Here is a 162,735-nt window from a genome sequence, read left to right on the forward strand (position 1 = left end):
GTGCCGGCCTGTCACGCCGGAGGTCGCGGGTTCGAGCCCCGTCACTCGCGCCATTCCCTAGTAAAAGCCATGCAATTTCCGATGGTCAGTCATGCGGCTTCAGAGCGCTTCTGCGGATTTGTCGCGACATCGTTGCATCTGCTTGATAATGTCGCGCCGGTACCTTCGAATTGGCTTTCTTAAAAGTCTTGCGCCGTGGCTCTGGCTGCGCTAACCACGGCATGTTGCAACGCACGATCGCTTGCTGGGCATTTGCCCATTTGCGCCGCCCGGCGCTTTGGCAAGCAAGGAAGAACATGATGACTGAACTGCTCAGTTCCTATATTCCGATAGCGATTTTCATTGGTATTGCGTTGGTGATCGGTCTGGCTCTGCTGATCGCACCGTTCGCAGTCGCCTTCAAGGCGCCCGATTCGGAAAAGCTGTCGGCCTATGAGTGCGGCTTCAACGCATTCGACGACGCCCGCATGAAGTTCGACGTCCGCTACTATCTCGTGTCGATTCTCTTTATCATCTTCGATCTCGAGGTCGCATTCCTCTTTCCCTGGGCCGTATCCTTCGGCGATCTGGGTTGGTTCGGCTTCTGGTCCATGATGGTCTTCCTCGGCGTGCTGACCGTCGGATTTATCTATGAATGGAAGAAGGGAGCCCTGGAATGGGAGTAGCTCCGAACGCGACACTCGTTGCGCCGCAGCCGAAGGGGATTATTGATCCCGCGACCGGCAAGCCGATCGGCAGCAATGACAGCTTTTTCGGCGAGATCAACAACGAGCTCGCCGACAAGGGTTTCCTCGTCACCTCGACCGATGAGCTGATCAACTGGGCCCGTACCGGCTCGCTGATGTGGATGACCTTCGGTCTCGCCTGTTGTGCCGTCGAGATGATGCAGGTTTCGATGCCGCGCTACGACGTCGAGCGCTTCGGCTTTGCGCCGCGCGCCTCACCTCGCCAGTCCGATGTCATGATCGTCGCCGGTACATTGACCAACAAGATGGCGCCGGCGCTTCGCAAGGTCTATGACCAGATGCCCGAGCCGCGCTACGTCATATCGATGGGCTCCTGCGCCAATGGCGGCGGCTATTATCACTATTCCTATTCGGTAGTGCGCGGTTGCGACCGCATCGTTCCGATCGACATCTATGTACCCGGCTGTCCCCCCACGGCGGAGGCGCTGCTTTACGGCGTGCTTCTGCTGCAGAAGAAGATCCGGCGCACCGGCACGATCGAACGTTAAGGGCAGAGGACAAGAGATATGAGTGAAGCCCTGAACGAGCTGGCGTCCTACCTTGCGGAAACGCGTGCTGGTCTGATTGCCTCCTCGGAATTGAAGTTTGGCGAGCTCACGCTGACGACGTCAGGCGAGAATCTGATCGCTCTCTTGACATTTCTGCGTGACGATGCGCGGTGTGGTTTCGTCAATTTGACCGATATTTGCGGTGTCGACTGGCCGCAGCGCCCGGAGCGCTTCGATGTAGTCTATCATCTGCTGTCGCCGCGCCAGAACCTCCGTGTCCGCGTGAAGGTTGCAACGGGAGAAGATCAGCCCGTGCCGTCAGCCTGTGGGGTTTATCCCGGAGCGGACTGGTTCGAGCGTGAGACATGGGACATGTATGGCGTATTGTTTACCGGACACCCGGACTTGCGCCGCATACTGACCGACTACGGCTTCGAAGGCCATCCGCTCCGTAAGGACTTCCCGACCACCGGCTTCGTGGAAGTGCGCTACGACGATGCGGCAAAGCGTGTGGTTTACGAACCCGTCGAATTGAAGCAGGAATTCCGCAACTTCGATTTCATGTCGCCCTGGGAAGGCACGGAATACGTGCTGCCGGGCGATGAGAAGGCGAAGCGGTAGGATTTAGGCAGTAGGCAGTAGCCAATAGGAAGGAAGCAGGCAGACGACGATTAATTCCTATCAGGATCTGAAGGTGTGGCAGCGTGCCATGGATCTAGCGGTCTAATGTTATGGTTTGACCAAAGATTTTCCCAGAGAAGAAGTTTACGGGCTTGTTTCTCAGATACGACGTTCCGCCGGGTCGGTGGCGGCGAATATCGCGGAAGGTCACGGTCGAAATGTAACAGGCTCATATGTTCAGCATCTGAAGATCGCCCAGGGATCACTGAAGGAATTGGAAACGCATCTCATTCTTTCGGCACGAGTTGAAATCCTCTCCGCTTCCAAATTGGAAGTCGTGATGAAGCTGAGTGACGAAATTGGAAGAATGCTAAGGTCGCTGATCCGCAGTTTGCAGGATGAACGAGATGATCGAACTTTTTAAACTAGGCCCTACTGCCTATTGCCTATTGGCTAATTCCTCGGATCGCGGAGCGCGCCATGACAGAACATAACGTCCGCAACTTCAATCTCAATTTCGGCCCGCAACACCCGGCCGCGCATGGCGTTCTGCGTCTTGTGCTGGAGCTTGATGGTGAAATTGTGGAGCGCGTCGATCCGCATATCGGCCTCCTGCATCGCGGCACGGAAAAGCTGATCGAGACCAAGACCTATCTGCAGGCTGTTCCCTATTTCGACCGGCTCGACTATGTCGCGCCGATGAACCAGGAGCATGCCTATGCCCTGGCCGTTGAAAAGCTGCTCGGTCTCGAAATCCCGATTCGCGGTCAGCTCATCCGCGTGCTCTATTCGGAAATCGGCCGCATCCTGTCGCATCTCCTGAACGTCACAACGCAGGCGATGGACGTCGGTGCATTGACGCCGCCGCTCTGGGGCTTTGAGGAGCGCGAGAAGCTGATGGTGTTCTATGAACGCGCCTCCGGCTCGCGCATGCATGCGGCCTATTTCCGTCCCGGCGGCGTGCATCAGGATCTGCCGGAAAAGCTCGTTCAGGATATCGGCGACTGGTGCGATCCTTTCCTGAAGGCGCTCGATGACATTGACGATCTCCTGACCGGCAACCGTATCTTCAAGCAGCGAAACGTCGACATCGGCGTCGTCTCGCTGGAGGATGCCTGGGCTTGGGGCTTCTCCGGCGTGATGGTCCGCGGCTCGGGTGCCGCCTGGGACCTGCGTCGCGCTCAACCCTATGAATGCTATTCGGATCTCGAATTCGACATCCCGATTGGCAAGAACGGCGACTGCTACGACCGTTACCTGATCCGCATGATCGAAATGCAGCAGTCGGTCCGCATCATGAAGCAGTGCGTCAACCGCCTTCTGGGTGACGCCAAGACCGGGCCGGTCTCCTCTCTTGACGGCAAGGTCGTTCCGCCGAAGCGCGGCGAGATGAAGCGGTCGATGGAAGCGCTGATCCATCACTTCAAGCTCTACACCGAAGGCTATCACGTTCCGGCAGGCGAAGTTTATGCTGCCGTCGAGGCTCCGAAGGGTGAATTCGGTGTCTTTCTCGTCTCCGACGGTACCAACAGGCCCTACCGCTGCAAGATCAGGGCGCCCGGCTATGCCCATCTGCAGGCAATGGATTTCATGTGCCGCGGCCATCAATTGGCTGACGTGGCTGCTGTGCTCGGTTCACTCGACATCGTTTTCGGTGAGGTCGATCGCTGATGCAGGTCGCGCTGGTCGCCCTCGCTGCTCTCCTGGCTGCCACATCCGGAGCTTTTGCTCAGGAAGCGGGCAAAGGACTGCCGTTGTCCGGTAGTTTCTCCCAAGGGGGAGGGGCGAAGTCCGGCGCCAACGCTTCTGCGCCCGCAGCGGAGGCAAGCATGGCCGACCTCGTATCGAGGGGCTACGAAATCAAGACCGCTGTTCCCAATGGCGGCAAGTTCATTGTGTTTATGCAGAAAGACCAGTCGGCCTATGCCTGCGAATTTTCGTCGCTGACGAATACGCGGTGTGGCTCCATAAACTGAGATAAGGCGTGAAAGAATGTCCGTTCGTCGACTAGCCGAAGATCAATTCCAGCCTGGCGCTTTCGCCTTCAACGACGAAAATGCGATCTGGGCGGAAAAGACGATCAAGAAATATCCCGAGGGGCGCCAGCAATCCGCGGTCATTCCTTTGCTGATGCGCGCGCAGGAGCAGGATGGATGGGTCACGAAGGCCGCGATCGAAAAGGTCGCCGACATGCTCGACATGGCCTATATCCGGGTTCTCGAAGTCGCGACCTTCTACACGCAGTTCCAACTCCACCCCGTCGGCAGCCGCGCCCATGTCCAGGTGTGCGGGACGACACCCTGCATGCTGCGGGGCTCGGAAGGCCTGATGTCGGTCTGCAAGAGCAAGATTCATGCCCATCCTTTCGAGCGCAACGCCGAGGGCACGCTGTCCTGGGAAGAGGTCGAATGTCTTGGCGCCTGCGTCAATGCACCGATGGTCATGATCGGCAAGGATACCTATGAGGATCTCACGCCGGAACGTCTCGAGGCGATTATTGATGCGTTTGCCGCAGGCAAGGGGGCCAATATCGCGCCCGGTCCACAGATCGATCGCATCTATTCCGCTCCTGAAGGCGGCCCGACGACGCTGACCGCAGAGCAGCCGAAGAAGGCGAAGCCTGCAGCCAAGAAGGCCGAGGCCGATACGGCAACTGCTCCCGCGGAAGGGGCGCCGGTGCCGCCGTCGAATGCCGCAAGAGCAAAGACCGATGCTGAGGAAACCAATCCGGCGCTGAAGACCCCGGCAACGGAGCCGAAGGCTGCGGCGGAAAATGTGAAGGTCGCCGAAAAGCAGTCGGCTTCGGCGACGGCTGAGAGCAAGCCGGCCCTGGCATCCGATGCGAAGGTAACGGCTCCGGCTCTGCCAAAGCCGTCGCTCTCCGACAAGAATCGTCCTGCGGGTATCGAAAAGCCAGCAGCTCCCGATGACCTCAAGATGATTTCGGGTGTCGGCCCTAAGATAGAAGCGACGTTGAACGAACTCGGTATCTTCACGTTCGCACAGGTCGCTGGTTGGAAGAAAGCCGAGCGTGAATGGGTCGACGGCTATCTGAATTTCCGCGGACGCATCGAGCGTGACGACTGGGTCAAGCAGGCCAAGGCGCTCGCCAAGGGTGGCGAAGCGGAATATATCAAGGTCTTCGGCAAGAAGCCGCGGTAAGAGGTGAAGCATGTTACAGGATCAGGATCGCATCTTTACCAATATCTACGGCCTCAAGGACAAGTCCCTGAAGGGCGCGATGAGCCGTGGCCACTGGGACGGCACGAAGCAGATTCTTGAAAAGGGCCGCGACTGGATCATCAACGAGATGAAGCAATCCGGTTTGCGCGGCCGCGGTGGCGCAGGCTTCCCGACCGGCCTCAAATGGTCCTTCATGCCGAAGGAAAGCGATGGCCGACCGCACTACCTCGTCGTCAACGCCGACGAATCGGAGCCGGGCACCTGCAAGGACCGCGACATCATGCGTCACGATCCGCATACGCTGATCGAGGGATGCGTGATCGCAAGCTTTGCGATGGGCGCACATGCGGCCTACATCTATGTTCGTGGCGAATATATTCGCGAGCGTGAGGCCCTGCAGGCGGCAATCGACGAGTGCTACGATTACGGCCTGCTCGGCAAGAACAACAAGCTGGGCTGGGATATGGACATTTTCGTCCATCACGGCGCAGGCGCCTATATCTGCGGCGAGGAAACGGCTCTGTTGGAAAGCCTGGAAGGCAAGAAGGGCCAACCTCGCCTGAAGCCACCGTTCCCGGCCAATATGGGCCTTTACGGCTGCCCGACGACCGTCAACAACGTCGAGTCGATCGCGGTCGCTCCGACGATCCTGCGCCGCGGTGCTGCCTGGTTCTCTTCCTTCGGCCGCCCGAACAACGTCGGCACGAAGCTCTTCATGATCTCGGGTCACGTCAACCGTCCCTGCACGGTCGAGGAGACGATGGGCATCACCTTCCGCGAATTGGTGGATAAGCATGCCGGCGGCGTCCGCGGCGGCTGGGACAATCTGCTGGCCGTCATCCCGGGCGGAGCATCCTGCCCGGTCGTGCCCGCAAAGGACATCATCGACTGCCCGATGGATTTTGACGGTCTGCGCGAGGTGAAATCCTCCTTCGGCACCGCGGCTGCGATCGTGATGGACAAGTCGACGGACATCATCAAGGCGATCGCGCGCATTTCTGCCTTCTTCAAGCACGAGAGCTGCGGCCAGTGTACCCCATGTCGCGAAGGCACCGGCTGGATGTGGCGTGTCATGGAGCGCATGGCGAGGGGCAATGCCCAGAAGCGAGAGATCGACATGCTCTTCCAGGTGACGAAGCAGATCGAAGGTCATACGATCTGTGCGCTCGGCGATGCCGCCGCCTGGCCCGTTCAGGGTCTGATCCGGAATTTCCGCCCGGAAATTGAAGCACGTATTGACCAGTATACCGCCAACGCAATGGCCCATGGGGCTGTCCTGGAAGCTGCGGAGTAGGAACATGGCGACAAAGGCAGCAGATCGTGTACAGGAAGGAAGGATTGCCGACGCATCGGCCGATCTTGGCCGTCTTGCCGCGGATATGTTGCAGGCTGTGCCCGCCATGCCGCTTCATCCTCTGATGACGCATCCGGCCGCAGCTATCGCCGCTGCAACCGCGATCGGCCTGGGCCTCTCCTCGCAGATGGCTGGCGCCTTTCTGGGGGCCGTGCAGGGTGCAGTCGAGGCGGCGCAGAAGCTTGCGATCGCGTTGGAAAATCAGAACGCAAAGGCCGAAGCAGCCGTAATCTTGACTGAGGTGAATTCCAGGGATGTTGAGGCGAAGATGGAGAGGCTGAAGCCCGCTGTCTCGCAGAAGGTCAAGCCGGTACGCCGGACCGTATCGGCCAAGGCGAAGGCTGCCGAGATCTCCGTTCCTGCCTCGGCGGCGACCGCGCCCCGTGCCCGAAAGTCCGCCAAAGCGGATGATCTGAAGATGATTTCCGGCATCGGTCCGAAGCTGCAGCAGGTATTGAACGACAGGGGCATCCGCACCTTTCTCGATATCGCATCCTGGACGGACGCCGATGTTGCCCGGCTGGACGACGAGCTCGGGTTCAATGGTCGCATCTCACGGGATGACTGGATCGGACAGGCCAAGGCATTCGCGATAAAGGACAGGACAAAAAAATGAAGGCTCTTTCCGGCTGACCAGGATGCAGCCGGGGAGGGGATGCGACACGGTCGAGCAGCGGCGGGCGCCAACGATGCGATTGTGAGCAATGCCGGGATCCGGCGCGGCAGGAAATGCCGCTGTGGCGCGGGCGGTGTTGCGAGAATGAAATTGTTTGCTGCTACCTCAGGCGGCGGACGGTACATAGGATTGAGTGGACGATGGCAAAACTGAAGATTGACGGTAAAGAGATCGAAGTCCCGGATCACTACACGCTTATCCAGGCGTGTGAGGAAGCCGGTGCCGAAGTCCCGCGCTTTTGCTTCCATGAGCGTTTGTCGGTGGCCGGCAACTGCCGCATGTGCCTCGTTGAGGTGAAGGGTGGTCCACCGAAGCCGCAGGCTTCCTGCGCCATGGGTGTGCGCGATATCCGCGGTGGCCCGAATGGCGAACTGCCGGAAGTCTTTACCAACACGCCGATGGTCAAGAAGGCTCGCGAAGGGGTGATGGAGTTCCTGCTGATCAACCATCCGCTCGACTGCCCGATCTGCGATCAGGGCGGCGAATGCGACCTGCAGGACCAGGCCATGGCCTTCGGTATCGACACGTCTCGCTATCAGGAAGACAAACGCGCCGTCGAGGACAAATATATCGGTCCGCTCGTCAAGACCGTGATGAACCGCTGCATCCATTGCACGCGTTGCGTTCGCTTCACGACGGAAGTCGGTGGCATCTCCGAGCTCGGCCTGATCGGTCGCGGCGAGGATGCCGAGATCACCACCTATCTCGAGCAGGCGATGACCTCTGAGCTGCAGGGCAATGTCGTCGATCTCTGCCCGGTCGGCGCACTCACCTCGAAGCCCTTCGCCTTTACCGCCCGTCCGTGGGAACTGAACAAGACCGAGTCTATCGACGTAATGGACGCGCTCGGCTCCGCCATTCGCGTCGACACCCGGGGCCGCGAAGTCATGCGTATTCTGCCGCGCGTCAACGATGCGATCAACGAGGAATGGATTTCCGACAAGACCCGCTTCATCTGGGATGGTCTGAAGACCCAGCGCCTCGATCGTCCCTATGTCCGCCGTGACGGCCGTCTGCAGCCTGCAAGCTGGGCCGAGGCCTTCGGCGCGATCAAGGCGGCTGTTGCCGGGTCAACCGGTGACAAGATCGGCGCAATCGCAGGCGATCTCGCCTCCGTGGAAGAAATGTATGCTCTTTCCGAACTGGTGAAGTCACTGGGATCGACCAATCTCGACTGTCGCCAGGATGGGGCGGCACTTGATCCGTCACTGGGCCGTGCAAGCTACCTCTTCAATCCGGCCATCGCCGGCATCGAACAGGCCGACGCACTCCTGATCATTGGCGCCAACCCGCGCTTCGAGGCGGCCGTCTTGAATGCCCGTATCCGCAAGCGTTGGCGCCGGGGCAATTTCCCGATCGGTGTCATCGGCGAAGGCGGCGAACTGCGCTACGAATACAGCTATCTCGGCGCTGGTCCGGACACACTGCAGGATCTGGTCGACGGCGGCCATGCTTTTGCGGACGTTTTGAAGAAAGCCAAGAATCCTTTGATCATCATCGGCCAGGGCGCGCTTACCCGTGCCGATGGAGCTGGCGTACTGGCAAGCGCAGCAAAGCTGGCCGTCAGCGTCGGCGCAATCGTCGAGGACTGGAACGGCTTTGCTGTCCTTCATACCGCGGCGTCGCGCGTCGGCGGCCTCGATCTCGGCTTTGTCCCGGGTGCCAAGGGCGTCAACGCAGCGGAAATGCTGACGACGATGGACGTTTTGTTCCTGCTCGGCGCCGATGAGCTGGACTTCAGCCGCAAGGCGGCGAAATTCACGGTCTATATCGGTTCGCATGGTGATAATGGCGCGCACCATGCCGACGTTATCCTGCCGGCCGCCGCCTATACCGAAAAGTCGGGCACATGGGTCAATACCGAAGGTCGCGTCCAGATAGGCAACCGTGCCGGTTTTGCGCCGGGCGATGCCCGCGAGGACTGGGCGATCATTCGCGCTCTTTCGGACGTGCTTGGCAAGAAGCTTCCCTTTGATTCGCTGAGCGAATTGCGCGCCAAGCTCTATGCGGCGCATCCGCATTTCGCCGTGGTCGATGAAATCATGGAAAGCAACAGCGCTGAAATTGCCGCATTGGCGAAAAAAGCCGGCAAGATGAACAAATCCGGGTTTGCGTCGCCGGTCAAAGACTTCTATTTGACGAACCCGATAGCGCGTGCGTCGGCAGTCATGGCCGAGTGCTCCGCACTGGCCCGCAACAACTTCAAGGCTGCGGCAGAGTAAAGGCAGGGACCATGGATTCTTTCTTTTCGACCTATGTCTGGCCGGCGATCATCATGATCGGTCAGTCGCTTCTGCTTCTGGTCTGCCTGCTGATCTTCATCGCCTATATCCTTCTTGCGGACCGCAAGATCTGGGCTGCCGTGCAGCTTCGCCGCGGTCCGAACGTGGTCGGTCCTTTCGGCCTCTTTCAGTCCTTTGCGGATCTTCTGAAGTTCGTCTTCAAGGAGCCGATCATTCCGGCCGGCGCCAACAAGACGGTGTTCCTGCTTGCCCCGCTTGTCACCGTGCTTCTTGCGCTTGCGACCTGGGCCGTCGTACCGCTGGCCGACGGCTGGGTGATCGCCAACATCAATGTCGGCATCCTCTATATTTTCGCGATCTCATCGCTTGAAGTCTACGGCATCATCATGGGTGGCTGGGCATCGAACTCAAAGTATCCGTTCCTTGGAGCACTTCGGTCGGCTGCCCAGATGGTTTCCTACGAAGTTTCCATCGGCTTCGTGATCGTGACCGTGCTTCTTTGCGTCGGTTCCCTGAACCTGACCGATATCGTCAATGCGCAGCATAACGGCCTCGGCACCATGCTTGGCCTGCCTCCGTCCTTCCTCGACTGGCACTGGCTGGCGCTCTTCCCGATGTTCGTCGTGTTCTTCATTTCGGCGCTCGCAGAAACGAACCGTCCGCCCTTCGATCTTCCTGAAGCGGAATCGGAACTCGTCGCCGGCTTCATGGTCGAATATGGTTCCTCGCCGTACATGATGTTCATGCTCGGCGAATACGCGGCCGTCGTCCTCATGTGCTCGCTGACCACGATCCTGTTTTTGGGCGGCTGGCTGCCGCCGGTCGATATCTGGATCCTGAACTGGGTCCCGGGCATCATCTGGTTCATGCTGAAGGCATGCCTGGTGTTCTTCATGTTCGCCATGGTCAAAGCTTTCGTGCCGCGCTATCGCTACGACCAGCTCATGCGCCTCGGCTGGAAGGTCTTCCTTCCGCTGTCGCTCGCCATGGTCGTCATCGTTGCATTCGTGCTGAAACTGACGGGGGTATGATGATGCCGACCCTGGTTTCCAGCAGATTTGGAGGTTGAAGATGGCTGGTCTTTCCAACGCCGTCAGCTCGCTGTTCCTCAAGGAATTTGTCGGCGCGTTCTTCTTGTCGATGCGCTATTTCTTCAAGCAGAAGGCGACGATCAATTATCCCTTCGAAAAAGGGCCGGTCAGTCCGCGTTTCCGGGGCGAACATGCCCTTCGCCGCTATCCGAACGGTGAGGAGCGCTGCATTGCCTGCAAGCTTTGCGAGGCGATCTGTCCTGCACAGGCGATCACCATCGAAGCCGGTCCGCGGCGCAACGATGGCACACGCCGTACGGTGCGCTATGACATCGATATGGTAAAATGCATCTACTGCGGCTTCTGCCAGGAAGCTTGCCCGGTCGACGCCATCGTCGAGGGGCCGAATTTCGAATTTGCGACGGAAACGCGTGAAGAGCTCTACTTCGACAAGGCGCGTCTTCTGGAGAACGGCGACCGGTGGGAGCGTGAAATCGCTCGCAACATGGCGATGGATGCGCCGTATCGCTGATCTGATTGAAATGCCGTAGCAGAAGCGTTCGGCGCGTTGCTACGGTCAATATCCAACGGAGCTTTGTCAACGAAATCGGGCGAAGCTCCATCGGGCAGGGACACTCCCGGCTGCCCGGGGGAAGATGAAGAAGGCACCAACATGGGTCTGCAGGCTCTTTTTTTCTATCTCTTCGCCTTTGTCGCGGTGGCGTCGGCGTTCATGGTCATCTGGGCACGGAATCCGGTCCATTCGGTTCTGTTCCTGATCCTGACGTTCTTTAATGCTGCGGGCCTGTTCCTGCTGCTTGGCGCCGAGTTTCTCGCGATGATCCTGCTGGTCGTCTATGTCGGCGCTGTCGCAGTGCTCTTCCTCTTCGTGGTGATGATGCTCGATATCGACTTCACGGAGCTGCGCGCGGGCGTCCTCGAATATGCGCCGATCGGCGCCCTGATCGGTTTGATCCTTGCGGCCGAGCTCATCGTGGTTGTCGGCGGCAGCGTGATCTCGCCCGAGATCGCCAAGTCCGTCGCCATGCCGATTCCGGCACTGACGGAGCGGACGAACACTGCCGCACTCGGCGACGTCCTCTACACGAACTACGTCTACTTCTTCCAGATCGCCGGTTTGGTGCTGCTCGTCGCGATGATCGGCGCGATCGTGCTGACGCTGAGACACCGCACGCACATCAAACGGCAGAATATCCCACAACAGGTTGCCCGCACGCCCGCGACCGCCGTCGAGGTGGTCACAGTCAAGCCGGGACAAGGCATCTGAGACAGGCGCAAGGTCAAGGAACAGCAACATGGTCATCGGACTTTCCCACTACCTGACGGTCAGCGCCATTCTCTTCACGCTCGGCGTTTTCGGTATCTTCCTGAACCGCAAGAACGTCATCATCATCCTGATGTCGGTCGAGCTCATCCTTCTGGCGGTCAACATCAACATGGTCGCCTTCTCATCCTTCCTGAATGATATTGTCGGCCAGGTTTTTGCCCTCTTCATTCTCACGGTCGCCGCCGCTGAAGCGGCCATCGGTCTTGCAATTCTCGTTGTCTTCTACCGCAACCGCGGTTCGATCGCGGTTGAAGACGTCAATATGATGAAGGGCTGAGCAGCTCATGTTGATCTATAAGGCTATCGTCTTTCTTCCTCTGATCGGTGCGATCATCGCCGGTCTGTTCGGCCGCAGCATCGGCGCCAAGGCGTCTGAATATGTCACCTGCGGCCTAATGATCATTGCCGGCGTGCTCTCCTGGATCGTCTTCTTCAACGTCGCCATGGGGACCGAAAGTGAAGGACCGATCAAGGTCGAAGTTCTGCGCTGGATTCAGTCGGGTGGCATCGACGTCTCGTGGTCGCTGCGCATCGATACGCTGACCGCGGTCATGCTGATCGTCGTCAATACGGTCTCGACCTTGGTCCATATCTATTCAATCGGCTACATGCATCACGATCCGCATCGTCCGCGGTTCTTTGCCTATCTCTCGCTCTTCACCTTCGCGATGCTGATGCTGGTGACGGCGGACAACCTGGCTCAGATGTTCTTCGGTTGGGAAGGCGTCGGTCTTGCCTCCTACCTTCTGATCGGCTTCTGGTTCAAGAAACCGTCGGCGAATGCGGCGGCAATCAAGGCTTTCATCGTCAACCGTGTCGGCGACTTCGGTTTCATCCTTGGCATCTCAAGCCTCTTCGTCCTCTTCGGCGCGATCAATTTCGATACGATCTTCGCCAATGCCCAGAGCTTTGCTGCCCCTGAGGGCGGTCAGGCGGGCGAGGTCGTGCTCAATCTATTCGGCATGCAGCTCGACAAGGCGCATGCATTGACCGGCGCTTGCCTGCTGCTCTTCATGGGCGCGATGGGTAAGTCGGCGCAGTTCCTGCTGCACACTTGGCTGCCGGACGCCATGGAAGGTCCGACGCCGGTCTCCGCCCTGATCCATGCCGCGACCATGGTTACCGCGGGTGTCTTCCTCGTTGCGCGCATGTCGCCGCTCTTCGAGCTGGCACCGGATGCGCTGACCGTCGTGACCTTCATCGGTGCCGTCACCGCTTTCTTCGCGGCCACGGTGGGTCTCGTGCAGAACGATATCAAGCGCGTCATCGCCTATTCGACCTGCTCGCAGCTTGGCTATATGTTCGTCGCCCTTGGGGTAGGGGCCTATGGTGCCGCTATCTTCCACCTCTTCACCCACGCTTTCTTCAAGGCTTTGCTCTTCCTCGGGGCCGGCTCGGTGATCCACGCTGTGGATGGCGAGCAGGATATGCGCCACATGGGCGGCCTGCGTCCGCACATCCCGTGGACCTTCGGGATGATGGTCGTCGGTACGCTGGCGATTACCGGCGTCGGCATACCCTTCACGCCCTTTGGTTTCGCTGGCTTCTTCTCGAAGGATGTCATCATCGAGGCGACCTATGCGTCGCACTCGGCAATGGCCGGCTTCGCCTTTACGCTCCTGGTCGTTGCGGCTCTCTTCACCAGCTTCTATTCGTGGCGTTTGATCTTCATGACCTTCTACGGCGCGCCTCGTGCGTCGCATGAGGTCATGCATCATGTTCACGAATCGCCGAAGGTGATGCTGGTGCCGCTCGCCCTCCTGGCGCTGGGTGCCATCTTCGCCGGCTGGCTCTTCGAGGGCCGCTTCTACGGCGAGGAATATGCCGAGTTCTGGAAAGGCGCGCTCTTTACCGGCGCCGAGAACGAGCTGGTGGAAGAGTTCCATCACGTTCCGGCCTGGGTTGGACTGAGCCCCTTCATCGCCATGCTGCTTGGGTTCGTGATCGCCTGGTACATGTACATCAGGTCACCGTCGACGCCGCGCATCCTCGCGCAGCAGCATCGCGTGCTCTACCAGTTCCTGCTCAACAAGTGGTACTTCGACGAGCTCTACGATTTCCTCTTCGTCCGGACGGCCAAATCACTCGGCCGCTTCCTTTGGAAGAAGGGTGACATCGGCGTTATCGATGCCCTCGGTCCGAACGGTGTTGCCGCCCGTGTCGTCGACGTCACCAACCGCGTGGTCCGCCTGCAGACCGGCTACCTTTACCACTATGCGTTTGCGATGCTGCTCGGCATTGCCGCGCTCGTTACCTGGATGATGCTCGGGAGTTCCTTCTGATGACCGATTGGCCCATTCTTTCAACGGTCACCTTCCTGCCGCTCGTCGGCGTGGTGCTTCTGCTGCTGACAAACGGCGAGAGCGCAAACGGTCGCCGCAACGTCCTGAACATCTCGCTGCTGACGACGGTCTTCACCTTCGTCGTATCGCTCTTCATCTGGGTCGGCTTCGACAGCGCTAATCCGGGCTTCCAGATGATCGAGAAGCACGATTGGCTCGGTACCGGCATCGGCTATCACGTCGGCGTCGACGGCATCTCGTTCCTCTTCATCATTCTCACCACGTTCCTGATGCCCTTCTGTGTTCTCGCGAGCTGGCTGTCGGTGGAGAAGCGGCTCAAGGAATACATGATCGCCTTCCTGATCCTCGAGGTCATGATGGTCGGCGTCTTCGTGTCGCTCGATATCGTACTCTTCTACGTCTTCTTCGAGGCGGGCCTCATTCCGATGTTCCTCATCATCGGTGTCTGGGGTGGTAGGGATCGCGTCTACGCAAGCTATAAGTTCTTCCTCTACACGCTGCTCGGTTCGGTGCTGATGCTGCTCGCCATCATGGCGATGTACTGGCAGGCAGGCACGACCGACATTACCCAGCTTCTGGCCTATAAGTTCCCGCCGCAGCTCCAGATCTGGCTATGGCTGGCCTTCTTCGCCTCCTTTGCTGTGAAGATGCCGATGTGGCCGGTCCATACCTGGCTTCCGGATGCACACGTTCAGGCTCCGACCGCTGGCTCGGTCATCCTGGCAGGCGTGCTGTTGAAGCTCGGCGGGTATGGTCTTATCCGCTTCTCGCTGGCGATGTTCCCGAACGCGTCGGAATTCTTTGCGCCGCTGGTCTTCTCTCTGTCGGTGATTGCGATCATCTACACCTCGTTGGTTGCGATGATGCAGGACGACATCAAGAAGCTGATCGCCTATTCGTCGGTCGCGCATATGGGCTACGTGACGATGGGGATCTTCGCCGCCAACCAGCAAGGTGTGCAGGGAGCGATCTTCCAGATGCTCTCGCACGGTATCGTCTCCGGCGCGCTCTTCCTTTGCGTCGGCGTCGTCTATGACCGCACCCACACCCGCGAGATCACGGCCTATGGCGGCCTCGTCAACAATATGCCGAAATATGCCGTGGCGATGATGGTCTTCACCATGGCCAATGTCGGCCTTCCGGGCACCTCCGGCTTCATCGGCGAATTCCTGACCCTTATCGGCGTCTTCCGCGTCAATAGCTGGGTCGCGCTCTTTGCCGCGACGGGCGTGATCCTGTCGGCCGCCTATGCGCTCTGGCTCTATCGTCGCGTTATCTTCGGTGCGCTGGAAAAGGAAAAGCTCAAGGCGCTGCTTGATCTCTCGCCGCGCGAACAGCTGATCCTTTATCCGCTGATTGCGCTGACGATCCTCTTCGGCATCTATCCGGCGCCGATCTTCGACGCGACGGCCGCTTCGGTGGATCTGGTGGTCAATAATTACACGGCCGCCCTGCAGGCAGCGCATGATGTTGCGCTCTCGATGAAATGATGACAGGACCTTTTGGACATGACCGCTGAAACAATTCTCGCAAGCCTGCATCTTTCCGCGCCGGAACTGATCCTCGCGGTCGGAGCCCTTGTCCTGCTCATGATCGGCGTCTTCTCCGGCGAACGCACCGGCCCGACGGTGACCGGCCTTGCGATCGTCGTCCTGATCGCTGCCGGCCTGTGGCTGATCTTCGTGCCGGGCGAGGGGCTTGCCTATGGCGGTGCCTACCTGGCGGACGGTTTCTCCCGATTCATGAAGGTGGTGGCGCTGGTTGGCTCCATCGTCGCAATGATCATGACGATCGGTCGGGCCCGGGCGGATCAACTCGACCGTTTCGAGTTTCCCGTCCTGCTGGTTCTGGCGACCCTCGGCATCCTGCTGATGATCTCGGCAAACGATCTGATATCGCTCTACCTGTCGCTTGAGCTGCAATCGCTTGCGCTTTATGTCGTCGCTGCCATCAACCGTGACAGCGTGCGCTCGACGGAAGCCGGTTTGAAATATTTCGTCCTCGGTGCGCTTTCCTCCGGCATGCTGCTTTATGGAATGTCGCTCGTCTATGGATTCACCGGCCATACCGCCTTCCAGGCGATCGCCCAGGCGCTGTCCGTCGATGGCGTCCGTTCGCTCGGGGTGGTCTTTGGGCTCGTCTTCATCCTGGCCGGTATTGCATTCAAGATTTCCGCCGTTCCGTTTCACATGTGGACTCCGGACGTCTATGAAGGCGCGCCGACGCCGGTTACCGCATTCCTGGCTGCCGCACCCAAGGTCGCCGCCATGGCGATGCTGACCCGTATCGTGATCACAGCTTTCCAGCCGGTCCTCGCCGACTGGCAGCAGGTCATCACCTTCATCTCGATTGCCTCGATGGTTCTCGGCTCTTTTGCAGCGATCGGACAGCGCAACTTCAAGCGACTGATGGCCTATTCCTCCATCGGCCACATGGGCTATGCGCTCGTTGGCCTCGCCGCCGGCAACCAGACCGGCGTTACCGGTGTCATGCTTTACATGGTCATCTACATGGTCATGACGCTCGGCACCTTTGCGATCATCATGTCCATGCGCCGTAACGACGGGACCGTGGTGGAAGATGTCTATGACCTCGCCGGTCTTTCGACGACCAATCCCTTCATGGCGACCGTGCTGACGGCGCTGATGTTCTCGCTTGCTGGCATTCCGCCGCTTGCCGGCTTCTTCGCGAAGTATTTCGTGTTCGTCGCAGCGATCGAAGCAAAGCTCTATGCGCTGGCTATCATCGGTGTCCTCGCATCGGTCGTGGGCTGCTACTATTATCTGCGCGTCATCAAGCTTATGTGGTTCGATGAGGCCACTGGCGAATTCGGGCGGGTTTCCGGTGAACTGCGGCTGGTCTTCGGCCTTTCCGGTCTCTTCGTCGTTGCCTATGTGCTTATCGGCGGTCCGCTCGGTGGTGCGGCTGAACTCGCCGCAGCGACACTGTTTTGATGACGGTTGCGACGGGACGCGGGGCATCGCTCGGCAACTTCCGGCATGAGTCTCTTATCGAGACTGTCTCTACCAACAGCGAATGCCTGGCCCGTGCGCGGGCCGGGGATCCCGGCGGCCTCTGGATTACGGCCGGCAGACAGACCGGGGGCCGTGGCCGCAGGGGACGCCCCTGGGTTTCCGAGCCGGGAAATCTCTATTCCTCCCTTCTTTTGATCGATCCGGCTCCCGCCGAGCGTTTGGCCTCGCTGCCGCTTGCGGTTGCGGTTGCGGTTCATCGCGCTGTTCGTTCTGTCCTGCCTCCGGGCTCGGAGCCGGTCGAGGTCAAATGGCCCAACGACATCCTGATCGGCCGCAAGAAAACCTGCGGCATTCTTCTGGAAGGGGAGGCGCTGCCCGACGGTCGACAGGCGATCGTGATCGGCATCGGCATCAATGTCACGGTCATGCCGGAAAAACCGATCTATCCGGTCACCTGCCTCAGGGATCAGGGGAGCGCGGCATCGCCGGAGGAACTGTTCGCGCATCTTTTCGCCGCGATGGCGGATGTCCTGGATGCATGGGATCGCGGCAGGGGCATTCGTGAAATCACCGCGCGCTGGCGCGACGTCGCTTGCGGCATCGGCGAGAAGATTACGGTTAATTTGCCCGACCGATCCATTTCCGGGCTTTTTGTCGATATTGATGATAATGGTCTGTTGATGCTCGATACCGGTCAAGGCAGGATTATGCCGATTGCTGCGGGCGATGTTTTTTTGAAATAGTGGAAAATATAGACAAAATGGCGAAGCAAGAGGAACTGGTGTTTCTGCCGCTAGGCGGCGTTGGCGAGATCGGCATGAATCTCGCGCTCTACGGATACGGGACACCGGAGCATCGTCAGTGGATCATGGTCGACTGCGGTGTTACCTTTCCAGGCCCGGACCTGCCGGGTGTTGATCTTGTGCTGCCGGATATCCGCTTTCTTGCAAATGAGCGGAAGAATCTGAAGGCGATCTTCATCACCCATGCCCATGAGGATCATTACGGTGCGCTGAACGATCTCTGGCCGGGTCTGAATGTGCCGGTTTATGCCTCCCCCTTTACAGCAGGTCTGCTGGAGGCCAAGCGCGATTATGAAGGCATGACGGGCGAAATTCCGGTGACGCTCTTCAAGGCCGGTAATCGCGTCAACGCCGGGCCGTTCGCCGTCGAAGGCCTCGCTGTGAACCATTCGATTCCGGAGCCGATGTCGTTGATGATCCATACGCCGCTCGGCAATGTGATCCATACCGGCGACTGGAAGATTGATCACGAACCTTCGCTGGGGCCGTTGACGGACGAGAGCCGCTTTCGCCACTTCGGAGCGGACGGTGTTCTCGCCCTGATATGCGACTCGACCAATGCGATGCGCGATGGTGTTTCGCCCTCGGAAAAGGACGTCTCGGAAAGCCTGCAGAGGATCATAGAAAACGCGGAAGGCCGCGTGGCGATCACTACCTTCTCTTCGAATGTCGGACGCATACGCACCGTCGCCGAGGCAGCGGAAGCCGCTGGCCGTGAAGTGTTGTTGCTCGGCAGCTCTTTGAAGCGAGTTGTCGACGTGGCGCGCGATATCGGCATCATGGATGGCGTCAAGCCGTTTATCTCTGAAGATGAGTATGGCTATATCCCTCGCGACAAGATCGTCGTGATCCTCACCGGCAGCCAGGGCGAACCACGTGCGGCACTGGCCAAGCTTTCGCGTGACGAGATGCGCAACGTCGCCTTTTCCGCCGGCGATATCGTGGTCTTCTCGTCGCGACCCATCCCAGGCAATGAAAAGGCGATCCAGGATATCAAGAATGGCTTGATCGAGCAGGGCATCCACGTCATCACCGATGCCGAGGCGCTGGTCCATGTCTCCGGGCATCCCCGCCGCAATGAATTGCAGAAGATGTATGAATGGACTCGTCCGCAGATCGTCATACCTGTCCATGGCGAGGCAGCGCATCTGACTGCACACAAGGAACTGGCCGAGCAGTCGGGTATTGCGACCGTACCGCGCGTTCGCAACGGCGACGTGCTGCGGCTGGCGCCGGGACCGGTTGAAATCGTGGATGAGGCACCGCACGGGCGCATCTACAAGGACGGCTTGTTGATCGGCGATTTCGACGAGATGGGCATCGGCGAACGCAAGAAGCTTTCCTATGTCGGGCACGTCGCCGTCAATGTCCTGCTTGACAATCGTTATGACATCATCGGCGATCCTTCGGTTGTTCCAATCGGCCTGCCCATCTATGACGATGAAGGCGAAGACATGGAAGATACGCTCTTTGACGCCGTCGCCGGCGCGATCGAAAGCGTCCCGCGGGCCCGTCGCAAGGATCTCGACATGTTGCGTGAGGCTGTCAGGCGCGCCGTTCGTGCCGCCTCCAACCATGTCTGGGGTAAAAAGCCGGTTGTTACGGTGTTTATAACAAAAGTCTGACGACAGCGCCGCGTGTCCTTTCAGATGCATAAAGGTCGCTGTAGCGCTTTGAATCCTGCATGTTTTTATCTAAGTCGATCCCGACTTAAGGAAACATGCAGTAGTGACGGACTCGCGTTCGCCGGTGCCGCGATGATAAAAGCAGGGGAGGTTTTCATGATCGGACGCGTCAATCACGTGGCGATTGCGGTTCCCGATCTGGCGACTGCAACCGCTGCCTATCGCGACATGCTGGGGGCTGCCGTTTCCGAAGCTCAGGCCCTACCGGAACACGGTGTCACGGTCGTGTTCGTGGCGCTTCCCAATACGAAGATCGAATTGCTCGAGCCGCTTGGCGAATCCTCGCCCATTGCGACCTTCCTTGCCAAAAATCCCGATGGCGGCATGCACCATATCTGCTACGAGGTGGACGATATCATTGCGGCGCGCGACCGTCTGGTGACGAGCGGGGCGAGGGTGCTTGGCGGTGGCGAGCCGAAGATCGGTGCCCACGGAAAGCCTGTTCTTTTCCTTCATCCGAAGGATTTCGTCGGCACGCTGATAGAGCTGGAACAGGCGTAATCGGGGTCGGCTGCTGCGGCAGAGTGACACAAAGAAGGTCGTTCCACCGCGAAATCAATTCTCCACCTTTGAGTTGGCGTCTATTTGGCCGTATAAGCTGTACCACGGGTGTCATGAAGCGGCTTTTGCGTCGCTTTGGAGAAGCGAATGATCCAGCAGTTTCTGTCTGGCCTTGCGGTTTATTTCATTATCTGGTGGATCACGATCTTTGCGGTTCTGCCGATTGGACTTCGCACGCAGGCAGAAGACAATGACGTCGTGCTCGGTACTGTCGAAAGCGCGCCGAGCCGTTTTCGCGCTGGTCTGGTCTTCTCATTGACGACCGTGATATCGGGCGCAATTTACGGCGCTTGGTATATTTGCTCGACCTATCTCGAGCTCGGCTTTGACGCACTTCCCCAAATCGGCCCGGGTTTCTATTGATGCGACGTTTTCGCAGGCGAAGTGCCCTGGTCCATAGCAGCCTATTGATCGAAAGTTGATGAAAGGGCTATTGCTCAATATCTGAGCATATGCCACTTGCCACGAAATTGCCGTCGCTCTGTCATACGGCTGTCATGGCTATCGGGCAAAGAGCTTCCGTAACGGAAGGCGCCCTCACCTGACGAGAGCCGGCATTTCAACAGCCGCAGAATTTTGGGGAGTGCTTCAGGAAAAAACCAAAAAAAAACAAGGCTAAAAGCCTTGTTTAAGATATCGCGTGATCCTTAACCGTTGCCGGGGCTGCGAACGAGCGCGCCTAAGATCTGATCCTCCCAAGACTTGACCGCGAGAACGGCAAGAATTTAACCTTCTTGCCTCTTTTATGAGCTAAAGCTAGCTCAAAGAGTGGCCTTTGTCATCAGGTTTTTTTGCATTTTTGCTACACTCGGGTAAATTTTTTCTGTTGACAAGATTTTTTGGCAAGCCCTTATAAATGCGCAATTTTTTCGTCCTGGCTTGAGCTGGGTCTTTTGTTTGCTCCGCGAAATGGCAGCGCTTCGTTGATATGCCAATCCGGGTTTTCTTCCGGCGCTGAAGCGGCTATGAACCGTCAGCATCAATCTTTGCCTTCGATTCCGTTTGTGACGGAATCCCAACTTGGAATCCGCCAATGCGTCTGTCTCGTTATTTCATGCCTATCCTCAAGGAAAATCCCAAGGAGGCGGAGATCGTTTCGCACCGTCTGATGCTACGTGCCGGCATGATCCGACAGCAGTCGCAGGGCATCTATTCCTGGTTACCATTGGGCAAGCGTGTTCTGGACAAGGTCAACAACATCATCCGCGAGGAGCAGAACCGTTCTGGCGCCATCGAGCTTCTGATGCCGACGCTGCAGTCGGCCGAACTCTGGCAGGAAAGCGGTCGCTATGATGCCTATGGCAAGGAGATGCTGCGCATCAAGGATCGTCAGGACCGTCCGATGCTCTATGGCCCGACGAACGAGGAGATGGTGACGGACATTTTCCGGTCCTACATCAAGTCCTATAAGGATCTGCCGCTCAACCTCTATCACATCCAGCTGAAATTTCGCGACGAGATCCGCCCGCGCTTCGGCACGATGCGTTCGCGCGAATTCCTGATGAAGGATGCCTATTCCTTTGACCTCACACGCGAGGGGGCCGAGCATTCCTACAACAAGATGTTCACTGCCTATCTGCGCACGTTCACCCGACTTGGCCTGCGCGCCATTCCGATGCGGGCAGACACCGGCCCGATCGGCGGCAACCTCAGTCACGAATTCATCATTCTCGCCGACACGGGGGAATCCGAAGTCTTCTGCCACAAGGATTTCGTCAATTTCGACATTCCCGCGGCGGATACTGATTTCGATGATGTCGCCGGCTTGAAGGCGATCTTCGACAGATGGACCTCGCTTTATGCCGCGACCTCCGAAATGCATGACGAGGCTGCCTTCAATGCCATTCCCGAGAGCGATCGCCTTTCTGCGCGCGGTATCGAAGTGGGCCACATCTTCTATTTCGGCACCAAATATTCCGATCCCATGGGCGCGAGCGTCCAGGGACCGGACGGCAAGGAGCACGCCGTTCACATGGGTTCCTACGGTATCGGACCGACCCGCCTTGTTCCCGCCATCATCGAGGCTTCGCATGACGACAACGGAATCATCTGGCCGGCGTCCGTTGCGCCGTTCGATGGAGTGGTGATCAACATGAAGGCCGGCGACGAAGCCTGCGATGCAGCCTGCGAAACGCTCTATGCGTCGTTGACGAAGGCCGGCAGAGACATGCTCTACGACGACACCGACGATCGGGCGGGGACGAAATTCGCGACCGCCGATCTTATCGGTGTGCCGGTGCAGATCATCGTCGGTCCGCGTTCGGTCGCGAACGGCGAGGTCGAAGTCAAGGACCGCAAGACCGGCGCACGCGAAACGATGTCTGTCGAAGCGGCAATTAACAAGCTCTTGGGCTGAAATCATAACAGGAGGCGGCATGGCGAGTACGGCATTGGAGCAGCAGGAGACAAGGTCCGGCTCCTCCCCGGCTATTAGGCCGTTCTCTGCCTTTGAGCGCCTGGTAGCCTGGCGCTATCTGCGCGCCCGCCGCAAGGAAGCCTTTATTTCCGTTATCGCCGGATTTTCCTTTATCGGCATCATGCTCGGCGTTGCGACCCTCATCATCGTCATGGCGGTGATGAACGGCTTCCGCACCGAACTGATCACGCGCATCCTCGGTATCAACGGCCACATGATCGTCCAGCCGGTCGACGGCCCTTTCACCGATTATCCGGCTCTTACCGATAAGCTGGCAGCCGTCCCGGGGGTGACCCTCGCCTTGCCGCTGGTGGAAGGCCAGACGCTTGCTTCCGGCAAGGGCGGCGCTGGTACCGGTGCTCTGGTTCGCGGCATTCGTCCGGACGATCTCGCCAAGCTCAAAACGGTGTCGAGCAATATCAAGTCCGGTGATCTTGTGGGTTTTGCCGCCGGGCAGGGCGTACTGATCGGCTCGCGCATGGCCGACCAACTGGGCCTGGGAGTGGGCGATCAGATCACGCTGATTTCGCCGGAAGGCGACGTGACGCCCATGGGCATCAATCCGCGCGTCAAGTCTTATACCGTTTCCGGCATCTTCGAGATCGGCATGTCGGAATATGATGCGACGATCATCTATATGCCGCTCGAGGAAGCTCAGCTCTATTTCAACGCCGACGGTCTGGTGCAGTCTATCGAGCTCTTCGTCAGCAATCCGGACGATATCGACAATCTGCGAACCAAGGTCGAGGCCGCGGCCGGACGACAGATCTTTATCACCGACTGGCGGCAGCGCAATCAGACCTTCTTTTCCGCCCTGCAGGTCGAACGCAATGTCATGTTCATGATCCTGACGCTGATCGTGCTCGTGGCCGCGCTCAACATCATTTCCGGCCTTATCATGCTGGTGAAGGACAAGGGCAGCGATATCGCAATACTGCGCACCATGGGCGCAAGCTCCGGTTCGATCATGCGGATTTTCTTCATGACGGGTGCTGCGATCGGCATCGTCGGCACCCTGGCGGGCGTGATCCTAGGTGTCGTGGTCTGCATCAACATCGAATCGATCCGCGAATTCTTCTCCTGGATAACCGGAACCGTCCTCTTCGACCCCCAACTCTACTTCCTCAGCCAGTTGCCGGCCGAGATGAATATCGGCGAGACCCTCTCTGTCGTCATCATGGCCCTGACCCTGTCGTTCCTGGCGACGATCTTTCCGGCCTGGCGGGCCTCGCGTCTCGATCCGGTCCAGGCCCTGCGCTACGAATAAGGAATTGCAATTTCCATGAAAAGGAACGTCGTTCTTGAGCTCTCGGGCGTCGAGCGTCATTACGGGCAGGGGGAAACGCTCCTCTCCATCCTGAAGGGGGCGGATTTCTCGCTGCGCAGCGGCGAGATCGTGGCGCTCGTTGCCCCCTCCGGCACGGGCAAGTCGACGCTTTTGCATGTTGCCGGGTTGCTCGAACATCCCGATGGCGGCGAGGTCATCGTCAATGGCCATGCCTGCGGCGGCCTTTCGGATGAAAAGCGCACGGCCATTCGCCGCAACGAGATCGGCTTTGTCTATCAGTTTCACCATCTGTTGCCGGAGTTTTCCGCGCTCGAGAACATCATGATGCCGCAGCTCATCGCCGGCTTGTCATGGGGCGAGGCACGCGCTCGCGCCGGCCAGCTTCTCGACTATATGCGCATTGGTCACCGCGGCGACCATCGCCCGGCCGAACTCTCCGGCGGCGAGCAGCAGCGCGTCGCAATCGCCAGAGCCGTCGCCAATGCGCCAATGGTGCTGCTCGCCGACGAGCCGACCGGCAATCTCGATCCCGATACTGCCCATTATGTCTTCGATGCTCTCGAGGCTTTGGTCCGGCAATCGGGCCTCGCCGCACTGATCGCGACGCATAATCACGATCTGGCGCGGCGTATGGATCGACGCGTGACGATCAGCGACGGAAAGGTCGTAGAGGTCTGAGCCCTATTCTGCGGTCTTGAAGCCGCAGACGCCCTGGCCAATATCGTCGTTCCAGTCTTCGATCTTGACGGTCTTCACGTCGGCTTGCGACGTGCTGCCGTTTTTTGTCAGCCGGCCGGCGAGAAGGTTGTAGTCGCAGGACCCATTGCTGTTCTGATCGAGCGTGTCGTAGTAGCTGTAGCTGTAACCGGCCACGACGAAATGCCCATTGCGATAGGCCAATGTCAGCATCTGTTCCCATCGGTCACGTCCTACGCCGCTGTTTTCCGAATGGACCGCTATCGAACCATTCGCCAGTCCCTTGATCGAAGGATCCTGGCCGAACAGGCCGTCAAGGCTTGCATTGCCCCATACCTTCTTCGGCGCCTCCACGGTCAGCTTCAGAAGCGCATGGTCCTTGTCCCGCAAATAGATATAGACGCCGATATCCTCGCCATCCTCGGCGGGTGCGACCAGCAGAGCTAGATCCTGCTGCCCGTCCTTGTTCCAGTCGCCTGTCGCGCCATCGATGATGCGGTCTGCGGAAATCGGCTCGGCAACCGCCGCAACCGCGGAAAAAAGCAGGAAGAGGCCGGTCAAACCAAAGCGCATATTTTACTCCCGTTTCGATGGGGTTCCAGTCTGGGCACAAACCAATTCCTAAATCGTTAGCAGCTTTCCAAGCGGTGAGAAGGCGCTGGAGGCGCAGCGGGCAGGCGGAACCGGCATAAAAAGATTCCTGTTGACAATGGAACATAGATGGAACAAATTAGAAACATAACGAGTAAGGAGATGCCAAATGACTGATATTATTCGTGACATCGCAGCATTCGCCTCCATTGCCATGTTCGTCGCCAGTTTTTCGCTCATCATGATGGCGATGTAATTTCCTGTTCCGGCCTGTCATATTCCCTGCTTCGACTTCTGGACTCTGTCGCCCTCAATGCCGACAATGCACCGCTGATTCATTGAGAAGCGAGAAGGCGTGTCATGGCGGAACAGGCAGGTAGTAGCGTTGCGGATCGGATCGGCGAAACGCCGGAATTCGTCCATCTGCGCGTGCATTCCGCCTATTCGCTGCTTGAGGGAGCGTTGCCCCTCAAGAAGATCCTGGCGAAGGCGGCATCCGACAATCAGCCAGCGATCGCCATTACCGACACAAATAATCTCTTCGTTGCTCTGGAGTTTTCCCAGAAGGCGATGGATGAGGGCTTGCAGCCGATCATCGGCTGCCAGGTTGCGATCGATATGGAGGATGACCTCGACACCGAGAAGCGGGGAGGGCATCAGGCGTTTGCCAAGTTGCCGTCGATCGTGCTTCTCGCAGCGACCGAGCCGGGATATGAGAGGCTGGTCGATCTCGTCAGCCGCGCCTATCTCGGCGGCGAAGGCAACCAGGCGGTTCATATCCGCGCTTCGTGGCTGGATGACCTCGGAACAGATGGATTGATTGCGCTGACCGGTTCCCTGACGGGGCCGATCGATATGGCGTTAAGGGATGGGCACGGCGCCCAGGCCCAGGCCCGTCTTCTGAGGCTGAAGCAGCTTTTCGGCGACCGGCTTTATGTCGAGCTGCAGCGGCATGGCACCTATGACCGTCGTCATGAGCACCGGATGATCACGCTTGCCTATGAGCACGATCTGCCGCTGGTCGCCACGAACGAGGCCTTTTTCCCAACGCGTGACGATTACGACGCCCATGATGCGCTGATGGCCGTCGCCCACAATGCCATCGTTTCCGATGACAACCGTTTCCGCCTGACTCCGGACCATTATCTGCGGAGCAGGGCCGATATGGCCAAGCTCTTTGCCGATCTGCCGGAGGCGCTCGAGAGCACCGTGGAAATCGCAAGACGCTGCTCTTTCGTCCTGAAGACACGCAAGCCGATCCTGCCGCGTTTCACCGGTGCGACGGCGGACCCGGAAGAGGCCGAGCGTGCCGAGGCGGCGGAGTTGCGCCGCCAGGCGATCGAAGGCCTCGACAAGCGTCTTGCGACACTTGGCATGTCACCGGGTTATGAGGAAAAGGATTATCGCGAACGACTGGAATTCGAGCTGAGCGTCATCGAGCGCATGAAGTTTCCGGGTTACTTCCTGATCGTTTCGGATTTCATCAAATGGGCCAAGCAGCACGATATTCCTGTAGGGCCGGGCCGCGGTTCGGGCGCGGGCTCGCTCGTTGCCTATGCCTTGACCATCACCGACGTCGATCCGCTGCGCTTCTCCCTTCTCTTCGAGCGCTTCCTCAATCCGGAGCGCGTCTCGATGCCGGACTTCGATATCGACTTTTGCCAGGACCGGCGCGAAGAGGTGATCCGTTACGTCCAGGGCAAGTACGGCCGCGAGCAGGTGGCGCAGATCATTACCTTCGGTTCGCTGCAGGCTCGCGCGGCCTTGCGCGATGTCGGTCGCGTGCTGGAGATGCCCTATGGTCAGGTCGACAAGATCTGCAAGCTGGTCCCGAACAATCCTGCTAACCCGACGCCGCTTTCCAAGGCAATCGAGGAGGAGCCGCGCCTGCAGGAGGAGGCTGAAAAGGAGCCGGTCGTTGCGCGTCTGCTCGACATCGCCCAGAAGATCGAGGGTCTTTATCGCCACGCCTCGACCCATGCCGCTGGCATCGTGATTGGCGACAGACCGCTGTCGAAGCTGGTGCCGATGTACCGGGATCCACGCTCCGACATGCCGGTCACCCAGTTCAACATGAAATGGGTCGAGCAGGCCGGCCTGGTGAAGTTCGACTTCCTTGGTCTGAAGACGCTTACCGTGCTCAAGACGGCGGTCGATTTCGTCGCAAAGCGCGGGATCACGATCGATCTTGCCAGCATTCCGCTCGACGACAAGAAGACCTATGACATGCTCTCGCGCGGCGAGACCGTCGGCGTGTTCCAGGTTGAAAGCGCGGGCATGCGCAAGGCGCTGATCGGCATGCGACCCGACTGCATCGAGGATATCATTGCCCTGGTCGCACTCTACCGTCCGGGCCCGATGGAGAACATTCCGGTCTACAATGCCCGCAAGCATGGGGAAGAGGAAATTGATTCGATCCATCCGAAGATCGACTATCTGCTGAAGGAAACTCAGGGTGTCATCGTCTATCAGGAACAGGTGATGCAGATCGCCCAGGTGCTCTCCGGCTACTCGTTGGGTGAGGCCGACCTTCTGCGCCGCGCGATGGGCAAGAAGATCAAGGCGGAGATGGATCAGCAGCGCGAGCGGTTCGTCGACGGCGCCGTCAAGAACGGTGTGTCGAAGCCGCAGGCCGATGTCATCTTCGATCTGCTGGCGAAGTTCGCCAATTACGGATTCAACAAGTCGCATGCGGCGGCCTACGCCATCGTTTCCTACCAGACTGCCTACATGAAGGCGCATTACCCCGTGGAGTTCCTGGCCGCCTCAATGACGCTCGATATGTCGAACACCGAAAAGGTCAACGACTTCCGTCAGGATGCCAAGCGTCTCGGCATCGAGGTCATCGCTCCCTCCGTGCAGACATCTTTCCGCCATTTCGAGACGGGTGAGAACCGCATTTATTATGCGCTCGCCGCTCTCAAGGGCGTCGGCGAATCAGCCGTCGACCATATCGTCGAGGTTCGAGGGGATCGTCCTTTTGCAAGCATCGAAGATTTCTGTCTCCGGATCGATCCGAAGCAGATCAATCGCCGTGTACTCGAAAGCCTCATCTATGCCGGAGCGTTCGATTGCTTCGGTGTCGATCGCGCCCAGTTCGCCGCCGGTCTCGATCGCATAATGGGCTATGCCCAGCGCGCCCAGGAAAACCGGACAAGCGGCCAGTCCGACATGTTCGGCAGCGGCTCTTCCTCCGGCCCGGAACGGATTTCATTGCCGCCCTTCACCCCTTGGCTCGCATCGGAACGGCTGCTTCGGGAATTCCAGGTCCTCGGCTTCTATCTTACCGCCCATCCGCTCGATTCCTACAATGCCATCCTGCAGAAGATGCGGGTCCAGACATTTGCCGATTTCTCTGCAGCCGTAAAGCAGGGGGCGGCCAATGGCCGTCTGGCCGGCACGGTGATTTCAAAACAGGAGCGCAAGACGCGCACCGGCAACAAGATGGGCATCATCGTCTTCTCGGATTCATCGGGCCAATTCGAGGTCGTGCTCTTCTCGGAGATGCTCAACCAGTATCGCGATGTGCTGGAAGCGGGAAAATCCTTTGTCATCACAGCGCAGGCCGATGAGCGGCCCGAAGGTATCAGCCTCCGGCTCCAGACACTTCAGTCATTGGAGGAAAAATCGCTGCAAATGCAAAAGGCGCTGCGCGTCTATGTCCGCGATTCCGGACCGCTGAGAGCGGTTGCCGCTCATCTGAACGCCAAGGGGGATGGCCTCGTATCCTTTATCGTCATCAAGGAGGAAGGCAAGCGGGAAGTCGAGGTGGCCTTGCCGGAGAAATACCGTATCACTCCGGAAATCGCCGCCGCGCTGCGCTCTGCGCCGGGAGTCATCGACGTCGAATTGGTATAGGCCGGCAGCTCTGAGGAGGTGTCATCAGGTCCGAACCAGATCCGCGAGATAGGTGTTTTCAGCTCGCGAACGGGCAAAATCCTGCGGTTGAATGGTCGCGAAAAGCAGCCTTTCACCTTCGGCCGGCGCTTCCGCGAGGAGGGTGCCGTCAGGCGCGGCTATGCGAGATAACCCGGCATAGGCGAATGTGTCGTCGGCACCGCAATGATTGATATAGGCGACAAAAACCTGATTTTCGAAGGCGCGGACACGGATCATATGCTCGGCAATCATGCTGCCCGAGTGACCCCTTGGGAGGGCTGTGGGCACAACGATGAGATCGGCGCCGGCTTGTGCCAGTCGCCGTACGTTCTCGGGGAATTCCACGTCATAACAAATCAGCATTCCGAACTTGATGCCATTGACCGACATGAGCACTGACGAAGGGAGCTCTGGTTTAAACCAGGTCCGTTCATAATCGCCGTAGAGATAAGACTTGCGGTAAACAGCCTTCGCTGCCTTGCCATCGGTGAAAAGCGCGCTGTTGTAGATCGCGTCGGCAACCCGTTCGGCGAAGCCCGCAATAATGGCAATGCCGTTCTCACGGGCTATAGCGCCGAGCCTGTCAGGGATCTGGCCATTCGTTTCGCAAGCAAGATGACGAAAGGCTTCTCCCGCGCCATATCCGATAACTGCCAGTTCCGGCGCGACAAGCATGTCCGCACCGTTAGCGGCTGCTTTACGAGCCGCATCTTCAATGCGTGCGAGATTGGCTTCAGCATTGCCGCATACGGCTTGCATTTGCAGAGCGGCGAGTTTCATCGTCCCGGCTCCTATTTCTCGGTGGACGACATGGCGCCGAGCAATTTCGGCAGGTCGCCGAAGCGCGCGACGAGGCTGAACACCGTCGCTGCCACGACCACGAACAGGATGGTTACGGAGGCCATGGTCGGCGTGTAGCCATAGCGCAGCGCGTTGAAGATCTTGATCGGCAACGTCTCGAGTGTGAAGCCGACGGTCATGTAGGCGACGATATACTCGTTGAGCGACAGCACGAAAGCAAAGGCATAGCCGGAAACAAGGTAAGGCAGAATGAGCGGCATGACGACGGTGCGAAACACCGTGCTATCGTCGGCGCCCATGGTCGCGGCCGCCTCCACGAGCGCTCGATCAATCGCGGAAAACCCGAGCGAGATCGTCACAAGTGGCAGCGTCACGAAGAAGATCGCATGACTGATGACGGCGGTCCATGGCTGGCCGTAAGAACCGACGGTCGCCCAGAAGGTGAGCATCCCGAGCGCGGTGATGACCGGTGGAAGGGTAAAGGGCGCAATGCCGAGAAGCTGGAATATGTTCGCCCAGGGCGCAGTGCGGCGCCACAGGAACCAGGCAAGCGGCAGGGCGATCAGCACCGCAACGGCGGCGGAAAGAACGGCGAGGATTAGCGATGCGAAGAAGGCGCTCCGCCATTCCGGATTCAGGAAGATTTCACCGTACCAGCCAAGCGAGAAACCCTGCGGCGGGAAGGTCAGGCTTTGCTTCTCGTTGATCGAGACGCCGGCAACCACGATGATCGGCGCGGCAAGGAATAAGCCAATGAGAAAGAAGAAGAGACGATGCCAGAAGACGCTCATGCCGCCGCTCCCTTGCGTCCGATCAGGATCGTGAGGCCGACGAGAGCAAGCGTAACCAGCACGAGGAATACGGCCATGGCCGCTGCAAACGGCATGTTGGACTGGTAGATCGCCTGGTCCGTGATGAGAACCGACAGCGTCCAATGCTGCGGGCGGCCGAGAATTTGCGGCAGGAGGTAAGAGCCGAGTGCGAAGATGAAGACCATGATCAGCGTCGCGATGATCGTGTTACGCAGCGCCGGTACCACGACCGTGAAGAAGGACCTGACGGGCGAGGCACCGAGCGTGCGCGCCGCCTCGGTCAATGTCGGATCGAGGCGCACCAGGGCGGGGTAGAGCACGAGGATCGTATAGGGCAGTGCCTGATAAACCATGCCCGTCAACACGGCCGGGAAGCTCGGGGTCAGCGCCACGGCTTGCTTCATCACGCCGAGCATCACGAGCAGATTGGTAATGCCTGCCGTGCGCGAAAAGAGCGTTGACCAGGCGAAGCCTATGATCACCTCGGAAAGGGACAGGATGGAAAGCAGGGCGATCAGCCACAAGATCTGGGCTCTCCGGCCCATGCGGGTCAGCAGATAGGTAAACGGTATGCCGAGAACGATGCAGCAGACGGCAACCGAAACGGCAAGAAAGAGCGAGAAACCGAGCACCTTGCCGAAGAAGAGGCTGAAGAATCGTGCGTAGTTATCAAAAACGAAGGCAGGCGTGTAGAAGCCGCCCTGTTGTCGCTGAAAGAAACTGACCGCGATCATCGTCCCGAACGGAATGACGAAGAAGATTGTCAGCATCGCTGCCGGGAAAGCAAGTGGCCCGTAGTCCCCGAGCGTCTTAGGCGGTTCGCGTCTCATTGTTTCAGCACCACGCAGACGTCAGGCGAAAGCGTCACGCCGACGTCCTGACCAACATGGACGCTTGGCCGCTCGCGGGGAGTGGAGACGGCGATCACCTGTGTGCCGGAAATATCGACAAAAGTTTCGATCGTGCCGCCGAGGTCGCGAATGAAGGTGACCTTGCCGTTGATCGTCCCGGCTCCCGGCGCCGTCAGGTGCACGTCTTCCGGTCGTACGGAAAGCGTCGCCTTCGTCAGTCCGTCTGGAATGGTTACTCCCTGGACGGCGTGGCCGAGCACGATCGCGCGTCCGGCGCTGTCGGTCTCGACATTGAGGAGGTTGGTCGATCCGATGAAATCCGCAACGAAGCGGTCCGCCGGGCGCCTGTAGATTTCGACCGGGCTTGCCGCCTGGCGAATCTGACCGCCATTCATGACGACCACCGTATCGGCCATGGTCATGGCTTCTCGCTGATCATGTGTGACGACGATCGTGGTGATGCCGAGCTGCTGCTGCAGCTGGCGCAGCTCGACCTGCATCGCTTCGCGCAGTTTGGCGTCCAACGCCGAGAGCGGCTCGTCGAGCAGGAAAAGCTTTGGCGAGATGGCCAGTGCGCGCGCGATCGCAACGCGCTGGCGCTGGCCACCCGAAAGCTTGTTGACCGGACGGTCGACATAGCCGGCAAGGTGAATCATCGAGAGCAGCTCGTCTACCCGCTTTTTCTGCGCTTCCTTTGCCGCGCCGCGGATGCGCAGGGGGTAGGCTATGTTCTCGCCGACCGTCAGATGCGGAAAAAGCGCAAGCGACTGAAACACCATGCCGAAATCCCGCTTGTGCGTCGGAACGGGCGTAATATCGGTTCCGTCGATGAGGATCGCTCCGCTGGTCGGCATGTCCAGGCCGGCGATCATCCGCAGCAGCGTGGTTTTTCCGCAACCCGACGGGCCGAGCATGCAGACAAAGGTTCCGTGCGGCACGGCAAGCTGCACATGATCCACGGCCGTGAACGTGCCGAATTGTTTTGACACCCTGTTTAACGCCAAGCCAGACATTCAAATCTCTCCGGAAAAATAGGTCGCCGTCCAAGCCGGCGACCCGTCGATCGTCGGTTACCCGGCGATAAGTTCCGTCCACTTCTGGTTCAGCCAGTCGGACTTGGTCTGGTAAAGATCATAGCGCGGCGTGATCGGCTCGATATCCGAGGAAACGGCGGCGAATTCCTTCTCGTTGAGATCGAGCAGATCGCGTTTGACCGTAGGTGCAGTGCCGACCTTGCGTGACAAAGTTGCCTGGATCGCGGGTTGGCTCATATAGTCGATGAAGATATGGGCTTCTTCCGTCTTCTTCGATGCGCGCGACAGCGCCCAGCAGCCGGAGTCCTGAATACCCCCTTCCTTCGGGAAGGTCGAGCGAACGTGGAATCCGTCGGCGATGGCAAGTCCCGTGACGTCATGGTAATACTGCCCCATCGGGATTTCGCCGGACTTCAGCGCCTGTTCGAACTGAGCCTCATCGCGATACCAGAGCCGGACATTCGGCTTGACTTCTGCGAGCTTTTCAAAGGCCTTCAGAACGCCTTCCTCGGTGTCCAGCGCATTTGTACCTCCGAAGAAGGTCTTGGCCGTGACTTCCAGCAGGAAGGAATTGGAGACGAGCGCCAGCAGGCCGAGCTTATCGGCATTTGCCGGATCCCAAAACGCCGCCCATGACGTGGGCGCGTCTTTGTAGACATCGGTGTTGGTGACCAGCGTGATATACCATGCGACAGCGCCGATGCCCGCAACGCGGCCGTCCGGGTACTTGTTGATGAAGCGATCGATGAGGCCGGACGAATTTTTGATCTTCGCCATGTCGAGAGGCGCCCAGAGCTCGGTCGCCTGACCCTTGAGCATGGCAACCTGCGACATCATCGAGACGTCCGCCGGTGCCTGCCCGGCCTTGGCGGCCTGTTCGAGCTGTACGAGCCAGGCTTCGCCGGTCGGCTCGGCGACGGATTCAACCGCGATGCCGGTCGCCTTGGTAAAATCGGGGAAGATGTTCTTGTCGAAGCTGTCCTTGAAATAGCCGCCGTAGACGCCAACCTTCAGCGACTTGTCCTGCGCGCGCAGGACGGCGGGCATGGCCAGCAGCGAGGCGCCGGCCAGACCGGCGCCGATAAGGGCGCGCCGGCTCACGCTCGTGTTGAGAATGTTACTCATTTCTTCTCTCCTTTATTTGCCGGCTGGCGTTTTCACCATCCCGGCCAGTTCCCACATTGTTGTTACTATATTTCACGCCTTTGCCGCGATGGAAGGGCTGAAAACCATCAGGCTCAGAATCTCGAACAGCACCTGCGCACCTGCGTGCGCCGTATTCGTGGTGGCGTCATATTGTGGCGCCACTTCCACGACATCGCCGCCGACGAGATTGATGCCCTTGAGACCGCGGATCAGTTCCAGAACTTCGCGCGTTGTAAGGCCTCCCACTTCCGGCGTGCCCGTTCCCGGCGCGAAGCTCGGATCGAGACTGTCGATGTCGAAGGAAAGATAGGTCGGGCCGTTGCCGACAACAGCCTTGGCCTTCTCGATGACCGCTGCAATGCCCATGCCCGGAAGATCCTCCGCATGGATCACCGTCATGCCTGACTCATAGGAGAATTCCCAAAGATATTCGGCCGAGCCGCGGATGCCGATCTGGATCGTACGCGTGGGATCGAGCACTCCGTCGAGCACGGCGTTGCGGAACGGTCCGCCATGGTGGAACTTGGTCTGGTCGAATGCGCCGCCGGTGTCGCAATGCGCGTCGATATGGATCAGGCCGACCGGTTCCTTCCTGCCAACCGCTTTCAGGATCGGATGTGTGATGGAATGGTCGCCACCGACCGATAGGGGAACGACGCCGGCGTCGACGATTTGGCCGATCCGCCGCTCGATATCGTCATGGCTCATTTCCAGGCGGTAACGGCTTGCGAAGGGCACATCGCCTATGTCTGCCACCCGAAGATCGAAGACCGGCGCACAACCGAGCACATGATTGTAGGGACCGATCCGCTCGATGGCACGCAGCGCCCGCGGTCCGAAGCGCGAGCCCGGCCTGTTGGTGACCCCGAGATCCATCGGCACGCCGGTGATCGCAACCTGCAGATTACCGAAATCCGGATGATCGGCTTCGACCGGCATATAAGGAGCGCTCAGAAAAGTTGGTACACCGGCGTAGGGCGCAAGGCGCGTACCACTTTTGGAAAAGATCTTGTCGGCGACCTTGCGGAAGGCGGCATCGAAGAGCTCGCCGCCATGGCCCTCGCCATATTTTTCCCTCAACGCCTGCAGCTTGCGATCGTCGAATGCCATTCCCGCCTCCCTTTTGCACCGGCGGGCATGCGGAAAATCGCTCGCCTCGCCGCTTATAAGAATGTTGTTCCCCAGAGCGGCATGCCGAAAACTGTGCGCGTTTTTCGGACGACATTCCGCTCTGATTTTTTGATCTCTCGGGCCATTGCTCGTGTTTTTCCCATTATCGTTGCAAAGGCCGTAGAAAATCAATTGACATTGTTATAGCAATTGATGTGAGAAAAACTCACATGAAAATTCCTCTGGAAACTGGATGTCTGATCGTTTGCCACCTCTGAATCCCTTGCGTGCTTTCGAGGCGACAGCACGTCGCGGATCCGTTTCGGCAGCCGCACGCGAACTGAACGTCACGCACGGCGCGATCAGTCATCAGATCCGGGCACTGGAAGAGTCGCTGAATGCGACGCTCTTCGAGCGCGGCGGCAAGCGGCTGAAGCTCACTGCGCAAGGTGCGCTGCTCCTGCCTGTTGTCACTCGAGCCTTTGGCGAAATCGCTGCGACCACGGCGCTGATGAAACGACCGGCAACGAGCGGCGAACTGACCGTCACCTGCGTCCCGGCCTTGCTGTCCTTCTGGCTGATTCCGCGCCTCAATCGTTTCACCGAGCAGTACCCTGATGTGAAGCTGACGCTGATTGCGTCGAACGATCCCGGTCAGCTTCATTCCAGAGATGTCGACATCTGCATTCTCTATGGCGATGGCAATTGGTCCGACTTCTGGACCCGACTCTGGAGCCATCTGCGTCTATTTCCGATCGCGAGCCCGACGCTGGTCAACAGCCGGCCGTTACGATCCGTGCGCGATCTCGCTGACCACGTGCTTTTTCATGGGGACGACGGACGGGAGTGGAACACGTGGCTTGCCGCTGCGGATGCGATCGAGCTCGGTCGCGGTCAGCAGCATTTCATGAGCGATGCGCGGCTTTCGACCGAAGCCGCGCTGCACGGGCAGGGGATTGCGCTTGGCGATACGATCACTGCGGGGAACCTGATCGCCAAGGGGGAGCTCATCGTGCCCTTCGACCTCACCGTGCCTGCGAATGACGCCTTTTATGTCGCCTGCCGCCATGAGGTTCGGGCCGCCCCCATAGCCAAGGTCTTCATCGACTGGCTCTTCGCCTCGCTCGAGGCCGACAGTTTGCCCGAACCGCAGACCTCGGCCCGCACTTTGCTCAGGACGCGCCGTGCCGGTCAGGAAGGCTTTCAGCCTGTTTCGGCGCCCGGTCAACGACGTTCGGGGCTGGTGCAGAGACGCAAAACCCGGGCGTAAACTCGGACAGAACCATAGGAAACCCAATGCCCCGCTTCAATCCGCTCGTCGACAAACTGGTGCCGCCTCCGATTCCCTCCGTTTTCGCCTGGGCAAGGTCCTATGACGGACGGCACGGACCGTTGATCGATCTCTCCCAGGCCGTACCGGGCTATCCGGCCCATCCGGAAATGCTGACACTGCTCGGAGAATTCGCTGCTTCAGCCGCCTATACCGGCTACGGACCGATCGAGGGCGAAGCGGAGCTCCGGCAAGCCTATGCTGCCCACGTTTCCAAGGTCTATGGCGCCCCAGTCAGTCCTGCCGGCATCCATATCACCGCAGGCTGCAACCAGGCCTTCGTCTGCGCGGCCATGACGGTTGCAGGGCCGGGCGACGCAGTGTTGATGACCAATCCCTATTATTTCAATCAGGAGACGACGCTTGCCATGCTGGGGATCGGGAGCCGCTTTGCGGCCTGCGATCCGGCAGATGGCTTCCTGCCGGATCCAGCCGCGCTCGCCGCGGCAATCACGCCTGATGTGCGGGCATTAGCGATTGTGACGCCGAACAATCCGACCGGCGCCGTCTATCCCGCCGACCTGATCGAGAAGATTTTCGATCTCTGCAAGGCGCGCGGGATCTGGCTGATCCTTGACGAGACCTATCGTGACTTCTTGCCCGAAGGTGCCGGCCAGCCGCACGGGCTCTTTGCCAAGGAGGAATGGGAGGACACGCTGATCGGCCTCTACAGCTTCTCCAAATCCTTCTGCATCCCTGGCCATCGCCTCGGAGCGATCACGGCAGGGCCACAGGTCGTAAACCAAGTCGCCAAGGTCATGGATAACCTGCAGATCTGCGCGCCGCGCGCGCCTCAGGCGGCCGTGGCGAAAGCTCTTCCGCGCCTTGCGGCATGGCGGGAGGAAAACCGGCGGGAGATCGCTTTGCGGGCGGAAACCCTTCGCCTCACGATGGCACAGGTGACGAAATGGAAGCTCGGTGCGGTTGGCGCCTACTTCGCCTTCGTCCGCCATCCCTTCGATGGGCGTGATTCGACCGAAGTTGCCGAAATGCTCGCGCGCGACGCCGGCATTCTCTGCGTGCCGGGTTCCTATTTCGGGCAGGGTCAGGAAGCCTATCTCCGCTTTGCCTTTGCCAATGCGGATGCGCAAACTATTCGCATGCTCAGCGGTCGCCTCTCCCGACTTTGACGCGCAGAGCTCCGCGGGCTCGGCCGAATGGACGAGCTATCGAATGTTCATATCTAGTCGCGCGTGAGCGTGATGAAGTCTGTACCCTTGCCGGTTTCAGGTCCGAGCCCGGTGTCCGAGATCGTTAGCGAGGAGCCCGCCGACAGAAGATCGTCGATTCTGCGGCGCGTTTCTTCCGGCACGATGATCCGATCAAGTGCGCGCGCAGTCTCATCGTAGACGAAGGAGCTTTCCCGGCTGGCGATGCCTAGCCGCTTCATTGCGTCCTTCGATAGCCTGTTCGCGAGTGTGACGCTGTACCATTCTGCCTTGCCTGCGGCCCTGTCCATCGAATGGAGCGTCAGAAAATGTGTGCCGAGCGGCATTTGCGGGTCGGCAATGGTGACGGATGCCTCAAGCAGCGGCTTGAAATCCTGACGCACCATGATCACACCATTTGGCGGTTCGCCTTTGCCGGCGGCCGCGTAAACGGCACGCAGCAACGCCTGGCTAATCAATCCCTTATCGTTTTCGAAATCTAGCGGGTGCGATTGCTTGAAAGCGTTGATCGCCTCGACTGTGTCCGGCCCGAGAAGTCCGTCTTCGTCTCCAGCCGAAAATCCCAGTTGATTAAGCAGCCTTTGCAACTCAATCACTGTCTCGGGTAGCCCCCGGCGTGTGATCAGGATGCGGATGGGCGACTGGTCTTGAACGACGTTCGCGACCGCATCGGTGATCGTCTTGGTGTCGTTCATGGCCACCTGCACGGGCTTTTCCGCGGCATAGGGGATGCTGGGACGCAGGATCGCGTCCGAAAGCAGCGGCGGGGCTTCCGGCGCCTCGGGGTGAAAGAGATTGGTGTGATTGAAGGGCCTCGGAATGACCGGTTCGTTTCCGATAATGACATGCACGCCGCGTTCGGTCATCTCGTAGAGCATCTTTGCGAATGCCTTCGGCATCCGCACGCAGCCGTGGGAGGCAGGATAGCCTGGCACGAAACTCGACTCATGCAAGGCTATGCCCGACCAAGTGAGGCGCTGCATAAAGGGCATGGGCGAGTTCGAATAGATATTGGATTCGTGATAGCGCTCCTTCTCCAGGATGGAGAAGATGCCGCTTGGCGTATGGTGTCCATCCTTGCCGGTCGACACTTTCGAGGTCGCCACGACTGTACTTCCATCATAGACGACGAGTGATTGCCGATCCTTCGACACCACAATCTGAAGGGTACGGGCATCACCCGCGAGAACGGGATGCACTAAGGCTGTGGCCGACAGCAGACCGAGGCCGAAGAAGAAACGCGACAACATGATATCGGGCACCGAACGCAATACTGTGCTGATACCGTAACCGCGGAGGTTTAAGGAAGACTTGAAGCGCTGCCGCAACGTGCCCGAATGTTGTCCATATTATTATTTTATGTAATTCTGATATTGTATCTGCGCCGGGGCGTTTCGAGGGCGTTGCAAATGCATGTCGATGTCATTGACAGCTTTGGCGATCTGTCAAAGCTCAAGGAAGACTGGGATCACCTCTACCGGAGGGATCCTGACGCACATTACTTCCTCTCCTGGAACTGGATTGCCCGCTGGTTCGATCGTCCTATTCGCTGGTTCGTGCTGGCGGCAAAGGAAGATCCCGAGGACCAGTCCTACGTGGCCTTCTTCCCCATCCAGCTTCGCACACGATTTGTCCAGGGAGAGGGCTTTCTCAATTCCGTCGCTATGGGCGGCTCCTATTTCGCACCTTATACCGGCATCCTCTGCGATCCCGCCTATCAGGGACGCGTCATGCCGGCATTCGCCGCCTGCCTTCGCCGTTTTAACTGGGCGAACCTTCACCTCGATGACATCTACATTTCACCTGAAAGACTTGAGCTCTTCCTGAAGCAGTTTTCCTCTTCCGATTTCGTTCGGGAGAAGGTTGCCCGTCCCGTCCATATTAGTGGCAGCGGCGAAAACATCGACCACGATATCTATGTCTACGTGAAGCTTCCCGACGATTTCGAATCCTTTCTCGCCAACCAGGTCGGCTCGAAGACGCGGCACCACCTGAGGAAAGCCCTGCGTACGCTCGATGAACCCGACGGGCTCCGCGTCACGCACGCCACCGAGCAGACAATCGAGCGTGATCTGGAGGCATTCTATCGTCTGTGGGGGACCCAATGGATTCCCAATCAGGAAAAATATGGAAGATCGATCCTCGATAGTTGCCGCCACATGCTGCTGTCCTGTTTCCGGGATGGATCGCTCTTCGTTCCGGTGCTTTGGCACGGCGATATACCAGTCGGTATCCAGATCATATTCATGGATCGCCCGCGCGACAGGCTCATCTGCTTTCTTGGAGGCCGCGACCTGGGTTTCAAACGGCCGCAGCCCGGCCTGCTGCTGCATGCCTATATCATGCGCTGGGGCATCGAGAACGGCTACCGGATTTATGATCTTGGGACCGGCGATTTTTCCTACAAGTTCAGCTTCGGCTCTGACCATCATCGCGTCGAAAGGCTGCGCATCAGCACCCGGACGGGGCGCAATCTCGGCGAACGTCTCGATCCTCACACGATAGCCGATGTCTTCCACAACGCGGTTCGCTTCCGCGAGTCGGGCGATCTTGCGAGCGCCGAGATCGCCTGCCGACAGATACTGGCAGGCGAGCCGAAGCACGCCGGAGCGCAGTTTCTATTCCGGCAAATCAAGGCAGTGGAGGCCGCCGCCGTGTCCGGAAAGGACGAACTGGACCTGCTCGACACTGCCTTTACCCATCATCGCGCCGGCAGACTTGAGGAAGCGGAAAAGGATTATCGGTCGCTGCTTGCCGTTTCTCCAGTTCATTTCGAGGCGGCGCACCAGTTGGGGGTCGCCCTTCTGCAGCGTGGAGAGGTGAAGGCTGCCGAGGTTGAGCTTCGCCGTGCCCTGGAAATCAGACCCGACGCGGCCTCGGCGCATTGCAACTACGGCAACGCGATGGCGGCCATGAAGGAATTCGAGAAAGCAATTGCGAGCTTCGACCGGGCAATAGCCTTGGAGCCGAGACACGCCATCGCCTTCAACAATCGCGGCAATGTGCTGAGAGGCCTCGGCCGCTTGAGCGAAGCCCTTGCGAGCTATGAGCGGGCCTTGGCGCTGCAACCGAACTATGCGCAGGCCTCGAAAAATAGAGAGGCAGTGTTGAAAGCGATGGGAATGGATACTGCCATGCCCCTGGAGGCTTAAGCTCGGTTCCGATTTTCGGTCTGTAGGTTACTGGTCGCGCTTTCCGCTTCCGAATGTATATCCGGTCTCGACGGTGTTCTTGCCGAATTTGTCCCGAAGCTTGTCCATTGCAGCTTCGGCGGCGGCACGTCGCGTTGCACTCTCATCGATCAGGTCGGGCGGATCGGCGCGGGCCGCGTCGCAAAGATCGGTTACGCCGATGCCGATGAGGCGGAATTTCGTGCCATCGGTCTCCCTCTCCAGGAGATCCAGACCGGTGCGGAAGATACGATCGGCAAGCTGGGTCGGATCCTCCAGCCTGCGATTACGGGTGCGGCTCTTGAAATCCTTCGTCTTCAGCTTGAGCACCACTGTCTGGCCGGCGATGCCGTTCTTCTTCAGGCGCCACGAGACCTTCTCCGACAGATTGCGAAGGATCGGAACAAGCTCGTGATGCCAGGCGATATCCTCGAAGAATGTCGTTTCAGCCGACACGCTCTTGGCGGGATCATTCAAATGCACCTCGCGGTCGTCGATCCCGCGGGAGAGGCGATAGAGCCGCTGCCCTATGACGCCGTAGCGCCGCATGAGATCGCCTTCCTCCATCTCCTGCAGCTGTCCGATAGTGCGGATGCCATCACCTTCGAGGGCAGCCGCAAAGGCTTTTCCGACACCCCAGATGGTCGTCACCGGGCGGGGCGCGAGAAACGAGACGGCTTCCTGCCGGCCGACCACCGAAAAGCCTCTCGGCTTCTGCAGATCGGAAGCAACCTTGGCAAGAAACTTGCAATAGGAGAGGCCCACGGAAACGGTGATCCCGATTTCCTTTTCGACGCGGCGGGCGAACTTTGCCAATGTTCTGGCCGGCGGATCGTGATGCAGCCGTTCGGTGCCGCTGAGCTCCAGAAAAGCTTCGTCGATGGAGAGCGGTTGTACGAGCGGCGTCAAATCCTGCATCAGCGCACGGACCTCGCGGCCGACCCGCACATATTTTTCCATGTCAGGGCGGATCACGACCGCCTGCGGGCAGGCTTCCAGGGCCTTGAACATCGGCATCGCTGAACGGACGCCATGGATACGCGCGATATAGCAAGCGGTGGAAACGACGCCGCGCTTACCACCCCCGATGATGACCGGCTTGTCGACGAGCTCCGGATTGTCCCGCTTCTCGATGGCCGCGTAGAAGGCGTCGCAATCGATGTGCGCGAGGGTCAGCTTGTAGAGTTCTTTGTGATGGACGAGGCGGGGACTGCCGCAGGCGATGCAGCGGCGCGCTTGATCCTTCTGCCCGGCAAGGCAGTCGCGACAGAAGCCGGGTGTCTTGTCAGATGCAGACGTCATGATGAGAACAAAGGTTGAACGTCGCAAGATTACGCTCTAAGCTCGTGAGTCACAAGAGAACAGGGGAGGTTCGCTTTGGATATCGATCTGAGATTCGCGCCGGTCACTGCGGCGCTCTGGAACGATTTCGAGCGGCTTTTCGGCCCGCAAGGGGCTTTTTATCATTGCTGGTGCGTGGCTTTGCGCTTGCCGCACGCAGTGCGAACGAAAATGCAGCCGCAGGAGCGCAAGAACCATATGCAGGCCCGCATTGCCGCCGGGCCGCCGCCTGGCATTCTCGCCTATGCCGAAGATGAGCCGGTCGCCTGGGTGCAGGTCGGCCCGCGCCACGATGTCCCGCAATTCAATTCGCAGCGCACGGTCTCGCGGCCGTTGGACGAGGGGGACGCAGCGGATCCGTCTGTCTGGGCCGTGAGTTGTTTCTTTTTATTGCCGAAGCTGCGTGGCAGGGGGCTAAGCCATCGCCTGCTGGCGGGGGCGGTGGACCATGCCCGAAGGCAGGGGGCACGCTTTATCGATGCCTGTCCCATCGATCATGTGAAGCAATCGAAATCCGTCACGCTCTGTATCGGCTCGACCGCGATTTTCGATGCGGCGGGGTTCGAGATCGTTGCAAAGCGCAAGGACGGACGTCCGCTCATGCGGCTGGATTTGCACTCTTGAGGACCTGGCCGAAATGTGCGCGAAGCAGTTGCGCCGCCTCCGTCCAGCCTGCGGCCGCAACGATGTTTCCGGTCGGCGCCGGCGCGAACGGGCGGAAATCGACATTGGCCATCATGGTGATGAGCAGACATTCGGGTACATGCTCGCCGACGGACAGGAGATTGCGTTGGATGTCATCGAGGAAAGCGACGGGAAGGTCTCTTGCGCCATGCAGCTTGGCGACGGTCGGGCCTTTTTCCTCTTCGGTGGCGATCATCTGGAAGCTCAGGCCCAACTGGTCGAGCAACTTGCGGCGCACGCCATGATGGCGCGGCGGCATGGCAGTCAGAAAGACGATGTCGGCCTCGCGCGAAAGGTCGGAAAGCGTTTCAACGGCCATGTCAGCGGGCTTCTGCCACTGATCCTGGGTCGAAAAGAAGGCTTCCTGAAAGGCGGCAATGGCATCGGCATCGGCTTCGCTGTTGTCCAGCAGAGAAACAATGTTGCCATGCAGACGGAACGAACGCGGCAATAGATCGTAATTATGGGAGCGAAGGAAGGTTTGGAACGGCGAGAGAAATTCAAGGACGACTTCGTCGATGTCGCAGACGATCAGCGGACGATTGCCGAGGCGGACATGAGAAACGTCCGGCGCAACGAACATCGTCAGTACTCCCCGGAGGAAAGGCCGGGCGGAGAAAAATGCTGCCAGGCGGCCGCAACGGTTTCGGGAGCGATCCCGCTCGCTTGGCAGAAAGCCATCAGCGTCGGTTCGTGGTTCATCAGGAAATCGAGCACGCCGGAAAGGAAAGCCGGATCGTTGACAGCCTTGCGAACTTCGCCTGCATCCATGCCGCTGAGCGCAAGGAAGCGCGAGAGCATCTCGGGTTCGCCGGCAAGCCAGCTGAGTACCGCGATTGCGGTCTCCTGCGGATCGGCTGCGGGCGGTTTTCCGGTTTTGAAGTTGCTTTGCATTTCGCCGGGCAAGTTACCTTTTTTTCAACCAAATGCCGATAGCTTGAAGCTCTCGGATTCATGGAATCGGGCTCTCCGCGAATTTATATCTTCGACGAAGAGTTGCAAGGCCGGACGCAGGAACAGATTGCCATGCCCAAGCAGGTGATGATTGTAGAAGACAATGAGCTCAACATGAAGCTCTTCCGCGACCTGATCGAGGCATCCGGCTACAGCACGATTCAGACCCGCAACGGAATGGAAGCGCTCGATCTGGCGCGCAAGCATCGGCCCGATCTGATCCTCATGGATATCCAGCTTCCGGAAGTATCCGGCTTGGAAGTCACCAAATGGCTGAAGGAAGACAGCGATCTGCATGTCATTCCGGTCATCGCGGTGACGGCATTTGCCATGAAGGGCGACGAGGAGCGCATTCGCCAGGGCGGTTGCGAAGCCTATGTCTCGAAGCCGATTTCGGTTCCGAAATTCATCGAAACGATCAAGACCTATCTGGGCGACGCCTGATGTCGATGAGTGATAGGGCGGGGAAAAGCTTATGACCGCACGGATCCTGGTAGTGGATGACATTCCGGCGAACGTCAAAGTGCTGGAAGCACGGCTGCTTGCCGAGTATTTCGATGTGCTGACAGCCTCGGACGGGTTCGAGGCACTCGCCATATGCGACCGCCACCAGGTGGATCTCGTTCTGCTCGATATCATGATGCCGGGGATGGATGGTTTCGAGGTCTGCGAGCGATTGAAGGACAATCCGAAAACGTCCCACATTCCCGTTGTGATCGTGACCGCGCTTGACCAGCCGGCCGACCGCATCCGCGGTCTCAAGGCCGGTGCCGACGATTTTCTGACCAAGCCGGTCAATGACCTCCAGCTCGTGTCCCGCGTGAAGAGCCTCGTTCGGCTGAAGACGTTGAGCGACGAGCTGCGCATGCGCGCCGAAACAGCGCAGACGATGGGAATGGAGGATCTTCTGCGCGGCGAGGGGCGCATCGATGAGACCGGGCAGGTACTGCTCGTCGATGGTCGTGCCAATTCGCAGGAGCGTATTATCAAGGCGCTGAAGCCGATTGCCGATGTCTCTGCCATGTCCGATCCGCAGGCTGCGATTTTTGAGGCGGCCGAAAGTCCCTTCGAACTCGTCATCGTCAACTCCAACTTCGACAATTACGATCCACTGCGCCTCTGCTCACAACTCCGCTCGCTCGAGCGCACCCGATTCCTGCCGATTCTTCTCGTCGCGGATCAGGGAGCAGACGACATGGTCGTCCGTGCTCTCGAACTCGGTGTGAATGATTATATCGCGCGTCCGGTCGATCCGAACGAACTGGTCGCGCGCTGCCTGACACAAATGCGCCGCAAGCGCTACAACGACCGTCTGCGGGCAAGCGTGAAGCAGACGATCGAACTGGCGGTAACGGATGCACTGACGGGGCTGAATAATCGCCGTTATCTCGACAACCACCTTCGCGTACTTTTCAACCGCTCTGTGGCGCGCGGCCGAGCAATGTCGGTTCTGATCACCGATATCGACCGCTTCAAGCAGGTTAACGATACCTATGGTCACGATGCCGGTGATGAGGTTCTGAGGGAGTTTGCAAACAGGATCAGAGCCGCGGTTCGCGGCGCCGATCTTGCCTGCCGTTATGGCGGTGAGGAATTTGTCATCGTCATGCCGGATACATCAGCCGATGTGGCGGCTGCGGTAGCCGAGCGGTTGCGTGCATCCATCGAAGGCAGGCCATTCATCTTGCGCGGAGCCGATCTTTCGTTGAATGTGACAGCGTCTTTCGGTATTTCTTCACGCATCGCAGCCATTGAGACGCCGGAACTGCTCATGAAATACGCTGATCGTGCTCTCTACGAGGCGAAGAACTCGGGCCGTAACCGCGTGGTGGCCGCCGCTGCATGACCTTTCACAGCCGCCATTTTCAGTCTTCCACAGGATAGTCGATAACATTAAAATTTTTTAATGTTTTGAGCATCAGCGTCTTATATGCTCGCTTTGATTTCAATTTTTTGCGTAATTCTCATTAAGGCAAAATCTAAAGCTGCAAACCTTTATAGGAAGCATAATCATGAAGATGTTATGCCGGTATAAGCCATATCATAGTGGGCACGTCGAAATATTTTTTCTTTTCTTTTCTTTCTTTAAATAAGACATACGGAATTTTTATTTAATTTTAAGAGCGATACGAAGAATTGTCCTACTGAAGTCTATCTCCTTCCTGACGTCTGCTCCGTGTCGGCTATTGCTGTCGAAGTGATTTCAGCATATGCTGGTTGTGTCGAAGCGAGAAATTTAACCATAAAAGCAAGCTGAGATTTTTTGTCATTAAGAATTTGTTGATTTTCTTTCATTTTTGCGCAAATTAGCGCACATAAAGGACAACATCCCATAAAGGGATCGATCTACCCCATGATGCTCAGGTCCGCCGCATCTCCTGGGTCGTGGGGTCGGTCGGCTGGCAGGCAAACCAAAGCGGTTCCTCGTGCCGCGATTGCGTGCCGGCCGACCCCCGTAACGTAATGAACGCCGCCTTCTCCGGAAGTGCGGCGTTTTTCGTTCGTGGTGGAGAGGGGCGGCGGCCGTTGTTCGGCGATATCGAAAGACAATGAAAAAGCGCGCAACCTGCTGGCGCGCGCTCTAGAAAATGAACCAGATCAGGAAATTACTTGATCTTGGTTTCCTTGAACTCGACATGCTTTTTTGCAATCGGGTCGTACTTGGTCTTCGTCATCTTGTCCGTCATCGTACGGCTGTTCTTCGTCGTGACGTAGAAGAAACCGGTGTCGGCTGTCGACAGCAGCTTGATCTTGATTGTTGTAGCCTTGGCCATGGTCGTCCTGCCTTTGGAAAAATGAAGCCGTGGACGACCTGTACGAGCCCACGGCGAATTCTGCGCGAAACTACAAATCGCGCTCGAAAAGTCAAGTGCGATTTCGGCGGAAAAGCACCCTTCCCACCGAGAGGATTACATAAAGCCCAAAGAAACAGGCGATCGACCAGGCAAAACCGTTGTTGCCGGCGACATCGATGGCGGCGCCGATTGCCTGCGGTCCCGCAACGGTGCCGACGGCATAACAGAAGACGAAAGCAGCGTTGGCGGCCGCGAGGTCGGATCCCGTCAGGCGTGATCCGAGGTGGGCAAGGCCGACCGTGTAAAGGCCCGCGACACTCCCGCCCCAGAAGAGCAGGATCGCTCCCATCAGCAGCCAGTTGGTGACGAGATAGGGGAGCAGCAGCGACCCGAGGAGCCCCATGCATGCCATCGCCGTCAGCAGCGGTCTCTTGTCGGAAACCCGATCGGAGAGCATCCCGAGCGGGATCTGGAATATGACATTGCCGACGCCCATCATGGTGAGCAGAAGTGCCGCCTGTGATTCCGTGAAATGGGCACGAACGGCATAAATCGGGAAAAGTGCGAGACCGCCCGCCTCAACGGCGCCGAAGATGAAGACCGCCGCTGTCGCGGTCGGAACAAGGAAGACGTAGCGCATGAAATGCAGCTCCGGCTTCTCCTCGAGGACCGGGCTTTCATAGCGCGCGATGAAGATCGGGATGGCAGCCAACAGGATGGCGCCGGCACCGACAAGAAAGGGCAGGATGCCATCGCTGCCAAGCAACGAAAAGAGCAGCGGTCCGGCAGCAAAGCCGATCGACAGCACGGTCGCATAAATGCCGAGGACGAAGCCGCGCTTGGTGGGTGGCGAGGCGGCATTGATCCAGAATTCCGAGAGAATGAAGAGCGTTGTCGTCGCGCCGTGGAAGGCGAAACGCAACGGAAACCACATCCAGAAGTCCTCAGCATAATAAAAGCCGAGGGCGCTGATTGCCGAAATCAGCACCGCCCAGAGCATCGTCGGCGCCACGCCGTATTTATGGGCAAGTTTCGTGGTGATGGGCGCTGCGGCCATGGCTGCCAATCCGGCCATAGCCGTATTCAGACCAATCAGCGTTGAAGGGATGCCGCGCTTTTCCAGAATAATGCTGAGAAGGGGCAGGCCGAGGCCGATGGCGATGCCGACTGCGGAAATCGACGAGATGGCAGCAACGAGTGATGGCCAATGGATTTCCTCGACATCACCGGGCGTGCCGTTTCTCGGCTGATTCATGAATTCATCCTTAGAGAACATCGCGAGCGAATCGCCCGTTGCGCATGAGATAGAAAGGCACAGGCGTGCCAAATCCAAGTGACGGGTCGGCTTTCATCAGGCTCATGACATCTCCGAGAACGATCCGTGTTATGTCGGGCATGTTCAGGCAAGAAATGTCTCCGATGTCAAGCCATTGGAGATCTAGCAATTCCTCAGAATCGCGGACGAGCCCGGGATCGATGCCGGCCTCATCCGTGAAGGTGCAGAAGAAACGCGTGTCATAGCGGCGAACCTGGCCCGGTGGGGTAATGGCGCGAGCGACATAACGCAACCCGCCAAGATTGGCGACCAGACCTTGGGGACCTGCGGCCTCTTCCGTAACTTTGCCAAGAACGAGACCGGTTTCTTCTGCAAGCTCTCTGACAGCGGCAAGGGCCATCGCGCGCGCACCGCTGACGGTCAAGCCGGCACGGCTCGAAAGCAGCAGCTTTTCCGTTACTTGCGGCTGCAGGTCGATGGAATAGGGCAACGCGTGATCCCTCGGATCCCGCCGGCCACCCGGAAAGACATAGGTATCTGGAAAGAAGACGTGCCGGCTGCCGCGCCGCCCGAAAAGGATGCGGTGCCCTGCGTTCGATCGATCGATTAGAATGAGCGCGGCTGCATCGCGTGGTCTTCTGGAGGCCGCCGTCATCGGCCTTGGCGTCATATCCGGTCTGTTCAAACGGAACCGCTCTTCTGGTCGAAATCTTCCGGATTGTCGCTGTGGCCGCCGAAGCCATGCATCTTCAAGGCCCACTGCAGGCCGATCACGCCGCCCTTGATCGGCTGGATCGACAGAAGAGCCGTCATCACCGTGATCGGCACCCAGATGGCGAGACTGACCCAGACAGGCAATGGATAGGCCATGTCCGTGAGCATGTAGCCACCGACGACGACGTGGCCGAGCACCAGGATGACGAGATAGGGCGGCAGATCGTCGGCGCGCTGGTGAAACATCTCCGCGTTGCAGAACTGGCAGCGATCCACCGGCTTCAGAAAGCCACCGAAGAGCCGACCGATGCCGCAGACAGGACATTTGCAGAGCAGGCCGCGCATGATCGAGCGTCCGAGCGGACGTTCGCTCTCGTCCGACTGGCCGTATTGCACGACCTCATTGGGCTGGCTGTTCGTCATCATCGTCCTCCCTGCGGACCTTCGGAGTTCACCGACGTCCGCGCAGTGGTCTCGTGCCAGGCTTCTTGCGGGCCTGCACCCGATCGCGCCGACCCGCCTTGTGGAATGAGCGCACTGCTGTCGGCATATTGCGCCCGTCGCTCAGCATCTCGAAACGAAGCGCGCCGGCAAGTGGGATTGCTTCCGCAAGCCTGACCTTGACGGCATCGCCGAGCCGATAGCCCTGACCGGTTTTCTCCCCCGTCAAAGCCTGATGCGCCTCATCATAGATGAAGTAGTCGCTGCCGAGGGTGGATATAGGAATGAAACCGTCCGCGCCATAGTCCGGCAGCGTGACAAAAAGACCGGATTTCGTAACGCCCGAGACACGGGCGTCGAATTCCTCGCCGACACGGGTGCTGAGATGATGCGCAATCAGGCGGTCCACGGTTTCACGCTCGGCCGCCATGGCACGCCGTTCGAACGTGGAGATCTCGGCGGCGATATCGTCGAGCGCAGCTTCCTCGTCCGGGGTTATGCCGCCCTCACCAAGGCCAAGCGAGTCGACCAGCGCGCGATGCACGATGAGGTCGGCGTAGCGGCGGATCGGGGAGGTGAAATGCGCGTACTTCATCAGATTGAGGCCAAAATGCCCGATATTCTCGGGACTGTAGATTGCCTGGCTCTGCGAGCGCAGCACCATCTCGTTGACCATGGTCTGATGCGCGGTACCCTCCGCCTTTGCCAAAATGCCGTTAAAGCTGTTGGCGCGCAGGTTTCCGCCCTTAGCGAGCGAGATGCCGAGCGTTGCCAGGAATTCGCGCAAGACTTCCTGTTTGGCAAGCGTCGGGCCGTCATGGATGCGGTAGATCAGCGGCTGGCGTCTCTTCTCGAGCGTCTCTGCGGCGGCGACGTTGGCCTGGATCATCATCTCTTCGATGAGCCTGTGCGCATCGAGGCGCGGCGGCACGAACACCCGGTCCACGGTGCCGTCGGGTTTCAGCAGGATCTTGCGCTCCGGCATATCGAGCTCGAGCGGCTGGCGCCGATCTCGGCCGCGCTTTATCACGTCATAGGCATGCCAAAGCGGCTTCAGAATAGTTTCCAGCAGCGGTCCGGTCTTGTCGTCCGGCTTGCCGTCGATCGCCGCCTGTGCCTGCTGATAGGAGAGCTTGGCCGCACTTTTCATCATGATGCGGTGGAAGGCGTGGCCGATCTTGCGGCCCTCCTTCGAGAAGACCATGCGGACGGCGAGCGCCGGACGATCGACACCTTCCTTCAAGGAACAGAGATCGTTCGAGATGCGCTCCGGAAGCATCGGAACGACCCGGTCGGGGAAATAGACCGAATTGCCGCGCTTCAACGCCTCGCGATCGAGGGCCGAATTTGGTCGCACGTACCAGGACACGTCCGCGATCGCCACGTTGACGATAACGCCATCCGGATTCTCGGGCGAGGGGTCCGGTTCGGCAAAAACCGCGTCGTCATGATCCTTGGCGTCGGCCGGATCGATGGTGATGAGCGGCAGGTCGCGCCAATCATCGCGATGGGCCATCGTTGCCGGTTTGGCGGCCTCCGCCTCGGCAATGACCGCAGGGGGAAATATATAGGGAATGCCATGCGCATGGATCGCGATCATCGAGATCGCCTTCTCCGAGCTGACCGAACCCACGACGGAGAGTACCTTGGCGCGCGGCAGGCCGAAGCGGCCAAGCCGCGCCACTTCGACCTCAACGAGGTCGCCGTCCTTGGCATCGCCCTTGTAGTCCAGGTCGATCACCATCTCCTCACCGCGCCGGTCGATCGGCAGGAGCCGTCCGCCGCCGCCCGGGGCATCGCGGAAGACGCCGAGCATGGCACCGCGCCGCTTGTCGATCACCTTGATGATGCGCGCCGTATAGGCCGGACCACCGCGGTCGGTGGCGGGGAATATCTTGGCGAGGATCCGGTCGCCGAGGCCGGCGACCGGGGCTTTGCCTCGCCCATTGCGGCCGGCGGGAGATGATTGGCGGATCGCCACTGCGGGCGCGACACCGGCATCCTCCGGCCACTCCGCCGGTCGACCGATCAACTCCCCGTCCTTATCGCGGGTGGTGATGTCCAGGACGGTGACGGGGGGAAGGGCGCCCGGACGGATCAGGGACTTGCGGTTCTTCTGCAGCATCCCTTCCTCTTCGAGGTCACGCAGCAGATTCTTGAGTTCTACCCGTTGTTCGCCCTTGAGGCCGAAAGCCTTGGCGAGTTCCCTCTTGGAGGCCTTTTGCGGGTGATCGGCGATGAAGCGCAGGATGACTTCGCGCGGCGGCAGCATGCCGTGCACTATGTTTAATGGCTCGACGCCTGCCGGATCCTTGTGCGAGCGACCAACTTTGCCGGTGCGTGCGCCCGGAATTCTCGTTCTGTCGCGCGGCTCTCTTTTCACTCTGAACTCTTCTTCGATTTGGCGGGCGTCTTTGCCTTCGCCTTCGGCTTGGTCGCGGTCTTCGTCGGCTTGCTGTCGGCGGCGGCCGTCTTGGCTTTCGATCGTGCCGTCGTCTTGGTCCCGTCCGACTTGCTCCCTTTTGCCGCAATCAATGCCAGCGCTTCTTCGACTGTTATCGACTGCGGATCCTTGCCCTTGGGCAAGGTGGCGTTGACCTTGCCCCAGTTGACATAGGGGCCGTATTTGCCGTCGCGAACAGTGATGGCGCCACCGTCAGGATGGTCGCCTAACTCCTTGAGGGCCGCCGTTGTTCCGCGGCTGGCTCCTGGCGCCTTGTTCTGCTTCTCTGCCAGAACTGTCACGGCGCGGTTGAGACCGATGGTGAAGACGTCTTCAACGGTCTCGAGATTGGCGTAGGTGCCGTCGTGCAGCAGGAAGGGCCCATAGCGCCCGATGCCGGAGGAGATCATCTTGCCGGTCTCCGGATGCTTGCCGATATCGCGCGGCAACGAGATCAACGCCATTGCCTTTTCGTAATCGATTTCCTCCGGGCGCCAGCCCTTCGGCAGCGAAGCTCGCTTGGCATCCTTGCCGTCGCCGCGCTGGACATAGGGACCGAAGCGGCCGGAGCGCAGCGTCAGCTCCTCGCCGGTTACCGGATCGGTACCGAGGCCCTTCGGCTCGTTCAGCGCTGCGGCTTCCGCCTCAGCCCCGTTTTCGGACGAAAGCTGGCGAGTATAGTTGCATTCCGGATAGTTCGAGCAGCCGATGAACGCACCGTATTTGCCGAGCTTCAACGACAGATTGCCGGTACCGCACACTTGGCAGATGCGCGGATCGCTGCCGTCTTCGCGTTTCGGGAAGACAAGCGGCGCGAGTGCCTCGTTCAACGAGTCGAGCACGTTGGTGACGCGCAGTTCCTTCGTGTCTTCGATCTGCGCGAAAAAGTCCTTCCAGAATTCACGCAGCACCTGTTTCCAGTCGAGTTCGCCGGCGGAGATGCGGTCGAGCTTTTCCTCAAGGTCGGCCGTGAAGTCGTATTCGACATACTTCGTGAAGAAGCTTTCCAGGAAGGCTGTCACGAGCCGGCCTTTGGCCTGCGGTACCAGCTTGCGCTTGTCGATCGTCACGTAGTCGCGATCACGAAGCGTGGCGAGCGTCGCCGCATAGGTCGACGGCCGGCCGATGCCGAGCTCTTCCATCTTCTTGATCAGCGAGGCTTCCGAATAACGCGGCGGCGGCTCAGTGAAGTGCTGCGTCGCGTTGATCTTCTGCTTGGCGAGGTTTTCGCGCGCATTGATTTCCGGCAGGCGACCATCCTCATCACCGTCGTCGCTCTGCTCGCCGTCCTCCTTCTGATCCGTATAGGCGGCGATGAAACCGTCGAATCGGATCACTGAGCCAACGGCACGTAGTCCCGCCTTCTGGCCGGCATTGTCGGCAAGGATATCGACGGTTGTCCGCTCGATCTCGGCGGATGCCATCTGACTGGCGATGCCGCGTTTCCAGATAAGATCATAAAGCTTGATCTGGTCGGCATCGAGAAATTTGCGGATGCGGTCGGGAGAACGATAGAAATCCGTCGGGCGGATCGCCTCATGTGCCTCCTGAGCGTTCTTTGCCTTGGTCGAATAGAAGCGTGCTTTTTCCGGCATGTAGCGGTCACCGAACTGATCGACGATGGCGCGCCTTGCGGCATCGATCGCTTCCGGCGCCATCTGCACGCCATCGGTACGCATATAGGTAATGAGACCGACGGTTTCGCCGCCGATATCGACGCCTTCGTAAAGCTTCTGCGCGACCTGCATCGTACGCGACGCGGAGAAGCCGAGCTTGGAGGAAGCCGCCTGTTGCAGCGTCGATGTAGTGAAGGGAGGGGCCGGATTGCGCTTGACGGGCTTTGCTTCGACCGTATCGACGACATAGCTCGCGCCCTCGAGCAAAGCCTTCAGCTTGCCCGCTTCCTCGCCGTTTCCAATGGAACGCGGTTGCAGCCGCTTGCCGTTCGCCGCAACCAGACGCGCCTCGAATTCATCGCCGCGCGGGGTCTTCAGAATGGCCGAGAGATTCCAGTATTCTTCCGAGATGAAGCGTTCGATCTCCGACTCGCGGTCGCAGACCAGACGAAGGGCCACGGACTGCACACGGCCGGCCGAACGCGCGCCCGGCAGCTTGCGCCAGAGCACCGGAGAGAGATTGAAACCGACGAGGTAGTCCAGTGCGCGTCGGGCAAGATAGGCATCGACCAGCGCCGCGTCGATCTCGCGCGGCTCGGCCATCGCGTCCAGCACCGCCTTCTTGGTGATGGCGTTGAAGACGACGCGCTTCACAGGCTTGCCATTGATGACGCGCTTCTTGTTGAGAAGATCAAGCACATGCCAGGAGATCGCTTCGCCCTCACGATCCGGGTCGGTCGCAAGAATCAGGCCGTCGGAGGATTTCACCGCATCGGCAATGTCCTTCATCCGCTTCGAGGAGGCGCCGTCGACCTCCCAAAGCATCTCGAAATCCTTATCGGGCAGCACCGATCCGTCTTTGGCGGGCAGATCGCGCACATGACCGAAGGACGCAAGAACCTTATATCCGGGTCCCAGATACTTGTTGATCGTCTTGGCCTTGGCAGGCGATTCCACCACTACAACATTCATCATGATTCTCTGACTACGAGACTGAACGGCACGACTTGCTTGGGAAGACGGATCGCTTCCGGCCCTTCGACATGGATGGGGAAATCGCTCCGGTCAAGAGGTTTGCCACATTTTTGCGTGATGCACCGAAATGCAACTGTAGAGAGAGCGTGAAGATATCGCAATTTCTGGAAAGCGTAAGCCGTTCTGTTTTCGGGGTGTCCGTAAGCGGCGGGCATGAGCGTCCGGTTCTCAATCCGCCATCACAATCGAGATCAATCCGCCGGGGTGGCGGTGCAGCCGACCGGCGATATCCAGCTCCAGAAGAATGAGATAGACCGATGATGGCGACAGTCCGGTATGGCGGACGATGTCATCGATCTCGACGGGCGTAGGGCCCAGTGCATCGGTAATGAGAACCCGCTCGGATTCGTCCGGCGGCGCAAGTGACCTTCCATCATGACGATCGGGCTCCCCGGCGCCAAGTGTCGCAAACAGGTCGAGCTGCGAGAGCGGCGCCAGCGCCTCGATCACATCCTGGGGACTGGTTACGATCAAGGCGCCGTCCTTCAGCAGGGCATTCGTCCCTTGGCAGCGAGGATCAAGAGGCGAACCCGGGACCGCAAAGACCAGCCGGCCGAACTCGCCGGCAAGGCGCGCCGTGATCAGCGAACCGGATCGAAACGCCGCCTCCACGACGACGGTCGCAAGCGCGATGCCCGCGATCAGCCGGTTTCTCCTAGGAAAGTCGCGCGCCCGCGGTTCCCATCCGAAAGGCATTTCGCTGATGGCAAGCCCGTTACCGTTCCAGATTTCGTCGAGCAATGCCCGATTTTCCGGAGGATAGGGCTGATCGAGCCCGCCGGCCATCGCTGCAATCGTGCCGGTTTCGAGGCTTGCCCGATGCGCCGCCGTGTCGATGCCACGCGCCAGGCCCGAGGCCACCGCATACCCGGTTCTGCCGCAGTCGCGCGCGATCATCGCTGCGAATTTCGCACCGCTGATCGAGGCATTGCGGGAGCCAACGATCCCGACCGCGGGCCGGGTGGCGACCGCGAGATCGCCCTTGACGGTGATGAGAGGCGGCGCGCCCTCGACCTGCCTGAGCGCGGATGGATAATCGGGTTCGCCAATGCCGATGAAACGGGCACCAAATTTGCGAACGGCTTCCAATTCGCGAAGCGCTTCCGCCTCGCTTGCTATCCGAATCGCCCGCGTGGCGCCGCCGCGGGCGGACAGTTCCGGCAGCATGGCGAGCGCGGTTTCGGCGGATCCGAATTGGTGGATAAGATCGCGAAAGGTTACCGGACCGATATTGTCGGAGCGGATCAGGCGCAGCCAGGCAATTCTTTGCCTTTCCGTCAGCGCAACTCCCTCTGGCCTTGCGCTGCGTGCGTCCATTATCCCTTGGCTCCGATCTTGGTTTCCGTGCCGTTCATCAGACGGCCGATGTTGGCTTTGTGCTTCCACCAGGAGATCAGCGTCATGACCGCCATGACGGCGGCGATCTCCTCGGCACCCAATAGCCACAATGCAACCGGAATGACAAGAGTTGCAACCAGAGCGGAAAGCGAGGAGTAGCGGGTCGTAAATGCGATCGCCAGCCAGACGACGCCGAAGAGCACGACCATGATCGGCGCAAGACCGAGCAGGATGCCGATATAGGTCGCAACCCCCTTGCCGCCCTTGAAACCGATCCAGACCGGAAAGAGATGCCCCACGAAGGCGGCAAAACCCGCGAGGACGGCGGCCTCTTCGCCGAAGGCATGATTGACGATCAGAACTGCCGCCGTGCCCTTGAAGGCATCAAGGAGAAGCGTAGCCGCTGCCAGCTTTTTGTTGCCGGTGCGCAGCACATTGGTCGCGCCGATATTGCCGGAGCCGATCTTGCGGACATCACCGAGGCCAGCGGCGCGGGTCAGGAGCAGGCCGAAGGGAATGGAGCCGAGAAGATAGCCGATGGCGAGTGCCGCGAGCGCAATCGGCAGTGTGATCTGCCATGTCATGAAACCAGCCACGATATCGTCTCCCTCACGCTGTCAGAGCGAATGCACGCATTGTCCGGCGACATAGGTCGCAACGGCACGCCCGCTGAAGCGTGCGTCCTCGAAAGGCGTGTTCTTCGAGCGCGAAAGAAGCATGTCCTTCGTCACAAGCCAAGGCTCGTCGAGATCGATCAGGGCAATATCCGCCTTCGCACCTGGCTTGAGCGTGCCCGCCTCGATCCCGAAGATCTGCGCCGGCCGCGTCGACATGGCATCGACGAGGCGCATGAGGCTGACCTGACCGCTGTGATGCAGCCGCAACGCCGCCGCCAGCATGGTTTCTAGACCGACGGCGCCGTCCGCCGCTTCGCTGAATGGCAGACGCTTCGTATCGACGTCCTGCGGATCGTGCGACGAAACAATGATATCGATCGCGCCGCTTGCAAGCGCCTCCACCATGGCTGTGCGGTCGTCCTCCGAACGCAGCGGCGGGTAAAGCTTGAAGAAGGTACGGTATTCGCCGATATCGTTTTCGTTGAGCGCCAGATTATTGATTGAGATGCCGCAGGTGACATTCGCACCGCGGCTGCGGGCAAGTTCGATCGCCTCGACGGACTCGGGGACGGAAATCATCGCGGCGTGATATTTGCCACGGGTCAGTTGCGCAATCCTGAGATCGCGTTCGAGCGGGATCAGCTCCGCTTCCTTCGGGATGCCGGAAAGACCGAGCCAGCTTGCGAGCAGGCCTTCATGCATGACGCCATTGGCGCCAAGATATTTGTCGCGCGTCTCGCTGCAGATGATGGCGCCGAATTCGCGGGCATAGGTCATCACCCGGCGAAGCACCTGCGTGTCATGGACGCTGGAGCGGCCATCGGTAAAAGAGACGGCGCCGGCTTCCATGAGCAGGCCGATCTCAGTCATCTCCTCGCCGGCGAGCCCCTTGGTAATGGCCGCCGCCGGATAGACATTGACCACCGCGTGGTCCCGTGCCGTCTTCCTGACGAATTCGACGAGGGCGATGTCGTCGATCACCGGATCGGTGTCCGGCATCATGATGAAGGATGTCACTCCGCCGGCAGCCGCAGCGCGGCTCGCCGAAGCGATCGTCTCGCGATGCTCGGCGCCTGGCTCGCCGACATGCACGCGTGCATCGACGAGGCCGGGAATGGCGACGAGCCCCGTGCAATTACGGATTTCGGCACCCTGGGGGGCCCCTTGGTTCTGCGCCTCCTTGCCGGCGGCGGCGATAACGCCGTTCTCGACGACGACCGTTCCGATTTCGTCGAGATTGCGCGAAGGATCAACGATCCGGACATTTTGGAGGACGATCGACTTCTTCATGCACGCGGCCCCTGATTTTGCGAGACGAGCAGGGCTTCCATGACGGCCATGCGCACTGCAACACCCATTTCAACCTGTTCGGCGATCACGCTCTGCGGGCCGTCGGCAACTTCAGAGGAGATTTCGACGCCGCGGTTCATCGGGCCCGGATGCATCACCAGCGCATTCTCCTTCGCCGCCTTCAATGTCTCGGCGTCGAGCCCGTAGTAATGAAAGTACTCGCGCACCGAGGGCACGAAGGCGCCGGACATACGCTCGCGCTGCAGCCTGAGCATCATCACCACATCGGCGTCCTTCAGGCCGTCCTTCATCGAATGGAACACTTCGACGCCCATTTCGGCGATCCCTGTCGGCAGCAAGGTGGCTGGCGCCACTACGCGCACCCGTGCACCCATGGCGTTAAGCAGAAGGATGTTGGAGCGGGCAACGCGCGAATGAAGGACGTCGCCGCAGATCGCGACAATGATGCGCGAAAGCTTGCCCTTGGCGCGGCGGATCGTCAGTGCGTCCAGGAGGGCCTGCGTCGGGTGTTCATGCTGGCCGTCGCCGGCATTGATCACGGAGCAGGAAACCTTCTGGGCGAGGAGGGCGGCTGCTCCCGCGCTCGAATGCCGGATCACCAGCACGTCGGGGCGCATCGCGTTCAGCGTCATTGCCGTGTCGATCAGCGTCTCGCCCTTTTTTACCGACGAGTTGCCGACGGACATGTTCATCACGTCGGCGCCGAGCCGCTTGCCGGCAAGCTCGAAGGAGGATTGCGTCCGCGTGGAAGCCTCGAAGAAAAGATTGATCTGGGTTAGACCACGTAGGGTGGACGTCTTCTTTTCTCGTTGGCGGCTGATCTTGACCGCCTCGTCGGCCTTGTCGAGAAGATAGGTGATATCCTGTTCGGTAAGGCCCTTGATGCCGATGAGATGGCGGTGGGGGAAGAAGACCATGAACCTGCCCTCTGAATGTCGTCAGCGGGTCTATAAAGACTGGGGCTGTCCTCGGCAAGCGCGTGCTGCAGACAATGATGCAAGTCCGCATGCAATTTCGTACGAATCCCGCTAGAGCAGAGACGAGCGAAATCGTAACTTCCGGTTTCCTTTTGACAGCCTCTTCTCTAGAAGCAATTCATGACTCAATCGAACCGGACTGACGACAAATTCGCCGACCTGAACCAGCCGAGCCTCTGGTCCGGCATCAACGCCTATCGCACCGATCCCCTGATCGTTGATCTGACGTCCGGGCTGCCGCGCGCGACCCGTGAGGATCTCGAGCAGATGGGCCGTTATGTGACCTCGCACGAGGCGCAGGAACTCGCGCGCATGGCCAACCAGGGCACGCCGCAGCTCAGGACCCATGGACCGCGCGGCGAACGTCTCGACGTGGTCGAGTTTCATCCGGCCTGGCACGCCTTGATGCGCCGCTCCATGTCGGTCGGTCTGCATTCTTCAGTCTGGGATCCGCAGGCCGATGCCGAGGCCAAGGACAAGGCGCACAAGATCCGCGCCGCGCGTTTCTATCTGACCGCGCAGCTCGAATGCGGCCACCTCTGCCCCTTGACGATGACGAGTGCGTCCGTGGCGGCGCTTTCCGCCTCTCCGGCCGTGCAGAAGGATTGGGCGCCGAAGATCCTGTCGCGCAAATATGATTCGTCCAACAAGCCGGCCATGCAGAAGACTGCCGTCACTATCGGCATGGGCATGACGGAGAAGCAGGGCGGAACCGATGTTCGCGCCAACAAGACAAGCGCCGAAAGGGTCAGCGAAGGGATCTATAGGCTATCGGGACACAAATGGTTCATGTCGGCGCCGATGAGTGATGCTTTCGTCATGCTCGCGCAGACCAAGGAAGGCATGGGCTGCTTCCTGGTTCCCCGCCTGCTGGAGGATGGTTCGGCCAATGGCCTGCAGTTCCAGCGGCTGAAGGACAAGATCGGCAATCGCTCGAACGCCTCCTCGGAAGTGGAGTTCAGCGACACGTTCGGCTTCCTTCTCGGTGCTCCCGATGCTGGTATTCGAACCATTCTCGACATGGTGACGTTGACTCGGCTCGACTGCGCGCTTGCCTCTGCCGGCATCATGCGCGCTTCGCTTGCGGAAGCCGTGCACCATACGCGCGGCCGCAGCGTCTTTGGCAAGATGCTGGTCAACCAGCCGATCATGACCCGCGTGCTCGCCGACATGGCGCTGGACGTCGCGGCGGCAACGGCGCTGTCCTTCCGGCTGGCGGATGCCTTTGACAAGGCACGCGGTAGCGCCGAGGAAGCCTCTTTCGCCCGGGTCATGACGCCGGTCGCCAAGTACTGGTGCTGCAAGATCGCTCCGGCGCTGATCTATGAGGCGATGGAGTGCATCGGTGGCAGTGGCTACATCGAAGAGCGTCCTATCGCGCGCCATTACCGCGAAGCTCCTGTCAATGCCATCTGGGAAGGTTCCGGCAACGTCATGGCGCTCGATGTCCTGCGCGTCCTCAACCGGGGCAAGGACCTGTTCGAAACGGTCTTTACCGGTCTTGCGCGCGATCTCGGACCTGCCGGCAAGAAGACCATAGACGTTTTGCGCGCCGCCATGGCACTCTGCGAGCGTGACGAGGGTGCTGCCCGGCTTCTCGTCGAGCAGCTGGCGCTCGCAGCCGGTGCGGCCGAACTCTATCGGCTGGGGGCAGGGCGCATTGCCGACGCCTTTATCGAAACGAGGCTCGCCGGTGGCTGGCGTTCGACCTACGGCATGCTCGATTCCCGCTTCGACGCCAGCTACATCGTCGATCTGCTCTATCCGCCGGCGACTTGAAGCTGTTGTGTCGGGGCGCTCGGATCTTCGCTGGTATTCGCTTCTGGGGCGCCGCGACAAATGCAAATATCCACAAATGTTTGGAAGCAATGGCGCCTGGCGCCATTGTCGGGGTTGATGACCGCTGCTAATCGCCGGTTGGTGACAAGCTGGGGTCGACACAATGCCGAATGCAAGCGCGGTTCTCGAAAAGCCGATTGATCTCGGGACGAAACCCGAGAAGCGTATCCGGGACCGAGCCGCCACCGCGCGGGCCATCCTGGTGGCGGCCAAATCGCTTCTGGCGGAGGAAGGGTTTCAGAATTTCGGCATCAATGCCGTGGCTCGGCGCGCCGGTTGCGACAAGCAGTTGATCTACCGTTATTATGGGGGTCTTGACGGTCTGGTCGAAGCGATCGGCGCCGATCTTGGAAGCTGGGTCAAGGATCATATTCCCGAAGACAGCGGCGGCATGTTTCTCTTGACCTACGGCGATCTGATGGAACGGCTGATACTTCTGTTCCTCGAAGCCTTGCGTCACGATCCGCTCATGCGTCGTATCGTTGCATGGGAGGTTTCCGAAAGCACGGAGCAGGTGAGGCGGCTATCGGAGGCTCGCTCCAAGGCGCTTTCCGCATGGCTCGAACGCATGCGCGGCTCGCTAATGCCGCCCAAGGGCGTCGATACCGTCGCCGTCAACGCCGTCCTGTTCGGAGCCGTTCAGCACCTCGTTCTCTCTGCCGCGACCGGTGGTCAATGCGCGGGTCTCACGTTGAAGATGTCGAAGGATTGGGAGAAGGCGGCCGGTGCGATCAAGCGGCTCGTGCGCGGCGTTTACGGCTGAATTTCCTTCTACAGCGCCGTGCGTCTTTTCAGACGCACAAAGGTCGCTGTAGCACTTTGAACTGCTGCATGTTTTATCCTTAAATCGATCCCGATTTAAGGAAACATCCAGTGGGATGAGGAAGCGGGGAGGCCTTGTCCACAGCGGTCGAGTCTGCCGTTAACCTTAACAAATGGTTTACGTTGCGTGCCGCTGGTTAACCGGCCAGTGTGCCGGTGATACCAATTGTACTGATCGCACTATCATGGGAACCAAACTGGCAAAGGCGGCGTTTCTGATCTTCGCGATGATGTTTTTCGCAGTGCTGGCCCTGAATATCGCAGTGCCGGCGCTCGTCTTGAGTGTCATGGCGTTGCCGAACTGGTTGATTTTGTCCGGCAGCGGCGCAGTGCAAAAAAATTAAGGAAGAACCGCATGAAGTGGTTTCTGATTTTCTGGGCCGGCCCTGTCCTGTTTCTCGGCGGCTGGTATTGGCTTTCCTATTACGACATCAGTTTCGGTATCTTCATGTTTTCACGCCAGGTGCACGACCTTGTCTTCCAGGTCTATGGCCACGCGCTTGGCATTCCGCCCGAGTCGATTCCCCCGCTGGTGGCCCGCGCCATCGCGTTCGACAGCCTGATCGTTTTCGCCATCATCGGCTTGCGCAAACGCAAGGCGATTGCTGCATGGTGGAGAGGTCGTCAGTCGGCGGGCCTGGTGGCCGATCTTGCCAGCAAGGAGAGCCTGTCGAGCGCCCCCTGAAGGATGAAGCTTGCGGCGGCCGAATCGATACGCTCGGCCCGCTTGGCGCGCGAGACATCCATTTCCAGAAGCGCCCGTTCGGCAGCGACGGTGGATAAGCGCTCGTCCCAATAGATGAAGGGAAGGGTGGTCTTTTCGCCCATGTTGCGCACGAAGGCGCGTGTTGCTTGCACGCGAGGCCCCTCCGAGCCGTCCATGTTGATGGGGAGTCCGATGATGAAGGCCGCGATCTTTTCCTTTTCGGCGAAGGCGAGCAGCACCTCGGCGTCGATCGTGAATTTGACACGCTTTATGACCGGCCTTGGCGTGGCGAACCTGAGCCCGAGATCCGACATCGCTACACCGATAGTTTTGGTGCCGAGATCGAGGCCGGCGACGGGCTGTCCAGGCTGTAGCACGGTTGCAAGCTCTTCGATGGTAAGCGTCGTCATCGACATGTCATCCCGTCAAGAGAAATTGAAGCCCGCACAGCTTTTCTTTGTGCCGGTTTCGGATATGTCCTAGCGCATAACCCCGGAAAAATCGGAAGCGATTTTCGGAAGGACTAAGCGTGGACTCGAAAGTGCTGTTGCATCCCTCGGCCTTCATCGGGATGCGCGGCGCAGTAACACCGGATCTACGTTTCAAATCAAGTTCAAAGGAGCAGATTTATGAAGATCATCTGGCTTGGCCATGCCGCCTTCCGCATCGAGACGGCCAAGGCAAGAATCCTTATTGACCCGTTCTTTACCGGCAATTCCTCCTTTGCCGGCATCGATGCGAAGAACGTCACATCCGGTGTCACACATATCCTGCTGACCCATGGTCACACCGATCATGTCGGCGATACGGTCGCGATCGCCAAGGAAACGGGTGCGGTCGTTCTCGCCAATGCTGACCTCGCATCCTGGCTCGCCACCAAGGGCGTTTCCAAGCTCGAAATGGGCAATACCGGCGGTACCGTGGCCCTTGGCGGCTTCTCGGCGACTTTCACCAATGCACTTCACTCATCAGCGCAGATCACCGAGGATGGTGTCTCGCACTCACTGGGCAATCCGAACGGCCTCATGCTGCATTTCGACGACGAGCCGACGCTGTTCCATATGGGCGATACCGACATTTTCTCGGACATGGGCCTCATCAACGAGTTGCATCAGCCTGATATCGGCATCGTGCCGATCGGGGATCGCTTCACCATGGGAGGTGCGGTGGCAGCGCTCGCATGCCAGCGTTTCTTCAATTTCAAGACCGCCATGCCCTGCCACTACGGCACGTTCCCGATTATCGACCAGACTCCGGAAAAGTTCGTTTCCGGCATGGAGGGTTCGAAGACGGCGGTGAAGACGCCGAAGCCCGGCGAGAGCCTTTCGCTGTAACAATACCCCGTTGCACGCGGCGGACATGGCCTTTATAGCGGGTAGGAAAAATCCCATCCGGAGTTTGCCATGTCCGTCGATCTTGCCACCGTTAAGCGCGTCGCGCGCCTTGCCCGTATCGCCGTCACCGAAGACGAGGCTGAACGCATGATGGGTGAGCTGAACGGAATCCTCGGCTTCGTCGAGCAACTCTCCGAAGTGGATGTGTCCGGCGTCGAGCCCATGACGTCCGTCACGCCCATGGCGATGAAGAAGCGGACCGACGAGGTTGCCGATGGCGGCAAGGCATCCGACATCGTTTCGAATGCTCCCATCACCGACCAGAATTTCTTCCTCGTGCCCAAGGTCGTGGAATAGGCGCGCCGAGATCGCTTGCGCATTCCGACACCACACAGTCCTCTTCTTCGAGACGTGAAGCGAAACAATATGAGTGAACTTACAAGCCTGACCATTGCCGAAGCCCGCCAGAAGCTGCGCGCCAAGGAGATCACCGCGACTGAGCTGACCGAAGCCTATATCTCCGCGATCGAGGCGGCCAACGACCAGCTCAACGCCTACGTGAAGGTCACGCCGGAAAAGGCCCTGCAGATGGCGGAAGCCTCTGACGCCCGTATCGCCAGTGGCAAGGCCGGGGCACTCGAAGGCATTCCGCTCGGAATCAAGGACCTGTTTGCCACGGAAGGCATTCATACCCAGGCCTGCAGCCATATCCTCGATCGTTTCGAGCCGCATTACGAATCGACGGTCACGCAGAACCTCTGGGACGATGGCGCCGTCATGCTCGGCAAGCTCAACATGGACGAGTTTGCCATGGGGTCCTCCAACGAAACCTCCTACTATGGTCCGGTCATCAACCCCTGGCGCGCACGCGGTTCCAACCAGCAGCTCGTTCCGGGCGGTTCCTCGGGCGGTTCAGCCGCTGCGGTTGCGGCACATCTCTGCGCCGGCGCCACTGCAACGGATACCGGCGGCTCCATCCGCCAGCCGGCCGCCTTTACCGGTACTGTCGGCATCAAGCCGACCTACGGCCGCTGCTCGCGCTGGGGGACGGTCGCCTTCGCCTCCTCGCTTGACCAGGCCGGTCCGATCGCCCGTGATGTTCGCGACGCTGCGATCCTGCTGAAGTCAATGGCGAGCGTCGATGCCAAGGACACGACCTCCGTCGACATGCCGGTGCCGGACTATGAATCGGCACTCGGCAAGTCGCTGAAGGGCATGAAGATCGGCATTCCGAATGAATATCGCGTCGACGGCATGCCGGAAGAGATCGAAACGCTCTGGCAACAGGGCATCGCCTGGCTCAAGGATGCGGGCGCCGAGATCGTCAACATCTCGCTGCCGCACACGAAATATGCGCTGCCGGCCTATTATATTGTGGCGCCGGCCGAAGCCTCGTCGAACCTTGCCCGCTATGACGGCGTACGCTACGGCTTGCGTGTCGATGGCAGGGACATCGTCGAAATGTACGAAAAGACGCGCGCTGCGGGCTTCGGTCAGGAAGTCAAGCGCCGCATCATGATCGGCACCTATGTGCTGTCTGCCGGCTATTATGACGCCTATTACCTGCGCGCCCAGAAGGTCCGCACACTCATCAAGCGCGATTTCGAGCTTGCCTTCGATGCCGGTGTCGACACCATCCTGACGCCTGCAACCCCATCGTCTGCTTTCGGCGTCGCCGACGAGGATCTGGCTTCCGATCCGGTCAAGATGTACCTCAACGACATCTTCACGGTGACGGTCAATATGGCCGGCCTGCCGGGCATTGCCGTTCCCGCCGGTCTTGACCAGAAGGGCTTGCCGCTAGGCCTGCAGCTCATCGGCAGGGCTTTTGACGAGGAGACGCTCTTCAAGACCGCTCACATCATCGAGCAGGCAGCGGGCAGGTTCACACCTGCGAAGTGGTGGTAAGCGGTCCCATATTGCGCGACATGACCGTCGGCGACCATGAATCCGTCGCCTCGGTCGGTTTTGCCGCTTGGCGATCGAGCGGTACTTTGGATGCCAATTTCGCCAGCCCTGCGGTCATCGAAGCTGCCCGCAGGGAGTTCTCGATCTATCCTGCAAACGCGAAAGGCGAAGTCGTCGTTGCGGAAATTGACGATTGCGTCGTCGGCTGGATCGCGCGTGAGGACCATCCGGACCACATATCGGACCTCTGGGTCGACCCAGGGCACCAGGGCCGTGGAATCGGATCGATGCTGATCGAACACGTATGCGCCAGGATGGCATCTTCCGGGATCAAGGCTGCGAGGATTGACACCCACGCCAATAATTCCGGCGCGATCCGGCTATATGAGCGCTGCGGCTTTCAGATCGTCTGGCGGGGAGAGGACTACGACCAGGCGCTCGCCGTCATTCTTCAAAAGGTGCATCTGAAGAAAGTATTGCGCTGAAGTTCGGAGAGATTGCCCGACGATCTTAGTCCGGCGGCGCCACAAGAACATCCCAGGCGGCAACGGCGCCATCGACAGCCTGCTGGAGTTTTTCGAAGGAGGCCCCATCGCGGGCCTGGATGGAAAGCCCCTCGATCATTGTCGCATAGAAGATCGCCATGCGCCGGGCGTCTGCCTGTGCCGAAACATCACCCTCGGCGATGCCACGCGCAATCCGCGCACATAATTCGTCCTCGTTGTGCTCGCGGCTCTCCCGCAGCAGCGACCTGATTCCAGCATTTTCCGGGATCCCCAGAAGCGATGCCAGCACGATCATGCAGCCGCGCGGTTTGTCAGGTGCGGTATAGGACCTGATATAGGATAGCAGAGCCGCTGCGATCGCATCCTTTGCGCCGGGGGTTTCGCCCAGGACAGCCTGTACCGGAGTGTTCTCGGTCGTTCGATAAAGCGCTAACGTTTCCTTGAAGAGCTCTTCCTTGCTGGTAAAGGCGGCATAGAAGCTTGGCTTACTGATCGCCATGGTCTCGATCAGGTCCGAAATCGTCGTGCCTTCATAGCCGCGTTCCCAGAAGAGCATCATTGCTTGCCACAACGCTTCCGCTCGGTCGAATTCGCGGGGTCTGCCTCGTGCTGCCAATCCATCATCCTTTCTGTACCGCAAGGTATATAAAAGGCTTGACGCTCCGACACAAGGTCGTTACGAAATATGTACCGATGGGTATATTAATAGGTGATTCATGCAGGAATTGTTGGGGAAGGTGGCTCTTGTGACGGGCGGAAGCCGTGGCATAGGTGCGGCAATCGCAAAGGCGCTGTCGGACAAGGGCGCGGATGTCGCGATAACCTATGTAAATTCGAAGGAACGGGCCGCCGCCGTGACGGCAGCCGTTGAGGCATCGGGGCGAAGAGGATTGGCCATACAGGCCGATGCCGCGGATGTGGCGGCGGCGAGGGCGGCCGTCGATGAAACGGTCAGAGTCCTGGGGCGCCTCGATATCCTTGTGAATAATGCCGGCATATTTGCCGCTTCGCCGCCCGAGAGAGTCACGGTCGAGGAGATCGACACCATGCTGGCAATCCATGTGAAATCTGTATTTGTGGCCTCGCAGGCGGCATTGAATCACATGGGAGAAGGTGGGCGCATCATTTCGATCGGATCCTGCCTCGCGCATCATGTGCCAGGCCCGGGACTGACGCTCTACTCCATGACGAAGGCCGCTCTTGGTGGCTTTGCACGCGGGCTTGCCCGGGATGTTGGAAAGCGCGGGATCACGGTCAACAATATCGATCCGGGTCCGACGGACACCGATATGAATCCCGCCGACAGCGATCGCGCGGATGCTTCACGAAAGCTGATCGCGCTCGGTCATTACGGAAAGGCGGAAGATATCGCAGCAACCGTGACCCATCTCGCCGGCTCCGGTGGGCGCTTCATTACCGGTGCGTCGATCGCCGTCGATGGGGGAATGAACGCGTGAGCGTGCGGCGTGGCGCCGTCCTATAGCAATCCCAGGAAAGTGCGAAGCGGTTTTCCGTCCGGGATTGCGAAAAGATCAAAGAGCTTAGAGCGGTTCTGCGCTTCATGGCCTTCATGAAAAGCTGAACCGCTCTAAGCCGGACGGCGCCAAACGAGGTCAGCGATTGTCGAGTTGTGCCCGCACGAGTCGGAGTCCCCGTTCCGTGATGCGGTAAGGCTGTCCGGACGATGATTTTATCGCCTTCAGCCGTTTGAGCTTGCGGAAGAGTTCCAAGTCGAAGCCGGGATAGAGCCAGCCGTCGCGGGTAAAGCAGCGAACGATACCGATTTTCTTTCTGTCGTCGCGTTCGAGTTCGATGCGGCCGCCCTGTGCCAACAGGTGGAGAATACGCTGTTCAGCGCGTGAGATATCCATTGTCGTGAAAATCCGGTTCGCGCCCATCGCGGGGCGCACAAAAACGATCTGACGTTCGGCTGAACGTCAGGGCTTCGTTTTCTCCGGCCCATGCGCGCAGACAGGATCTGCGGGCAGGGCCTTTACCGGGTCTCAGGCAAGTTGGACATAAAAGCTCCGTGGATGGCCATCCATAGAAGAGCGCCAAAACGCGGTCAAGCCTATGGGGTGCTTCAATAAAGCGGCTAATAACCCGCGCCTGTGATTGCTCGGCGGGGCTGGAAAATCAAACTCCGCAATGTTTTACTGCGATCAAACGCGGGGGCGCCATGATCCAGATACGCAACGCACGGGAAGGCGAAGCGGATTTATTGACCGAAATCGGGCTTCGTGCCTGGCAAAGGGCAATGGCGGCAATCGGCGAGACCGATACTCTGCTCGAGGCTGCCGGCAACGCCTTCAAGACTTTTACGCAAAGCGCCTGGCTGACCATTACGGTGGTCGAGCAGAATGGGGTCATTGCCGGCTGGGCCGCACGCGAGGCGCTGGACGAAAACATCTCCGACTTCTGGATCGCCCCTTCTCATCTGCGTCAGGGCCTGGGCTCGGCCTTGCTCGAGCGGATCGAGAAGGACATCGCCGGGCAGGGATTCGAGAAGGCTGCGCTGCAGACGCATTCAGCGAATGCTGAAGCGATCGAATTCTTCCGCAAGCATGGCTATGCAATCCAGTGGCTGTCAGTTGCCTACTCGCCGAAGCTCGATCGCGATGTTCCCTCCGTTGGTCTTGTCAAGCAGCTGGTGTCTGACGATAACGGCACCTATGGCCCCAGTATCTGAACGCTTCAGATGCATGGCTCTCCGGCGAAAGTCTTGCGCCGTGCCATCATTTGCTCTACCTCACAAATAAAGAAGAACAGCCCATCCAAGAGCATTTCATGACCATTGTTGACGTCCGTACGCCAGATCCGAAACGCTTCATTCCCGGCGCCACCGGCGACTGGGAAGTCATCATCGGCATGGAAGTCCATGCCCAGGTGCTGAGCAACTCGAAGCTCTTTTCCGGAGCCTCGACGGAATTCGGCAAGCCGCAGAATTCGAACGTCTCGCTCGTTGATGCCGCCATGCCCGGCATGCTGCCCGTGATCAACGAGGAATGCGTCAAGCAGGCCGTGCGTACCGGGCTTGGACTGAAGGCCAAGATCAACAAGCGCTCGGTCTTCGATCGCAAGAACTATTTCTATCCCGACCTGCCGCAGGGTTATCAGATCTCGCAGTACAAGGATCCGATCGTCGGCGAAGGAAAGATTGTCATCTCGCTTGGCCCGGATCGCCAGGGCCAGTTCGAGGATATCGAAATCGGCATCGAGCGCCTTCACCTGGAGCAGGATGCGGGCAAATCCATGCATGATCAGCATGCGACCATGTCCTACGTGGATTTGAACCGCTCCGGTGTCGCGCTGATGGAGATCGTGTCCAAGCCGGATATGCGCTCGTCGGACGAAGCCAAGGCCTATATGACCAAGCTGCGCTCGATCGTCCGCTACCTCGGCACCTGCGATGGCAACATGGACGAAGGTTCAATGCGCGCCGACGTCAACGTTTCCGTTCGCCGCCCGGGCGAACCCTTCGGTACGCGTTGTGAAATCAAGAACGTCAACTCGATCCGCTTCATCGGCCAGGCGATCGAATATGAGGCCCGGCGCCAGATCGCCATCCTGGAGGATGGCGGCGTGATCGATCAGGAGACGCGCCTCTTCGACCCGAACAAGGGCGAAACGCGCTCCATGCGTACCAAGGAAGATGCGCACGACTACCGCTATTTCCCCGATCCCGACCTGCTGCCGCTGGAATTCGATGACGCCTTCATCAAGGATCTCGAAGCCCATCTGCCGGAATTGCCGGACGAGAAGAAGGTGCGCTTCGTGCGCGAGCTTGGCCTTTCGGTTTATGATGCTTCAGTGCTGGTTTCGGAAAAGGCGATCGCCGATTATTTCGAGGCCGTCGCTGCCGGCCGCGACGGCAAGGCGGCTGCGAACTGGGTCATCAACGACTTGCTGGGCGCCTTGAACAGAACCGGCAAAAGCATTGAAGAGACACCAGTTTCGCCCGCGCAGCTCGGCGCCATCATCGATCTCATCAAGGCTGAAACCATCTCCGGCAAGATCGCCAAGGATCTCTTCGAAATCGTGCTCAACGAAGGTGGCGATCCGGCCGAAATTGTTGAATCCCGCGGCATGAAGCAGGTAACGGATACCGGCGCGATTGAAAAAGCGGTTGACGAGATCATCGCCGCCAACCCGGATCAGGTTGCCAAGGTCAAGGCCAAGCCGACACTTGCCGGCTGGTTCGTCGGTCAGGTGATGAAGGCGACTGGCGGCAAGGCAAATCCACAGGCAGTTCAGGCCCTCGTCAAGGCCAAGCTCGGTATCGAGGAATAAGGACTTGTATTTCGTCCGTACGGCGAGCGAGCGCGATCTGGAGAAGGTTCGCGCTCTCCTGGCCGAGACATGGCATGCGATCTACGATGGCTTCTACGGCTCTGACAAGGTGAATGAGCTGCATGCGTCGTGGCATTCGCTTGCAGCGCTCAAGGCGCGGCTGATCAGGAAAAATGCTGAATTCCTGGTCGCGGACGATGGCCACAACATCGGCGGCATGGGCTATGCCGCTATGTCGGATCAGATGACCAAGACCGTCATGCTGTACATGCTCTATGTCCGTCCGTCCCTTCAGCGGCAGGGCATCGGGCGGGATATTTTCGCAGAACTTGAAACCTGCTTTCCCGGCGCCGAGATCATGCGCCTTGAAGTCGAACCCAATAACGAAGGTGCTATAGCTTTTTACAGGGCTCACGGCTTCGTAGAAGTGGGCAGGACGGAAAACTGCGGCGAGGGCCAGTCGGGCATTCCGGCGTTGATATTCGAAAAAGCATTGGCTGGTGAGCAGCCGCAGGCGTAGGCGGCTGATTCGAGCCGAGGAAGAAAGTTTGCCGGAAATGGATATTCTCATACGCGAAGCGCGCATAGGGGATCTTGCGGCCCTTGTGGCCATGTTTGCGGAGGATGCGGTCGGCGGGCATGGTGACACGACTGACCCGGCCGCCTTTGGAGACTACGAGCGGGCATTTGCCATAATCGAGGCGTCGCCGGATCAGACCCTCTATGTCGCCGAGCGTGATGGGGAGGTCGTCGGAACGTTCCAGACGATGTTCATCACCGCACTGACCGGTCGGGGTTCGGCCTCGATGATCATCGAGGCCGTGCAGACGCGATCGGATCTGCGCGGGCAGGGTATTGGCGCACGCATGATCGATTTCTGTATCGACGAGGCAAAACGCCGCGATGTCCGGCTTGTGCAGCTGACATCGAACGTGAAGCGCAAGGACGCTCACCGCTTCTATGAAAGACTGGGTTTTCAGCCGAGTCATCTTGGCTTCAAGATGGTCTTGAAATGAAGGGCTTTCCGCCGGGAAACACTGGACAATCCACTTACCAGGCGGCATAAGCGAAGGAACGAATTCTGGTTTCGCTCGCCATGGGCGAGCACAAGGAAAAGACATGTGGAATCTTCTGGTGCAAACCTTCACCTGGTGGAATGGTCAGACGATGGGGACGCGTTTGGCGACCTGGCGTTTTGGCAAGCGCGTCGGAGAGGATGAGTTCGGCAATGTCTATTACGAAGGCGGCAAGTCCTCGTATGGCCTGCCCAAGCGTTGGGTGATCTATAACGGCTACGCCGAAGCGTCTGCCATCCCACCGGGCTGGCACGGATGGATGCACCATCGCACCGATGTTCCGCCGTCGCAGGATAATTACGTCGCCAAGGAGTGGCAGAAGTCGCACCGCCCCAATCTGACGGGATCGCCGCAGGCTTACCGTCCGCCGGGTTCGCTGGCAGTTCCCGGTGAGCGCCCGAGGGTAACTGGCGATTACGATGCCTGGACTCCGGGAAATTGATCGGAGTCCTGCGACTCCGCTTTTGGCCATAATTGACCTTTACCCGCAGGTTGGCCGTCAATTTCGCGGTCTGAGATGAAATGCGCTGGAGAAGGGTGGATATGAAGTTTTTCACGCGGAAATCTTTCCTGCGTGCTGCCGGGACGACGTCACTGCTGATGTTTTCGGCTATTTCTGCGTCGCTACTGCCTGGTGCGGTTCAGGCAGCTCGCATCGAAAATCCTGTCGCCGTCTTCTCCGGTCTCGACAAGATTACCGGCCGCATTACTACTTTCGACGTCTATGTCGACGAAACGGTGCAGTTCGGAGCGCTGCAAGTGACGCCAAAGGCCTGCTATTCCCGCGATCAGGCTGAAGCGCAGAAGATTGACGGCTTCGTGGAAGTCGACGAGATCACTCTCGACCGCAAGATTCGCCGTATTTTCACGGGCTGGATGTTCGCCGACAGTCCCGGCCTCAACGCGGTAGAACATCCGATCTATGATGTCTGGCTGAAGGACTGCAAGCAAAATTCCGACGTCCCGCCGCCGGACAACGCAAAGGCATCTGGCCAGTAACGCGCCCAGGTAAAAGGGTCTTGCTGCTGGAAGCTTCTTGCCGCCGTCGTTCTGTTGGCCGTGATCTCTTGGGAAGCCAGCCCTTGCCCGTACGTGTCGGATGTCGATGCAGGGCAAGATTTATTGGCAACTATCCGAAATCGACATGCGGCGTCTCCATGGCCGCGGCAAGCAGGCGGGCATAATCGTCCTTGGGGACATCGATCGCGCCAAAAGTCTTCAGGTGCTCGGTCGTGAACTGCGTGTCAAGCAACGTGAAGCCCTTCTTCTGCAGGCGCTCCACCAGATAGACGAGACAGATCTTCGAAGCGTTGGTCCGGCGGGAAAACATGCTTTCCCCGAAGAAGGCGGATCCCAGCGATACACCGTAAAGTCCGCCGACAAGTTTCTCGCCCTCCCACGCTTCGACCGAATGGGCATGTCCCATGCGATGCAGGGTGGAATAGAGTCCCTTGATGGTCTGATTGATCCAGGTGCTCGGCCGATCCGACGTCGCTTCCGCGCAGGCGGCGATGACGCCGTCGAAGTTCGTGTCGAAGCGGACATCGAACGGCTTCTGGCGAATTGCCTTGGCGAGGCTCTTCGAGACATGGAAATCGCCGAGCGGTATGACGCCGCGAAGTTCCGGCTCGACCCAGAAGATTTCCGGGTCGTCTGCCGATTCGGCCATCGGAAAGAGACCGATGGAATAGGCGCGCAGCAAGATCTCCGGAGTAATGCCTGGCGACTTTCTGCGCGATCCTGCCATTCTCGTCCTATGCCGGATGGTTGGCCAGATAGTGCTCCAGCCAATGGATATCATAATCACCGTTGGCTATGTCCTGATTTGACACCAGTTCCTGAAACAACGGCAGCGTGGTTTTGATGCCATCGACCACGAATTCATCGAGTGCACGGCGAAGCCGCATCATGCATTCGACTCGGGTACGGCCGTGGACAATCAGCTTGCCGATCAGGCTATCGTAGTAGGGCGGAATTTTATAGCCCTGATAAGCACCGGAATCGATGCGCACGCCGAGGCCACCCGGGGCATGGAAATGTGTGATCGTGCCGGGCGACGGCACGAAAGTGCGGGCGTCCTCGGCATTGATACGGCATTCGATGGCATGGCCATGGAAGTGGATCTCGTCCTGCGTGACGGAGAGGCCACCGCCGGAGGCGACTCGGATCTGCTCGTGCACGAGGTCGATGCCGGTGATGGCTTCAGTCACCGGATGCTCCACCTGCAGACGGGTGTTCATTTCGATGAAATAGAACTCGCCGTTTTCGTAGAGGAATTCGATTGTGCCGGCGCCGCGATATTTCAGCTTCTTCATGGCATCGGCGCAGATCTGGCCGATCTTCATGCGCTGTTCGACATTGAGCGCCGGAGAATTCGCCTCTTCCCAGACCTTCTGGTGGCGGCGCTGCAAGGAGCAGTCGCGCTCGCCAAGATGAACGGCGTTGCCTTCACCGTCGCCGAACACCTGAATTTCGATATGACGCGGCTGGCTGAGAAATTTTTCCATGTAGACCGCATCGTTGCCGAAGGCAGCACCCGCCTCCGCACGTGCCGTCGAATAGGCTCCGATCAGGTCTTCCTGAGAGCGAGCGACCTTCATGCCGCGTCCGCCACCGCCGGCGGTTGCCTTGATCAGGACCGGATAGCCGATTTCCGCGGCCGTTCTGATGGCGTCCGCCTCGTCCTTGACTTCGCCGTTCGACCCTGGGACGACCGGGATGCCAAGCTCCTGCGCGGTCGTCTTGGCGGTAATCTTGTCGCCCATGAGACGAATATGTTCCGCCGTCGGACCGATAAAGGTGATGCCATGGGCCTCGAGAATATCGGCGAACTTCGCATTCTCTGAAAGAAAGCCATAGCCCGGATGCACGGCGTCAGCGCCAGTGATCTCGCAGGCCGCGACAATCTGATGGATGTTGAGATAGCTGTCGCGGGAGGGCGGCGGACCGATGCACACGCTTTCGTCCGCAAGCCGCACATGCATCGCATCCGCATCCGCGGTGGAATGAACCGCGACGCTTGCGATGCCGAGCTCCTTGCAGGCGCGCAGCACGCGAAGGGCGATTTCCCCGCGATTGGCTATGAGAATCTTCGAAATCATGAGCGAAGGCCTATTCGATGACGACAAGGGCTTCGCCGTATTCAACGGGGCGGGCATCCGTGACGAGGATTTCAGTGACCATGCCGGAGCGTGGCGCCGGAATCTGGTTCATCGTTTTCATCGCCTCGATGATCAGGAGCGTCTGGCCTTCCTTGACAGTCGAGCCCACTTCGATGAAGGGGGGAGCGCCTGGCGCCGGAGCGAGATAGACGGTGCCGACCATGGGGGCGCTGACGACGTTCTCCGGATTGCGGCCGCTGGCGGCTGCCGGATTGGCGGCGGCTGCGGGTGCTGTGTTCGGCATGGGTGCGAACGCGGCCGGGGCGGCGATCGGCGCCTGGACGAATTGCGGTGTTCCGGCGCGCGAGACGCGGATGCGCAGATCCTCCTGCTCGACCTCGATTTCCGTCAGATCCGTATCGTTGAGGATATTCGCGAGATCGCGAATCAAAGCCTGGTCGATACCCGATTTTTTATCAGCCATGGATATTTGCCCTGTCTTCTTCTTATCTGGTGATGTTCTTCAGCGCGTTGAGCGCCAGGATATAGCTATAGGGGCCAAAGCCGCAGATCATGCCCTTTGCCGCAGGCGCGATCATCGACTTGTGGCGGAATTCTTCCCGCGCGTGGATATTGGAGATGTGGAGTTCCACTACCGGAATGGAAATTGCCCGGATGGCATCGTGCAAGGCAATCGACGTGTGCCCATAAGCCCCCGGATTGATCGCAACGCCGATGGCTCGATCGTCGGCTTCGTGCAGCCAGTCGACCAGAACGCCTTCGTGATTGCTTTGCCGGAAATCGATATCGAAACCCAGTTCCTGTCCTGCCATCCGGCAATCCGCCTCGATATCCTTCAGCGTCTTGCCGCCATAGATGCCAGGCTCGCGCTTGCCCAGAGTATTGAGATTGGGTCCGTTCAGGACGAAGATGGTTTGCGTCATCGGATGTTCCGTCGAAAGTTGAGCGCAAGCTATAGAGCAAAGAATGATCCGATGGAACCATTCTTTGCTCTAACTCCCAAGGAGATCAGGGAAATCCTTTGGCGAGCGGCGCACATGTCGAAGCTGTCAGAACACTCCGATTCGGGCGATTTGATGAGTGCTGCGATCAGCAGGTGGTCTTGCCGCAGGCGCGCACGTTCTCGACCTTCTGTTCAAGCACATCGGCGCCGACGGCACCGGAGACGGCTTCGGTGCCAATGACATAGGACGGCGTACCGGTAAGCCCCAGGGTCGTCGCCAGCTTATAGGTCTCCTTGACGGACGCGTCGCTGGGGTTCGCGGCCATTTCCTTGCGGATATCGGCTTCGCTGACACCGAGCGAGGTCGCAACTTCCAAGGCGCTTTCCTCCGAGGCGCGACCATCGCTGCTGAGGAGCGCACGGTGGAAGTCGCCGTATTTCTCGGGCGCCAATATGCGGAATGCAGCCGAAACCTTGTGTGCGGCGACCGAATCCGGGCCAAGAATCGGGAGTTCCTTAAGCACGAAGCGGATATTCTTGTCGTTCTGAAGGAGTGTATCCATGTCGCTCAGTGCATGGCGGCAATATCCACAATTGTAGTCGAAGAACTCGACGATGGTGACGTCACCCTTTGGATTGCCGAGCGTCATATCGTACTTGGCATCGAAAATTGCCGACTTGTTCTCGCTGATCGCCTTGTTCGACTGAAGGAGCCGAGCCGCTTCCTGCTTCTTCTCGAGCGCTGCCTGGACATCCAACATGATTTCCGGATTTTCGATCAGATACTGCTTGATGAATTCCCCGAATTCCTTCTTCTGCTTCGCATCGAGAGCAGCGGCGGGGGAGGACATGGCGATCGAACCTGCAAAGGCCAGAGCGGAAAGCGTGAGCAGGGTTTTCGGAAAAAACGTCATAGTGTCCTCGTCATCTGATCGTGGGATTTCTGTGTCCGCAATACCATCGTCGGGTTAAAATCCGGCAATTCGGTGCGGGATATTAGGCTGAGCCCTTCATTACCGATATGGGAATTTTCGCAAGTACCGCGCAATCGCGGGATTGTGAAGAGGCTGTTATTGCGGCAATTGTCCAGTGATGCCTTCTGTTGGAAGAGAATTAATAGAAAGAATTGCTCTTGTTTTCCACCTCCAAACGCAGCGAAGTCGAGCCTTTCCACGCCATGGACGTTCTGGCGGAGGCAACGAGACGGCGGGTCGCAGGCCATGCCGTCATCTCGATGGCCGTCGGCCAGCCGTCCCATCCAGCGCCACAGGCCGCCTTGGAGGCGGCGCGCATGGCACTCGCCGAGGGCCGGATCGGATATACGGATGCGCTAGGCACGGTGAAGCTCAAGCAAGCGCTTGCTAGTCACTATCGCAGCCGCCATGGGCTTGATATCGATCCCATGCGCATTGCGATCACTACGGGTTCCTCGGCCGGGTTCAATCTTGCTTTCCTGTCGCTCTTCGATGCAGGCGATGCCGTTGCGATTGCGCGGCCGGGTTATCCTGCCTATCGCAATATTCTTGGCGCGCTGGGGCTGAAGGTCATCGAGGTGCCGGTGACGGCCGAGGCACATTTCACGTTGACGCCCGAGGGGCTGGAGGCGGCGCAGAACGAACGTGGCGTGCGCCTCAAGGGCGTTCTGCTGGCAAGCCCCGCCAACCCGACGGGGACCGTGACCGGCCGCGACGGATTGCGGGCACTCGCCGATTACTGTGCCGCCAATTCCATCGCCTTCATCTCGGACGAGATCTATCACGGGCTGACCTTCTCGGGCGAGGAGACCAGCGCGCTGGAACTGACGGACGAGGCAGTCGTCATCAATTCCTTCTCGAAATACTACTGCATGACCGGCTGGCGCATCGGCTGGATGGTCCTGCCGGAACGGCTTGTTCGGCCGATCGAGCGCGTGGCGCAGAGCCTCTACATCTCGCCCCCGGAACTCTCCCAGATCGCCGCGACGGCCGCTCTCGGTGCGGCTGCCGAGCTCGACGTCTACAAGGCGAGCTATGCCGCCAACCGCGATTTCCTGATGAAGCGACTGCCGGAGATCGGGCTCTCCATCGCCTCGCCGATGGATGGCGCCTTTTACGCCTATGTAGACGTCACCCGCTTCACAAATGACAGCATGCAATTCGCAAAGACCATGCTGGCCGAGATCAATGTCGCCGCAACGCCGGGTCTCGATTTCGACCCGCTCGAAGGCCACCGAACCATGCGCTTTTCCTATGCGGGCTCCAATGCCGAGATCGAAGAGGCAGTGGAACGCATCGGTTCTTGGCTGAAATAGAGGCCTGTTCAATCATTTGCCCGAGTTTTCGGAATCAGTTTTGAAGCTTGTTGAATCGAAATGCGAGTACGGCCGACACCGTCGATCTCTCGTGCGGGATGGCTGGTTAAGCGGGCAACTCGCATGATAGATGTAAAGGGGCTGCGGGACTGGCGAATGGGTAGCCGCCGGTGAGCGCAGCGGCGCCGGGGCCGAAACTTAGATTTTCACGTTGGTGCCCAATGAGGAAGATAATCCAAAACCGGAAGCTGGCCGAAGCCCTCGCGGAGCTCAATGAACTAACAGATTGGGAACGCAGACCACGCGGATTGATGCGGGTTGGTCTCGAACCCGCTGACGATCTCGCCAAGCGCCTTGGAAATCCACACAGAGCCTTTCGTTCGATCCAGGTGGCGGGCACCAAAGGGAAGGGGTCCACCTGCTCATTACTCGAGGCCGCATTTGATAATGCCGGATATCGCGTGGGTCGTTACGCCTCTCCACATGTCGAGCACATTACCGAGCGTGTCAGCCTGAACGGACTACTTGTAGAGGAGGAGATCCTCGGCGAGGCAATCGTGCAGTCCCTGGCAGCCTATCGAGAGGCATTGCGAGAGGGAACGCCGGCGCAGTCGGCAACATGGTTCGATATCCTGACCGTCTCTGCTTTTCTCATATTCAACAAAGCCGGCATCGACTGGGCCGTCATCGAGACAGGGCTTGGAGGGCGGCTGGATTCGACCAATATCGTGGACGGCGAGATTGCCATTATCACCAATATCGAACTGGAGCATACGGAAGTTTTGGGAAGCTCGCGGGCCGCGATTGCCCGCGAAAAGGCAGGAATCATCAAACCGCGAAAAGCCGTCGTCACCTCTCTCGCCGCAACCGATGAAGCCGGTCGCGTCGTTGAGGAGCGGGCTAAAGAACTTGATTGCGAGATATATCGTCCCATTTTGCCGGACCATCCGACGATAGAGGACAGGAATGCGGCCCTGGCTGGTCTGACGCTCGATATACTGGGTCAGCAGGGCTTACACACGCGATCTTCATCTCTTGAAGATAAGCCCCTCGGTGCATGGCTGCTTAACGATGCGACACGAACAAAGGCCCGATTGCCGGGCCGGCTTGAACGCTTTGACATCGAAATTCGCAACAGCGCCGGCGAGGGGCGTCGCGTGCCCGTGATCCTCGACGGCGCCCATGTTCCGTTCAATCTCGAGGCAGTTTTGAATGATCTCGCTTCACAGCCCGACTTGCGAAGATCCTGCATCTCGATTGTCGCGCTTGCGGCAGACAAGGACGCCGCGGGATTTCTTACGGCCATGTCTCACCATCCGGTCACCGCCATTTTTACCGCTTTTCCGACGGCAGGGCGGACCCGTTCGCCGGATGAACTTCGGGACTTGGCGCAAACACTTGGCATGCCGAGCGAAGTGGTCCCCGATCCCATGCAGGCGTTTGAGCGTGCTTGTGAGCAAGCGTTGAAGACCGGCTCGTGGATATTGGTGACCGGATCGCTTTACCTCGTGGGCTTGCTACGGGAGGCCGTGGCGGCAAGGAGCGCCCCGTCTTGAGGCCTACGCCGCTCAGCGCCGAATCATCCGGCTTTAGATCAAAAAGTTAGAGCGGGGGTGTCGCTCGAAAACCGCGCACGCTTTTCGGCATCCCGCTCTGCTGCATGTTTCCTAAAATCGGAACCGATTTAAGGATAAAAACATGCAGCAATTCGAAGTGCTACAGCGTCCTTTGTGCGTCTAAAAAGACGCACGGCGCTGTAGGTGTTCTCGCAGACAAAAAATCCGGCTGCGTCACCGCAGCCGGATGTTCATTCATCCTGACCGAACAGGAGCTTTCAGAAGAAACCGCGGCGCTGCCACCAACCAGCCTTCTTCGGCTTGCTCGGCTCGCCATCGCCTTCCGAAGCCTCAGTGGTTGCGCGACTGGATGTTACGACCGGCTGCGTAGACGAAACATTGGATTCGCGGTTGGCGCGTACCGGCTTTTCTTCCTCCTGCTGCACTGGAGCTGCCGTTTCGCCGGCAAGGCCACCGGAAGCTTCGGCCACTTCTTCAGCTTCAGTATCCGTGGCCGGAGAGGCTTCGATCACCGGTTCTTCGACCGGTGACGCACCGGCCTTCCGGCGGCCGCGGCCCCTGGCGGGCTTCGCCTTCTCGGTAACGATCTCGGAGGATTCGACGGCGGCCATGGCCGAGAGGCCCTCGGTAGCCTCTTCGGCAACCGCTTCGACGATTTCGGCTTCAGTCGAAACCTCTTCGCCTTCCGATGCGGCGGCATCCTCGTCTGATTCGCTTTCTGAGGATTCGGAGGCCGTGCTCAGTTCCGATCCTTCCTCGCCGCGGTTGCGACGTCCACCACGCTTGCCCCGACGGCGGCGCTTGCGCTTCTGGCCGTCATCGCCGTCACCACGTTCCTCGGCGGCGGCAGCGGTCTCATCGCCATCCTCATCCTCGCCTTCGTCAGCATCGTCTGCCGCTTCGGAAACGACATCGGAGCCAGTCTGTTGCTCGGCTGTGCCGCCTCGGCCGCGCCGACGCCTACGACGCTTGCGCTTGCGTCCACCTTCGCCGTCCGTGCGCGAAGAAGCCGGTTCCGAGACAGCTTTTTCTTCAATTTCCTCTTCTTCATCCTCCTCCGTCTCGATGATGACGTCGTCGTCATCGTCATCAGGGATGGCGGCAAAGTTGAAGAGGCTCTCGATCTTGACCGGATTTTCGACTGGCTCGCCGCGATCGATCGCAAAATGCTGGGTGCCAACGGCGTTGTCCGCGTCGACGATGATCGCAACGCCGAAACGACGCTCGTAATCGACGATGGTCGAGCGCTTGTGGTTCAAAAGATAGAGCGCAATCTCCGGAGGCGTGCGTACGGTGATGTTATGCGTGGTGTTCTTGAGCAGATATTCCTCGATCCCGCGCAGGCAATGCAGCGCGATAGAGGACTGCGAGCGCACATGACCCGTGCCGCCGCAATGCGAGCAGACCTGAGTCGTGCTTTCGAGCACGGAGGCGCGAATGCGCTGGCGTGACATTTCCAGGAGGCCGAAATGCGAAATGCGGCCGACCTGGATGCGCGCACGGTCGTTCTTCAGGCACTCCTTCAGTTTCTTCTCGACGGCACGATTGTTGCGCTTCTCCTCCATGTCGATGAAGTCGATCACGATGAGGCCGGCAAGATCGCGCAGGCGAAGCTGGCGGGCGATTTCTTCCGCTGCCTCCAGGTTCGTCTGTAGCGCCGTGTCCTCGATCGAATGCTCGCGCGTCGACCGGCCGGAGTTGACGTCGATCGAAACCAGGGCTTCGGTCTGGTTCATGATCAGATAGCCGCCGGACTTCAGCGTCACCTGCGGCTGCAGCATGCGATCGAGCTGCGCCTCAATGCCAGAACGCGAGAAGATCGGGTGGATATCACGATAGGGCTGAACCACCTTGGCATGGCTCGGCATCAGCATCTTCATGAAGTCTTTCGCTTCACGATAGCCTTCCTCGCCCGCAACGATGATCTCGCCGATGTCTTTGTTGTAGAGATCGCGGATTGAGCGCTTGATCAGGCTGCCTTCTTCATAGACGAGGCAAGGCGCGGTCGACGCCAGCGTCAGGGTCCGGACGTTCTCCCAGAGACGCATCAGATATTCGAAATCGCGCTTGACTTCTACCTTGGTGCGGTTCGCTCCCGCCGTACGCAGGATGACGCCCATGCCCTGCGGTACTTCCAGCATGCGGGCGATTTCCTTCAACCGCTTGCGGTCCGTGGGGTTCGTGATCTTGCGAGAGATGCCGCCGCCGCGCGCCGTGTTCGGCATCAGCACGGAGTAACGGCCCGCCAGCGAGAGGTAGGTGGTCAGCGCCGCACCCTTGTTGCCGCGCTCTTCCTTGGCGACCTGCACAAGTAGGATCTGGCGACGCTTGATCACTTCCTGAATACGATACTGCTTGCGCGGCTTGCGCTGGATGCGATCGGGAACCTCCTCCATCGCATCTTCCGCACCAACGGATTCGATTACTTCCTCTTCACCGTTGTCGTCGTGATCGTCATCGTCGTCATCGTCATGGCGACGCTTTGCAACATCGACTTCCTCGGAAATCGAGTCTGTCTCGACCATGGCGGCCATCTCGCCGCCCGCGGGCCGCTCGTCGTCGTCATCGGCGGTGTGGGAAGCGCCTTCGGCCTCGACATCGGATGGAACGGCGTCTTCGGTAGCGGTCGCTTCGATGGCCGGCTCGGGGGCGGCCTTCTTGCGGCTGCGACGCGGCTTGGCCTTCTTGGCGGGAGCGTCCTCGACAGTCGCCTCTGCTATCGGGGCGGAGTCATCGGCGGGTGCTGCGGTTTCTTCAACCGGAGGAACGGTTTCCGGCTCCTCCCGCGGCGTGATGCCGATATCCGGTTGATCCTGTGTCGCAAGATCGACCCGCGCGGTCTCGACATGCTCGACGTCATCGTCGTGGCGATGTTCCTCGGCCTCAGCCCTCAACAGGGCCTGCCGGTCCGCAAGCGGGATCTGATAGTAGTCGGGATGAATTTCGGCGAAGGCGAGAAAGCCGTGCCGGTTGCCGCCGTAATCGACAAAAGCAGCCTGCAGCGACGGCTCGACCCGTGTCACCTTTGCCAGATAGATGTTGCCGCGGATCTGTTTCTTGTGCTGCGATTCGAAATCGAATTCTTCTATCCGATTCCCGCGAACGACAACGACGCGCGTCTCTTCCTCGTGAGACGCATCGATAAGCATTTTGTCTGCCATGTAAGCTGTGCTCCTCGGCGCAGCCGCGCATCGGCATTCCGGTCTGTTGTCGAAACAGCCGGGATGCGGTCCGCCATTGCCGCGCCGGATAGTGATGGTCGCGATTGGTTCGTGTGAGCGGACAGCAGCCGGACGGCGGCCGGGAAATCCTTATCCCGGGGCCTGTACACTTCGGATAAAACCTGCTGCGGCGACATCAACAACCAAGCGAGAGCGATAATAACTTAGGCTCGTTCGAGCCCGATGAATGTGCTCCTTGAGAGCGGTTGGTGGCACTCCACCGATGAAATTCCCGCATGAAGCCGGAAATTCAGGATCCAGTTTTAAAGCGGAAGCATCCAGACGACGGATGAAAGCCGGTTGCGGCGCCAGGTCCCCGAGGGGTTGGCAGCCTTGCGGCGACTCTATCCCGTCAACACTTCTGCCCTAATATGCGTTGTATGTTTTCTCTGTCACAATAGCAAGGAAAAAGCCAAGTATGCCATAATATTGATGGATTCCTCGGCTCAAGCCAGACTGGGCGGCACGTGATCCTGATTCGCCGACGCACTGCATTCGGCGCGGAGCACGGTGGTATTTCGACCGCCGCCGCGACGGGAAAACGTCACTTTCGCTATATAGGATGTTTTGAGCTGTTGTTTAAGAGAATGTGTTCCGGGGAGGGGAAATCGAAAGTGTGGCTGACGCGCCTCCGGCGGCTGAGGGTCTTTATCGCTTCGATCGTATTTATGCTTGGCAGCATTGTCTTCGTTTCTTCGACGCATGCGGCCGCCTCCGAGCCGTTGCTTGCCTATGGCGCTCGCATCGCCGGGGACACAGCCCGCACGCGCATTGTCATCGATTTCGATCGTGAGCCTCGGTTTTCCGTCCACTATGTCGCAAACCCCGACCGGGTCATCGTTGATCTCCCGGCCACGGCCTTCGGCTTCCCTGCCAAGGACCTGGAGGCAAAGGGCCTTTTCAAGGATATTCGCTATGGCACGATGGACGAAACCAGTGCTCGTATCGTGCTGACGGCGGTCAAACCGGTCAAACTGGTTATGGCAAAGGTCCAGGGGAACAACGAGGGCAGGGGCCACAGTTTGGTCCTGGACGCAGAAATTGTCCCGCCGGAGCAGTTCGCCGAACTCGTGAAGTCGCAATCGTGGCGCCCCGACGCGCAGGTCACCAATACCGTCGGTCCCGTGCAGCCGGTGGAGAAATCGAAACCCGGCGACTACGTTATCGCGGTGGATGCCGGCCACGGCGGCATTGATACCGGTGCGATCGGCGTCGACACGAAGACGCAGGAAAAGCAGGTGACGCTCGCCTTTGCCAGGGACCTCGTCGACAGTCTGAACAAGGAGCCGGGGATCAAGGCGTTCTTGACCCGAAAGGGCGACGAATTCCTGACGCTTTCCGAGCGCGTCACGATTGCGCGGCAGAATCACGCTGCATTGTTCATTTCGCTCCACGCCGACACGTTGCGACAGAAGGAGATTCGTGGTGCGACGGTCTACACGATTTCCGACCGCGCCTCGGACAAGCTGGCAGCCGACCTTGCCGACCGCGAAAATCTTTCCGACCAGATCGCAGGCTCGGAGCCGACCACCGAACCGCCGGAGGTGGCTGATATTCTCCTTGATCTCACACGGCGCGAAACCCAGGCTTTTTCCATTTCTCTGGCGAAGTCGGTGATCGATTCCTTCAACGGGCAGGTGGGACTGATCAATAATCCCCACCGTCACGCCGGCTTTCGCGTGCTGCAGGCTCCGGATGTACCTTCGATCCTGCTGGAGCTCGGTTTTCTCTCCAATCAAGAAGACGAAAAGTTGCTGCTCGACGAAAAATGGCGCGTGAAGATCGCAGATCTGCTGACGGATGCCGTCAAACGGTATCGCACCTCGACCATGGCCAATGGCGGCTAAGAGCCCCGCGGGCCGTGGTTTCCATGTGACACATTCGGGACAATTGGCGATGCTGCGTGTGGAATACCGACGCCAGGCCCAATTTTCCTCACATTCCCACGGCTACAACCATTTATTGTCGAATGGGGAAAATGGATTGTTGTCGGCTTGTGGCCGGAATTGTCTTGGAGTAAGCCGCGCAGCGTGCAAAACGCCTTAAGCTGTGCGATGGTATTGCCCATGCGCCAATTGAAGAACTAAGTGCCGGTAGCTTGAATATGATCAGACTTCTTGGATATTTCTTCGGACTGGCCTGTGTGCTGTTTTTGATCGTGGCTGTTGGCGTTGCGGTCTACATAAGCGGCGTGTCCCGGGATCTGCCCGATTATGCGGTGCTGAACAGCTATGCTCCGCCGGTCGCGACCCGTGTTCATGCCGGCAACGGTGCGTTGATGGCCGAATATGCGCGCGAGCGGCGCCTGTTCCTCCCAATCCAGGCCATTCCCGATCGCGTCAAGGCGGCATTCCTTTCGGCCGAAGACAAGAATTTCTACAATCACCCTGGCGTCGATCTCGGCGGTCTTGCCCGCGCGATCATCGTCAACGTGCAGAATTTCGGTTCCGGACGCCGCCCCGTCGGCGCTTCGACGATCACGCAGCAGGTTGCCAAGAACTTCCTTCTGACCTCTGACCAGACGATCGACCGCAAGATCAAGGAAGCAATCCTCTCCTTCCGCATCGAGCAAGCCTACAGCAAGGACAAGATCCTCGAACTCTATCTCAACGAGATCTTCTTCGGCCTCAATTCCTACGGCATTGCCGGAGCGTCGCTGACCTATTTCAACAAATCCGTCACGGAACTGACAATTGCCGAAGCTGCCTATCTTGCTTCACTGCCGAAGGGGCCGGCCAATTATCATCCGTTCCGGCATCCGGATGCTGCCTTGGAGCGTCGCAACTGGGTCATCGACCGCATGGTCGAGAACGGCTATGTCAGCCAGAGCGACGGTGCGGAAGCCAAGAAACAGCCTCTCGGCGTAACAGCCCGCAATACCGGTCCGTCTCTCTTCGCCTCCGACTATTTCGCCGAAGCCGTTCGCCGTCAGCTCATAGAACAATATGGTGAAAAGACGCTCTATGAAGGCGGGCTTTCGGTGCGCACCTCGCTCGATCCGCAGCTTCAACTCTACGCCCGCAAGGCGCTGCAGGATGGGCTCGTTACTTACGACGAACGTCGCGGCTTCCGTGGCCCGGTCAAGCAGATCGATATTTCGACCGATTGGGGTCCGGCGCTGGCCGATGTTCCGCCCCTTGCCGATGTGCCCGAATGGCAGTTGGCCGTTGTGTTGGCGGTTGCCGACGACAGCGTCGACATCGGCCTGCGTCCGGTGAAGGATGCGGGAGGCAAAGTGGCTGCGGAACGCAATCGCGGCGTCATCAGAGCCGACGATATGAAGTGGGCCTATCGTTCGGCAGCCGGCGACCGCAAGACCGCCAGATCGCCAGGTGGCGTACTGTCGCCGGGTGATGTCGTCTATGTCGAAAAGCTTGGTGACGGCAACTCCTACCGGCTGCGCCAGCCGCCGAAAGTGCAGGGCGGCATGGTGGTGATGGACCCGAAGACTGGTCGCGTTCTGGCCATGGTCGGCGGCTTTTCCTATGCACAGTCGGAATTCAACCGCGCGACCCAGGCGATGCGGCAGCCGGGCTCCTCCTTCAAGCCCTTCGTTTATGCCGCGGCAATGGACAATGGCTACACGCCGGCCTCGGTGATCATGGATGCGCCGATCGAGATCGTCTCCGGCGGACAGGTCTGGAGACCGGAAAACTACGGCGGCGAAGTCGGCGGCCCTTCGACGCTCCGCTTCGGCATCGAGAACTCGCGCAACCTCATGACGGTGCGTCTCGCCAACGATCTCGGCATGAACATCGTTGCCGAATATGCGGAACGCTTCGGCATCTACGACCATATGCTACCGGTCCTGGCGATGTCGCTTGGCTCCGGCGAAACGACGGTTCTGCGCATGGTGTCTGCCTATTCGGTGATCGCCAATGGCGGCAAACAGATCAAGCCAACCCTGATCGACCGCATCCAGGATCGCTATGGCAGGACCATCCTACGCCATGACGATCGCGTTTGCGAAAACTGCAATGCGGGCGATTGGCAGAATCAGGAGGAGCCGAACGTGGTGGACAACCGCGAGCAGGTCCTCGATCCGATGACGGCCTATCAGATCACCTCGATGATGCAAGGCGTGATCACGCGCGGGACCGCAGCCGGCAAGATCAAGCTGGACGACCGCGATGTCGCCGGCAAGACCGGGACCACCAATGATGAGAAGGATGCCTGGTTCATCGGCTTTACGCCGGATATCGTTGCCGGCGTCTACATGGGTTACGATACGCCGACGCCTCTCGGTCGCGGTGGTACCGGCGGCGCGCTGTCGGCTCCAATCTTCAATGAATTCATGCAGGAGGCGATCAAGACCATACCGCCGTCGAAGTTCGTCATCCCTCAAGGCATGAACCTGATGCCGATCAACCGCAAGACCGGAATGGCGGCTGCCGAAGGCGATCCCAACACGATCATTGAAGCATTCAAGCCGGGCACCGGCCCGGCCGACAGCCTCTCGGTGATCGGCATGGACGGTACCATGGCGCCGGAAGAAATTCTAAGGACCTCACCTCAGGCCAATCAGGCGGTCCAATCCGGAGCCGGCGGCCTCTTCTGATCCACCCGATGTCGTTTCAGGCATGCTGCGGGCTTTACATCCGCGGCATGCCTATCTATGTGACGGACACTCTTTTTTATCCAAGCAAGAAGCGGAAAAATGCGAGCGGAAATCGAGAACGTAGTCGACGAAATCAAGCAGGCCATAAGCCTGCTGAGGAGGCATCTTTGACTGGGACCAGGCAATAAGGCGACTGGACTGGTTGAACAACAAGGCAGAGGATCCGAACCTCTGGAATGACGCGGCCGAAGCGCAGAAGCTGATGCGCGAACGCCAGCAGCTCGACGACAGCATCAATGGTGTCAAGTTGCTCGAGCAACAGCTTAGCGACAATATCGAACTCATCGAATTGGGCGAAGAGGAAGGCGACGACACTGTCGTCAGGGACGCCGAGGATGCCTTGAAGGCGCTCAAGATCGAAGCGGCCCGCAGGCAGGTGGAGGCAATGCTGTCCGGCGAGGCCGACGGTAACGACACCTACCTCGAAGTCCATTCCGGCGCCGGCGGCACGGAAAGCCAGGATTGGGCGAACATGCTCCTGCGCATGTACACGCGCTGGGCCGAGCGTCAGCGCTTCAAGGTCGAGCTTCTCGAAGTCCATGATGGTGAAGAGGCGGGCATCAAATCCGCGACGCTGCTCGTCAAGGGGCACAATGCCTATGGCTGGCTGAAGACCGAATCCGGTGTTCACCGCCTCGTGCGAATCTCCCCCTACGACAGCAACGCACGCCGCCATACCTCGTTTTCGAGCATCTGGGTCTATCCGGTCGTCGATGATTCGATCCAGATCGACATCAACGAAAGCGACTGCCGCATCGATACCTATCGTTCGTCCGGCGCTGGCGGCCAGCATGTCAACACCACCGACTCGGCGGTGCGCATCACGCACATGCCGACCGGCATCGTCGTGCAGTGCCAGCAGGAGCGTTCGCAGCACAAGAACCGCGCCAAGGCCTGGGACATGCTGCGCGCCCGACTGTATGAAGCCGAGTTGATGAAGCGGGAAGAGGCGGCCAATGCCGAAGCGGCCTCAAAGACCGATATTGGCTGGGGCCACCAGATCCGCTCCTACGTCCTGCAGCCATATCAGCTCGTCAAGGACTTGCGCACCGGCGTATCGAGCACGGCGCCGGGCGACGTGCTGGACGGTGACCTCAACGAGTTCATGGAAGCGGCGCTTGCCCATCGCATCAGCGGCGCGGCCGATGCTGTGGTCGAGGATATCGACTAGAGCAATTCCAGGAAAAGTGCGAGGCGGTTTTCCGTCCGGGATTGCGTAACAACAAAAGCTTAGAGCGGTTCTGCGTTTCCATGAAAAGCTGAAACGCTCAAGCAGCCGTCAGTTTGGCCCTTCGAAGCCCCGGAAACGGGGCTTTTCTTTTGTCCGTGTGGAAGCGAGGCAGGGTGCGAGCACTGTCAGATTGGCGATCAATTCGACGACTTTTCGATGGTGATGTCGCCGAACTCGTCGATCAGTACCGTCCAGCCTTCCGATTCGGCATCCGGCTTGGTTTTCAGGTAGACGGTGGCAAAAAGTCCGGGCTCCCGAATGATGCCGGTAGAGTTTTCCGGGCGGATGTCGGTGACATACGGTTTTAAAGCGCTAAGCTCTTCGAGTTCGATGGTCGAAAGAATCTCCGGTCCGCTATCGGCCTGGATGATCTGCTGCAGATAGACTTTCGCGGTGCGGTCCGGCTGGCGTACTGCAAACAGCTTGTAATAACCATGCCGTGCCTTCTGAGCCGGGGTAGCATTGCTATTCGTGGTGCCTTGTGCTTGCGGAGCCCGTTCCACGGCCGGCGTGTTGCCGTTATCCTCCCAATATCCCGTACTGGTTGCGAACGTGATCGCGGAGGGAAGCGTGATAGCGTCCTGTGCAGTCAGGGTAACGGGCATGGCAAGAACCGCCGCAACGGCGGCAGCGATGGCGCTTCTCATCGAACTTTCTCCTGTGTCAGTCGGAAAACTGTTCGGCGAGGATGCGATCTGACCAGGAGCGGTCGGGATCGGACAGAATTCGTGCCGTCATGTCTTCCGATTGGGCGATACGCACCCTCAGGACCGACTTTATTTCACTGTTGTCGGCCACCGCATTGACAGGGCGTTTCTCAGCTTCAAGGACATAAATGTCCACGGTCACCTTGTTGGGCAAAAGCGCGCCGCGCCAGCGGCGGGGCCGGAAGGCGCTGACGGGTGTCATGGCGAGAAGCGGCGCGTCTAGCGGCATGATCGGTCCATGTGCGGAAAGATTATAGGCGGTTGAACCGGCAGGGGTCGCCACCATCAGCCCGTCGCAGATCAGTTCATCTAGTCGGACATGGCCGTCGATCTCAACCCGGAGCTTGGCCGCCTGATAGGATTGACGGAACACGGAGACCTCGTTGATCGCAAGCGCGATCGAACTGCTGCCGTCGACATTCGTCGTTGTCATCTGCAACGGATGGAAGGCGTTTTCCACCGCCGCATCGATTCGCTCGCGCAGATCTTCCAGCCGATAATCGTTCATGAGAAAACCAACCGATCCACGATTCATGCCGTAGACGCGCTTTCCCGTATTCATCGTCTTGTGCAAGGTCTGCAACATGAAGCCGTCGCCGCCGAGCGCGACGATGACATCGGCCTCCTCGACCGGCGCGCAGCCGTAAAGACGCATCAGGTCGTCGCGGGCCGTGAGCGCCTCCGGCGACGACGAAGCAAGGAAGCAAAGGTTTTGCAATGAACTGGACATACAGAATCCTTGGAAAATCTATTCTAGGTAAATGATAAAGGCCTTGCACGACAAGGATATTTTGGGAACCATAGGGCCGTCGCCCCCCACCATGGCAGTGCACAATGGTGGATCCTGGCCCGATTTTTCTTTACATGGATTGGAAATCTGCTAGTTGGCTGCGCAGATGCCCTTGTAGCTCAGTTGGTAGAGCACCTGATTTGTAATCAGGGGGTCGCGGGTTCGAACCCTGCCGGGGGCACCACTCTTTTCTCCCCACCCTTTCAGAAGCTGCCATCCGCCTCTTTGCGGTTGCTCGCCTTCAATCGGACACGGGGCTTTATTGCGACGGCGGCGGCGCAGTCTGGACCGGCGGCGGCATCATCGCTGGAGGTGGTTGCCGCGTGGGCTCCTCCGGATTGACCCAAAGGATGCTCGTGATCACCAGAACGAAGATGGCGACGAAGAGAACGCCAAATATGAGGGGTCTAACTGCCATGATGCAGGCTGCTCCGCTCTTATGGTTGATCTGCGAGAACATAGCACCGCAGATAGATCATTTTGGGGCCATTCAATGATCATTTGCCATCCGAACTGCCCAAGTCCTTAACGGCGAGAGCGGTGTTGCCGCCTATTTTTTCAGATGTAGCCGGGCCGCGTACATCGCGATCGCCGCTGCGTTCGAAACATTGAGCGACTTGATCGCCCCAGGCATATCCAGGCGGGCGAGCGCATTAACCGTTTCGCGCGTTTTCTGCCGCAGGCCCTTGCCTTCGGAACCAAGTACCAGTGCGATTCTTTCGCCGGCAAACGTGCCTTCCAGGGGCGCGGGCCCTTCCGAATCGAGGCCGATGGTAAAGAATCCGAGATCGTGCAGCTCACCGAGCGCGTCGGCGAGATTGGTGACCTGTATATAGGGTATGACCTCCAGCGCACCGGATGCGGATTTCGCCAACACTCCTGATTCGGTCGGGCTATGGCGCATGGTCGTAATTACGGCGCCGGCGTCGAAGGCGACTGCTGAGCGCATGATAGCGCCGACATTGTGCGGATCAGTCACTTGGTCAAGCACGAGCAGGAGAGGGCTGTCTTTCAGAGCTTCCAGCCGGCGCACGGGCAGCGGCCGGGTTTCCAGCATCACACCCTGATGGATCGCTTCGGGGCCGAGAATCTTGTCGATGTCCTGCGGCGAGACGATCTCGACCGGTATAGGAAGCGATTGCGGATCGCCGACATCGAGACGGGCAAGCGCATTCTGTGTCACCGACAGCCTGATGTTCCTGCGCTCAGGATTGTCGAGTGCGGCGCGCACGGTATGCAGACCGTAGAGATAGACCTGATCCGGGGCGAGTGCGGGCGGTTTCCAGTCGTCCGCGCCGACCCGCTTGCGCTTCTGCGGTGCAGGCGTTGGAATCTCGCCGCGTTCCCGCTTGGCATCGCGATGCGCCCGCCTGAGATTGGCGTAGTGCGTATCCCTGGCGGATTTGTCTGTCGCGGGCTTGCCGCCGGATTTGTTATCTTTGCTCATGCGGCTTTATAACGGTGGTGCTTCGCGCAGCATAGGATTTCTTTCGCATGGTCCTCTTTCAACAGGCGATGAAATTTTTCGTTCTTTTTCCGTTGTCTTCGTGTTGACAGACTGAAATGCTCCGGTCATATACGCGGCGCAGATCGAGGGCGGCGACGCTTTCGTTCTGACGAGCTTGGTCGTAAGATCCGGATGGAAACCGGAGGGATGCCCGAGTGGTTAAAGGGGACGGACTGTAAATCCGTTGGCTCAGCCTACGTTGGTTCAAATCCAACTCCCTCCACCATTCCATCTTGCGGATCGGACCACCCCGCGGGTATAGCTCAATGGTAGAGCAGCAGCCTTCCAAGCTGAATACGCGGGTTCGATTCCCGCTACCCGCTCCAGTCCCCTGGAAGAATTGTTTCCCGATCCTTATCTAAATGCCTGAATCGGCAGACGCTTTGGTGTCTTTTCGGATCAGGCTCCGTCATCAGCGAGACGAATCGGTATTCGAAGCGCGCATTGTCTTCCATCCCCGTTCGTTCGCCAAGAATGGCGTTCATAATTAAGTCTTGCGCAAAATCGCCGAAAGCCTTAAACGGCGGCACTAAACCGGTTCGCCGGGGTCACCCATTTACGTTCACAGGAAGCATTCAAATGGCAAAGAGTAAGTTTGAGCGCAACAAGCCGCACGTTAACATTGGCACGATTGGGCACGTTGACCACGGCAAGACGTCTCTGACGGCAGCGATCACGAAGTACTTCGGTGAGTTCAAGGCGTATGACCAGATCGACGCGGCCCCGGAAGAAAAGGCGCGCGGCATCACGATTTCGACGGCGCACGTCGAATACGAGACGGCCAACCGCCACTATGCGCACGTCGACTGCCCCGGCCATGCCGACTACGTGAAGAACATGATCACCGGCGCCGCACAGATGGACGGCGCGATCCTGGTGTGCTCGGCCGCCGACGGCCCGATGCCGCAGACGCGCGAGCACATCCTGCTGGCCCGCCAGGTCGGCGTTCCGGCGATCGTCGTGTTCCTGAACAAGGTCGACCAGGTTGACGACGCCGAGCTTCTGGAGCTGGTCGAGCTCGAAGTTCGCGAACTGCTGTCGTCCTACGACTTCCCGGGCGACGATATTCCGGTCGTCAAGGGTTCGGCGCTTGCCGCGCTGGAAGACTCCAACAAGGAGATCGGCGAGAACGCGATCCGCGAGCTGATGGCGCAGGTTGACGCCTACATCCCGACGCCGGAGCGTCCGATCGACCAGCCGTTCCTGATGCCGATCGAAGACGTGTTCTCGATCTCGGGCCGCGGTACGGTTGTGACGGGCCGCGTCGAGCGTGGCGTGATCAAGGTCGGTGAGGAAGTCGAGATCGTCGGCATCCGTCCGACGACGAAGACGACCTGCACGGGCGTTGAAATGTTCCGCAAGCTGCTCGACCAGGGCCAGGCCGGCGACAACATCGGTGCGCTGCTGCGCGGTGTCGACCGCAACGGCGTCGAGCGTGGCCAGATCCTGTGCAAGCCGGGTTCGGTAAAGCCGCACAAGAAGTTCAAGGCGGAAGCCTACATCCTGACGAAGGAAGAGGGTGGCCGTCATACGCCGTTCTTCACGAACTACCGTCCGCAGTTCTACTTCCGCACGACGGACGTGACGGGCATCGTGACGCTGCCGGAAGGCACGGAAATGGTGATGCCGGGCGACAACGTGACGGTTGACGTCGAGCTGATCGTGCCGATCGCGATGGAAGAAAAGCTGCGCTTCGCCATCCGCGAAGGCGGCCGTACCGTCGGCGCCGGCATCGTCGCAAGCATCGTCGAGTAATCTGCGGATTAACCGATTTATGGAGGCCCTGCCGGCGACGGCGGGGCCTTCTGCTTGCGGGAAGGCCCCTTCATTCGTCGCTTTTCCCCTTTAGACGGAGGGGATCGAGATGAGGCGCCTCTCTGCCGTGTTTGCTGTCTGAAAAAACAAAAAACAGACTTGCCAATCTCTTCGGCGCGCCTTAAAGGGAGCGCCATGCTTCGGGACGGGCGCTCGGCTGAACCAGCCGGATGTCGAAAACGAAGGGCTTTTAGGGGTATAGCTCAGTTGGTAGAGCGGCGGTCTCCAAAACCGCAGGTCGGGGGTTCGAGCCCCTCTGCCCCTGCCATTTTTCCTGCTGGTCAGCGCGGTGTCCTGCTTGCTTTCCATTGGGAAAATGCCGTATTCTCGGCAAATTTCGCGAAACGTCGAATTCCCTCTTGTTAAACGGGGAAACGATGTTTATGTAGGGTTTAACAGACACGCGGTGCGTGGGGCTGATATGTTCAGCTTTACGCGCCGTAATTGCGTGGGCAGTCGATGGCATCCAAAACAAATCCGTTTGCGTTTCTGCAGCAGGTGCGCGCCGAAACGGCGAAAATCACATGGCCCTCTCGCCGCGAGACCATGATCTCGACGGTCATGGTTCTCGTGATGGTAGTTATTGCTGCCCTGTTTTTCTTTGCCGCCGACCAGCTGATCAGCTGGGTTCTCAGCTACGTGCTGAACATCGGCAATTAATCGGGTGGAGATGAAGATGGCGGCACGTTGGTACATCGTCCACGCTTATTCCAATTTTGAAAAGAAGGTGGCCGAGTCCATCGAGGAGAAGGCGAAGCAGAAGGGTCTCGATCATCTGTTCGAAAAGATCCTTGTGCCGACGGAGAAGGTCGTGGAGGTGCGCCGTGGTCGCAAGGTCGATTCTGAGCGCAAGTTTTTCCCGGGCTACGTGTTGGTGCGCGCCAATCTGACTGATGAGGCTTATCATCTGATCAAGAATACGCCGAAGGTGACCGGTTTCCTCGGCTCCGACAGCAAGCCCGTTCCGATCCCGGACTATGAGGCCGAGCGCATCCTCGGTCAGGTCCAGGAAGGCGTTGAGCGGCCGAAGGCATCGGTGTCCTTCGAGATCGGCGAGCAGGTTCGCGTTTCCGATGGTCCGTTCGCGTCGTTCAACGGCATCGTTCAGGATGTCGACGAAGAGCGGTCGCGTCTGAAGGTGGAAGTCTCGATCTTCGGTCGCGCTACCCCGGTCGAACTGGAATACGGTCAGGTCGAAAAGGTCTGATCGGATGGCGGCGACGTGCCGCAAAATCGCATGGAAGGGCAGGGGTCTTAGCCGGATCCGAATTCAGTCCGCACCACGCAACCGCAGCCGCCGGAGCGATCCGGCATGAAGGGCCGGGTAACCGGTCGATTATGAAAGGCAGAGAGATATGGCTAAGAAAGTTGCAGGCCAGCTCAAGCTGCAGGTAAAGGCCGGTTCGGCAAATCCGTCCCCGCCGATTGGTCCTGCGCTTGGTCAGCGTGGCATTAACATCATGGAATTCTGCAAGGCGTTCAATGCCGCCACGCAGGAAATGGAAAAGGGCATGCCGATTCCGGTCGTCATCACCTATTACCAGGACAAGTCCTTTACCTTCGTCATGAAGCAGCCGCCGGTCAGCTACTTCCTGAAGCGCGAAGCGAAGATCCAGTCCGGTTCCAAGACTCCGGGCAAGGCTAAGGCTGGCTCCATCACCAAGGCTCAGGTCAAGACGATCGCTGAAGCGAAGATGAAGGACCTGAACGCAGCGAATATCGAAGGTGCAATGGCGATGATCGAGGGCTCCGCCCGCGCCATGGGCCTGGAAGTGGTAGGTTAAGGCCATGGTCAAGCTTGCTAAGCGTATTCAGAAGACCCGCGAAGGGATCGATCCGACCAAGCTCTATGGCCTGACCCAGGCAATCGGCATGGTCAAGGAACGGGCTGTCGCCAAGTTCGACGAAACCATCGAAGTCGCCATGAACCTCGGCGTCGACCCGCGCCATGCAGACCAGATGGTTCGCGGCGTGGTCAACCTGCCGAACGGCACCGGCCGCTCGGTTCGCGTCGCAGTCTTCGCTCGTGGCGCCAAGGCTGACGAAGCCAAGGCCGCCGGTGCTGATATCGTCGGCGCCGAAGACCTCGTAGAGATCGTCCAGGGCGGCAAGATCGATTTCGATCGCTGCATCGCAACGCCGGACATGATGCCGCTCGTCGGCCGCCTCGGTAAGGTGCTTGGTCCGCGCGGCATGATGCCGAACCCGAAGGTCGGCACTGTGACGATGGATGTTGCTGCTGCCGTCAAGGCTTCCAAGGGTGGTGCCGTCGAATTCCGCGTCGAGAAGGCCGGTATCGTTCATGCTGGCGTCGGCAAGGCTTCCTTCGACGCCAAGGCTCTGGAAGAGAACATTCGCGCCTTCGCCGATGCCGTCATCCGGGCGAAGCCCGCCGGCGCGAAGGGCAACTACCTCAAGCGCGTGGCGATCTCTTCGACCATGGGCCCAGGCGTCAAGATCGAACCGTCGTCGGTCACGGCTCCGGCCGCTTAAGTTTTCGTCGGGCTTCGGCTCGAACAAAGAATTTCCGGCCTCGAAAGGGGCCGGAATGTCCGGAGAAATCCGGATTTCCTGTCCGAGATTGCAGGTGGTTTTCCCTTAATCACTTTGCCTGCATGAGACGGGTAAGACCCGAATGAGATGAAGTTCTGCTTCGACGAACTCGGTTCGAGCCTTGGATGCCTTGTGCCTCTTGAGCCTATGGCCGCGGAGCGCGAGGGGACAGGATCCTCAAGCGTCGCTTGGGATCTCTTCTGATCCCAGGAGGCAAAAGGCAACCCGATAGGTCCGTTTAAAACGGTCCTGTCAACTGGAGATAAGCAGTGGAAAGAGCGGAAAAACGCGAATTCGTCACGGAGCTGAACGAGGTCTTCAAGGCTTCGGGTTCGGTTGTCGTGGCCCACTATGCTGGTGTCACAGTTGCGCAGATGAACGACTTCCGTTCCAAGATGCGCGCTGCTGGCGGCACCGTCAAAGTCGCGAAGAACCGCCTGGCCAAGATTGCTCTTCAGGGCACGGAGTCGGAAGGGATGTCCAATCTCTTCAAGGGTCAGACGCTGATCGCATTCAGCGAAGACCCGGTCACGGCTCCCAAGGTCGTCATGGATTTCGCCAAGACCAATGACAAGCTCATTATTCTCGGCGGCGCCATGGGCAATACGACGCTCAACGCGGAAGGTGTCAAGTCGCTTGCGACCATGCCTTCGCTGGACGAGCTGCGCGCGAAGCTGCTGGGCATGATCCAGACCCCGGCTACCCGCATCGCAGGCGTTGTTGCAGCACCGGCAAGCCAGCTTGCTCGCGTGCTTTCGGCCTATGCCAAGAAGGACGAAGCCGCTTAAGGCGGTTTTTCGCTGTTCATAATCAACCAGTTCGAACCGAACAAAAGGAACTAGAAAATGGCTGATCTCGCAAAGATCGTTGAAGACCTCTCCTCGCTGACCGTTCTCGAAGCTGCAGAACTGTCGAAGATGCTGGAAGAAAAGTGGGGCGTTTCCGCCGCTGCTCCGGTAGCTGTTGCTGCCGTTGGCGGTGCTGCGGGCGGCGCTGCTGCTCCGGTCGAGGAAGAAAAGACCGAGTTCGACGTCATCCTCACGGATGCCGGCGCCAACAAGATCAACGTCATCAAGGAAGTCCGCGCCATCACCGGTCTCGGCCTCAAGGAAGCCAAGGACCTCGTCGAAGGCGCTCCGAAGGCTGTCAAGGAAGCCGTTTCCAAGGCTGAAGCCGCTGACATCAAGAAGAAGCTTGAGGACGCAGGCGCAAAGGCCGACGTCAAGTAATCTTGAACTGCACTTGGGAGGCGGTCGTTTTCCCGCCTCCCATTTGCCGTTTTTCTGAACGAATTACCCAAAAGCCGTGAAACCGGCTTTTGGGTAATGGGTTCTTCTAGAGTGACCCATTTTCGGCGGGGCCGACTGGCCAGCGGTTCCCGTCCGTTGCAGGCCCGGATGCACAAGTTTTTTGAAGGAGCGACGATGGCTCAGACCCTTTCGTTCAATGGTCGCAGGCGCGTACGCAAGTTTTTTGGTAAGATCCCTGAAGTCGCGGAAATGCCGAACCTCATCGAGGTTCAGAAGGCTTCCTACGACCAGTTTCTGATGGTCGAAGAGCCCAAGGGCGGCCGCCCGGACGAGGGGCTTCAGGCCGTCTTCAAGTCGGTCTTCCCGATTACCGATTTCTCCGGCGCTTCGATGCTGGAATTCGTCTCCTACGAATTCGAGCCGCCGAAGTTCGACGTGGATGAATGCCGCCAGCGCGATCTGACCTATGCAGCGCCGCTGAAGGTGACGCTGCGTCTTATCGTGTTCGATATCGATGAAGATACCGGCGCCAAGTCCATCAAGGACATCAAGGAACAAAGCGTTTACATGGGCGACATGCCGCTCATGACGAACAACGGCACCTTCATCGTGAACGGCACCGAGCGCGTGATCGTATCGCAGATGCACCGGTCGCCGGGTGTCTTCTTCGATCACGACAAGGGCAAGAGCCATTCTTCCGGCAAGTTGCTCTTCGCCGCCCGCGTAATTCCGTATCGTGGTTCCTGGCTCGACATCGAATTCGACGCCAAGGATATCGTCTATGCTCGCATCGACCGCCGCCGCAAGATTCCGGTGACGTCGCTGCTGATGGCGCTTGGCATGGATGGCGAGGAAATTCTCGAGACCTTCTATACGAAGTCGCTCTATCAGCGCGACGGCGATGGCTGGCGCATTCCCTTCCAGCCGGAGACGCTGAAGGGGGCCAAGGCGATCACCGACATGATCGACGCCGATACCGGCGAGGTCGTGGTCGAGGGCGGCAAGAAGCTGACCCCGCGCCTGCTGCGCCAGCTGTCCGAGAAGGGTCTGAAGGCGCTCAAGGCGACCGATGACGAGCTCTATGGCAACTACCTCGCCGAGGATATCGTCAACTACCAGACGGGTGAAATCTATCTGGAGGCCGGCGACGAAATCGACGAGAAGACCCTGCCGGTCATTCTGTCTAACGGTTTCGACGAGATCCCGGTTCTCGGTATCGACCACATCAATGTCGGTGCCTATATCCGCAACACGCTCTCAGCAGACAAGAACGAGAACCGTCAGGACGCTCTGTTCGACATCTACCGCGTCATGCGTCCGGGCGAGCCGCCGACGATGGAATCGGCGGAAGCCATGTTCAACTCGCTGTTCTTCGATGCGGAGCGCTACGACCTCTCCGCCGTTGGCCGCGTGAAGATGAACATGCGTCTCGACCTCGATGTCGCCGATAGCGTCCGCATCCTGCGTAAAGATGACATCCTGGCCGTGGTCAAGATGCTCGTCGAGCTGCGCGACGGCAAGGGTGAGATCGACGATATCGACAACCTCGGCAACCGCCGCGTCCGCTCGGTCGGTGAGCTGATGGAGAACCAGTACCGTCTTGGCCTGCTGCGGATGGAGCGCGCGATCAAGGAACGCATGTCCTCGATCGAGATCGACACGGTCATGCCGCAGGATCTGATTAACGCGAAGCCGGCGGCTGCTGCCGTTCGCGAATTCTTCGGTTCCTCGCAGCTGTCGCAGTTCATGGACCAGGTGAACCCGCTTTCGGAAATCACCCACAAGCGTCGTCTATCGGCTCTTGGTCCGGGTGGTCTGACGCGCGAGCGCGCCGGCTTCGAAGTGCGCGACGTGCATCCGACCCACTACGGCCGCATCTGCCCGATTGAAACGCCGGAAGGTCCGAACATCGGTCTCATCAACTCGCTGGCGACCTTCGCCCGCGTCAACAAGTACGGCTTCATCGAGAGCCCGTACCGCAAAATCGTTGACGGCCGCGTGACCAACGACGTGCTCTACCTCTCCGCCATGGAAGAGGCGAAGTACTACGTTGCCCAGGCGAACGCCCCGCTCGAAAAGGATGGTTCGTTCTCGGAAGAGTTCGTCGTCTGCCGTCATGCCGGCGAAGTGATGCTCGCTCCGCGCGACAACATCAACCTGATGGACGTCTCGCCGAAGCAGCTCGTCTCGGTCGCGGCAGCGTTGATCCCGTTCCTGGAAAACGACGATGCGAACCGTGCTCTCATGGGTTCGAACATGCAGCGTCAGGCCGTGCCGCTTCTGCGTGCCGAAGCGCCGTTCGTCGGCACGGGCATGGAGCCGGTGGTCGCCCGTGACTCGGGTGCTGCTATCGGTGCGCGCCGCGGCGGCGTCGTCGACCAGGTCGACGCGACCCGTATCGTTATCCGTGCGACGGAAGATCTCGAGGCCGGTAAGTCCGGCGTCGATATCTACCGGCTGCAGAAGTTCCAGCGTTCGAACCAGAACACCTGCGTCAACCAGCGTCCGCTGGTTACCGTCGGTGACGTGGTCAACAAGGGCGACATCCTCGCTGACGGTCCCTCGACCGATCTCGGCGATCTGGCTCTCGGCCGCAATGTGCTCGTCGCGTTCATGCCGTGGAACGGTTACAACTACGAAGACTCGATCCTGCTCTCCGAGCGCATCGTCGCCGACGACGTGTTCACCTCCATCCACATCGAGGAATTCGAAGTGATGGCGCGTGACACCAAGCTTGGTCCGGAAGAAATCACGCGCGACATTCCGAACGTTTCGGAAGAAGCGCTGAAGAACCTCGACGAAGCCGGCATCGTCTATATCGGCGCCGAAGTCCAGCCGGGCGATATCCTCGTCGGCAAGATCACGCCGAAGGGCGAAAGCCCGATGACGCCGGAAGAAAAGCTTCTGCGCGCCATCTTCGGTGAAAAGGCGTCCGATGTCCGCGACACCTCCATGCGCATGCCACCTGGAACCTACGGTACGGTTGTCGAAGTCCGCGTCTTCAACCGCCACGGTGTGGAGAAGGACGAGCGCGCCATGGCGATCGAGCGCGAAGAGATCGAGCGTCTCGCAAAGGACCGCGACGACGAACAGGCGATCCTGGACCGCAACGTCTACGGCCGCCTGATCGACATGCTGCGTGGCCAGATGTCCGTCGCGGGCCCGAAGGGCTTTAAGAAGGGCACCGAGCTTTCGAACGCCGTCGTCTCCGAGTATCCGCGTTCGCAGTGGTGGATGTTCGCCGTCGAAGACGAAAAGATGCAGGGCGAGATCGAAGCGCTCCGCGGCCAGTACGACGAATCTAAGTCGCGTCTCGAACAGCGCTTCATGGACAAGGTCGAAAAGGTCCAGCGCGGCGATGAAATGCCTCCGGGCGTCATGAAGATGGTCAAGGTCTTCGTCGCCGTAAAGCGCAAGATCCAACCGGGCGACAAGATGGCTGGCCGTCATGGCAACAAGGGTGTCGTCTCGCGCATCGTGCCGGTGGAAGACATGCCGTTCCTGGAAGACGGTACGCATGTCGACATCGTGCTGAACCCGCTCGGCGTGCCCTCGCGCATGAACGTCGGCCAGATCCTGGAGACTCATCTGGGCTGGGCCTGCGCCGGCATGGGCAGGCAGATCGGTGAACTGATCGAAGCCTACAAGGCTAGCGGCAATATCGAACCGCTGCGCCGGACGATCGACAAGGTCGTTGGCTCCGGTCCTAAGGGTGAACCGGTTCGCGAATATGACGACGACTCCGTCCTGCGTCTGGCCGACCAGTGGAAGCGTGGCGTTTCGATCGCCACTCCCGTCTTCGACGGTGCGGGCGAAATCGACGTCAACGCCATGCTGGCGATGGCCGGTCTCAAGGAAACCGGTCAGTCGACGCTCTATGACGGCCGCACGGGCGAACAGTTCGACCGTCAGGTGACGGTGGGCTACATCTACATGCTGAAGCTCAACCACCTGGTCGACGATAAGATCCACGCCCGCTCGATCGGTCCTTACTCGCTCGTCACACAGCAGCCGCTGGGTGGTAAGGCGCAGTTCGGCGGTCAGCGCTTCGGCGAAATGGAGGTCTGGGCGCTCGAGGCTTATGGTGCGGCTTACACGCTGCAGGAAATGCTGACGGTGAAGTCGGACGACGTCGCCGGCCGTACCAAGGTCTACGAAGCCATCGTCCGTGGCGACGATACGTTCGAAGCCGGTATTCCGGAAAGCTTCAACGTTCTCGTCAAGGAAATGCGCTCGCTGGGCCTCAGCGTCGAGCTGGAAAACTCCAAGGTTGAAGACCTGCAGGCGGCAAGCCAGCTGCCCGACGCGGCCGAGTAACCATTCGATAGGGTGTGCGCTGTAAGGCAGCGCACACCGTTCCCGTCGGCGTCGGCTTTCCGAGACGCTTGACAGGGACGATTTCGCCGCATTCTGCGGTTATTGTCGTTTTAGGCGACAGTCCGGCTCCCGGGAATTGCCGGCACTGTTCGCGTTTTGAGGGCTTCGGCCCATGAAGGAGACAGGCATGAACCAAGAGGTCATGAATCTTTTCAATCCGCAGATGCCTGCACAGAATTTCGATTCCATCCGGATTTCGATTGCATCGCCGGAGAAGATCCTCTCCTGGTCCTACGGTGAGATCAAGAAGCCGGAAACCATCAATTACCGTACGTTCAAGCCGGAACGCGACGGTCTCTTCTGCGCGCGCATCTTCGGACCGATCAAGGACTACGAGTGCCTGTGCGGCAAGTACAAGCGCATGAAGTACAAGGGCATCATCTGCGAAAAGTGCGGCGTCGAAGTGACGCTGTCGCGCGTTCGCCGTGAGCGCATGGGTCATATCGAGCTCGCCGCTCCCGTTGCTCACATCTGGTTCCTGAAGTCGCTGCCGAGCCGCATTTCCACGCTGCTCGACATGACGCTGAAGGATGTCGAACGCGTTCTCTATTTCGAGAACTATATCGTCACCGAACCTGGCCTGACCGCGCTCAAGGAGCACCAGCTCCTGACGGAAGAAGAGTATATGCTCGCCGTCGATGAATACGGCGAGGACCAGTTCACGGCGATGATCGGTGCCGAAGCCATCTACGAGATGCTCGCTTCGATGAACCTCGAAAGGATCGCCGGCGATCTGCGTTCCGAGCTTGCCGATACCACGTCGGACCTCAAGCAGAAGAAGCTGATGAAGCGCCTGAAGATCGTCGAGAACTTCCTGGAATCGGGCAACCGGCCGGAATGGATGATCATGAAGGTCGTCCCGGTGATCCCGCCGGACCTGCGTCCGCTGGTTCCCCTCGATGGCGGCCGTTTCGCGACGTCCGACCTTAACGATCTTTATCGCCGCGTCATCAACCGTAACAACCGTCTGAAGCGCCTGATCGAGCTGCGTGCGCCTGGCATCATCATCCGCAACGAAAAGCGGATGCTGCAGGAGTCCGTCGATGCGCTCTTTGACAATGGTCGTCGCGGCCGCGTCATCACCGGTGCCAACAAGCGCCCGCTGAAGTCGCTGTCCGACATGCTGAAAGGCAAGCAGGGCCGCTTCCGTCAGAACCTGCTCGGCAAGCGCGTCGACTATTCGGGTCGTTCGGTCATCGTGACCGGTCCCGAGCTGAAGCTGCATCAGTGCGGCCTGCCGAAGAAGATGGCGCTCGAACTCTTCAAGCCGTTCATCTATGCGCGCCTCGACGCCAAGGGTTACTCCTCGACCGTCAAGCAGGCAAAGAAGCTCGTTGAAAAGGAAAAGCCGGAAGTCTGGGATATCCTCGACGAGGTCATCCGCGAGCATCCGGTTCTCCTGAACCGTGCTCCGACGCTGCACCGCCTGGGGATCCAGGCCTTCGAACCGACGCTGGTCGAAGGCAAGGCGATCCAGCTGCATCCGCTCGTCTGCACGGCCTTCAATGCCGACTTCGACGGCGACCAGATGGCCGTTCACGTGCCGCTGTCGCTCGAGGCTCAGCTCGAAGCCCGCGTGCTGATGATGTCGACAAACAACATCCTGCATCCGGCAAACGGCGCTCCGATCATCGTTCCATCGCAGGACATGGTTCTCGGCCTCTACTATCTGTCGATCATGAACCAGAACGAGCCGGGCGAAGGCATGGCCTTCTCCGATCTCGGCGAGTTGCATCATGCGCTCGAAAACAAGGTCGTGACGCTGCACACCAAGATCCGTGGCCGCTTCAAGTCGATCGGCGAGGATGGCAAGCCATACTCGAAGATCTATGAAACGACGCCCGGTCGTCTGCTCATCGGCGAACTGCTGCCGAAGAACGGCAAGGTGCCGTTCGACATCTGCAACCAGGAAATGACCAAGAAGAACATCTCCAAGATGATCGACACGGTCTATCGTCACTGCGGCCAGAAGGACACGGTCATCTTCTGCGACCGCATCATGCAGCTCGGCTTCGCCCATGCCTGCCGCGCCGGCATTTCCTTCGGCAAGGATGACATGGTCATTCCGGCCACCAAGGCCAAGATTGTTGCCGACACTGAAAACCTGGTCAAGGAATACGAGCAGCAGTACAACGACGGTCTGATCACCCAGGGCGAGAAGTACAACAAGGTTGTCGACGCCTGGGGCAAGGCTACTGAGAAGGTTGCCGAGGAGATGATGGCCCGCATCAAGGCCATCGAGTTCGACGAGAACACCGGTCGTCAGAAGCCGATGAACTCGATCTACATGATGAGCCACTCGGGTGCTCGTGGTTCGCCGAACCAGATGCGTCAGTTGGGCGGCATGCGCGGCCTCATGGCGAAGCCCTCGGGCGAAATCATCGAGACGCCGATCATCTCGAACTTCAAGGAAGGCCTGACCGTGAACGAGTACTTCAACTCGACGCACGGCGCCCGCAAGGGTCTGGCAGACACCGCCTTGAAGACCGCGAACTCCGGTTACCTGACGCGTCGTCTGGTCGATGTTGCGCAGGACTGCATCGTCACGCATGTCGATTGCGGCACCGAAGCCGGTCTCACCATGACTGCCATCGTCGATGCCGGTCAGGTCGTTGCCTCGCTTGGAGCCCGCATCCTCGGCCGTACGGCTCTGGACGACATCGACAACCCGGTCAGCGGCGAGAACATCGTCAAGGCCGGCCAGATGATCCTCGAGCCGCATGTCACCGATATCGAGAAGGCCGGTATCCAGTCCGTCCGCATCCGTTCGGCGCTGACCTGCGAAATCCAGACGGGTGTCTGCTCGGTTTGCTACGGCCGTGACCTTGCACGTGGCACGCCGGTCAACATCGGCGAGGCTGTTGGCGTCATCGCCGCTCAGTCGATCGGTGAGCCGGGCACGCAGCTGACCATGCGTACCTTCCATCTTGGCGGTACGGCGACCGTGGTCGACCAGTCGTTCCTGGAAGCCTCGTACGAAGGTACGGTGCAGATCAAGAACCGCAACATCCTGCGCAACTCCGAAGGCAGCCTGGTTGCCATGGGTCGCAACATGACGATCCAGATCCTGGACGAGCGCGGCGTCGAGCGGTCTTCGCAGCGCGTCGCATACGGCTCGAAGCTGCATGTCGACGAAGGCGACAAGGTCAAGCGCGGTCAGCGTCTGGCGGAATGGGATCCGTACACCCGTCCGATGATGACGGAAGTGGCCGGTACCGTTCAGTTCGAAGACGTCGTCGACGGCCTGTCCGTCCTCGAAGCGACCGACGAGTCGACCGGTATCACCAAGCGTCAGGTTATCGACTGGCGTTCGACGCCGCGCGGCTCCGACCTGAAGCCGGCGATCGTCATCAAGGATGCCAACGGCAATGTCGCGAAGCTTTCGCGCGGTGGTGAAGCGCGCTTCCTGCTCTCGGTCGATGCGATCCTGTCCGTCGAACCGGGCCAGAAGGTCAGTCAGGGCGACGTGCTCGCACGTTCGCCGCTCGAAAGCGCCAAGACCAAGGACATCACCGGTGGTCTGCCGCGCGTGGCCGAACTGTTCGAAGCCCGCCGTCCGAAGGATCACGCTATCATCGCCGAAATCGATGGCACGATCCGCCTCGGCCGCGACTATAAGAACAAGCGTCGCGTCATCATCGAGCCGGCGGAAGACGGTGTCGAGCCTGTCGAGTACCTGATCCCGAAGGGCAAGCCGTTCCATCTGCAGGATGGCGACTATATCGAAAAGGGTGACTACATCCTCGACGGTAACCCGGCACCGCACGACATCCTGGCGATTAAGGGCGTGGAAGCTTTGGCTTCCTACCTCGTCAATGAAATCCAGGAAGTCTATCGCCTGCAGGGCGTTGTCATCAACGACAAGCACATCGAAGTGATTGTCCGTCAGATGCTGCAGAAGGTGGAGATCACCGATGCGGGCGACTCGACCTACATCGTCGGCGACAATGTCGACCGGATCGAGCTCGAAGACGTCAACGATTCGCTGATCGAGGAAGGCAAGAAGCCAGCCCGCGGCGAGCCGGTTCTGCTCGGCATCACCAAGGCATCGCTGCAGACGCCGTCCTTCATCTCCGCCGCTTCCTTCCAGGAAACGACGAAGGTACTGACGGAAGCTGCAATCGCCGGCAAGACCGATGGCCTGCAGGGTCTGAAGGAGAATGTGATCGTCGGCCGCCTCATCCCGGCCGGTACCGGTGGCACGATGACCCAGATCCGCCGCATCGCGACAGCGCGCGACGATCTGATCCTCGAAGAGCGCCGCAAGAGCACGGGTGCATCCGTTGCAACGCCGATGCTTCAGGACATGGCGGGCGAGGGCGTTCCGGCCGGCGAATGATCCGACCGGCCGCCGCCGTAGCGAAATCAACAAACCGAAAGGCCCGGATCGCTCCGGGCCTTTTCGTTATTTCGATTTGATCTCGAACAGCGGGAACTTCGGGGCTCGTTCGATGCAATCCGGCGGCTCGGCCTGCACTCCAACATTCCCTCCGGTCGCACCAGCTCGCGTGGATCGGCACCTTCGGGGAGTAGGGAACGCTACATAGGAGCTCAGCTGAAGCGGATGATGGCGACCTCGCCCTCGACCGCGCCCTGATAGGCGGAAGCGTGCGGCTCCTCGTCTGGCACTTCCGTCAGCATGCCAATCTGGTCGAGATCGGCTTCGATGAAGCCTTCTTCGGCGAGCGCATTCAGGGCCTCGCGGACGGCGGTGTCGTCGTCGGGTGCACGCAGCATGATGTGCAGATCGACCCCCTGGCTCCCATCGGACTCGTAGCCCTTGCCGATGATGATAAAGACCATGGGACCGTCGAAGTTGTTATCATTGTCGGCTGTAGCGATCATGGCCTTGTCCTTCCGAGTATCTCGATCTGATGAATCGGATTCGGTTTCGATAGTGGTTTTCATGCAACTGCTGATTCCTTACCCGCTTTTGATGCGATGCCCAAGTTTATCTTGCTGCATCGCCGTAATTTCCTCTTGAACCTCTTCAAAGAGCGCAAGAACCCGGCATTTCAAGGCGAAACGACTAAGATTATTTCCCAATCGGCCTTGACGAACCTGCGGGAAACCAGTAGTACCCGCGCCATCAGATCCCATGTGAGGCTTGGCTGTTCGGCGCGACGCGCTCCGGAGTTCGTCTCAAACAAGGTTCTAAACGCACGTTGAAGATATGATGCTGCACGTATGACGCATGTCTTTTGCGTCCTCTGCTCTTAGCGGTCCATCTGCGGAAGCGGATTGGGCCGCGTTTTGCGCATTGGCTATACGGCGTGTGACGTTGCCGGAGACGGTGAAAGCGAAGCCCGCAAGGGTATCAAGACAAGATTGTAAGGGATGGTTGAATGCCTACCGTAAACCAGCTGATCCGCAAGCCTCGCCAGGCGCAGGTAAAGCGTAACAAGGTTCCTGCCCTGCAGGAGAACCCGCAGAAGCGCGGCGTCTGCACCCGCGTTTATACGACGACGCCGAAGAAGCCGAACTCGGCTCTGCGTAAGGTCGCAAAGATCCGCCTGACCAACGGCTTCGAAGTCATTGGTTACATCCCGGGTGAAGGTCATAACCTTCAGGAGCACTCCGTCGTCATGATCCGCGGCGGTCGCGTGAAGGACCTTCCGGGTGTTCGCTACCACATCATCCGCGGCGTTCTCGATACCCAGGGTGTCAAGAACCGCAAGCAGCGTCGCTCCAAGTATGGCGCGAAGCGTCCGAAGTAATTCGGTTTTGAGAAATCCGGCGCTGCGCGAGGTTCTCCGCGTGATAAAGCGTCAGCAACAGTTGAGAGACGAGAAGTATGTCCCGACGCCATAGAGCAGAAAAGCGTGAAATCAACCCGGATCCGAAGTTCGGTGATCTGGTTGTCACGAAGTTCATGAACGCCATCATGCTGGACGGCAAGAAGTCCGTCGCTGAAAATATTGTTTACGGTGCGTTCGACGCCGTTCAGGGCAAGTCCAAGCAGGAGCCGCTCCAGGTTTTCCATCAGGCTCTGGACAACATTGCTCCGCACGTTGAAGTCCGCTCGCGTCGCGTTGGTGGTGCAACCTATCAGGTTCCGGTCGATGTTCGTCCGGAGCGTCGTCAGGCTCTCGCAATTCGCTGGCTGATCGCTGCTGCGCGCAAGCGTAACGAAACGACCATGGTCGATCGCCTCTCGGGCGAACTCATGGATGCCGCTAACAACCGCGGCAGCGCTGTCAAGAAGCGCGAAGACACGCACAAGATGGCTGATGCCAACCGTGCGTTCTCGCACTATCGCTGGTAATTCGAACGGTATCGAAAGGCAGTCCTAAAATGGCTCGCGCATACAAAATCGAAGACTACCGTAATTTCGGTATCATGGCGCATATTGACGCCGGCAAGACCACGACCACCGAGCGTATCCTTTATTACACCGGCAAGTCGCACAAGATCGGTGAAGTCCACGATGGCGCTGCCACCATGGACTGGATGGAGCAGGAGCAGGAGCGTGGCATCACGATCACGTCCGCTGCCACGACGACCTTCTGGAAGGGTCGCGATGGCAAGGTGCGCCGCTTCAACATCATCGACACCCCCGGCCACGTCGACTTCACCATTGAAGTCGAGCGTTCGCTGCGCGTTCTCGACGGCGCCATCGCGCTGCTCGATGCCAATGCCGGCGTCGAGCCGCAGACGGAAACTGTCTGGCGTCAGGCCGAGAAGTATCATGTTCCGCGCATGATCTTCTGCAACAAGATGGACAAGACCGGTGCGGACTTCTTCCGTTCCGTCGAGATGATCAAGACCCGCCTCGGTGCAACCGCTGTCGTCATGCAGCTGCCGATCGGCGCTGAAAGCGACTTCAAGGGCGTTATCGACCTTGTCGAGATGAATGCCCTCATCTGGCGCGACGAATCCCTCGGCGCCCAGTGGGATGTCGTCGAGATCCCGGAAGATATGAAGGCTCAGGCCGAAGAATATCGCGAAAAGCTCATCGAGACCGTTGTCGAGATCGATGAAGCCGCGATGGAAGCCTATCTCGAAGGCAATCTGCCGGATAACGACAAGATCCGCGAACTCGTTCGTCGCGGTACGATCGACGTCAAGTTCCATCCGATGTTCTGCGGCACGGCCTTCAAGAACAAGGGCGTTCAGCCGCTGCTCGACGCTGTTGTCGATTACCTGCCGTCTCCGGTCGATATTCCGGCGATCAAGGGTATCGATGCCAAGACCGAAGCTGACATCGTCCGTCACGCTGATGACAACGAACCGCTCTCGATGCTGGCGTTCAAGATCATGAACGACCCCTTCGTCGGTTCGCTGACCTTCGCTCGTATCTATTCCGGCAAGCTCGAAAAGGGTGTGTCGGTCATGAATACGGTCAAGGACAAGCGCGAGCGTGTCGGCCGCATGCTGCAGATGCACTCCAACTCGCGTGAAGACATCGAAGAGGCCTTTGCTGGCGACATCGTTGCTCTTGCTGGCCTTAAGGAGACCACGACGGGTGACACGCTCTGTGATCCGCTGAAGCCGGTCATTCTCGAGCGCATGGAGTTCCCTGAGCCGGTTATCCAGATCGCAATCGAGCCGAAGTCCAAGGGCGACCAGGAAAAGATGGGTCTCGCGCTCAACCGCCTGGCAGCAGAAGATCCGTCCTTCCGCGTCAAGACGGACCAGGAATCCGGTCAGACGATCATCGCCGGCATGGGCGAACTGCACCTCGACATCATCGTCGATCGCATGCGTCGCGAGTTCAAGGTCGAAGCCAACGTCGGTGCTCCGCAGGTTGCCTATCGCGAAACCATCACGCGCGCTCAGGAAGAAGATTACACGCACAAGAAACAGACCGGCGGTACCGGCCAGTTCGCGCGCGTCAAGATCATCTTCGAACCGAACCCGGAAGGCGAAGATTTCAAGTTCGAGTCCAAGATCGTCGGTGGTGCTGTTCCGAAGGAATACATCCCGGGCGTTCAGAAGGGCATCGAGAGCGTTCTGTCCTCCGGTCCGCTGGCTGGCTTCCCGATGCTCGGTGTTAAAGCGACGCTTATCGACGGCGCCTTCCACGACGTCGACTCGTCGGTTCTGGCCTTCGAAATCGCTTCTCGCGCCTGCTTCCGCGAAGCAGCCAAGAAGGCTGGCGCGCAGCTTCTCGAGCCGATGATGAAGGTCGAAGTCGTAACGCCCGAGGACTACGTCGGTGACGTGATCGGTGACCTGAATTCTCGCCGTGGCCAGATCCAGGGCCAGGAGAGCCGTGGTATCGCTGTCGTCATCAACGCCAACGTTCCGCTGGCGAACATGTTCAAGTACGTCGACAATCTGCGCTCCATGTCGCAGGGTCGCGCTCAGTACACGATGACCTTCGATCACTACGCGCCGGTCCCGTCGAACGTCGCTACTGAAATCCAGGCAAAGTATTCCGGTCAGAAGTGACCGGAATACCAATTGACCGATAACAAGAATTAGTTCCCCTCGGGGACTAGAAAAATGGAGAGCCGACAATGGCAAAGAGTAAGTTTGAGCGCAACAAGCCGCACGTTAACATTGGCACGATTGGGCACGTTGACCACGGCAAGACGTCTCTGACGGCAGCGATCACGAAGTACTTCGGTGAGTTCAAGGCGTATGACCAGATCGACGCGGCCCCGGAAGAAAAGGCGCGCGGCATCACGATTTCGACGGCGCACGTCGAATACGAGACGGCCAACCGCCACTATGCGCACGTCGACTGCCCCGGCCATGCCGACTACGTGAAGAACATGATCACCGGCGCCGCACAGATGGACGGCGCGATCCTGGTGTGCTCGGCCGCCGACGGCCCGATGCCGCAGACGCGCGAGCACATCCTGCTGGCCCGCCAGGTCGGCGTTCCGGCGATCGTCGTGTTCCTGAACAAGGTCGACCAGGTTGACGACGCCGAGCTTCTGGAGCTGGTCGAGCTCGAAGTTCGCGAACTGCTGTCGTCCTACGACTTCCCGGGCGACGATATTCCGGTCGTCAAGGGTTCGGCGCTTGCCGCGCTGGAAGACTCCAACAAGGAGATCGGCGAGAACGCGATCCGCGAGCTGATGGCGCAGGTTGACGCCTACATCCCGACGCCGGAGCGTCCGATCGACCAGCCGTTCCTGATGCCGATCGAAGACGTGTTCTCGATCTCGGGCCGCGGTACGGTTGTGACGGGCCGCGTCGAGCGTGGCGTGATCAAGGTCGGTGAGGAAGTCGAGATCGTCGGCATCCGTCCGACGACGAAGACGACCTGCACGGGCGTTGAAATGTTCCGCAAGCTGCTCGACCAGGGCCAGGCCGGCGACAACATCGGTGCGCTGCTGCGCGGTGTCGACCGCAACGGCGTCGAGCGTGGCCAGATCCTGTGCAAGCCGGGTTCGGTAAAGCCGCACAAGAAGTTCAAGGCGGAAGCCTACATCCTGACGAAGGAAGAGGGTGGCCGTCATACGCCGTTCTTCACGAACTACCGTCCGCAGTTCTACTTCCGCACGACGGACGTGACGGGCATCGTGACGCTGCCGGAAGGCACGGAAATGGTGATGCCGGGCGACAACGTGACGGTTGACGTCGAGCTGATCGTGCCGATCGCGATGGAAGAAAAGCTGCGCTTCGCCATCCGCGAGGGCGGCCGCACCGTCGGCGCCGGCATCGTCGCAAGCATCGTCGAGTAATTACGCGGCTGGGCCACAGGCCCGGAGAAAAGGACGGGGACACCCTCCGGTGTCCCTCTCGATCTTTGAAACCGGTGGCCCGCCTGAAGCAACTGAAGGTAAACACGTGCTCCCAGAGAGCACGCGGATAACAAGAGCAAGGATAAAGTCGAATGAACGGCCAGAATATCCGCATCCGCCTTAAGGCGTTCGATCACCGGATTCTCGATGCCTCCACGCGCGAGATCGTATCGACGGCTAAGCGCACCGGTGCTAGCGTCCGGGGCCCCGTTCCGCTTCCGACCCGCATCGAGAAGTTTACGGTTAACCGGTCCCCGCACATCGACAAGAAGAGCCGCGAGCAGTTCGAGATGCGCACGCACAAGCGCCTTCTCGATATCGTTGACCCGACCCCGCAGACGGTGGACGCGCTGATGAAGCTCGACCTCGCCGCCGGTGTCGACGTTGAGATCAAGCTCTGAGCCTCGCCTCGAGCTGAGTGAGAAGGATTGAACCGATGCGTTCAGGTGTGATTGCACAGAAGGTGGGAATGACCCGCGTCTACAACGACGCTGGCGAACATGTCCCGGTAACAGTATTGCGTATGGACGGCTGCCAGGTCGTTGCCCAGCGCACAGTTGAAAAGAACGGCTACACCGCAGTTCAGCTCGGTGCCGGCCAGGCGAAGGTCAAGAACACGTCGAAGGCGATGCGCGGCAACTTTGCCGTCGCCAACGTCGAGCCGAAGGCCAAGCTCGCCGAGTTCCGCGTAACCGAAGATAATCTGCTCGAAGTTGGCACCGAGCTGAAGGCTGGTCATTTTTCCGCCGGCCAGCTCGTCGATGTCACCGGCACGACGATCGGTAAGGGCTTTGCCGGCGCCATGAAGCGTCACGGTTTCGGCGGTCTGCGCGCGACCCACGGTGTTTCGGTCTCGCACCGTTCGCATGGTTCGACCGGTTCGCGCCAGGATCCGGGCAAGGTATTCAAGAACAAGAAGATGGCTGGTCACATGGGCCAGACTCGCGTGACGACGCAGAACCTCGAAGTGGTTTCGACCGACGAAGATCGCGGTCTAATCCTCGTCAAGGGTGCGGTTCCCGGTTCCAAGGGTTCCTGGATCATCGTACGCGACGCCGTCAAGTCGGCAGCGAAGTAAGGGAGCCATACCGATGGAATTGAACGTCAAGACCCTCGAGGGAAAAGACGCCGGGAAGGTTTCCCTTTCTGATGCGATTTTCGGCCTTGAGCCCCGCGAAGACATTCTCGCCCGCGTTATCCGCTGGCAGCTCGCCAAGAGGCAGCAGGGCACGCATCAGGCAAAGGGCCGCGCGGACGTCGCGCGCACTGGCGCCAAGATGTACAAGCAGAAGGGTACGGGCCGCGCTCGTCACCATTCGGCTCGCGCTCCGCAGTTCCGTGGCGGTGGTAAGGCTCACGGCCCGGTTGCCCGCAGCCACGAGCATGACCTTCCGAAGAAGGTCCGCGCGCTCGGCCTGCGTCACGCGCTGTCTGCCAAGATCAAGGCCGACGAATTGATCGTTATCGACGATCTCGTCGCCACGGAAGCAAAGACCAAGGTTCTCGCCGGCGCCTTCGAGACGCTCGGCCTGACCAACGCGCTCTTCATCGGCGGCGCAGAGCTCGACGGCAACTTCAAGCTCGCAGCCCAGAACATCCCGAACATCGATGTTCTGCCGATTCAGGGCATCAACGTTTACGACATCGTGCGCCGCGGCAAGCTCGTGCTTTCCAAGGCTGCGGTTGAAGCGCTAGAGGAGCGATTCAAGTGACCGATCTTCGCCACTACGATGTGATCGTTTCTCCTGCGATCACCGAAAAGTCCACGCTGGTATCGGAAAACAACCAGGTTGTTTTCAATGTCGCCAAGACGGCGACGAAGCCGGAAATCAAGGCTGCTGTCGAGGCGCTCTTCGGCGTCAAGGTCACGGCCGTCAATACGCTGCTCCGCAAGGGCAAGACCAGGCGTTTCCGCGGTTTTGTCGGCAAGCAGAAGGACGTGAAGAAGGCTGTCGTGACCTTGGCTGAAGGCCAGACGATCGACGTCTCCACCGGTCTCTGAGGATAAGAAAATGGCATTGAAAACATTCAATCCGACGACCCCGAGCCAGCGCCAGCTCGTCATTGTCGACCGCTCCTCGCTCTATAAGGGCAAGCCGGTCAAGACGCTGACGGAAGGCCTGACCTCGAAGGGCGGCCGCAACAACCTCGGTCGCATCACGGTCCGCTTCCAGGGCGGCGGTCACAAGCGCAGCTACCGTCTGGTCGATTTCAAGCGTCGCAAGTTTGACGTCGAAGCAACGGTCGAGCGTATCGAATATGACCCGAACCGTACGGCTTACATCGCGCTGGTGACCTATTCCGACGGCGAGCAGGCTTATATCCTTGCTCCGCAGCGTCTTGGAGCCGGTGACAAGGTCATCGCTTCGGACAAGGCCGTGGACGTGAAGCCGGGCAATACCATGCCGCTTCAGTTCATTCCGGTCGGCTCCATCATCCACAACGTGGAAATGAAGCCGGGCAAGGGCGGTCAGATCGCTCGTTCCGCCGGCTCCTACGCGCAGCTCGTCGGCCGCGACCAGGGCATGGCGATCCTTCGCCTGAACTCGGGTGAGCAGCGTCTCGTTCACGGCTCCTGCCTTGCAACGATCGGCGCCGTTTCCAATCCCGACCACGCCAACATCAACGACGGCAAGGCCGGTCGTTCGCGCTGGCGTGGCAAGCGGCCGCATAACCGCGGCGTCGTCATGAACCCGGTCGACCATCCGCACGGCGGCGGTGAAGGCCGCACCTCCGGTGGTCGCCATCCGGTGACCCCGTGGGGCAAGCCGACCAAGGGCAAGCGTACGCGGTCCAACAAGGCGACCGATAAGTTCATCATGCGCTCGCGCCATCAGCGCAAGAAGTAAGAGAGGAAGTCTCAAGTGGCTCGTTCAGTTTGGAAAGGTCCGTTTGTTGACGGCTATCTTCTCAAGAAGGCTGAGAAGGTTCGTGAAGGCGGACGCAGTGAAGTAATCAAGATGTGGAGCCGTCGCTCCACGATCATGCCGCAGTTCGTTGGTCTCACCTTCGGCGTCTACAACGGCAGCAAGCATATTCCGGTCAGCGTCAACGAAGACATGGTCGGACACAAGTTCGGTGAGTTCGCTCCGACCCGCACCTACTACGGTCACGGCGCGGACAAGAAGGCGAAGAGGAAGTAACAATGGGCAAGGCAAAAGCCGAACGCCGGCTGAAGGACAATGAGGCGCAAGCAGTTGCGCGCACGCTCCGTGTCAGCCCTCAGAAGCTCAACCTTGTCGCGGCTCTGATCCGCGGCAAGAAGGTTGATCGCGCGCTCGCCGAGCTGGAATTCTCGCGCAAGCGCATCGCAGGTGCCGTCAAGAAGACGCTCGAATCCGCGATCGCCAACGCCGAGAACAACCATGATCTCGACGTTGACTCGCTGGTCGTCGCTGAAGCCTTCGTCGGCAAGTCGATCGTCATGAAGCGCTTCCACGCTCGCGGTCGCGGCCGTGCGTCGCGTATCGAGAAGCCGTTTGCACACCTGACGATCGTCGTTCGTGAAGTGCAGGCACAAGAGGAGGCCGCATAATGGGTCAGAAAATCAATCCGATCGGTTTCCGTCTTGGCATCAACCGTACTTGGGACAGCCGCTGGTTCGCGGACAACGCCGAGTATGGCCAGCTGCTGCACGAAGACCTGAAGATGCGCAAGTTCGTGATGAGCGAGCTGAAGCAGGCCGGTATCTCCAAGGTGGTTATCGAACGTCCGCACAAGAAGTGCCGCGTCACGATCCACTCGGCTCGTCCGGGTCTGATCATCGGCAAGAAGGGCGCAGACATCGACAAGCTCCGCAAGAAGCTGTCGGAGATGACGAATTCGGAGACGCACCTCAACATCGTCGAAGTGCGCAAGCCGGAAATCGATGCGACGCTGGTCGCCCAGTCGATCGCCCAGCAGCTCGAGCGCCGCGTGGCTTTCCGTCGCGCCATGAAGCGCGCGGTTCAGTCCGCGATGCGTCTTGGCGCCGAAGGCATCAAGATCACCTGCGCCGGCCGTCTCGGCGGTGCGGAAATTGCTCGTACGGAATGGTACCGCGAAGGTCGCGTTCCGCTGCACACCCTGCGTGCCGACATCGACTACGGTACGGCTGAAGCGGAAACCGCTTTCGGTATCTGCGGCATCAAGGTCTGGATCTTCAAGGGCGAAATCCTTGAGCATGATCCGCTGGCTTCCGAGCGCCGCGCGATGGAAGGTGACAGCCAGGGCCCGAGCAGCAGAGACAGAGACCGTCGCCGCGAAAACGCTTGATAGCGTGCGTGGCAGATAAGTTCGGAGAATAAGAAAATGTTGCAGCCAAAGCGTACGAAGTACCGCAAGCAGTTCAAGGGCCGCATCAAGGGCGTCGCCAAGGGTGGTTCTGACCTCGCATTCGGCGAATTCGGCCTGAAGTCGCAGGAGCCCAACCGCGTCAATGCACGCGAGATCGAAGCGGCCCGCCGCGCGATCACGCGTTACATGAAGCGCGCCGGCCGCGTCTGGATCCGCGTGTTTCCGGATGTTCCGGTCACCGCCAAACCGACCGAAGTCCGTATGGGTAAGGGTAAGGGCTCTGTCGAATACTGGGCATGCAAGGTCAAGCCCGGCCGTATGATGTTCGAGATCGACGGCGTCAGCGAAGAGATCGCTCGCGAAGCACTTCGCCTCGGCGCCGCCAAGCTCTCGGTCAAGACGCGCTTCGTTCAGCGCATCGCAGAGTAAGGATGAAGCTCATGAAAGCCGCAGATGTTCGCGCCCTCAGCGCCGACCAACTCAAGGACGAGCTTGCCAAGCTGAAGAAGGAGCAGTTCAACCTGCGCTTCCAGAAGGCGACAGGCCAGCTCGAGAAGTCCTCGCGCATCAACGAAGTCCGCAAGGACATCGCCCGCGTGAAAACCATTGCCCGCCAGAAGGCGGCAGAAGCAAAGGCCTAAAGGAAGAATAATATGCCGAAGCGCATCCTGCAGGGCGTCGTCGTTGGCGACAAAAACGAGAAGACGGTCGTCGTCCGCGTCGAGCGCCGTTTCGCTCACCCGTTGCTCCAGAAGACCGTTCGTCGTTCGAAGAAGTACAAGGCGCACGACGAAAACAATCAGTACAAGATCGGCGATATCGTCTCCATCGAGGAATGCGCGCCGATCTCCAAGGACAAGCGCTGGACGGTAATTTCCGCCCAGGGCAAGTGACAGAATTTTGCGCGAGGCCTTGCGTCTCGCCGAAATATCTGTATGAAGCAGCGTCAGAACGCTCGAATGCCGGGCGTTCTTTTGCTTTGAGCGCACGGAAGGTCCCGTTCGGGAAACCACCCTGGCACGATCGATCCCGCGCTATTCAGCTATTGCCGCGTCTGTGCTTGCCGTTTTGGCAGGTCGGCCGGCGGAAAATTTTCATAAGCCGGAGTAGGGGGCTAGCCCAACCATTCCGGTAAACCAAGAAGGCGACCTGATATGATTCAGATGCAAACAAACCTCGACGTGGCGGATAATTCCGGCGCACGTCGTGTCATGTGCATCAAGGTGCTGGGCGGCTCGAAGCGCAAATATGCCTCGATCGGCGACGTCATCGTCGTTTCGATCAAGGAAGCGATCCCGCGCGGCCGTGTGAAGAAGGGTGACGTGATGAAGGCGGTTGTCGTTCGCACCGCCAAGGATATCCGTCGTCCGGATGGCAGCGTTATCCGCTTCGATACCAATGCAGCAGTTCTTATCGACAACAAGAAAGAGCCGATCGGCACCCGTATCTTCGGACCGGTTCCGCGCGAACTTCGCGCCAAGAACCACATGAAGATCATCTCGCTGGCTCCGGAAGTACTGTAAGGAGCGAAGCGATGCAGAAGATCCGTAAAGGCGACAAGGTTGTCGTGTTGACCGGTAAGGACAAGGGCCGTACCGGCGAAGTTATTCAGGTCATGCCGAAGGAAGACCGCGCGGTCGTTCGTGGCGTCAACGTCGTCAAGCGCCATCAGCGCCAGACGCAGAGCCAGGAAGCCGGCATTATTCGTAAGGAAGCGCCGCTTCACCTGTCCAACATTGCGATCGTCGACAAGGACGGCAAGCCGACCCGCGTCGGTTTCAAGGTCGTGGATGGCAGAAAGGTCCGTGTGGCCAAGCGTTCGGGAGAAGTGATCGATGGCTGAGGCAAAGTACGAGCCGCGGCTCAAGAAGGAATATGTTGCTCGCATCCGTAAGGCGATGCAGGAGAAATACTCCTATAGCAACGAGATGCAGATCCCGAAGCTGGACAAGATCGTGATCAACATGGGTGTGGGTGAAGCCACGGCTGACTCCAAGAAGCCGACCGTCGCTGCTGCCGACCTCGCGGCAATCGCCGGTCAGAAGCCGGTCATTACCCGTGCGCGCAACTCCATCGCAGGCTTCAAGGTCCGCGAGAACATGCCGATCGGCGCCAAGGTGACGCTGCGCGGCGCCCGCATGTACGAGTTCCTGGACCGTCTCGTGAACATCGCGCTTCCGCGCGTTCGCGACTTCCGCGGCCTGAACCCGAAGAGCTTTGACGGCCGTGGCAACTTCGCCATGGGCATCAAGGAGCACATTGTGTTCCCTGAGGTCAACTACGACAAGGTTGATCAGATGTGGGGCATGGACATCATCGTTTGCACGACGGCGACGACCGACGACGAAGCACGGGCTCTTCTGAAAGAGTTCAACTTCCCGTTCCGTCAATAACCGTAACGACGAGCGTAGAAAAGGAACTCCGATATGGCGAAGACAAGCGCAGTCGAAAAGAACAAGCGCCGCCGCAAGACAGTCGCCAGCCAGGCCAACAAGAGGGCCGCGCTGAAGGCGATCATCATGAACCAGTCGCTCTCGATTGAAGACCGGTTCAAGGCCACTCTCAAACTGGCATCGCTCCCGCGCGATGGATCCAAGACCCGCGTTCGCAATCGTTGCGAAGTATCGGGCCGTCCGCGCGCCTATTACCGCAAACTGCGCATGTCGCGTATCGCGCTGCGTGAACTGGGCAACCTCGGCAAGGTTCCGGGCGTCGTCAAGTCGAGCTGGTAAGGAGCAGGTTTAGATGACAATGACTGATCCGTTGGGTGATATGCTCACCCGTATCCGTAACGGCGCTTCCCGCCGCAAGTCGTCGGTCTCGACGCCTGCGTCCAAGCTCCGTGCGCGCGTTCTCGATGTCCTGCAGTCTGAGGGCTACATCCGTGGCTATTCCGTTGTCGATTTCGGCAACGGCAAGTCGGAGCTCAGCATCGAGCTGAAATATTATGAAGGTGCATCGGTTATCCGCGAGATCGACCGTGTATCCAAGCCGGGCCGCCGGGTCTATGTCTCGGTCAAGTCCATTCCGCAGGTCGCGAACGGCCTCGGCATCACCATCCTTTCGACCCCGAAGGGCGTGATGGCCGATCACCAGGCTCGCGAACAGAATGTTGGTGGCGAGGTTCTCTGCTCGGTCTTCTAAGACCGGACAGGGATCTCCATTCGAAACAGACAGGTTTGAAAAATGTCTCGTATCGGTAAGAAGCCCGTTCAGGTGCCTGCTGGGATCACGGCTACGGTCGATGGCCAGAAGGTAACTGCCAAGGGCCCCAAGGGCGAGCTGGTCTTCGTCGCAAACGACGAAATCAGCCTCAAGCTCGAAAACAATGCGGTCGTCGTGACGCCGCTTCATGAAACCAAGGATGCTCGTGCAAAGTGGGGCATGTCCCGCACGATGATCGAGAACATCTTCAAGGGCGTCAAGGATGGTTACGAGCGCAAGCTCGAAATCAACGGCGTCGGCTACCGTGCCACTATGCAGGGCAAGAACCTGCAGCTCGCGCTCGGCTTCAGCCACGACGTCGTCTATGAGCCCCCGGTCGGCATCACGATCGCGGTACCGAAGCCGACGGAAATCGTCGTATCCGGTATCAACAAGCAGCAGGTCGGCCAGGTTGCCGCCGAGATCCGCGAATATCGCGGTCCGGAGCCCTACAAGGGCAAGGGCGTCAAGTATGCCGAAGAGCGGATCGTCCGCAAAGAAGGCAAGAAGAAGTAAGGATCACGCGAAATGGCTAGCAGGAAAGAAGCACTTGCACGTCGTGCCAACCGCGTGCGCCGTCAACTCAAGGCGGTGGCCAATGGCCGTCCGCGCCTGTCGGTTCATCGCTCCTCGAAGAACATCTATGCTCAGGTCATCGACGATGTGGCTGGCAAGACGCTTGCGTCCGCCTCCACGCTCGACAAGGATCTGCGCGGTTCTCTGAAGACCGGTGCCGATACCGCAGCGGCAGCCCTCGTTGGCAAGCTGGTTGCGGAGCGCGCCTCCAAGGCCGGCGTCAAGGAGGTCGTATTCGACCGTGGCGCATTCATCTATCACGGCCGCATCAAGGCTCTCGCCGACGCAGCCCGTGAAGGTGGCTTGACCTTCTGATCAAGTTTCCGGCCGGGTGTCTCGCACGCCGGCCGGATGTTCGCCGGACCGCAGACATTCTCCTTTTGGAGAACCGTGCGGTCCTCGTTTTGTTTGCCGATTGCACCCGGAAAAGAAAAAGGAAGAGGACAATGGCACAAGAAAGAAGAGGCTCGCGCGAAGATCGCCAGAGCCGCGAAGAGCGCGACAGCGAATTCGTCGACAAGCTGGTCGCGATCAACCGCGTCGCCAAGGTTGTGAAGGGTGGCCGTCGTTTCGGCTTTGCTGCTCTCGTCGTCGTTGGTGACCAGAAGGGTCGCGTAGGCTTCGGTCATGGCAAGGCACGCGAAGTGCCGGAAGCCATCCGCAAGGCCACCGAAAGCGCAAAGCGCGACATGATCTTCGTACCGCTGCGCGATGGCCGTACGCTGCACCATGACGTCCATGGCCGCCACGGCGCCGGCAAGGTTCTGCTGCGTTCGGCGAAGGTCGGTACCGGTATCATTGCCGGCGGTCCGATGCGCGCCGTTTTCGAAACGCTCGGCATGCATGACGTTGTTGCCAAGTCGACCGGTTCCTCGAACCCCTACAACATGGTTCGCGCTACCTTTGACGCTCTGAAGCATCAGGTTCACCCGAAGGACATCGCAGCCCAGCGCGGCATCAAGTATGCCACCCTGCAGGCTCGTCGCAGTGCCTCCGGCAACGCCTCTGAAGAATAAGAGGAGCTGACCTATGGCCAAGGCTACCAAGAAGACTGAAGCGAAGACGGTCACTGTCGAGCAGATCGGCAGCCCGATTCGCCGTCCGGATGTCCAGCAGCGCACGCTGATCGGTCTCGGACTGAATAAGATGCACAGACGCCGCACGCTGGAAGATACTCCGGCCGTTCGTGGCATGATCCGTGCTGTCCAGCATCTCGTTCGCGTTGTCGACGAGAAGTGAGACCGGAGTAACGCTCATGAAACTCAATGAAATCAAGGACAACGAAGGTTCGACCCACAGCCGCAAGCGCCTCGGCCGCGGTATTGGTTCGGGCTCGGGCAAGACCGCTGGCCGCGGTGTGAAGGGTCAGAAGGCCCGTTCCGGCGTCGCCATCAACGGTTTCGAAGGCGGTCAGATGCCGATCTACCGTCGCCTGCCGAAGCGCGGCTTTACCAACATCTTCGCAGACGACTTCGTTGTCGTTTCGCTGTCGCGCATCCAGGCGGCAATCGATGCAGGCAAGCTCGACGCCAAGGCGACTGTCGACGCTGCTGCCTTGAAGGCAGCCGGCGTTATCCGCCGCGTCAAGGATGGTGTACGGGTTCTTTCGGACGGCGAACTGAAGGCGAAGATCACGCTCGAGGTCGCCGGCGCTTCCAAGCCTGCGGTCGAGAAGATCGAAAAGGCCGGCGGCACTGTAAAGCTTCTTTCGGCTGTCGCAGAATAATCTTATGATATGTCGCCCGGGGTGCTTCACACCGGGCGATTTTGCTCCCATATGTGAGCCTCACGTGCTCGAACGGCGCTCCCGGCGCCTTCAGGGCGAACACGGAAAACAAGGGTGAGGCATCCGGTTGCGCCGCAATCTGCCCAAGGCCCGGTTTTTGAACATTTTTGGTACTGATTCCGGGTCCGGCCGAGCCCCCACGCGCTGGAATTGGTAGGCGGAGAAATGCATGGCATCTGCAGCGGAACAATTGGCATCCAATCTCAATTTTTCGACCTTTGCCAAAGCCGAGGATCTGAAGAAGCGCCTATGGTTTACACTGGCTGCTCTCCTCGTCTACCGGCTGGGAACACATATTCCGCTCCCCGGCCTTAATCCCGAGGCCTATGCCCAGGCCTTCCGTGGTCAGGCCGGCGGCATTCTCGGCCTCTTCGACATGTTTTCGGGCGGCGCCGTGCAGCGCATGGCAATTTTCGCGCTCGGCATTACGCCCTACATTTCCGCTTCGATCATTGTCCAGCTGATGACCTCGGTCGTCCCAGCGCTCGAGAACCTCAAGAAGGAAGGCGAGCAGGGGCGCAAGATCATCAACCAATACACCCGTTACGGCACGGTGCTGCTGGGTGCGGTACAGGCCTATGCGATTTCTGTCGGTCTCGAGAGCGGTAACGGTCTGGTTGTCGATCCCGGCTGGTTCTTCCGCATTTCGACGGTCATCTCGCTGCTCGGCGGCACGATGTTCCTGATGTGGCTCGGCGAGCAGATCACTTCGCGCGGCATCGGCAACGGCATTTCGCTGATCATCTTCTCCGGCATTGCTGCCGGTCTGCCGACGGCGCTTGCCGGCACGTTGGAACTTGGACGGACCGGCGCACTTTCGACGACCTTGATTCTGGCTGTGCTCGTCGTCGCGGTTGGCGTCATCGCGCTCATCGTCTTTGTGGAGCGTGCGCAACGCCGGCTTCTGATCCAGTATCCGAAGCGTCAGGTCGGAAACCGCATGTTCCAGGGCGATACGTCGCACCTGCCACTGAAGCTCAATACATCGGGCGTCATCCCGGCGATTTTCGCTTCGTCGCTGCTGCTTCTGCCGGCGACGGTCGCGGGTCTCGGCAACACGACGGCCCTGCCGGCCTGGGCGACGTCGATCGTCGCTGCCCTCGGTCACGGCCAGCCGCTCTACATGCTGTTCTATGCTGCACTGATCGCCTTCTTCGCCTTCTTCTACACGGCTATCGTCTTCAACCCGAAGGACACGGCCGACAATCTGAAGAAGCATGGCGGCTTCATTCCGGGCATCCGTCCGGGTGAGCGCACCGCGGAATATATCGACTATGTCCTGACCCGTATCACGGTGATAGGCGCGATCTACCTGGTCTTCGTCTGTATCCTGCCGGAGATTTTGGTGTCGCAGACAGGTATTCCATTGTCCCTTGGTGGCACTTCGCTCTTGATCGTCGTCAGCGTAACGCTGGATACGGTGGCGCAGATCCAGGGTCACTTGATCGCGCAGCAATACGAGGGCTTGATCAAGAAATCGAAATTGAGGGGAGGAAAGAGGGGACGATGAGACTTATCCTTTTGGGGCCGCCGGGGGCGGGGAAGGGGACCCAAGCCCAGCGGATCGTGGAGAGACACGGGATTCCGCAGCTTTCCACGGGTGACATGCTGCGCGCGGCCGTGGCGGCCGGTACCGAAGTGGGCAAGCGCGCCAAAGCTGTCATGGATGCGGGTAATCTCGTCTCCGACGAAATCGTCAACGCCATCGTCTCCGAGCGCCTCGATGCGCCCGATTGCGCCAGGGGTTTCATCCTTGATGGATATCCACGCACGCTCGTTCAGGCAGATGCGACGGAAAGGATGCTGGCGGAAAAGAGGATGGAGTTGTCCGCCGTTATCGAAATCAAGGTGGACGACGCGGTTCTTGCCGATCGTGTTTCCGGACGATATACCTGCGCCAATTGCGGTGCCGGCTACCACGATACGAACCTGAAACCGAAGGTGGAAGGCGTTTGCGATCGTTGCGGTTCGACCCATTTCAAGCGGCGTGCCGACGACAATCGTGAGACTGTTGTGACCCGTCTGCAGGCCTATTACAAGGAAACGTCGCCGCTGATCGGCTACTACTATGCCAAAGGCAAGTTGAAGTCTGTGGACGGCATGGCCGATATCGACCACGTCACGGCTGATATTGAAGCTATCCTTTCGAAGCTTTAACGCTTTGAAATAAACTTGGCGGAGCCGGTTGCTTTTCTGCGCTGATTCCGCTAAACACCGCGCCAACTCGCGACATGTCCTGCGATCGGCGCGGATTTCCAGAAGGAAGTCCGGGTTCGGTCGTTTTGACGTGTTGAGAACCCTAGTTTTGAACGAGCGGCCTTTATGGCGGCATAACAGAAGCCTTTTGCCGGATGGCAACAGGAACGCAAGGAGAATAGGCGTGGCACGTATCGCTGGCGTCAACATCCCGACGGCAAAGCGCGTTGTAATTGCGCTTCGTTACATTCATGGGATCGGGCCGAAGTTTGCACAGGAAATCTGCGAGAAGGTCGGTATTCCGGCCGAGCGCCGTGTCCATCAGCTGACCGACGCTGAAGTCCTGCAGATTCGCGAAACCATCGACCGTGACTATCAGGTCGAAGGTGACCTGCGTCGCGAGACCGCAATGAACATCAAGCGCCTGATGGACCTTGGCTGCTATCGCGGCCTGCGTCATCGTCGCGGCCTGCCGGTTCGTGGTCAGCGTACCCATACCAATGCTCGTACCCGCAAGGGTCCGGCAAAGGCGATTGCAGGCAAGAAGAAGTAATCTCCGGGAAACCGGGTGAGGGAGGCTGGCGCATGCGCCGGCCTCTTTTGAGTTTGGCAAGGGACCTCATGAGGCCCCTTCCGGTGTAGCCGCTGGTATTACGGCGGTGAAGAGATCAACGAAAGGAATAGCATGGCCAAGGAAGCCGTCCGCGTTCGCCGTCGCGAGCGCAAGAATATCACGTCGGGTGTCGCTCACGTCAACTCGACCTTCAACAATACGATGATCACCATTACCGATGCCCAGGGCAATGCCATTGCCTGGTCGTCCGCTGGTGCGAAGGGCTTCAAGGGTTCGCGCAAGTCCACGCCGTTCGCCGCTCAGATCGCGGCTGAGGACTGCGCCAAGAAGGCCCAGGAACATGGCATGAAGTCGCTGGAAGTCGAGGTTTGCGGTCCTGGTTCTGGCCGTGAATCCGCTCTGCGCGCGCTCCAGGCTGCTGGTTTCATGATCACGTCGATCCGCGATGTGACCCCGATCCCGCACAATGGCTGCCGTCCGCGCAAGAAGCGCCGCGTCTGATCATCGCCACTCACGGCACCGGCTAATCGCAATAGAGCGTTTGTCCGGTGCTTCTCAAGCTCGGTTGCCACGATTGGATGGTGGCAACGAACGGAAGGCAAGACAATGATTCAGAAAAACTGGCAGGAACTGATCAAGCCGAACAAGGTCGATTTCGCCTCGAGCGGCCGTACCCGGGCAACGCTCGTCGCCGAACCACTGGAGCGCGGCTTCGGTCTCACCCTCGGCAACGCGCTTCGCCGCGTTCTGCTCTCCTCTCTGCGCGGCGCCGCTGTGACGGCCGTGCAGATTGACGGTGTGCTGCACGAGTTCTCCTCTATCCCGGGCGTCCGGGAAGACGTGACGGACATTGTGCTCAACATCAAGGAAATCGCCATCAAGATGGATGGTGACGACGCAAAGCGCATGGTGGTCCGCAAGCAGGGTCCCGGCGTCGTGACGGCTGGCGACATCCAGACAGTCGGCGATATCGAGATCCTCAACCCCGAGCATGTCATCTGCACGCTCGATGAGGGCGCCGAGATCCGCATGGAGTTCACCGTCAACAACGGCAAGGGCTACGTCCCGGCCGAACGCAATCGTGCGGAAGATGCCCCGATCGGCCTCATCCCGGTCGACAGCCTCTATTCGCCGGTCAAGAAGGTGTCCTACAAGGTGGAAAACACCCGCGAAGGACAGGTTCTCGACTACGACAAGCTGTCCATGACCATCGAAACCGATGGTTCCGTGACGGGTGAGGATGCCGTTGCTTTCGCAGCTCGCATCCTGCAAGACCAGCTTGGCGTCTTCGTCAACTTCGACGAGCCGCAGAAGGAAGCCGTTGAGGAAGCTGTCACCGAACTGGCTTTCAATCCGGCCCTCCTCAAGAAGGTGGACGAACTCGAACTGTCGGTCCGTTCGGCAAACTGCCTGAAGAACGACAACATCGTCTACATCGGCGACCTCATTCAGAAGACCGAAGCAGAAATGCTCCGCACGCCGAATTTTGGTCGCAAGTCGCTGAACGAAATCAAGGAAGTTCTCGCTTCCATGGGCCTGCATCTCGGCATGGAAGTGCCGGCATGGCCGCCTGAGAACATCGAAGATCTCGCCAAGCGATACGAAGACCAATATTAACCAATCAAACTGCAGGCGGATGCCTGCAAGTGAAGGAGAATAGCAATGCGCCACGCTAAAGCCGGCCGCAAGCTGAACAGAACCGCAAGCCACCGCAAGGCGATGTTCGCCAACATGGCTGCTTCGCTCATCACCCATGAGCAGATCGTCACGACCCTGCCGAAGGCGAAGGACCTGCGTCCGATCGTTGAGAAGCTGGTTACGCTCGGCAAGCGCGGCGACCTGCACGCCCGCCGTCAGGCGATCTCCCAGATCAAGGACGCCACCGTCGTCTCGAAGCTCTTCGACACGATCGCCTCGCGCTACGCCACCCGCAACGGCGGCTACCTGCGCATCATGAAGGCAGGCTTCCGTCAGGGCGACAACGCCGCTCTCGCCGTCATCGAATTCGTTGATCGCGACACGGCCGCCAAGGGCGCCGCCGACAAGGCCCGCGTTGCGGCGGAAGAAGAAGCAGCCGCAGCTGCTGCCTGATTCCACAAATCGCACCAATACGAAAAAGGCCGGACGAGCGATCGTCCGGCCTTTCTCTTTGTCGTTTCTTCCAAATTATGCCGCCCGCGATCTTTCCATCTCGGTCGGGCGACGCGCGGCCTTGCGGCGTTGCATCAGGATCGGCCGATAGGAGCGGTAAAGAAGCGCGGCCAGGAGAAGGCCGATATAGAAATATTGCTCGCCCGAGAGTACTTTTGTCGAAAGCGCATAATGCAGCACGCCGCAGGCAGCGATGATGTAGATCAGCCGGTGCAGCCAGATCCAGTTCTTGCCCATTCGGCGAATCGAGAAAGAGTTGGAGGTCAGCGCGAGAGGAAGCAGCATCGTCAGCCCCGCCATGCCGAACATGATGAATGGCCGGCGCAGAACGTCCTGGACGACGGCCTGAAGATAGAGTGCCTGGTCCAGGATCATGTAGACCGAAAAATGCATGAGCGCGTAGTAGAAGGTCAGCAGGCCGAGCGCGCGCCGGTAACGCAGGAAATTCCAGCCGAAAAGGTCCCGCGCCGGCGTTACCGCCAGCGTCAGGATGAGAAAGCGCAGTGTCCAGAGCCCGAGGAAGAGTTCGAAGGTCTTCACCGGATCGGCGCCGAGATTGCCCGTAGCGCCGAGATAGAACTGCCAGATAGCGGGGATGAGACCCACCGCATACAGCGCCCAGATGGACGCCGGTTGCCAGCGTTTTGGCAGGCTGAGGGAGAAAGCTGCCATCAGAAATTCGCTCTGAGATCCATGCCGGCGTAAAGGCTTGCCACTTCGTCGGCATAGCCGTTGAAGGGCAGGGTCGGCCGCCGATTGGCGCCGAAGAAGCCGCTGCTTTCGCCGATCCTGCGTTCGGTCGCCTGACTCCAGCGTGGATGGTCGACCGCCGGATTGACGTTGGCGTAGAAGCCATATTCCTGCGGATTAGCGACCTGCCAGGTGTTCTTCGGCTGCTGATCGGTCAGGGTGATGCGAACGATCGATTTGATGCCCTTGAACCCATATTTCCACGGAACGACAAGCCGGACGGGTGCGCCGTTCTGGTTCGGCAGGGTCTCGCCGTAGAGACCGACCGCAAGCAAAGTCAGAGGGTGACGAGCTTCATCGAGCCGCAGACCTTCGACATAAGGCCAGGGAAGAGGCTGGAAGAAGCCCGATTGGCCCGGCATTTGCTCCGGGCGCACCACGGTCTCGAAGGCCACATATTTGGCGCTGCCGAGCGGTTCCACCTTGTCGAGGAGAGATGCCAGCGGAAAGCCGTCCCAAGGAATGACCATCGACCAGGCTTCGACGCAACGCATGCGGTAGACACGCTCTTCCGTGGGAAATTCCTTGATGAGCTGTTCGATATCGAAAGTGCCGGGTTTCGACACCATGCCATCGACTTTGATCGTCCAGGGCAACGGCTTAAAATCGCCGGAATTTGCCGCCGGATCGGATTTGTCCATCCCGAATTCGTAATAGTTGTTGTAGGTCGTGATGTCCTTGAGCGTGGTCGGCTTCTCATCCACCGTGTATTTGCTCTTGATTGCGGTAAGTGCCGCAGCACTTGCCTTCGTTGCCCCATAGAGCGAGACGGCGCCCATGGTGGCGGCGCCGAGGAATTCGCGCCGGCGCATATAGACCTGGCGCGGCGTAATTTCCGATGCGGCGATTTTCGGCGGACGGTATGCGGGCATTTGCCAGATCCTCTTGGACGACGTGCGAAGTATGATCCTTGGGACAATCGCGTATATTGTCGCACGATTGTTTACGCCGGCGAAGCTGCCGCAAAAAGCCAATTTTTTGTGTTCAGCCGTGATGGAATAGACTGTAATAAAATGCTCTTTGCGAGCGTATTCGTCCGATGGCCACAAGCGCTCCGCCCCTGTGGCGTACCGGATTCCGGCCAGCTGGTAGTGACAGTCCGGCGCGATTGGACTAGGACAGTTCTAAAAAGCAGGGATTATCAGGCGATAGAGGCAGTAGCCAGCCCGTTCCCTTGCATATATTCCCAGACGTCGAGGAAGACACCATGCCAGCTTATCGTTCCAGAACCACGACCCACGGCCGCAATATGGCGGGCGCGCGCGGCCTTTGGCGCGCCACGGGTATGAAGGATTCGGATTTCGGCAAGCCGATCATTGCGGTGGTGAATTCCTTCACCCAGTTCGTTCCTGGCCATGTGCATCTCAAGGACCTTGGTCAGCTCGTTGCGCGTGAGATCGAGGCAGCCGGCGGCGTTGCCAAGGAATTCAACACCATCGCCGTTGATGACGGCATCGCCATGGGCCATGACGGGATGCTCTATTCGCTGCCTTCGCGCGAGCTGATCGCTGACAGCGTCGAATATATGGTCAACGCCCATTGTGCCGATGCCATGGTCTGCATCTCGAACTGCGACAAGATCACACCCGGCATGCTGATGGCCTCTCTCCGTCTCAACATCCCGACCGTTTTTGTCTCGGGTGGTCCCATGGAAGCCGGCAAGGTCGTCCTGCATGGCAAGACGCACGCGCTCGATCTGGTCGACGCCATGGTTGCGGCGGCGGACGACAAGATCAGCGACGAGGACGTCAAGGTCATCGAGCGCTCGGCCTGTCCGACCTGTGGTTCCTGCTCCGGCATGTTTACCGCCAATTCGATGAACTGCCTGACGGAAGCACTTGGCCTTTCGCTGCCCGGCAATGGTTCGACGCTCGCGACCCATGCCGACCGCAAGCGCCTTTTCGTTGAAGCGGGTCATCTGGTCGTGGACCTTGCCCGCCGCCACTACGAACAGGAAGACGCCAATGTCCTGCCGCGTTCGATCGCCTCGAAGAAAGCCTTCGAGAATGCCATGGCGCTCGATATCGCTATGGGCGGCTCAACCAACACCGTTCTGCACATCCTTGCTGCCGCCCACGAGGGAGAGGTTGATTTCACGATGGCAGATATCGACGCGCTGTCGCGCCGGGTGCCGTGCCTCTCGAAGGTCGCGCCTGCAAAAAACGATGTCCATATGGAAGACGTTCACCGCGCCGGCGGCATCATGTCGATCCTTGGAGAGCTGGACAAGGGCGGGCTCATCAACCGCGACTGCCCGACCGTGCATTCCGAGACGATCGGCGACGCCATTGATCGCTGGGATATCACGCGCACCAACAGCGAAACGGTTCGCAGCTTCTATCGCGCTGCTCCCGGCGGTATTCCGACCCAAGTGGCCTTCAGCCAGGAAGCTCGCTGGGACGAGCTGGACATGGACCGCCAGAACGGCGTTATCCGCAGTGTCGAGCATCCTTTCTCCAAGGATGGCGGCCTTGCCGTGCTGAAGGGCAATCTTGCGGTCGATGGCTGCATCGTAAAGACGGCGGGCGTCGATGAGTCGATCCTGAAATTCTCCGGCCCGGCCAAGGTTTTCGAAAGTCAGGACGCGGCGGTCAAGGGCATCCTTAGTAATGAGGTCAAAGCCGGCGACGTCGTCGTCATTCGCTATGAGGGTCCGAAGGGCGGTCCGGGAATGCAGGAGATGCTGTATCCGACGAGCTACTTGAAGTCGAAGGGCCTTGGAAAGGCCTGCGCCCTCATCACCGACGGCCGCTTCTCCGGCGGTACCTCGGGCCTGTCGATCGGTCACGTCTCCCCTGAAGCCGCAAACGGCGGCACGATCGGGCTCGTTCGCGAAGGCGATATGATCGACATCGATATTCCAAACCGCGTCATCAGCTTGCGCATTGACGACGCGGAACTGGCAGCCCGAAAGGCCGAGCAGGACAGGAAGGGCTGGCAACCGGCCGAGCCGCGCAAGCGCAACGTCACCACGGCATTGAAGGCCTATGCTGCCTTCGCCACCAGCGCGGATCGCGGCGCGGTGCGCGATCTCAACGGGAAATAAGCCTTTCGCATCGCACTGCGAAAGGTGTGACAAGCTGAATGAAGGCCGTCGCCGCGTGTGCGGCGACGGCCTTTTGGAAAGCGCCGATTGGCGTCCGCGTTGCTTCAGAGATGCCGTATCTCGTCCGGTTCCTCGAACCAGTTGTTGTGCCGCCCATCAAAATAGCGGACTGGAGCTTCGGCCAGCACAGAGGGATCGAGATCATCGAGGCAGGCGAGGTTGACGGAATAATAGGCGCCGCCGATCGCCTCGATATAGCCATGGCCGTAAGGTGCCACGCCGCAACGGGTGCAGAAGCGGTGATGGCTGGAAAGCGTTCCGAACTGATAATCGCCAATGCCGGCCTCCTCACAAAGAAGGCGGAAATCCTCCGGCTTGATCGTGGCTCCCCAGTAGCGGCGCTTCCAGCAAATCGAGCAATTGCACTTGCCGGTGCCAGCATCGATATCGATGTCTGCTTCGTAGCGGATCCTGCCGCAATGGCAGCTTCCCTGATAGGTTTTCTTCATTGTCTCACTCCCATTCTTCCTTTCTTGCGTTTACTCGATGAATATGACAATCTATTGTCATATTGTAAATTGACAGCTTGTTGTCATGACGAAATCGAATCGCACCCCAGAAGGCGATGCCTTCGCCGAGTTTTCGATATCCGTGCTTCGCCTGGCCGGGCACTTGACGGCGGAGGGCGACGCCCTCGCCAAGCCTGCCGGGCAGACGAGCGCGCGTTGGCAAGTGCTGGCCGCTGCCGACCACGCGCCGATGTCGGTCGCCGATGCGGCACGGGCCCTTGGTCTGGCGCGACAGGGCGTCCAGCGCATTGCTGATATCCTGGAAAGCGAGGGTCTCATCGCCTATCGGGCCAATCCGGCCCATCAGCGGGCAAAGCTCATGGAGCTTACACAGCAAGGAAGGGTCGCCCTCTCGGAAATTTCCAAACGCCAGGCGGTGTGGGCCAACCGCCTGGGAGCGGAATTTGGCGAAGGCCGGCTGAGGGATGCTGCGGTTCTGCTGAAGGATGTGATCGCAAGGCTCGCTCATTGTTCACACACCGATTGATCGGCGCGCGTCAAAGGAGGAGGTTCAAAGCGGCCGATTGATATTCTTGTAGATCTGGTCGAGTTGCCGCAAACGCGCGTCATAGGCCGCCTTGATGCAGGTGGTATCTGCCCCGCATGCCTGGCGCGTTTTTAGCCACGCAGTTTGCTCGTCCTGCATCGAACCGCGCGCGCCCATGGCAAGCAGACCGGAAAGCAGGTCGAAGGTTGTCACCATCTTCACATCGGCGTCGTTGAGTGCACGATTGTCGCAAATCGCTTTTTCGTCCGGTTTAAGCTCCTTGGCATCGCAGTCGAAGCTTGCGGCATGGGCGCCGTCGATGGACACAATGGTAATCGTCAGTACGATGATTACGCGACGGAGGCCAGCCGCTACATCTGTCATGTTCGCTCCATCTATGCACGTGTTCCTTTTGCGGCAGGAAGATGATGCATGGTGCCCATAAGGCAAGGATGAAATCACACTGCTTTGAGCTTGCGAGCCCGATTGCTGACCCGAGAAAAGGTTTGAGTGGTTCTCATTCTCGCAGCGAACAGCTGCGCCAGCCAAAATAAATTCCCGGAAGAAACTGGGCTTTTGCGGCCTTTGTCGTTGCCTTATTCTTCCATGCTTCCGCCCTCTTTTCTTTCTAGCGTCGCGCGCTACAACGTCTTCAAAAGAGAGAATTTTTAAGAAGGATTCCCATGCCAGGCTTGCTTAGACGCGCCTCCCTTCCAATCTTCGCTGCCCTGCTTGTCTTGCCGTATTCGGTCTACGCGCAGGCTGTAAAGACCGTGCCTCAGAGTCAGATGGAAATGCAGCTTTCCTTCGCTCCGCTCGTCAAGCAGACTTCAGGCGCCGTCGTCAACGTCTATGCCGAGCGGCTGGTGCAGCGGCAGTCACCCTTCGCCGGCGATCCCTTCTTCGAGCAATTCTTCGGCCAGCAGATGCCGAACCGGACCGAGAAGCAGGCTTCGCTTGGCTCGGGGGTTATTGTCGAGGCGAACGGAACCGTCGTGACAAACAATCACGTCATCGAGGGCGCCGATGATATCAAGGTTGCGTTGCCGGACGGGCGCGAGTTCCCTTGCAAAGTCATCCTGAAGGATGACAGGGTGGATCTCGCCGTATTGAAGATCGACGCCAAGCAAAACCTTCCGGCGCTCCCGATCGGCGATTCCGATGCGGTGGAGGTCGGCGATCTGGTGCTGGCAATCGGCAATCCCTTTGGCGTCGGCCAGACGGTGACGAGCGGCATCGTCTCCGCGCTTGCGCGCAACCAGGTGGTCAAGAACGAGTTCGGCTTCTTCATCCAGACCGACGCGTCCATCAACCCTGGCAATTCCGGCGGCGCCTTGATGAATATGAAAGGCGAGCTGATTGGTATCAACACCGCGATCTTCTCGCGCGGTGGTGGTTCGAACGGCATCGGCTTTGCCATCCCCGCCAATCTGGTCAAGGTTTTCCTTGCCGCTGCCGATCGTGGTGACAAGGGGTTCGAGCGCCCCTATGTCGGCGCCACCTTCGAGCCGGTAACCTCCGACGTTGCCGAAGCGCTCGGTCTCGACAAAGCGCGCGGGGCGCTGGTTGTGAAGGTGACGGAAAACAGTCCGGCCGCCAAGGCGGGCCTGAAGCCAGGTGAGGTTGTCACGGCCGTCAACGGCGTCCCCGTGGAGCATCCGGACGCGCTTCTCTATCGCCTGACGACGGCGGGCCTCGGAAACTCCGTCGATCTTGCCGTGGTGGAAAATGGCCATGAGGCAGAGATGAAACTGGCGCTAGGCCGCGCTCCGGAGACCTCGCCTCGCGATCAGCGTCTGATCGATGGCCACAATCCATTTGCCGGCGCTACTGTCGAAAATCTTTCGCCGCGGGTCGCGGATGAGTTGCGCATGCCGACCGATTCCAACGGTGTCGTTGTGTCCGGTGTCGAGGACGGCTCGCCGGCCTCACGCCTCGGCTTCGAGCCGCGCGACATCATCATTTCGGTGAACGGAACCAACGTGACCTCGACCAAGTCCCTTGTTGAGATTGCGGGCGAAGATCCCAGCTTCTGGCGCGTCGAGATCGAGCGCGACGGCCAGCGAATACGGCAGTTCTTTCGATGAGCGATGACCTTTTTGCACCGCGCATTCCGGAAGAGGTCGCCAACCGGCGGCCCCTCGCAGATCGGTTGCGGCCGCAGACGCTTGCTGATGTCACCGGCCAGTCACATCTGACCGGTGAGGACGGTGTGCTACGCCGGATGATTGCATCCGGCTCGCTCGGCTCGATGATCTTTTGGGGACCGCCCGGCACCGGCAAGACGACGGTAGCGCGGCTCCTCTCCGGAGAAGCGGGGCTGGCCTTTGAGCAGATCTCAGCGATTTTTTCCGGAGTCGCGGATCTGAAGAAGGTCTTCGAGGCGGCGCGCATGCGTCGTTTGAATGGCCGGCAGACGTTACTCTTCGTCGACGAGATCCACCGTTTCAATCGAGCTCAGCAGGACAGCTTCCTGCCTGTCATGGAGGATGGCACGGTCATCCTCGTGGGTGCCACGACGGAAAACCCGTCCTTCGAGCTCAACGCGGCGCTTTTGTCGCGCGCCAGGGTGCTGACATTCCGGCCGCATGACGAAGAAAGCCTCGAGGAGCTCCTGCAACGGGCCGAGAAGGCGGAAGGCAAGACGCTGCCTTTGACGGAGGATGCGCGCGCAAGCTTGATCCGCATGGCCGACGGCGACGGTCGTGCCGTACTGACGCTTGCCGAAGAGGTCTGGCGCGCGGCGAGAAAGGACGAAAGCTTTGATACCGAGGCGCTGACGGCGATCGTGCAGCGCCGCGCCCCGGTTTACGACAAGGCGCAGGACGGCCACTATAACCTGATTTCGGCGCTGCATAAATCCGTACGCGGTTCCGATCCCGATGCTGCGCTCTATTATCTCGCCCGCATGTTCGATGCCGGTGAGGATCCGCTTTATCTCGGCCGGCGATTGGTACGCATGGCGGTGGAGGATATCGGTCTGGCTGATCCGCAGGCATTGGTGATCTGCAATGCCGCCAAGGATGCTTATGATTATCTAGGGTCACCGGAAGGTGAATTAGCGCTCGCCGAGGCCTGCGTGTATCTCGCTACGGCGCCGAAGTCCAATGCGGTCTACACCGCTTTCAAGGCCGCCACGCTCGCCGCCAAGGAAAACGGTTCGCTCCTGCCGCCGAAGCATATCCTGAACGCCCCGACCAAGCTGATGAAAGGCGAGGGCTACGGGGAAGGCTATCGCTATGACCATGACGAGCCGGATGCCTTTTCCGGCCAGAACTACTTTCCAGAAAAAATGGGTCGCCAGACCTTTTACGATCCGCCGGAACGCGGCTTCGAACGCGAGATCAGGAAGCGCCTGGAGTGGTGGGCCAAGCTCAGGAAAGAGCGCAATCCGCGCTGATGTCACCGCGTGGAGATCAGGAGACGCGCTGCATCTTCGATGCGGCGGGAGGCGTGATCAGCTTCACGGCTGAATCCGCAAGACCATGATGGCCTTCCATATCGACGATGATATGCCAGTGACCGCTTTCGGGAACCGTCAGCCGGATCGGTGATTTGCGCGCCACGCCACCCAGATATTTGAAATCGAGGACCTCGGTGAACCGCTGGAAGTTTGCAGCCGTCAGCAGCCGCACATTGTTCACGGCACTCAATGTCACCTCGATGACAGTTCCGGCGCGCTGTTCCTTGAGGTCGTAATGGGTGTAGCGGAAGGCCGGTCTTGGCATCTGTTCTCTTGAAGAATCTGATCCTTTTGAGGCGCTACCTTATCAGTCCGCTGGTTAATGAAAGGTTGGAAAGTGCAGGCTCTGCACGGGGGCAAGGGCGATATGCCAAGCCACGATGAGCCCTCTCCCGAAGACGCGAGAGGGCAACCAGTTCAATGAACGTTCAGTCTCATTTCGAACGGTGTCGCGATATCGAGTACGACGCCTTCCGGAGCGCGGCAGATATCGGTTGGATTGTGATTGCATTCTTCGGCCGCGAAATGCAGCGCTGCAGCCTCATTGACGAAGAGGCCGCCGACCAGGCCCTGCCGGTCCTGTACGACCCAACGGCCGCGCTTGTCGCGTCCTACCATGAAGCGGGCGCGGGAAGGTGTGGAAGATATGCTGCGTTGAAGTTGTTGTGCGTTTGCCATGAGTTTCAGATCCCGTTTTATCAATCGTGCATGCCGCTTAGTGCATCCAGGACATCAGCGTCTGGACGACGCCGGCGAGCACGAAGACTGCGACCAGCCGCGGTGCGGTCGCGACGAAACCGTCATGCAGAGGGGAATGGGAGGAGCTGAACTGTTCGGCCTTCACGGTCGCAATGCCCGAGCCACGTTGAAGCGGGTCGGCGGCAGCGCCGTAGTCGTAAATACGTGACATCACACGTTCCTTTCCGAGTGTCACTTGAACCTTCATCGACATTGCGATTCCGGTGTCACGCTGATGAATCTATTGGCTCTTCAATAGGATTTCCATTTGCCGCCGAAATGGAAAATATAAAAATCTCATAGAGATAAGCTGATCATATATCGAAGCGTATAAGCGAGCCTGCCTCCACGCGGCTCATGCGATCGTTCATGAACGGTTGGAGCGCTGCGTGGATTGCAGCCTCGGTCTCCGGTTCGATAGGCACGAGAGGAAGACGGACCTCGGGATCCAGCTTCCTTAGAAGGTGCAGTGCATATTTAACGCCGACGGGTTCACTCTCGCGCCGCAGGGCACGGATCAACGGGAAGAAACGCTCGTAGATCGAGAGTGCTGTTGGTATGTGCCCGGCATTTGTGGCGCGCTGCATCGAGGCAACCAGCCGCGGTACGACGTTGGCGACCGCGGAGATCGTTCCATGCCCGCCGGCCATCGCAAAGGCGAGCGCCGTCGGATCATGACCGGAGAGTAGCGTGAAGCGCTCCCGCAAAGCGGGCTGCAGCGAGGCGATGCGGCTGACATCGCCGGTCGCGTCGCGAATGCCGATAATGGCCTGTATCTCTGCCAACCGCTCTATCGTGGCCGGTGTCGCATCAAGCGCCGTATGCGACGGGGCGTTATCGACCATCAGGGGAATACCGCTGTTGGCGGCGATCGCTTCGAAATGATGGCATATACCCTTCTGCGTCGGCTTCGAATAATAGGGTATGGTGACGAGGGCAACATCCGCGCCGAGTGCCTCCGCCTCGCGGGTGCGGGCGATCGTGGTGGCGGTGCTGTTGGTGCCGGTAGCGACAATCACTGGCACCTTGCCTTCAGCGATCTCCACCGCAATTGCGACGATCTTCTTCCGCTCTTCGGCATCGAGTACCGGCCCTTCGCCGGTGACGCTGCAGACTGCGAGCCCGTCTATGCCGCTGCGGATCTGCCATTCGACGAGGGCCATCAGACCGACCTCGTCGAGTTTGCCGTCGATGAACGGCGTTGCGAGCGCGGTGATGGCGCCGCGAATGCGCGGGCGAGACTTGCGCGCCGCATTGATAGCGAAGTTCATGACGCTTAGAGGACCCGGAAGATGATGAAGATCTCGACGCAGGCGAGCACGATTCCGAAGATCATCAAGGCGTAAGCGGTCCGCCGTTCCCGCATCTGCCTGTTGCGGTAGCGCAGATGTGGGCGGGAGGAGGGACCGGGTTGAGCCGGATTGATACCTGCAGCTTTGATGTGGTCGCGCGGTTTGCCTGTGCGAATGGGTCTTTCGGCGGCTTCAGGTGTGTGGGTAAGGATATCCCGCATGGCTTTGACCTCTGCTTTGATCCGCGAGGCTACTGCCGCTTGCGATAGGAAATCCATTCGAAGGGGGGATCGAAAAAATATGAAAGTCATAAAGGCTTTTTGACTGCCGGCACGCGCCTGCTCCCCTTCGCAGACGCATGTCACGCTGCGGTGACAGGCAGGATCCGCCGGAAGGAAATCGCCCCTGCCGCACGTCATCGCGTGGCAGAGGCGATAATTCAGCTGCTGACCACTCTGTTGCAGGCCATAGCAACACTTGGATTCGCGACTACGGCCATCATGAGTGACAGGGCGATCAGCGACATGCTGTAGATGAATAACTTCATGGACAGCTCCTTCTCCAGCCCCTCCGGAAGTATGGGGCAGTATTGCGGTCTTTCAAATAACGAATGCTTGATCAAGAAGGGTCTGCGCTCGAATGATTTGCGGTAGCGCCCGTGCACCCGTGATATTGGCGGGCGTCAATGGGGTCCACTGCCCGCGGCAAGTCCGTTGCGTCTAAGTTCCTCGATTGCCAGGATGGCATCCTCGACCGACCATCCGGCCCTGACGGCAGCAGCAACCATCTTCACTTCGGCTTCCTCCTCCAGCGCCAGAAACAGCGGTTCGAGCGCCTCCTGGACCGTTAGGATGTGGTCGTCAGGAGGGGCGACGGTGTGACGTGTTGCTGAAGGGGCCATGTCCGCGGTTCTCCTCTTTTTTCGACCAACGCATTGCATGTCGAAATGGTTCCTCAAAAGGTTGCAAAGAACGCCATCTTGTTCTTTCGCCCCGCCTCTGCCTTCTTAGGTGCTTAATCTGGTTGCCTGATTCGGCCCTCTCCAAGCAGAGAATGAGGCCGGCAGGGGGACGTTCATAAAGGAGATTGCGATGACGGACGCCAAGAGCGGGATTTCGGAAATGCGCCCGAGGATCACGGTGATCGGCGTTGGCGGGGGCGGTGGCAATGCGATCAACAACATGATTTCGGAGAATTTGGCGGGCGTCGAGTTCGTCGCCGCCAATACGGACGCCCAGGTTCTGGCGACATCGAAAGCATCAAGGCGTATCCAGCTCGGCGCACATGTCACCGAGGGACTGGGAGCCGGATCGCTTCCCGAGGTTGGCCGTGCCGCAGCCGAGGAATCGATCGACGAAATCATGGATCACCTGAGCGGATCGCATATGTGCTTCGTCACGGCTGGCATGGGTGGCGGCACAGGAACGGGTGCCGCACCGGTGATCGCTCAGGCGGCACGCAATGCCGGGATCCTCACGGTCGGTGTCGTCACGAAGCCTTTCACATTCGAGGGCAACCGTCGTATGCGCACGGCCGATGCAGGCATCGAGCTGCTTCGCCAGGCGGCCGACACCGTCATCGTCATTCCCAATCAGAACCTCTTCAGGATCGCGGATGCGAAGACGACCTTTGCCGATGCGTTCATGACTGCCGACCGTGTGCTCTATGCCGGCGTCGGCTGCATCACCGATCTGATCGTCAAGGAGGGTCTCATCAACCTCGACTTCGCCGACGTGAAGTCGGTGATGCGCGGAATGGGCCGCGCGATGATGGGAACGGGCGAGGCCTCCGGTGGGGAAAGGGCGTTGAAGGCCGCCGAAGCCGCGATCGCCAATCCGCTGCTCGATGACATCTCGATGAGGGGAGCCAGGGGTGTGTTGATATCGATCTCGGGAGGATCGGACATGACCCTCTTCGAGGTGGACGAGGCGGCGAGCCGTATTCGCGACGAGGTCCAGGATGACGCGGATATCGTCGTCGGAGCGATTTTTGACCGGAACCTGGATGGAAAGTTCAGGGTTTCGGTTGTAGCGACCGGACTCGATGGAGACCCAGCTTCCGCAGGCGCGCAGGGGAGTGTCGGCGTTGTGCAGGGGATGTCGACACGGACTTTGCAGTAAGCCCGACCGACTGTAGCGTCTTGCGTTCTTCCAGACCCACAAAGATTGTAGCACTTTGAATTGCTGCAGCCAGAACATGGCTCGATTGGCTTCGCGTCCGCAGGCATTCCGGCCTGCGGACGCGGTTTCTATCACTTAGTGTTTTGCCGGGCAGTGCATCAATGTTGCGCTGCGGCGTCGACGTCCTTCGGAAAGTCGGTCGAGAGGGCGAGCTCGCGCCATTCGTCTAGTTCTCTCGCCACGCTGGCGTTCTTCTGTTCGAGAACGGCCACGGTGTCGCTGCCGAAGGGCATGCGCAGCGGCGGGTTCGCAGCATTCACTAGCGCAATGATGCCGGAAGCAAGTTTGGCAGGGTTGCCTGGCTGGGAATGGTTGGCATCGGCTGCAAAGTTGCGCATGTTTCCGGCGGGTGTGCCTTCATAATCAGGGATAGAGGCAGGACTGATAGCGAGCGAATTGTCGGCGAGGAAGTCGGTACGGAAGAAGCCGGGTTCGACAACCGTGACTTTGACGCCGAACGGTTCCAACTCGACTGCCATGGATTCGGTCAGGCCCTCGACGGCGAACTTGGTCGAACCATAGACGCCCCAGCCGGGATAACCAATGTAGCCGCCGATCGAGGAGAAGTTCAGCACGCGGCCGGAGCGCTGCTTGCGCATGTAGGGCAGGATGGCGCGCGTCACCTTCAGAAGGCCGAAGACGTTCGTCGCGTATATTCTCTCGATCTCTTCGGCCGATGCTTCCTCGACCGCACCCAGAAGGCCGTAGCCGGCATTGTTGATGAGGACGTCGATGCGGCCGAAACGCTCGACGGCTGCAGCTGCAGCTTCCTTCGCCTGGGCTTCATTGGTGACATCGAGAGCGACGGCATAGAGGTTCGGATGGTCGCCTATCTTTTCGATGACAGACTTGGGGCTGCGTGCGGTTGCCACGACGGCGTCGCCAGCGGCAAGGGCTTCCTTGGTCATCAGCGCGCCGAAGCCGCGCGAGGCACCGGTGATGAACCAGACCTTCATGACGAATTCCTCTCGTTGGTTGATCTCTTGGCGTCGGCATCTCGTGCTGACAGGTAGAATTTGCCGCAATTTTCTCTCATGTATAAGGTTTGTTATTGTTGAGATTATCATGAGTGAGATTCAGCAATGAGGGCGACCGAATTGTCGGAACTGGCGGCATTCGCCGCGGTTGCAAAGCATAAGAGTTTTCGCAAGGCCGGCGAGGAAAGGGGCGTGACGGCCTCGGCAATCAGCCACGCCGTTCTCAATCTCGAAGACCGGATCGGTATCCGGTTGCTGAACAGGACGACCCGCAGTGTCTCCCTGACTGAGGCGGGCGATCTTCTCAAGTCGCATCTCGATCCGGCCTTCGGCGAGATCACTTCGGCATTGGATGCCCTGAACCAGTTCCGCGACACGCCGTTCGGGAAGGTGAGGATCAACGTGCCCAATTCGATCGCGCCTTTCGTGCTCGGCCGCGTCATCGGACCGCTGCTTGCCAGGAATCCTAATCTGCAGCTTGAGATCGTTGCGACCGACAGGCTCGTGGATATCGTCGAAGAAGGGTTCGATGCGGGAATAAGACTAGGAGAGCGTGTCACCGAAGGAATGATCGCGGTCCGCATCAAGCCGCGGCTCCGGCTCGTGGTAGTCGGCTCTCCTGCCTATTTCGAAAACCGAACCCGGCCGCTGACACCGCACGACCTGAGAGATCACGTCTGCATCCAAAACATGTATCCGTCCGGAGTGCGCTATCCCTGGGAATTTGAGAAGGATGGGCAGGCCATCACCTATAACCCGACCGGGCCTCTGTCGCTCGACGATCACGAGCTGATGACGCAGGCGGCCCTGAGCGGCATTGCATTGGCTTATGTATGGGAGGGTCGCGTAGAAAAGGCGATCGCAAGCGGAGAGCTCATCCAGGTGCTTGACGAGTGGTGCCAGCCGGAAGACCATCTCTACCTCTATTATCCGAGCCGGCGCCACATTTCGGCGGGTTTCCGGGCCTTGATCGACACGATGAAGTCCGAGTGAGGCAAGTCCAAGGCGGCTTTTGATCCGCTGAAGATGAATGCCAGATGAACGGATTTGCCGCCCAGACGTTACTCCATCAGGAGGAATGTAGGATGTTCGGTATAGCGTTCCCATCCAGCACATTGCCCAGGGCCTCTCTATCGGATGCCGCCCAAGCGCTGGCGGCTGCGATCGCCTATACGAACGGTATGGAGGATGCCCACATCGAGGTCGTCGAACATGAAGGTTTCTTCTTCCTGGAAGGGACCGCACCCAGCGAAAACATGATTGAGCGAGCAACCGAGATCGCGATATCGATCGTTGGCAGTCGCGTCTGCAACCGCATCCAACCCGCATCGGCCGAAGGGTCAGGGAATGGCGGTCGGTTCGACGCTTCCTGTAACGACCGGATCCGTAAGGTTGCGGCCAAACGGATTAAGCGCAACGAGGCCTGCTAGGGCTACGATCAGCAGGCAGACGCGGAAGAGCGACGACTGAAGTAACATCTGGGTCCTGAATTGCGTATCTGGTGGTCGCCGATAACAGAGAATGATTGAGAGCGCTGGGCTCTGCGAAGAACATACGAAAAAACCCTCAAGGATTCGTAAAATGGGTTGTGAGACCCGTCGCTACAAAGAACGGCGGATCTGGCGGAATGCTGCCCGCCCTAACCGGAAATCGATGTTGAAAACGCTGGGTTGCCACGGATCGTGTTGCTGACCGTGCAGATCTCACCCTCGGCCGCATGCGCGATCTTCCGCCGGGTTTCCTCGTCGATATCACCCTTGATCGTGAAGGCGATGTTGAATTTTTGGACTCGCGAAGGCCCATCCGCCGCCTTCTCACCCGTCACGTCGGCTGTAATTTCAGTGATCCTGTCCATGACGCCCATCTGGCTTGCCGCGATGCGCGCGCTCAGAACCAAACAGGCGGAGAGCGACGAATAGAGCAGATCAAGCGGATTGAACCCCGGCTGCGACGCCCCGGTAACGATATCGATCTCACCCTTGGTCGCGGATGTGACATGGGGAAAACCGGTCCGGCCAAGAACAGCGGTTGCGCCAGTGGGACGCGTACGAACCTTGAGATCGGCCATCGGGAGTCCTTTTTGAGAGGTACAGGCGTCTCTACCATGTTCTTTACCCCCCGCGGAAGCAGCGGCGGGTCGAAATCCGTCGGCCAGTCTCGACAGTCGGGCATCATGCGGGGCGGTCCGCCGTTCGCATGATCCGCACGGTGGCGAACCATAGCACCACGCCTAGACCGATCAGGCACGCCGCGATTACATACTGGATCGGGTCCCGGCCGCTCCATGGACCGGCGAGAAAAATGCAGGAAATTGCCCCCAGAACAGGAAGGACCAGCGGTGTCCGGAAATGCCCGTGGTCCACTGGGTCGTTGCGCAGGACCAGCACAGCGACATTGACAATAGCGAAGACGCACAGAAGCAGGAGCGACGTCGTGCCGCCAAGCGCCGGGACCCCACCGGCAAAAAGGATGAGCCCCACGGCGAGGAGCGACGTGAAAGCAATTGCCACATGGGGTGTACGACGGCCTGCATGTACTTTCCCCAGCACTTCCGGAAGCACGCCTTCGCGAGCCATGCCGTAGATCAGGCGGCTCGCCATCATCATGTTGATCAGGGCAGAATTGGCGACGGCGAACATGGTGATCACGGCGAAGATGCTGATCGGGAAGGATGGTGCTCCCGCCTGGATCACCTTCAGAAGCGGCGTTTCTCCCTCGCCGAGTTCGTTGGCCGACACCAGCGTGATGGCCGAGATCGCCACCAGCACGTAAATCACGCCCGTGATGGTCAGCCCGGTCAGAAGAACCTTCGGGAAAAGCCTGCTCGGCTCCTTGCATTCCTCCGCCATGTTGACGGAATCCTCGAAGCCAACCATTGCGAAGAAGGCGAGGGCGGTTGCCGCGACGACAGGCCAGAAGATGCCGCTGCCCTCCGGCGTCGCGAAGGTCCAGGCGCGGGAGACATCGCCCTGGCCGCCGGCAATCGCCCAAAAGCCGATGCCGATGATGATCAGGAGACCGGTAAACTCGACCAGGGTAAGAAGAACATTCACCTTCACGCTTTCGCCCACACCCCGGAAATTGATGGCCGCAACAAGGACGATAAAGCCGACGGCTGCCAGAGGTACGCCCCAGGCGCCGGAATCCAGTCCCAGGGAAGTCATGAAATTGGATGCGAAGGCGCGTGACGCCGTCGACGCCGACGTAATGCCTGAAGACATCACGGCGAAGGCCACAAGGAAGGTCAGGAAATGCGTGCCGAATGCCTTATGGGTATAGAGCGCCGCGCCGGCCGCACGGGGATATTTGGTCACCAGTTCGAGGTAGCTGCAGGCGGTCAGCAAAGCGACGATGAAGGCGATTAGGAAAGGAAGCCAGACGACGCCGCCGACCTTGGCGGCCACCTGACCCGTGAGCGCGTAAATACCGGTGCCGAGAATGTCGCCGACGATAAAGAGAAGGAGCAGTCCAGGCCCCATGACTCGCCTGAGTTCCGTTGCTTGTTCATCCGCCGCGCTGGCTTGCACGTTCACCATCTCGTTTCTCCTGGCTTGATCCCTCGTTCGAAGCTTCAATGAAAACAAGTCGATGTTGTTCCAAACGAAATGTCCCGGTGCCATCACGAAGCGTAGTGGGGTATGAAGATATCTGATCGAGATTCGGTGATTCTGGATGTTAGGGATTTGTTAACCATGTTGCCTCAGTTTCCGACACCGGACTCGAGCACTGCTTCACTTCTTCAACAGGGAGGCATCCAATGCGGCTAGTCACGATCCCCGGCAAGATAATGCGGAAGGACGCACATACGCTCCTGATCATGGGCGACGGCGATACGCGCCAGGCGGTCTGCTTCCTGCACGGCCCGGCGGATACGGCAGATGTCCAGGAACATCTCGATCTCATCGAAGAAGCCGCGAACCGGAAGGCACTGCGTGGTGAAGTCGCCTTTGACGGCCAGATATGGATTACCGCATCGGATCTTCCGAAGAGCAACGCACACTGATCCGGGAAAGCACTGGCTGCCGTGCCGTCACTTCACTCAACATCGAGCGCCGGTCCAGGAGATGAGAAAAGGGCGTCGTGAACCTTGCCACCGGGCGAGCTTGCGTCATCACGGCTTTGAAATTTCGCGGAATGTGATCGAATAGCGAAGCTCTTCCACCGGCGGAATAGAATGCTCCCACTCCGTACGCGCCGGTCCCGACAACAGATAAGCCGAGCCGGGCTCAGCGATGATTGATGCACGCTCCCACCTGTCGCCGGCGCGGCGCCTGAGCCTGAACGTGCACGGTGAGAGAAGCGAGACGCCGATGATCCTTCCGAACACATGCTTGTCCCTGTGCCAGCCGATCGGCGCTCCGGGAGCATATTCGCTGACAAGAGCCTGCTCCAGTTGGCTGGGCTCTATGCCGAAAAAGTCCGCGGCGACGACCCGCAACGGCTGGAGAAGGGCAGGGATATCCGCTCCGCGCCGCAACTGCTGGATTTCGAAATCATATTTCCAGCCGTAGGATACGACCCGCCGCTTGCCCTCAAAACCGTGAAAATCGAAAGGCTTGAACGGCAGATCGGGGATTTCCCGGAGCAGATCGGACTGGAGTTCCTCCGGGACGACATTGGCTGCGTATCGGAAGCCCTCCGGCAACCGAGGTGGCGAGCTCGCAAACAGCTCACCTTGCAACGATGCGTTCATGGCCTTTCCTTTATTGGAGCAATTCCAGGGAAAGTGTGAAGCGGTTTTCCGTCCGGAATTGCGTAAAAACAAAAGGTTAGAGCGGTTCTGCCATTCTGGAACTGCCCTATCGCCCTTAGTGGACGCTTGGCATCTTCATGACGGCGGCAAAGTCCTCCGCCACGATTTCGCTGATCGCTATCAGGACTTCCTCCGCGGTAAAGCCGGAGGCGACTGTGGCGCGGATCAGATCCTGCAGATCGGGCTCGATCACGTCGCGGCAGTCCTCCAGCCGCTCGTCCGAAACAGTCAAGCTATGCAATTCTTCCATGATACAACCTTTCGATAGTGCATGCCGCTGAGGCAAAAGCCGGCGGCAAATGGTTACCGCGTGGAAGACCGCCGCCGGGGGGCGGCGAGAAGACCTTCCCGCTGCATCTTCTTGCGAGCGGCCTTGCGCTGTCGGGCAATTGCTTGCGCCCTTTCGCGAACCCGGCGTTCGGACGGTTTTTCGTAGGCGCGGCGTTCCTTCATTTCCCGGAACAGGCCTTCGCGCTGCATCTTCTTCTTCAGCGCACGGATGGCCTGCTCGACATTATTATCTCTGACGAATACCTGCATTTCTGTCTCCTAATTGTTGATAATTACTCGTTCAGCCGAGTTGCTCGGCAATGATGGCCCGTAGCTCCCGACGTGTGAGAAGGCAGGGATACGGTTTCCATTGTTTGTCCGGCCGACGGACGGCCTCATCGCGCTCGCGCGGCTTCACCGCCGCGGGCGCGGCAGCGATGTTGGATTTGTTCAATAGAAGTCCTCTGCCGCCGTGAGGCGGCGCAATCGACATGATTGCGGCGCTTGCCCATCGCGCAAAAAAGCGGTGGACACCGTGATGTCCCGACACCCTCATCGAGGCGTCGCCCATGTCATCTTTGAAATCAGGGTTATCAAATAGATAGGAAGCCGACCGATCCGTTGCAAGCAATCGGCTGGTGGCAATCGAGGCGCCAATGAGAAAGGGCGCTCGACCGGTAAGGGGAGCGCCCTTTCGAACCCGGACGGCCTCGAACGCCGCGACGAAATGTCGAGCAGGAGGTCATCGATACGGGAAGTGAACGATAGATACGGTCGGACATTCGGGATTTCAAGTGGCAACGGCTTGAATGGTTTGCGGTCGTCCGGCCCGCTTAGGTGGACGGGCAATGCGTTGGATGCTGGCGGGAAGCGACGGCTCGGATACCGATCGGAAAGCTTCGCGAAACATTCACTATCGAAGATTCTATTTCCTGTTATACCGACAATAGGCAATGCAACGGGCTACCAAGTCTCGCGTTGTCCATTCTAACATCGCCGATTGTAGTAGAAATCTGAAACGTACCGTCGAAGGAGGAAGCCTTGAGCCTGCGTATTAACGATATTGCCCCGGATTTTACTGCCGAAACGACCCAAGGGCCGATCCGCTTCCATGAATGGATCGGCAATGGTTGGGCAGTTCTTTTCTCCCATCCAAAGAATTTCACTCCCGTCTGCACGACCGAACTCGGCACAATGGCTGGTCTTGAGCCGGAATTTGCGAAGCGTGGTGTCAAAATCATCGGCATTTCGGTGGATCCGGTCGAAAGCCATGGCAAATGGAAGACTGACATCAAGGCCGCTACCGGCTTCGATGTCGAATATCCACTGATCGGTGACAAGGATCTCAATGTCGCCAAGCTCTACGACATGTTGCCGGCTGGCGCTGGCGAAAGCTCCGAAGGCCGCACGCCCGCAGACAATGCGACGGTCCGCTCTGTCTTCGTCATCGGTCCCGACAAGAAGATCAAGCTGATCCTCACCTACCCGATGACGACCGGCCGCAATTTCAATGAAATTCTGCGTGCCATCGACTCCATCCAACTGACCGCCAAGCATCAGGTTGCAACGCCTGCGAACTGGCTGCAGGGCGACGACGTCATTATCACGGCCGCAGTCTCCAACGAGGACGCAATCACGCGCTTTGGTTCGTTCGATACGGTTCTGCCCTATCTCCGGAAGACCCGGCAGCCGGCAAACTAAGAGGGCGTCGCACTCTCCCTGTATGAATGAGCTGATGCCGCCTGGTGAAGGCGGCGTCAGCCTATGCTGGATAAGACGACGTCTGTCATGTCCCCGGAAGGCGGCCCCACAGCATTGCTCGAGCAGGCGCAATCCGGAAATCTACACCTCAGCGCCGTATGTTCACCTTCGCCAGATCGACGAGTTCACGGGCGCGGCCGTCCATGACGGCCTTGATCATAAAGAGGCCGAATTTTCTGGCGTCCTCAATCGTTGTCTTCGGCGGCATGATCAATTCCTGGCGCGCACTGACCACGTCGACCAGCGCCGGCCCCTTGTGCTCGAATGCGGCTGCAAGCCCCTCCTTGAGATCTTTCGATTGCTCCACCCGAATTCCCCTTACACCGACAGCCTCGGCCATGGCGGCAAAGTTCGGGTTCTTCAGGTCAACCCCGACATCAAGGAAGCCATTGGCCTTCATCTCGAGCTCGACAAATCCGAGGGTGCCGTTGTTCAGCAGAACTATCTTGACCGGCAGGTCCTGTTGGCCGAGCGTCAGGAAGTCGCCCATCATCATGGCAAAGCCGCCGTCGCCCGACATCGATATCACCTGCCGGTTCGGGTATGTAGTCTGCGCGCCGATGGCTTGCGGCAAAGCGTTGGCCATTGAACCATGATTGAACGAGCCGATAAGGCGCCGCTTGCCGTTCATGTGCAGATACCGCGCCGCCCATGCGGTGGGCGTGCCCACGTCGCAAGTGAATATCGCGTCCTCAGCTGCGAGTTCGCTGACCACCCGTGAAACATATTGCGGGTGGATGGTGCCGCTGCGCGGATTGCTTTCAGCAAGCTCATCGAGCGCCTGACGCGCGCGCATGTAGTCGGATCTTGCGCCGTCGAGATGGTCTGTATCGGTTCTCGTCGTCAGTCGCGGCAGCAAGGCCTGCAGTGTGGCTCCAACATCGCCGAGCAAGCCGATCTCCAAGGGGCAGCGGTTACCGAGGGCTTCTGGACGCAGGTCGATCTGCGCGATCCTTGCGTTTTGGGGATAGAACTGCCGGTACGGAAAGTCCGTTCCGAGCATCAGCAGGGTGTCGCAATTTTCCATCGCATAGTAGCCCGACGCGAAGCCAATCAATCCCGTCATGCCGACATCATAGGGATTGTCATATTCCATGAATTCTTTGCCACGGAGTGTATGGACGATCGGCGCTTTCAATGTTTCGGCGAGCTTGAGCACATCCGCATGCGCGCCCTTGCAGCCGGCGCCGCACAACAGCGTGACCCGGGTTCCGCCATTCAAAAGCGCGGCAAGGCGCTCGAGATCCTGATCTGTGGGAACGACGATCGGCTGGAGCGGCTTCAGGAAAGGAGCCGGCCTGGCTTTCGACAGCTCAAGCGCCACATCGCCGGAAACCACGACGACCGCCACGCCTCGACGGGAGATCGCAGTACGGATGGCCCGTTCGAGCATCTGCGGCATCTGCGATGCCTTCGAGACAAGTTCGACATAGTGGCTGCATTCCTTGAATAGGATCTCCGGATGCGTGGCCTGGAAATAATCGATCCCGATTTCGGTCGACGGGATGTGCGCAGCGATGGCCAGAACAGGTACGCGCGATCTGTGACAATCGAACAAGCCGTTGATGAGGTGGAGGTTGCCCGGGCCGCAACTGCCGGCGCAGACCGCAAGCTCGCCGGTGAGATGCGCCTCCGCGCCCGCGGCGAACGCTCCGGCCTCTTCGTTGCGCATGTGCACCCATTCGATTCCGCCGCTGGCGCGCAAGGCATCGGTGAAACCATTCAAGGAATCGCCCACGATTCCGAAGATGCGCTTGACACCTGCCTGCTTGAGTGTGGCGACCATGAATTCAGCAACCGTCTGCGCCATGAGAAATGTCCCTTCGGCTGAGTTTCAGTTCATTTTCTTGCTAGGTCACTGCGGCATGAGAATCGGTGGCTTTTTGCGACAGGTCCGGCCAATCTCATGCTGCAGCGCTTGAGATCCAAAAATGTCCTATCCGTATTGTGGGCGATATGTTTTTTCCTGGATCAGCGCCGAAAGATCGGCGGGACGCGCGAGATCCGTGAACCCCTTGTCGAAGATGTAGGCGGCGATATGCTCGGCGACGCGAAGCGAAGCCTCCAGAATTCGGCTCTGAGGCGGATAGATCAGCCCTTTCTTTAAGCTCTGCTCACCGACCTGTTCTGCGACCGCCTTCGCGGCTACGGTGAACATCTCTTCGGTCACCCGTTTGGCCTCGGTCGCGAAGATCGCCATGCCCATGGCCGGAAAGATGTAGACGTTGTTTCCCTGACCCGGGACAAAGGTCCGGTCACCGAAATGGACAGGCGGAAATGGACTGCCGCTTGCAAAGATCGCGCGGCCTTTCGACCATCTGTACGCTTCCTCCGCCGTGCATTCGGAGCGGGATGTCGGATTCGAATAGGGAAAGATGATCGGCCTTTCGTTGATGTCAGCCATCGCCTCGATCACCTGCTGATTGAAGAGCTTGGGCACCGTGCTCACGCCGATGATGCCGGTCGGGCGCAGGGCGCGAACGGCGTCGACGAACTTGTCCACGGGCGCGTGATCGATGGCAAACGGCTTTTGAAAATCCGCAAGATCGGTGCGCGATTTCACCATGAGACCATTGATATCGAAGAGCGTATTTCGAGCGCGTGCCTCATCGATTTTGGTTCCCTCTGCCGCCATTGCCAGGCTGATCAGCTCGGCGATACCGGTGGCGGCGGATCCGCCGCCGAGAAAGAGAAAGCGCTGGTCCGACAGCTTCTGATGTGAAATGCGTAAGGCGCCATATATCCCGGCCAATGCGACCGCAGCCGTGCCTTGAATGTCATCGTTATAGGTGCAGATCCTGTCGCGATACCGTTCGAGGATAGGCACGGCGTTGATATTGGCGAAGTCTTCCCACTGGATGCAGCATTTCGGATAGAGTTCCTGAACCGCCTCGACGAACTCCTCGATGAAATCCATGTACGCGTCGCCGCGGACGCGATTTTGTCTCAGGCCAAGATAAAGCGGATCTTCGACCAGCTTGTGATTGTTGGTCCCGACATCGAGCGTTATCGGCAGGCAATGTTGCGGAGGAACACCCGCGCAAGCCGTATAGAGCGCCAGCTTGCCGATCGGGATCCCCATGCCGCCGACGCCGAGATCTCCGAGGCCGAGGATGCGCTCGCCATCGGTGACGACGATAAAGCGAACGTCCGTGACCGGCCAGTTTTGCAGCAGGCTCTTCAATCGGCCACGTGCTGTGATGGGCAGATAAACGCCGCGCGGCGCCCTGAAGATATGATCGAACTTCTGGCAGGCTTCGCCGACCGTGGGCGTGTAGACCAGGGGCATGAAGCTCGCCGGATCGGACATGAGCACGGCATAGAACAATGTTTCGTTGCGGCCCTGCAGGTCCGATAGCAGCAGGTACTTTTGAAGGTCGTTATCAAGATTGGCAAGCTCGGCATGCGTACGTGCGACCTGTATCTCGAGGCTGCTCTCACCGGGCGGCAGCAAACCCTCGAGGTTTTTGGCGCGACGCTCGGCGGCCGTGAACGCGCTGCCGCGGTTCAGTCGCGGATTTCGCAGAAGATCATAACCCTTGAGCTCGATGAGATCAGACATTTCAAGCGCTCCCTCCGGTTCGAATAGAATGATCTTACGGATGACGATTTTGGGATGTTGGCGGGCGAAATTCAGATCGTCCCGAGGAGGCGTGCTCGGCGCCAGCCAGACAGGGCTGAGCGACTTCCGGCCAATGTTCTGCCAGTATGCGCATAGTCCCCTCCGACCGAAGCGCCGACGATGACGTCAGAAGCTCGGGAGATGTAAAGGGCGAACATCAGCGAAAAGGCCCTATCGCGGATGGACCATCGCCCCGACCCAGGCACTATCGGTATTTTCAACGTGTCTTCTGGTAGGGCGAACGCGCGACTGTTGCTCTAACCTCCAGGTTCCACGGCATAGTTTGCGCCAAGCAATTCATTTTGATGCTGGACGACTTCGCATCTCCCTGGAAATCCCCTCCAAAGGTTCTTCCAGATGCTGCAGCATCAATCCGTCTTATGCTCGTGTCAATGCAATCCTTTATCGATCAGCAAGCGGAGCGAGTATCCCAGGCGGCGATGGATCATGGAGGCGGGGAGGGGGCGGATGAATGTCTGCCATTCTTCCAACCGAGAGGGAGCATTGCAATTGCCCCTGTCGTGCTGATGCTGTCTGCAGTCGCGCTGGCCTCCTATCGCTCGAACGCATCCTTCAGGCCGAAGCTCTTGCGGTCTCTGAGATCCAGGTCCGCCTCGATGTGCGAAATATGGTGGACCATGAGATGACAGGCCGTATCGAGATCCTCGTTTTCGAGGGCGGTGATAATCTCGCCATGCTCGTGATGGCCGCAGCTCGAGGCGGTGGTCTGGCCATAGAGGGCGATCACCAGTGAGGAGCGTGCCACGAGCTCTTCCATGAAGCGCTGCATGATCGCGTTGCCGGATATAGCGGCCAATCGTAGGTGGAAGTCGCCGGAGGCCTTGATTTCAGCGCGGCGCGCCGTCTGGCCGCGCTCGCCCATGAGACGGCCTTCCTCCAGCAACAATTGCTTGAGATCCTGGACGTCAGATGGCGTGATCCTGGCGGCGGCTTCCCGCAAAATGCCGGGTTCCACTAGACGGCGAGCGGCGAAAATCTGCCTAGCCTCTTCCAAAGAGGGATAGGCAACAAAAGCGCCGCGGTTTTTCTCGACGCTGACGAGGCCTTCGTAGGAAAGGGCCTGCAAGGCGGCGCGCGCCAACGTCCGGCTCACCTTGAAGAGATTGCCGACGTCGCTTTCCGAAAGCTTGGTGCCGGGCGCGAGCCGACGCTCCACAATGGCGTCACGGATCGCGTCGCGAATCTGCTGGGTAGCCGTTTCGTTGGATTCGTCGGTGTTTTGGAGAGTGGTCGCTGCGGATTTCATGAAATCGGATACCTGCTAATCAGCCGAACACTACCCGCATTTGCATGAAAAGTTAAACGAATTTTGTGCAATATATACTTCGGACTGTATACGATTTATGCCTTAAATTGAAGACAAAAGCCTATTTGATGTGCAGTTCCTCGCGGCTCGCTCATTTGTGCGCTCATCCGGATTCTGCCGAAAGACTTAACGAATACAGCTGCTTACTGCGGCGTGACGAAACTGGCACGCAAGATGCAACGTCTCTCCTCAAACAGGGGAAGACAGGATGTCCAAAGCGGCAGAGATCGACATAGCATCTGTTTCGAAAATCTATGGCGCCACCACGGCGGTCCACGCCATCAGCCTGAAGATACCGGCCGGTTCCTATTGCTGCTTTCTTGGTCCCTCCGGCTGCGGCAAGACTTCGACGCTTCGCATGATCGCGGGCCATGAAAGCATCTCCTCCGGCGATATCCGGCTCGGCAACGTCGTGGTTACTGATTTCCCGCCTGCCAGGCGCGGCACGGCGATGATGTTCCAGTCCTACGCGCTGTTTCCGCATCTCGATCTCATCGACAACGTCGCCTTCAGTCTCAAGATGAAGGGTGTCAGCAAGAACGAGCGCCGTGCGAAGGCGCTCGAAATGCTGAAGCTGATGCAGATGGAAGCCTATGCGACCCGGCGTCCGGCACAGCTCTCCGGCGGTCAGCAGCAGCGTGTGGCGCTGGCGCGCGCGCTCATCACCGATCCGGAAGCGCTGCTGCTTGACGAGCCGCTTTCGGCGCTCGACCCGTTTCTGAAGATCCGCATGCGCGCCGAACTCAAGAAGCTGCAAAAGACACTCGGCATCACCTTCGTGCATGTGACCCACAGCCAGGAGGAGGCGATGGCGCTCGCCGATCTCATGGTCATCATGAATGACGGCAAAATCGAGCAGGCCGCCGCTCCTCGCCAGGTGTTCGAGCGACCGGCAACCGCCTTCGTCGCCCGTTTCATGGGGGATCACAACGTGCTTTCCGGCCGCGTCACTTCAAGCGAAGACAGCGTGCTGACGCTGGTCGCGCCCGAAGGACAGAGCTTCTCGGTGCGCGGCGAGGGAAGGCAGGTCGGAGAGCCGGTCGATATCGGCATCCGCACAGATCGCGTGCGCCTCGAACCGGCATCCGACAAGACGCTCGGCTTTGCCGGCCTCGTTTCCAACATCGAATATCGCGGCTCCTCTGTGAAGATCACCGTGCTTGGCGCGGGCAGCGACGATTTCACAGTGATTGCCGGTGATGGCGATTACTTCGCAAAGCCGGTCTCGGTCGGCGATGCGGTGTCCTTGAGTTGGACCCTGGAGGATGCCGTCCTCCTCGGTCGCGTTTCCGCATGAACTTCGGCATCAAAAAAGGGGAACTGCAATGACGACTGAAACGACTTTCACCAAGGCGGAAAAGGGAATTTCCCGCCGCACGCTTCTGAAGACCGGCGCTGCCGCTGTCGGCGCCATCGCGGGTTCGGGGGCCATCACAGGCTTCCCGACGATCTGGGCACAGTCCAACATCACGCTGCGTCAGTTCGGCACCGGCGTTTCGAACATCAACGCCATCGCCGAGAAGTGCAAGCAGGATCTCGGCATCACGCTCGAAATGACTGCGACGGACTCCGACGCTGCCGCCCAGCGCGCTGTGACGCAGCCCGACAGCTACGATATCGCCGACATCGAATACTGGATTGCCAAGAAGGTGTTCCCGACCGGCGTGTTGCAACCGATGGACGTCAAGAAGCTGAAATATTACGACAAGATCGTTCCGCTCTTCATTAACGGCAAGCTGAAGCCGGACAGCGTCGTTGCGCAGGGTACGGCGCCGCATACCGTCGGTTTCGTCGAAGGGGCCGATTCCAAGAAATTCGCCAAGGAACCGACGCAGTGGATGACGATGGTCCCGACCATCTACAATGCTGACACGCTCGGCATTCGTCCCGATCTCGTCGGTCGTGAGATCACCACCTGGGCCGATATCATGGACCCGAAATTCAAGGGCAAGACCTCGATCCTCAACATCCCATCGATCGGCATCATGGATGCCGCGATGATCATGGAGGCCATGGGCAACATCAAATATGCCGACAAGGGCAACATGACGAAGGAAGAGATCGACAAGACGATCGACTTCCTGATCAAGGCCAAGGGCGACGGCCAGTTCCGCGCCTTCTGGAAGTCCTTCGACGAGTCAGTCAACCTGATGGCGTCCGGTGAAGTGGTCATCCAGTCGATGTGGTCGCCGGCCGTCGCAGCCGTCCGTTCCAAGGGCATTGCCTGCAAATACCAGCCGCTCAAGGAAGGCTATCGCGCCTGGGGTGGCGGTCTCGGCCTGGCGTCGCATCTCAAGGGCGCCCAGCTCGACGCCGCGTACGAATATATCAACTGGTACACCTCCGGCTGGGTCGGCGGCTATCTCAACCGCCAGGGCTACTATTCCGCCTGTATGGAAACCGCGAAGAATTTCATGTCGGCCGACGAATGGGGCTTCTGGATCGAAGGCAAGCCGGCGCAGGGCGATATCCTCTCTCCTGAAGGCAAGGTCATGGAAAAGGCCGGCGCCGTGCGTGACGGCGGTTCGTTCGAGGACCGCATGGGCCATGTCGCCTGCTGGAACTCGGTCATGGACGAGGACCGCTACATGGTCCGTCGCTGGAACGAATTCATCGCAGCCTGACGCAGGTTGGCGGGTGGGCGAGCCGCTCACCCGCCGCCGGATTAAAACGCGGAGACTGAAATATGGCGACGATCGCTTCAGCGCAGACGGAAGGGCAGGTGGACGAGAAGGCAAGCGGCGGCGGCTTCCGGCTTGCCCCCTGGGCAGTCTCCTATCTTCAGGCGGTGCCGCTGGTCCTGATCCTCGGCTTCTTCTTCATCCTGCCGATCGCCATGATCGCGGTGGTGAGCTTCTGGGACTATGATTTCGCCGGTCTCTATCCCGATTTCCTGACCATGAACTACACCGATACGCTCGGGTCATGGGTCACGTGGAAGACCTATCTCAATACGCTGAAGTTTACCGCCATCGTCTGGGCTTTGACGCTCTTGATCGGTTTCTGGGTCGCCTATTTCCTTGCCTTTCATATCCGGCGCACCTCGACGCAGATGATCCTCTTCCTCGTCTGCACCGTGCCCTTCATGACGTCGAACATCATCCGCATGATCTCCTGGATCCCGGTGCTCGGCCGCAATGGCCTCGTCAATTCGGCGCTGGTTCAGATGGGGATCGTGCCGCAGCCGATCGAATGGCTGCTCTATTCCGATTTTGCAGTCGTGCTCGCCATGGTGCACCTCTATACGCTCTTTATGGTGACGCCGATCTTCAACACGCTGATGCGCATCGATCGTTCGCTCTTCGAAGCTGCACGCGATGCAGGGGCGACAGGCTGGCAGGTCCTCTGGAACGTCGTGATCCCGCTTGCCAAACCCGGCATGGCGATCGGCACGATCTTCGTCGTCACGCTCGTCATGGCGGATTTCTCCACCGTGCAGGTGATGTCCGGCGGACAGAGCGCGTCGGTCGCGCTGATGATGAAGAACCAGATGTCGCTGCTGCAATATCCGGCCGCCGCCGCCAACGCCGTGGTGCTCCTGGTTGTCGTTCTCCTGATGGTCGCCGCGATCCTGCGCGTCGTCGATATCCGCAAGGAGCTTTGAGATGAACAGCGAAAAGCGCAGCCTTGAATTCTACGCACTCGCAATCTTTTTCGCCGTCTTCGTGCTGTTTCTCTACGGCCCGCTCTCGGCGATCGTGATCCTGTCGTTCCAGGGACCGGACGGTGGCCTGACGTTTCCGCTGAACGGCGTCTCGCTGCACTGGTTCTTCAATCTCTTCGAAAAGCAGGCGGTCGGCGATTTCGGCGCCTCGTTCCGGCGATCCTTCATGCTCGGGTGCATGGTGATGGTGGTGACCGTCATCGTATCCCTGCTTGCCGGGCTTGCCTTCCGTCGCCGCTTCCGCGGTTCGACGGTGCTGTTCTACGCGACGGTCGCAAGCCTCGTTGTCCCCTCGATCATCATCTCGCTCGGCATCGGCGTGGTCTTCCAGCAGGGTGGACTGAAGCCTGCCTGGTATTCGTCAGCCTTCGGCGCGCACCTGACCTGGACGCTGCCCTTCGGCGTGCTGATCATGTTTGCCATCTTCAACCGCTTCTCTCCCGCCTATGAGGAGGCCGCGCGCGATCTCGGCGCCTCCTCCTGGCAGACGTTCCGCCATGTCGTTCTGCCGATGATCGCGCCAAGTCTCATCGGCGTCGGACTTTTCGGCTTCACGCTTTCCTATGACGAATTCGCCCGCACTCTGATGACGTCGGGCACCTACAACACGCTGCCGCTGGAGATCTACGCGATGACGACCAATGTCACGACTCCGGTCCTCTATGCGCTCGGCACGGTGACGACGCTCTTCTCCTTCACCATCATCCTCCTCGCACTCGCCATCATGATGGTGCTGCGCCGGCGCCAGGAAAAAATAAGCTGATCCCATGCGCATATTGCTGATCAATCCGAACACGACCGCCTCCATGACCGAAAAGGCGGCCACCGCCGGCCGAGCAGTCGCCGCCGCCGGTACTGAGATCATCGCGGCCACATCGCGAATGGGGCCTGTCTCCATCGAGGGACATTATGACGGGGCGCTCGCGGTGCCGGGATTGCTCAGCGATCTGAAGGAACGGAAGGCAGCCGGTTATGACGCGGCGATCATCGCATGCTTCGATGACACCGGCCTCGATGCGGCGCGCACATTCGCGGATGTACCCGTGCTCGGGCTCTGCGAGTCCGCCGTGGCGACAGCCGGGTTCCTGGCACAGCGCTTCACGGTGGTAACGACGCTGGAGCGTTCCCGAGTGCTGATCGACAATCTCGTTCGCCGTTACGGAATGGGCGGTCGCGCGAAGGTGCGTGCCTCCGATATCCCGGTGCTCGATCTCGAAAACGCCGCTTCAGGGGCAATCGGCAAACTGCGAACCGAGATCGAAAAGGCCCTCTCGGAAGACGGCGCCGAGGCAATCGTGCTCGGCTGCGCGGGCATGACCGATCTGGCGCGGGAGCTACAGGAGATTTACGGCGTGCCGGTCGTTGACGGCGTGGCGGCCGCAGTCAAGCAGGCGGAAGCGCTGGTGTCGCTCGGGCTTTCGACGAGCAAGCGCGGCTCCTATGCTTCACCGCTGCCGAAATCCTTCAGCGGCGCGATGAGCCATTTTGCACCGACCGGAACGGCTGGCTGACCTCAATCGACGCCGAAGACCCCTGCGAAGTTCCTCATGCGCTTCACCGCGAGCTCGGGCCTGTCGAGGACATTGGCCTTGTCGGCCAGCCGGAAGATCTCGACATAGTGATTGACGCCACGCGCCGACTGCATTCCTGCGGGCAGGGTGAAATGGCTCTGATGACCATTCAACCAGGCAAGGAACACGACGCAGGCCTTGTAGTACTGCGTTGGGGCCTCGAAGATTTTCCGGGACAAGGGAACGGTCGGCTCGATAACGGATCTGAAGGTCGCCGCGTCTCCAGCGGCGAGCGACGCCAGCGCCTTGGAGGCTGAGCGCGCAACGGCGTCGAATATGCCGAGCAGGGCGTGGCTGTACCGCTCGCCATCGCCTTCGATCAATTCCGCATAGTTGAAGTCGTCGCCGGTAAAGCAGAGGACGCCATCCGGCAGGCGATTGCGGAGCTGGACTTCCTTGGCGTTGTCGAGCAGCGAAATCTTGATGCCTTCGACCTTGTCCTTGTTTTCGCTGATGATTCTCAGGACGCATTCGAGCGCCGGCTCGAACTGCAAGCTCCCCCAATAGCCCGCGAGGTTCGGGTCGAACATTTCGCCGAGCCAATGCAACACGACTTTATCCTTTGCCTGCGACAGGATGCGACCGTAGACCTCGGCGTAATCGTCGGGCGAGGAGGCAACGCGGGCAAGCGCCCGGCTTGCCATCATGATCGCGCGGCCACCGTGCTTCTCGACGAACTCGATCTGGGTCTCGTATGCCTTGACGACGTCATCGATGGATTTTGCGTCAACCGTCGCGAGATGGTCGGTGCCGGCGCCGCACGCAAGGTCCGCGCCCCTGACGCTCCTCGCTTCTTCCAATGACCGTCTGATCAGCTCCTGCGCGCCTGCCCAGTCGAGACCCATGCCACGCTGCGACGTGTCCATTGCTTCGGCGATCTTGAAGCCGAGACTCCAGAGATGGCGGCGAAATGCGATCGTCGAATCCCAGTCGATCGCGGGGCGGCCCCACGGGTCGACGTCCTTGCGCGGGTCCGACACGACGTGTGCGGCCGCATAGGCGATGCGATTGAACGAAGGCGGCGTCACAGGTTGCTCGATGGGCGTCCCGACGAGGCGGTATTCGCCAACGGTTCCGTCGGGATTCGGCAGATTCAGGGACAGGCTCATGGCAATTCTCCTCATGAGATGGAGGATGCAATAATTTGGATCGTTCCAAATTTCAAGAGGATTTTTGGATTGGGCATTATTTGATGAGCTTAGCGAGACGAGATTGGGCGAAAAATCGAAGCGGTGACAAGGCCATTAAAAAACAATAGGATATCTATAAGTTCCCGCTGCGGTGACGGATTTGCAGCGTCTGGCCGTATTAATTTTCGCTTGACATTCTTTGGAACGTTCCAATTAATGATGCTACAAGTTGGCGGAGGCCAGGGGAGGAATTCATGACCAAGGGGCGGGTGACCGTCATTGACATCGCGAAGGCTGCCGGCGTTTCGAAGTCGACGGTCTCGCTGGTGCTGCAGGGGTCCCCCCTGGTCAATGAGGGGACCCGGTCCAAGGTCAACGCGGCGATGCGCGAACTGGGCTACGTCTACAATCGCGGTGCCGCCAATCTTCGCCAGACAAGCGCGAAGTCGAGGATCATCGGCGTCGTCGTCAACGATCTCACGAACAGCTTCTTTGCCGAGCTCGCAGTCGGTGTCGACATGGTCGTGCAGTCGGCGGGTTTCGTTCAGTTTCTGTCGAATACCAGCGAGAGCATCGACCGCCAACGAGAAGTAATCGCCTCGATGCGGGAACATGGCATTTCGGGCCTCATCGTTTCCCCTGCGCGCGCCACGGAAGCAGGTGACTTCAAGCCGCTGGTGGCGGCAGGGATTCCGGTGGTCGTCGTAGTCCGCAGTTTGCCCGGAGCAAAGGTTTCCTCGATCGTTTCCGACAATCGTGAGGGCACTTTTGCCGCGGTGAAGCATCTCGCGTCACTCAGGCACCGCTGGATCTCTTTCCTGGGCGGCTTCCCGGATACGGCAGTGTTTGAAGAGCGCCTGGCTGGCTACCGTGACGCGATGCTCGAGACCGGACTTGGCTTCCATGGGGAACTGGTCGTCTCGTCCGCGCCATCGAGGGCCGGAGGTGTCGATGCGATCGGTCGGGCGATGGGAATAAGCGACCGCCCGACTGCGGCTGTCTGCTTCAACGACGCCGTCGCATTCGGTGTGTGCGATGGGCTGCGGGCCCGCCGCATGGAGCCCGGCAAGGACTTTGCAGTCGTAGGCTTCGATGATGTCATCGAGGCGCAGACGGCCGTTCCGGCCCTGACGACGATCTCCGTCGATCCGCAGGGCATGGGACGACGCGCCGCACAGCTTCTCCTTAAACAGATCAGCGCCGGAAAAGCGGACGCCGAGAGCGTGACAACGGCGGTTCGCCTTGTCGTCCGCGAGAGCTGCGGTGCCGGGCAGAACAAGCCAGGGAGGAAATTGGCATGACGGTCCGTTGGGGTCTTATCGGCGCGAGCACGATTGCACGGGAATGGGTTATCGGTGCCATCAGGGCAACCGGCGGTGAAGTGGTTTCGGTCATGAGTTCGAGCCCGGACAGGGCTGGTTCCTACGCCGTTGAAAACGGGATTGGCCGGTACGTCTCGGACGTCTCGGCGCTCGTTTCCGATCCCGAAGTTGACGCTGTCTACATCTCGACGACCAATGAGCTTCACCGCGATCAAGCCATTGCCGCTGCACAAGCGGGCAAGCACGTGCTCTGCGAGAAACCGCTGGCGATATCCCTGGAGGACGCCCACGCGATGGCGAAGGCGGTGAGGGATGCCGGCGTCGTCCTCGCCACCAATCATCACCTCCGCAACGCGTCCACACATATCGCGATGAGGGATGCGGTCGCTGCCGGCAGGATTGGCAGGCCGCTGGCAGCGCGCGTATTCCATGCGGTTTACCTGCCGCCCCATCTGCAGGGCTGGCGCCTAGACAAGCCGGCGGCGGGCGGCGGCGTCATTCTCGATATCACCGTCCACGATACGGACACGCTGCGCTTTGTCCTGGGACGCGATCCTGTAGAGGTGATCGCATTCTCGCAGGCAGGCGGGATGGGCAAACAAGGTCTCGAAGACGCTGTCATGGGCGTCATGCGTTTCGAAGACGGGATCATCGCTCAGTTCCATGACGCCTTTACGGTGAAGTACGCCGAAACGGGCTTCGAAGTACACGGCACGGAGGGATCGCTGATTGCACGGAACGTCATGACGCAGCGCCCGGTCGGAACCGTGACACTGCGCACGGCTGCCGGTGAGGAGGAACTGCCGACGGGCAACCGGAATCTGTACGAGTCGGCACTGGAAGCCTTCCATGGCGCTATCGCGGGCAACGGCCGTCCGTCCGCGACGGCAGAGGATGGGATCTGGTCGCTCGCGACCGGCCTCGCCGTTGCCGAATCCGCCAAACGCGGTTTGGCCGTCAAGGTAGAAACGGGACTCTGAGTACCAAATGAGCAAGCACATCACCCCGGCCGAAGCCGCCGCCCTGATCCCCGATGGAGCTGTCGTGTCGGTCTCGTCGTCCAGCGGCCTCGGCTGCCCGGACCTCATGCTGAAGGCGATCGGCGAGCGCTTTGAGAGCACGGCTCATCCACGGGATATCACCACGCTGCATCCGATCGCGGCAGGCGACATGAGCGGCATCAAGGGTGTGGACCATATCGCCAGGAAGGGTTTGCTCAAGCGGATCATCGGCGGCTCCTATCCATCTGGGCCGTCGAGTGCGGAGCCGCCGCTGATCTGGCAGATGATCACCAACAATGAGATTCCTGCCTACAATATTCCTTCCGGTATCCTGTTCGACATGCACCGTGAGGCGGCTGCCAAGCGGCCGGGGGTCCTGACGAAGGTCGGTCTCGACACCTTCGTCGATCCAAGGCGTCAGGGTTGCGCCATGAACGACCTCGCCGCCGGCGACCCGGTGGTAAAGCGCGTATCGTTCGAAGGGGAGGACTGGCTGTACTTCCCGTCGATCGCGCCTCAGGTTGCGATCATCCGTGCGACGACGGCCGACGAGCGCGGAAACCTCACCTACGAACATGAAGGCGCCTATCTCGGCGGCCTCGACCAGGCACTTGCCGCGCGCAACAACGGTGGCATTGTCATCGCTCAGGTCAAGCGGATCACGAAGGAAGGTTCGCTCAAGCCGCACGATGTCCGCGTACCTGGCATGCTGGTCGACTACGTGGTCGTCGATCCGGATCAGAAGCAGACGACGCAGACGACCTATGACCCGGCGATTTCGGGCGAGATTTTCCGTCCGCTCGATACGTTCCGTGTTCCGGAATTCAACATTCAGAAGGTGATTGCCCGTCGTGTCGCGCAGGAACTGCAGGCGGGCAGCTGCGTCAATCTCGGCTTCGGCATTTCCGCGAACGTTCCACGCATCCTTCTTGAAGAAGGGCTGCACGGATCGGTGACCTGGGTGATCGAGCAGGGAGCCGTCGGCGGCGTGCCGCTCCTGGACTTTGCATTCGGCTGCGCGTCCAACGCCGATGCCTACATGCCGTCTCCCTACCAGTTCACCTATTTCCAGGGCGCTGGCTTCGATGCCTCGCTCCTGTCGTTCCTCGAGATCGGCAAGGATGGATCGGTCAATGTCTCCAAGCTCTCCTTCCGACCGCATGTGACGGCAGGAGCCGGCGGATTCGTCGATATCACCGCCCGCGCGAAGAAGATCGTTTTCTCCGGCATGTTCAATGCGGGCGCGAAGCTTGCGATCGCGGACGGCAGGCTGGTGATAGAGAAGGAAGGCAAGCTCAAGAAACTCGTGAACGAGGTTGAGCACGTCACCTTCTCCGGTAAGCGAGCGATCGAGCAAGGGCAGGACATAACCTATGTCACCGAGCGGTGTGTTATGAAGCTCACGCCTGAAGGTGTCGTGCTGACCGAAATCGCGCCCGGCGTCGATCTGCGTGAACATATCCTCGACCAATGCGAGTTCCCATTGATCGTGGGAAAGGACCTCGAAGTCATGGACGCAAGGCTTTTCGGCCAGGACAAGATCGGGCTGTCTCTGCCGGGAAAGAGCGCTCGCGTTCTGGAGGGCACTTTCAATGGCTAGCGGTACTGTAAGGGTCAACGTCGATGGCCACGTCGCGGTCATGACCGTCTCTAGGCCTGAGAAGCTGAACGCGCTGGACCTGGACATGCTGAAGGCGCTCGGGGTTGCGGCCGATGAGGTCGAAGCCAATTCCGACGTGCGGGTCGCGATCCTGACGGGCGAGGGCAAGGGCTTTTCTGCAGGCGGTGATATCAAGGCATGGGGCGGCATGCGGCCTGAGGAGTTCGGGCATGCCTGGGTTCGGCACGGTCACCGTGTCTTCGAGAGGTTGGCGACGCTGCGCGTTCCTCTGATCGCTGCGTTGAACGGCCACGCCCTTGGGGGCGGCCTCGAACTGGCAGGCGTCGCGGACTTCCGGATCGCGGAAGAACACATCAGGATCGGCTTGCCCGAGACCGGACTTGGCATGGTCCCGGGCTGGTCCGGCACCCAGCGCCTGGTGAAGCGCTTCGGTGCCCAGGTCGTTCGCCGGATGGCATTGGGCGGCGAAGTCTTCACGGCCGAGGAAGCAAGGCTGCTGGGTGTCGTCGATGCGGTCACCTCGAGCGGAAACGGTGTCGATGCGGCACGGGAGTACGCTGAGCGGGTCGCCGCGCGCGGGCCTGCCGCACTGGAAATCGTGAAGCTTATGATCGCGGCGGCGAACGGTGAGGACAATGGCACCGCCGTGGAGGCGCTCGGCGCCATTCTCGTCGCGAAGACCGGCGATCTGAAAGAGGGCGTCGCAGCCTTTAGTGAGAAACGACCGGCAAGATTCAAGGGAGAGTGGTGATGACGGTTCTGGTGAATCCAAAGGCGCTGAGCGACCATAAAGCCCGTGATTTCAAGATGCTGATCGACGGCAAATGGGTATCCGGCAATTCTGAGCCGATCGATCGTGTCGCGCCCGGCCACGGCGTCGTCGTCAGCCGGTTCCAGACGGGAAGCAAGGCCGATGCAGAGCGCGCAATCATGGCCGCACGCAAGGCCTTCGACCATGGTCCGTGGCCCGGAATGACCGCTTCCGAACGCTCCGCCATCCTGCTCAAGGCCGCCGATCTCATTGCTGCGCGATCCGAGGAGCTTGCCTATCTGGACGCGGTCGAGGCGGGTAAGCCGATCAGCCAGGTCCGTAGCGAAATCGCGGGATCCGTTGATATCTGGCGCTATGCCGCAGCACTTGCCCGAGACCTGCATGGTGAAAGCTATAACACGCTCGGAGATGGCACCCTCGGCGTGGTCCTGCGCGAGGCCATCGGCGTGGTCTCGATCATCACGCCGTGGAACTTCCCGTTCCTGATCGTCGGGCAGAAGCTTCCTTTCGCTTTGGCAGCCGGCTGCACCACGATCGTCAAGCCGTCCGAATTGACGTCCGGTTCCACGCTCGTTCTGGGCGAGATCCTTGAGGAGGCCGGCGTTCCGGAAGGCGTGGTCAACATCGTCACGGGAACCGGACCCGAGGTCGGCGCCGTCATGACCTCCCATCCGGAAGTCGACATGGTGTCCTTCACGGGCTCCACGGGCGTTGGCAGACTGACGATGACCAATGCCGCGCAGACGTTGAAGAAGGTGTCCTTGGAGCTCGGCGGCAAGAACCCGCAGATCGTCTTCCCTGACGCCGATCTGGACGCATTCGTCGATGCGGCGGTGTTCGGCGCATATTTCAACGCCGGTGAGTGCTGTAATGCCGGCTCGCGCCTGATCCTGCACAAGAGCATCGCATCGGACATCGTCAGGCGCGTGGCGGAGTTGGCAAAGGACGTCAAGGTTGGCGATCCGCTCGACCCGAGCACACAGGTAGGCGCAATCATCACGCCGCAGCATCTGGAAAAAATCACGGGTTACGTCACGGGTGCCGAGAGCAATGGTGCGGAGGTCGCCCATGGTGGCTATGCGCTTGACCTCGGGATGGGCCAGTTCATGGCTCCGACGATCCTTTCCGGTGTGACGCCGACCATGGCGGTCGCCCGCGAGGAGGTCTTCGGTCCGGTCCTTTCCGTGCTGACATTCGAGACGGCCGCCGAGGCGATCGACATCGCGAATTCCGTCGACTACGGCCTGTCCGCCGGCGTCTGGAGCCGGGATTTCGATACCTGCCTGACGATCGGAAGAAAGGTCCGCGCGGGAACCGTTTGGATGAACACGTTCATGGACGGTGCCTCGGAACTTCCGTTCGGCGGCTACAAGCAGTCCGGGCTCGGCCGTGAACTCGGACGCCATGCCGTTGAAGACTACACTGAGACAAAGACGCTCACGATGCATATCGGCGGCCGTACCAGCTGGTGGATGCCGCAAGGGGAGAAGCGGGCTTAGCCCGGCGTAATCGACGTCGCCTGAGGAGGGCGATTATTCGGTGCGGGAATGGGTTCCGCGCCAGAGAATCTGGGAGGATTACCATGCGTAAGTTGATGGCATCGACGGCAGTGGGAGCGCTGTTGC

Annotated in this window: 165 protein-coding genes and 4 tRNA genes; 114 read left to right on the forward strand and 55 right to left on the reverse strand. The window is 59.3% G+C overall.

The window, feature by feature from the left end:
* Positions 1 to 299: 299 nt before the first annotated feature.
* The 24 genes from AAE029_RS25260 to AAE029_RS25375 all read left to right on the forward strand — a co-directional run bounded on the left by AAE029_RS25260 (position 300) and on the right by AAE029_RS25375 (position 24,399).
* Positions 300 to 665 carry an NADH-quinone oxidoreductase subunit A gene (locus AAE029_RS25260; protein WP_371075804.1) on the forward strand — a complete coding sequence of 122 codons (366 nt, stop codon included), beginning with the start codon at positions 300 to 302 and terminating at the stop codon, positions 663 to 665.
* Positions 656 to 1,234, forward strand: a complete 579-nt coding sequence (locus tag AAE029_RS25265) for an NADH-quinone oxidoreductase subunit B family protein (RefSeq protein WP_371075657.1) — start codon at positions 656 to 658, stop codon at positions 1,232 to 1,234. Before AAE029_RS25260 ends, AAE029_RS25265 begins: the two co-directional genes overlap by 10 nt.
* 18 nt (positions 1,235 to 1,252) lie before the next feature.
* Complete coding sequence (locus AAE029_RS25270; RefSeq protein ID WP_371075658.1) at positions 1,253 to 1,855, forward strand: NADH-quinone oxidoreductase subunit C; 603 nt, start codon at positions 1,253 to 1,255, stop codon at positions 1,853 to 1,855.
* Between the two features lie 115 nt (positions 1,856 to 1,970).
* The gene (locus tag AAE029_RS25275; protein ID WP_371075659.1) at positions 1,971 to 2,279 is read left to right on the forward strand and encodes a four helix bundle protein; all 309 of its coding nucleotides are present in this window, start codon (positions 1,971 to 1,973) and stop codon (positions 2,277 to 2,279) included.
* Positions 2,280 to 2,335: 56 nt separating this feature from the next.
* Positions 2,336 to 3,526 (forward strand): NADH-quinone oxidoreductase subunit D, encoded by a 1,191-nt coding sequence (locus AAE029_RS25280; RefSeq protein ID WP_371075660.1) that lies wholly within the window; start codon positions 2,336 to 2,338, stop codon positions 3,524 to 3,526.
* Positions 3,526 to 3,831 carry a hypothetical protein gene (locus AAE029_RS25285; RefSeq protein ID WP_371075661.1) on the forward strand — a complete coding sequence of 102 codons (306 nt, stop codon included), beginning with the start codon at positions 3,526 to 3,528 and terminating at the stop codon, positions 3,829 to 3,831. The genes AAE029_RS25280 and AAE029_RS25285 overlap by 1 nt, the downstream gene beginning before the upstream one ends.
* 16 nt (positions 3,832 to 3,847) lie before the next feature.
* A complete protein-coding gene (locus tag AAE029_RS25290) occupies positions 3,848 to 5,017 on the forward strand; it encodes an NADH-quinone oxidoreductase subunit E (RefSeq protein ID WP_371075662.1) in 1,170 nt (389 codons plus the stop codon).
* Positions 5,018 to 5,027: 10 nt separating this feature from the next.
* Complete coding sequence (nuoF, locus tag AAE029_RS25295; protein WP_371075663.1) at positions 5,028 to 6,332, forward strand: NADH-quinone oxidoreductase subunit NuoF; 1,305 nt, start codon at positions 5,028 to 5,030, stop codon at positions 6,330 to 6,332.
* 4 nt (positions 6,333 to 6,336) lie between these two features.
* On the forward strand, positions 6,337 to 7,008 hold the full coding sequence (locus AAE029_RS25300) for a 5' DNA nuclease (RefSeq protein ID WP_371075664.1): 672 nt from the start codon (positions 6,337 to 6,339) through the stop codon (positions 7,006 to 7,008).
* A 200-nt stretch (positions 7,009 to 7,208) separates the two neighbouring features.
* The gene (gene nuoG / locus AAE029_RS25305) at positions 7,209 to 9,290 is read left to right on the forward strand and encodes an NADH-quinone oxidoreductase subunit NuoG (protein WP_371075665.1); all 2,082 of its coding nucleotides are present in this window, start codon (positions 7,209 to 7,211) and stop codon (positions 9,288 to 9,290) included.
* Between the two features lie 11 nt (positions 9,291 to 9,301).
* A complete protein-coding gene (gene nuoH, locus AAE029_RS25310; RefSeq protein ID WP_371075666.1) occupies positions 9,302 to 10,342 on the forward strand; it encodes an NADH-quinone oxidoreductase subunit NuoH in 1,041 nt (346 codons plus the stop codon).
* Positions 10,343 to 10,382: 40 nt separating this feature from the next.
* Positions 10,383 to 10,874: an NADH-quinone oxidoreductase subunit NuoI gene (gene nuoI, locus AAE029_RS25315; protein ID WP_371075667.1), complete on the forward strand. Its 492-nt coding sequence runs from the start codon at positions 10,383 to 10,385 to the stop codon at positions 10,872 to 10,874.
* Positions 10,875 to 11,015: 141 nt separating this feature from the next.
* On the forward strand, positions 11,016 to 11,630 hold the full coding sequence (locus AAE029_RS25320; protein WP_371075668.1) for an NADH-quinone oxidoreductase subunit J: 615 nt from the start codon (positions 11,016 to 11,018) through the stop codon (positions 11,628 to 11,630).
* Between the two features lie 28 nt (positions 11,631 to 11,658).
* Positions 11,659 to 11,967, forward strand: coding sequence for an NADH-quinone oxidoreductase subunit NuoK (gene nuoK, locus AAE029_RS25325; protein WP_371075669.1), 309 nt, complete (start codon positions 11,659 to 11,661; stop codon positions 11,965 to 11,967).
* Between the two features lie 7 nt (positions 11,968 to 11,974).
* Entirely contained in the window at positions 11,975 to 13,972 is a 1,998-nt protein-coding gene (nuoL, locus tag AAE029_RS25330) for an NADH-quinone oxidoreductase subunit L (RefSeq protein WP_371075670.1), read from the forward strand.
* Positions 13,972 to 15,483, forward strand: coding sequence for an NADH-quinone oxidoreductase subunit M (locus tag AAE029_RS25335; RefSeq protein ID WP_371075671.1), 1,512 nt, complete (start codon positions 13,972 to 13,974; stop codon positions 15,481 to 15,483). Before nuoL ends, AAE029_RS25335 begins: the two co-directional genes overlap by 1 nt.
* Before the next feature lie 18 nt (positions 15,484 to 15,501).
* Entirely contained in the window at positions 15,502 to 16,947 is a 1,446-nt protein-coding gene (gene nuoN, locus AAE029_RS25340; protein ID WP_371075672.1) for an NADH-quinone oxidoreductase subunit NuoN, read from the forward strand.
* Entirely contained in the window at positions 16,947 to 17,711 is a 765-nt protein-coding gene (locus AAE029_RS25345; protein WP_371075673.1) for a biotin--[acetyl-CoA-carboxylase] ligase, read from the forward strand. The genes nuoN and AAE029_RS25345 overlap by 1 nt, the downstream gene beginning before the upstream one ends.
* Positions 17,712 to 17,728: 17 nt before the next feature.
* Positions 17,729 to 19,396 (forward strand): ribonuclease J, encoded by a 1,668-nt coding sequence (locus AAE029_RS25350; protein ID WP_371075674.1) that lies wholly within the window; start codon positions 17,729 to 17,731, stop codon positions 19,394 to 19,396.
* Between the two features lie 156 nt (positions 19,397 to 19,552).
* On the forward strand, positions 19,553 to 19,957 hold the full coding sequence (gene mce / locus AAE029_RS25355) for a methylmalonyl-CoA epimerase (protein WP_371075675.1): 405 nt from the start codon (positions 19,553 to 19,555) through the stop codon (positions 19,955 to 19,957).
* A 147-nt stretch (positions 19,958 to 20,104) separates the two neighbouring features.
* Entirely contained in the window at positions 20,105 to 20,380 is a 276-nt protein-coding gene (locus AAE029_RS25360) for a DUF1467 family protein (protein WP_371075676.1), read from the forward strand.
* Positions 20,381 to 21,050: 670 nt separating this feature from the next.
* Positions 21,051 to 22,373, forward strand: a complete 1,323-nt coding sequence (gene proS / locus AAE029_RS25365) for a proline--tRNA ligase (protein WP_371075677.1) — start codon at positions 21,051 to 21,053, stop codon at positions 22,371 to 22,373.
* 19 nt (positions 22,374 to 22,392) lie between these two features.
* Positions 22,393 to 23,700 carry a lipoprotein-releasing ABC transporter permease subunit gene (locus tag AAE029_RS25370; protein WP_371075678.1) on the forward strand — a complete coding sequence of 436 codons (1,308 nt, stop codon included), beginning with the start codon at positions 22,393 to 22,395 and terminating at the stop codon, positions 23,698 to 23,700.
* 15 nt (positions 23,701 to 23,715) lie between these two features.
* Positions 23,716 to 24,399 carry an ABC transporter ATP-binding protein gene (locus AAE029_RS25375; protein ID WP_371075679.1) on the forward strand — a complete coding sequence of 228 codons (684 nt, stop codon included), beginning with the start codon at positions 23,716 to 23,718 and terminating at the stop codon, positions 24,397 to 24,399.
* Between the two features lie 3 nt (positions 24,400 to 24,402).
* Here AAE029_RS25375 and AAE029_RS25380 read toward each other — a convergent pair whose 3' ends face one another.
* Positions 24,403 to 24,990 (reverse strand): hypothetical protein, encoded by a 588-nt coding sequence (locus AAE029_RS25380; protein ID WP_371075680.1) that lies wholly within the window; start codon positions 24,988 to 24,990, stop codon positions 24,403 to 24,405.
* A 378-nt stretch (positions 24,991 to 25,368) separates the two neighbouring features.
* On the opposite strand from AAE029_RS25380, the gene dnaE reads away from it, so the two are divergent.
* Positions 25,369 to 28,866: a DNA polymerase III subunit alpha gene (dnaE, locus tag AAE029_RS25385; protein ID WP_371075681.1), complete on the forward strand. Its 3,498-nt coding sequence runs from the start codon at positions 25,369 to 25,371 to the stop codon at positions 28,864 to 28,866.
* A 24-nt stretch (positions 28,867 to 28,890) separates the two neighbouring features.
* Here the strand turns inward: dnaE and AAE029_RS25390 are convergent, their stop codons facing one another.
* From AAE029_RS25390 to speB, 6 genes are all read right to left on the reverse strand, one after another.
* Positions 28,891 to 29,667, reverse strand: a complete 777-nt coding sequence (locus tag AAE029_RS25390) for a carbon-nitrogen hydrolase family protein (RefSeq protein ID WP_371075682.1) — start codon at positions 29,665 to 29,667, stop codon at positions 28,891 to 28,893.
* 11 nt (positions 29,668 to 29,678) lie between these two features.
* The gene (locus AAE029_RS25395; protein ID WP_371075683.1) at positions 29,679 to 30,479 is read right to left on the reverse strand and encodes an ABC transporter permease; all 801 of its coding nucleotides are present in this window, start codon (positions 30,477 to 30,479) and stop codon (positions 29,679 to 29,681) included.
* Positions 30,476 to 31,330, reverse strand: coding sequence for an ABC transporter permease (locus tag AAE029_RS25400; RefSeq protein WP_371075684.1), 855 nt, complete (start codon positions 31,328 to 31,330; stop codon positions 30,476 to 30,478). Before AAE029_RS25400 ends, AAE029_RS25395 begins: the two co-directional genes overlap by 4 nt.
* On the reverse strand, positions 31,327 to 32,364 hold the full coding sequence (locus tag AAE029_RS25405) for an ABC transporter ATP-binding protein (RefSeq protein ID WP_371075685.1): 1,038 nt from the start codon (positions 32,362 to 32,364) through the stop codon (positions 31,327 to 31,329). The genes AAE029_RS25400 and AAE029_RS25405 overlap by 4 nt, the downstream gene beginning before the upstream one ends.
* 57 nt (positions 32,365 to 32,421) lie before the next feature.
* Positions 32,422 to 33,510, reverse strand: coding sequence for a PotD/PotF family extracellular solute-binding protein (locus AAE029_RS25410; RefSeq protein WP_371075686.1), 1,089 nt, complete (start codon positions 33,508 to 33,510; stop codon positions 32,422 to 32,424).
* 72 nt (positions 33,511 to 33,582) lie between these two features.
* Positions 33,583 to 34,641, reverse strand: coding sequence for an agmatinase (gene speB / locus AAE029_RS25415; protein ID WP_371075687.1), 1,059 nt, complete (start codon positions 34,639 to 34,641; stop codon positions 33,583 to 33,585).
* A 253-nt stretch (positions 34,642 to 34,894) separates the two neighbouring features.
* Here speB and AAE029_RS25420 point away from each other — a divergent pair, with 253 nt between their 5' ends.
* Positions 34,895 to 35,911, forward strand: coding sequence for a LysR substrate-binding domain-containing protein (locus AAE029_RS25420; protein WP_371075688.1), 1,017 nt, complete (start codon positions 34,895 to 34,897; stop codon positions 35,909 to 35,911).
* Between the two features lie 26 nt (positions 35,912 to 35,937).
* Entirely contained in the window at positions 35,938 to 37,101 is a 1,164-nt protein-coding gene (locus tag AAE029_RS25425; protein ID WP_371075689.1) for an aminotransferase, read from the forward strand.
* A 53-nt stretch (positions 37,102 to 37,154) separates the two neighbouring features.
* Here the strand turns inward: AAE029_RS25425 and AAE029_RS25430 are convergent, their stop codons facing one another.
* A complete protein-coding gene (locus AAE029_RS25430; protein WP_371075690.1) occupies positions 37,155 to 38,390 on the reverse strand; it encodes a L,D-transpeptidase family protein in 1,236 nt (411 codons plus the stop codon).
* 159 nt (positions 38,391 to 38,549) lie between these two features.
* On the opposite strand from AAE029_RS25430, the gene AAE029_RS25435 reads away from it, so the two are divergent.
* On the forward strand, positions 38,550 to 40,292 hold the full coding sequence (locus tag AAE029_RS25435; RefSeq protein ID WP_371075691.1) for a GNAT family N-acetyltransferase: 1,743 nt from the start codon (positions 38,550 to 38,552) through the stop codon (positions 40,290 to 40,292).
* A gap of 27 nt (positions 40,293 to 40,319) precedes the next feature.
* Here AAE029_RS25435 and AAE029_RS25440 read toward each other — a convergent pair whose 3' ends face one another.
* The gene (locus tag AAE029_RS25440; protein WP_371075692.1) at positions 40,320 to 41,612 is read right to left on the reverse strand and encodes a DNA polymerase IV; all 1,293 of its coding nucleotides are present in this window, start codon (positions 41,610 to 41,612) and stop codon (positions 40,320 to 40,322) included.
* Positions 41,613 to 41,687: 75 nt separating this feature from the next.
* Between AAE029_RS25440 and AAE029_RS25445 the strand changes: the two genes are divergently transcribed.
* Positions 41,688 to 42,275 (forward strand): GNAT family N-acetyltransferase, encoded by a 588-nt coding sequence (locus AAE029_RS25445; RefSeq protein WP_371075693.1) that lies wholly within the window; start codon positions 41,688 to 41,690, stop codon positions 42,273 to 42,275.
* On the opposite strand, the gene AAE029_RS25450 is transcribed toward AAE029_RS25445, so the two are convergent.
* Positions 42,250 to 42,918 carry a hypothetical protein gene (locus AAE029_RS25450; protein ID WP_371075694.1) on the reverse strand — a complete coding sequence of 223 codons (669 nt, stop codon included), beginning with the start codon at positions 42,916 to 42,918 and terminating at the stop codon, positions 42,250 to 42,252. The genes AAE029_RS25445 and AAE029_RS25450 overlap by 26 nt on opposite strands.
* 2 nt (positions 42,919 to 42,920) lie before the next feature.
* On the reverse strand, positions 42,921 to 43,229 hold the full coding sequence (locus AAE029_RS25455; RefSeq protein ID WP_371075695.1) for a DUF3572 domain-containing protein: 309 nt from the start codon (positions 43,227 to 43,229) through the stop codon (positions 42,921 to 42,923).
* 132 nt (positions 43,230 to 43,361) lie between these two features.
* Here AAE029_RS25455 and AAE029_RS25460 point away from each other — a divergent pair, with 132 nt between their 5' ends.
* Complete coding sequence (locus tag AAE029_RS25460; RefSeq protein WP_371075805.1) at positions 43,362 to 43,733, forward strand: response regulator; 372 nt, start codon at positions 43,362 to 43,364, stop codon at positions 43,731 to 43,733.
* Between the two features lie 31 nt (positions 43,734 to 43,764).
* Positions 43,765 to 45,135, forward strand: a complete 1,371-nt coding sequence (locus tag AAE029_RS25465) for a PleD family two-component system response regulator (protein WP_371075696.1) — start codon at positions 43,765 to 43,767, stop codon at positions 45,133 to 45,135.
* Positions 45,136 to 45,895: 760 nt separating this feature from the next.
* Here AAE029_RS25465 and rpmG read toward each other — a convergent pair.
* The 10 genes from rpmG to AAE029_RS25515 form a co-directional block, all read right to left on the reverse strand.
* On the reverse strand, positions 45,896 to 46,063 hold the full coding sequence (rpmG, locus tag AAE029_RS25470; protein ID WP_003587245.1) for a 50S ribosomal protein L33: 168 nt from the start codon (positions 46,061 to 46,063) through the stop codon (positions 45,896 to 45,898).
* A 91-nt stretch (positions 46,064 to 46,154) separates the two neighbouring features.
* Entirely contained in the window at positions 46,155 to 47,339 is a 1,185-nt protein-coding gene (locus AAE029_RS25475; RefSeq protein WP_371075697.1) for an MFS transporter, read from the reverse strand.
* Positions 47,340 to 47,349: 10 nt separating this feature from the next.
* On the reverse strand, positions 47,350 to 48,030 hold the full coding sequence (locus tag AAE029_RS25480; RefSeq protein ID WP_371075806.1) for an NUDIX domain-containing protein: 681 nt from the start codon (positions 48,028 to 48,030) through the stop codon (positions 47,350 to 47,352).
* Positions 48,031 to 48,041: 11 nt separating this feature from the next.
* Complete coding sequence (locus AAE029_RS25485; RefSeq protein ID WP_371075698.1) at positions 48,042 to 48,500, reverse strand: DUF983 domain-containing protein; 459 nt, start codon at positions 48,498 to 48,500, stop codon at positions 48,042 to 48,044.
* A gap of 25 nt (positions 48,501 to 48,525) precedes the next feature.
* Positions 48,526 to 50,898, reverse strand: a complete 2,373-nt coding sequence (rnr, locus tag AAE029_RS25490) for a ribonuclease R (protein WP_371075699.1) — start codon at positions 50,896 to 50,898, stop codon at positions 48,526 to 48,528.
* Entirely contained in the window at positions 50,895 to 53,546 is a 2,652-nt protein-coding gene (gene topA, locus AAE029_RS25495; protein ID WP_371075807.1) for a type I DNA topoisomerase, read from the reverse strand. Before topA ends, rnr begins: the two co-directional genes overlap by 4 nt.
* A 231-nt stretch (positions 53,547 to 53,777) precedes the next feature.
* The gene (dprA, locus tag AAE029_RS25500) at positions 53,778 to 54,926 is read right to left on the reverse strand and encodes a DNA-processing protein DprA (protein ID WP_371075700.1); all 1,149 of its coding nucleotides are present in this window, start codon (positions 54,924 to 54,926) and stop codon (positions 53,778 to 53,780) included.
* On the reverse strand, positions 54,926 to 55,531 hold the full coding sequence (plsY, locus tag AAE029_RS25505) for a glycerol-3-phosphate 1-O-acyltransferase PlsY (RefSeq protein ID WP_371075808.1): 606 nt from the start codon (positions 55,529 to 55,531) through the stop codon (positions 54,926 to 54,928). Before plsY ends, dprA begins: the two co-directional genes overlap by 1 nt.
* A gap of 33 nt (positions 55,532 to 55,564) precedes the next feature.
* Positions 55,565 to 56,854: a dihydroorotase gene (locus AAE029_RS25510; protein ID WP_371075701.1), complete on the reverse strand. Its 1,290-nt coding sequence runs from the start codon at positions 56,852 to 56,854 to the stop codon at positions 55,565 to 55,567.
* Positions 56,851 to 57,792, reverse strand: coding sequence for an aspartate carbamoyltransferase catalytic subunit (locus AAE029_RS25515; RefSeq protein ID WP_371075702.1), 942 nt, complete (start codon positions 57,790 to 57,792; stop codon positions 56,851 to 56,853). The genes AAE029_RS25510 and AAE029_RS25515 overlap by 4 nt, the downstream gene beginning before the upstream one ends.
* Before the next feature lie 180 nt (positions 57,793 to 57,972).
* On the opposite strand from AAE029_RS25515, the gene AAE029_RS25520 reads away from it, so the two are divergent.
* From AAE029_RS25520 to AAE029_RS25535, 4 genes are all read left to right on the forward strand, one after another.
* Complete coding sequence (locus AAE029_RS25520; RefSeq protein WP_371075703.1) at positions 57,973 to 59,631, forward strand: acyl-CoA dehydrogenase family protein; 1,659 nt, start codon at positions 57,973 to 57,975, stop codon at positions 59,629 to 59,631.
* A 163-nt stretch (positions 59,632 to 59,794) separates the two neighbouring features.
* Positions 59,795 to 60,454: a TetR/AcrR family transcriptional regulator gene (locus AAE029_RS25525; RefSeq protein ID WP_371075704.1), complete on the forward strand. Its 660-nt coding sequence runs from the start codon at positions 59,795 to 59,797 to the stop codon at positions 60,452 to 60,454.
* A gap of 172 nt (positions 60,455 to 60,626) precedes the next feature.
* Complete coding sequence (locus tag AAE029_RS25530; RefSeq protein WP_371075811.1) at positions 60,627 to 60,857, forward strand: hypothetical protein; 231 nt, start codon at positions 60,627 to 60,629, stop codon at positions 60,855 to 60,857.
* Between the two features lie 11 nt (positions 60,858 to 60,868).
* Positions 60,869 to 61,198: a DUF6105 family protein gene (locus AAE029_RS25535; RefSeq protein WP_371075705.1), complete on the forward strand. Its 330-nt coding sequence runs from the start codon at positions 60,869 to 60,871 to the stop codon at positions 61,196 to 61,198.
* Here the strand turns inward: AAE029_RS25535 and ruvX are convergent.
* The gene (gene ruvX / locus AAE029_RS25540; protein ID WP_371075706.1) at positions 61,138 to 61,629 is read right to left on the reverse strand and encodes a Holliday junction resolvase RuvX; all 492 of its coding nucleotides are present in this window, start codon (positions 61,627 to 61,629) and stop codon (positions 61,138 to 61,140) included. The two genes, AAE029_RS25535 and ruvX, sit on opposite strands and share 61 nt — an antisense overlap.
* A 219-nt stretch (positions 61,630 to 61,848) precedes the next feature.
* Between ruvX and AAE029_RS25545 the strand changes: the two genes are divergently transcribed.
* The 4 genes from AAE029_RS25545 (at position 61,849) to AAE029_RS25560 (ending at position 64,946) form a co-directional block, all read left to right on the forward strand.
* Positions 61,849 to 62,553: a metal-dependent hydrolase gene (locus AAE029_RS25545; RefSeq protein WP_371075707.1), complete on the forward strand. Its 705-nt coding sequence runs from the start codon at positions 61,849 to 61,851 to the stop codon at positions 62,551 to 62,553.
* A gap of 69 nt (positions 62,554 to 62,622) precedes the next feature.
* The gene (gatC, locus tag AAE029_RS25550) at positions 62,623 to 62,910 is read left to right on the forward strand and encodes an Asp-tRNA(Asn)/Glu-tRNA(Gln) amidotransferase subunit GatC (protein WP_371075708.1); all 288 of its coding nucleotides are present in this window, start codon (positions 62,623 to 62,625) and stop codon (positions 62,908 to 62,910) included.
* A gap of 69 nt (positions 62,911 to 62,979) precedes the next feature.
* Complete coding sequence (gatA, locus tag AAE029_RS25555) at positions 62,980 to 64,461, forward strand: Asp-tRNA(Asn)/Glu-tRNA(Gln) amidotransferase subunit GatA (protein WP_371075709.1); 1,482 nt, start codon at positions 62,980 to 62,982, stop codon at positions 64,459 to 64,461.
* A gap of 20 nt (positions 64,462 to 64,481) precedes the next feature.
* Complete coding sequence (locus tag AAE029_RS25560) at positions 64,482 to 64,946, forward strand: GNAT family N-acetyltransferase (RefSeq protein ID WP_371075809.1); 465 nt, start codon at positions 64,482 to 64,484, stop codon at positions 64,944 to 64,946.
* Between the two features lie 25 nt (positions 64,947 to 64,971).
* Here the strand turns inward: AAE029_RS25560 and AAE029_RS25565 are convergent, their stop codons facing one another.
* Positions 64,972 to 65,583, reverse strand: coding sequence for a TetR/AcrR family transcriptional regulator (locus AAE029_RS25565; RefSeq protein WP_371075710.1), 612 nt, complete (start codon positions 65,581 to 65,583; stop codon positions 64,972 to 64,974).
* Positions 65,584 to 65,683: 100 nt separating this feature from the next.
* On the opposite strand from AAE029_RS25565, the gene AAE029_RS25570 reads away from it, so the two are divergent.
* Positions 65,684 to 66,424 (forward strand): SDR family oxidoreductase, encoded by a 741-nt coding sequence (locus AAE029_RS25570; protein ID WP_371075711.1) that lies wholly within the window; start codon positions 65,684 to 65,686, stop codon positions 66,422 to 66,424.
* 156 nt (positions 66,425 to 66,580) lie between these two features.
* Here the strand turns inward: AAE029_RS25570 and AAE029_RS25575 are convergent, their stop codons facing one another.
* On the reverse strand, positions 66,581 to 66,838 hold the full coding sequence (locus tag AAE029_RS25575; RefSeq protein WP_371075712.1) for a YjhX family toxin: 258 nt from the start codon (positions 66,836 to 66,838) through the stop codon (positions 66,581 to 66,583).
* Positions 66,839 to 67,146: 308 nt separating this feature from the next.
* Here AAE029_RS25575 and AAE029_RS25580 point away from each other — a divergent pair, with 308 nt between their 5' ends.
* From AAE029_RS25580 to AAE029_RS25605, 6 genes are all read left to right on the forward strand, one after another.
* The gene (locus AAE029_RS25580) at positions 67,147 to 67,656 is read left to right on the forward strand and encodes a GNAT family N-acetyltransferase (protein ID WP_371075713.1); all 510 of its coding nucleotides are present in this window, start codon (positions 67,147 to 67,149) and stop codon (positions 67,654 to 67,656) included.
* 98 nt (positions 67,657 to 67,754) lie between these two features.
* Positions 67,755 to 69,257 carry an Asp-tRNA(Asn)/Glu-tRNA(Gln) amidotransferase subunit GatB gene (gene gatB / locus AAE029_RS25585; RefSeq protein ID WP_371075714.1) on the forward strand — a complete coding sequence of 501 codons (1,503 nt, stop codon included), beginning with the start codon at positions 67,755 to 67,757 and terminating at the stop codon, positions 69,255 to 69,257.
* 4 nt (positions 69,258 to 69,261) lie between these two features.
* Positions 69,262 to 69,777 carry a GNAT family N-acetyltransferase gene (locus tag AAE029_RS25590; RefSeq protein WP_371075715.1) on the forward strand — a complete coding sequence of 172 codons (516 nt, stop codon included), beginning with the start codon at positions 69,262 to 69,264 and terminating at the stop codon, positions 69,775 to 69,777.
* A gap of 37 nt (positions 69,778 to 69,814) precedes the next feature.
* The gene (locus tag AAE029_RS25595) at positions 69,815 to 70,273 is read left to right on the forward strand and encodes a GNAT family N-acetyltransferase (RefSeq protein WP_371075716.1); all 459 of its coding nucleotides are present in this window, start codon (positions 69,815 to 69,817) and stop codon (positions 70,271 to 70,273) included.
* 103 nt (positions 70,274 to 70,376) lie between these two features.
* Positions 70,377 to 70,775, forward strand: coding sequence for an NADH:ubiquinone oxidoreductase subunit NDUFA12 (locus AAE029_RS25600; RefSeq protein WP_371075717.1), 399 nt, complete (start codon positions 70,377 to 70,379; stop codon positions 70,773 to 70,775).
* A 101-nt stretch (positions 70,776 to 70,876) separates the two neighbouring features.
* Entirely contained in the window at positions 70,877 to 71,332 is a 456-nt protein-coding gene (locus AAE029_RS25605; protein ID WP_371075718.1) for a DUF2155 domain-containing protein, read from the forward strand.
* Positions 71,333 to 71,462: 130 nt separating this feature from the next.
* On the opposite strand, the gene aat is transcribed toward AAE029_RS25605, so the two are convergent.
* The 5 genes from aat to AAE029_RS25630 all read right to left on the reverse strand — a co-directional run bounded on the left by aat (position 71,463) and on the right by AAE029_RS25630 (position 75,312).
* Positions 71,463 to 72,080, reverse strand: coding sequence for a leucyl/phenylalanyl-tRNA--protein transferase (aat, locus tag AAE029_RS25610; protein ID WP_371075719.1), 618 nt, complete (start codon positions 72,078 to 72,080; stop codon positions 71,463 to 71,465).
* A gap of 7 nt (positions 72,081 to 72,087) precedes the next feature.
* Positions 72,088 to 73,434: an acetyl-CoA carboxylase biotin carboxylase subunit gene (gene accC, locus AAE029_RS25615; protein ID WP_371075720.1), complete on the reverse strand. Its 1,347-nt coding sequence runs from the start codon at positions 73,432 to 73,434 to the stop codon at positions 72,088 to 72,090.
* A gap of 10 nt (positions 73,435 to 73,444) precedes the next feature.
* Entirely contained in the window at positions 73,445 to 73,918 is a 474-nt protein-coding gene (gene accB / locus AAE029_RS25620; protein WP_371075721.1) for an acetyl-CoA carboxylase biotin carboxyl carrier protein, read from the reverse strand.
* A 22-nt stretch (positions 73,919 to 73,940) separates the two neighbouring features.
* Positions 73,941 to 74,378, reverse strand: a complete 438-nt coding sequence (gene aroQ / locus AAE029_RS25625; protein WP_371075722.1) for a type II 3-dehydroquinate dehydratase — start codon at positions 74,376 to 74,378, stop codon at positions 73,941 to 73,943.
* Positions 74,379 to 74,544: 166 nt separating this feature from the next.
* Positions 74,545 to 75,312, reverse strand: a complete 768-nt coding sequence (locus tag AAE029_RS25630; RefSeq protein WP_371075723.1) for a DsbA family protein — start codon at positions 75,310 to 75,312, stop codon at positions 74,545 to 74,547.
* Between the two features lie 218 nt (positions 75,313 to 75,530).
* Between AAE029_RS25630 and AAE029_RS25635 the strand changes: the two genes are divergently transcribed.
* Positions 75,531 to 76,688, forward strand: coding sequence for a pyridoxal phosphate-dependent aminotransferase (locus AAE029_RS25635; protein WP_371075724.1), 1,158 nt, complete (start codon positions 75,531 to 75,533; stop codon positions 76,686 to 76,688).
* Between the two features lie 221 nt (positions 76,689 to 76,909).
* Entirely contained in the window at positions 76,910 to 78,244 is a 1,335-nt protein-coding gene (locus AAE029_RS25640) for a folylpolyglutamate synthase/dihydrofolate synthase family protein (RefSeq protein ID WP_371075725.1), read from the forward strand.
* A gap of 278 nt (positions 78,245 to 78,522) precedes the next feature.
* Here the strand turns inward: AAE029_RS25640 and AAE029_RS25645 are convergent, their stop codons facing one another.
* Positions 78,523 to 81,426: an Rne/Rng family ribonuclease gene (locus AAE029_RS25645; RefSeq protein ID WP_371075726.1), complete on the reverse strand. Its 2,904-nt coding sequence runs from the start codon at positions 81,424 to 81,426 to the stop codon at positions 78,523 to 78,525.
* A 728-nt stretch (positions 81,427 to 82,154) separates the two neighbouring features.
* Between AAE029_RS25645 and AAE029_RS25650 the strand changes: the two genes are divergently transcribed.
* From AAE029_RS25650 to prfB, 3 genes are all read left to right on the forward strand, one after another.
* Positions 82,155 to 83,333 carry an N-acetylmuramoyl-L-alanine amidase gene (locus AAE029_RS25650; RefSeq protein WP_371075810.1) on the forward strand — a complete coding sequence of 393 codons (1,179 nt, stop codon included), beginning with the start codon at positions 82,155 to 82,157 and terminating at the stop codon, positions 83,331 to 83,333.
* A 257-nt stretch (positions 83,334 to 83,590) separates the two neighbouring features.
* Positions 83,591 to 86,044: a penicillin-binding protein 1A gene (locus tag AAE029_RS25655; RefSeq protein ID WP_371075727.1), complete on the forward strand. Its 2,454-nt coding sequence runs from the start codon at positions 83,591 to 83,593 to the stop codon at positions 86,042 to 86,044.
* 99 nt (positions 86,045 to 86,143) lie between these two features.
* A protein-coding gene (prfB, locus tag AAE029_RS25660; RefSeq protein WP_371075728.1) for a peptide chain release factor 2 occupies positions 86,144 to 87,275 on the forward strand; the annotation gives its coding sequence in 2 pieces (ribosomal slippage) (positions 86,144 to 86,212 and positions 86,214 to 87,275; 1,131 coding nt in all).
* 197 nt (positions 87,276 to 87,472) lie between these two features.
* Here the strand turns inward: prfB and AAE029_RS25665 are convergent.
* Both AAE029_RS25665 and AAE029_RS25670 read right to left on the reverse strand, forming a co-directional pair.
* A complete protein-coding gene (locus tag AAE029_RS25665; protein ID WP_371075729.1) occupies positions 87,473 to 87,982 on the reverse strand; it encodes a hypothetical protein in 510 nt (169 codons plus the stop codon).
* A gap of 16 nt (positions 87,983 to 87,998) precedes the next feature.
* The gene (locus AAE029_RS25670) at positions 87,999 to 88,772 is read right to left on the reverse strand and encodes an NAD kinase (RefSeq protein ID WP_371075730.1); all 774 of its coding nucleotides are present in this window, start codon (positions 88,770 to 88,772) and stop codon (positions 87,999 to 88,001) included.
* Positions 88,773 to 88,940: 168 nt separating this feature from the next.
* On the opposite strand from AAE029_RS25670, the gene AAE029_RS25675 reads away from it, so the two are divergent.
* Positions 88,941 to 89,016: transfer RNA gene (locus AAE029_RS25675), tRNA-Thr, on the forward strand.
* A gap of 75 nt (positions 89,017 to 89,091) precedes the next feature.
* On the opposite strand, the gene AAE029_RS25680 is transcribed toward AAE029_RS25675, so the two are convergent.
* A complete protein-coding gene (locus AAE029_RS25680) occupies positions 89,092 to 89,250 on the reverse strand; it encodes a hypothetical protein (protein ID WP_371075731.1) in 159 nt (52 codons plus the stop codon).
* A gap of 132 nt (positions 89,251 to 89,382) precedes the next feature.
* Positions 89,383 to 90,279, reverse strand: a complete 897-nt coding sequence (locus tag AAE029_RS25685) for a TrmH family RNA methyltransferase (protein ID WP_371075732.1) — start codon at positions 90,277 to 90,279, stop codon at positions 89,383 to 89,385.
* Between the two features lie 201 nt (positions 90,280 to 90,480).
* Between AAE029_RS25685 and AAE029_RS25690 the strand changes: the two genes are divergently transcribed.
* From AAE029_RS25690 to rpoC, 12 genes are all read left to right on the forward strand, one after another.
* Positions 90,481 to 90,565, forward strand: a tRNA-Tyr gene (locus AAE029_RS25690).
* 26 nt (positions 90,566 to 90,591) lie between these two features.
* Positions 90,592 to 90,665, forward strand: a tRNA-Gly gene (locus AAE029_RS25695).
* A gap of 253 nt (positions 90,666 to 90,918) precedes the next feature.
* A complete protein-coding gene (gene tuf, locus AAE029_RS25700) occupies positions 90,919 to 92,094 on the forward strand; it encodes an elongation factor Tu (protein WP_371075733.1) in 1,176 nt (391 codons plus the stop codon).
* 252 nt (positions 92,095 to 92,346) lie between these two features.
* Positions 92,347 to 92,422 (forward strand) — tRNA-Trp (locus tag AAE029_RS25705).
* Between the two features lie 191 nt (positions 92,423 to 92,613).
* Entirely contained in the window at positions 92,614 to 92,814 is a 201-nt protein-coding gene (gene secE / locus AAE029_RS25710; RefSeq protein WP_371075734.1) for a preprotein translocase subunit SecE, read from the forward strand.
* Between the two features lie 16 nt (positions 92,815 to 92,830).
* Positions 92,831 to 93,361, forward strand: coding sequence for a transcription termination/antitermination protein NusG (gene nusG, locus AAE029_RS25715; RefSeq protein WP_371075735.1), 531 nt, complete (start codon positions 92,831 to 92,833; stop codon positions 93,359 to 93,361).
* Between the two features lie 148 nt (positions 93,362 to 93,509).
* Complete coding sequence (rplK, locus tag AAE029_RS25720; protein ID WP_371075736.1) at positions 93,510 to 93,938, forward strand: 50S ribosomal protein L11; 429 nt, start codon at positions 93,510 to 93,512, stop codon at positions 93,936 to 93,938.
* A gap of 4 nt (positions 93,939 to 93,942) precedes the next feature.
* Positions 93,943 to 94,647, forward strand: coding sequence for a 50S ribosomal protein L1 (rplA, locus tag AAE029_RS25725; RefSeq protein ID WP_371075737.1), 705 nt, complete (start codon positions 93,943 to 93,945; stop codon positions 94,645 to 94,647).
* A gap of 329 nt (positions 94,648 to 94,976) precedes the next feature.
* A complete protein-coding gene (gene rplJ, locus AAE029_RS25730; protein ID WP_371075738.1) occupies positions 94,977 to 95,495 on the forward strand; it encodes a 50S ribosomal protein L10 in 519 nt (172 codons plus the stop codon).
* Positions 95,496 to 95,552: 57 nt separating this feature from the next.
* Positions 95,553 to 95,936, forward strand: a complete 384-nt coding sequence (rplL, locus tag AAE029_RS25735; protein ID WP_371075739.1) for a 50S ribosomal protein L7/L12 — start codon at positions 95,553 to 95,555, stop codon at positions 95,934 to 95,936.
* A gap of 195 nt (positions 95,937 to 96,131) precedes the next feature.
* Positions 96,132 to 100,274: a DNA-directed RNA polymerase subunit beta gene (gene rpoB, locus AAE029_RS25740; RefSeq protein WP_371075740.1), complete on the forward strand. Its 4,143-nt coding sequence runs from the start codon at positions 96,132 to 96,134 to the stop codon at positions 100,272 to 100,274.
* A 187-nt stretch (positions 100,275 to 100,461) separates the two neighbouring features.
* Positions 100,462 to 104,673: a DNA-directed RNA polymerase subunit beta' gene (gene rpoC / locus AAE029_RS25745; protein ID WP_371075741.1), complete on the forward strand. Its 4,212-nt coding sequence runs from the start codon at positions 100,462 to 100,464 to the stop codon at positions 104,671 to 104,673.
* 212 nt (positions 104,674 to 104,885) lie between these two features.
* Here the strand turns inward: rpoC and AAE029_RS25750 are convergent, their stop codons facing one another.
* The gene (locus tag AAE029_RS25750; protein ID WP_371075742.1) at positions 104,886 to 105,179 is read right to left on the reverse strand and encodes a transcriptional regulator; all 294 of its coding nucleotides are present in this window, start codon (positions 105,177 to 105,179) and stop codon (positions 104,886 to 104,888) included.
* A 500-nt stretch (positions 105,180 to 105,679) separates the two neighbouring features.
* On the opposite strand from AAE029_RS25750, the gene rpsL reads away from it, so the two are divergent.
* The 31 genes from rpsL (at position 105,680) to rplQ (ending at position 124,734) form a co-directional block, all read left to right on the forward strand.
* Positions 105,680 to 106,051 (forward strand): 30S ribosomal protein S12, encoded by a 372-nt coding sequence (gene rpsL / locus AAE029_RS25755; protein WP_003507760.1) that lies wholly within the window; start codon positions 105,680 to 105,682, stop codon positions 106,049 to 106,051.
* Positions 106,052 to 106,128: 77 nt separating this feature from the next.
* Positions 106,129 to 106,599, forward strand: coding sequence for a 30S ribosomal protein S7 (rpsG, locus tag AAE029_RS25760; RefSeq protein WP_371075743.1), 471 nt, complete (start codon positions 106,129 to 106,131; stop codon positions 106,597 to 106,599).
* Between the two features lie 29 nt (positions 106,600 to 106,628).
* Entirely contained in the window at positions 106,629 to 108,728 is a 2,100-nt protein-coding gene (fusA, locus tag AAE029_RS25765; protein WP_371075744.1) for an elongation factor G, read from the forward strand.
* Positions 108,729 to 108,796: 68 nt separating this feature from the next.
* Complete coding sequence (gene tuf / locus AAE029_RS25770; protein WP_371075733.1) at positions 108,797 to 109,972, forward strand: elongation factor Tu; 1,176 nt, start codon at positions 108,797 to 108,799, stop codon at positions 109,970 to 109,972.
* A 152-nt stretch (positions 109,973 to 110,124) separates the two neighbouring features.
* Entirely contained in the window at positions 110,125 to 110,433 is a 309-nt protein-coding gene (gene rpsJ / locus AAE029_RS25775) for a 30S ribosomal protein S10 (RefSeq protein WP_003547547.1), read from the forward strand.
* Positions 110,434 to 110,468: 35 nt separating this feature from the next.
* The gene (gene rplC, locus AAE029_RS25780) at positions 110,469 to 111,110 is read left to right on the forward strand and encodes a 50S ribosomal protein L3 (protein WP_371075745.1); all 642 of its coding nucleotides are present in this window, start codon (positions 110,469 to 110,471) and stop codon (positions 111,108 to 111,110) included.
* 13 nt (positions 111,111 to 111,123) lie between these two features.
* Positions 111,124 to 111,744, forward strand: a complete 621-nt coding sequence (gene rplD / locus AAE029_RS25785) for a 50S ribosomal protein L4 (RefSeq protein WP_371075746.1) — start codon at positions 111,124 to 111,126, stop codon at positions 111,742 to 111,744.
* Positions 111,741 to 112,034, forward strand: coding sequence for a 50S ribosomal protein L23 (locus AAE029_RS25790; protein WP_371075747.1), 294 nt, complete (start codon positions 111,741 to 111,743; stop codon positions 112,032 to 112,034). The genes rplD and AAE029_RS25790 overlap by 4 nt, the downstream gene beginning before the upstream one ends.
* Positions 112,035 to 112,044: 10 nt before the next feature.
* Entirely contained in the window at positions 112,045 to 112,881 is an 837-nt protein-coding gene (gene rplB, locus AAE029_RS25795; RefSeq protein ID WP_371075748.1) for a 50S ribosomal protein L2, read from the forward strand.
* A gap of 15 nt (positions 112,882 to 112,896) precedes the next feature.
* Positions 112,897 to 113,175 carry a 30S ribosomal protein S19 gene (gene rpsS, locus AAE029_RS25800; RefSeq protein ID WP_004118389.1) on the forward strand — a complete coding sequence of 93 codons (279 nt, stop codon included), beginning with the start codon at positions 112,897 to 112,899 and terminating at the stop codon, positions 113,173 to 113,175.
* 2 nt (positions 113,176 to 113,177) lie between these two features.
* On the forward strand, positions 113,178 to 113,567 hold the full coding sequence (rplV, locus tag AAE029_RS25805) for a 50S ribosomal protein L22 (RefSeq protein ID WP_371075749.1): 390 nt from the start codon (positions 113,178 to 113,180) through the stop codon (positions 113,565 to 113,567).
* Complete coding sequence (gene rpsC, locus AAE029_RS25810; RefSeq protein ID WP_371075750.1) at positions 113,567 to 114,286, forward strand: 30S ribosomal protein S3; 720 nt, start codon at positions 113,567 to 113,569, stop codon at positions 114,284 to 114,286. Before rplV ends, rpsC begins: the two co-directional genes overlap by 1 nt.
* 36 nt (positions 114,287 to 114,322) lie before the next feature.
* On the forward strand, positions 114,323 to 114,736 hold the full coding sequence (gene rplP / locus AAE029_RS25815; protein ID WP_004118395.1) for a 50S ribosomal protein L16: 414 nt from the start codon (positions 114,323 to 114,325) through the stop codon (positions 114,734 to 114,736).
* Positions 114,737 to 114,747: 11 nt separating this feature from the next.
* On the forward strand, positions 114,748 to 114,948 hold the full coding sequence (rpmC, locus tag AAE029_RS25820; protein WP_007690763.1) for a 50S ribosomal protein L29: 201 nt from the start codon (positions 114,748 to 114,750) through the stop codon (positions 114,946 to 114,948).
* A gap of 12 nt (positions 114,949 to 114,960) precedes the next feature.
* Positions 114,961 to 115,200, forward strand: a complete 240-nt coding sequence (rpsQ, locus tag AAE029_RS25825) for a 30S ribosomal protein S17 (RefSeq protein ID WP_371075751.1) — start codon at positions 114,961 to 114,963, stop codon at positions 115,198 to 115,200.
* Between the two features lie 261 nt (positions 115,201 to 115,461).
* Positions 115,462 to 115,830, forward strand: coding sequence for a 50S ribosomal protein L14 (gene rplN / locus AAE029_RS25830; RefSeq protein WP_003573790.1), 369 nt, complete (start codon positions 115,462 to 115,464; stop codon positions 115,828 to 115,830).
* A gap of 11 nt (positions 115,831 to 115,841) precedes the next feature.
* Positions 115,842 to 116,150 carry a 50S ribosomal protein L24 gene (gene rplX / locus AAE029_RS25835; RefSeq protein WP_371075752.1) on the forward strand — a complete coding sequence of 103 codons (309 nt, stop codon included), beginning with the start codon at positions 115,842 to 115,844 and terminating at the stop codon, positions 116,148 to 116,150.
* A complete protein-coding gene (rplE, locus tag AAE029_RS25840; protein WP_371075753.1) occupies positions 116,143 to 116,700 on the forward strand; it encodes a 50S ribosomal protein L5 in 558 nt (185 codons plus the stop codon). The genes rplX and rplE overlap by 8 nt, the downstream gene beginning before the upstream one ends.
* A gap of 33 nt (positions 116,701 to 116,733) precedes the next feature.
* Positions 116,734 to 117,039 carry a 30S ribosomal protein S14 gene (gene rpsN / locus AAE029_RS25845; RefSeq protein ID WP_371075754.1) on the forward strand — a complete coding sequence of 102 codons (306 nt, stop codon included), beginning with the start codon at positions 116,734 to 116,736 and terminating at the stop codon, positions 117,037 to 117,039.
* 13 nt (positions 117,040 to 117,052) lie between these two features.
* Positions 117,053 to 117,451 (forward strand): 30S ribosomal protein S8, encoded by a 399-nt coding sequence (gene rpsH, locus AAE029_RS25850; protein ID WP_371075755.1) that lies wholly within the window; start codon positions 117,053 to 117,055, stop codon positions 117,449 to 117,451.
* 42 nt (positions 117,452 to 117,493) lie between these two features.
* Positions 117,494 to 118,027, forward strand: a complete 534-nt coding sequence (gene rplF / locus AAE029_RS25855; protein WP_371075756.1) for a 50S ribosomal protein L6 — start codon at positions 117,494 to 117,496, stop codon at positions 118,025 to 118,027.
* 12 nt (positions 118,028 to 118,039) lie between these two features.
* Positions 118,040 to 118,402 (forward strand): 50S ribosomal protein L18, encoded by a 363-nt coding sequence (gene rplR, locus AAE029_RS25860; protein ID WP_371075757.1) that lies wholly within the window; start codon positions 118,040 to 118,042, stop codon positions 118,400 to 118,402.
* Positions 118,403 to 118,533: 131 nt separating this feature from the next.
* Complete coding sequence (gene rpsE / locus AAE029_RS25865; protein ID WP_371075758.1) at positions 118,534 to 119,103, forward strand: 30S ribosomal protein S5; 570 nt, start codon at positions 118,534 to 118,536, stop codon at positions 119,101 to 119,103.
* Positions 119,104 to 119,116: 13 nt separating this feature from the next.
* Positions 119,117 to 119,326 carry a 50S ribosomal protein L30 gene (gene rpmD / locus AAE029_RS25870; RefSeq protein WP_168829323.1) on the forward strand — a complete coding sequence of 70 codons (210 nt, stop codon included), beginning with the start codon at positions 119,117 to 119,119 and terminating at the stop codon, positions 119,324 to 119,326.
* A gap of 16 nt (positions 119,327 to 119,342) precedes the next feature.
* Positions 119,343 to 119,813, forward strand: coding sequence for a 50S ribosomal protein L15 (gene rplO, locus AAE029_RS25875; RefSeq protein WP_371075759.1), 471 nt, complete (start codon positions 119,343 to 119,345; stop codon positions 119,811 to 119,813).
* A gap of 229 nt (positions 119,814 to 120,042) precedes the next feature.
* Complete coding sequence (gene secY, locus AAE029_RS25880) at positions 120,043 to 121,383, forward strand: preprotein translocase subunit SecY (RefSeq protein ID WP_371075760.1); 1,341 nt, start codon at positions 120,043 to 120,045, stop codon at positions 121,381 to 121,383.
* A complete protein-coding gene (locus AAE029_RS25885) occupies positions 121,380 to 122,030 on the forward strand; it encodes an adenylate kinase (protein ID WP_371075761.1) in 651 nt (216 codons plus the stop codon). Before secY ends, AAE029_RS25885 begins: the two co-directional genes overlap by 4 nt.
* A 223-nt stretch (positions 122,031 to 122,253) precedes the next feature.
* A complete protein-coding gene (gene rpsM / locus AAE029_RS25890; protein ID WP_371075762.1) occupies positions 122,254 to 122,622 on the forward strand; it encodes a 30S ribosomal protein S13 in 369 nt (122 codons plus the stop codon).
* Positions 122,623 to 122,754: 132 nt separating this feature from the next.
* Positions 122,755 to 123,144 (forward strand): 30S ribosomal protein S11, encoded by a 390-nt coding sequence (gene rpsK, locus AAE029_RS25895; RefSeq protein WP_004118426.1) that lies wholly within the window; start codon positions 122,755 to 122,757, stop codon positions 123,142 to 123,144.
* A 105-nt stretch (positions 123,145 to 123,249) separates the two neighbouring features.
* Positions 123,250 to 124,260 (forward strand): DNA-directed RNA polymerase subunit alpha, encoded by a 1,011-nt coding sequence (locus AAE029_RS25900; protein ID WP_371075763.1) that lies wholly within the window; start codon positions 123,250 to 123,252, stop codon positions 124,258 to 124,260.
* A gap of 45 nt (positions 124,261 to 124,305) precedes the next feature.
* On the forward strand, positions 124,306 to 124,734 hold the full coding sequence (gene rplQ / locus AAE029_RS25905) for a 50S ribosomal protein L17 (protein ID WP_371075764.1): 429 nt from the start codon (positions 124,306 to 124,308) through the stop codon (positions 124,732 to 124,734).
* Between the two features lie 75 nt (positions 124,735 to 124,809).
* Here rplQ and msrQ read toward each other — a convergent pair whose 3' ends face one another.
* Together msrQ and msrP are read right to left on the reverse strand one after the other, a co-directional pair.
* Entirely contained in the window at positions 124,810 to 125,466 is a 657-nt protein-coding gene (gene msrQ / locus AAE029_RS25910; protein WP_371075765.1) for a protein-methionine-sulfoxide reductase heme-binding subunit MsrQ, read from the reverse strand.
* Entirely contained in the window at positions 125,466 to 126,416 is a 951-nt protein-coding gene (msrP, locus tag AAE029_RS25915) for a protein-methionine-sulfoxide reductase catalytic subunit MsrP (protein ID WP_371075766.1), read from the reverse strand. Before msrP ends, msrQ begins: the two co-directional genes overlap by 1 nt.
* Positions 126,417 to 126,751: 335 nt before the next feature.
* Between msrP and ilvD the strand changes: the two genes are divergently transcribed.
* Positions 126,752 to 128,590, forward strand: coding sequence for a dihydroxy-acid dehydratase (ilvD, locus tag AAE029_RS25920; RefSeq protein WP_371075767.1), 1,839 nt, complete (start codon positions 126,752 to 126,754; stop codon positions 128,588 to 128,590).
* A 104-nt stretch (positions 128,591 to 128,694) separates the two neighbouring features.
* On the opposite strand, the gene AAE029_RS25925 is transcribed toward ilvD, so the two are convergent.
* Complete coding sequence (locus tag AAE029_RS25925; protein ID WP_371075768.1) at positions 128,695 to 129,099, reverse strand: GFA family protein; 405 nt, start codon at positions 129,097 to 129,099, stop codon at positions 128,695 to 128,697.
* 85 nt (positions 129,100 to 129,184) lie between these two features.
* Here AAE029_RS25925 and AAE029_RS25930 point away from each other — a divergent pair, with 85 nt between their 5' ends.
* A complete protein-coding gene (locus AAE029_RS25930) occupies positions 129,185 to 129,646 on the forward strand; it encodes a MarR family winged helix-turn-helix transcriptional regulator (protein WP_371075769.1) in 462 nt (153 codons plus the stop codon).
* A gap of 24 nt (positions 129,647 to 129,670) precedes the next feature.
* Here the strand turns inward: AAE029_RS25930 and AAE029_RS25935 are convergent, their stop codons facing one another.
* Positions 129,671 to 130,030 carry a lysozyme inhibitor LprI family protein gene (locus AAE029_RS25935; protein WP_371075770.1) on the reverse strand — a complete coding sequence of 120 codons (360 nt, stop codon included), beginning with the start codon at positions 130,028 to 130,030 and terminating at the stop codon, positions 129,671 to 129,673.
* Positions 130,031 to 130,329: 299 nt separating this feature from the next.
* On the opposite strand from AAE029_RS25935, the gene AAE029_RS25940 reads away from it, so the two are divergent.
* Together AAE029_RS25940 and AAE029_RS25945 are read left to right on the forward strand one after the other, a co-directional pair.
* On the forward strand, positions 130,330 to 131,733 hold the full coding sequence (locus AAE029_RS25940) for a DegQ family serine endoprotease (RefSeq protein ID WP_371075771.1): 1,404 nt from the start codon (positions 130,330 to 130,332) through the stop codon (positions 131,731 to 131,733).
* Positions 131,730 to 133,046 (forward strand): replication-associated recombination protein A, encoded by a 1,317-nt coding sequence (locus AAE029_RS25945; RefSeq protein WP_371075772.1) that lies wholly within the window; start codon positions 131,730 to 131,732, stop codon positions 133,044 to 133,046. Before AAE029_RS25940 ends, AAE029_RS25945 begins: the two co-directional genes overlap by 4 nt.
* Positions 133,047 to 133,062: 16 nt before the next feature.
* On the opposite strand, the gene AAE029_RS25950 is transcribed toward AAE029_RS25945, so the two are convergent.
* From AAE029_RS25950 to AAE029_RS25975, 6 genes are all read right to left on the reverse strand, one after another.
* Positions 133,063 to 133,374 carry a DUF1883 domain-containing protein gene (locus AAE029_RS25950; RefSeq protein WP_371075773.1) on the reverse strand — a complete coding sequence of 104 codons (312 nt, stop codon included), beginning with the start codon at positions 133,372 to 133,374 and terminating at the stop codon, positions 133,063 to 133,065.
* A gap of 152 nt (positions 133,375 to 133,526) precedes the next feature.
* Positions 133,527 to 133,787 carry a hypothetical protein gene (locus tag AAE029_RS25955; RefSeq protein WP_371075774.1) on the reverse strand — a complete coding sequence of 87 codons (261 nt, stop codon included), beginning with the start codon at positions 133,785 to 133,787 and terminating at the stop codon, positions 133,527 to 133,529.
* A 37-nt stretch (positions 133,788 to 133,824) separates the two neighbouring features.
* Complete coding sequence (locus AAE029_RS25960; RefSeq protein ID WP_371075775.1) at positions 133,825 to 134,019, reverse strand: hypothetical protein; 195 nt, start codon at positions 134,017 to 134,019, stop codon at positions 133,825 to 133,827.
* A gap of 142 nt (positions 134,020 to 134,161) precedes the next feature.
* Positions 134,162 to 135,118: a 4-hydroxy-tetrahydrodipicolinate synthase gene (gene dapA, locus AAE029_RS25965; protein WP_371075776.1), complete on the reverse strand. Its 957-nt coding sequence runs from the start codon at positions 135,116 to 135,118 to the stop codon at positions 134,162 to 134,164.
* Between the two features lie 5 nt (positions 135,119 to 135,123).
* A complete protein-coding gene (locus AAE029_RS25970) occupies positions 135,124 to 135,360 on the reverse strand; it encodes a hypothetical protein (protein WP_371075777.1) in 237 nt (78 codons plus the stop codon).
* A 461-nt stretch (positions 135,361 to 135,821) separates the two neighbouring features.
* Entirely contained in the window at positions 135,822 to 136,040 is a 219-nt protein-coding gene (locus AAE029_RS25975) for a hypothetical protein (RefSeq protein WP_371075778.1), read from the reverse strand.
* Positions 136,041 to 136,230: 190 nt separating this feature from the next.
* Here AAE029_RS25975 and ftsZ point away from each other — a divergent pair, with 190 nt between their 5' ends.
* A complete protein-coding gene (ftsZ, locus tag AAE029_RS25980; RefSeq protein ID WP_371075779.1) occupies positions 136,231 to 137,259 on the forward strand; it encodes a cell division protein FtsZ in 1,029 nt (342 codons plus the stop codon).
* 158 nt (positions 137,260 to 137,417) lie between these two features.
* Here the strand turns inward: ftsZ and AAE029_RS25985 are convergent, their stop codons facing one another.
* On the reverse strand, positions 137,418 to 138,275 hold the full coding sequence (locus AAE029_RS25985) for an oxidoreductase (RefSeq protein WP_371075780.1): 858 nt from the start codon (positions 138,273 to 138,275) through the stop codon (positions 137,418 to 137,420).
* Between the two features lie 126 nt (positions 138,276 to 138,401).
* Between AAE029_RS25985 and AAE029_RS25990 the strand changes: the two genes are divergently transcribed.
* Together AAE029_RS25990 and AAE029_RS25995 are read left to right on the forward strand one after the other, a co-directional pair.
* Positions 138,402 to 139,289 carry a LysR family transcriptional regulator gene (locus AAE029_RS25990; RefSeq protein ID WP_371075781.1) on the forward strand — a complete coding sequence of 296 codons (888 nt, stop codon included), beginning with the start codon at positions 138,402 to 138,404 and terminating at the stop codon, positions 139,287 to 139,289.
* 44 nt (positions 139,290 to 139,333) lie between these two features.
* Positions 139,334 to 139,726: a BON domain-containing protein gene (locus AAE029_RS25995; RefSeq protein ID WP_371075782.1), complete on the forward strand. Its 393-nt coding sequence runs from the start codon at positions 139,334 to 139,336 to the stop codon at positions 139,724 to 139,726.
* A 209-nt stretch (positions 139,727 to 139,935) separates the two neighbouring features.
* Here AAE029_RS25995 and AAE029_RS26000 read toward each other — a convergent pair whose 3' ends face one another.
* Both AAE029_RS26000 and AAE029_RS26005 read right to left on the reverse strand, forming a co-directional pair.
* On the reverse strand, positions 139,936 to 140,364 hold the full coding sequence (locus AAE029_RS26000; protein WP_371075783.1) for an OsmC family protein: 429 nt from the start codon (positions 140,362 to 140,364) through the stop codon (positions 139,936 to 139,938).
* 103 nt (positions 140,365 to 140,467) lie between these two features.
* Positions 140,468 to 141,832 (reverse strand): APC family permease, encoded by a 1,365-nt coding sequence (locus AAE029_RS26005; RefSeq protein WP_371075784.1) that lies wholly within the window; start codon positions 141,830 to 141,832, stop codon positions 140,468 to 140,470.
* A 221-nt stretch (positions 141,833 to 142,053) separates the two neighbouring features.
* Here AAE029_RS26005 and AAE029_RS26010 point away from each other — a divergent pair, with 221 nt between their 5' ends.
* Entirely contained in the window at positions 142,054 to 142,299 is a 246-nt protein-coding gene (locus AAE029_RS26010) for a hypothetical protein (RefSeq protein ID WP_371075785.1), read from the forward strand.
* A 108-nt stretch (positions 142,300 to 142,407) separates the two neighbouring features.
* On the opposite strand, the gene AAE029_RS26015 is transcribed toward AAE029_RS26010, so the two are convergent.
* The 3 genes from AAE029_RS26015 to rpsU form a co-directional block, all read right to left on the reverse strand.
* A complete protein-coding gene (locus AAE029_RS26015; protein ID WP_371075786.1) occupies positions 142,408 to 142,989 on the reverse strand; it encodes an alpha-ketoglutarate-dependent dioxygenase AlkB in 582 nt (193 codons plus the stop codon).
* A 115-nt stretch (positions 142,990 to 143,104) separates the two neighbouring features.
* The gene (locus AAE029_RS26020; protein ID WP_371075787.1) at positions 143,105 to 143,299 is read right to left on the reverse strand and encodes a hypothetical protein; all 195 of its coding nucleotides are present in this window, start codon (positions 143,297 to 143,299) and stop codon (positions 143,105 to 143,107) included.
* Positions 143,300 to 143,352: 53 nt separating this feature from the next.
* Positions 143,353 to 143,589: a 30S ribosomal protein S21 gene (rpsU, locus tag AAE029_RS26025; protein ID WP_371075788.1), complete on the reverse strand. Its 237-nt coding sequence runs from the start codon at positions 143,587 to 143,589 to the stop codon at positions 143,353 to 143,355.
* Between the two features lie 771 nt (positions 143,590 to 144,360).
* Between rpsU and AAE029_RS26030 the strand changes: the two genes are divergently transcribed.
* Positions 144,361 to 145,020, forward strand: coding sequence for a peroxiredoxin (locus tag AAE029_RS26030; RefSeq protein ID WP_371075789.1), 660 nt, complete (start codon positions 144,361 to 144,363; stop codon positions 145,018 to 145,020).
* A 148-nt stretch (positions 145,021 to 145,168) separates the two neighbouring features.
* Here the strand turns inward: AAE029_RS26030 and poxB are convergent, their stop codons facing one another.
* From poxB to AAE029_RS26045, 3 genes are all read right to left on the reverse strand, one after another.
* Positions 145,169 to 146,890: a ubiquinone-dependent pyruvate dehydrogenase gene (gene poxB, locus AAE029_RS26035; protein ID WP_371075790.1), complete on the reverse strand. Its 1,722-nt coding sequence runs from the start codon at positions 146,888 to 146,890 to the stop codon at positions 145,169 to 145,171.
* Positions 146,891 to 147,016: 126 nt separating this feature from the next.
* On the reverse strand, positions 147,017 to 148,642 hold the full coding sequence (locus tag AAE029_RS26040; RefSeq protein ID WP_371075791.1) for an NAD-dependent malic enzyme: 1,626 nt from the start codon (positions 148,640 to 148,642) through the stop codon (positions 147,017 to 147,019).
* 613 nt (positions 148,643 to 149,255) lie between these two features.
* Positions 149,256 to 149,969: a GntR family transcriptional regulator gene (locus tag AAE029_RS26045; RefSeq protein WP_371075792.1), complete on the reverse strand. Its 714-nt coding sequence runs from the start codon at positions 149,967 to 149,969 to the stop codon at positions 149,256 to 149,258.
* A gap of 268 nt (positions 149,970 to 150,237) precedes the next feature.
* Here AAE029_RS26045 and AAE029_RS26050 point away from each other — a divergent pair, with 268 nt between their 5' ends.
* The 5 genes from AAE029_RS26050 to AAE029_RS26070 all read left to right on the forward strand — a co-directional run bounded on the left by AAE029_RS26050 (position 150,238) and on the right by AAE029_RS26070 (position 155,204).
* The gene (locus tag AAE029_RS26050; RefSeq protein WP_371075793.1) at positions 150,238 to 151,326 is read left to right on the forward strand and encodes an ABC transporter ATP-binding protein; all 1,089 of its coding nucleotides are present in this window, start codon (positions 150,238 to 150,240) and stop codon (positions 151,324 to 151,326) included.
* 28 nt (positions 151,327 to 151,354) lie between these two features.
* Positions 151,355 to 152,653, forward strand: a complete 1,299-nt coding sequence (locus tag AAE029_RS26055; RefSeq protein WP_371075794.1) for a PotD/PotF family extracellular solute-binding protein — start codon at positions 151,355 to 151,357, stop codon at positions 152,651 to 152,653.
* Positions 152,654 to 152,715: 62 nt separating this feature from the next.
* Positions 152,716 to 153,633 (forward strand): ABC transporter permease, encoded by a 918-nt coding sequence (locus AAE029_RS26060; protein WP_371075795.1) that lies wholly within the window; start codon positions 152,716 to 152,718, stop codon positions 153,631 to 153,633.
* Position 153,634: 1 nt separating this feature from the next.
* Positions 153,635 to 154,456, forward strand: coding sequence for an ABC transporter permease (locus tag AAE029_RS26065; RefSeq protein WP_371075796.1), 822 nt, complete (start codon positions 153,635 to 153,637; stop codon positions 154,454 to 154,456).
* Positions 154,457 to 154,460: 4 nt separating this feature from the next.
* Complete coding sequence (locus AAE029_RS26070) at positions 154,461 to 155,204, forward strand: aspartate/glutamate racemase family protein (RefSeq protein WP_371075797.1); 744 nt, start codon at positions 154,461 to 154,463, stop codon at positions 155,202 to 155,204.
* A 2-nt stretch (positions 155,205 to 155,206) separates the two neighbouring features.
* On the opposite strand, the gene AAE029_RS26075 is transcribed toward AAE029_RS26070, so the two are convergent.
* Entirely contained in the window at positions 155,207 to 156,373 is a 1,167-nt protein-coding gene (locus tag AAE029_RS26075) for a dihydrodipicolinate synthase family protein (protein WP_371075798.1), read from the reverse strand.
* 275 nt (positions 156,374 to 156,648) lie between these two features.
* Here AAE029_RS26075 and AAE029_RS26080 point away from each other — a divergent pair, with 275 nt between their 5' ends.
* From AAE029_RS26080 to AAE029_RS26100, 5 genes are read left to right on the forward strand one after another with little or no spacing between them, the layout of a single operon-like run.
* A complete protein-coding gene (locus tag AAE029_RS26080) occupies positions 156,649 to 157,695 on the forward strand; it encodes a LacI family DNA-binding transcriptional regulator (RefSeq protein WP_371075799.1) in 1,047 nt (348 codons plus the stop codon).
* Complete coding sequence (locus AAE029_RS26085) at positions 157,692 to 158,696, forward strand: Gfo/Idh/MocA family protein (protein ID WP_371075800.1); 1,005 nt, start codon at positions 157,692 to 157,694, stop codon at positions 158,694 to 158,696. The genes AAE029_RS26080 and AAE029_RS26085 overlap by 4 nt, the downstream gene beginning before the upstream one ends.
* 7 nt (positions 158,697 to 158,703) lie before the next feature.
* The gene (locus AAE029_RS26090; RefSeq protein WP_371075801.1) at positions 158,704 to 160,317 is read left to right on the forward strand and encodes an acyl CoA:acetate/3-ketoacid CoA transferase; all 1,614 of its coding nucleotides are present in this window, start codon (positions 158,704 to 158,706) and stop codon (positions 160,315 to 160,317) included.
* Positions 160,310 to 161,089, forward strand: coding sequence for an enoyl-CoA hydratase/isomerase family protein (locus tag AAE029_RS26095; protein WP_371075802.1), 780 nt, complete (start codon positions 160,310 to 160,312; stop codon positions 161,087 to 161,089). Before AAE029_RS26090 ends, AAE029_RS26095 begins: the two co-directional genes overlap by 8 nt.
* Positions 161,089 to 162,609, forward strand: a complete 1,521-nt coding sequence (locus AAE029_RS26100; RefSeq protein WP_371075803.1) for an aldehyde dehydrogenase family protein — start codon at positions 161,089 to 161,091, stop codon at positions 162,607 to 162,609. Before AAE029_RS26095 ends, AAE029_RS26100 begins: the two co-directional genes overlap by 1 nt.
* Positions 162,610 to 162,735 lie beyond the last annotated feature (126 nt).

The organism is Sinorhizobium sp. CB7 (genome assembly GCF_041357635.1).
GTDB lineage: Bacteria > Pseudomonadota > Alphaproteobacteria > Rhizobiales > Rhizobiaceae > Rhizobium.

What these genes read in the sequence shown, in the direction of transcription:
- AAE029_RS25260 (WP_371075804.1), top strand. Translation starts at nt 300, where the DNA reads ATGACTGAACTGCTCAGTTCCTATATTCCGATAGCGATTTTCATTGGT.
- AAE029_RS25265 (WP_371075657.1), top strand. Translation starts at nt 656, where the DNA reads ATGGGAGTAGCTCCGAACGCGACACTCGTTGCGCCGCAGCCGAAGGGG.
- AAE029_RS25270 (WP_371075658.1), top strand. Translation starts at nt 1,253, where the DNA reads ATGAGTGAAGCCCTGAACGAGCTGGCGTCCTACCTTGCGGAAACGCGT.
- AAE029_RS25280 (WP_371075660.1), top strand. Translation starts at nt 2,336, where the DNA reads ATGACAGAACATAACGTCCGCAACTTCAATCTCAATTTCGGCCCGCAA.
- AAE029_RS25285 (WP_371075661.1), top strand. Translation starts at nt 3,526, where the DNA reads ATGCAGGTCGCGCTGGTCGCCCTCGCTGCTCTCCTGGCTGCCACATCC.
- AAE029_RS25290 (WP_371075662.1), top strand. Translation starts at nt 3,848, where the DNA reads ATGTCCGTTCGTCGACTAGCCGAAGATCAATTCCAGCCTGGCGCTTTC.
- nuoF (WP_371075663.1), top strand. Translation starts at nt 5,028, where the DNA reads ATGTTACAGGATCAGGATCGCATCTTTACCAATATCTACGGCCTCAAG.
- AAE029_RS25300 (WP_371075664.1), top strand. Translation starts at nt 6,337, where the DNA reads ATGGCGACAAAGGCAGCAGATCGTGTACAGGAAGGAAGGATTGCCGAC.
- nuoG (WP_371075665.1), top strand. Translation starts at nt 7,209, where the DNA reads ATGGCAAAACTGAAGATTGACGGTAAAGAGATCGAAGTCCCGGATCAC.
- nuoH (WP_371075666.1), top strand. Translation starts at nt 9,302, where the DNA reads ATGGATTCTTTCTTTTCGACCTATGTCTGGCCGGCGATCATCATGATC.
- nuoI (WP_371075667.1), top strand. Translation starts at nt 10,383, where the DNA reads ATGGCTGGTCTTTCCAACGCCGTCAGCTCGCTGTTCCTCAAGGAATTT.
- AAE029_RS25320 (WP_371075668.1), top strand. Translation starts at nt 11,016, where the DNA reads ATGGGTCTGCAGGCTCTTTTTTTCTATCTCTTCGCCTTTGTCGCGGTG.
- nuoK (WP_371075669.1), top strand. Translation starts at nt 11,659, where the DNA reads ATGGTCATCGGACTTTCCCACTACCTGACGGTCAGCGCCATTCTCTTC.
- nuoL (WP_371075670.1), top strand. Translation starts at nt 11,975, where the DNA reads ATGTTGATCTATAAGGCTATCGTCTTTCTTCCTCTGATCGGTGCGATC.
- AAE029_RS25335 (WP_371075671.1), top strand. Translation starts at nt 13,972, where the DNA reads ATGACCGATTGGCCCATTCTTTCAACGGTCACCTTCCTGCCGCTCGTC.
- nuoN (WP_371075672.1), top strand. Translation starts at nt 15,502, where the DNA reads ATGACCGCTGAAACAATTCTCGCAAGCCTGCATCTTTCCGCGCCGGAA.
- AAE029_RS25345 (WP_371075673.1), top strand. Translation starts at nt 16,947, where the DNA reads ATGACGGTTGCGACGGGACGCGGGGCATCGCTCGGCAACTTCCGGCAT.
- AAE029_RS25350 (WP_371075674.1), top strand. Translation starts at nt 17,729, where the DNA reads ATGGCGAAGCAAGAGGAACTGGTGTTTCTGCCGCTAGGCGGCGTTGGC.
- mce (WP_371075675.1), top strand. Translation starts at nt 19,553, where the DNA reads ATGATCGGACGCGTCAATCACGTGGCGATTGCGGTTCCCGATCTGGCG.
- AAE029_RS25360 (WP_371075676.1), top strand. Translation starts at nt 20,105, where the DNA reads ATGATCCAGCAGTTTCTGTCTGGCCTTGCGGTTTATTTCATTATCTGG.
- proS (WP_371075677.1), top strand. Translation starts at nt 21,051, where the DNA reads ATGCGTCTGTCTCGTTATTTCATGCCTATCCTCAAGGAAAATCCCAAG.
- AAE029_RS25370 (WP_371075678.1), top strand. Translation starts at nt 22,393, where the DNA reads ATGGCGAGTACGGCATTGGAGCAGCAGGAGACAAGGTCCGGCTCCTCC.
- AAE029_RS25375 (WP_371075679.1), top strand. Translation starts at nt 23,716, where the DNA reads ATGAAAAGGAACGTCGTTCTTGAGCTCTCGGGCGTCGAGCGTCATTAC.
- AAE029_RS25380 (WP_371075680.1), bottom strand. Translation starts at nt 24,990, where the DNA reads ATGCGCTTTGGTTTGACCGGCCTCTTCCTGCTTTTTTCCGCGGTTGCG.
- dnaE (WP_371075681.1), top strand. Translation starts at nt 25,369, where the DNA reads ATGGCGGAACAGGCAGGTAGTAGCGTTGCGGATCGGATCGGCGAAACG.
- AAE029_RS25390 (WP_371075682.1), bottom strand. Translation starts at nt 29,667, where the DNA reads ATGAAACTCGCCGCTCTGCAAATGCAAGCCGTATGCGGCAATGCTGAA.
- AAE029_RS25395 (WP_371075683.1), bottom strand. Translation starts at nt 30,479, where the DNA reads ATGAGCGTCTTCTGGCATCGTCTCTTCTTCTTTCTCATTGGCTTATTC.
- AAE029_RS25400 (WP_371075684.1), bottom strand. Translation starts at nt 31,330, where the DNA reads ATGAGACGCGAACCGCCTAAGACGCTCGGGGACTACGGGCCACTTGCT.
- AAE029_RS25405 (WP_371075685.1), bottom strand. Translation starts at nt 32,364, where the DNA reads ATGTCTGGCTTGGCGTTAAACAGGGTGTCAAAACAATTCGGCACGTTC.
- AAE029_RS25410 (WP_371075686.1), bottom strand. Translation starts at nt 33,510, where the DNA reads ATGAGTAACATTCTCAACACGAGCGTGAGCCGGCGCGCCCTTATCGGC.
- speB (WP_371075687.1), bottom strand. Translation starts at nt 34,641, where the DNA reads ATGGCATTCGACGATCGCAAGCTGCAGGCGTTGAGGGAAAAATATGGC.
- AAE029_RS25420 (WP_371075688.1), top strand. Translation starts at nt 34,895, where the DNA reads ATGTCTGATCGTTTGCCACCTCTGAATCCCTTGCGTGCTTTCGAGGCG.
- AAE029_RS25425 (WP_371075689.1), top strand. Translation starts at nt 35,938, where the DNA reads ATGCCCCGCTTCAATCCGCTCGTCGACAAACTGGTGCCGCCTCCGATT.
- AAE029_RS25430 (WP_371075690.1), bottom strand. Translation starts at nt 38,390, where the DNA reads ATGTTGTCGCGTTTCTTCTTCGGCCTCGGTCTGCTGTCGGCCACAGCC.
- AAE029_RS25435 (WP_371075691.1), top strand. Translation starts at nt 38,550, where the DNA reads ATGCATGTCGATGTCATTGACAGCTTTGGCGATCTGTCAAAGCTCAAG.
- AAE029_RS25440 (WP_371075692.1), bottom strand. Translation starts at nt 41,612, where the DNA reads ATGACGTCTGCATCTGACAAGACACCCGGCTTCTGTCGCGACTGCCTT.
- AAE029_RS25450 (WP_371075694.1), bottom strand. Translation starts at nt 42,918, where the DNA reads ATGTTCGTTGCGCCGGACGTTTCTCATGTCCGCCTCGGCAATCGTCCG.
- AAE029_RS25455 (WP_371075695.1), bottom strand. Translation starts at nt 43,229, where the DNA reads ATGCAAAGCAACTTCAAAACCGGAAAACCGCCCGCAGCCGATCCGCAG.
- AAE029_RS25460 (WP_371075805.1), top strand. Translation starts at nt 43,362, where the DNA reads ATGCCCAAGCAGGTGATGATTGTAGAAGACAATGAGCTCAACATGAAG.
- AAE029_RS25465 (WP_371075696.1), top strand. Translation starts at nt 43,765, where the DNA reads ATGACCGCACGGATCCTGGTAGTGGATGACATTCCGGCGAACGTCAAA.
- rpmG (WP_003587245.1), bottom strand. Translation starts at nt 46,063, where the DNA reads ATGGCCAAGGCTACAACAATCAAGATCAAGCTGCTGTCGACAGCCGAC.
- AAE029_RS25475 (WP_371075697.1), bottom strand. Translation starts at nt 47,339, where the DNA reads ATGAATCAGCCGAGAAACGGCACGCCCGGTGATGTCGAGGAAATCCAT.
- AAE029_RS25480 (WP_371075806.1), bottom strand. Translation starts at nt 48,030, where the DNA reads ATGACGCCAAGGCCGATGACGGCGGCCTCCAGAAGACCACGCGATGCA.
- AAE029_RS25485 (WP_371075698.1), bottom strand. Translation starts at nt 48,500, where the DNA reads ATGATGACGAACAGCCAGCCCAATGAGGTCGTGCAATACGGCCAGTCG.
- topA (WP_371075807.1), bottom strand. Translation starts at nt 53,546, where the DNA reads ATGAATGTTGTAGTGGTGGAATCGCCTGCCAAGGCCAAGACGATCAAC.
- dprA (WP_371075700.1), bottom strand. Translation starts at nt 54,926, where the DNA reads ATGGACGCACGCAGCGCAAGGCCAGAGGGAGTTGCGCTGACGGAAAGG.
- plsY (WP_371075808.1), bottom strand. Translation starts at nt 55,531, where the DNA reads ATGACATGGCAGATCACACTGCCGATTGCGCTCGCGGCACTCGCCATC.
- AAE029_RS25510 (WP_371075701.1), bottom strand. Translation starts at nt 56,854, where the DNA reads ATGAAGAAGTCGATCGTCCTCCAAAATGTCCGGATCGTTGATCCTTCG.
- AAE029_RS25515 (WP_371075702.1), bottom strand. Translation starts at nt 57,792, where the DNA reads ATGGTCTTCTTCCCCCACCGCCATCTCATCGGCATCAAGGGCCTTACC.
- AAE029_RS25520 (WP_371075703.1), top strand. Translation starts at nt 57,973, where the DNA reads ATGACTCAATCGAACCGGACTGACGACAAATTCGCCGACCTGAACCAG.
- AAE029_RS25525 (WP_371075704.1), top strand. Translation starts at nt 59,795, where the DNA reads ATGCCGAATGCAAGCGCGGTTCTCGAAAAGCCGATTGATCTCGGGACG.
- AAE029_RS25530 (WP_371075811.1), top strand. Translation starts at nt 60,627, where the DNA reads ATGGTTTACGTTGCGTGCCGCTGGTTAACCGGCCAGTGTGCCGGTGAT.
- AAE029_RS25535 (WP_371075705.1), top strand. Translation starts at nt 60,869, where the DNA reads ATGAAGTGGTTTCTGATTTTCTGGGCCGGCCCTGTCCTGTTTCTCGGC.
- ruvX (WP_371075706.1), bottom strand. Translation starts at nt 61,629, where the DNA reads ATGACGACGCTTACCATCGAAGAGCTTGCAACCGTGCTACAGCCTGGA.
- AAE029_RS25545 (WP_371075707.1), top strand. Translation starts at nt 61,849, where the DNA reads ATGAAGATCATCTGGCTTGGCCATGCCGCCTTCCGCATCGAGACGGCC.
- gatC (WP_371075708.1), top strand. Translation starts at nt 62,623, where the DNA reads ATGTCCGTCGATCTTGCCACCGTTAAGCGCGTCGCGCGCCTTGCCCGT.
- gatA (WP_371075709.1), top strand. Translation starts at nt 62,980, where the DNA reads ATGAGTGAACTTACAAGCCTGACCATTGCCGAAGCCCGCCAGAAGCTG.
- AAE029_RS25560 (WP_371075809.1), top strand. Translation starts at nt 64,482, where the DNA reads ATGACCGTCGGCGACCATGAATCCGTCGCCTCGGTCGGTTTTGCCGCT.
- AAE029_RS25570 (WP_371075711.1), top strand. Translation starts at nt 65,684, where the DNA reads ATGCAGGAATTGTTGGGGAAGGTGGCTCTTGTGACGGGCGGAAGCCGT.
- AAE029_RS25575 (WP_371075712.1), bottom strand. Translation starts at nt 66,838, where the DNA reads ATGGATATCTCACGCGCTGAACAGCGTATTCTCCACCTGTTGGCACAG.
- AAE029_RS25580 (WP_371075713.1), top strand. Translation starts at nt 67,147, where the DNA reads ATGATCCAGATACGCAACGCACGGGAAGGCGAAGCGGATTTATTGACC.
- gatB (WP_371075714.1), top strand. Translation starts at nt 67,755, where the DNA reads ATGACCATTGTTGACGTCCGTACGCCAGATCCGAAACGCTTCATTCCC.
- AAE029_RS25595 (WP_371075716.1), top strand. Translation starts at nt 69,815, where the DNA reads ATGGATATTCTCATACGCGAAGCGCGCATAGGGGATCTTGCGGCCCTT.
- AAE029_RS25600 (WP_371075717.1), top strand. Translation starts at nt 70,377, where the DNA reads ATGTGGAATCTTCTGGTGCAAACCTTCACCTGGTGGAATGGTCAGACG.
- AAE029_RS25605 (WP_371075718.1), top strand. Translation starts at nt 70,877, where the DNA reads ATGAAGTTTTTCACGCGGAAATCTTTCCTGCGTGCTGCCGGGACGACG.
- aat (WP_371075719.1), bottom strand. Translation starts at nt 72,080, where the DNA reads ATGGCAGGATCGCGCAGAAAGTCGCCAGGCATTACTCCGGAGATCTTG.
- accC (WP_371075720.1), bottom strand. Translation starts at nt 73,434, where the DNA reads ATGATTTCGAAGATTCTCATAGCCAATCGCGGGGAAATCGCCCTTCGC.
- accB (WP_371075721.1), bottom strand. Translation starts at nt 73,918, where the DNA reads ATGGCTGATAAAAAATCGGGTATCGACCAGGCTTTGATTCGCGATCTC.
- aroQ (WP_371075722.1), bottom strand. Translation starts at nt 74,378, where the DNA reads ATGACGCAAACCATCTTCGTCCTGAACGGACCCAATCTCAATACTCTG.
- AAE029_RS25630 (WP_371075723.1), bottom strand. Translation starts at nt 75,312, where the DNA reads ATGACGTTTTTTCCGAAAACCCTGCTCACGCTTTCCGCTCTGGCCTTT.
- AAE029_RS25640 (WP_371075725.1), top strand. Translation starts at nt 76,910, where the DNA reads ATGAGGAAGATAATCCAAAACCGGAAGCTGGCCGAAGCCCTCGCGGAG.
- AAE029_RS25645 (WP_371075726.1), bottom strand. Translation starts at nt 81,426, where the DNA reads ATGGCAGACAAAATGCTTATCGATGCGTCTCACGAGGAAGAGACGCGC.
- AAE029_RS25650 (WP_371075810.1), top strand. Translation starts at nt 82,155, where the DNA reads ATGCTTGGCAGCATTGTCTTCGTTTCTTCGACGCATGCGGCCGCCTCC.
- AAE029_RS25655 (WP_371075727.1), top strand. Translation starts at nt 83,591, where the DNA reads ATGATCAGACTTCTTGGATATTTCTTCGGACTGGCCTGTGTGCTGTTT.
- AAE029_RS25665 (WP_371075729.1), bottom strand. Translation starts at nt 87,982, where the DNA reads ATGAGAAGCGCCATCGCTGCCGCCGTTGCGGCGGTTCTTGCCATGCCC.
- AAE029_RS25670 (WP_371075730.1), bottom strand. Translation starts at nt 88,772, where the DNA reads ATGTCCAGTTCATTGCAAAACCTTTGCTTCCTTGCTTCGTCGTCGCCG.
- AAE029_RS25680 (WP_371075731.1), bottom strand. Translation starts at nt 89,250, where the DNA reads ATGGCAGTTAGACCCCTCATATTTGGCGTTCTCTTCGTCGCCATCTTC.
- AAE029_RS25685 (WP_371075732.1), bottom strand. Translation starts at nt 90,279, where the DNA reads ATGAGCAAAGATAACAAATCCGGCGGCAAGCCCGCGACAGACAAATCC.
- tuf (WP_371075733.1), top strand. Translation starts at nt 90,919, where the DNA reads ATGGCAAAGAGTAAGTTTGAGCGCAACAAGCCGCACGTTAACATTGGC.
- secE (WP_371075734.1), top strand. Translation starts at nt 92,614, where the DNA reads ATGGCATCCAAAACAAATCCGTTTGCGTTTCTGCAGCAGGTGCGCGCC.
- nusG (WP_371075735.1), top strand. Translation starts at nt 92,831, where the DNA reads ATGGCGGCACGTTGGTACATCGTCCACGCTTATTCCAATTTTGAAAAG.
- rplK (WP_371075736.1), top strand. Translation starts at nt 93,510, where the DNA reads ATGGCTAAGAAAGTTGCAGGCCAGCTCAAGCTGCAGGTAAAGGCCGGT.
- rplA (WP_371075737.1), top strand. Translation starts at nt 93,943, where the DNA reads ATGGTCAAGCTTGCTAAGCGTATTCAGAAGACCCGCGAAGGGATCGAT.
- rplL (WP_371075739.1), top strand. Translation starts at nt 95,553, where the DNA reads ATGGCTGATCTCGCAAAGATCGTTGAAGACCTCTCCTCGCTGACCGTT.
- rpoB (WP_371075740.1), top strand. Translation starts at nt 96,132, where the DNA reads ATGGCTCAGACCCTTTCGTTCAATGGTCGCAGGCGCGTACGCAAGTTT.
- rpoC (WP_371075741.1), top strand. Translation starts at nt 100,462, where the DNA reads ATGAACCAAGAGGTCATGAATCTTTTCAATCCGCAGATGCCTGCACAG.
- AAE029_RS25750 (WP_371075742.1), bottom strand. Translation starts at nt 105,179, where the DNA reads ATGATCGCTACAGCCGACAATGATAACAACTTCGACGGTCCCATGGTC.
- rpsL (WP_003507760.1), top strand. Translation starts at nt 105,680, where the DNA reads ATGCCTACCGTAAACCAGCTGATCCGCAAGCCTCGCCAGGCGCAGGTA.
- rpsG (WP_371075743.1), top strand. Translation starts at nt 106,129, where the DNA reads ATGTCCCGACGCCATAGAGCAGAAAAGCGTGAAATCAACCCGGATCCG.
- fusA (WP_371075744.1), top strand. Translation starts at nt 106,629, where the DNA reads ATGGCTCGCGCATACAAAATCGAAGACTACCGTAATTTCGGTATCATG.
- tuf (WP_371075733.1), top strand. Translation starts at nt 108,797, where the DNA reads ATGGCAAAGAGTAAGTTTGAGCGCAACAAGCCGCACGTTAACATTGGC.
- rpsJ (WP_003547547.1), top strand. Translation starts at nt 110,125, where the DNA reads ATGAACGGCCAGAATATCCGCATCCGCCTTAAGGCGTTCGATCACCGG.
- rplC (WP_371075745.1), top strand. Translation starts at nt 110,469, where the DNA reads ATGCGTTCAGGTGTGATTGCACAGAAGGTGGGAATGACCCGCGTCTAC.
- rplD (WP_371075746.1), top strand. Translation starts at nt 111,124, where the DNA reads ATGGAATTGAACGTCAAGACCCTCGAGGGAAAAGACGCCGGGAAGGTT.
- rplB (WP_371075748.1), top strand. Translation starts at nt 112,045, where the DNA reads ATGGCATTGAAAACATTCAATCCGACGACCCCGAGCCAGCGCCAGCTC.
- rplV (WP_371075749.1), top strand. Translation starts at nt 113,178, where the DNA reads ATGGGCAAGGCAAAAGCCGAACGCCGGCTGAAGGACAATGAGGCGCAA.
- rpsC (WP_371075750.1), top strand. Translation starts at nt 113,567, where the DNA reads ATGGGTCAGAAAATCAATCCGATCGGTTTCCGTCTTGGCATCAACCGT.
- rplP (WP_004118395.1), top strand. Translation starts at nt 114,323, where the DNA reads ATGTTGCAGCCAAAGCGTACGAAGTACCGCAAGCAGTTCAAGGGCCGC.
- rpmC (WP_007690763.1), top strand. Translation starts at nt 114,748, where the DNA reads ATGAAAGCCGCAGATGTTCGCGCCCTCAGCGCCGACCAACTCAAGGAC.
- rpsQ (WP_371075751.1), top strand. Translation starts at nt 114,961, where the DNA reads ATGCCGAAGCGCATCCTGCAGGGCGTCGTCGTTGGCGACAAAAACGAG.
- rplN (WP_003573790.1), top strand. Translation starts at nt 115,462, where the DNA reads ATGATTCAGATGCAAACAAACCTCGACGTGGCGGATAATTCCGGCGCA.
- rplX (WP_371075752.1), top strand. Translation starts at nt 115,842, where the DNA reads ATGCAGAAGATCCGTAAAGGCGACAAGGTTGTCGTGTTGACCGGTAAG.
- rplE (WP_371075753.1), top strand. Translation starts at nt 116,143, where the DNA reads ATGGCTGAGGCAAAGTACGAGCCGCGGCTCAAGAAGGAATATGTTGCT.
- rpsN (WP_371075754.1), top strand. Translation starts at nt 116,734, where the DNA reads ATGGCGAAGACAAGCGCAGTCGAAAAGAACAAGCGCCGCCGCAAGACA.
- rpsH (WP_371075755.1), top strand. Translation starts at nt 117,053, where the DNA reads ATGACAATGACTGATCCGTTGGGTGATATGCTCACCCGTATCCGTAAC.
- rplF (WP_371075756.1), top strand. Translation starts at nt 117,494, where the DNA reads ATGTCTCGTATCGGTAAGAAGCCCGTTCAGGTGCCTGCTGGGATCACG.
- rplR (WP_371075757.1), top strand. Translation starts at nt 118,040, where the DNA reads ATGGCTAGCAGGAAAGAAGCACTTGCACGTCGTGCCAACCGCGTGCGC.
- rpsE (WP_371075758.1), top strand. Translation starts at nt 118,534, where the DNA reads ATGGCACAAGAAAGAAGAGGCTCGCGCGAAGATCGCCAGAGCCGCGAA.
- rpmD (WP_168829323.1), top strand. Translation starts at nt 119,117, where the DNA reads ATGGCCAAGGCTACCAAGAAGACTGAAGCGAAGACGGTCACTGTCGAG.
- rplO (WP_371075759.1), top strand. Translation starts at nt 119,343, where the DNA reads ATGAAACTCAATGAAATCAAGGACAACGAAGGTTCGACCCACAGCCGC.
- secY (WP_371075760.1), top strand. Translation starts at nt 120,043, where the DNA reads ATGGCATCTGCAGCGGAACAATTGGCATCCAATCTCAATTTTTCGACC.
- AAE029_RS25885 (WP_371075761.1), top strand. Translation starts at nt 121,380, where the DNA reads ATGAGACTTATCCTTTTGGGGCCGCCGGGGGCGGGGAAGGGGACCCAA.
- rpsK (WP_004118426.1), top strand. Translation starts at nt 122,755, where the DNA reads ATGGCCAAGGAAGCCGTCCGCGTTCGCCGTCGCGAGCGCAAGAATATC.
- AAE029_RS25900 (WP_371075763.1), top strand. Translation starts at nt 123,250, where the DNA reads ATGATTCAGAAAAACTGGCAGGAACTGATCAAGCCGAACAAGGTCGAT.
- rplQ (WP_371075764.1), top strand. Translation starts at nt 124,306, where the DNA reads ATGCGCCACGCTAAAGCCGGCCGCAAGCTGAACAGAACCGCAAGCCAC.
- msrQ (WP_371075765.1), bottom strand. Translation starts at nt 125,466, where the DNA reads ATGGCAGCTTTCTCCCTCAGCCTGCCAAAACGCTGGCAACCGGCGTCC.
- msrP (WP_371075766.1), bottom strand. Translation starts at nt 126,416, where the DNA reads ATGCCCGCATACCGTCCGCCGAAAATCGCCGCATCGGAAATTACGCCG.
- ilvD (WP_371075767.1), top strand. Translation starts at nt 126,752, where the DNA reads ATGCCAGCTTATCGTTCCAGAACCACGACCCACGGCCGCAATATGGCG.
- AAE029_RS25925 (WP_371075768.1), bottom strand. Translation starts at nt 129,099, where the DNA reads ATGAAGAAAACCTATCAGGGAAGCTGCCATTGCGGCAGGATCCGCTAC.
- AAE029_RS25930 (WP_371075769.1), top strand. Translation starts at nt 129,185, where the DNA reads ATGACGAAATCGAATCGCACCCCAGAAGGCGATGCCTTCGCCGAGTTT.
- AAE029_RS25935 (WP_371075770.1), bottom strand. Translation starts at nt 130,030, where the DNA reads ATGACAGATGTAGCGGCTGGCCTCCGTCGCGTAATCATCGTACTGACG.
- AAE029_RS25940 (WP_371075771.1), top strand. Translation starts at nt 130,330, where the DNA reads ATGCCAGGCTTGCTTAGACGCGCCTCCCTTCCAATCTTCGCTGCCCTG.
- AAE029_RS25945 (WP_371075772.1), top strand. Translation starts at nt 131,730, where the DNA reads ATGAGCGATGACCTTTTTGCACCGCGCATTCCGGAAGAGGTCGCCAAC.
- AAE029_RS25950 (WP_371075773.1), bottom strand. Translation starts at nt 133,374, where the DNA reads ATGCCAAGACCGGCCTTCCGCTACACCCATTACGACCTCAAGGAACAG.
- AAE029_RS25955 (WP_371075774.1), bottom strand. Translation starts at nt 133,787, where the DNA reads ATGGCAAACGCACAACAACTTCAACGCAGCATATCTTCCACACCTTCC.
- AAE029_RS25960 (WP_371075775.1), bottom strand. Translation starts at nt 134,019, where the DNA reads ATGTCACGTATTTACGACTACGGCGCTGCCGCCGACCCGCTTCAACGT.
- dapA (WP_371075776.1), bottom strand. Translation starts at nt 135,118, where the DNA reads ATGAACTTCGCTATCAATGCGGCGCGCAAGTCTCGCCCGCGCATTCGC.
- AAE029_RS25970 (WP_371075777.1), bottom strand. Translation starts at nt 135,360, where the DNA reads ATGCGGGATATCCTTACCCACACACCTGAAGCCGCCGAAAGACCCATT.
- AAE029_RS25975 (WP_371075778.1), bottom strand. Translation starts at nt 136,040, where the DNA reads ATGGCCCCTTCAGCAACACGTCACACCGTCGCCCCTCCTGACGACCAC.
- ftsZ (WP_371075779.1), top strand. Translation starts at nt 136,231, where the DNA reads ATGACGGACGCCAAGAGCGGGATTTCGGAAATGCGCCCGAGGATCACG.
- AAE029_RS25985 (WP_371075780.1), bottom strand. Translation starts at nt 138,275, where the DNA reads ATGAAGGTCTGGTTCATCACCGGTGCCTCGCGCGGCTTCGGCGCGCTG.
- AAE029_RS25990 (WP_371075781.1), top strand. Translation starts at nt 138,402, where the DNA reads ATGAGGGCGACCGAATTGTCGGAACTGGCGGCATTCGCCGCGGTTGCA.
- AAE029_RS25995 (WP_371075782.1), top strand. Translation starts at nt 139,334, where the DNA reads ATGAACGGATTTGCCGCCCAGACGTTACTCCATCAGGAGGAATGTAGG.
- AAE029_RS26000 (WP_371075783.1), bottom strand. Translation starts at nt 140,364, where the DNA reads ATGGCCGATCTCAAGGTTCGTACGCGTCCCACTGGCGCAACCGCTGTT.
- AAE029_RS26005 (WP_371075784.1), bottom strand. Translation starts at nt 141,832, where the DNA reads ATGGTGAACGTGCAAGCCAGCGCGGCGGATGAACAAGCAACGGAACTC.
- AAE029_RS26010 (WP_371075785.1), top strand. Translation starts at nt 142,054, where the DNA reads ATGCGGCTAGTCACGATCCCCGGCAAGATAATGCGGAAGGACGCACAT.
- AAE029_RS26015 (WP_371075786.1), bottom strand. Translation starts at nt 142,989, where the DNA reads ATGAACGCATCGTTGCAAGGTGAGCTGTTTGCGAGCTCGCCACCTCGG.
- AAE029_RS26020 (WP_371075787.1), bottom strand. Translation starts at nt 143,299, where the DNA reads ATGGAAGAATTGCATAGCTTGACTGTTTCGGACGAGCGGCTGGAGGAC.
- rpsU (WP_371075788.1), bottom strand. Translation starts at nt 143,589, where the DNA reads ATGCAGGTATTCGTCAGAGATAATAATGTCGAGCAGGCCATCCGTGCG.
- poxB (WP_371075790.1), bottom strand. Translation starts at nt 146,890, where the DNA reads ATGGCGCAGACGGTTGCTGAATTCATGGTCGCCACACTCAAGCAGGCA.
- AAE029_RS26040 (WP_371075791.1), bottom strand. Translation starts at nt 148,642, where the DNA reads ATGTCTGATCTCATCGAGCTCAAGGGTTATGATCTTCTGCGAAATCCG.
- AAE029_RS26045 (WP_371075792.1), bottom strand. Translation starts at nt 149,969, where the DNA reads ATGAAATCCGCAGCGACCACTCTCCAAAACACCGACGAATCCAACGAA.
- AAE029_RS26050 (WP_371075793.1), top strand. Translation starts at nt 150,238, where the DNA reads ATGTCCAAAGCGGCAGAGATCGACATAGCATCTGTTTCGAAAATCTAT.
- AAE029_RS26055 (WP_371075794.1), top strand. Translation starts at nt 151,355, where the DNA reads ATGACGACTGAAACGACTTTCACCAAGGCGGAAAAGGGAATTTCCCGC.
- AAE029_RS26060 (WP_371075795.1), top strand. Translation starts at nt 152,716, where the DNA reads ATGGCGACGATCGCTTCAGCGCAGACGGAAGGGCAGGTGGACGAGAAG.
- AAE029_RS26065 (WP_371075796.1), top strand. Translation starts at nt 153,635, where the DNA reads ATGAACAGCGAAAAGCGCAGCCTTGAATTCTACGCACTCGCAATCTTT.
- AAE029_RS26070 (WP_371075797.1), top strand. Translation starts at nt 154,461, where the DNA reads ATGCGCATATTGCTGATCAATCCGAACACGACCGCCTCCATGACCGAA.
- AAE029_RS26075 (WP_371075798.1), bottom strand. Translation starts at nt 156,373, where the DNA reads ATGAGCCTGTCCCTGAATCTGCCGAATCCCGACGGAACCGTTGGCGAA.
- AAE029_RS26080 (WP_371075799.1), top strand. Translation starts at nt 156,649, where the DNA reads ATGACCAAGGGGCGGGTGACCGTCATTGACATCGCGAAGGCTGCCGGC.
- AAE029_RS26085 (WP_371075800.1), top strand. Translation starts at nt 157,692, where the DNA reads ATGACGGTCCGTTGGGGTCTTATCGGCGCGAGCACGATTGCACGGGAA.
- AAE029_RS26090 (WP_371075801.1), top strand. Translation starts at nt 158,704, where the DNA reads ATGAGCAAGCACATCACCCCGGCCGAAGCCGCCGCCCTGATCCCCGAT.
- AAE029_RS26095 (WP_371075802.1), top strand. Translation starts at nt 160,310, where the DNA reads ATGGCTAGCGGTACTGTAAGGGTCAACGTCGATGGCCACGTCGCGGTC.
- AAE029_RS26100 (WP_371075803.1), top strand. Translation starts at nt 161,089, where the DNA reads ATGACGGTTCTGGTGAATCCAAAGGCGCTGAGCGACCATAAAGCCCGT.